Annotated in this window: 138 protein-coding genes, 1 tRNA gene, 1 rRNA gene and 7 riboswitches (1 of these 147 running past the window's edge); of the genes, 83 read left to right on the top strand and 57 right to left on the bottom strand. The window is 42.5% G+C overall.

The window, feature by feature from the left end; translation table 11 throughout:
• Both BN3283_RS14155 and BN3283_RS14150 read right to left on the bottom strand, forming a co-directional pair.
• Window positions 1-125: ribosomal RNA gene (locus tag BN3283_RS14155) — 16S ribosomal RNA — on the bottom strand; the annotation flags it as partial.
• Window positions 126-1,009: 884 nt separating this feature from the next.
• A complete protein-coding gene (locus BN3283_RS14150; RefSeq protein WP_059027149.1) occupies window positions 1,010-1,870 on the bottom strand; it encodes a TIGR01777 family oxidoreductase in 861 nt (286 codons plus the stop codon).
• A gap of 248 nt (window positions 1,871-2,118) precedes the next feature.
• Between BN3283_RS14150 and BN3283_RS14145 the strand changes: the two genes are divergently transcribed.
• Window positions 2,119-2,907 (top strand): 4Fe-4S binding protein, encoded by a 789-nt coding sequence (locus BN3283_RS14145; protein WP_059027147.1) that lies wholly within the window; start codon window positions 2,119-2,121, stop codon window positions 2,905-2,907.
• A 174-nt stretch (window positions 2,908-3,081) separates the two neighbouring features.
• A complete protein-coding gene (locus tag BN3283_RS14140; RefSeq protein WP_059027144.1) occupies window positions 3,082-3,948 on the top strand; it encodes a NigD1/NigD2 family lipoprotein in 867 nt (288 codons plus the stop codon).
• Window positions 3,949-4,039: 91 nt separating this feature from the next.
• On the opposite strand, the gene BN3283_RS14135 is transcribed toward BN3283_RS14140, so the two are convergent.
• From BN3283_RS14135 to BN3283_RS14120, 4 genes are all read right to left on the bottom strand, one after another.
• Window positions 4,040-4,654, bottom strand: coding sequence for a cytidylate kinase-like family protein (locus BN3283_RS14135; RefSeq protein ID WP_059027143.1), 615 nt, complete (start codon window positions 4,652-4,654; stop codon window positions 4,040-4,042).
• A 127-nt stretch (window positions 4,655-4,781) separates the two neighbouring features.
• Entirely contained in the window at window positions 4,782-6,134 is a 1,353-nt protein-coding gene (locus BN3283_RS14130; protein ID WP_041503563.1) for an MATE family efflux transporter, read from the bottom strand.
• A 90-nt stretch (window positions 6,135-6,224) separates the two neighbouring features.
• Window positions 6,225-8,072: a (E)-4-hydroxy-3-methylbut-2-enyl-diphosphate synthase gene (ispG, locus tag BN3283_RS14125; protein WP_059027141.1), complete on the bottom strand. Its 1,848-nt coding sequence runs from the start codon at window positions 8,070-8,072 to the stop codon at window positions 6,225-6,227.
• 20 nt (window positions 8,073-8,092) lie between these two features.
• Complete coding sequence (locus BN3283_RS14120; protein WP_059027139.1) at window positions 8,093-9,994, bottom strand: AMP-dependent synthetase/ligase; 1,902 nt, start codon at window positions 9,992-9,994, stop codon at window positions 8,093-8,095.
• Between the two features lie 180 nt (window positions 9,995-10,174).
• Between BN3283_RS14120 and BN3283_RS14115 the strand changes: the two genes are divergently transcribed.
• A complete protein-coding gene (locus BN3283_RS14115; protein WP_041503560.1) occupies window positions 10,175-10,522 on the top strand; it encodes a hypothetical protein in 348 nt (115 codons plus the stop codon).
• Window positions 10,523-10,586: 64 nt separating this feature from the next.
• Here BN3283_RS14115 and BN3283_RS14110 read toward each other — a convergent pair whose 3' ends face one another.
• A complete protein-coding gene (locus tag BN3283_RS14110) occupies window positions 10,587-11,981 on the bottom strand; it encodes an MFS transporter (protein WP_041503559.1) in 1,395 nt (464 codons plus the stop codon).
• A 108-nt stretch (window positions 11,982-12,089) separates the two neighbouring features.
• On the bottom strand, window positions 12,090-13,406 hold the full coding sequence (locus tag BN3283_RS14105; RefSeq protein WP_041503558.1) for an MATE family efflux transporter: 1,317 nt from the start codon (window positions 13,404-13,406) through the stop codon (window positions 12,090-12,092).
• Between the two features lie 238 nt (window positions 13,407-13,644).
• Here BN3283_RS14105 and BN3283_RS14100 point away from each other — a divergent pair, with 238 nt between their 5' ends.
• The 8 genes from BN3283_RS14100 to BN3283_RS14065 all read left to right on the top strand — a co-directional run bounded on the left by BN3283_RS14100 (window position 13,645) and on the right by BN3283_RS14065 (window position 23,015).
• Window positions 13,645-14,454, top strand: coding sequence for a M48 family metallopeptidase (locus tag BN3283_RS14100; protein WP_041503557.1), 810 nt, complete (start codon window positions 13,645-13,647; stop codon window positions 14,452-14,454).
• A 113-nt stretch (window positions 14,455-14,567) separates the two neighbouring features.
• Window positions 14,568-16,037, top strand: coding sequence for a cysteine--tRNA ligase (gene cysS, locus BN3283_RS14095; RefSeq protein ID WP_041503571.1), 1,470 nt, complete (start codon window positions 14,568-14,570; stop codon window positions 16,035-16,037).
• 53 nt (window positions 16,038-16,090) lie between these two features.
• Entirely contained in the window at window positions 16,091-17,215 is a 1,125-nt protein-coding gene (locus tag BN3283_RS14090) for a glutaminyl-peptide cyclotransferase (RefSeq protein WP_052634627.1), read from the top strand.
• Window positions 17,216-17,281: 66 nt separating this feature from the next.
• Window positions 17,282-17,950 carry a uracil-DNA glycosylase gene (gene ung / locus BN3283_RS14085; RefSeq protein WP_059027136.1) on the top strand — a complete coding sequence of 223 codons (669 nt, stop codon included), beginning with the start codon at window positions 17,282-17,284 and terminating at the stop codon, window positions 17,948-17,950.
• A 232-nt stretch (window positions 17,951-18,182) separates the two neighbouring features.
• Entirely contained in the window at window positions 18,183-19,181 is a 999-nt protein-coding gene (locus BN3283_RS14080) for a class II fructose-bisphosphate aldolase (protein ID WP_041503555.1), read from the top strand.
• Window positions 19,182-19,308: 127 nt separating this feature from the next.
• Window positions 19,309-21,126, top strand: a complete 1,818-nt coding sequence (typA, locus tag BN3283_RS14075) for a translational GTPase TypA (protein ID WP_041504635.1) — start codon at window positions 19,309-19,311, stop codon at window positions 21,124-21,126.
• 148 nt (window positions 21,127-21,274) lie between these two features.
• Window positions 21,275-22,678, top strand: coding sequence for a WG repeat-containing protein (locus tag BN3283_RS14070; RefSeq protein ID WP_059027135.1), 1,404 nt, complete (start codon window positions 21,275-21,277; stop codon window positions 22,676-22,678).
• A gap of 70 nt (window positions 22,679-22,748) precedes the next feature.
• Window positions 22,749-23,015 carry a hypothetical protein gene (locus tag BN3283_RS14065; protein WP_059027133.1) on the top strand — a complete coding sequence of 89 codons (267 nt, stop codon included), beginning with the start codon at window positions 22,749-22,751 and terminating at the stop codon, window positions 23,013-23,015.
• On the opposite strand, the gene cobC is transcribed toward BN3283_RS14065, so the two are convergent.
• Window positions 23,012-23,542 (bottom strand): alpha-ribazole phosphatase, encoded by a 531-nt coding sequence (gene cobC, locus BN3283_RS14060; RefSeq protein ID WP_041504633.1) that lies wholly within the window; start codon window positions 23,540-23,542, stop codon window positions 23,012-23,014. The genes BN3283_RS14065 and cobC overlap by 4 nt on opposite strands.
• A gap of 7 nt (window positions 23,543-23,549) precedes the next feature.
• Window positions 23,550-23,801 carry a hypothetical protein gene (locus tag BN3283_RS14055; RefSeq protein ID WP_041503550.1) on the bottom strand — a complete coding sequence of 84 codons (252 nt, stop codon included), beginning with the start codon at window positions 23,799-23,801 and terminating at the stop codon, window positions 23,550-23,552.
• Between the two features lie 272 nt (window positions 23,802-24,073).
• On the opposite strand from BN3283_RS14055, the gene BN3283_RS14050 reads away from it, so the two are divergent.
• The gene (locus BN3283_RS14050) at window positions 24,074-25,012 is read left to right on the top strand and encodes a golvesin C-terminal-like domain-containing protein (RefSeq protein WP_059027130.1); all 939 of its coding nucleotides are present in this window, start codon (window positions 24,074-24,076) and stop codon (window positions 25,010-25,012) included.
• Here the strand turns inward: BN3283_RS14050 and BN3283_RS14045 are convergent.
• The 3 genes from BN3283_RS14045 to BN3283_RS14035 all read right to left on the bottom strand — a co-directional run bounded on the left by BN3283_RS14045 (window position 24,998) and on the right by BN3283_RS14035 (window position 27,446).
• Entirely contained in the window at window positions 24,998-25,759 is a 762-nt protein-coding gene (locus BN3283_RS14045) for an adenosylcobinamide-GDP ribazoletransferase (RefSeq protein WP_059027129.1), read from the bottom strand. The genes BN3283_RS14050 and BN3283_RS14045 overlap by 15 nt on opposite strands.
• 109 nt (window positions 25,760-25,868) lie before the next feature.
• Window positions 25,869-26,906: a nicotinate-nucleotide--dimethylbenzimidazole phosphoribosyltransferase gene (gene cobT, locus BN3283_RS14040; RefSeq protein ID WP_059027127.1), complete on the bottom strand. Its 1,038-nt coding sequence runs from the start codon at window positions 26,904-26,906 to the stop codon at window positions 25,869-25,871.
• A gap of 24 nt (window positions 26,907-26,930) precedes the next feature.
• Window positions 26,931-27,446, bottom strand: coding sequence for a bifunctional adenosylcobinamide kinase/adenosylcobinamide-phosphate guanylyltransferase (locus BN3283_RS14035; protein WP_181416493.1), 516 nt, complete (start codon window positions 27,444-27,446; stop codon window positions 26,931-26,933).
• Window positions 27,447-28,030: 584 nt separating this feature from the next.
• On the opposite strand from BN3283_RS14035, the gene BN3283_RS14030 reads away from it, so the two are divergent.
• The gene (locus BN3283_RS14030; RefSeq protein ID WP_059027125.1) at window positions 28,031-31,276 is read left to right on the top strand and encodes a hypothetical protein; all 3,246 of its coding nucleotides are present in this window, start codon (window positions 28,031-28,033) and stop codon (window positions 31,274-31,276) included.
• A 239-nt stretch (window positions 31,277-31,515) separates the two neighbouring features.
• On the opposite strand, the gene BN3283_RS14025 is transcribed toward BN3283_RS14030, so the two are convergent.
• A complete protein-coding gene (locus BN3283_RS14025; protein ID WP_070807486.1) occupies window positions 31,516-33,894 on the bottom strand; it encodes a TonB-dependent receptor in 2,379 nt (792 codons plus the stop codon).
• 106 nt (window positions 33,895-34,000) lie between these two features.
• Window positions 34,001-34,197, bottom strand: a riboswitch (cobalamin riboswitch).
• An 83-nt stretch (window positions 34,198-34,280) separates the two neighbouring features.
• Window positions 34,281-34,502, top strand: a riboswitch (cobalamin riboswitch).
• 168 nt (window positions 34,503-34,670) lie between these two features.
• On the opposite strand from BN3283_RS14025, the gene BN3283_RS14020 reads away from it, so the two are divergent.
• The 8 genes from BN3283_RS14020 (at window position 34,671) to BN3283_RS13985 (ending at window position 45,175) form a co-directional block, all read left to right on the top strand.
• Window positions 34,671-36,143 (top strand): PepSY domain-containing protein, encoded by a 1,473-nt coding sequence (locus tag BN3283_RS14020; protein ID WP_059027123.1) that lies wholly within the window; start codon window positions 34,671-34,673, stop codon window positions 36,141-36,143.
• A gap of 10 nt (window positions 36,144-36,153) precedes the next feature.
• Entirely contained in the window at window positions 36,154-36,720 is a 567-nt protein-coding gene (locus BN3283_RS14015; RefSeq protein WP_350308234.1) for a histidine phosphatase family protein, read from the top strand.
• A gap of 27 nt (window positions 36,721-36,747) precedes the next feature.
• The gene (locus BN3283_RS14010; RefSeq protein WP_041503542.1) at window positions 36,748-37,317 is read left to right on the top strand and encodes a cob(I)yrinic acid a,c-diamide adenosyltransferase; all 570 of its coding nucleotides are present in this window, start codon (window positions 36,748-36,750) and stop codon (window positions 37,315-37,317) included.
• Between the two features lie 106 nt (window positions 37,318-37,423).
• Window positions 37,424-38,905: a cobyric acid synthase gene (locus tag BN3283_RS14005; protein WP_059027121.1), complete on the top strand. Its 1,482-nt coding sequence runs from the start codon at window positions 37,424-37,426 to the stop codon at window positions 38,903-38,905.
• Window positions 38,902-39,969 carry a pyridoxal phosphate-dependent aminotransferase gene (locus tag BN3283_RS14000; RefSeq protein WP_052634625.1) on the top strand — a complete coding sequence of 356 codons (1,068 nt, stop codon included), beginning with the start codon at window positions 38,902-38,904 and terminating at the stop codon, window positions 39,967-39,969. Before BN3283_RS14005 ends, BN3283_RS14000 begins: the two co-directional genes overlap by 4 nt.
• Before the next feature lie 11 nt (window positions 39,970-39,980).
• Window positions 39,981-40,925, top strand: coding sequence for an adenosylcobinamide-phosphate synthase CbiB (gene cbiB, locus BN3283_RS13995; RefSeq protein ID WP_059027120.1), 945 nt, complete (start codon window positions 39,981-39,983; stop codon window positions 40,923-40,925).
• Window positions 40,926-41,107: 182 nt separating this feature from the next.
• Window positions 41,108-44,383, top strand: coding sequence for a hypothetical protein (locus BN3283_RS13990; RefSeq protein ID WP_059027118.1), 3,276 nt, complete (start codon window positions 41,108-41,110; stop codon window positions 44,381-44,383).
• 336 nt (window positions 44,384-44,719) lie between these two features.
• The gene (locus BN3283_RS13985) at window positions 44,720-45,175 is read left to right on the top strand and encodes a hypothetical protein (RefSeq protein WP_059027116.1); all 456 of its coding nucleotides are present in this window, start codon (window positions 44,720-44,722) and stop codon (window positions 45,173-45,175) included.
• A 69-nt stretch (window positions 45,176-45,244) separates the two neighbouring features.
• Here BN3283_RS13985 and BN3283_RS13980 read toward each other — a convergent pair whose 3' ends face one another.
• Window positions 45,245-46,549 (bottom strand): cobyrinic acid a,c-diamide synthase CobB, encoded by a 1,305-nt coding sequence (locus tag BN3283_RS13980; protein WP_059027114.1) that lies wholly within the window; start codon window positions 46,547-46,549, stop codon window positions 45,245-45,247.
• A gap of 204 nt (window positions 46,550-46,753) precedes the next feature.
• A riboswitch (cobalamin riboswitch) is annotated at window positions 46,754-46,963 on the top strand.
• Between the two features lie 53 nt (window positions 46,964-47,016).
• On the opposite strand from BN3283_RS13980, the gene BN3283_RS13975 reads away from it, so the two are divergent.
• Window positions 47,017-49,257: a TonB-dependent receptor gene (locus BN3283_RS13975; protein ID WP_059027111.1), complete on the top strand. Its 2,241-nt coding sequence runs from the start codon at window positions 47,017-47,019 to the stop codon at window positions 49,255-49,257.
• A gap of 83 nt (window positions 49,258-49,340) precedes the next feature.
• Entirely contained in the window at window positions 49,341-50,267 is a 927-nt protein-coding gene (locus BN3283_RS13970; protein WP_041505177.1) for a sirohydrochlorin cobaltochelatase, read from the top strand.
• Between the two features lie 68 nt (window positions 50,268-50,335).
• On the opposite strand, the gene BN3283_RS14560 is transcribed toward BN3283_RS13970, so the two are convergent.
• Window positions 50,336-50,557 carry a hypothetical protein gene (locus BN3283_RS14560; protein ID WP_147625637.1) on the bottom strand — a complete coding sequence of 74 codons (222 nt, stop codon included), beginning with the start codon at window positions 50,555-50,557 and terminating at the stop codon, window positions 50,336-50,338.
• 204 nt (window positions 50,558-50,761) lie between these two features.
• Between BN3283_RS14560 and cobJ the strand changes: the two genes are divergently transcribed.
• The 5 genes from cobJ (at window position 50,762) to BN3283_RS13940 (ending at window position 58,098) form a co-directional block, all read left to right on the top strand.
• Window positions 50,762-52,171 (top strand): precorrin-3B C(17)-methyltransferase, encoded by a 1,410-nt coding sequence (gene cobJ, locus BN3283_RS13960; RefSeq protein ID WP_041503439.1) that lies wholly within the window; start codon window positions 50,762-50,764, stop codon window positions 52,169-52,171.
• Between the two features lie 53 nt (window positions 52,172-52,224).
• On the top strand, window positions 52,225-53,409 hold the full coding sequence (locus tag BN3283_RS13955; RefSeq protein ID WP_059027108.1) for a bifunctional cobalt-precorrin-7 (C(5))-methyltransferase/cobalt-precorrin-6B (C(15))-methyltransferase: 1,185 nt from the start codon (window positions 52,225-52,227) through the stop codon (window positions 53,407-53,409).
• Between the two features lie 4 nt (window positions 53,410-53,413).
• A complete protein-coding gene (gene cobM / locus BN3283_RS13950; protein ID WP_059027106.1) occupies window positions 53,414-55,225 on the top strand; it encodes a precorrin-4 C(11)-methyltransferase in 1,812 nt (603 codons plus the stop codon).
• Between the two features lie 72 nt (window positions 55,226-55,297).
• Complete coding sequence (cbiD, locus tag BN3283_RS13945) at window positions 55,298-57,082, top strand: cobalt-precorrin-5B (C(1))-methyltransferase CbiD (RefSeq protein ID WP_059027104.1); 1,785 nt, start codon at window positions 55,298-55,300, stop codon at window positions 57,080-57,082.
• Between the two features lie 131 nt (window positions 57,083-57,213).
• Window positions 57,214-58,098: a DMT family transporter gene (locus BN3283_RS13940; protein ID WP_059027102.1), complete on the top strand. Its 885-nt coding sequence runs from the start codon at window positions 57,214-57,216 to the stop codon at window positions 58,096-58,098.
• A 59-nt stretch (window positions 58,099-58,157) separates the two neighbouring features.
• Here BN3283_RS13940 and BN3283_RS13935 read toward each other — a convergent pair whose 3' ends face one another.
• The 3 genes from BN3283_RS13935 to BN3283_RS13925 are packed head-to-tail and all read right to left on the bottom strand — an operon-like array spanning window position 58,158 to window position 61,389.
• Complete coding sequence (locus BN3283_RS13935; RefSeq protein ID WP_041503434.1) at window positions 58,158-59,174, bottom strand: ABC transporter ATP-binding protein; 1,017 nt, start codon at window positions 59,172-59,174, stop codon at window positions 58,158-58,160.
• Between the two features lie 9 nt (window positions 59,175-59,183).
• Complete coding sequence (locus BN3283_RS13930) at window positions 59,184-60,224, bottom strand: iron ABC transporter permease (RefSeq protein ID WP_289623344.1); 1,041 nt, start codon at window positions 60,222-60,224, stop codon at window positions 59,184-59,186.
• A gap of 4 nt (window positions 60,225-60,228) precedes the next feature.
• Window positions 60,229-61,389, bottom strand: a complete 1,161-nt coding sequence (locus tag BN3283_RS13925) for an ABC transporter substrate-binding protein (RefSeq protein ID WP_041505314.1) — start codon at window positions 61,387-61,389, stop codon at window positions 60,229-60,231.
• 27 nt (window positions 61,390-61,416) lie between these two features.
• A riboswitch (cobalamin riboswitch) is annotated at window positions 61,417-61,612 on the bottom strand.
• Window positions 61,613-61,722: 110 nt separating this feature from the next.
• Between BN3283_RS13925 and BN3283_RS13915 the strand changes: the two genes are divergently transcribed.
• The 4 genes from BN3283_RS13915 to BN3283_RS13900 all read left to right on the top strand — a co-directional run bounded on the left by BN3283_RS13915 (window position 61,723) and on the right by BN3283_RS13900 (window position 66,536).
• Complete coding sequence (locus tag BN3283_RS13915) at window positions 61,723-62,430, top strand: precorrin-2 C(20)-methyltransferase (RefSeq protein WP_059027100.1); 708 nt, start codon at window positions 61,723-61,725, stop codon at window positions 62,428-62,430.
• 90 nt (window positions 62,431-62,520) lie between these two features.
• Window positions 62,521-63,696 (top strand): BamA/TamA family outer membrane protein, encoded by a 1,176-nt coding sequence (locus tag BN3283_RS13910; protein ID WP_041503431.1) that lies wholly within the window; start codon window positions 62,521-62,523, stop codon window positions 63,694-63,696.
• 61 nt (window positions 63,697-63,757) lie between these two features.
• On the top strand, window positions 63,758-65,401 hold the full coding sequence (locus BN3283_RS13905) for a phosphoethanolamine transferase family protein (protein WP_286137682.1): 1,644 nt from the start codon (window positions 63,758-63,760) through the stop codon (window positions 65,399-65,401).
• Between the two features lie 145 nt (window positions 65,402-65,546).
• Window positions 65,547-66,536 carry an aspartate-semialdehyde dehydrogenase gene (locus BN3283_RS13900; RefSeq protein WP_059027096.1) on the top strand — a complete coding sequence of 330 codons (990 nt, stop codon included), beginning with the start codon at window positions 65,547-65,549 and terminating at the stop codon, window positions 66,534-66,536.
• A 49-nt stretch (window positions 66,537-66,585) separates the two neighbouring features.
• On the opposite strand, the gene BN3283_RS13895 is transcribed toward BN3283_RS13900, so the two are convergent.
• Window positions 66,586-67,263: a 4'-phosphopantetheinyl transferase family protein gene (locus tag BN3283_RS13895; protein WP_059027094.1), complete on the bottom strand. Its 678-nt coding sequence runs from the start codon at window positions 67,261-67,263 to the stop codon at window positions 66,586-66,588.
• Window positions 67,264-67,748: 485 nt separating this feature from the next.
• Here BN3283_RS13895 and BN3283_RS13890 point away from each other — a divergent pair, with 485 nt between their 5' ends.
• Window positions 67,749-68,441: an energy transducer TonB gene (locus tag BN3283_RS13890; protein WP_059027092.1), complete on the top strand. Its 693-nt coding sequence runs from the start codon at window positions 67,749-67,751 to the stop codon at window positions 68,439-68,441.
• A 63-nt stretch (window positions 68,442-68,504) separates the two neighbouring features.
• On the top strand, window positions 68,505-69,728 hold the full coding sequence (gene hflX, locus BN3283_RS13885; RefSeq protein ID WP_041503520.1) for a GTPase HflX: 1,224 nt from the start codon (window positions 68,505-68,507) through the stop codon (window positions 69,726-69,728).
• A 259-nt stretch (window positions 69,729-69,987) separates the two neighbouring features.
• Here the strand turns inward: hflX and tyrS are convergent, their stop codons facing one another.
• Together tyrS and BN3283_RS13875 are read right to left on the bottom strand one after the other, a co-directional pair.
• On the bottom strand, window positions 69,988-71,280 hold the full coding sequence (gene tyrS, locus BN3283_RS13880) for a tyrosine--tRNA ligase (protein ID WP_059027090.1): 1,293 nt from the start codon (window positions 71,278-71,280) through the stop codon (window positions 69,988-69,990).
• A gap of 28 nt (window positions 71,281-71,308) precedes the next feature.
• Complete coding sequence (locus BN3283_RS13875; RefSeq protein ID WP_059027088.1) at window positions 71,309-71,788, bottom strand: CvpA family protein; 480 nt, start codon at window positions 71,786-71,788, stop codon at window positions 71,309-71,311.
• A 390-nt stretch (window positions 71,789-72,178) separates the two neighbouring features.
• Here BN3283_RS13875 and aspS point away from each other — a divergent pair, with 390 nt between their 5' ends.
• The 6 genes from aspS (at window position 72,179) to BN3283_RS13845 (ending at window position 79,354) form a co-directional block, all read left to right on the top strand.
• Entirely contained in the window at window positions 72,179-73,930 is a 1,752-nt protein-coding gene (aspS, locus tag BN3283_RS13870; protein ID WP_041505182.1) for an aspartate--tRNA ligase, read from the top strand.
• A 115-nt stretch (window positions 73,931-74,045) separates the two neighbouring features.
• A complete protein-coding gene (locus BN3283_RS13865) occupies window positions 74,046-75,173 on the top strand; it encodes a DNA polymerase III subunit (protein WP_059027086.1) in 1,128 nt (375 codons plus the stop codon).
• A 102-nt stretch (window positions 75,174-75,275) separates the two neighbouring features.
• Window positions 75,276-76,547 carry a PSP1 domain-containing protein gene (locus tag BN3283_RS13860; RefSeq protein ID WP_082667116.1) on the top strand — a complete coding sequence of 424 codons (1,272 nt, stop codon included), beginning with the start codon at window positions 75,276-75,278 and terminating at the stop codon, window positions 76,545-76,547.
• Window positions 76,540-77,358 carry a rhomboid family intramembrane serine protease gene (locus tag BN3283_RS13855; protein ID WP_041505183.1) on the top strand — a complete coding sequence of 273 codons (819 nt, stop codon included), beginning with the start codon at window positions 76,540-76,542 and terminating at the stop codon, window positions 77,356-77,358. Before BN3283_RS13860 ends, BN3283_RS13855 begins: the two co-directional genes overlap by 8 nt.
• Window positions 77,359-77,364: 6 nt before the next feature.
• Window positions 77,365-78,297, top strand: coding sequence for a rhomboid family intramembrane serine protease (locus BN3283_RS13850; RefSeq protein ID WP_059027084.1), 933 nt, complete (start codon window positions 77,365-77,367; stop codon window positions 78,295-78,297).
• A gap of 19 nt (window positions 78,298-78,316) precedes the next feature.
• A complete protein-coding gene (locus tag BN3283_RS13845) occupies window positions 78,317-79,354 on the top strand; it encodes an endonuclease/exonuclease/phosphatase family protein (RefSeq protein WP_059027082.1) in 1,038 nt (345 codons plus the stop codon).
• Between the two features lie 167 nt (window positions 79,355-79,521).
• On the opposite strand, the gene BN3283_RS13840 is transcribed toward BN3283_RS13845, so the two are convergent.
• The 14 genes from BN3283_RS13840 to BN3283_RS13775 all read right to left on the bottom strand — a co-directional run bounded on the left by BN3283_RS13840 (window position 79,522) and on the right by BN3283_RS13775 (window position 96,654).
• On the bottom strand, window positions 79,522-82,293 hold the full coding sequence (locus BN3283_RS13840) for a M16 family metallopeptidase (RefSeq protein ID WP_059027080.1): 2,772 nt from the start codon (window positions 82,291-82,293) through the stop codon (window positions 79,522-79,524).
• The gene (locus BN3283_RS13835; RefSeq protein ID WP_070807485.1) at window positions 82,290-83,564 is read right to left on the bottom strand and encodes a thioredoxin family protein; all 1,275 of its coding nucleotides are present in this window, start codon (window positions 83,562-83,564) and stop codon (window positions 82,290-82,292) included. The genes BN3283_RS13840 and BN3283_RS13835 overlap by 4 nt, the downstream gene beginning before the upstream one ends.
• Before the next feature lie 196 nt (window positions 83,565-83,760).
• A complete protein-coding gene (locus BN3283_RS13830; protein ID WP_147625635.1) occupies window positions 83,761-84,228 on the bottom strand; it encodes a hypothetical protein in 468 nt (155 codons plus the stop codon).
• Window positions 84,229-84,352: 124 nt separating this feature from the next.
• Entirely contained in the window at window positions 84,353-84,820 is a 468-nt protein-coding gene (locus BN3283_RS13825) for a hypothetical protein (protein WP_147625633.1), read from the bottom strand.
• Window positions 84,821-84,944: 124 nt separating this feature from the next.
• Window positions 84,945-85,424, bottom strand: coding sequence for a hypothetical protein (locus tag BN3283_RS13820; RefSeq protein WP_059027075.1), 480 nt, complete (start codon window positions 85,422-85,424; stop codon window positions 84,945-84,947).
• A 125-nt stretch (window positions 85,425-85,549) separates the two neighbouring features.
• A complete protein-coding gene (locus BN3283_RS13815; protein ID WP_059027072.1) occupies window positions 85,550-86,017 on the bottom strand; it encodes a hypothetical protein in 468 nt (155 codons plus the stop codon).
• 15 nt (window positions 86,018-86,032) lie between these two features.
• Complete coding sequence (locus BN3283_RS13810; RefSeq protein ID WP_059027071.1) at window positions 86,033-87,304, bottom strand: hypothetical protein; 1,272 nt, start codon at window positions 87,302-87,304, stop codon at window positions 86,033-86,035.
• A 526-nt stretch (window positions 87,305-87,830) separates the two neighbouring features.
• Window positions 87,831-88,619: a hypothetical protein gene (locus BN3283_RS13805; RefSeq protein WP_059027070.1), complete on the bottom strand. Its 789-nt coding sequence runs from the start codon at window positions 88,617-88,619 to the stop codon at window positions 87,831-87,833.
• 11 nt (window positions 88,620-88,630) lie between these two features.
• On the bottom strand, window positions 88,631-89,272 hold the full coding sequence (locus BN3283_RS13800; protein ID WP_059027068.1) for a hypothetical protein: 642 nt from the start codon (window positions 89,270-89,272) through the stop codon (window positions 88,631-88,633).
• Complete coding sequence (locus tag BN3283_RS13795; RefSeq protein WP_059027067.1) at window positions 89,257-90,837, bottom strand: RagB/SusD family nutrient uptake outer membrane protein; 1,581 nt, start codon at window positions 90,835-90,837, stop codon at window positions 89,257-89,259. The genes BN3283_RS13800 and BN3283_RS13795 overlap by 16 nt, the downstream gene beginning before the upstream one ends.
• Before the next feature lie 11 nt (window positions 90,838-90,848).
• Complete coding sequence (locus BN3283_RS13790) at window positions 90,849-94,406, bottom strand: SusC/RagA family TonB-linked outer membrane protein (RefSeq protein ID WP_059027065.1); 3,558 nt, start codon at window positions 94,404-94,406, stop codon at window positions 90,849-90,851.
• An 87-nt stretch (window positions 94,407-94,493) separates the two neighbouring features.
• Complete coding sequence (locus BN3283_RS13785; RefSeq protein WP_286137681.1) at window positions 94,494-95,627, bottom strand: FecR family protein; 1,134 nt, start codon at window positions 95,625-95,627, stop codon at window positions 94,494-94,496.
• Window positions 95,628-95,812: 185 nt separating this feature from the next.
• Window positions 95,813-96,331, bottom strand: coding sequence for a sigma-70 family RNA polymerase sigma factor (locus BN3283_RS13780; RefSeq protein ID WP_286137680.1), 519 nt, complete (start codon window positions 96,329-96,331; stop codon window positions 95,813-95,815).
• A 131-nt stretch (window positions 96,332-96,462) separates the two neighbouring features.
• Entirely contained in the window at window positions 96,463-96,654 is a 192-nt protein-coding gene (locus tag BN3283_RS13775; protein WP_059027059.1) for a hypothetical protein, read from the bottom strand.
• A gap of 74 nt (window positions 96,655-96,728) precedes the next feature.
• On the opposite strand from BN3283_RS13775, the gene BN3283_RS13770 reads away from it, so the two are divergent.
• The 8 genes from BN3283_RS13770 (at window position 96,729) to mutL (ending at window position 106,153) form a co-directional block, all read left to right on the top strand.
• On the top strand, window positions 96,729-97,376 hold the full coding sequence (locus BN3283_RS13770) for a FadR/GntR family transcriptional regulator (RefSeq protein WP_059027276.1): 648 nt from the start codon (window positions 96,729-96,731) through the stop codon (window positions 97,374-97,376).
• 226 nt (window positions 97,377-97,602) lie between these two features.
• Window positions 97,603-98,112 carry a methylated-DNA--[protein]-cysteine S-methyltransferase gene (locus BN3283_RS13765; RefSeq protein WP_059027275.1) on the top strand — a complete coding sequence of 170 codons (510 nt, stop codon included), beginning with the start codon at window positions 97,603-97,605 and terminating at the stop codon, window positions 98,110-98,112.
• A 752-nt stretch (window positions 98,113-98,864) separates the two neighbouring features.
• A tRNA-Ala gene (locus BN3283_RS13760) sits at window positions 98,865-98,938 on the top strand.
• A gap of 397 nt (window positions 98,939-99,335) precedes the next feature.
• Window positions 99,336-100,880, top strand: coding sequence for a hypothetical protein (locus BN3283_RS13755; RefSeq protein WP_059027057.1), 1,545 nt, complete (start codon window positions 99,336-99,338; stop codon window positions 100,878-100,880).
• 2 nt (window positions 100,881-100,882) lie between these two features.
• Window positions 100,883-101,434: a hypothetical protein gene (locus BN3283_RS13750; RefSeq protein ID WP_059027055.1), complete on the top strand. Its 552-nt coding sequence runs from the start codon at window positions 100,883-100,885 to the stop codon at window positions 101,432-101,434.
• A 1,418-nt stretch (window positions 101,435-102,852) separates the two neighbouring features.
• Window positions 102,853-103,944 (top strand): lysylphosphatidylglycerol synthase transmembrane domain-containing protein, encoded by a 1,092-nt coding sequence (locus BN3283_RS13735; protein WP_059027274.1) that lies wholly within the window; start codon window positions 102,853-102,855, stop codon window positions 103,942-103,944.
• Window positions 103,945-103,951: 7 nt separating this feature from the next.
• On the top strand, window positions 103,952-104,260 hold the full coding sequence (locus tag BN3283_RS13730) for a hypothetical protein (RefSeq protein WP_059027049.1): 309 nt from the start codon (window positions 103,952-103,954) through the stop codon (window positions 104,258-104,260).
• Between the two features lie 21 nt (window positions 104,261-104,281).
• The gene (gene mutL, locus BN3283_RS13725) at window positions 104,282-106,153 is read left to right on the top strand and encodes a DNA mismatch repair endonuclease MutL (RefSeq protein WP_059027047.1); all 1,872 of its coding nucleotides are present in this window, start codon (window positions 104,282-104,284) and stop codon (window positions 106,151-106,153) included.
• A gap of 92 nt (window positions 106,154-106,245) precedes the next feature.
• On the opposite strand, the gene BN3283_RS13720 is transcribed toward mutL, so the two are convergent.
• Window positions 106,246-107,577 carry a TlpA family protein disulfide reductase gene (locus BN3283_RS13720; RefSeq protein ID WP_059027045.1) on the bottom strand — a complete coding sequence of 444 codons (1,332 nt, stop codon included), beginning with the start codon at window positions 107,575-107,577 and terminating at the stop codon, window positions 106,246-106,248.
• 150 nt (window positions 107,578-107,727) lie between these two features.
• On the opposite strand from BN3283_RS13720, the gene BN3283_RS13715 reads away from it, so the two are divergent.
• Together BN3283_RS13715 and rpiB are read left to right on the top strand one after the other, a co-directional pair.
• Window positions 107,728-110,010, top strand: a complete 2,283-nt coding sequence (locus tag BN3283_RS13715) for an NADP-dependent malic enzyme (RefSeq protein ID WP_059027043.1) — start codon at window positions 107,728-107,730, stop codon at window positions 110,008-110,010.
• Window positions 110,011-110,149: 139 nt separating this feature from the next.
• Window positions 110,150-110,581, top strand: coding sequence for a ribose 5-phosphate isomerase B (gene rpiB, locus BN3283_RS13710; protein ID WP_041503375.1), 432 nt, complete (start codon window positions 110,150-110,152; stop codon window positions 110,579-110,581).
• 54 nt (window positions 110,582-110,635) lie between these two features.
• Here the strand turns inward: rpiB and rprY are convergent, their stop codons facing one another.
• From rprY to BN3283_RS13690, 4 genes are all read right to left on the bottom strand, one after another.
• Window positions 110,636-111,325, bottom strand: a complete 690-nt coding sequence (gene rprY / locus BN3283_RS13705) for a response regulator transcription factor RprY (protein WP_041503374.1) — start codon at window positions 111,323-111,325, stop codon at window positions 110,636-110,638.
• A 61-nt stretch (window positions 111,326-111,386) separates the two neighbouring features.
• Entirely contained in the window at window positions 111,387-112,925 is a 1,539-nt protein-coding gene (locus tag BN3283_RS13700; protein WP_041505197.1) for a sensor histidine kinase, read from the bottom strand.
• Window positions 112,926-113,005: 80 nt separating this feature from the next.
• Window positions 113,006-114,028: a Holliday junction branch migration DNA helicase RuvB gene (ruvB, locus tag BN3283_RS13695; protein WP_041505198.1), complete on the bottom strand. Its 1,023-nt coding sequence runs from the start codon at window positions 114,026-114,028 to the stop codon at window positions 113,006-113,008.
• A gap of 112 nt (window positions 114,029-114,140) precedes the next feature.
• Window positions 114,141-114,578, bottom strand: coding sequence for a nucleoside deaminase (locus BN3283_RS13690; RefSeq protein WP_059027273.1), 438 nt, complete (start codon window positions 114,576-114,578; stop codon window positions 114,141-114,143).
• Between the two features lie 179 nt (window positions 114,579-114,757).
• Between BN3283_RS13690 and BN3283_RS13685 the strand changes: the two genes are divergently transcribed.
• From BN3283_RS13685 to BN3283_RS13655, 7 genes are all read left to right on the top strand, one after another.
• Window positions 114,758-115,951: a phosphoglycerate kinase gene (locus tag BN3283_RS13685; protein ID WP_041505199.1), complete on the top strand. Its 1,194-nt coding sequence runs from the start codon at window positions 114,758-114,760 to the stop codon at window positions 115,949-115,951.
• Between the two features lie 157 nt (window positions 115,952-116,108).
• Window positions 116,109-116,311, top strand: a riboswitch (cobalamin riboswitch).
• A gap of 357 nt (window positions 116,312-116,668) precedes the next feature.
• Complete coding sequence (locus BN3283_RS13680; RefSeq protein WP_059027042.1) at window positions 116,669-118,132, top strand: 4-hydroxyphenylacetate 3-hydroxylase family protein; 1,464 nt, start codon at window positions 116,669-116,671, stop codon at window positions 118,130-118,132.
• Window positions 118,110-118,436: a NifU family protein gene (locus BN3283_RS13675; protein WP_059027040.1), complete on the top strand. Its 327-nt coding sequence runs from the start codon at window positions 118,110-118,112 to the stop codon at window positions 118,434-118,436. The genes BN3283_RS13680 and BN3283_RS13675 overlap by 23 nt, the downstream gene beginning before the upstream one ends.
• Window positions 118,433-119,746, top strand: coding sequence for an acetyl-CoA hydrolase/transferase family protein (locus BN3283_RS13670; protein ID WP_059027038.1), 1,314 nt, complete (start codon window positions 118,433-118,435; stop codon window positions 119,744-119,746). Before BN3283_RS13675 ends, BN3283_RS13670 begins: the two co-directional genes overlap by 4 nt.
• Window positions 119,747-119,753: 7 nt before the next feature.
• Window positions 119,754-120,869 carry a 4-hydroxybutyrate dehydrogenase gene (locus tag BN3283_RS13665; protein WP_059027036.1) on the top strand — a complete coding sequence of 372 codons (1,116 nt, stop codon included), beginning with the start codon at window positions 119,754-119,756 and terminating at the stop codon, window positions 120,867-120,869.
• An 11-nt stretch (window positions 120,870-120,880) separates the two neighbouring features.
• Window positions 120,881-122,233 carry an aldehyde dehydrogenase family protein gene (locus BN3283_RS13660; RefSeq protein ID WP_059027034.1) on the top strand — a complete coding sequence of 451 codons (1,353 nt, stop codon included), beginning with the start codon at window positions 120,881-120,883 and terminating at the stop codon, window positions 122,231-122,233.
• 111 nt (window positions 122,234-122,344) lie between these two features.
• Entirely contained in the window at window positions 122,345-122,932 is a 588-nt protein-coding gene (locus BN3283_RS13655; protein WP_059027032.1) for a MarC family protein, read from the top strand.
• A gap of 2 nt (window positions 122,933-122,934) precedes the next feature.
• On the opposite strand, the gene BN3283_RS13650 is transcribed toward BN3283_RS13655, so the two are convergent.
• Complete coding sequence (locus tag BN3283_RS13650) at window positions 122,935-123,447, bottom strand: cob(I)yrinic acid a,c-diamide adenosyltransferase (RefSeq protein ID WP_059027272.1); 513 nt, start codon at window positions 123,445-123,447, stop codon at window positions 122,935-122,937.
• 220 nt (window positions 123,448-123,667) lie between these two features.
• Window positions 123,668-123,870: riboswitch (cobalamin riboswitch) on the top strand.
• Window positions 123,871-124,090: 220 nt separating this feature from the next.
• Here BN3283_RS13650 and BN3283_RS13645 point away from each other — a divergent pair.
• The 12 genes from BN3283_RS13645 (at window position 124,091) to BN3283_RS13590 (ending at window position 141,295) form a co-directional block, all read left to right on the top strand.
• Window positions 124,091-126,013 carry a TonB-dependent receptor gene (locus BN3283_RS13645; RefSeq protein WP_286137693.1) on the top strand — a complete coding sequence of 641 codons (1,923 nt, stop codon included), beginning with the start codon at window positions 124,091-124,093 and terminating at the stop codon, window positions 126,011-126,013.
• A 28-nt stretch (window positions 126,014-126,041) separates the two neighbouring features.
• Window positions 126,042-127,211: a YncE family protein gene (locus BN3283_RS13640; protein ID WP_059027028.1), complete on the top strand. Its 1,170-nt coding sequence runs from the start codon at window positions 126,042-126,044 to the stop codon at window positions 127,209-127,211.
• 13 nt (window positions 127,212-127,224) lie between these two features.
• On the top strand, window positions 127,225-128,901 hold the full coding sequence (locus BN3283_RS13635; RefSeq protein WP_059027026.1) for a PKD-like domain-containing protein: 1,677 nt from the start codon (window positions 127,225-127,227) through the stop codon (window positions 128,899-128,901).
• Between the two features lie 8 nt (window positions 128,902-128,909).
• A complete protein-coding gene (locus BN3283_RS13630; protein ID WP_147625631.1) occupies window positions 128,910-130,991 on the top strand; it encodes a hypothetical protein in 2,082 nt (693 codons plus the stop codon).
• Between the two features lie 26 nt (window positions 130,992-131,017).
• Complete coding sequence (locus BN3283_RS13625) at window positions 131,018-132,931, top strand: hypothetical protein (protein WP_059027023.1); 1,914 nt, start codon at window positions 131,018-131,020, stop codon at window positions 132,929-132,931.
• 64 nt (window positions 132,932-132,995) lie between these two features.
• Complete coding sequence (locus BN3283_RS13620) at window positions 132,996-134,117, top strand: ABC transporter substrate-binding protein (RefSeq protein ID WP_059027271.1); 1,122 nt, start codon at window positions 132,996-132,998, stop codon at window positions 134,115-134,117.
• Window positions 134,114-135,160, top strand: coding sequence for an iron chelate uptake ABC transporter family permease subunit (locus tag BN3283_RS13615; RefSeq protein ID WP_434059166.1), 1,047 nt, complete (start codon window positions 134,114-134,116; stop codon window positions 135,158-135,160). Before BN3283_RS13620 ends, BN3283_RS13615 begins: the two co-directional genes overlap by 4 nt.
• Before the next feature lies 1 nt (window position 135,161).
• Window positions 135,162-136,184 (top strand): ABC transporter ATP-binding protein, encoded by a 1,023-nt coding sequence (locus BN3283_RS13610; protein ID WP_059027021.1) that lies wholly within the window; start codon window positions 135,162-135,164, stop codon window positions 136,182-136,184.
• 186 nt (window positions 136,185-136,370) lie between these two features.
• Window positions 136,371-137,174 (top strand): zinc transporter ZupT, encoded by an 804-nt coding sequence (gene zupT, locus BN3283_RS13605; RefSeq protein ID WP_059027020.1) that lies wholly within the window; start codon window positions 136,371-136,373, stop codon window positions 137,172-137,174.
• 9 nt (window positions 137,175-137,183) lie between these two features.
• Window positions 137,184-138,089: a cation diffusion facilitator family transporter gene (locus BN3283_RS13600; RefSeq protein ID WP_059027019.1), complete on the top strand. Its 906-nt coding sequence runs from the start codon at window positions 137,184-137,186 to the stop codon at window positions 138,087-138,089.
• 157 nt (window positions 138,090-138,246) lie between these two features.
• Window positions 138,247-138,428: riboswitch (cobalamin riboswitch) on the top strand.
• 102 nt (window positions 138,429-138,530) lie between these two features.
• A complete protein-coding gene (locus tag BN3283_RS13595) occupies window positions 138,531-140,678 on the top strand; it encodes a ribonucleoside triphosphate reductase (protein WP_041503355.1) in 2,148 nt (715 codons plus the stop codon).
• Window positions 140,660-141,295 (top strand): anaerobic ribonucleoside-triphosphate reductase activating protein, encoded by a 636-nt coding sequence (locus BN3283_RS13590; RefSeq protein ID WP_070807483.1) that lies wholly within the window; start codon window positions 140,660-140,662, stop codon window positions 141,293-141,295. The genes BN3283_RS13595 and BN3283_RS13590 overlap by 19 nt, the downstream gene beginning before the upstream one ends.
• Here BN3283_RS13590 and BN3283_RS13585 read toward each other — a convergent pair.
• The 3 genes from BN3283_RS13585 to BN3283_RS13575 all read right to left on the bottom strand — a co-directional run bounded on the left by BN3283_RS13585 (window position 141,275) and on the right by BN3283_RS13575 (window position 144,376).
• Window positions 141,275-141,943 (bottom strand): potassium channel family protein, encoded by a 669-nt coding sequence (locus tag BN3283_RS13585; protein ID WP_041503353.1) that lies wholly within the window; start codon window positions 141,941-141,943, stop codon window positions 141,275-141,277. The two genes, BN3283_RS13590 and BN3283_RS13585, sit on opposite strands and share 21 nt — an antisense overlap.
• A gap of 28 nt (window positions 141,944-141,971) precedes the next feature.
• A complete protein-coding gene (locus BN3283_RS13580) occupies window positions 141,972-143,786 on the bottom strand; it encodes a TrkH family potassium uptake protein (RefSeq protein WP_059027017.1) in 1,815 nt (604 codons plus the stop codon).
• 221 nt (window positions 143,787-144,007) lie between these two features.
• Window positions 144,008-144,376, bottom strand: coding sequence for a DMT family protein (locus BN3283_RS13575; protein ID WP_041503351.1), 369 nt, complete (start codon window positions 144,374-144,376; stop codon window positions 144,008-144,010).
• A 133-nt stretch (window positions 144,377-144,509) separates the two neighbouring features.
• Between BN3283_RS13575 and BN3283_RS13570 the strand changes: the two genes are divergently transcribed.
• Entirely contained in the window at window positions 144,510-145,346 is an 837-nt protein-coding gene (locus BN3283_RS13570) for an AAA family ATPase (protein WP_059027015.1), read from the top strand.
• Between the two features lie 34 nt (window positions 145,347-145,380).
• On the top strand, window positions 145,381-146,355 hold the full coding sequence (locus BN3283_RS13565) for a DUF4435 domain-containing protein (RefSeq protein WP_041503349.1): 975 nt from the start codon (window positions 145,381-145,383) through the stop codon (window positions 146,353-146,355).
• Here BN3283_RS13565 and BN3283_RS13560 read toward each other — a convergent pair.
• The 3 genes from BN3283_RS13560 to BN3283_RS13550 form a co-directional block, all read right to left on the bottom strand.
• Entirely contained in the window at window positions 146,326-147,234 is a 909-nt protein-coding gene (locus BN3283_RS13560) for an energy transducer TonB (RefSeq protein ID WP_286137679.1), read from the bottom strand. The two genes, BN3283_RS13565 and BN3283_RS13560, sit on opposite strands and share 30 nt — an antisense overlap.
• Window positions 147,212-147,793, bottom strand: a complete 582-nt coding sequence (locus tag BN3283_RS13555) for an RNA polymerase sigma factor (protein ID WP_070807482.1) — start codon at window positions 147,791-147,793, stop codon at window positions 147,212-147,214. The genes BN3283_RS13560 and BN3283_RS13555 overlap by 23 nt, the downstream gene beginning before the upstream one ends.
• A gap of 133 nt (window positions 147,794-147,926) precedes the next feature.
• Complete coding sequence (locus BN3283_RS13550) at window positions 147,927-148,616, bottom strand: DUF4163 domain-containing protein (protein WP_082667114.1); 690 nt, start codon at window positions 148,614-148,616, stop codon at window positions 147,927-147,929.
• Between the two features lie 235 nt (window positions 148,617-148,851).
• Here BN3283_RS13550 and BN3283_RS13545 point away from each other — a divergent pair, with 235 nt between their 5' ends.
• From BN3283_RS13545 to BN3283_RS13505, 9 genes are all read left to right on the top strand, one after another.
• Entirely contained in the window at window positions 148,852-150,081 is a 1,230-nt protein-coding gene (locus tag BN3283_RS13545) for a sigma-54 interaction domain-containing protein (RefSeq protein WP_059027010.1), read from the top strand.
• 49 nt (window positions 150,082-150,130) lie between these two features.
• Window positions 150,131-150,649, top strand: coding sequence for an LptE family protein (locus BN3283_RS13540; protein WP_041503502.1), 519 nt, complete (start codon window positions 150,131-150,133; stop codon window positions 150,647-150,649).
• 20 nt (window positions 150,650-150,669) lie between these two features.
• Window positions 150,670-151,407, top strand: a complete 738-nt coding sequence (locus BN3283_RS13535; protein WP_147625629.1) for a DUF8458 domain-containing protein — start codon at window positions 150,670-150,672, stop codon at window positions 151,405-151,407.
• The gene (gene secG, locus BN3283_RS13530) at window positions 151,398-151,775 is read left to right on the top strand and encodes a preprotein translocase subunit SecG (RefSeq protein WP_041503345.1); all 378 of its coding nucleotides are present in this window, start codon (window positions 151,398-151,400) and stop codon (window positions 151,773-151,775) included. The genes BN3283_RS13535 and secG overlap by 10 nt, the downstream gene beginning before the upstream one ends.
• Window positions 151,776-151,925: 150 nt before the next feature.
• The gene (locus BN3283_RS13525; RefSeq protein ID WP_041503344.1) at window positions 151,926-152,195 is read left to right on the top strand and encodes a co-chaperone GroES; all 270 of its coding nucleotides are present in this window, start codon (window positions 151,926-151,928) and stop codon (window positions 152,193-152,195) included.
• 37 nt (window positions 152,196-152,232) lie between these two features.
• Window positions 152,233-153,864, top strand: coding sequence for a chaperonin GroEL (gene groL / locus BN3283_RS13520; RefSeq protein WP_059027006.1), 1,632 nt, complete (start codon window positions 152,233-152,235; stop codon window positions 153,862-153,864).
• 203 nt (window positions 153,865-154,067) lie between these two features.
• Window positions 154,068-155,762 carry a Na/Pi cotransporter family protein gene (locus tag BN3283_RS13515; RefSeq protein ID WP_059027004.1) on the top strand — a complete coding sequence of 565 codons (1,695 nt, stop codon included), beginning with the start codon at window positions 154,068-154,070 and terminating at the stop codon, window positions 155,760-155,762.
• 42 nt (window positions 155,763-155,804) lie between these two features.
• Window positions 155,805-157,361 carry a glycine--tRNA ligase gene (locus BN3283_RS13510; RefSeq protein ID WP_059027002.1) on the top strand — a complete coding sequence of 519 codons (1,557 nt, stop codon included), beginning with the start codon at window positions 155,805-155,807 and terminating at the stop codon, window positions 157,359-157,361.
• 245 nt (window positions 157,362-157,606) lie between these two features.
• Window positions 157,607-158,845: a DcaP family trimeric outer membrane transporter gene (locus BN3283_RS13505; protein WP_041503340.1), complete on the top strand. Its 1,239-nt coding sequence runs from the start codon at window positions 157,607-157,609 to the stop codon at window positions 158,843-158,845.
• A gap of 47 nt (window positions 158,846-158,892) precedes the next feature.
• On the opposite strand, the gene BN3283_RS13500 is transcribed toward BN3283_RS13505, so the two are convergent.
• From BN3283_RS13500 to fbp, 9 genes are all read right to left on the bottom strand, one after another.
• Window positions 158,893-159,834 (bottom strand): bifunctional riboflavin kinase/FAD synthetase, encoded by a 942-nt coding sequence (locus BN3283_RS13500; protein WP_059027000.1) that lies wholly within the window; start codon window positions 159,832-159,834, stop codon window positions 158,893-158,895.
• Window positions 159,835-159,955: 121 nt separating this feature from the next.
• Window positions 159,956-162,520 (bottom strand): adenosylcobalamin-dependent ribonucleoside-diphosphate reductase, encoded by a 2,565-nt coding sequence (locus BN3283_RS13495; RefSeq protein WP_059026998.1) that lies wholly within the window; start codon window positions 162,518-162,520, stop codon window positions 159,956-159,958.
• A 284-nt stretch (window positions 162,521-162,804) separates the two neighbouring features.
• Complete coding sequence (gene rimM, locus BN3283_RS13490; RefSeq protein WP_059026996.1) at window positions 162,805-163,338, bottom strand: ribosome maturation factor RimM; 534 nt, start codon at window positions 163,336-163,338, stop codon at window positions 162,805-162,807.
• Between the two features lie 8 nt (window positions 163,339-163,346).
• Window positions 163,347-163,925 carry a 30S ribosomal protein S16 gene (locus tag BN3283_RS13485; RefSeq protein WP_059026994.1) on the bottom strand — a complete coding sequence of 193 codons (579 nt, stop codon included), beginning with the start codon at window positions 163,923-163,925 and terminating at the stop codon, window positions 163,347-163,349.
• A 359-nt stretch (window positions 163,926-164,284) separates the two neighbouring features.
• Window positions 164,285-164,929: a flavodoxin domain-containing protein gene (locus tag BN3283_RS13480; protein ID WP_041503336.1), complete on the bottom strand. Its 645-nt coding sequence runs from the start codon at window positions 164,927-164,929 to the stop codon at window positions 164,285-164,287.
• Window positions 164,930-165,000: 71 nt separating this feature from the next.
• The gene (locus BN3283_RS13475; RefSeq protein WP_041503335.1) at window positions 165,001-165,687 is read right to left on the bottom strand and encodes a hypothetical protein; all 687 of its coding nucleotides are present in this window, start codon (window positions 165,685-165,687) and stop codon (window positions 165,001-165,003) included.
• Window positions 165,688-165,753: 66 nt separating this feature from the next.
• Window positions 165,754-165,930 carry a hypothetical protein gene (locus BN3283_RS13470; RefSeq protein ID WP_154665531.1) on the bottom strand — a complete coding sequence of 59 codons (177 nt, stop codon included), beginning with the start codon at window positions 165,928-165,930 and terminating at the stop codon, window positions 165,754-165,756.
• 7 nt (window positions 165,931-165,937) lie between these two features.
• Entirely contained in the window at window positions 165,938-167,995 is a 2,058-nt protein-coding gene (locus BN3283_RS13465; RefSeq protein ID WP_059026990.1) for an acetate--CoA ligase family protein, read from the bottom strand.
• 75 nt (window positions 167,996-168,070) lie between these two features.
• A complete protein-coding gene (gene fbp / locus BN3283_RS13460; protein ID WP_200889850.1) occupies window positions 168,071-169,090 on the bottom strand; it encodes a class 1 fructose-bisphosphatase in 1,020 nt (339 codons plus the stop codon).
• Between the two features lie 111 nt (window positions 169,091-169,201).
• Here fbp and BN3283_RS13455 point away from each other — a divergent pair, with 111 nt between their 5' ends.
• From BN3283_RS13455 to ileS, 3 genes are all read left to right on the top strand, one after another.
• A complete protein-coding gene (locus BN3283_RS13455; RefSeq protein WP_059026988.1) occupies window positions 169,202-170,455 on the top strand; it encodes an aspartate kinase in 1,254 nt (417 codons plus the stop codon).
• 13 nt (window positions 170,456-170,468) lie between these two features.
• Window positions 170,469-172,202 carry a hypothetical protein gene (locus BN3283_RS13450; protein WP_059026987.1) on the top strand — a complete coding sequence of 578 codons (1,734 nt, stop codon included), beginning with the start codon at window positions 170,469-170,471 and terminating at the stop codon, window positions 172,200-172,202.
• A 134-nt stretch (window positions 172,203-172,336) separates the two neighbouring features.
• On the top strand, window positions 172,337-173,538 hold the 5' portion of the coding sequence (ileS, locus tag BN3283_RS13445) for an isoleucine--tRNA ligase (RefSeq protein WP_059026985.1). Its footprint extends 2,227 nt past the window's final position; the window shows 1,202 of its 3,429 coding nt (coding positions 1-1,202); it begins with the start codon at window positions 172,337-172,339; its stop codon lies off the right edge, out of view.

Here is a 173,538-nt window from a genome sequence, read left to right as displayed (position 1 = left end):
ACACGTGTTACGCACCCGTGCGCCGGTCGCCGGCAGAGTGTTGCCACTCCCCGCTGCCCCTCGACTTGCATGTGTTAAGCCTGTCGCTAGCGTTCATCCTGAGCCAGGATCAAACTCTTCATGATAAAAAATCTTTACTTTTTTTGTTCTTCCTGTCCCGGTTTAATTCACGGCCGTCTCTCGACGGCTCGCGCTCGCTTGTTCGTCTTTTTCACTTCAATATATTCAAGAACTCGTCTCTCTATCTACCGGCTTCCCCCTTTTTTAACGGCGAAAGCGGACGCAAAGATAACACCATTTATTCTTACCTTCCAAATCTTTTTCACTATTTTTTTCGAACTTTTTTTCAACCCCCTCGTTCTACACCTCCAGGCCCGTTTCATCTCGCTACCCCTCCGGAAAGCGGGTGCAAAGATAAAGCAACTTTATCCCCTTTTCCAAATTTTTTATCACATTTTTTACAGGAAAAATTTTAACAGGCAATTATCACGCTGAACCTGAAAGAATTAAAAAATGTTTTTTTTCCCGGAAAACTACCGACAACGAAAAGAAAAGACTCGACGACACTGCGAGAACGAAAATGAAAAGATGAAAAGATGAAAAGATTAGAAGAAGAGATTGGGAGATTAAAAAGATTGATGATTGTAGATTGACGATTGCAAATTCAAAAACAGCGTTCAATCTACAATCTAAAATCTACAATTTACAATAAACGGACGGATTAAAAGATTTGAATCACTAAATCTCTAAATGTTTTTTTCCCCGGAAAACTAACGACAACGAAAAGAAAAGACTCGACAACACTGCGAGAACGAAAATGAAAAGATGAAAAGATTAGAAGAAGAGATTGGGAGATTAAAAAGATTGATGATTGTAGATTGACGATTGCAAATTCAAAAACAGCGTTCAATCTACAATCTAAAATCTACAATTTACAATAAACGGACGGATTAAAAGATTTGAATCACTAAATCTCAAAATCATTGAATCACTAAATCATTGAATCATTCTAATCGTCAATTAAAACATCTGACAAGATCGATTTTAAATCGGGGTATTGCATTCGATAGCCGGAATGTAACGTTCGAAAGGGGATCACATTAGCAGAGCGAGTCAATACCAAAGCAGATTCTCCCAACAGCATCAGTAATACTTTCTCAGGAACTTTTATTGTTATTTTTATTCTAATATGTTCTTCCAAGGCTTTGGTAAACTCTAAATAACTAAGTGAATTTGGAATAACCATATTGTAAATCCCTTCAATATCTCTGTTTTCTATGGCGTACCGGATAAAACCGGCAATATCCTTAACATGCACCACCGGAAAAGCTTGCTTCCCGCTTCCCATGATCAAGAATAAATGAAATCGAAAGGATGGTTTGAGTTGTTTCAAAACTCCCCCATTTTTCCCCAGCACGATTCCGAATCTCAAAATAACCTTACGCACATCCTCCAAATACGCTACTTCTTTTTCCCAACCCTTTACAACTTCTGCCAAAAAACCGGAATCATAAGTTGTAGCATTTTCATCGCTTACGCTCCCATCCTTATATATACCCACGGCCGAAGCATTGATGAAAACCTGAGGTTTTCGCTGAAGCGCATTGACGGCCCTCACCAGGTTTCGAGTCGCCAATACCCTGGAACGCATAATCTCTTCCTTCCCGCGAGCTGTCCAACGGCCCATAATACTTTTACCGGCAAGATTAACAATCACGTCAGCATCTTCGATATATTCCTTCAATGCCATCCCTCCCTCAAACAACACGTTTCTCGGAATCGCATTGACCTTATATCCATATTTTTCAAAAATACCTCGTATGGTTTCCCCGATAAAACCATGTATCCCCGTAATATAAATATTTTTCATAACACTCTGCATTTTGTACCATTACCCATCTATATATTCTACGGAAAAATACAGCATAAGCTACTCGTTTCGACTATTATTTTAGGAATTACCTTCTATTTTGAATTTATCCATATACCGGCTTCGGCAATTTCTATTTCAGAAATTCACGCCATTGCTCCGATACAAAATAAAAATCTCATTTTCGCCGGACATTAATCTTTGTTTTTTATATTTATCTTTACCGCAAATAATTAATCTGCAACAAAATGAAATTCAATACCATTCAATTGATCTATTTTTCACCAACTCACACTTCTCGGGAAGTGGCAAGGGCCATCGCAAAAGGAATTCAACTTCCCATCGGAAAAGAGATCGACTTGACGCCTGCGTCAAACGCAACATCAATCGAAGCTGAGAATACATTAACAATCATAGCTGTTCCAACTTACGCGGGTCGAGTTGCGCAAACGGCATTGGATCGATTAAAAATCATTAAAGCCCATCAATCGCCAGCCATTATCGCCGTTTTGTATGGTAATAGAGATTACGAAGATGCCTTAATCGAATTAAGAGATACGGTAAACGAACTCGGTTTTATTCCCATTAGTGGAGGAACCTTCATCGGAGAACATTCTTACAGTACCTCCACAATGCCAACCGCTCCCGGACGGCCCGACCCATCCGATTTGCAAATAGCAAAAACATTAGGGAGAAAAAGCGTGGAACAATTGCATATCTATGGTTCAGCCAGCGATATCCCTTTATTGGAGGTGAAAGGAAATATTCCTTACAAAGAAAAGAAACCTAAAACTCCAGCCTCACCGAAAACCATAAAAGATTTATGTACCCGATGTGGATTTTGCGTCGAAATATGCCCTGTCGAAGCCATTCAACTGAAAGACGAAATCATAAGCAACGATGAAACTTGTATTAAATGTTGTGCCTGTGTAAAACAATGCCCCAGCCAAGCCAGAATATTCAATACTCCTTTTACGGAATTTCTTTTCAGGAACTTCCACGACCGAAAAGAACCGGAAATCTTCATGGCTGAATAACAACCCATAGGAACGGGGTAATGTACCGACGATCGATTAAGAGATTCAATTCAATCATTGGATCTCTTAGTCCTTCAATCTCCCGATCTCGTTAATTAAAAATTACAATCGAATTGACGCAACCTTTTTTAAAGTAGTGCATCATATAGATGAACTTTATAATTAAAAACAGCTATGGAAAATAAAACATGGAAATTGGCGTTAATTTGCTTTTTAGCCGTCTTCTTCTTTACGTCATGCGATGACGATGATGAATATTACTACGTTGGGAACGGAAATTCGTGGATAAGCTATGGTAATCTTGAAAAAGTCGATAATTCCCAATCCAAATACGTTATCCGCCGGGATGACGGAAATAAACTGATTCTCTCCGAAGGAGTACGTCTCAATGGCGATGAAGTAAAAGAAGGTCTACGGGTTGTTGCCAATTACTCCATTATCGGGAGTGAAAGGGAGGAAACAAGCCTAAATGGCAAAATGATTTATTACATCCGTTTATACGATATTGACGATGTACTTTGTAAAGTCCCCGTAAAAGAATCCTTCATTAAAGAAAATGAAGCCGTCCGAAACGACAGCATCGGTAACGATCCCATTAATATCACGGAAGCATGGTTCGGCGGAAAATACTTGAATGTCGAATTCAAAATTCCGGTAAAGAAAGGCTCCTCTGAAAAACACTTCATCAATCTGGTTCAAAACGATATGGGATTACACAACGACTCCGTATATATCACTTTACGCCATAATGCATACGGAGAAAAACCCGATGCCCAAAACACAGATTCATATGTTTGGAGCTACGGCAGAGTATCTTTTGACCTAACTTCCATTGTGCCAGAAGGTTACAATAAAGTTCCGGTAAAATTAATTTGGACCGAATATAAAAAGAATATCCCCGAAACCGTTACCAAAAGCGACAGCGGAACATTCTCGTTGTCCGGAAAAGAGACAAATCCTCGGGCCAAGTCAGGCCTAAAACAAAAAGAGAATCATCAAGCAAGTCCGAACGAAACCCGAATCTCTTGTGAACTCAAATAAACAATCCAATTTAAAGGGGGCCTATCCAAAGCCCCCTTAAACTTATAACATTCGTAAAACCATACTTTTCTAAAATCCCGTATTCATTACATCAACAAGAGATCATTTCTTTTACAAATTCCTGTATAAAATCTACGCTACGATCAATTCCCAAAAGAGAAGAGTCGATAGATAAATGATAGGAAGAAGCTACTCCCCACTCTTTATCCGTGTAATAGTTATAATATCCCGGACGAGTTTTATCCATTCTACGAATAAGCTCCGAAGCATCATGCTCGGATATGTTTTCCCGCCGCATCACGGTTTTTATCCGTTCATCCAACGGTGCATGAATAAAAATATTCACACAATTTTTCTTCTCCCGCAGAATATAATCCGCACAACGTCCTACAATAACACAAGATTTCTCTTCCGCCAATTTACGGATAACATCCGACTGAATTTGAAATAGTTTTTCATTGGAAAGAAAATCGTTATATTGAAATCCGCCGAAAGTAAAGCCCGCGGCAAAAGCATGCAATAAACTACCGGAATTCTGTTCATCCGCCTTCTCAAAAAATTCTTTACACAATCCGCTTTCCTGAGAAGCTAACGTGATTAACTCCTTATCATAAAAAGCAATTCCCAATTTTTCGGATAATTTTTGTCCGATTTGCTTACCGCAACTGCCGAATTGCCTACCGATTGTAACAACACAATTTTCCATAACACTTTATTTAGGATTAGTTATACATACAAAATTACTTATTTTTTCTTTCCTATAAGGTGCCGGAGCCTATTTTAAATCAAAATATTCGCGAGAGCCCATAGCCTAAAACAACAAAACATCGCAATCAAAGCAAATTCGAAATTTTTAGCCGTTTCAATTGCCAATGCAACATACATCCCGTCACGACAGAAGCAATAACATCGGCTGTCGGCATACTGGCCCAAACTCCCGTCGTACCCCAAAAATGAGGAAATATCAAAAGAGCGGGAATCAAAAATAACAATTGGCGCGTCAAAGAAAGGAAAATAGCTTTTTTAGCCATCCCGATGGACTGAAAAAAGCTGGAAGTAACCATCTGAAAACCGACCAAAGGAAATGCAGCAAGCACAATCCTCAACCCGCTCGAAGCAATTTCAACCAACTCGGCATGTACGGTAAAAAGATAAATAATAGGCCGAGGAAAAATCTGACCTATCAAAAAACCGGAAGTCGTTACACTGATACCGCAAATCAGGGTATATTTCAACACCCGAATCAAGCGATCAAATTGTCGAGCTCCAAAATTATATCCGGCAATGGGTTGCATCCCCTGGTTGAACCCCATCACAATCATAATAAACAAAAAAACCACTCTATTTACGATACCATACGCTCCTATCGCCATATCCCCTCCATGTACTTTCAAACTTTTATTAATCAATATGACAACCAAGCAAGCACATAAATTCATTAAAAAAGGAGATAAACCGATAGCAAGCATCCCTCCCACTATGCTTCTTTTTAAACCGAAAATACCTTTTTGAAAATGAAGAAAACTTTTCGGATTAAAGAAATGCATCAACTCCCAACTCAAGGCCAAGACCTGAGCAAGGACGGTAGCATAAGCAGCTCCGCGTATTCCCCAATCCAACACGAAAATAAAAAGGGCATCCAACACGCAATTTACCAGCACCGCCATCAATGTTGCCGCCATTGCCTTTTGAGGATAACCGGAAGCCCTCAATACCTCATTCAATCCTAAATATACATGCGTTACCAAATTTCCGGCCAAAATAACTTGCATATAATCTTCCGCATAAGGTAATGTTTCGGGACTCGCCCCGAAAAAAAGAAGTACCGGTTTTAAAAAAATCAGCATCAGCACCATAAACAACGCTCCAATGATTATATTCAAAACGATAACATTCCCCAATACATGCGTTGCACTCTCTTTATCCTTTTGTCCCAATTTTATGGCCACCAAAGTAGATGCGCCGACACCTACAAGCGAACCGAAAGCTGCCGCTAAATTCATCAGAGGAAATGTCACCGCCAATCCGGCAATAGCCAACGGGCCGACCCCGTGGCCGATGAAAATACTATCGACCATATTATATAAAGAGGAGGCCGTCATTGCAATAATGGCGGGAATAGCATAACGAAGAAGTAATTTTCCGATTTTCTCCGTACCTAAAATCAAAGGTGTATTTTGTGACATAAGATCTATTTAGCTGGTGAATAAAAACGGCCGCAAAGATAGACGAATTATAACATGTCGATCACCACAAAATCAAAAAAGTTCCTTCGTTTACTCCCAATCTCCATTATCCATGATCACCTGTTTTAATGCTTCGAGAGCTTCGCTCTCGGGAACGGCAATCCGAACGACTTCTTTTCCCCGGTAAAGATTCACTTTCCCGTTTCCAGCCCCCACGTAACCGTAATCGGCATCACCCATCTCTCCCGGGCCATTTACAATACAGCCCATCACGGCAATTTTCAATTTACTCAAATGAGCAAAGGCTTTTTTCACCTTAGCAACCGATTCCTCTAAATTATACAACGTACGTCCACATCCCGGACAACTAATAAACTCTGTTTTATAGCGCCTAACTCCGGCTGACTGAAGAATATTCCGACTAATGGATAGGGCGTCAAAAGGGTTACCCGCCTGAGGATAACTAATCCATAGACCGTATCCCTGACGATCTATAAATAATCCTCCGACATGAGCGGCAACTCGCAGATTCAAATCATCTATTTCTTCTCCCGAAGCGACCGCCCGGATAATTACCCGGTTTTTGATGTTCAATTCAGCCAATCGTTCCAAAAGATGGCGATAGTTGGAATAAAGCACTTCCGTCGGTGTCAATACCAAAATAGCCTCTTCTTCTCTTTGCAATTTCACGGCCAATTCCTGATTTATCTCCTCCACACCCCGTATCTCTACGAATACGCCATTACCTTCCGGTTCCTCCTTCAAGGTTAAAAACTCCCTCACCCCAATCAAGGCAACTGCATTCCGGTTATACACGTGAGCGACATCAATGTTCTCATAGGGGACAAGGATCTTCACACTCTCCGGTAATTTGGTTAATTCCGGTCCCAAAGCTTCCGTGTAAATAATCTCCGGAGCCTGTTTTCCTGCTTTCAGCAAATCACCGTAAACCGGATCATTGACCGCGGCAACGTGAAAATCCAATCCTGCCGTAATTCGCTCGTCGATACAATCCACATGAGAAATATCCGCCACGATCAAAGGTTTAACAAAATGAGATTTCCAAACGGGAAATTCCGAACGATATTCAGGAGTACAAATCCGTACCAGCCGTTGAGCTATCGGGATCTCTTTTTGCGGAGCCTCCGTTAAAGAAACCCGAATCGTATCTCCGATCCCTTCATTCAACAGAGTTCCTATCCCCACAGCCGAACGAATTCGCCCGTCCTCCCCCTCCCCGGCTTCTGTCACTCCCAAATGCAACGGATAATCCATCCCCTCTTTCTCCATCTCCCTGACTAACAGACGAACGGCTTCCACCATTACCCGACAATCGCTGGATTTCAAAGAGATCACCACATCATTAAATTCTTCTTCCCGACATACTCGAAGATATTCCATCGTCGCCTCTACCATTCCTTCAGGAGTATCTCCATACCGACTCATAATCCGATCGGATAAAGAACCATGATTCGTACCGATACGTACCGCCGTATGATATTCCCGGCACACGTTCAAAAAAAGAGTGAATTTCGCCCGCAAACGCTCCAACTCCTCCGTATACTCTTCTTCCGTATATTCCAAATGTTCAAACGTAGCCCGTTTATCCACAAAATTCCCCGGATTTATCCTCACTTTCTCGACATAACGAGCCGCAATCATAGCAGCTACCGGATTAAAATGAATATCTGCCGAAAGAGGTTCCCGATATCCTTTTTCCCGTAAAGCAATATGTATATTTTTCAAATTTTCTGCCTCTCTTCTTCCCGGAGCCGTAATTCTTACTAACTCTCCCCCTGCCTCAATAATTCGGACAGCCTGTTCCACACAAGCGAAAGTATCCATCGTACTCGTGTTTAGCATGGACTGTACAAGAACCGGATACTCCGACCCAATAAACGTATTTCCAATTTTAACCTGTCTCGTTCTCCTACGCATAATAATTATATTTCAATCGATTATGACATTATTCGTTTTAAATTCTGAAGGTTGCGCTTATTCGTAATAGCTTTCCCCTCCGGAGTGTAAAGGTAATCAATTTCCGCTTTAAAATGCTCGATCACGTTACGTCTCACGACCTTCATGGTAGAGTTCATCAAACCGTTTTGTTCTCCAATAGTTTCAGGAAGTATTCCGGTAACCGCTGGAAGCCAACGTTCCGGAAACAAATTGGCCCATTTTCCTCCCTTTCTGAAAGCTATCAACTCCTCTTCCAGCTTCAAGGCCATGGAGCGATAGGCATCCATGGTATTCGGTTCTACCTCCTGCTGCATAATATACTCCTCCAATGCTGTTTTATTCGGTACAATCAGCCCGACCGTGTATGGAGATTGATTATTGTATAAAATACAACATTCGATATAGCGGGAGTGTTCCACGATTGCCTCTTCAATCCCCTCAGGACTGTATTTTTCCCCATCGTTAGCTATCAACAAGGATTTGTACCGGCCTAAAACATAAAGCCACCCCTCTCTCCCAAGATAACCGATGTCACCGGTACGCAACCATCCGTCTATGATATATTCTTTTGTATTTTCTTCATTCCGCCAATAGCCCAGCATCACGTTGCCTCCCTTAATCCATACCTCTCCCTGTTCTCCAACCGGAAGAACCTTTCCCTCCTCGTCACATATTTTCAACTCCAATGGCTTCACGACCATACCGGAAGAACCGAAACGATACCGTTCCGGCGTATTGGAGCTGATAACAGGCGAGGCTTCCGTCAATCCGTACCCTTGTAACATAGGAATCCCCAAGGCTGCATAATAACGTTGTAGTTCGATATCCAACAAAGCCCCTCCCCCGACAAAGAATTGCAAATTTCCACCGAAACTCCGACGAATTTTAGAGAAAATAAACCCATCCGCCATTTTAACCCAAGGCCACCAAAATGCCTTTCCACCTTTTCCCCTATCATCTCCCAGACCATTATAACGATATGCAGCTTTCAGCCCCCATCGGTATAACTTCCATATAAAGCGTCCTTTCGCCCGTATACCGGCCTCTATATTTTTTCTGAAGTTTTTCGCTAATGCCGGCACACTAAGCAAGACATGAGGTTTTATTTCCAAAAGATTCACCGGAATATTCCTTAAATATTCCATAGGAGAATTTCCAAAATCTACCGAAGCCAACGAAGCTCCGTTATACATAAAAGAGTAGATGCCTACCGTATGAGCGAAACTATGATCCCAAGGCAGAAACAAAAGCACCTTATAAGACGATGGAATCTGTATCAGCGAATCAGCCTGTAACACGTTCGTCACATAATTCCCATGCGACAACATAATCCCTTTAGGGTCTGTCGTTGTTCCCGAAGTATAAGAGATATTTACCAGATCATCTGCCCGAACAGACCGAATCCGATCGTTCAAGACGTGAGAATTAGATGCTAACCACAACTTGCCTTCAGACAAAAGAGACTCGAAAGAGAGAGTACGCTCCTCTTCTCCCTCATAATCGAATACAATGATCTTCTCTACTTGGAGCAAACGGGAGCTCATTTCACGTATCCGACGGAAATAATAAGAAGAAACGATTAAAAAACGAACTCCCGAATGTTCTATCCGAAATAAGATTTCATCACTTGTCAATTTGATACTTAAAGGTACATTTACCCCTCCCGCGTACAATACCCCCAGTTCAGCATACACCCAACGATTACATCCTTCACTCAAAAGAGCTGCCCGGTCTCCCTTATTCATCCCCAAAGAGAGTAAAGCTCCGGCAAAATCTATTACTTTCTCTCTAACCTCCCGATAAGACGTGGATATATATTTTCCATCTCTCTTCTCCCACAAATAAGGACTTTCGGAAAATTTCTCGCAACTCCGTTCAAATAACGCTATGATTGTATCCATACCTCTTTACAAAACCTCCTTACTAAAACTACAAAAATAGATATTTTACAAATCTAATAAAGAAATTCCAATTCCCTACGGCAACTCCCGGATAATAACTTTTTTCCAATCTCCTACTTATCAGGATGTAACCTGAATTTCTTTTCTCACGTAATCTTTACACAAACATAAAAGAATAACATGACCCGATTTTTAATCTTAACTATTACCGTAGTCTGTATAGGTATTACTATCGCCTGGAACAATAAAGCACATGGCGTTCTGCATCAAAATACCCCGATGAAAAACATAGAATTGAAATTCATCATCCAAGAATCTTCGGAGGTTCCCCTCCATCATGATATCATCATCTATGACGGTGATCCTTCCCGTAACGGACATGTATTGACAAAGGGCAAGGCAACAACAAAGAAGCCTTTTGTTACCTCCATAAGGGTTTCAGCTCAAAAACACGAATTATTTTCCGTTAGTCGTATCCCTTTCCATTCCAAACAAATCACCCGTACTGTAAAACAAACCAAACCTTAAATGAAAAGGTGTTTCTCCTCGTATTTAGGAAAAACACCTTTTCATTCCGATATATACTACGTAGTTATTCGTTACCCATCTCCTGTTTCCGGGCATCTATGTAACGTACCACTTTTCCGTAAATGATCAAAGCGATAGCCGAAACCAAAGCAATTCCGGCAAAATAATACCAGATATAATGAGCATTTGAAGCTGCCGCCGCCCACTCCGCCTCGCTACTAAACAAAGCATGGTCCGGACAATATTTACTCAACAGGAATCCGGACAATCCGAAACCGAAAATAGAAGAGAGAAACGAATGCAAATGGCTAAATCCGAGATAAAGCCCTTCCTCTCCTTTAGGAGCCTGTAAAGAAAAATACTCCAGAAAACGGGGAGAAATAAATACTTCAGCTAATCCCTGGAACACGATACCCACGATCATCATAAAAGCGACCGGATGCATTCCAACAATCTCACTATTGCTCAACATATTACCCGAAGCCATACATAAAGCCGATACCGGCATAATAAACATGCCTACCGTCATAGAAAATAATGCCGATTTTTTCCGCATCAATTGCGTAATCAAACTCACCGTCAACACAACCACCAACGGATTCACGTTAGCATACCACCCGATAGCACTTCCTTCCCCGGCCAACCGGATCACGTATTTGGGCATCGTCGCGTATAACTGATGTTGCACCATCCAGAATCCCGTAATGATTAAAATTAAAATAAGCAGACGGGCGTTCGTACAGACTTTCATCAAAGCGACCCATATCTGCCGGAAAGATTTTCCTTCTCCCGCATGTTTATCGCTTTTATACATAAAATAAATAGCTATTAAAGCTAAAAATGTCATGGAGGCAGAGAAATAATTCAAGACGATCATCCCCTCATGTCCCATAGAATCTCTTAACGGCGTCACCAATACCTTGCCGGAAAAAGCCCCGATATTTACCATCCCGTAAAAAATAGCAAAACCTTTCGCTCGGGTACTCTCGTCCGTCTCCTTGGCCACGGTACCGGAAATAACACTTTTAATAAAAGATCCGCCGACAACGATCAAAGCCATAATCGGCAAGATACCGTAACGATAGTTACTATCCTGCAATCCGTTAAAACGAGTTTCGTATCCGTATTCCACCAATCCGGTAGAAGCCAAAAAAGTCGGAAATACCCCTAATCCCAAATACCCTAACGTCAATAACAAAAAAGCCAGTAACATGGACTTACGAAATCCTATTTTGTCGGCAAGAGCTCCCGAGAAAGTAGGCAAGAAATACAAACAAGCGGAAAATATTCCCGCGATAGTAGCAGCCTGAATATCTGAAAAACCCAATACATTACTCAAATACAGGGTGATTACGACAAAAACACCGTAATACGCCGCTCTCTCTAATAATTCGACCGTGTTGGCAACCCAAAACGCTTTACTGAACTTCACTTTTTTCTTTTCTGTTGTCACACTCATACATTTAATTTTTACTAATTTTCATCCAACCGTGCAAAAATAACATTTTTACAATACACGACAATACCCGAAACCGATAGATCAAAATGATCCGGAAACACTCGAAAATTATTTACAACCTATTTTTTGTAAATATTGCAGTGTAAAAATCTTACGACTCCAAAGCGTTTGCATGATTCCCCGCAAAGAAAGATAGACCAGAAAAGCCAGCCAAAGCATATGATTATCGGTACTCCCGGAAAAAGTATAAAAAATGAAGAAAAAAGCGAATGAAGCTATCAACATAGCCCCAAGCATCTGTTTCGTTGCAGTGGCACCTATAAGTATTCCATCCCATAAGAAAGCGGAAAATCCGGCTAACGGAATAGCCAAAACCCAATAAAAATAAGTAGCCGAAGCCTGTATGACCTCCGTATCATCCGTCAATATACTTAAAAAATTTTTCCCTCCTACTGCGTATAAAAGAGTAAAAAACAAAGATAGTCCGACTCCCCAAGCGAACAGATTACGGACAGCATGTTTCAATTGCTTTAAATTACAAGCACCCACGTAACGGCCTGCTAAAGCTTCCCCGGCATAAGCAAAACCGTCCATAATATAAGAAAACAGTGTAAAAAGCTGCATCAACAGAGTATTAACCGCCAATATCACGTCCCCCTGACGGGCCCCCGTGGAAGTAAAAAAAGTAGTTACGGCAATCAAACAGAATGTACGCAAAAAAATATCCCGGTTCACCGCGAAAAAACGCTGCATAGCCGTTAAATATAAACTTTCCCGCAAAACAACCCTTACCCGCAAATAGCCGTATTTCTTCACCCATAAAACTACCGCCATGGCCAAGCCGCCATATTCGGCCACCACGGTTCCCAAGGCAACTCCTTCCACCTTCATCTTAAATCCAAAAACGAAACAAAGGCTGCACAGAATATTAACCGTATTCACCGCAATAGCAATATACATGGGGAAACGGGAATTTTGCATTCCGATAAACCACCCCTTAAAACCATACAAAGTCAAAACAGCCGGAGCTCCCCAGATGCAAACCCGAAAATAGGCTACGGCATACCGTTCTACCTCATCGCTGGTATCCAACAGGTGAAAAGCCAAACGCTCGATCGGGTATTGCAACAACAATAAGGCGATTGCAGAGACCAACCCGACACAAACCGCCTGTACCAAAACCCTCGTTTCCGCCGAAGCGTCTTTCCGTCCATAAGCCTGCGAAGTCAACCCGCTCGTACCCATTCGCAAAAAACCGAAATTCCAGTATAAAATATTAAACAGCAATCCTCCTACCGCAATCGCCCCGATATAAGCAGTCGCACCCAAATGCCCCACGATAGCCACATCGACTAAACCCAATAACGGGACCGTTATATTAGATATAATCGACGGAACGGCCAATTGAAGAATTCTCCGATTCATTACCTTTTATTTTAACACAAAAATAAGAGTATTTCCCTCAAAATAATTCAATAAAAGAAAATCTTGTTTCTATTATCTATCTATTACCTTTTACCCCAATAAAAATAGATTGTTAACGGGATGCTGTCCAACGGGCAAAAAGTAACTCATTTTTTCCGAAAGATTCTCTATTGAAAAACATTGCATTTTTCAGGTACGTATTATATTTTAGCATTCGAAATAAAAAAGAAATCAAACGATGAAAAAGAAATTTACCCGTATTACCCTATTAGGCTCTTTCCTTCTATTGATGTACCAGTGTGCCACCGTACCCATCACGGGACGTCATCAACTTATTTTATTTCCGGAAGACCAGATGGTACAAACCAGCCTGACTTCTTACAGCAGTTTTATTAAAGAGAATAAATTATCGAGCGACGATTCGGCCAAAAACCGGATTCGGAAAGTAGGGGCCCGCATATCCAAAGCCGTGGAACAATACCTGAGAGAGCACGGTTTAGAATCCGAAATTCAAAATTTCCAATGGGAATTTAATTTGGTAGTCAGCAATGAACCCAACGCCTGGTGCATGCCCGGAGGAAAAGTGGTATTCTATGAAGGGATTTTGCCCTACTGCCAAAACGAAGCGGGCATCGCTGTCGTTATGGGACACGAAATCGCTCATGCCGTAGCCCATCACAGCAACGAACGAATGAGTCAACAAGCATTGGTTCAATACGGTAGTACTGCCGCAAGCGAATTACTCGGCCAATCCCAGGGGGCAGCAAGAAAAGCGTTACTGGAACAGGTAATCGGAATCGGAGCCAACGTCGGCATCATCTTGCCTTTTTCACGTAAACACGAATCGGAAGCCGATCATTTGGGACTGATCTTTATGACAATGGCCGGTTACGATCCCAATGAAGCCACGGCCTTTTGGTCACGAATGGCAGCAGCAGGGGGAGGCAAACAAGCCGAATTCTTATCCACCCACCCGGCAGACGAAAAACGGATCGCTCAATTAAAAGCCCTGATCCCGGAAGCCTTGAAGTATAAGCCGCAGGAGTAAAACGCCTATCCCAGGCTCTTCTCTTCCCCTGTTTTTAAACTTTATAAAAATAGAGAAGTTGTTTTTTATTTTTTTCTTACTTTTGTTATCCGAAACAAATGACTAAAAATACCATGGAAAATAAACTGACGATATACAATACATTAGACCGGAAAAAGGAGCTGTTCGAACCTCTTAACCCTCCATTTGTCGGATTGTACGTATGCGGTCCTACCGTGTACGGGGATGCTCATTTGGGACATGCCCGTCCGGCTATCACGTTCGATTTGCTTTTCAGATACCTGAAATACCTGGGTTATAAGGTAAGATACATCCGGAATATCACTGATGTAGGTCATTTAGTCAACGACGCGGACGAAGGAGAGGACAAAATCGGCAAAAAAGCGAAATTGGAACAACTGGAACCGATGGAAATCGTCCAATTGTATACCAACCGTTATCATAAAAACATGGAAGATCTGAATACACTTCCTCCCAGTATAGAACCTCACGCTTCGGGACACATCATAGAACAACAGGAGTTAATCAAAAAGATTATCGATAACGGTTTCGCTTATGAAAGTAACGGCAATATCTATTTCGATGTAGAGCACTACAACCGGAAATTCCATTACGGAAAACTTTCCGGCCGAAAAATAGAAGAGTTATTTTCCAATACACGCCAGTTAGACGGCCAAGGAGAAAAAAGAAACCCGTTGGATTTCGCTCTCTGGAAAAAAGCCTCCCCGGAACACATCATGCGGTGGCCTTCCCCCTGGGGAACAGGATTCCCGGGCTGGCATTTAGAATGTTCTTGTATGAGTCAAAAATACCTGGGAGAAACGTTTGATATCCACGGGGGAGGGTTGGATTTACAATTTCCTCATCACGAATGCGAAATCGCCCAAAGTGCGGCCGCGTACGGACACGACGCCGTAAGGTACTGGATGCATAATAATATGGTAACCATCAACGGACAAAAAATGGGGAAATCGTTAGGTAACTTTATCACCTTGGATCAACTTTTCTCGGGAGAAAATGACGTATTGGAGCAAGCCTACTCCCCCATGACGGTTCGATTCTTTATTCTCCAAGCCCATTATCGCAGCCCGCTCGATTTCTCAAACGAAGCATTAAAAGCAGCCCAAAAAGGTTACGAACGTCTTATGTCCGCCGTCAACCAATTGAATAAACTGAAGCCGTCAATAGAGAATACGGTAGATGTGGACTCCTTGATAAATGAATGTTTCGAAGCGCTAAACGATGATTTGAATACTCCTATTCTAATCTCCCATCTATTCGACGGTGTACGGATCATCAATTCGATCAGCGCAGGCCATGAAAAAATAAACACCGAAAATTTAGATAAATTGAAAAAACTATACCAGGACATCGTAATTGATATTCTGGGATTAAAAAGCGAGGAGGATTCCGGGGCAAGCAACCAAGCTTTAGACAAAGTAATCGAGGCGATGATGAACGTGCGGAAAGTAGCACGCCAAAATAAAGACTGGGCCACTTCCGATCAGATTCGTGACGAATTAAAAAATGCAGGAATCCTTATTAAGGATACAAAAGACGGATACGAATGGAGCCTCGAATAAGGAGGCTTCTTTTACCCTCTTCACAGGAGGAAGATAATTATAATTAAAAATCAATGACATACATATTCTACGCATTATTATTTACATTGGTGTTCATCTCGTGTAAAACGGAGACAAAGCCTAAAAACAAAAACGCAACGTCGGTTTCGGCAAATGCGAAACCATCACCGGAAAATACGACGAGATACGTCAAGAGCATCCAGATTATCTATCCTCAAAAAAACGACACGTGTGTATTCGGAGAGAAAATCAAAATAAATTTCGCTTACGACAAGCGATATAAAATCGATTCTTCTCATATCCTGTACAATAACTCAAGGATCACCACATTAGACAGTAATACCCGGGAGTATATCTTCAAAATCCCGGAAGGGAAATGCGGAACCCAAACGATAAAAGTCATGGCTTTCCATCCTAACCAGAGACAGGGGATTGCTACCATGCCGATCGTCATTAAACCAAACAAAGCTCCTGTATCTCTCGATTACCAACTTATAAACACCTTCCCTCACGACAACCGCGCCTACACCCAAGGTCTTGTATTTCACGACAATTTCATGTACGAAGGAACCGGACAATACGGAGCCTCCTCTTTACGAAAAACAGATCTTCAAAACAATAAAATACTATCCGTCCTTCACCTTGACAGGTCCTATTTCGGAGAAGGTATAACCATCTATAAAGACAAAATTTATCAAATTACCTGGAAATCACACAAAGGATTTGTTTACGACCTGAATACTTTCACGCTGGAAACCACGTTCGATTACCAAACTCAAGGTTGGGGCATTACCACAATGGACGACAAACTGATCATGAGTGACGGAACTCATGTCCTCTATCACCTCGATCCGGAAACTTTCAATATATTGAAAAGAGTAGAGGTTTTCGACCATAACGGTCCCGTCCTGAATCTAAACGAACTGGAGTTCATAAACGGCATGATCTGGGCCAACGTTTGGCTAACCGATCGAATCGCCGTTATCGATCCGCAAACAGGGGTCGTCAAACAAGAATTGCATCTGCCCGACTTATTAACAAAGGAGGAGAGCGGCAAGTTAGATGAAAATGATGACGTACTGAACGGTATTGCCTACAATGCCCAAAAAGGGACCCTATATGTTACCGGTAAACGCTGGCCTAAACTTTTTGAACTAAAGATAAAGCCTGTCAAATAATGACTTTTCAAAATCACCCAATCGTAAATCATTAAATCTTTAATTATAATCTAAATTCTACCTACCATGCCTGACGTTAAAATAGAAGAATCCTGGAAAGACCTTTTAAAGGAAGAATTTGAAAAACCTTATTTTTCAGAGCTCATTCAATTTGTGAAAGAAGAGTATAAGCATAACCGAATATTCCCCCCGGGAAAACTTATTTTTAACGCTTTTGACCATTGTCCCGTTGAAAACACGAAAGTCGTCATTTTGGGACAAGATCCCTACCACGGGCCGGGACAGGCTCACGGCCTTTGTTTTTCCGTACCGGAAGGAATAGAACAACCACCATCTTTACAAAACATTTTTAAAGAGATCAACAACGATTTGGGATCAGCCATACCTTCTTCCGGAAATTTGGAACGCTGGTCCGATCAGGGGGTTCTACTCCTGAACGCTACCTTGACTGTAAGGGCTCATCAGGCCGGCTCCCACCAGAATAAAGGCTGGGAAGAGTTCACGGATGCCGTTATCAAACTATTAGCCGAAAAAAAGGAGCACCTCGTTTTCATGCTATGGGGTTCCTATGCCCAGCGCAAAGGAGCTTTCATCGATACGCAACGCCATTTGGTATTAAAATCCGTTCATCCTTCTCCCTTATCGGCCAATCGGGGCGGATGGTTTGGAAATCACCACTTCAGTCAAGCCAATACCTATTTAAAAGCACATGGTTTAGAAGAGATCGAATGGTGAAACAAGATAGCGCATGGGACAACCTAATCGTACACCTGGCATTCTAACAAGATTGCAAACAGGGGTGCGTCGCGATATCGGGTATGAATTTCAATTCCCATCTTCAATCCTTGTATTTCCGGACAACATGAAATTAACAGGTTACGCAAACGTTTGAAATTTTTTCCGGTTTTTCTTGGAAAACTCTGTTTTTAATCCTTAACTTTGGTGCAGATTATAAAAAATATCAGCTATGGTTAATTACAAAGACTTAGGACTGGTTAACACCAGAGAGATGTTCAAGAAAGCAATGGAAGGCAAATACGCCATCCCGGCTTTCAATTTCAACAATATGGAACAGATGCAAGCCATCATCGGAGCTTGCGTAGAAACCAAATCACCGGTAATCTTACAAGTCTCCAGCGGAGCTCGAAAATATGCCAATCAAACCATTTTGCGTTACATGGCACAAGGGGCTGTCGAATATGCAAAAGAATTGGGATGCAATATACCTATTGCCCTTCATTTAGATCATGGTGACACCTTTGAATTATGTAAATCTTGTATTGAAATGGGCTTTTCTTCTGTCATGATTGACGGTTCGGCCCTCCCGTACGAAGAAAATATCGCTCTAACGAAGAAAGTGGTAGACTATGCTCACCAATTCGACGTAACCGTTGAGGGAGAATTAGGAGTTTTAGCCGGAATCGAAGACGACGTGAAAGCAGCTGAACACGTCTATACCAGTCCTGCACAGGTAGAAGATTTCGTGAAAAGAACAGGGGTGGATTCATTGGCTATCTCTATCGGAACTTCCCACGGAGCCAACAAATTCAAACCGGAACAATGTACCCGAAATGCAGAGGGAATTTTGATTCCGCCTCCTTTACGCTTTGATATCCTCGAGGAGATAGAAAAAAGGATCCCGGGATTCCCGATCGTACTTCACGGCTCTTCTTCAGTTCCTCAAGACAAGGTTGCCATTATCAACAAATACGGGGGAGCCGTAAAAGATGCCGTAGGTATTCCGGAAGAACAATTACGTAAAGCAGCGACATCAGCCGTCTGCAAAATCAACATCGATTCCGACGGACGTTTGGCAATGACAGCCGCTATTCGTGAAGTATTTGCCCAGAAACCGGCAGAATTCGATCCGCGTAAATACCTCGGGCCGGCACGCGAATCATTAAAGGAATTATATAAACACAAAACAATTAACGTGTTAGGAAGCGCAAACCGCGTTGATTGCTGATTCTATCGCGTCATAAAAAAGGGACTCCGAAGTCCCTTTTTTATATTTTTTATATCCAACTGATTCACTTTCCAATAAAATGCATTACCTTTGCGCCCTATTTGGAACAATACCATAAAGGAGCAAAATGCAGAAAATTAGAAACATTGCGATTATCGCACATGTCGATCACGGGAAAACGACACTGGTCGACAAAATGATTTACCAAGGAAATTTATTCAGAGAAACAGAAAACAAAGGCGATCTATTGCTCGATAATAATGATCTGGAAAGAGAACGAGGAATTACCATATTGGCTAAAAACGTATCCGTTCATTACAAAGACTATAAGATCAATATCATTGACACACCGGGACATGCCGATTTCGGTGGAGAGGTCGAACGCGTTCTGAATATGGCCGACGGTGTTCTCCTATTGGTAGATGCCTTCGAGGGAACTATGCCTCAAACCCGTTTCGTTCTTCAAAAAGCTCTTGCTTTAGGTAAAAAACCCATCGTGGTAGTTAATAAAGTAGACAAGACCAATTGCAGACCGGATTTTGTTTATGAACAGGTATTTGATCTTATGTTCTCTTTGGACGCTACCGAAGAGCAACTCGATTTCACCGTTGTTTACGGTAGTGCCAAACAAGGTTGGATGTCAACGGATTGGCATAAGCCGACAACTGATATTACCCCGTTATTAGACGCTATTATCAAAGATATTCCCGCTCCTAAAATACAGGAAGGAACTCCACAAATGTTAATTACCTCCCTGGAATACTCCTCTTACGTGGGACGTATTGCCATCGGGAAACTAACCCGCGGCAAGCTAAAATCCGGAATGGCCGTAACGTTATGTAAGCGGGACGGAGAAACGATGGTAAAATCCAGAATCAAAGATTTAATGATATTCGAGGGGATGGGTAAACAAAAAGTGGAAGAAGTAGAGTGCGGCGAGATCTGCGCGTTAGTGGGAATCGAAGGATTTGAGATCGGCGATACGATTGCGGATTTCGAGAATCCGGAGGCTCTCGCTCCCATTGCAATCGACGAGCCGACCATGAGTATGCTATTTACCATCAACGACTCTCCCTTCTTCGGAAGAGACGGTAAATACGTAACTTCCCGCCATATCAAGGAACGTTTGGACCGGGAACTGGAAAAGAATCTTGCTTTACGGGTACAACCCGGATTAACAGCCGATTCATTTGTCGTATTCGGACGGGGTGTATTACACCTGAGCGTTCTTATCGAGACCATGCGCCGGGAGGGTTACGAGTTACAAGTAGGACAACCCAAAGTAATCATAAAAGAGATCAACGGCGTCAAATGCGAACCCGTCGAAGAGTTAACGATCGATTTACCGGAGGAACTTTCAGGAAAAGCGATTGAAATGGTTAACCGTCGAAAAGGTACCATGACCAACATGGAACACCGGAATGAACGGGTTCACCTTACATTCGATATCCCCTCAAGAGGAATCATCGGTCTAAGAAGCAATTTACTGACAGCGACGGCCGGAGAAGCCGTTATGGCCCACCGCCTGAAAGGCTTCGAACCTTATATGGGAGAGATCGAAATGCGTACCAACGGCTCCCTTATCGCCATGGAAGCCGGAGATACTTTCGCTTACGCAATCAATAAATTGCAAGACCGCGGACGTTTCTTCATCGATCCGGGTGAAGAAGTATATGCCGGACAAGTTATCGGCGAAAGTACCCGTCAGGACGATATCGTTATCAATGTCTGCAAATCCAAGAAACTGACCAATATGCGAGCCAGTGGCTCCGATGATAAAGTAAACATCGCCCCTGCCGTAAAATTTAGTTTGGAAGAAGCTCTTGAATATATTCAGGAAGACGAATACGTGGAGGTTACGCCCAAGTCTATGCGCCTTCGCAAAATCATCCTTGACGAGACAGAACGAAAAAGAAAAAATAAAGCTGCCGCTACCGCAGAATAATTTAATCTTTGTAAGATATAAACAACGCTGATCAAAATGAAATTGATCAGCGTTGTTTTTTATCACTCATACAATCAAGAACAGACACTCTATTTAAAAAATATTATTACTTTTAATCCTTCAAAATATAGACTATATAGTACACATAATGAAATATACCCTTCTATTATGCCTGATCGGCTTGTTGCTGGCCTGCAAGGAAAAAAAACAGATCAATTTTATCGGTTACGCCCACCAGATAGCCAATGGAAAGTGGGGGTTTATTAACGAAACGGGAGAAGAAATCGTAGCTTATAAATTCGATGGGGCAAAAGATTTTAAGGAGGGTGTCGCTGTCGTCAGGATGGGCAATACCTACGGGTTTATCAACACAAAAGGAAAAATTGCGATCCCGTTAAAATACGAACAGGCAGAAAGTTTCCAAAACGGCTTGGCAGTTGTTACGCTAAACGCCAAAAAAGGAATTATCAATCAAAAAGGAGAGAATGTCGTGGATTGTCTCTATGACGAACTTCATGTCTTTCCGGAAGAAGGTATTGCCAAAGCCAGAAAAGAAAATAAATACGGCTACATTAACCTTTCCGGAAAAGAAATGATTCCTTTCCATTACGACGAGATTTTTGCTTTCGATTCCACAGGCATAGCTCTTGTTAAACAATACGGAAGATTCGGATACATTTCCCGAGACGGAAAAGAGATCCTCCCTTGTCTGTACGACAATATTCAAAAATTCGGGGCCTATCTTTACTCCATTACAAACGATAGTCTGTCCGGCTTTATCAATCTCCAAAAACAGATGGTAACGCCTTGCAAATACCAATCGGCCACCTTTTGTGATGCCGACGGAGAATTATACAACGGGGAGATCATTCGGGTAGAAGCAGAAGGGAAATTCGGATTAATCGACGCTTACGGCAATACAATATGCGAAACCACGTACGACCGAATTGATGATTTTGGAGAGAGAGGTCTCGCTCTTGTTGTCAAGGATAACTTGTACGGTTATATCGACAAAAAAGGAAAAGAGGTCTTTCTTCCCCGGTATGAAGAACTGGAATATTTCACACCAAACGTGTATAAAATAAAAAAAGAGAGAAAATTCGGATTAATCGACAGTTTGCAGAACGAAATCACATCCTGTATCTACGACGCCATCGGAAAAATGAGCAACCGTCTATTTCGGATTTATAAAGACGATGCTTTGGGCTTATTGGACGAAAACGGAGACATCGCCCTTCCCTCCGTGTACAAAGATATATACTGGTTTGATAAAGAGCGGCAATTCATTCTCGTGCTAAACCAAGACAATCAGGTAGGTCTGTTAAACGATAAAGGAGCTCCCCTTACCCGTTGTATCTATACCCATATAGAGCCGTTTAATTCCATGGGTTATGCTTTAGTCCGAGCCAAAGGGAAAGAGGGCTATGTCAACAAAAAAGGGAAAGAGGTCGTACCTTGTATCTACTCTTACGTCTACCCCATCTCGGAAGATCAGACCGTACAAGTAAGAAACGATAAAGGAGTAACTCTCCGGCTAAGCGTCAACAACTGAATTTCATATCGAAATTCATATCTCTTATTAAAAAATAATTCGTACATTTAACGACGCAAAAGAATTTTTTATGAAAAAAGAGGACGAATCTCCCAACAACGCAATACTCCATTGTCAAAAAAAATTACAACGGATACGGGCTTTCATTTATATCCTCATATTAATTGCAATCGTACGGATAGCAATGATGGACTTCAATGGAGTCAGTACTCGAATGTGTATCGATGTAGCCGTCATGTTATTCATTATCGGCCTGACTTTAGTTTGCGAAAAGAACGCACGCCGAAAACTCAAACAAGCCATACGCCATGCCGAAGAAGAGGAAGAAAGATGCTAAACGACCTCCACGATCGTACGACTGCCATACGTGATATCATTTGAAAATGCTTGATTGAAATTATAAACACCCGCATAAATCAATACAGCTTGAATCGTTCCCCCGTGAGCAAAAATACAAACCTCCCGAAAAGGTTTCTTTCTCAACTCATCCAAAAAGGCAGTAACCCTATTGTATTGATCCAAAAAACTTTCACCTCCTACGGGCTGGACGTTTAACCAATTGTCATACCACTCCTGTAACTTGGGATCCTTAATTTCCTCCCATCGTTTTCCTTCCCAGTGTCCGAAATTCAACTCTTTTAAACGATCATCCAGTACAGGATCTGGAAAACCGCAATAAGCAGCCAATTTCGTACATCGTTGCAAAGGACTCGAGTACACCGCATCGAATCGCGTTCCCACTAAACCTGCCTTCACCTTCTCCGCCTCTTCCGGAAATGTTTCCGCTACATCTACATCGCTATTCCCGTAGCAAGTCCCGGCAGGAACTTCTACCCGGGTATGCCGGATCAATGTCAACTTCATCGGCTTATCATGATTTAAATTTAACTTTCGTAATAAAAGGGTAATGTAGAGCATGAAGCTGTATCAATCCGATACGCTCCAATACACAACGTTTCAAAGGATCCTTTATTTTTTGAATATCTTCCGTCTTCTTCAGTTCCTTGCAATCATCCCATAGAATAGTATAAAAATAATCCTTATCCGAATGATAAAATCGTACCGGAGCCCCTTCTTCTCCTCCCCAGATCAGGAAGCTTAAAATTATAAGAATAGTTTTCATATCACCGTTTTTTTATAAAGCAAATATAGGAAAAGAATTTATTGATAGCATTATGTAGAATTAAAATAAATCGTCTAAAATTTTGTTTATTATCTATTTTTTATAAATTACAGTCGATACTTCGTCCCTCCATATATTAATCATTAAATCGTACGAATATGAAAAGTTTAATTTTAAGATTATTTTTCTTCTTCTTTCTGCTTATAGAAGGAGAAGAGGCATTTGCGGCTAAATAAGGTAAAACTTCTATTTTTGTTAAGTCAATCTGAGATATGAACCTATATAACGTCAACACGATTCTGACCCACGAAGCTAAAATACAGGGACGAGGTATTTTGTTTAAAATCCTTGGGGGTTTGGTTATAGGCGGTATCACTTATATCGTTATGATCTACCATGGAAATTTTCCCTCCGCATCCTGGCAAAGAATCGCCATTTCCTCCTATATCCCCTGGGTCAGCACCACGCTTCTCAACCTTCTTCAGAACCTATTTGTCATCTTTACGATCAGCGGGTTCTACAAGAGATCGACAGCCGAAAACCTCGAGGTTCATCCCGCCGGGAATAGCGAGTGGTTACTCGGAAAAACGTTAGGCGTTATAAAGGTCCTGTTTATTCTCGATTTAGCGTCCATCGGTATCACCTCTACCGTGCATGTACTACTCACGGACTCTCCCTTTAACATAGGAATCTATCTCTTCTATTTCATTACTCTGACCGTTCCAGCGACCCTCTTTTACTCCGGACTTACCCTCTTTCTATCCTTTCTTACACGACATAAAGGGATTACCATATTAGTTACGGGTCTACTCTACCTTTGCACCTCCGGCTTTTTTCACGATTACTGGAACGGGACAACCGATGTCCTGGCCATCTCCATACCGAACATCTTTTCGAACATCACCGGACCGGGAGAGTACGAGATCTTCGCCCACATTCCTTTAATATACACGGTACAACCACCTGTCTTAAATAATTACTGTAACGGAGCAATTCTTCATTACACGATAGAGCAAGAAAAAAAACAGGAAGTTAAATTAGACCTTATGAACAAACGAGAACGTCGTCTTGGATTTTGGGTTCCATTGGGCACTTTTACCCTCGTAACGGGAAAAACCAGTGTCACCCTCGATGATAGGGGAAGTTCCAACCAATACATCGTCGCCGACGCCATAAAATGGGTAAAGAAAAAGCCGTCAACAAACAAATAGAAGAGCCACAATTGTTATATAAAATACTTGCTCGATCAATAATACCGAAGCCCCGCAACAATCTCCGGTATATCCCCCGATCTTGAGTTTCAGAAAAAAACGCAACCCGCATGCCATCATTAAAGCAGGGAAGACTGCACACCATAAATACGCATCCAAAAAAAGAAAGGGTATTAAAACAAGAAAACCGACTCCCGCAAAAAGAAAGAGCTTAACTTTATTGTATAATAAATGTACTTTACTCTCTTCTACCTTTCGAACATAGGAAAGCGTATTGATCATTCCGGCCGCACAAAATTTAGAAAAACAATCCGCACTCAAAATAATGGCAAATAACACGGAGGTCTCCACTCCCGATCCCCCGATGGCAAACAACAAACTATAATAGAGCAGAAAATAGAGAAGCAATCCGATGGTTCCGTAACATCCGATATGCGAATCCTTCATAATAGCTAAAATTTTCTCTTTGGTCGTTCCCCCGCCGAACCCATCAAAAAAGTCCGCCAAACCATCTTCATGTAAAGCTCCGGTTAGTAGAACACGGGCAATGATTGCCAATACGCAGGCAATCCCCACCGGTAACACGAACGAAGCTAACCAAAAAGTTCCGGCTGTAACAAAACCGGTTAAAAAACCGATCACAGGCCAATACCGTATGGCCTCCTCGAAATAACGTTTATCCACACTTACCCAATGCCACAACGGCAATCGGGTAAACATCATCATCGCCGCCAATAAACCTTTCATAGTATTGTAAATTGCAGATTATAAATTAACAGGATGGGAGTCAGAAAGATTAAGCGATTCAGAGATTAAATCCAATCGCTTAATCCTTATAATCATTGAATCTTTCAATCTAAAAATATTTTGTTACCTCGGCCTGTTTAAATGAAGCCATTTCATTAATCATACGCACAGCCGATTCCAATAGCGGATAGGCACAAATAGCTCCGGTCCCTTCGCCCAAACGTAATCCTAAATTCAACAACGGCTTAGCTTCCAAAAAATCCAATAACAATTTATGTCCCGTTTCATCTCCCTGGTGTCCGTATACACAATAATCCGTTACTGCCGGACAACATTTTCTTGCTGCCAGCACGCAATTAGTCATGATAAATCCATCCACGATAATAACCATTCCCAACTCCGCGGCACGTAACATCCCCCCGACAGCAGCGACCATCTCGAATCCCCCGAAATAACGTAAAATATCTTCTGTCGATCCGTCCCCGGTATAATTTTCCATAGAAGCCTTCAACACCTCATATTTATGTTTAATACCGTCACTTGCCAAACCGCTTCCGGCTCCCACGCATTGTTTTAAATCGATCCCGGTGAAATAGGACATCCAAACGGAAGAAGGCGACGTATTAGCTATTCCCATCTCTCCAAAACTCACCACATTGGTTCCTTCCGCGTAAACCATATCCACAATCTCTGCGCCGATTTCAATAGCCCGCTCAAACTCCTCCTCACTCATTGCCGCCTCGTAACGAAAGTTAGAAGTTCCTTTCCTGATCTTTCGATCGATCAAACCCTCCAATACGCCAAAATCCCCGTTTACGCCACAATCTACCAATTTAAGACCGAAATGATGCTGACGAGCGAACATATTTACGCCTGCACCGCCTTTGATGAAATTATAAATCATCTGTCGGGTTACTTCCGGTGCTGAAAAGCTAACGCCCTCTTTCACAATCCCATGATCTGCAGCGTAAATAATATTCTGCGGCTTATTCAATTTCGGAGATAATGTTTGTTGGATAGTTCCCAATTGGATAGCCAACTCTTCCAACCGCCCCAAAGAGCCTTTAGGTTTTGTCAAATTATTGATTTTATCCTCTAAAACCGGCACGATAGCCTTATTCGTCTCTTTTACTACAAACGCTCTCATTTTTATTGTATATTTATTTTATCCTTAGCTCTTAATTTTCATCTCTATCCCGGAGACCATCAACACGACCTCATCCGCACGGGAAGCCACGTACCGATTCACCCATCCCTGTAAATCGGTAAAACGACGTTGTACCGGATCCACGGCTATCCCCCCCATACCGATCTCGTTCGTTACAAAAATAAAAATTCCCTCTTGTGCCGTAAATCGGTCGAATTCATCTTTTATTTCCCTCAACGATTTTTCAATATCGGAATCATTATCGAAAAAGAAATTCGTACTCCACAAAGTAATACAATCTATAACCACTACGCGCCCCTTCAGATCGCATTTCGATATATATTTCTCTTCCTCTATGTTGGTCCATTGGGCCCCCCGGTCTCGTTGATGCCTTCTTACCCGCTCCCGGAACTCCTCATCCCATACCCGGGAAGTAGCTAAATAAACCGGACAATCCGATAACTCCAACGCCAAACGCTGAGCATAATCACTTTTGCCGGATCGCTGTCCTCCGGTTATCAAAACTATTTTTCTTTTCATCATAACGGCAAATTTCTCTGTTTTTTAACGAAATACAAAGAAATCGCAGAAAAAAAACGAAGTTGTAAAATAAGAAAACAAGCAATTCCGTTTACAATTGATTCCTCACGGAAAAAACAACCGTATCAGCATCATTCATTTCAATAGAACCACAGCCAATTGTGAGCCACAAGTATCAATCGAATCTTCCAGCAATACAATCGCCGATTTCTCACGCCAATCGACCGAAAGAGTTGTTTTTTTATGCTTTGATAATCTCTATTTTTAGATTCTATTTATACGGTATATTTTCCCTATCCGTAATACGGTAAAAAGCCTTTCGGTCCTTGTTATTTATAATAAAGCAAAAAAAATAAACCACTATCCTATACCGATCTCACTTCCGGCGAATCTTCCATTTTAAAGAATAAACCATTATATATTAATAATATATCCTGAGATAGATATCCAGAATCCACGTCCTCCTAATTCTTATTCCCGGAAATATTTCAATTTTAACAGTACTATGTATTGCATGCTACTATTTTTTATTTATATATTTGTATCGTACTAAAAATAAATTACAAAAAATAAAACCTGCAATTATGGAAACGCCCAATCTAAAAACAGCCATAACTTACGAGAGCAAGTTAGTAAAAAGAAACTGGTTATTTTACCTCTTTGTCTTCGGGGCATTGGGATTTATATTAGGTAGTCCTCTCTTGGATAACCTTATAAATACGTACGTTCCATGGCGTAAATTTATATTCGAGTCTTCTTTTCCTCTATACGGATATTACTTTTTGAACCTCTTCCAACCGATATTCGTCACATTTATCGTCTGCGACATCCATAGGAAACGGAAAAAAGCCGAAACCCGGGAAGTGCTTTCAGCACGGCCCATCGGTAACGGTCAATCCTTTCTCGGGGAATTTTTGGGTATTCTTATTCCGTTTCTCACGATAGATGTCATCTTTATGATCATCTCCATGATTATCCACATATTTGTACCGAATTCCCCCGTCAATATAGGAATATATCTTTTCTATCTTTTCACGCACGTGCTGCCCACGCTTGTTTTTATTACCGGGTTATCCGTATTGGTAAACAGGTTAGCCAAACACCCTTTCGTCAGCTGGCTTATCCTGATCGCTTTTCTCTACTTAGCGTACACCTACCTGACGACGCCTCTTCACGGGATATTCGATTTTCGTGGAAATTCACTTCCGAACTTTTTTTCCACCTTAGTCGGGTTCATGCACATGGAGAATTACCTGCTCCAGCGAGGTGCTATCCTGTTATTGGGTATAAGCCTGCTCTACCTCGCCGTTTTAGCCACGAAGAGATATCCCAATGTCGCCGGCCGGAAACGCTATTTAACGGTTCCCGCTTTCTTGTGCTTCGTACTTGCCGTGGGGCTCGGCGTTATATACGTTACCAACTTTCAAAGCCGTTTGAAAAACAGGATCGGGCATCGCGAAACTTTCGTGAAATACAATGAATACCCCACGGCACGCGTGAGCGAGCACGATATCACCTATCGACCCGGGGGAGATAAATTCTCGGCAACAAGCCGGATGAAGATTCAAAACCGGAAAAAAACAACAATGGAACAGCTTCTGCTCTTCTTAAACCCGGGATTAAAGATCGACAAGATCGAATCCGGGGGACAAAACCTTCCCTTTCACAGGGACCGGCAGGTGATCGTCATCGAGCGTCCCCTGGCTCCCGGGGAAAATATCGAGATAGAGATGGAGTACGGGGGAACGATCGACGAGGATATTTACCAGATTAACATTCCGGATAATAAATTCTTTTCTACCGTCAGGTATCGTTTTGATTACGAAAATTACGGCAGACACACGGCTTTCGTATCGGATAAATACACTTTACTTATACCGCAAGTGATGTGGTATCCGACCGCGGTTCCTCCGGTCGAGTTACAGGCATCCAAGGAGACCGATTTCACGGATTACACCCTCCGCGTCAAAAACCCGGGCGAGATGACCGTCTTATCTCAAGGCAAACCGACGAGAGAGGGCGATAACGTCACGTTCAACAATTTGCAAAACCTGACCGGGTTAACCCTCTGTATCGGGAATTACGAGAAAAGGGCGATCACGGTCGATTCCCTTACCGTCGAGTTTTACACCTACCCGGGAAACGATTTCTACCTGAAGTGTTTCGATGAATGGGAGGACCTGAAAAAAGACAATCCTGACCGGGAGAAAAATTTAAAAAAGGTATTTTATCAATGCAGAAATAAAATCGAACACGGCAAACCTACCCCTTACCCCTTTCACTATTTCAAGCTGGTCGAGGTTCCTTCGTCCTTTCTCAACAGAAGTCCGTTCAGCGATGGCATTCAACCGGAGATCGCACTTTTTCAGGAACGATGGTGCGAATGGGAGAATACACATCCCGGTACTTTTACTCCTCGCGAGGATTGGAGCATACAGAATTATATACTGGACTACCAGCTTCCCTTTTACCTGGACCAAATGCGCATAAATCGTATTTTCTCGGATTATACCAGCAGCATCACCTCCGACAGATATCAGGGGATAGACGCCATATTCAAACAAATAATCAACCCGAAAGTATCCAAGAAAGATATGAATCCCAAAACGATAAACCGTATTGCGGAAAAAGGATTGAAAGGGATCATGGCCGAAGAATACAGCGAGGAACAACGCCTCGTCATTTCTACAAAAGTTTCGCATTTATTAAGTTATCTCTCGACAATCACTACCTGGGACTCCCTAAACCGCTTCACGCGGGAATTTAACGAGCGTACCCGCTTCCGGGAAATTGACTTCGACTCGTTCTTCGAGGAATTCGAGCAACGTTTCGGGCAGGACATCAAGGCTTACATGGACGAGTGGTACACGAGTCGCCGGATTCCCCTGTTAACGATAAAAGATCTGTCCCGGAAAACGACAGAAAAGACACAAGTCATCGACTTTATGGTAAACAATTCCAGCGAAACGGACGGTATCGTCTCGATCATTAAGCTTGGTCAGTATGGTATCGGGGGACAGCCAATCGAAAACTGCCGGAATTACATCATCAAACCCGGAGAATACAAACGAATTGTCGTTCATGAAGACATCGAAGAAGAACTCCTGCTGACCACCAATTTCTCGGGTAATTTACCGAAAAACATTTCATTCAATAACAATGAATCCCCCTTATCAGGCCCCGTACCGAAAGAAGGAGTCACATTGATCGAGAGGAATCGATTCTCCCCCCCGGGAGAGATCATCGTCGACAACGAGGACGAGAGCTTCCAGCTGATCGATTCGGCAAACAATCGAAAACGATTAGCCGATCTGGTCAAAAAAGAAGACGCCCAAGAGTACACTTATTTAGAAAACTCGAAAGCCAACGCTTGGATTGTTACTTTATCGCAGGAATTCTACGGCAAACATATTCGTAGTGCTTTCACCAAAAAATCAGGCACGGGAAATTTCAAAGCAGTCTGGACAGCAAACCTCCCGGAAGCAGGGAAATACGAGATACTTATCCACCGACCCCGTATTGTTGACGCTTGTGACGGAAAACTATGTACAGCCGACCACCCGGGGATGAAAAACTACTATACCGTCTACACCCCCAAGGGAAAAGAGGAAATCATCATAGAAAACCGAGAAGAAACTTCAGACTGGCTACCGGTTACTTCCACCCTGTCGCCGGAAGAAGTCTGGGTATCCTTAGGCACGTTCACTTTACCGGCTGGAGAATCCCGTGTCGTGTTGGACGACCGGGGGGCTTCCGTTACGAATAAAATATTCGGTGAATACCTTCAACTGATAATTGCCGATGCTGTCAAATGGGTACCAGTAAGATAATCAGAAACACTCATACCATACTACGAAACCTAAATCCGAGAACATTCACAACTTGTACAAACAAATAATGTTCCGTGCATCGAAATAGCCATTCCCTGTATACGGCCATACGGTCGTGAGGGAATGGCTATCATCTAAATTACAATTGACGAATGTCAATTAGAAGATTCGAAAATACATACCTAAAAAGCTGAATAATTTTTTCGTCAAACAGCTCACTTAAAACCCCAAAATCCTATTTAAAACTTATAAGACACAGAAAGTTGATAGTTTCTCGGAGTACCCTGTACCGGACTGGATGATTCGAAATACTCCTTATTAAATATATTATTTACATTACATGCTAACGTAATATGACTCTTTATCGTATAAAATACGCCTCCATCCATCAACCAAAGAGAGGGATAATACAATCGGGAAGCTACATCCCGGAAAATTTTGTCCCGGAAGTTTCCACTCAAATGAAAGGACAAAGCCTTAAATATCCCCGTCGGAACAGTATAATCGGCAAACACATAGAAAGTAGTCCGAGGTACTCCTGTGGTTCGCATGTTTTTCCCCGTCTGCTTATATTCGGGGAAAGCACTACTTTCCCGAATGGAGCGTATCCGATAATCCGACAAACATAAAGCCCCCCTCAAAGAAAGAGTAGGTAAAATCCGGGCCGTAACATCCATATCCAGTGTCTTCATATCGGCTCTACCTACCTGCGCATTAACCGTCATCTTAGTCACTTCCACGGTTCCATCCCCTTGCTCTTCTTCCACCTCACGGGTTCCCACGTTCGTAACCATATTGGTACGACGGATGTAAGAGAAATTTACGCTTGCATCCAACCACTCGTTAAAAGTATAACGAACTCCCGTCTCAAAAGAGTAATCCCGTTCGGGTTTGAAAATTTGATCCCCTTCCTTATCCGGATTAATCGAATTTCCGTTTTTATCCAAATAGATATTATTTACACGATATGTCGTCGTATTCGGAGTAAAGGCTGACCCGTGGGCAATATGAATCGATAATTCTGGACGGGGAAAATAAACAGCTCCCACATGCCAGGTAAAAGCTGAGGCATGAAAATTCGCCCATTTTCCCATATCTTTTTTATCGTAATCGAACGATTTCCCGTCGATCGTCGGAAAATTGGCCATCATTCTTCTCTTATAAAAATCCATACGCCCGGAAGCCATGAATTTCCATTTATCATTCCATTCAAATACATCACGGAAATAGATACCGTTTGTATACCATTTTCTCAAGTAAATGGAAGATACATTCTGTATCCAGTACCCTTGTACAAGTTCCGGATTTTTCACGGACAACATCACATCGGTTCCCGGACCGTAGGTATCTCCGTTATCCCAACCGCAATATTGTCGCATATCAAATAACGACCAATTCCAACCGATAGCATAATGGTGTTTTGTAGAAGCTATTTCCGCATCGCCGGTTAACTCTAATGTGTTGTTATAAGTATCGTGACGCGGGAAAAAACCGCTCGCCCCGAAACGGCGCAAAGAATCTATATCCACATAAGTCGCTTCCCGAACCCCGTTCTTCTCCGTATAATATTTGTAATCCGCTCCTTCAAAGGGAGTTTTCGCACTTTTGTAAGAAAGACTTCCTACTCCGGAAGTCCGGTGATAGCTGTGATCAAAAGCAAAAACCTCCTTCAATTTCAAACCGTTCGTAAAGGTATAAACATAATCAAGTTTTATATTATACCCTTTCCGGCTATGCGAATCATTGGCAAAATCATTATAAACCTGCCCGAAATCGGCTGTTGGATGACGATCTCCCTTACGCATAACCACTTTATCGGTAGCCATATCCACCATATCCCCCGGCATATAAGGAGCAGCCCCCAATTCGACCGTATAATGGTCGTCTTCAAAACCAAAGGCGACATCAACTCTGCTCTTGCCTAAAGTAGCTCCCAATGTCGCTATTCCGGATAAACGCTGAGGAGACATACGACGCCAACCTCCAAAAGTAGCGTAATGCAAGTTAGCCATGTACTCTACCGGTCCGACCAATTTACCGCCGAATCCCAAACTTACCTTCTTTACATCCCACCTCTCATAACTGAAACGGGCATTCGCCAAAAATTCGGGAGAGGCTTTCTTACGCACAATATTGATAACACCTCCCATGGCTCCGTAACCGGCAAGGATGGCTGCAGGTCCGCGAAGCACTTCGATAGACTCCGCCGAAGCAAGATCCCCCAAAGGAAACGTGTTAATACTCTGCCGGTCATCCCGAATACCGTCCACCATTAAAACGGCCGGCATATTGGAGCCTCCGACGTAAAAACGTCTCCACAAACCGCCCTGGTTGCCCAGTCGGACGCCAGGCAGAAAACGAACGGCATCCACCCATTCGGTAATTCCTTTCCGTTCAAGCACTTTTGCAGACAATAGAGATACATTTAACGGAACGAATCTGAGAGGTACATTCAGTCCCATTAATTCCATTCTTTTCTTTTTTCCCAAGACCGTCGCTTCTTCAATATTAAAAATCGAATCCGTGATACTCTTTTTTTTCCTTTTGTCTTTATCTTCGGCCAAAAGAGAGCCGACACACACCAGTAACAATAATGTTAGTACAACAACTTTTTTCATAAAAACTATATATTAATAATGAATAAAGCATTATTAACATAGTTTAAGGGTACATGAGTAAAAAGTATAAATTTATCTTTCTCCTCTCGCTTTTGTTCCCGAAAGCTATGGTTTACGTGCTTTGGCAGGTCTTCTGACTTGTTCCGAATTTTGCCGCCTTCCCGGTTTCAACCAGTGACATTGAAGTACAAAATTCTTTTACAGGAACTTACAGCTGCGGGTACAGTTCCGGATTCACACCGGATTCCCTATTCTGTTTCACCTCAAGAAAAGAGGTATCGCACCAAAACGGCACAAAAGTAATACAAATTTCTTTATTAGAAACACTATTACCATTTTTTATTTCATGATATTTTTCCAGAAATAACATCATTTCAAAAAAAATTGTACATTTGCAGCGTTTTGGTGTTGTGTTATCATTCTAACTAACACACAAGAGGGAAACCGGTCAGAATCCGGTACAGTACCCGCTACTGTGATGCCCGCTTCTTCTGAAAAGAAGATATATGACGGATAAATTCTTACACCACTGTTCCAGCGAATACGAGGGAATGGGAAGGTATCTATCCGGGGCGAGTCAGGAGACCTACCGAAACCAATAGTTAACGCATATGCTCGGGGTTAAGGATAGCGTTACTGAAATGTTTTTCATCAAAAATGAAAGATTTTAACTATCAAGCCGTTATTGAATCGTTATCGAGCGATTCGATAAGAGTTCCGATGAATTCCTGGCGTGAAGTAAGCAACATATTTATAAAACTATAAACTAAAAAGATATGATTAAATTTTTTATTCACGTACACCGGATTCTCGGACTTTTACTCTGTATACTGTGTTTTTTATGGTGCATTTCCGGTATAGTATTGATATACCACTCCTTTCCCCGGGTAGGACCGGACAAAAGACTTCCTCGCCAGGAAGCCCTGGATACCTCTCGTCTACCCGCAATCAACGAGATACGGCAACGTTTACCCCAAAATGTACTCTCGAACAACTTTAATTTAAACAATCCCTTCGGCGAACCGGTTTTCCATTACGGCAGATGGCGTGAAGTAACCGATCTCTACGCCGACAGTACCTATATCCTCCCTTCTCCCATCTATTCCCTTTGCGAGGAGAGAGCCAAATACTGGTGTCCGGATCGTAACATCACCGAGGTCGATACACTCCGCAAATTAGAGGTATGGATTCCTTTCGGACAATTGAAAAAAGACCTGCCTATCTACAAATTCTATTTTGACGGACCGGAACATTACCAACTTTATATCTCTTCCCGTACCGGAAATATCCTACAGTTCTCTTCCCGGGAACAACGCTTTTGGGCCTGGATAGGAGCTATTCCCCATTGGTTATACATCACCTCTATTCGACAGGATATACAAAAATGGGATACTCTTTTGTATTGGAGTTGCTTACTCAGCCTTATCATGTGCATCAGTGGAATCTTTCTCGGAATCCGAGCCTACTGGCTGGCCCGCCGGAAAGGCTTTCTTCATTCTCCCTATACAAAGCCGTGGTTCCGCTGGCATCACATCACCGGTTTCTTTTTCGGTATCTTTATCTGTACTTGGCTATTCAGTGCATGGGCGCCCATATCACCCACCTTTTCCAATTTATTCAACAATAACAAAAAGGCAGGTAACGCGTTCAGAAGCCGTCCTTCCATCGCGGCTGCTCCTCCCATCGAAAAATATAATCTGGATTACCGGAAGGCTATTGCCGAAGTATCGAAAACACATGGTCCTGTAAAAGAGATTACCTGGAGTAATTACAACGATATACCACTTTACAAATTACGGACAGTGGAAAAAGAAATTATTCTGGATGCATCCGCCGACTCGATACGCCCTTTTCAAATCACCGAAGAGACGATCTACGCTGCCGTAAAGAAACTGACGGCCGATACGGTTCACTACACCATCGTCAAAATGGAAGAATACGATAACTATTACATCTCCCGTCGCAGAACTTTACCTCTACCTGTCTATAAAGTAACGTTGGATAATGAATCCGGAGATTGCTATTATTATAATTTGAAATCTTTTCAACCGCAACATTATGATAACAACGGACGTTGGAAACGCTGGGCCTTCCGGGGATTACACCGGTTGGATTTCAAATTTCTAATCGATCGTCCCGTATTATGGACAATCGTCATGTGGGGACTTTTGCTCGGATGTGCCTTTGTCTCCGTGAGCGGGATTGTTTTATCCGTAAAATACATCATCAGATTGGTAAAAAGACGATAGTAACAAAAACTTGAATTTGTTTATTACCTTCGCGGGAAAGAATCAAAGAAGAGATGCCATGATAGAACTCACTCTTACCCGTCATGGGGAAACGTTAGAAAATCAACAACATATTTTGCAAGGGCAACTCCCGGGCACCCTCTCCCCGTTAGGTATTGAACAAGCAAGAAAGTTAGCCGAGAAATTAAAAAATGAAAGAGTGGATGCCGTCGTATGCAGTGATCTGGCCAGAAGCCGGGAGACGGCCGAAGTAATCGCTTCATTTCACGAATTGGAGCCTGAAGCGACCCCCCTGCTCCGGGAAATGGACTGGGGCGTATACACGGGACAACAATTGGACGATGTAAATTGGAGCGATTTACCGGATAGTGTCGAATCGGTAGATGAACTGTTCAACCGGGCTGCCGCTTTCATCCGGTATTTAAAGACATATCACGAGGGAAAACGAATCGTCGCCGTAGGCCACGGAGCCTTTAACCGAGCCATCGCCACTTACCTGCAAGGAAAAAAAGCCATGGAGATGACCGAATTACCAATTATGGAAAATACGGCCTGCATTTTATTTCAGATTTTATAAACAAACATTCCATCGACACTTACAGACATGAAAATATACACCAAAGGAGGAGATAAAGGAACAACAGGAATACACGGGGGAAAACGGGTCGACAAGGACGATCCTCGCATCGAGGCCAACGGAACCCTGGACGAATTGAACTCTTGTATCGGACTTATCCGGGCCCAAATCGGAGAAAGGCACGAGTGGCAGGAGATGCTCCATTTCATTCAAAAATCCCTCATGACCGTTATGTCCCACGTGGCAACTCCTACCGCCTTACGTCCCCAAAATCCGAATCCGCTTCCCGAAGATTTAGATATTTGCTGCGAGCAAGAAATAGACCGATGGCAATCCGCCATCCGACATCCCTCCTCACATTTTATTCTCCCAGGAGGAACACTCGTTTCCGCTCAATGTCATATGGCTCGCACCATCGCCCGACGAGCCGAAAGACGCTTATGGACATTAAACAAAGAAGAGGAGGTCACTCCGGTTATTCTTCGGTTTATCAATCGCTTATCGGATCTCTTTTTCACGCTGGCCCGCTATGAAATGGATTTACAAGGGACGGAAGAAGAACGTTGGCAATCTTTTCTATACAAGAAAAAATCTTAAACGACAATATTTGAAAAATTCATCTTACAAACTACCAAAATAAATTTGCACCGCGCTATATTTGCATCGTGTTAAGCTGGCAAGTGAAATTTAAAATTTTCTATTTATGCGGTTAAAACCCATCATGTTCGTCGGGACTTGCTCCGATGCTGGAAAAAGTATCGTGAATGCCGCTTTTTGCCGCATTTTTAAACAAGACGGTTATTATCCGGCCCCGTTTAAAGCTCAAAACATGTCTCTCAATTCCTATTCCACTCCGGACGGATTGGAGATCGGACGTGCTCAAGCCGTACAAGCGGAAGCCTGCATGATTCCACCGCAGAGTGATATGAATCCCGTGTTGCTAAAACCGACGAACGAACAAAGTTCACAGGTCGTCTTAAATGGAAAGCCGATCGGTAATATGACGGCCAAAGAGTATTTTCTGGCGAACAACAAAGCGGAACTGTTTAATCAGGCCTACGCGGCTTACCAACGCCTCTCCCGGCGATACAACCCTATCGTGTTAGAAGGAGCGGGAAGCATATCCGAACTGAATCTGAAGAACAGGGATATTACCAATATGCGCATGGCTGTCCGCACGGGAGCCGCAACTTATCTCGTGGCCGACATAGACCGGGGGGGGGTATTCGCTTCGGTATACGGCTCTATCGCCTTACTCGACGAAGAGGAAAAGCGTCAGATTAAAGGCATTATCATAAACAAATTCAGGGGAGATGTCTCTCTTTTCGATGAAGGAAGAAAAATCATCCGCGATTTGACCCGTATTCCCGTGGTAGGAGTCATTCCCTATTTCCGGGATATCCATATAGAAGATGAAGATTCAGTGGCACTCGAGAATAAAAATGACCGGGCAACGAAAGGAAAAATCAACGTGGCGATCATCCTCTTGAAACGCCTATCCAACTTTACGGATTTCAACATACTGGAACAAGATCCCAGATTTCATGCCTATTACACGAACAATACCCGGGAAATCGAAAAGGCCGATATCATTATCCTGCCGGGTTCTAAAAACACCATAGCCGACTTACAGGATATCCGTTCGAACGGAATTGCCGATGCCATACTTCAAGCCCACAAATCGGGGAAGAAAATCATCGGAATATGCGGAGGGTATCAAATGTTAGGATCCAGAATAGAAGACCCATTCCATATCGAAGGAGAGATCGACGCGATTCCCGGATTAAGTATTTTTCCGACAATCACCGTGTTGGAGCCGGAAAAGATCACCCGCCAATGCAGGTTTCGATTCAAAGGACTCGAAAATACCTGCGAAGGCTACGAGATTCATATGGGAGGGACGACTCTTTTGAACGATTCTCCGGCATCACCTTTAAATAGATTGAGCGACGGGCGAGAAGACGGATACCTTCTCAATGATAAATGTTGGGGCACCTACCTACACGGTATATTAGACAACAGTATCGTTCTAAATGAGTTGGCGGAAGGATTGACCCCGATGGCTCCATCCGAATTCGATTATGCCGCCTACAAAAACAGGCAATACGATTTACTGGCCGATCACGTGAGGGCTGCCGTAGACTTAGCCTATATCTATTCCACTTTAAAAACAGATGAACGATGATACACGGACACGGAGATGATATATACAAGGCCGCCGGAGAGATAAAAGCGAACTTTTCCACGAATGTCTGGTACGAAACAGATATCAACCTATTGCAATCGGTTATCCTGCAACAAATGGACAAGATCCTCCATTATCCGGAACCCGATGCGGGATCTTTTGTGGAAATAGTCGCCCGGCATTATGGAATCTCCTCCGAGAATGTAATTGCAGGTAACGGGGCAACCGAGCTCTTCTACCTCATCGCTCATGCTTTTACGGGAGCCAATACCTGTTTGCCGATCCCCTCTTTTACAGAATACGAAGACGCCTGTTCGTTATATAAACATCGACTCGCTTTTATCCCTTTTTCCGAACGGGAATGTACTCCGGAAGAAATAGGAAAAATTTGTCCCGAACCGGAACTCATGTTTATCTGTAATCCGAATAATCCGGACGGACGAGTATGGGAACTTGACCAGATTCGGAACTTACTCCGACATCACCCCCGAATGACACTTGTTGTGGATGAATCCTTTATTGATTTCGCCCCTTCTGCTTATCCGGCAGAAGGGCTGCTGGAACAATTTCCGAATCTATTAGTAATCCACTCCATGACCAAGAATTTTGCCATTCCGGGACTCCGGTTAGGCTACCTGTTAGGAAACGAGCAACTGATCTCCCGGATTAAAAAGTTCAAACAACCCTGGAGTATAAACGCTCTTGCCATTGAAGTCGGAAAATACCTCTTGACACATGGAGAGGACTTACTTCCCGATACACAACATCTGTTACGCAGAAAGCAAACATTCGTGACAGCCCTGCAAAAGATTCCGGGATTCCGTCCCCAACCCTCCGAAACCTCCTTCTTTTTAGTCGAGACTGACTGGAATTCAACGGTTCTAAAACATATCCTCCTTGAAAGATACGGACTTCTGATTCGGGATGCCTCCAATTTCCGGGGACTAAACAACCGCTATTTCCGGGTAAATACCCTGACCGATTTTAAAAACGGCCTGCTGATAGAGGCATTACAAGAACTTGGGGCCAACGAAGGTTCTCCTGCCAAAACGAAACCGTATTAAATCTTCCGACCATGTCCCTTCTACCTGTTTTGCTCCCTTTAATCTCCGGTTACATCCTGGACCTGCTTTTCGGAGATCCTCGCAAACTCCCTCACCCCGTCGTGGCTTTCGGGAACTTAATCAACTGGTGCGAACGTCATTTGAATCAAGGAAAATATCGAAAAACCAAGGGATGTTTAGTAGCTCTGCTCCTACCGCTTTTCATATGGGGGATCGGTATAGGAATTTCAATCCTAACCTGGAAAATCTCACCTGTCTTCTATTATATCGTCGCTTCCGCTTTCGTCTTCTACGGATTAGCCAACCACAGTTTGATCCAAGAAGGAAGAGAGGTCATAGATACGTTGGAAAAAAAAGGAGTAGAAGCCGGACGCAAACGTCTGTCCTGGATCGTGGGACGAGATACCTCTCAACTTCCCCCGAAAAAAATATACACGGCGGTTTTGGAAACCATGGCCGAAAATTTAAGCGACGGCGTCGTTGCCCCGCTTTTCTTTTACGCGCTCGGCGGATTTCCCGCTATGATGGCTTATAAAATGATCAATACCCTCGACTCTATGGTCGGTTACAAAGATCCCAAATACAAAGATTTCGGATGTTGTTCGGCTCGCGTTGATGATATTTTCAATTATATCCCTGCCCGGATAACAGCCCTGTTTATTGCCATCGTCGGTTATCGGAAAGGAATCTTCAATTTTATCCGGCAATACGCTCGGCAGCACGCCAGCCCTAATTCCGGCTACCCGGAATCCGCAATGGCCGGAAGTTTGGATTGCCGATTCGGGGGACCCAACATCTACCACGGTATACTTGTCGATAAGCCATATATCGGGACCAACGATCGGGAACTCTCCCGCACGGACTTTCGTCGTGCCGCCCGCATCAACCAAATGGTTTGTTTACTTACGCTCCTGATAATCTCTATTTTCTACACTATATTCGCTTATAACGCGTAATTCTCGATCAGAAATACGACAAAAGCCTTTTCGCTTCTGTTTTTTTCGACATTTAATCCGTTCCGAATCTTATACTCGAACAATCTTTCCTTATTTTAACAATACTATGTATTACATAATAGTTTTTTTATTTATATCTTTGGGACGTACTAAAAATAAATCACAAAAAAACAAAACCTGCAATGATGGAAAAAACAACTCTAAAAGCTGCCATAACTTACGAGAGCAAGTTAGTAAAAAGAAACTGGTTATTTTATCTCTTTATTTTCGGGGTATTCATATATACTTTAGGCCAACCCTTATTGGATACTTACCAATACGAATACATCAATTGGAGAAAATTTGTATTTGCATCCTCCTTTTCTTTATTCGGGATTCACTTTTTAAACTTGTTCCAATCGATAATTGTCGCTTTTATCGTCTGCGATATCCATAGGAAACGGAAAAAAGCCGAAACCCGGGAAGTGCTTTCAGCACGGCCCATCGGTAACGGCCGATCTTTTCTCGGAGAAATTTTGGGTATTCTTATCCCATTCTTCACGATAGATGTCATCTTTGTAATTAGCTTAATGTCTACGGGAATATTAATACCGGATTCTCCCGTTAACTTGTGGGTAAATCTTTTTTATCTACTCACTTACGTGTTGCCCACGCTTGTTTTTATTACCGGGTTATCCGTATTGGTAAACAGGTTAGTTAAACACCCTTTCGTCAGCTGGCTTATCCTGATCGTTTTTCTCTACTTAGCGTACACCTACCTGACGACGCCTCTTCACGGGATATTCGATTTCCGGGGAAGTTCGCTGCCGAACTCTTTTTCCACCTTAGTCGGGTTCATGCACATGGAGAATTACCTGCTCCAGCGAGGTGCGATCCTGTTATTGGGTATAAGCCTGCTCTACTTCGCCGTACCCTTCACGAAAAGACAACCCGGTACTCCCGGTAAAAAACGTTATTTAACCATTCCCGCTTTCCTGTGTTTCGTACTGGCCCTGGGCCTTGGCATCGTATATGTTGAAAAATTTCAAACCCGCCTGAAAAACAGGATCGGGTATCGCGAAATTTTCTTGAAATACAATGAATATCCCAAGGCTCGTGTAACTGAGCACGATATCACCTATCGACCCGGGGGAGATAAATTCTCGGCAACAAGCCGGATGAAAATCCAAAACCGGAAAAAAACAACAATGGAGCAACTTCTGCTCTTCCTAAACCCGGGATTAAAGATCGACAAGATCGAATCCGGGGGACAAAACCTTCCCTTTCACAGGGACCGGCAGGTGATCGTCATCAAGCGTCCCCTGGCTCCCGGGGAAAATATCGAGATAGAGATCACGTACGGGGGAACGATCGACGAGGATATTTATCAGGTAAACATCCCCGACGACAAATTCTTCTCTCCCCGCACCGATCGTGAAGGTGAAAACTATGGTAACCGTACGGCTTTTGTATCGGATAAATATACCTTGCTTCTGCCGCAAGTGATGTGGTACCCGACGGCAGTTCCCCCTGTCTGGTTGCAGGCATCCAAAGAGACTAATTTCACGGATTATACCCTCCATGTCAAAAACCCGGGCGGGATGACCGTTTTATCGCAAGGCAAACCGACGAGAGAGGGCGATAACGTCACGTTCAACAATTTACAAAACCTGACCGGGTTAACCCTCTGTATCGGGAATTACGAGAAAAGGGCGATCACCGTAGATTCCCTTACCGTCGAGTTTTACACTTATCCGGGAAATAGTTTCTATATGAAATATTTCGATGAATGGGAAGCCTTGAAAAAAGATAACCCGGACCGGGAGAAAAATTTAAAAGAGATTTTTTATGAATGTAAAAATGAAATCGAATACAATACTCCCATCCCTTACCCCTTTAAATATTTTAAATTGATCGAGGTTCCTTCCTCCTCCTATTTTTGGACCAACAAAACTTCGTTTAGCGATAACAATTCGTTTAGCGATAACATCCAACCGGAAATGGCTCTTTTCTGGGAACGTTTATGCAGAGTAGAATCAACCCATCCCGGTACTCTTTCAAAAGATCCTAATCAAGACGAAAGCGTGGAGGAATACGTTCTGTACCGCTACATGCCCTCTATTCTTGGTAGGATAGGAATAAAAAACATTTTCTCGAATTACAATAGCAGCCTCACGTCCGATTCGTACCAGGGTATAGAATTGATATTCAAAAATATGATAAACCCGAGACTATCGGAATCCAAAATAAGTCCGAAAATATTAAATCATTTTGCAGAGAAGGGGTTGAAAGGAATTATCGCGGAAGGATACAGCAGGGAACAAAGTTCGGCCATTTCTTTAAAAGTTTCGCATTTATTAGGCTACCTTGCGACAATCACCACCTGGGACTCCTTAAACCGTTTCATGCATGAATTCAACGAGCGTATCCGTTTTCAAGAAACCGATTTCGACTCGTTCCTCGAGGAATTCGAGCAACGGTTCGGACAGAACATCAAACCTTACATGGACGAGTGGTACACGGGCCACCAGATACCCCTGTTAACGATAAAAGACCTCTCCCTCAAAACGACGGGAAAGACACGGATCATCGATTTCAAGGTGGGCAATATCAGTGAAACGGACGGTATCGTTTCACTCCTTATAACTGATATGTACGGTGCAATAACCGGATACGACCGAAATTACCTGATCAAACCCGGAGAATTTAAACGAATCGTCATTCATGCAAACATCGAACACCGGTTAGAATTGACCACCAACTTTTCGGGCATTTTACCCAATGATAACATTTTATTTTCCCCGGGAGAGTTCCCCTTCTCAGGTCCCGTACCGAAAGAAGGAGTCACGCCGATCGATAGAAATGAATTCTATCCCCCGGGAGAGATCGTCGTCGACAACGAGGACGAGAATTTCCAGTTGATCGATTCGGCAAACAACCGAAAACGATTAGCCGATCTGTTCAGAAACGAGAGCGATCAGGAATACGTCAACCCGCAAAACCTTAAAGCTAATGCTTGGAATCCTATATTAAAAAAAGGAATGTACGGCAATCGTATCCGTAGCGCATTTGTAAAAGAAGTCGGTACCGGTCAATTCAAAGCCGAATGGACTGCCAACCTTCCGGAAGCCGGAAAATACGAAATATTTATCTATCGGCCTCATTATACGACATCAAGAAGAGATATATATACGACCGACTTCCCGGGAATGAAAAATTACTATACCGTCTACACTCCCCAAGGAAAAGAGGAAATAATCTTAGAAGTTCAAGAAGGAAATTTCGATTTGTCAAACCTCTACCTCTTACCGGAAGAAGAAGCCTGGATATCGCTGGGCAAGTTTAACCTGCCGGCCGGAGAATCCCGTGTTGTGTTGGACGACAGGGGAGTAGATCATCCTTTTACATCAGAGAAATATCCTTATTCATTTATTCAGCTCGTGATTGCCGATGCCGTTAAATGGGTAAAGGAAAAGTAAACGGATCATTGAAACTCCGGTAATGTTATGATTAAGAGATTAGGTGATTACCTCAATCTAATCTCTTAATCATTTTTATATCTACTTATTTTTCATGTACGGGTGCTCGTATCCTGTAATTACAGGAAAAGGTTAACTACCGATCGGAGAATTAGCCGTTACATATCCCCCAATCGCAGGCCAATAAGTTAATCCCTTGTTCGTTTTTTTATATTTATTCTTAAAAGACGATAATACTTTTCTACCTTTAAAGCATTTTATTATAAGATATAGCGTCTAATCATACTTTTTTTTATTTGGAATAGCGAGAATAACGATCCTACAATATCCTATCTTATGAAAACAAGCTCAATTCTAAAAAGCCTCTTATTCGGCATCCTATATTGGGGATTCGTACCTCCTGCCTCTGCCCAGCAAATATCCTATGACCGTATAACCCGAATCGATAGCGTTCACCCGTTAAAAGATTCCATCCGTTCGGAAGAAAACTCACCTCTTCCGTTCTGCATCCGGTTTTCCCAAACGGACAAACAAAAAAAAGAGATTATCCGGATATATATCCAAGAAAAAACGGCCACGGAATGGAATACGTTCATTTATGAAGAATACTACGATGTCATAAGTATTTTCCGGAAATATTATATCCCGAGAAAAGGAGAATTTCAATTGATTGTCGAATACAAGCTCACAAACGGTAAAATAGAAAATTATACCTCTTCCATAAAGTCATTAAAAAGCATCGAACTCATCCTCGATGGAAAAAAAAGAACGATTAGAGAAAAGAAGTTATAGTCCCTTTTAAGAAAGGATGCCTCTCCTATTCATCGTATTAAAATAAAAAATATAATCCTTTTTCAAAAATCAAATAATCGAATACAAGGACTGAAATGTTTCCTCATCCCAATAAAAATGGATATAGGAAGCCAACACGTGTTTATAATGATAAATCGGCGTGTCCGTTTCCCGCCCTTTAGCACTATATGTTTTTCCAACCGTAGGGATAAACCGATCTCCGGACACTACCCGGGAATAGTGGAATTCATGTCCCCGGAATACCATACCGTCGATCTCTATCCGCCGATATCCCAATTTCAAACCCATCTTCTCCATGGTCGCCCTATGTTTCAAAAGTCCTGCCATAGGGTATACCTTTCCGTCCATACCCGAAATAGAATCACAAAGATACATCATCCCCCCGCATTCGGCAAAGACTTTTCCTCCACTCTCCCCATAATCCCGAATCGAAGCCAACATTTCCCCGTTGGCAGATAATTCGGGCAAATAGTACTCGGGATATCCGCCGGGTAGATAGACAAAATCCGATAACGGCAGCTCCCGGTCCCGCAAAGGACTGAAAAAAGTAACTTCACCCATTCGTTTCAATACCTCCATATTTTCACGGTAAACAAAGTTAAAGGCCTCATCCATGGCAACAGCGATCCTCAATCTTTCGGTTACTCTCCTCTCACTAACAGCAACCGGTTCAAAAGCCCTTCGGGTCAACTCCAATAAACGATCCACATCTACCGTCCGTGTGATAACCTTCGCCACCCGGCCGGCAAATGCATCAAAATCGAAAGTTTCATCAAGAGTTAACCCCAAATGCCGGGAAGGCACCTCAAAATCTTCCTGTTTCGGGAGGTATCCCAAAGCTTCCATACCGACATCCTCGCACGCTTGTTGCAAATAAGAGTAATGCATAGCGGAACTGACAAAATTAAAAACGACCCCCGCAACCTGCAACTTCGGATAAAAATGTTTGAAACCGTACAGGACAGGGGCTACGGAATAAGCCGTCGACCGGGCATTCAACAACAATATCACGGGAATATTCAACAAAGCGGCAATTTCCGCACTACTCCCGTTCATGCCGTCATAACCGTCGAATAGGCCCATTACCCCTTCGGTCACGCATACGTCCGAATGTTCGCCATAACGGGCATATACCTCCCGTACACGCTTTTCAGCAGCCATAAAAACATCCAAATTCACCGATTCTTCCCCCGAGGCAATGGCGTGATACTTCGTATCGATATAATCCGGTCCGCATTTAAAGGGCTGTACGTCCAAGCCTCGATCCTTCAAAGCCCGCAACAAACCGATCGTAAAGGTAGTTTTCCCGCTTCCAGAAGAAGCCGCTCCGATTAAAAACTGTGATTTCCGCATTTGATCCGAATTGAAGGACAAATATAATGATAATTCATGATTGCGGATAAAAAGATTGAGTGATTAAAAAATTTTGAGATAGAACAGCACACAGGGACGGGTGCTACAGGTTATTTTCCTTTCGACCGGATATAGCTCTTTTTTATGCTCCGATTTAACTTGTCATTTTTTTCAAGTATTTTTTTATTTCAAATCAAAAAGTAATACATTTGCACTGTCTTTGGTGTTGTGTTGCATATCTGCTAACACACAAGAGGGAAGCCGGTTGGAATCCGGAACAGTGCCCGCTACTGTGATGCCCGGTCCTTTAAAAGAAGGATCAAAGAACAGATTCTTACACCACTGTCCGATTGCGGACGGGAAGGTATCGTTCTTAGGCGTAGTCAGGAGACCTGCCGAGACATATAGGTAATAACTATTCCCGGGGTCAGGAATAGAATTATAAACAGCTAAAATTAATCATTGTAATGAAAAAGTTTGTTGTGTTAACAGCTTTGCTGTTATCGGTTGTCAGTGTTTCACTCGCCGGCATCACCCTAAAAGGAAAAGTCGTCGATGCCAAAACCCAAAAAGCTCTCGCGGGAGCTAACGTGAGATTGATCGGCACGAATATAGGTATCGCAACGGATAACAAAGGTGAGTTTACCCTGAAAAACATCGCAGAGGGGACATACATCCTCAGAGCCAGTTTTTCCGGTTATGAAACGGAAGACATAAAAGTAAACAGTAGCACAGAAGAGATCGTTTTCAAACTATCCCGGACGCCCGTAAACTTGAATCAGGTCGTTGTCACCGGTACGGGAACTCACCGCAGACTAAAAGACTCTCCCGTACCCGTGGAAGTTTTAAGCGGAACAGAAATAAGAAAAGCCGGAGTCACCTCCTTCGAGGACGCCTTATTATTATTAAATCCCTCTTTCAACATCCGTCCGACCGTCATGGGTTCTTATTTCACGATGAACGGGTTGGAGAACAAACATATTCTAATTTTAGTGGACGGGAAAAAAATGGCGGGAGATGTTTCCGGCAATACGGACTTGTCGCGTATTGATATGAGCCGGGTAAAACGAATCGAAATACTGAAAGGAGCAGCCTCTTCCCTCTATGGTTCGGAAGCCATTGCCGGAGTTATCAATGTCATTACCGAGCAACCCAAAGAACCTATCAGCATCCAATCCAAAACCCGGTTCGGGGGAAAATCCAGTTTCGTCCAAAACGCCAGTTTAGACCTGAACTTCGGTAAATTTACCTCCTCAACCTCTTACCAAAGACGCCAATCGGACGGGTGGAAATTAAGTCCCTACGAAACAAGCGCAGATACGGTCGTTCCTACCAGGAAAGAATCCGTCAACTCCTTTTTTTCCAATATCGTAAGCCAACGTTTCACTTACGAGCCGAACCAGAGGCTATCGCTTTATGCCCAAGGAAGCTATTTTGACCGGGAGGTGAACCGTCCCGTCCAACACAAGAAAAGCGACGGAGGCTACACGTACGATTTGACCTATATGGATTACAATTGCGGTGTAGGAGGAAAATACCTGTTTGATAACAAAGCCTATATTGCTTTAGATTTATACATGGACAACTACGAGTATAACAAGCTTTATACCGTGGCACAGGTGGTCAAAAACGACACGACCTTCCGGGTTGGCGACGAGGAACTGACCAAACGTCAAAAGTACTATAATGCCAATCTGAGAAGCGTATTCCGGGTCGGTGATTTTAACAAATTCACCGTGGGTGCCGAATACGTGGACGACTACATGAAAAATCCCGGCAGCTTGGATGAACCTAAAGAGGTATATACACTCGCCATTTATGCACAGGACGAAATACGCCTATGGGACAAACTTCAGATCCTTCCCGGATTCCGTTACGTTTACCATGAAAATTTCAAAAACAGGTTTACCCCTAAATTAGCCTTGATGTACTCTTTGAAAAAATTCAATTTCAGGGCTGCCTATTCCGCCGGTTTCAAAGCACCGACCTTACAGGAACTCTATTATGATTACGAGAACCGGGGATCCATTACCATCGGAAATCCGGATTTAAAACCAGAAAAATCAAACTATTACAGTTTGAACGTCGAATATGTCGGAAGATTTCTGAATATCTCGGTAAACGGATATATCAATGACATTAAGGATATCATTGACAGTTACGAATTGGAATTAACGGAAGAGGACAAGGAAAACGGAATCAAAACGAGGAAAATGTATCGCAATTTAGATAAAGCGCGTGCTCAAGGGTTCGATATTTCCGTTAACAGTTATCTCGGATACGGTTTCTCCGCAGGTGGAGCCTATAATTGTGTTTATGCCAAAGACCGAAAAACCGGACACCGGTTGAACGAGGCCGTAAGACACGCGGCCACCTTCCGTGCCGGATGGATGCACGAATGGAACAAATACAGACTGAACGTAAATGTAAACGGAAGAATACAAGGACAAAAATACATCTATTCCGAAACAAAGGATAAAACGACGGGGAAACCCATCTATACGGACAAGAGCGCCCCGAAATATCAATTATGGAATCTGGCAACCACCCACACTTTTGCCCCGGTAGGAAACTTCTTCTTTGAGGTGAATGCCGGAATAGACAATATTTTTGACTGGACGGACGATCGTCCGAACGGGGTGAATTACGCCACGCTCAATCCGGGCAGGACCTTGTTTGCCAGTTTGATTATTCGTTTCACCAAATAACCCATCTCCCCGGAGATGTTTGAAAAACACATCTACCCTTTTTTAGAATTTTCGAACATCCCGGGGATTATCCCTTTCTTGTCATGAAAAACATATTATTTGTCATCTTATTACTACTTTTCCACATAACTCTCTTCGGACACGGAGAAGGTTTTAAAGAATCCGACATCTTTAAAACAGTAGGGCCCAACGATAAAATCGCTCTTCTCGTCGTACATTTCGGGACAACCCATGACGATACCCGGGCCTTGACCATTGATGCCATTAATCAAAAAATGAAAAAAGAGTTTCAGACTATCGAAGTCCGAGAAGCTTATACCTCCCGTATGATTATACGCCGTCTAAAAGAAAAAGGTGTTCGGAAACCAAACCCGACAGAGGCGTTAAACAAATTGGCAACAGAAGGCTATACTCATATCATCATACAGTCGACGAACATTATCGAGGGTGTCGAAATGGAATCATTACGTCGGGATGCGGCTCAACTACAATCCAAATTCAAGGATATCCGTATCGGAAACCCGTTACTCTACTCACCGGAAGACTACCTTAAAGCCATAAAAGCAATCGCCGCAGAATTAAAAGGAAAAACGAAAGGAGAATGCGTATTTGTCTGCCACGGAACTTATCATCCGGGAAACGCCTCTTACGGTATGCTTGATTACATGATGAAAGCAGAAGGACATAAAAATTACCATATCGGAACCATAGAAGGCTATCCGACCTTTGAAAATGTACTGTCCGGCCTTAAATCATCCGGAAGTAAAGAAGTTACCCTTATCCCCTTTATGTTCGTAGCCGGAGATCACGCTAAAAACGATATCGCCAAAGAGTGGAAAGAAAAATTGGAAAAAAACGGATATCGTGTTTCTCTCTTTCTGAAAGGATTAGGTGAACATTCCCGCATTCAGGATATTTTCATCCAACATGCACGTTACGCGGCTACCCACAAAAAAGAAGATATCGTAACCAAGAAAAAGAAATACGAAATATCGGACGATATCGAGTGATGGAAGAATTAAGAGATAGAAGGATTGAAAAGATTGACGATTGTAAATTGTAGATTGTAGATTGTAAATTAAAAAGCAGCAGCCAATCTTGAATTTACAATGAACGGAGGAGAGGGAAGGATAAAACGAGGGAACATAAACAAGGAACGGCAAGCGTCGCATGCGGTTTCCGGAATGTCCGGACGACGGAATGTCCGAGCGAAGCGAGTCCCGGAGACCAGGGAACGGAAACCGTCTACACGACCGTCGGGAACGTCCCGGTCCCCCGAGGGGTATCCCGAAGAGATCAAAAGATTAAAAAGATGCTGGAATTAAGCAATTTAGCGATCGAATGATTAAAAATATTGACGATTGTAAAGAAGGCAAGAGCAAAACTCAATCAGAAATCATTTATACCCCATGGGCTTTTAAAACTTTATCGATTTGAAGAACCTTATGGATTCTATGAAAGTGAAATAAAAAAAGTAACTTTGTTCCGGTTAAACAATTCAAATATGAATAACGGAAAAATATACGTAGCGGGTATCGGTCCGGGAAGCAAAGAAGATATTACGCCTGCCGTACGGACAGCCATAGCCGATTCAGACGTTGTTATCGGCTATAAATACTACTTCGGATTCATTCAGGAAATTATCGGCAGTCACGCAAAATGTGTCGACACGGGAATGAAAAAAGAACAAGATCGGGCAGCAGAAGCTTTCCGGCAAGCTCAAAACGGGAAAACAGTTTGTGTGATCAGCTCGGGGGATGCCGGCATATACGGTATGGCTCCCCTTATTTTGGAAATGAAAAAAGAGTTAAACAGCGACATCGAAATTGAGATTCTTCCCGGCATCAGTGCCTTTCAAAAGGGAGCGGCTCTTTTGGGTGCACCGATCGGACACGACTTCTGCATCATCTCCCTTTCCGATTTAATGACCCCTTGGGAAAAAATCGAAAAACGAATAGCAGCAGCTGCTGCTGCCGATTTCGTCACAGCCATATATAATCCGAAAAGTGAAGGCCGTTACTGGCAACTTCATCGTTTAAAGGAGATCTTTTTAGAGTATCGCCAACCGGAAAACCCGGTCGGGTTTGTCCGTCAAGCAGGCAGAACGGAACAAAAGACAAAAATAACTACCCTTACCGATTTCGACCCGGAAGAGGTCGACATGTTTACCATCGTAATTATCGGTAATTCTCAATCCTACGCGTGGGACAATCACATCATCACTCCCCGCGGCTACTATCGGGATCAAGAATCCGACACCGAGATGAAAATAGGGCAAGAAATTATGATTCAAAGTTTCCGTACCATAGCCTCGGAATTAAAGAACAAGGATATACCTTTGGATCGGAAATGGGCATTATTACACACGATCCATACCACAGCCGATTTCGATATGGAAAATATCTTTTACTCCGATCCCTTAGCCGTGGAGAAATTGTACCAAGATTTCAAGGAGAGAAAGATCCGGACAATCATTACGGATGTTACGATGGCCGCATCGGGTATCCGAAAAGGAGCTCTCGAACGTTTAGGAGTATCCGTAAAATGTTATTTGCATGACGAACGAACCGCTGAAATGGCTAACCAGCTGAATATTACCAGGACACAAGCCGGAATCCGGTTGGCAGCAGAAGAACATCCTGAAGCTTTGTACGTTTTCGGGAACGCCCCCACCGCCCTGATGGAACTCTGTTCGTTAATCCGCAAAGGGAAAGCCCGTCCCGCGGGAGTTATCGGAGCACCCGTTGGATTCGTCAATGTACGGGAATCCAAGCATATGCTTAAATCATTCACCCGTATACCCAAGATTATCATAGAAGGACGTAAGGGAGGAAGTAATCTTGCCGCTACAATTGTCAATGCTATCCTTTGCTTCGACGATGCGTCGCAATTACGTCCCGGAAGAGATTTATAATTTCAGATACCCTATTTGCGTTCCGTGTGTATTTCATTTTTAATTTTATTCTTATGGAATTTATTGTAATCGGATTGGACGACAACAAAGAACCGGATTTTAATAAGCATATCCGTTCGCTCATCAGTAGTCATTCTGTTTTTTCCGGAGGGAAACGACATCATGAACTCGTTAAGAAGTTGCTTCCGCCCGATTACACTTGGATAGATATAACCGTTCCCTTGGACAACGTATTCCGACAATACGCCTTATGGGGGGAAATCGTTGTTTTTGCTTCCGGTGATCCTCTTTTTTTCGGGTTTGCAACTACGATCCAGAAACGATTGCCTCAGGCAAAGATCATACTATACCCCTGTTTCAATTCGTTACAAACCCTGTCACACCGCCTGCTTCTGCCTTACCACGACATGCATACGGTCTCTCTTACAGGGCGCCCATGGCATGAATTCGACAAAACATTGATTGAAGGAGGGAAAAAGATAGGTATTCTGACCGACCGTGAAAAAACGCCCCCTGCCATTGCCCAACGAATGCTTGAATTCGGATACGACAACTACCAAATGACCGTCGGTGAATTACTGGGAAACACAGAAGAAAGAATACGGAGGTTCTCCTTGCCGGAAGTCTGCAAACAAGAATTTCAATTCCCCAATTGCATTATCCTCGAACAAACTTATCCCCGAGAGCGACCTTTCGGCCTCCCGGAAGAGGATTTCCATCTGCTGAACGGAAGAAGCAAGATGATCACGAAAATGCCGGTTCGCTTACTATCTTTAAGCATGTTAGATCTCCGATCCCGGCAACATTTATGGGATATCGGATTTTGTACCGGTTCCGTATCCATCGAAGCTAAACTACAATTTCCCCATCTTCATATTACCGCTTTCGAACAACGACCGGAAGGAGAAGAACTGATGTACGCCAACTGCCAAAAGTTCGGTACCCCGGGAATCGAAATCATCGCAGAAGATTTTACCACGGCAGACTTGACAGGCATCCCCTATCCCGATGCCGTTTTTATCGGCGGACACGGGGGAAAAATGAAGGAGATCTTACATATCCTAAGCGAAAAGATCGTTTCGGGAGGCCCTGTCGTATTCAATTCCGTCTCGGAAGAGAGCAATCGATTATTTACCGTTACGGCGGAACAATGCGGTTTTACGATCACCAAACGACACCGTATAACCGTCGATCAACATAACCCGATAGAAATTATTCAAGCGACAAAAAACAGTTAATCATATGAATTCGATAGCCATCATCATAGCCTCGGATCAGGGAGCCGAAACGGCTCGGACCATCCGCCGGGAGATGCCAAACAGCGAAATATTTTCATCGATAGAACGAGAAGGATGCACTCCTATCGACTCCATCGCCACATTTACCGCAGTTCATTTCCATGATTTCGACGCTCTCCTGTTCATAGGAGCTTTAGGTATATGTGTTCGGACCATAGCCCCCTGTATCCAATCCAAATACAAGGATCCTGCCGTGATCAACATAGACGCCGTAGGGAAACACGTCATCCCGGTTTTGTCAGGACACGTGGGAGGTGCAAACGAATTAGCCAAACGCATAGCGGGAATTATCGGCGGAGAGGCCATTATTACCACGCAGAGCGATAATACAAACCTATGGGCTCTCGATACCCTCGACCGCCAATTCGGATGGAAAGCGGAAAAAACACACCCGATGAACGAGATCATCGCCGCCTTTGTAAACAAACGCCCGACGGCCCTGTTGTTGGATATCAGAGACAAAGGCACAAACTATATGGAACATACCTGTCCTGAACATGTAGAACTATTCTATCGATTTGAAGACGTTCCTCAAGAACGCTTTCACTTGTTGATCGCCGTCACTCCCCGCATTTACAATTTTTCCATACCGACCCTTATCTTCCGCCCCCCTGTCCTCCACATGGGAATAGGCTGTAAAAGGAACGCTCACCCGGAAGGAACGTGGGAATGGATAAAAAAAGATATGACAACCAAAGGCTTATCTCCTTTATCTCTAAAAAGCATTTCCACTATCGAACTAAAAAAAGAGGAGCCCCTTATCCGGGAAATCTCCCGACAAACAGAACTTCCTCTTACCGTATATGCGACAGAAGATCTACAAGGCATAGCGGTTCCCAATCCTTCCGAAAAAGTTTTCGAAGTTACCTCTGTTTACGGAGTGGCAGAAAGTACAGCTTTGAAAAGCGCCCGCAACGAACAGCTGTTTATTGAAAAACAAAAAATGTCCCTTCTTGAAGGGAGCCATTTTACCTACGCCATAGCATGCGATGCCCTTGCGGAACGTAAAGGTTTCATAGAAATTGTCGGCGCCGGACCCGGGGATCCCGAATTAATTTCCGTAAAAGGAAAGCGCTTCCTCGAACAGGCAGACCTTATTCTGTATGCCGGTAGTCTGGTCCCCGTGGAACTAACCTATTACGCCAAACCAGGAGCAACCGTACGCAGTTCTGCTTCTATGGATTTGGAAGAACAATTCGCAATTATGAAAGAGTTTTACGATAAAGGACTCTTTATCGTCAGACTTCACACCGGAGACCCTTGCATTTACGGGGCGATTCAAGAACAAATGGCCTTTTTCGACGAATACGGCATGCACTATCACATTACGCCCGGAATCTCTTCTTTCCTGGCAGCAGCAGCAGCTTTACAATCCCAATTCACCATACCGGAAAAAGTACAGACCATTATCCTTACCCGGGGAGAAGGCCGCACCCCGATGCCGGAAAAAGAGAAACTACACCTGTTGGCCCGGTCACAAAGCACTATGTGTATTTTCCTAAGTGCTTCTATCGCAGAGCAAGTACAGAGCGAGTTGTTGGAACATTATCCGCCCACGACTCCGGTAGCTGCCTGTTACCATCTGACTTGGAAAGACGAACGGATTTACCGGGGAGAATTAAAAGATTTGGCCCGGATCATAAAAGAAAATCACCTGACTCTCACCACAATGATCGTTGTAGGAGAAGCTATCGATAACAGACAGGGACTTTCCAGGCTCTATTCGCACCAATTCAAACACTTATTTCGCAAATAAAATAATTTGATCGTAAATTACAAATTGACAATTGTAAATCAAACATCGTAAGATTCTCAATCCAAAATTACCATGGTTTTAATATTCGGCGGAACGACAGAAGGAAGGGCAGCGGTTCGTACATTGGACGAAGCGGGAAGTTCTTATTACTATTCCACCCGAGGTAAAACCCAACAGTTGGAATGTAAGCACGGTACCCGAATCAACGGAGAGATGGACCGGAAATCCATTCAAGACTTCTGCATTTCCCATGATATTCGCCTTATCGTGGATGCCGCCCACCCTTTTGCCGAAAATTTACACGCGAATATCGCCCTTATATCCGAAGAGTTGGAAATTCCCGTTATCCGTTTCGAACGCCGTTATCCCGAACACGATCCTTCGTTTATCTGGTGCGACTCTTTCGATGAAGCCATCCGATACCTAAAGCGACACTCTATCCGGAATTTACTGGCCCTAACAGGCGTCCAAACGATCCATAAGTTACATCCTTACTGGTCGCAATATCCTTGTTGGTTCAGAATACTTAACCGGGAAGACTCTTTACAACTTGCCAAAAAAGAAAATTTTCCCCGTGAAAAATTACTTTTTTGGCAAGAGGGAGAAGATGAAACCGCTCTTTTGGAAAAAATACGACCGGAAGCCATCCTCACGAAAGAGAGCGGAGAGTCGGGTTTTTTCCGTGAAAAAACAGTAGCGGCCAAAGCCCTGCATATCCCGCTACTCGTCATTAAACGTCCTCCATTACCGGATTCTTTTTATACCGTCAACGGAGAACACGGACTACGTTACGGGGTGGAACGTCTTTTACCCGGATTTTACCCGTTACGCAGCGGTTTCACGACGGGAACCTGCGCCACGGCTGCAACCAAAGCCGCCTTGCAAGGACTTCTTACCGGAACAGTTCCAACAGAAGCAACAATAACTCTGCCCAACGGGGAAGAAGTGACTCTACCCGTTGAACAAGGTTTTTTGAATGAAGACTCCTGCAAATGCTGCGTTACCAAAGATGCGGGAGATGACCCGGACGTAACCCACGGACGCCTGATCTGTTCCGAAATCAGGTTCAACTCTTCTCCGGAAATCCGATTTCTGCCCGGGGAAGGGGTAGGAACCGTGACCCTGCCCGGTTTAGGAATCCCCGTGGGAGATCCGGCAATTAACGCCACACCCCGGGCTATGATGATTCGAGAGGTAGAACGTATGATTCATCAACACAAAGTCGATCAGGGAGTTGACATCCGAATTTCCGTACCCGAGGGAAGTATTTTAGCACAAAAAACATTTAACCCGAAATTGGGGATTACCGGAGGAATTTCCATCATCGGCACTTCCGGAATCGTACGTCCTTTCTCCACGGAAGCATTTATCAATTCCATCCGTAAAGAAATTCAAGTCGCCAAAGCCCTCGGTTGTAAACATATCGTCATCAATTCCGGGGCCAAAAGCGAAAACAGGTTGCGGGAACGCTTCCCCGATCTTCCCCCCCAAGCATTTATCCATTACGGGAATTTCATCGGTGAAACGTTAAAGATGGCGGAAACGGAAGGCATTGAAAAAATCACCATGGGCATTATGATCGGTAAAGCAATTAAATTAGCGGAGGGACATTTAGACACGCATAGTAAAAAAGTAGTCATGAACAAAGAGTTCATCCGTCAAATTGCCAAAGAAGTAAAAAGTCCTTCTGCTTTAATCCATTCGATTGCAGATATTACCTTAGCCCGGGAATTATGGACATTATTTGCTGATTCCCCTGCCTTCTTCGAAAAACTCATCGAATATTGTTATAAATACTGTCTCCCTCAGCTCTGCTCTTCCGAATTGGAAATCATTCTTATACAAGAAAACAATTGACAAGGCTATCATTCTTCGATTGGAATATCCGGAGATGTACAATTTAAAATCACTGATTATTCCCCATCTTTTTTACCCGAAACAACAACATATAAAACAGATTTAGTATTTTTGCGCCGAATTTTTGAGATATGAGTAGGATAAAAGGGATTATATACGCAATCGTGGCCTCCTCAACATTCGGGCTGGCCCCATTTTTCACCCTGACACTTTTAGCTGCCGGATATTCATCATTTGAGGTATTATCTTATCGCTGGGGAGTAGCCTCTCTTTGTTTAATCCTATTCGGATTATCTCTTAAGCGTAATTTTTGCATAAGTAAAAAGGATTTGGGTATCGTTTTTTTATTGAGCCTGTTCCGGGCTGCGACCTCTTTTAGTTTAGTTATTGCCTATCAAAACATATCGAGCGGAGTCGCATCCACGATCCACTTCATGTACCCGTTAGCCGTTGCTATGGTCATGATGTTTTTTTTCCGCGAAAGAAAATCGGGTTGGATCCTTTCAGCTATTTGCATGTCTATCGTCGGAGCCGTCATGCTCTCTCTCGGTAATGTCAATCACAACGAAGGAGATGCGACTCTCGGAATTATATCCGCCTGCATCTCTATCTTCTCTTACGGAGGATATATCGTCGGCGTGAGAAAAAGTCGTGCCGTACAGATCGATTCGATCGTTCTTACGTGCTATGTAATGGCTTTCGGAGCCCTAATGTTTATCATTTGCGGCAGTTTCACGGGAGGAGTTCGGTTAGAGACCGACGGAAATCTCTGGCTTTACATCCTGGGCCTGGCATTGCCGGCGACCGCCATATCCAACATGACATTGGTTAAAGCCATCAAACACATCGGCCCAACCCTTACTTCCATATTCGGAGCCATGGAACCCTTAACGGCCGTAGTCATAGGGATATGGGTATTTCACGAGTGGTTCACCGTTCAGGGAGCCCTCGGAATCCTGTTAATCATCGTGGCTGTAAGTATCGTCGTCTTACAGGAAAAACGAAAAGCCAGTTAACCCAATCCAAAAATTGCCGACGAAAGAACTCCGAGACTAACAATCACCACGGAATTCCTTTATTCACAATTGTCAACCAGTTGTTTCAGTAAAATATCGATATCGGGAACGGATACGATTTTTCCGGAGGGGAACTGTATCTTAAAACCTTGGGTCGTAAGATCTCCGGTCTCTACGACAATATCCGACACTACATTCCGATTGGCTAACATACCGTTTCGTTGCAAAGCTTTCCGAACCATGGCATATTTCTGGCCATGCCCGATCAACCGCACTTGCCTCGTATATTGATTTTCAATCCGGAACAAACCGGTCTCCATATCGAAAACAATTCCCTTACGAGCAAAAAAATTACTCAAATGCCCGTCTAAGGCCAAATCTTCAGGAGTCCCGATCGTAATGCCGTGTTGACGATCCATTAACCAAATTTTATCGGCAATCTGCAAAGCCAACTCCAAATCATGGGTCGAGAGAAAAATGGTTTTATCGGTTTCACGCGTCAAACGATGAAGCAATTGCATGATCTCCACTTTACTCGGGAAATCCAAAAAAGCAGTAGGCTCGTCTAAAAAGATAATCGGAGTCTGCTGCGCCAATGCTTTGGCTATCATTACTTTTTGACGTTCTCCGTCACTCAAGGTATGTATCATCCGGGAGGCTAAATTCTCTATCCGGACCAAGGCGATAGACTCCTCGACAATCCGGCGATCCTCCTTATTCAACACTCCCCAAAACCCGGTATAAGGACTGCGTCCCATTTCAACCAATTCCCGGGCCATCATGTTCCGGACATCACATTTCTCCGTGAGTACTACCCCTATGGTCGTCGACAACTCCTTATCGGTATATCTCTCGATCTCTTTTCCCCTGATCTCGATCTCTCCTGCCAACTTCGGTTGAAAAGCAGAGAGCGTCCGCAAAAGTGTCGATTTACCTACCCCGTTAGCTCCTAACAAACAGGTCAATTCCCCCCCGTAAATCGTCGTACAAATACCTTGTGCCACTATTTTCGTATCACTTTTCGTCTTATAACCGATAGAAAGACCTCTTATATTTACCGTATCCTTTAATGCCATAACCTCATTTTATTCGTTCCAATCCCCTTTCCGTTTCCTAAATAAAACAGATGCAACCACGGGAGCCCCCACCAATGCCGTCACGGAATTAACCGGAAGAGCTCCTTCAAACCCAGGCAAACGGGCGATCAAATTACAGGCCAAAGCCAAAGCTGCCCCCACCAGCATGGAAGCCGGCATCAACATCCGATGATCCGAAGTCTGAAATATAGCCCGACACAAATGAGGAACCGCTAAACCCAAAAAGATAATCGGTCCGCAGTAAGCCGTCACGATAGCCGTCAGAACCCCGGCACAGGTAATTACTTCCACCCGGGCTCTTTTTATGTTTAATCCGAGATTACGGGCATATCCGTCACCCAGCATCAACAGATTCAAAGACTTGATCAATAAAAACGATAGGGGAATGATCACCGCCATAATTCCGACAAACAACATCATCTGATTACCAGATACTCGAGAGAAACTTCCCAAACCCCAGATAACATAAGCCTTGATATCCTCCTCCACGCTAAAAAATTTCAACACCCCGATAATCGCGTTGGCAATATAGCCGATCATCACTCCGATAATCAATAAAGTAACACTCCCTTTTATCTTCCCGGAAGCAAAAACGATCAAAGCCATAACAGACAGAGCCCCTATCACAGCCGCTACGGACATGGCCACCTCTCCGATAAACCCTAAACGGCTCAAAGCGACCCCTCCCAGATTGCCCGAAAGAAGCACAACGAAAGCAACTCCCAAACTGGCTCCGGAACTAATCCCCAACACGGAAGGACCGGCCAAAGGATTCCGGAAAATCGTCTGCATCTGTAATCCGCTGATAGACAAGCCAGCTCCTGCCACCAATGCGGTCAACGCCTGAGGTAAACGAGATTTCCAAACGATATTCTGCCAAGCCACCGGTTCTCCCTCTCCCCCTGTCAACACGTTCCACACGGAGGTAAAAGGAATGGAAACCGATCCCAAAACCAGATTCAGCAACAAAAAGACGATAATAAATACTATAATGGAAAAAATCAATACCGTATTTCTCCGTATGTTCATCTTCCTACTTTTTTAACAAATCATAATACACCGGCCGATAATCCGGCAACAACTCCGGGTGAAAAACCCTAATCATATCAGCCAAAACAATATCCGGCTCGGCCGGCATACTCTCGTAAAACGGTTTTTCCCTCATATTGCAATAGATCACCCCTTTTTGCCGGAACGCCTTGAAATCCGCGTATCTTTCATCCTGTGCTTTCAACGCATCGTAACTATACTCTCCGGGAAAGCTGTTCGCGATACGCCAATAATCCGCACTCTCGGCCTGATTATAGACCGTTTCAAAATCGAGAGTAACTCCTCCCGATCTGGGATCATCTTTTAAAAAATAATCGGCTCCCGCATCATGAAACAATTGAGCCAAAAAACTTTTTCCCCCGACCGCATACCATACGCCACCCCTCAGCTCTCCACTGAATACAACCGGGCGCCGCTTCACATCCCGTACCAACCGTTTCAATTCATTATATCGTTGCTCTATCTGACCGAATATCCGATTCGCATCCTCTTCCATTCCCAACAATAAACCGGTAAACTTAATCCATTCGGCCTGACCCAACGGAGTCATCTCTTTGTAGCCCAAATGAGGAACCAAAGGAATGCCTATATCTTTCACCGCATCATATCCCCCTCGTTTAAAAGGGGAAATCAGCATCAAATCCGGATTGATATTCATGATCACCTCATTATCGAAATTCCCTTCGATACCGATCTTTTGAGTCCTCCCCTCGTCCACCTGCTTTTGCATGGTTTCATTGAAAAGGTAACGGGTACTCGTAATTCCGACCACCCGATCCATCGCTCCCAACTTAATAACATTGGACAACTGTAAAGAGGTCATACAGATCAAATGCCTGACCGGAAGATCGATCACGGGAACTCCCTCGGGAAAAGAGGCATGACCTCCCCGCTTCTTCAAAACGAACCGGTAACAAGTACTATTTTTATTTTGCGGGTCTTGTATCTCCAATAACAAATAATCCTTCCGATATTCGACCCGAAAGCCTTGCGCATACTTCAGCCGGATTTGTCTTGCAGTGTCTGATTCCGCTTTAATACCGGATACGACAGAATCAACCTTAGCCCGACGTTTTTCCGGTTTACAAGAAAGTAAACCGACAGATAACAACAATACTAAAGATAATTGCATGAATGTATTCATTTTCTTTTCCTCCGAAAGATTAAATTTAATCAATGTACACATCTGGCAGGTTTTCTGGCTTGTCATCTTTTCTCCTTCCCAAAACAGACACATTTCAGTGGTTGTACCGAAAAGATCTACCTCATTACGAGATAGCGATTGACTTTACAGCTGCGGGGACAGCCCCGGAATTTCACCGGATTCCCTTTTCCTTATGGAAATACCAAGACGCATGCAAAGATATAAATATTATTTTGATCACATTCTTTTTTTTACGACTTTTGCCCTCGCAAATTTATGACCCAGAGATCATAAAGAGATTCAAATTTGCTTTTTACGATTAAAATCATAGATATGGCAATAACAGGAAAAATCATAAACGTCTCATTAGGACCAGGCAATCCGGAATTAATCTCGGTTAAATCCCTGAAAACCTTACAAGAATCGACAAGCATATACTGTCCGGGAACCGCAGATAAAAACGGTAATTTTAAATCCCGTTCTTTAACCATATTGCAGGCATTGCCCGTCGATACAACCCGGATTCACTGTTTTCCGGTCCCTATGTCAAAAGACCGGACGGAAGCCAATCGGATGTATGATCAAATAGCCTTGGAAATCCAGGAAAAAATAAACAAAGGGGAGATCGTATCCATTACAGCGGAAGGAGACTCCGGTTTCTATTCTTCCGGCAATTATCTGTTTGAGAAACTATCAAACGCCGGAATTCCCATCACGACATCAGCCGGAATTCCGGCTTTTATTGCGGCCGGTGCATTGGCCGGTCTCCATATCGTGAAACAGGAGGAAAAACTAATTGTCCTTCCCGGCACCGTTTCCTCGGGAGAACTCCAGGGCTTAATAGAAAAAAACTATGTCATTGTAATTATGAAACTTTCACAATGTACGGACGAGATCCATCGCTTTATAGCAAAGAACCCGTCACTTCATGTTCATTATTTTGAAAATATCGGTGCGACCGGAGAGCTTTATTGCCAAGACAAAGAGGAAATCATGACGAAAGAATTTCCTTATTTTTCTTTGATGATTATCAAAAAGTAAACAAATGGCATAAATCTTGCGTACATCGTCTAACAGAATTAAAACCGTGTATTAAAATCTATATTCCAACTACTTCCAACAAAACAAGATATGATTCAACGATCACTATATATCTTTATTCTCCTGTTTGGCTTTGGTATATCCCAGGGCAAAGCAGACGGACTAATAGAAAAAAGGGACAGCATAAACGAGATTCCTGATTCCGTGAAAACAAAAAAAGATAATTTTTTCAAGCGTTTTTATCGTTATTTTGCCGAATCGAACGAAGTAAAAGAAGAGAAAAAATTCGATTTCTCCATCATCGGAGGACCTCATTTTTCGAGCGATACCAAATTAGGCCTCGGCGTGGTCGCTTCCGGTCTATACCGATTAGACCGTTCAGACAAATCCATATCTCCCTCCAATGTTTCTATTTACGGTGATATCACCACAACCGGATTTTACCTGTTAGGGATTCGCGGGAATACGATATTTCCGAAAGACAAATTCCGAATCGACGGAAACATCTATTTTTTCTCTTTTCCGAGTTCTTACTGGGGAATCGGTTATGAAGCCGGACACAGGGATTCCAGCACGACCTTTAAACGGTTAGAAAATCAAATTAAACTGGATTTTTTATTCAAAGTCGCCAAAAATACCTACGTGGGGCCCAACCTGATGTTCAGGAACGTTAACGGAAAAGATTTTAAAGATATTTCATTCCTTAACGGAGAAAAGAGCAGCATCTCCTGCTTCGGTCCCGGAATCGTAGCTTCCTACGATTCGAGGGATTTTATTCCGAATCCGAGCAAGGGATTTTATGCCAAATTAGAACAACAATTTTTTCCTAAATTTTTGGGAAATGACTATGATTTCAATAGAACGAGCGTAGAACTCCGTTATTACCATAAGCTATGGAAAGGAGGTATCCTTGCTTCGGAGATACAAGGTATTTTCAATTACGGAGATACCCCGTGGAGTATGGTTGCCCTATTAGGAGGCCCCTACCGGATGCGCGGATATTACGAAGGACAATACAGAGACAACGATATGGTTCAGACCCAGGTGGAACTCCGGCAAAAAATCTACAACCGACATGGCATTGTCGTTTGGGGTGGAGCCGGAAATGTTTTTCCGAAAACGGACAAATTCAAATGGAGTCAAACCCTTCCCTCCTACGGATTGGGATATCGCTGGGAATTTAAAAACAGAGTTAACGTAAGATTAGATTATGGTTTCGGCAAAGGACAGAACGCATTCTACTTCAATATCAATGAAGCTTTTTAATTTTATTTCCGATTTCACGAAAAAACCCAAAGCAGTTTTTTGGTTTTTCATCATCCTGAACATGATACCGAACTGCTTCTTAATCTTCACGGAACCTCTTTCGGGATTAGGAAGGATCATTCTTATCCTTGCTCCTTTAGGAGTATACCTTATCGTGTTTTCCCTGCTCAAAAAGGCCGGACTGATCCAACTCATCCTAATCCCCCTATTGATATTCCACGCCTTTCAAATGGTCTTGTTTTACCTTTTCGGAGAATCCGTTATTGCCGTTGATATGTTTTTGAATTTACCAACGACCAACGCATCCGAAGCAGGCGAGCTGCTAAACAGTTTGTGGCCGGCTATAATCCTGGTCTGTGTCCTTTATATTCCGACCATCGTTCTCGCTTCTATGTCGGTACATTATAAAGTAATCTATCCCGCCGCATTTCGCCGACACATGATCATAGGGGGAGCGGCTTTACTCGTCCTTACATCCGGAGGTATCGTTTTTGAGAAATCACGGGACAACAGCTACGAAATAAAAACGGATATCTATCCTGCCAATATATTTTACAATTTAGGATATGCCGTTCATAAATGGCACCGTAGTGAACTCTACCCAAAAACGTCTAAAGATTTCACCTTTCATGCCACTCGGGATTCGCTGGTTTCCGAAAAGAGAGAAATCTATATACTCGTTATCGGAGAAGCTTCCCGCGCCAAGAATTGGAGTTTATGGGGATACGAAAGGGAAACCAATCCCCGTCTAAAAACGACGGAAAACTTAATACTGTATAAAGATGCCCTTACCCAATCCAACACCACGCACAAAAGTGTACCCTTAATCCTTTCTGCCGCCGACGCGGAACATTACGAGGCTCTTTATACCCAAAAAAGTATTATTACCGCTTTCAAAGAAGTCGGTTTTAAAACCGTCTTTTTTTCCAATCAGATTCCCAACCGTTCTTTCACGGACTATTTCGCTTCGGAAGCGGATATCTACAAAACAATCCGATTACCGTTAGAAGGAGGACTAATCACCGAAAATAATTACGATCAAGCCCTAATCCCTTTGATTAAGCAATGCATCGATTCCTTGTCCGACAACCTTTTTATCGTACTCCATACCTACGGATCACATTTCAACTACCGGGAACGGTATCCGGCAGAATTTGCCGTTTACTCTCCGGATAACACCTCGGGAATCGAATACAAATACAAACAACAACTGATCAATGCTTACGACAATAGTATTCGTTATACCGACGGTTTTCTGGCCGACATTATCCAATTGTTGAATGAAAATCAGGCAGAATCAGCCCTATTGTACTCTCCGGACCACGGAGAAGATCTACTGGATGACTGCCGGAAAAAATTTCTTCATGCCTCTCCCATCCCTACCATTTATCAAATACACATTCCTTTCTTCCTGTGGTTTTCCGAGTCTTACAAAACATTAAAACCGGAACATTACTCCCAAGCCCTTGCACATGCCGATGCTCCGGTCTCTACAAATGCCATTTTCCACACATTACTGGATTTGGCAGACATCCGCACGGCCTACTTCAGACCGGACTTATCTTTAGTCAATCCGGGATTCAAACGCCGTCCCCGCATGTACCTGAACGACCACGACAAGCCCGTCAACTACTACCTCGTAGGAATGAAAAAGCAAGACAAGGATTACATTCAAAAAATGAAGCTAAACCATGATATTAAATAAACATTGATATTAGGTGATTTAGTGATCGGATGATTAAAATGATTGACGATTGCAATTAAAATTATCATACATTTGTCGTTGTTTTTAATACCATTAATTATAAATTCTGCAATCCCAATATATCGATTGCAAAAAACTGAAAAATATGAAAGTAGCAGTAGTAGGAGCAACAGGTCTTGTCGGAAGAAAGATGTTGCAAGTTTTGGAAGAGAGAAATTTCCCCGTAACCGAATTAATTCCCGTAGCCAGCGAAAGCTCTGTGGGCAGAGAGATCACATTTAAAAACCGAACATATAAAGTAGTAGGCACGCGAGAGGCTATACAAATGAAACCTCAAGTAGCTATTTTTTCAGCCGGAGGGGAAACCTCTTTAACATGGGCTCCTCAATTTGCAGCAGCAGGGACCACCGTCATAGACAACTCTTCGGCTTGGAGAATGGATCCCGATAAAAAATTAATCATTCCCGAAATCAATGCCGATACATTAACCAGAGACGATAAAATTATTGCCAATCCGAACTGTTCCACCATACAAATGCTCATGGCTATAGCACCTCTCCACAAAAAATACAAAATCAAACGAATGGTTGTATCCACTTACCAATCCGTTACCGGAAGCGGCTTAAAAGGAATCACACAACTCGAGGGTGAACGGGAAGGTAAAGAGGTGAAAAAAGCCTATGCCCATCCTATCGACCGAAACTGCTTACCCCATTGCGACTCTTTTACAGAAAACGGTTACACGAAAGAGGAGATGAAGCTGGTAAATGAAACCTGCAAAATCTTAAACGACGACTCTATAAAAGTAACAGCCACCGCCGTCCGTGTTCCCGTGACGGGTGGACATTCCGAGAGTATAAACATAGAATTCGAACGCGATTACAACTTAGATGACATTCGATATTTACTGTCACAAACTCCTGGAGTGGTCGTACAGGATGATCCGTCGCAAAATATTTACCCTATGGCACTTACCGCAAATGAAAAAGACGAGGTCTTCGTGGGACGGATCCGACGGGATTTCTCCCGGGAAAACAGCCTTAACCTCTGGGTCGTTTCGGACAACCTGCGAAAAGGAGCAGCGACCAATGCCGTTCAAATAGCAGAATACCTGAACAAACAGCAATTATTATAATACAATTTTTATTTCAGCTTTAAATAGAAAGGAGTATAACGGTCTCTATTTAAAGCTGAAATATCGAAATTGAACATTCCCGAACGCGAGGTAATACGTTTTGCTCGCTACAAACAAAACAAGAATATCGATGATCAATCGGACATTCGCTCACCTCTAAAGGTAATTTCCTGTTTTCTTCATGCAAAAAAATACCATCCTCCTCAAAGGCGACCCAAAAACTGCTCATCGGACGCGTTAAACCAGCTCCCGTATATTTCAGAAAACTCTCCTTTACGGACCAAAAATCATAAAACAGTCTATCCTTTTTCTCTGCCCATACAGATTTCAATCGCTCTACCTCCAAAGGATGAAAAAAACGAGAAGCCACCTCCATTCGAGCCTTTTGCCTCTTCTCTATATCGATCCCCACGGCCTGATCGGAAAAAGCACATACCAAATAATCTCCGGAATGAGAAATATTAAAAAAAAGATTCGGAACTCCTTCCAAATAAGGCTTCCCTTTTTTCTGTCTCAAGATTCGATAGGAAAAAGGAGCGATATGCCAATACGTTTTCAATACATAACGCACCAAAGCCTCTCCTGCCGACCGGAACAATTTTACCCGTTCGTTTTTATAAACGACAATTTCCCGATAAGTTTCCTCGGATATCCATTTTTTCAATCCGGGAGAAACCTTCTCATACCTTACGGTTGACGGCATGTAAATATAAAAAACCTCGAGCATGATACAAATGTAAAAAACTTACCCGAATTTCTATCCTTTAAGGTCCGTTTTTAGATTTCGAAGCGCCGGGAATACATAATTAACGTTAATTTAAGCTTGCGTCGTGAAAAAATTAAGAAAATATTCACATTTATCCCTTGAAAAATTGTTTTTCTCATTTTTATATTCTACTTTTACATCATCAAATTAACGTTTGAATAACATTTAAATAGAAGAGCAAAAAATTAAAAAGCGACTTACACAAGAATAAGATACATACAGTGATTTACATACAATACGAACATCCCGAAAAGAGGCAGTCTTAATAGGCTGCCCTTTTTACTTCTTCTTATTTCAGCCTTCTACTTGCACATTAACAAGTTTTTAAAAGAGATTCGTTTTTCGTTTAACATTTTATTCGAAAAAAAGTTGTTATTTCTCTCCATATTGCTTATCTTTACGAACGAAAAGTGGAATAATAGTAAGCACATATTTAAACTAATAAAATGGAAGTAAAGAAATCACCGAAAGCAGACCTTGAAAGAAGAAAAGGTATTTTCTTCGAAATCGGTTTGGTTGCTGCCTTGGCCATCTTATTCTTAGCTTTCGAATGGAAAGTAAGCACTAACGTTGAAGAAGAATTTATGACCGTGGCAGAGCCGACAATGGAAGAAGAGGTCATTCCAATTACGCAACAAATGTTGAAACCGCCTCCTCCACCTCCTCCAGCCCCGAAATTAACGGACTTGATCGATATTGTTGAAGATGATACGGATATTGAGGAGCAACTGGAAATCGAAGACGTTGAAGCTGACGTAGAGAACAGAGAGGTCCAAAATTACGATTATGACGGAGAGTACGATCCCGATGCAACGGGAGAAGACGATGTCTTTGTAACCGTGGAAGACATGCCGGTTTTTCCGGGAGGAGATATCACAAAATGGATTAACAAGCATGTGAAGTATCCGATGATTGCCCAGGAGAACGGAGTACAAGGTAAAGTAATCGTTCAATTCGTAGTTGGAAAAGACGGAACTGTTGGTGACATAAAAGTGGTTCGTGGAGTAGACTCGTCTCTTGACCAGGAAGCCGTTCGCGTCATCAAATCCATGCCCAAATGGAAACCGGGGAAGCAGAGAGGAACAGCTGTAAAAGTTTCCTTTACTGTACCCATCAATTTCCAATTGAAGAATCAATAATAAAAGATTTTTGAATTATAACAAGGGGCTGTCGTGATCGTCAGCCCCTTATTTATCGCTATTATGGGGAATTATTTTTATACGGAAAAAAAAGCAGAAAAAGCAATTCTTGTGGGTGTAGCCCTACAATCAGAAAATATCAGCTACGATACCATGTGTGAATATTTAAACGAATTAGCCTTCCTGGCCGAAACGGCCGGAGCCGAAACCGTGAAAGTTTTCACACAAAATTTAGACAAACCGGTAACAGCGACCTTTATCGGTAAAGGGAAATTGGAAGAGATCAAAAATTATGTAGAAGAAAACGACATCGATTTGATTATCTTCGATGACGAATTGACTCCTACCCAACTTCGCAATATAGAACGGGAACTGAAAGGAAGAAAGGTGCTCGACCGGACCAATCTGATCTTAGACATATTCGCCAAAAGAGCCCGAACCGCAGAGGCAAAAGCCCAGGTCGAACTCGCACAATACCAATACCTCCTGCCTCGTTTAACGGGAATGTGGACCCACCTGGAACGGCAAAAGGGAGGTATCGGTTTACGAGGTCCCGGAGAAACGGAAATCGAAACGGACCGAAGGATCATTCGGGATAAGATCTCCCGCCTGAAAGAGCAACTCGACAAAATAGACAAACAGATGATTACCCAACGTAAAAACAGGGGGAAATTAGTGCGGGTAGCTCTTGTCGGTTACACCAACGTGGGTAAATCTACTCTGATGAATTTATTGAGCAAGTCGGAAGTGTTCGCGGAAAACAAACTATTCGCGACATTGGATACGACCGTACGAAAAATCGCCATCAAAAACGTACCGCTTCTATTAGCCGACACCGTCGGTTTTATCCGCAAACTGCCTCATCATTTGGTGGAATCCTTCAAATCGACCTTAGACGAGGTACGGGAAGCCGATGTGATCCTGCACGTTGTAGATATCTCCCACCCGCAATTCGAAGATCAAATCCGGGTTGTTAACGAAACGTTGGCTGAACTGATCGAGAATCCGAAACCGACGATTACGATTTTCAATAAGATAGATGCATTTACCTTTGTACCTAAAGAGGAAGACGACCTGACCCCTATCGAACGGGAAAATTACAGCCTTGATCATCTCAAACAAATGTGGATGGCCAAACAAGGAGGAGAAACCGTATACATATCGGCCAAAAACAAGGAAAACATCGAGGAGTTAAAAGAAAAATTGTACAACATCGCAAAAGAAATCCATTCGGCCCGTTTCCCGTTCAACGACTTTCTGTATCAAGACACGATAATTGAAGATTAAAAGATTAGAGATTAAAAAGACTCTGTGATTAGGTGATTTGGTGATTGGATGATTAAAAAAGATGGACGATTGTAGATTGTAAATTAAAAAACAGCGTTCGTTTCATCATCTACAATGTAAAATCTACAAAGAATGTATGGATTAGAAGATTGAAAAATTAGGTGATTCGAATGCAATCCTTTAATCGCTGAATCATCAATCACAAAATCACTGAATTCTTCCGATTTAAAATAAAGAAGCGACCTTTCGGTCGCTTTTATTATTTGACATTCAGCAAGAAATAATTCTTTTTACCGCTCTGCAATAAAATAAATTTATCATCGATGAGGTATTCCGCATTCACGATCAATTCCTGATCCGTTACCTTCTCCTTATTCAAACTGATCGCATTTGATTTCAATGCACGGCGTGCTTCTCCCTTGGAAGACATAATCGACGTTTTATCGGCCAATAAATCCACGATAGGGATCCCTGCTTCCAAATCGGAACGCAAAATATCATACTGAGGCACACCTTCGAAAACTGCCAACAAAGTATCTTCATCCAAACGTTTCAACGCATCCGAAGTTGCGTTTCCGAACAAAATCTGGGAGGCTTCCACGGCAGCCTCGTAAGCTTCCGGACTATGAATCAGACAGGTTATCTCCTTTGCCAGAACCTTCTGCAATTTTCTCAGATGCGGGGCATCATGATGTTCGACGATCAAAGCATCTATTTCGGCCGGAGGAAGGATCGTAAAAATCTTAATGTATTTCTCGGCGTCCTCATCCGTGGCATTCAACCAGAACTGGTAAAACTTATAAGGAGAGGTTCGTTTAGGATCCAACCAGATATTGCCGGATTCCGTTTTTCCGAATTTTTTACCATCACTTTTTGTCATCAAAGGCCAGGTCAAACCATAAGCCTCCGCACCGTCTTTCCGGCGTATCAATTCCCCCCCTGTCGTAATATTTCCCCATTGATCCGATCCTCCCATTTGAAGAAGACAATTATAATGACGACGTAAATGCAGAAAGTCATATCCTTGTACCAACTGATACGTAAACTCGGTAAAAGATAAGCCCTGTGTCGAATCGGCACTCAATCGCTTCTTTACCGAATCTTTAGCCATCATATAATTCACCGTAATATGTTTTCCAACCTCCCGGATAAAATCAAGAAAGGTGAAATTTTTCATCCAATCATAATTATTCACCATGATCGCGGCATTCGGTGCATCGGAATTAAAATCGATGAACTTCGACAACTGCGCCCTGATCCCATCCATATTTTTCTGCACGGTTGTCTCGTCCAATAAATTTCTTTCCAAAGACTTACCGCTCGGATCCCCTATCATTCCGGTAGCTCCTCCTATCAGAAAAATAGGTTTATGACCCGCCATTTGAAGATGTTTCATCATCATAACCGACACCAAGTGCCCCACGTGCAACGAGTCTGCCGTGGGATCAATACCCACGTAAGCCGTCGTCTGCTCTTTCGCCAGTTGCTCCTCTGTTCCCGGCATGATATTATGAATCATACCCCGCCATTTTAATTCTTCAACAAAATTCATCGATTCTCAATTTATAGGATTTTGACAATTAATTTACAGCACTCCGATAGACCCCATTTGCAAAATTAACAAAAGGATAATACAACAGGCTCTGATTCTTGGTTTTTGCAGGAATAAAATCATATTTAGAGTCTAATGCATTGACAACAAACAAGATGACACATACTACAATAGCAGCTTTCATCATGCCTAACAAAATTCCGAACAATTTGTTGAAAAGCCCCAAAGAGACCATATCGACTAATTTGGTCAATAACTTTCCCAACAAATGAATAACGATAACTACCAATAGAAAAGTTACCGCAAAAGCGACGTAATAAGAGTAAGAAACAGGAATATCGATAAAATCTTTCAAAAAAGATTCCGTAACGCTTCCGTACTTTAAAGATATGAACACGCCTAAAATCAACGCGAACAACGTCGACATCTCCACGATCAATCCGGAAGTAAAACCTTTATATGCTCCATATATCAAAGGAAGCAAAATAATCACATCAACATAATTCATCTCTGCCTTTCAATCCATATAATAAGGTTTCAAAGATAAAAATTTGTTTATTCATATCCGAAAAAATAACATACATAAATGGAGCATTTGGCATTTTAACAAAAGAATCAATACATAAAAATCAAAATACAGGAAATGAAGGTGTCGTTTTATGGAAAATTCATCCGAAAGAGAATACCCGCATCCGATCCGTCGGAAAACCCCGAACGTCTATTTCAAATCCGTTGACTACATATGCTGATTTTTTGCGAGATTAGCACCGGAAACTGATAAATTCTTATTATTTTCGCAAATTGTTAAATAGGCGAATTATATCCTATAAACAAAGTCATATAAAAACAAAAGAGGACTTAGGAGTAGCTCCGAATCCGAATATTTAATAGTAAAACTATGTACAGAACACATACTTGTGGACAACTACGAATAGAAAACGTGAATGAAAGCGTTTGTCTCAGTGGTTGGGTTCAAAAGGTAAGACGGTTAGGTGCCATGTCATTCGTGGACTTGAGAGACCGTTACGGTATTACCCAGTTAGTCGTGGAAGAATCCGCTCCTGACGAGATCAAAAAAATAACGGAAAAATTAGGAAGGGAATACGTGATTCAAGTAAAAGGAACCGTGGTTGAAAGAGCCAGTAAAAACACCAAGATTCCGACCGGAGAAATCGAGATCCTGATTAAAGAACTCCATATATTGAGTACTTCTGAAACTCCTCCTTTCACCATCGAAGACCAAACCGACGGGGGAGACGACATACGGATGAAATACCGTTATATGGATTTACGCCGGCCTATTGTTCGGAAAAACCTGGAATTGAGACATCGGATGGCACAGATTGTACGCAATTACCTGAGTAACCGGGATTTTATAGAAGTAGAAACTCCCGTTCTGATCAAAAGTACTCCGGAAGGAGCCCGCGACTTTGTCGTCCCTTCACGGATGAACCCGGGACAATTCTACGCTCTACCGCAAAGTCCACAGACTTTCAAGCAATTATTGATGGTTTCCGGATTCGATCGTTATTTCCAGATCGTAAAATGTTTTCGGGACGAAGATTTACGGGCGGACCGCCAGCCGGAATTTACCCAGATCGACTGCGAAATGTCTTTTGTCGAACAGGAAGACGTATTAGAGCTATTTGAAGGGCTGGTCCGTCATCTGTTCAAAGAAATACGAAACGTCGATATCCCGGCAATCCCCCGAATGACTTGGGCGGACGCCATGGAATATTACGGATGTGACAAACCCGATATCCGTTTCGACATGAAGTTTGTCGACTTGACGGCTATCGCCAAAGGAAAAAACTTTGCCGTATTTGACGATGCCGAATACATAGGAGCCATTTGCGCCCCTCGATGCGCTCATTATACGCGGAAGCAGATCGACGAGCTGACGGATTTTGTGAAACGTTCTCAAATCGGGGCCAAAGGTTTGGTTTACGTGAAATATAACGAGGACGGAACCCTGAAATCTTCCGTGGATAAATTCTACGACGAGACCGATTTAAAACGATGGGCAGAAGCTTGTAAAGCCCAACCGGGCGATTTACTTCTTATCCTGGTAGGTCCCAAGAAGAAGACCTTACCCCAATTAAGCGAATTACGCTTAGAGATGGGAAACCGTTTGGGACTGCGGGATAAAAACGTATTCAAACCTTTATGGGTAGTGGATTTTCCCTTATTGGAATGGGACGAAGAAACACAACGTTTCTATGCCATGCACCATCCCTTCACCTCTCCCAAACCGGAAGATATTCCTTTAATGGATTCCGATCCGGGAAAGGTCCGGGCCAATGCTTACGATATGGTCATTAACGGAGTGGAAGTAGGAGGAGGTTCTATCCGTATCCATGATTCCAATCTCCAGTCCAAAATGTTCGATTGTCTCGGATTCACGCACGAAGCCGCACAAGCTCAATTCGGATTCCTAATAGGTGCCTTCAAATACGGAGCCCCTCCTCACGGCGGAATTGCTTTCGGATTCGATCGCTTGGTTTCCATGTTTGCCGGTTTGGATTCGATTCGGGACGTGATCGCTTTCCCGAAAAACAATTCAGGAAGAGACGTTATGATTGACTCCCCTTCTGAAATTTCGGAAGAACAGCTGAAAGAACTGAACATTCGACTGAAAACGGAAAATTAAATAACATCATTCAATGATTTCAGATTATCCGCTTGGCTGATCGAGAAAGCCCGGTCTTAAATTAAAAAAGTCTTGTACGGCTGGAATCTAAATCATTAAATTTAAAAATTAAAACGTGTTTTTTAAAGAAGTCATCGGCCATGAAGAGATAAAGCAGCGACTGCTCGCCACCCTGCAATCGGGAAGAGTGAGTCACGCCCAGCTATTTACCGGAGAAACAGGCTCCGGTAGTCTGGCCCTGGCCCTGGCTTTTACCCAATATCTTTTTTGCACGGGCGATAAGCACGAGGAAGCTTGTGGGGTTTGCCCGGCTTGCAAAAAGATGCAAAAATTAATTCATCCGGATCTGCATTTCGTTTTCCCCGTGGTAAAATCCACAAAAATCAAACTTCCCGTTAGCGATGAATATCTCAACGAATGGCGAAATGTACTACTGAACAATTCTTACATAGATTTGGAGAACTGGCTATCGGCGATGGGAGCCGACGAGAACGCACAAGCCATGATCTACACGGAAGAGAGTGGGAATATCCTGAGGAAACTGGCACTAAAACCCTTTGAATCGGATTACAAGGTAATGATCATATGGCTACCGGAAAAAATGAAACCGGAATGCTCTAACAAACTACTCAAAATTTTAGAAGAGCCTTACCCGAGAACTCTTTTCCTGTTAGTCTCGGAACACCCGGAAGAAATTATCAATACCATTTTATCCAGGACACAACGTGTTCATATTCCTCCTCTCGGACAAGAAGAGATTGCCAAACAGTTGATCCGCCAGCAAAGCCTGTCTCCCGATTCCGCGAACGAAGTCGCCCACGTGGCCTCCGGAAGCTGGCTAAAGGCCCTTAAAACCCTCGAAGAGACGGAAGAGTCCGTTTATAACCAGGAAAAATTCATTCAAATGATGCGCTTGTGCTGGGAGAGGAAGATGCTAACGGTTAACGAATTCGTCAACGAATTGGCAGCCCTGGGAAGAGAGCGGCAAAAAGGTTTTCTAACTCATTGCATCCGTATGATACGTGAAAACTTTGTCAGAAACTTTGAGCTCGAAAATATAGTATACATGACCAAACGGGAGAAAGATTTTTCCGTAAAATTTTCTCCTTATGTACATGAAGGCAACGTAATCCCGCTTTACGAAGAGTTTGAAAGAGCTTACAGCGACATCATCCGCAACGGAAACGGGAAAATCATATTCACGGATCTTTGCATTAAGGTAATGCAAAATATCCGTCCATAGGTCAACCGCACGCATAGGTTGACCAGAAAAGTGAAAACGGAAAACAGCCTGATTTTCAGTCGTAACTTTTAGCTTTTAATTTTTAACTTTTAGTCTTAACGTATGAGTGAAGAAATAAACGAAGAGATCCGGGAAAATCCCGAAAACCAAAATAAACAGCCCTATCCTATCGTTCCGGTAATAGACCATCGTCTGCTTGCCGGTAAATTGACGGAATACAACTGGATGCAAGATATCCCGGAGGGTTGTAGTACTTCCGATATCGTCGAAGTTCGCTTTAAAAACACGAGAAAAGGTTTTTACCTGAACAACAGCAACCTGAATCTCACTATCGGAGATATTGTTGCCGTAGAAGCTGCATTAGGGCACGACATCGGTATCGTCTCCCTGACAGGAGAACTGGTCCGGGAACAGATGCGATTGAAACGGGTAGATCTGGAACGAAATCCGCTGAAAAAAGTGTATCGGAAAGCCAAACCGCACGATATCGAAAAATGGCAACAGGCTATCGCCCTCGAGTATGATACCATGATTAAATCCCGCAAGATTGCTGCAGACCTTAATTTGGACATGAAAATCGGAGATGTCGAATACCAAGGAGATAAAACAAAGGCTATCTTCTATTACATTGCCGGAGACCGGGTGGATTTCCGGAAATTGATTAAAGTACTGGCCGAAACTTTTCACATCCGTATCGAAATGAAACAAATCGGAGCACGCCAAGAAGCAGGGCGCATTGGCGGCATCGGTTCGTGCGGACGAAAACTTTGTTGCTCGACCTTTATCACCAACTTCATATCGGTGTCTACTTCCGCGGCACGTTATCAGGATATCTCCCTGAACCCGCAAAAATTGGCAGGCCAATGCGGCAAGTTAAAATGCTGCCTTAACTACGAAGTGGATGCTTACATCGACGAGCAAAAAGATTTTCCTTCCTCCAATGTTTGGCTGAATACCGGCGAAGGCATGCTCTATCATCAAAAAACCGACATATTCGGACGTTCCATGTCTTATACCTATGATAAAGAGGGAAAAGGAGCTTTAATCAAACTCCCCGTGGAACGGGTGAAAGAGATTATCGCCATGAACAAAAGAGGTTTTATTCCACCTAAAGCTTTAGATACGAATGAAAAGCGACCGGAAGATATCAAATACACGGATGGAGTAGGAGAAGAGAGTTTAAACCGCTTTGACGAAAAGAAACAACCTAAAAAGAACTATTCCAAAAACAGAAATAACCGGAAAAACGTACAAAAAAATAACAACCGGACGGAAACAAACCGTTCCAACGGAAACAAACCGGTAAACAAAGTGGAAAACAGACAGCATAAACCGGTAAACAAACAAAATACTAAACCGAACAAAAATGAGTAATTATCGTCCACTTTCCAATATTACCCCGGCGGTAAAAGCGATCATCATCATCAATGTGATCATTTTTCTACTGATCAACCTCATGGGAAAACGCTCCGGTATCGATTGGGTCAATATTTTAGGATTACACCTTCCGGAATCCAAGCACTTCGCTTTCTACCAATACATTACCCACATGTTTACCCAAGAAGGGCTAACGCATATATTCTTCAATATGTTCGCCGTATTCATGTTCGGACGCATTCTTGAATCGGTGTGGGGAAGCAAACGTTTTGTCATATACTACATGGTCACCGGTATCGGAGCGGCACTACTCTATTCATTGGTCAGCTGGTACGGTTACCACAACATGCAGGAGGAGTTCTATGCATTTCAAAATACACCGGACCCCGGCTTATTAGCAGAATTTTTACGAACTCATCTGGGAGGCATTCCGAACGACTTAGTCGCCTTTATCGACGGTTGGACCAACCATCCGAATTCCCAGGAGTATATTAAAACGGCAGAGGCCATCTATCAAAACGTCATACAGGGATACGTCAACATTCCGATGATCGGAGCTTCAGGAGCCGTTTTCGGAATCTTGTTAGCTTTCGGCATGCTGTTTCCCAACACGGAATTGTTCATTATGTTCATTCCGATACCGATTAAGGCTAAATATTTCGTTCTCTTTTATGGAGCCGCCGAGTTGTATTTAGGCATTCAAAATCAAGTGGGAGACAACGTGGCCCATTTCGCTCACCTGGGAGGTATGCTGTTCGGGTTCTTCATGATACGTTATTGGCGCAAACACAGTAAACGTTTTTATTGATCGATTATGGCCGCGTATTATAACCCATATGGTAATACCCCTTTCTCTGAAGGAATATGGAGCGGAATAAAACGCCCTTTCAGACAAGGAACGACCCTTAGCCGACTGATATACATCAATATCGCGGTTTTCATTGTCATCAAGTTAGCAGCCGTAGTCTTTATATTGGCCGGATACCGGGGGATAGACGAATTTTTATTGCCCTACGTGGGAGTTCCCGCTTATCCTTACAATCTTCTGTACACTCCCTGGACCATCATTACCTATATGTTTACACAGTTCGGATTCTTTCATCTGCTGTTCAACATGTTATGGCTCTACTGGTTCGGAGGGATTTTTTTAAACTATTTTTCGGAACGAAAACTGACGGGAGTATATATTCTCGGCGGAATATCAGGGGCTATCATCTATATGGCGGCCTATGCGATCTTCCCGGCTTTTGCCACGGAACGCTATTTTTCATGGGCCATAGGGGCCTCGGCTTCTATCATGGCCATCGTCTTTGCCGTTTGTACCTACCTGCCGAACCACCGGATCTATATATTCCTGGTCGGCCCGGTAAAATTAATCCATTTGGCCCTTTTCACGGCAGCAATCGATATCATCAGCATACCTTCGGGAAATGCAGGTGGACATATCGCCCACTTGGGCGGAGCTCTTTTCGGTTATCTTTTCACGTTAGGCATTCGAAAAAACCGGGATATTGCAAGCGGTATCGTCAACTTCTTTGAAAAGATCGGAAAACTATTTATCTCCCGTAAAAAGATGCGGGTAAAGTATAAAAAGAAGGCATCGGATATGAATGACAGGGAGTACAACGAATACAAAAAACAAAAAGACGACCGGATCAACGATATTTTAGACAAGATTTCCAAATCGGGATATGAAAGCTTGACAAAAGAGGAGAAAGAGATTTTGTTCAAATCGGGAAGAAATTAAACCCATAAAACAAATCAGGTTGAAACGAATCATCGATACCTTTATCAGAATCATCACGTGGACCGCTATTTTAGGCCTATTGGGGAGTTATACTTCTCCCTACGTAAACCCGAACACCTGTTATCTCTCCTCCCTCATAGGGTTAGCCTATCACTATCTCCTGATCGTCAATTTGATTCTACTCCTGTATTGGATTGCACGCTGGAAAAAAACGGCATGGCTTATCCTGTTCGTTTTAGCCGCAGGGTATCCTTTCATGAGAACCTATTACGGGATGAACGGTCCGATATCCGGAAATACACCATACGATATCTCGATCCTCTCTTATAATGTCCGGCAAATGGATATATACGGCTGGTCCAAACAAAAAGAGACACCCCAACAACTGGAAGAGTACATCAATCGATTCCCGGGGAACCTCGTCTGCCTTCAGGAGGTGCCTCAACAAAAAGGAATTTTTGCAAGATTCTCTACCTATCCCTACTATTACCATCAAAAAGATATCGCCATCTTATCCCGTACTCCTTTATTAAACACGGGTTTTATCGATTTCGATAAAAAATATATGGCCGCCTGCATTTACGCGGACATTGCCGTTTCAAACGATACCGTACGCGTATATTGCGTCCATTTGGAGTCTTACCGGTTAGGAGACAAAGACCGCAAACTCCTGCAAAAGCTATCGGAAGGGAAAGGACAAGCCCTGTCCGAAGAGGTACACTCTATCGTTTCCCTGTTGATTGCCGCCAACAAAAACAGAGCCCGGCAAGCCGAGATCATCAAGAAACACATGAACCGATCCCCCTATCCCGTCATCCTGTGCGGAGATTTCAACGATACTCCTCTCTCCTATACTTACAGCACTTTAGACGACGACATGCAAGACAGTTTTGTCGAAAAAGGAAGAGGATTAGGCAACACTTATATCGGAGAATTTCCCTCCTTCCGTATCGACCATATCCTCCACTCCTCCTCGTTCGAAACCGTCTCTTACCTCCGAGATACCGTCAAATTCTCAGACCACTATCCGATCCAGAGCAAACTCAAAAAGAATTGACGATTGTAGATTGACGATTGTAAATTTAAAAAATATGATTTTAAAGATTGTAAGATCAGAGTTTTAATCATAAATAAATTCTCAAATCTATTCGTCTTTCATTTAATCAATAACCCACGGGGCAGGTGCAATGTGTTATTTAATTGTCAATCTACAATTTTAAATCGTCAATGGTCAGATTTAATCACGATATCCGCACATTCGGCGGTATCGAAAAACTTTTTGGCAACCGCCTGCACTTCCTTGGCATCGATCTTTTCAATCGGTTTCTCGAAATAAGCCGGCGAATCGATATCCTTACCCGTTTCCACGTAGTAACGCAGGGCTTCCATCCAATGAGCATTACCCCTGTTCTTCAGCATCCGGGCACGACCTTTTTTCATCATCATCACGATATCCTCCACCTCTTCCTCACTCATCCCCTCCTGTACCAACCGTTGAATTTGCTCATGGACGATAGCCCGCATCCGATCGCCTTTTTCCGTGCTGGTTTGAAAATCAATACCTATAAACTGATAAGGCTTGGGGTAGGAAAGATAAGATGCACTCACCTCCACTCCATAAGCTCCTCCCTCGTCTTCCCGGATAATATCCCGGTAACGATTGGAAAGGATTTCACGGATAATATCTATACAAAGCTCCTCTCCCGGTTTTAATTTCAATTTATTGGTATACGCGATGTTCACGATATATTTATGATCCGGAATATTCGCCTCGATCGTCTCCGTCATCGAACCGCTTTTGCGCAAATCGTATCTCACCGGTTGTTCTTTACGGTAGACGGAAGGAAGAGCTCCCAAGTATTGTTTCACCAATGTTCGAGCCTCTTCCCGCCCGATATTTCCGGTCAGGTAAAAACGAAAATCGGAAGCATCCCGGAAACGATCGTGATAAATGGCCACCATCTTATCGAAATCCATAGCATCGTAATACTGATCGTTCCTTTTCCATAACCGGGGTGAATCCTTTAACCGAAGCTTCGTCATCGCCTCGGAAATCGTGTCTTCCGCGGTACGGGGGGTATTCTCATAATCCATTTTGTTCAGGTAAACGAACTTGTCGAAATCGTTTCGATCAAAACGAGGCTTTTCGAACAAGAGGTAGATAATTTGGAACAGCATCTCGGTCTCGTTATTGTCACAATAGCCGCTCACCCCTTCCGAGGCCTCTCCCAGACGAATATCGGGACGAATCTGGTGTCCCTTCAATATGGCCTGCATCATCCGGACATCGTGTTTATACAAACCGGAACGCATCATCAAGGAAGAGAGAGCCGATGCGGAAGGTAAATCTTCGGCCGGAAGCAGCGATTTTCCCCCGGGACTTTCTCCCATAAGACTCACCTTCGGCCCGTCGGTATCCGAAAATTTATAATACACTTTACACCCGTTGGAAAGCGTCCACTCCTCGGCATCCAATTTTTTGATCTTTTTCTCTTTCACGATCTCGCCGCCCTTCACCTCGAAATCCAGCAAGGGAACTGCAGTCACCTCGAAATCCAAAGGTTTGATATCCGCCTTTCGGGCATTTTCCATGATTTGTTTAACCTCGTCCTTACTCGGAAAATCATAAGCCGGATCGTTACCCCGCATCACGAACACCCAGTTCCGATCGTCCGTATACCAGGATGCTACCCAATCCTGCAAATCCTTTGCCGTCAATTCCGATAAAATCTCCCGGGAAAGAGAGATATCTTCCTCCACGCTCGAGATGGGATTCCCTTCCAGAAAATTATTCTGGTAAATAGTCACATAAGCCGCGTTAGGCAACTTGTCCTTGTTTTTCTCCGTCTCCTCCAATCCCGGAAGATAAGCGTCTATCTGTCTCTTCAATTCTTTATCGGTCAAAGAAAAACGATGAATCCGCTCGATCTCCTCCATCAATTGCGTCAACGCCTCCCGTTCTTTGTGCGGGTAAGCCTGTACGTAGATTCTCCACCTGTTGTAATTCCGGACCAACCGGCCGTAATCGACGGCCGTCAACAGAAACAGCGGATTTTGCGTATTGATATAGGCGTCTAATTGTCCCACCACGATATCATTGTAAAACCTTTCGATCAAATTATTTTTCATCATCTCTTTCAACGATACCGGGGGAACCCTTCTCATCCTTCGGCTCAATACCATATCGGGAGAGGTCAACTCTTTATCGAAAGCTTTCGCGTACAAAGGTTCCGGGTTATCCGGTATTTCAAAAACCGGCCTCGGCTTCGGATCGACCCGTTTCGGAATGGGATCGAAAAGACGGTGTATCTCTCGCTCTATCCGGGCCGGCTCCACGTCTCCGATAACGATCACGGCCTGTAAGTCCGGACGATAAAAATCATGGTAATAAGCTTTCAACTCTATCGGGGTAAAACTTTCCAGCACCTCTACCGTCCCGATAACATTCCGGGTGGCATAGCGACTGCCGTTATACGTGTAAAGATCCGTCTGTTCCTTTAGCCGGGCGTTCATATCCCGCCGGGAACGCCGTTCCTCGAAAATCACTCCCCGTTCCTTATCGATCTCCTTCGGGTCGAGTAAAAGAAAACCCGACCAGTCTTTCAATACCAACAAACAGGAATCCACTAAAAGCTTGTCTTTTGTCGGTACCGAGTTAATATAATACACCGTTTCGTCTTGTCCTGTTTCGGCATTAAAATGTTTTACCCCTCTTCTTTCCAAAAAACGGGGAATCCCCTCTTTAAAACTCCGGCTTCCGTTAAAAGCCATGTGTTCCAGAAAATGAGCCAAACCGTTCTGGTCATCATTCTCCAACAAGGCACCCACGTTCTGCACGAGGTAAAAATCGGCACGTCCCCGTTGGGCAACCGAGTGCCGCACGTAGTAGGTCAAACCGTTCTTTAATTTCCCGTGCCGAAATACGTCTGACGTATCCCGGGCAAAACTCCCCTCCCAGAAGAAAGGAAGCAACACAAATAATATCCATCTATTCATAAATTTTCTAAGCTTTGCTTAATCACTTGTTGCAATTGTTTCATCATCATCTTGTTCTCGATCTGAGTACTGGTCAGAAAAGCCTGGTTAAAGGATTGCTTGGCCTTATCGGTTTGACCGGTATGCTGGAAACACTGTCCCATCATGATCAATAAACGGGTACGCAAACCCGAATCCATTTTCTTTTCAAGAGCTTTCCCGATCCAGGGAATACATTTCGAATACGCGTTTTCCGACAATTTGCCCTCGTAAGCCGTGAACAGGTCTTCCAAGGATTGGGTATAGTCGTTTATATCCGTTTCCTCCCCTTTTCCGGCAAAATATTTATCCATGTTAGTGAAAAAATCGTTTTCGTTGTGCCGGTACAAACTATAGGTGGCGTCCGCCAGCAAGGTGATGGCATCCAACACGGAAAGAGAGCCGAAAGAGATTCCGGCATATACTTTTTGTAAATCTCCGTTCACGCGTGCCAAACGGTCTTTATAAGAAAGATCCCCCTTTTTACACAATTGGATGATATAAGAGTTATTCAACCCCATCAGGTAACCCGCCACTACCTCTTTTCCCACGACTTTTGCATATTGATCGAAATTAGCAGCCACGAAATCGAAAACCGGGTCTTTTTTACCCGTTTGGGCATGATACATGGTCAGGATCATGAAATCCGGTTCGGTAATCATGTGGTCCAATTTATTATTTTTCATGTACTCCGCGTAGAGATTATCGATACGGGCTACCCATTTCCTTCCCTCGTACTCTTGACGTGTAGCAAGAAAAGCAGGAGCTTCCAGCAAGAGTTCTCGCGAAAGCGCGATATCTTTTTTCTTCTTTTTGTACTTTTCGTACATTTGTTCGAAACTCAGGGCTTCTCCTCTGGCAATTTTGGCTTCTTTAATAAACGAAACCGGATCTTTGGTTCCCGTTATCCTTCGTAGCTCCTTACCGTCCCGAGCGACAAAAACCATTGTCGGCAAAGCGGTAACATTGTACTTCTTCGCGATTTCCTTGTTCTCTTTCGCATCCACGTTCACCTTCACGCAGATAAAACGGGCATTGAAATAATCGCCGACTTCCGGTTGCACAAAAACCTGTGTTGCCATCATCTTACAAGGTCCGCACCAATCCGCGTAAAAATCCACGAACAAATCCTTTTTCTCCTCTTTGGCTTTTTTCATCGCCTCGTCAAAACTCCCCTCGAAAATCACCATTTGAGCAAATACATTTCCTAACATTCCCATTAGGAATACGCTGATAAATAACACTTTTTTCATAACAATAAATTTTTAATTTCAAATTGTAGATTGCAAACTATAAGAATTATGTGATTTAATGATTTCGTGATTAAGAGATTACATTCGAATCACCTAATCTTTCAATCTCCGAATCCACACATTCTTTGCAAATTTTAAATTGTAGATTATAGATTGAATACCGTTTTTTAAATTTACAATCTAACATCTACAATTATCAATTGCTTATTCGTTTATATGTGACAGGTCCTCCTCCTATCATTACTTCGTCTCCCTTAGGGACATATTGCATGACCAAAGAGTCCTGATTTAAGGAAAAAATCTTAAAGACATCACAGGGAAATTCGTAAGGAGGATAATAATCTTCACCGTATTGAAACACTATATACTTTCCTTGTGTCAAGGTATCCACTTGACGCCAATCAAACGTGGTAACGATACTATCCGACAAATAAAACCAGTATTTTACTTGTATCACCGTATCTTTATTTTGCAGACATATTGCTTTACATGTTCCGTGAATAAATTCACGGATAATTTGATCCGGCCTGGAAGAATTGGTTTCCATCTTCCATTTCCCCCTTAATTGAGAGACTCGATACCGCTTTTCACCACCTGCACTTAAAATCATTACCAAGCTACAAATAATCCATACACTACCGATAATTTTCATTGTTGTTTTCATAAGCTCATGCTATCCGTTTATTTCCAAGCAAAAGTCAAAAAGCGATTTTCCTTACCTGAATCACCCAATTAGTGAATCACTTAATCCTTTTAATCTAAAATCGGCAATCTAAAATCTACAATTATCAATTGCTTATTCGATTAAACGTTACCGGTCCTAAACCGATCCTAACTTCGCCTCTTTCAGGAACACGTATCATTACCAAAGAATCTTGATTTAAAAAAAGGATTTTATATACTTTACAGGGGTACTCGTAAGGAGGTAAATAATCTTCACCGTATTGTGTTATAATATACTTCCCGCTTGTCCGCACAGTAATCTGTTTCCAATCAAATGCCGTCACGATACTATCCGACAAATAAAACCAATGTTTTAATTGTCCTATCGTATCTCTATTCTGCAAACAGGTTGTCGTGTAAGTCCCATGAATATATTCATCTACAACTTGAATTGGTCTGGAAGACCGGTTTTCCATCTGCCATTTTCCTCTTAATTGAGAAACGTTATACCGCTTTTCACCACCTGCACTTAAAATCATTACCAAGCTACAAATGATCCATACACTACCGATAATTTTCATTGTTGTTTTCATAAGCTCATGCTATCCGTTTATTTCCAAGCAAAAGTCAAAAAGCGATTTTCCTTACCTGAATCACCCAATTAGTGAATCACTTAATCCTTTTAATCTAAAATCGGCAATCTAAAATCTACAATTATCAATTGCTTATTCGATTATATGCAACGGGTTCCCCTCCTATCATTACTTCGCCTCTTTTAGGAACATATTGTATAACCAAAGAATCCTGATTTAAAAAAAGAATTTTATACACACTACAGGAGTACTTGCAAGAAGGCATAAGATCTTCACTGGATTGAGACACGATATACTTCCCACTTGACCGGGCACTTGTCCGGACATCAAGCTGTTTCCAATCAAATGTAGTTACGACGCTATCCGACAAATAAAACCAATATTTTGCTTTTATCAATGTATCACCATTCATTATACTGATCCTCGTGTAAATTCGAGAAGTATATTCACCTGTGGCTTTATATGATCTGGGAGACCGATTTTCCATCTGCCATTTTCCTCTTAACTGAGAAATTCTATACCGCTTTTCACCACCCGCACTTACGATACCTATCAAAGTACAGATTATCAACATACTACCGATAATTTTTATTGTTGTTTTCATAAGCTCACGCGATCCGTTTATTTCCAAGCAAAAGTCAAAAAAGCGATTTTCCTTACCTGAATCACCCAATTAGTGAATCACTTAATCCTTTTAATCTAAAATCGGCAATCTAAAATCTACAATTATCAATTGCTTATTCGTTTATATGTGACAGGTCCTCCTCCTATCATTACTTCGTCTCCCTTAGGGACATATTGCATGACCAAAGAATCTTGATTTAAGGAAAAAATCTTAAAGACATCACAGGGAAATTCGTAAGGAGGATAATAATCTTCACCGTATTGAAACACTATATACTTTCCTTGTGTCAAGGCATCCACTTGACGCCAATCAAACGTGGTAACGATACTATCCGACAAATAAAACCAGTATTTTGCTTGTATCACCGTATCTTTATTATGCAAACGTGTTGCCTTACATGACCCATGAATAAATTCATGAAAAATTTGATCCGGCCTGGGAGAATTGGTTTCCATCTTCCATTTCCCCCTTAATTGAGAAACGTTATACCGCTTTTCACCACCTGCACTTAAAATCATTACCAAGCTACAAATGATCCATACACTACCGATAATTTTTATTGTTGTTTTCATAAGTTCACGTTTAAATTATTTACAACCCGAAATACTTATATAATACTTACCACCGGAAAACATGCTGACAGGAGCATCTTGCAGATACCCCACTTCCGGATCCATATAGATATATCTTTTTCTATCACTCGTGTAACCCACGATAAGAACGTTATGCACGGAGTTCTTTATTTTAGAAGGAATCGTCGTCATCACGACCCATTTTTTATCAATAGACGCTTGAATACCAGGATAGGAAGGAGTATCAAAAAAGTTCGATACCAATTTCCGAATATATTTACTTTCAATTCCATAATTCGAAACCCACTTTCCTGTCATTTGCATATAAGCCAACCAAAAATCACCTTCATTCCTTCCTCCTCCACAATATTCATTACTGATATATTCCATTATACTTGTCACACAGGTATTTTGAAGTTGCTTCGACATGGTTCGTTTAATATTTTTTTTAGCCAGTTTATCTTCCGAGTTTTTAATATAGGGTCGGGGACCCGGTTCTCGAGGAGATGGCGGATTGATTTGTCCTTGAGGAGGAAACGGTCGATCGGGGTTTTGACGAACATAAATTACAGCCTCCTGTAAAAGATCCCGTATTTTCGTCATATAAGTACCGACACCTTTCAATTTTTTTGCTATCTCAATGATATTCTCACATTTATAGGTCTTTATAAGTACCTCATTAGATAGAATAATCTGCAACCCTCTTTTTTCAGGGTAAGGCCATGGTTTTTTAAATAAAGAACCTTTGACTAATCTAGTCTTAAACGTGGAAGCATATTCAGGATAGCGAGCGGCAAACTTACTATACAAATCATATATACTATACATTATATCTCTTGCCGTCATGATTGCATAAGCGCAATCTCCATACACCTGAATTTCTTCAAAATCATAATCTACTTCGTCCGACGCTTTAGCCTGACTTTTATTCACGATATCATACAGTTTTTGAAAATAGATAAAAGAATAATCATCGTATTTTTCTTTAATCTTTATAATCAATTCATCCAACTCGGCATAGCGTTTATCATTCATTTCCCGAATACAACGATCCTGTTGTTCCGACGGAGTAGATTTCATAACAGAATAAACTTGCTCATAATATGTTTTGTTATTCATTAATTTACCTATTTCCATAAATACAGAATCTTTCTGCAAAGCTTCCCATAATTTATTATCCCACTCCGACTCTTCGTCAGTTTGTATCATTCCCATGTCCGACGTCTGACAGGATAAACAAACCAGAATAATAAAACAACATGTAACGATATATTTTACATTCATCATTTTGTCATACAATTAAATATTTGATAAATAGAAGTAACGATATTTCTTGTAGTATTAAAGGAAATTCGAAATCACCCAATCACTTAATCCCTTGATTTTTAATCATAAATCGTAAATCCAAAATCCGAAATCGTAAATCTTTTAATCACCTGATTCCCCTATTGTCCTCCGCTCATTGTAAATTTTAAATTGTAGATTGTAAATTACAATCACTCAATCATAGAATCTCTTAATCCCGGAATTATTTTAATCTACAATCGTCGATCTTTCTAATCACTTTAATCCCTTAATCCCAGAATCATTTCACGGTTTTATGATTCGCGATAGAATCTCTTCCATCGCCAACCATAAATCCTCGTGAACAAGCATCTACGAATTATAATTAAGAATCATTTTCGAATAAAAACCAGTGTCTGACCTTTGCAGTTGCAAATTAAAAATCAAACCCTAAGCTTTTTTAAGACAAGACAATCCTTCAATCACCCAATCTCTCAATCACAGAATCCTTCCTTCCTTTCAATTGTCCTCAATCCTCTGTCTGATCTCCTTCCTGAATGATAAAGGTAAAAATATCTTTCAGGACAGTTGATTGTCCCTCATTTTCCACTCGAACCGAAACGAAGTAAGTTCCCGGGGGAGCTTGCACGTTCTGATCCACGTACATTCGCCCACCCCCGATAATGGTTAAACTTTTAAGAAAAAGTTCCGCATTGGCCTGATTTTCGTTTTTTACCCCGGCAATAGAATACAGTAACGGTTCAGTTCCGAAAACCGACTCCATCGGCGGTGTCATCCAAGGAATTTTAAACTCTATCATATTCTGGAGTTTCGAAATCCTGTTTTTCAACTCCCTTTCCGAACCGATTCCCATATCGACGGCAAGTTTCCGAATTTTACTATCAAGATTCCAAGCTTTATTATCATAACTATTCTTTTCATCCAAGATGGTCTGTCGTTCCGCATATTTTTCTTCCAGCTGTTGCTCGAGAATCGCACGTTGTACCGGGTCCGTGGTAGCCTCTAAAGCCGCTTCTAACGGATTAAGGACGTAATCGTCGAAATCCCACAATTCATATTTTTTTTCTTCCGCTTTTTGCTTCCAATCGTCCCTTTCATCCATCAAAGGCTTGGCAACAGCGTAAAACTGATCCTGAATCACGATCAACTCCTGAAGTTGATTTTGTATGTTATACAAATACAACGTATCTGTCGGGTAAGCGGCTTTCTCCGTAACCAAATAGCCTATCTCCACATCGTCACAAGCTGTCATCCAGAAGATTCCGACACATATCAATAGATATATTATTTTTTTCATCGTTCCGCATTTTAAAAGTTTCTAAACCTAAAATCATAATTGAGCGAGTGAACCACACCGGTAGTCGTCTGGATATTCGAAGAGGCTATGACCTCGTTCTCCGCTCCTTCCACATTCCGGCTGGCCAAATTCAAAACTACGCCTCCCGCATGCGGAACTCCTTGATAATCGCCCAGAAAAGTCCACAAAAACAACTCCCCGCGAAGCGCCGGACATCTCATCCCATCATATTCTGTAAACGTTGCTCCTCCCCTGTTCAAGCGATTACCGCAAGGCACATCCCCCAGCATCAGGCGCTTGGGTACAATCAACTTTTGTAAAATATCCATGCATTTTCCTTCCGGAATATCGGTTACCCGTTCGTAACCGTTTTCTAACAGATAACGTCGGATACTCAGGCTGGTTAACCCGAAAAAGGTAATATCCTTATACTCCCCTGTTCCGTCGAAAAGAGATTTCAATCCGGCATGCTCGATCATGATAATCGTCGAATCCCAATTGTAACTATCCGTGTGAAAATATTCCCACATCGTGCAATCGTGAACTCCATCCGCCAGTCCACCGTCGATATAACCGTATTTCGTACAGGAAGCAAAGACGACTACCATCACGACCGCTATACTCTTACCTATTGTATTTAATTTTGATGCCATGACCAATAAATATTTTGTTTCATTAATGGATTCTTAAGAAATGAATTTTTTGACACGGGAAGATACAATGCCCCGCTTTTAACGTCATTATCTGTCAAACGCTCGTAAGCCCAAGACAATTCCGCCTGGAAATAACCGTTCCGTACGACATCGTAATATCGTCCGCCCTCCCCGAACAACTCCCGTTCCCGTTCATGGAATATCTCCAAACGAAGTGCTTCCGGAGCGGTCGATTTCGAATAGTTGGGCAATCCGGCCCGGTTACGTACGCGATTCAAATCATTCACGGCGGTCTCCATTCCTAAGCGAGCCCGACACTCCGCCCGAAGTAAAATCAGGTCGGCCAACCTCCAAACCACGCGGTTTCCATCCATAGCCAATAACGGAGCTTCTCCCTCTTCCAGCATTTCCGGATTCACACTCCGGATCTCTTTGTTCCATTTATCTAAAAAAGCGTATTCGGATAGCGTCCATGTCGAATCGATCACGTTTCCCTCTTCATCCCAATCGGAATCCTCCCAAAAACCGATCTCTCCCAACTCATACCAATACTCTTTCCGTCTTTCGTCTCCTCGTTCGGGGTACAAAGTTTTAACCGTCTCGACATAAATTACGGGTTCTTGAGTACCGGATTCAATGTCCTTGGGAGAAGCTTTCATGTAAGGATAATCAAGTAATAACAAACCGGGATAACGGTATTCGAACATCGTACTATAGAATCTTGGCTCATCCCGTTCGTTGATCTCTATACCGAAAATAGTCTCGACACTTGTCCGGCCGGGACCCAATGTATTGTTTTTCATGGAGAGTATATTCGGTTCCAGATCATAAAACCCGGCCTTTCCGTCGATCACGAGTGAAGCGTGCTTCTCGGCCTCCTCCCAATATTTTCGATCCCCGTACAATCCGCCCATCCAAGCGTAGATATTGGCCAAAAGGGTATGAACGGTTCCCAAGCTGGCATATTGTTTGGAGGTCACAGCATTACCGCGAGAATCGGTCAATTGTTCGTGTGGCGGAAGCTGTAAAGCGATGTTCGCACAACGGATTGCCTCTTCCAAAAGTGTCATGGTCGAGCTCTTGCCTCTCGGTTCCATAGATTCCGTACCCGGGGCCAGGGGAGCCTCGCCCCACTTCCGGATCACGTCAAAATACATCAACGCTTTGGCAAAATTAGCCTGGGCAATCCAATAATCGGCCCGTTCTTTCGAAATATGCTTAAACCGGAAACGATTCTCTTCCAACATATCCGTTAAATAGATCGTGGAATACTGACGGCTCCAACTCGCCATATTTCCATCAAAAAACTCCTCAGAAACCAAATTTCTTATATCCTCATAAAAATTTCCATAATCACATATTAATCCGCTTATCTCAAGATTGTTAACAGAAGTCGAAGCAAATATTTTCTTTTCATTCCCGAATATCGAGTTCAACACGTTTTCCAGATCCTGTTCGCTTTTAAAATAATTGATATAGGTTACCGATTTTTCCGATTCGACCGTCAACCAGTCATTACAGGAGAAAAGCGGTAAAAAAAGCAGTATAATACATATATTTTTCATCACTTTTTGTTTTAAAAGTTAATAGTCAAACCGACCGTAAATTTCCGGGGAAGCGGATAAGAACTCAAATTATCCTTACCGCTTGTAATATCAACGATCTCCGGGTCCAGACCGGAATAATTCGTCAGTAAAAACAGGTTTTCCATTGTCAAAAACAAACGCACACCGGACAAACCTGCTTTCTTAGCCAGCTTTTCATGCAGGTTATACCCTAACGTGAGTTGCTTTAAACGGATCATATGTACCTTTTCGATATTACAATCATTCGACCCGAAAAATTGACCTATCAACCCGTTATACATTTGAATCCGGGGAAAATCATGGAATTTGTTATCCGGGCCGGTCCAGGCATCGAAATCCCGAACATCTCCCATAACACAACCTTCCACGTTGGTAGGCTCTACATGCGTTTGCTTATAAGCATTAATGATATGACGACCCAAGGAATAGTTAAAAATAACATTCAAATCGAACTGCTTCCACGTAATCTCGTTGATAAAACCGCCATATGCCGCGGGAAGAGGACTGGCAGCATAATACTGATCAGCATCCGAGATTTTTCCGTCTCCGTTCAGATCGATAATTTTGCGCGATCCGGGAAAAAATACTTTATAATTTCCTCCCCCGGTCAAAGGTTTAGGCATACCATCGGCCTCCAAGTAGTAGCTGGGAACCTCATCCATAGAGTTATAGAATCCGTCGGTTTTGTATACCTTCATCCGGTAGAGAGGTTTCCCCAATACGTTTCCCTGATAATCCCATCCGTCATGACTTTTCTTAAAACGATTCCAATTCCGGGATATATTAAACTTCATCCGCCATTTTACGGCGGTCTCCCTGAAAAAATCGGCTGTTAATTCCACTTCGACACCCGAATTGGATACTCCCAATGCATTTTGCCACTGAAAATCATGGAAATAGATATCTCCAGGAAGCTCTACTCTACTCAACTGCCCTTTCGTGTAACGATAATAGTAATCCGCGGTTAATTTAATACGATAGTCCCAAAAACTAACATCCAACCCGACATCGTATTGATCGGTCTCCTCCCAGGTCAATTTGCGATTGATCACTCCACCTTGTTTATCCGGAAGAACTCCCCCGTTTCCTAAAAACGTATTTCCACTTCCGGTCATCAACCCGTGAGCCAAATAACGCTGACGAAACTTTTGACCGGACTTACCCCAACTGGCCCGAATCTTACCGAAACTCAACCAATACAATCCTTTCATCCAAGGTTCTTCCGAAAAAGCCCATCCCGCGGCAACCGAAGGGAAAGTCGCCCAACGTACCTGTTCGCCGAAAACCGACGATCCGTCGCGACGGATCGTCGTTTCGAACATATACTTCTCTTTAAAATTATAGGTCAAACGTCCGAAATAGCTGTTCATACGCTCCTCTTCAAAATCCGAAGAGTAATGAAAAGCAGATTCAAACATTTTATAGTTACTCCCGGGATCGGCAACATCAACCAAGCCACTATTATCGCCCCACTGTCCCTGAACGTAATGCACGTAATCATTCGGACCTTTGCGAGCGTCTCCTCCATTACTGAATGCTTGATCTTTCTGGAAAGATAAACCTAATAACACTTCAAAATTATGCGTCTGTCTGATCGAGAAAGAGTAGTTTAACAGGTTTTCATTCAACAGTGAAATTGCTCGTCCGACCTCACCCCGAGACATTGACCAGTGATAATGCGTGTCGTAAGTACTCGGTTCAAAATGATTCATATTATTCTGGTTGAAATCGACTCCTCCCGACACGCGCAAGGATAATCCGCGACAAATCTCGTAATCGAGTACCAGGTTATAACGTGCCGCGTACGTATGATTTTTTTCCTGTATACTATTCAACTGATGCAATAGCTCTGTTTCTATGTATGACCCGCCCGGATTAAGCGAAGAGCTATACATCGGATCTACCGATATACCCTCTATCTTATGCCCGGTAGCACCGCCACCAACACTTCGGTCGCTATAGGAGAGAGAAAGCGAATTGTCCAATCTCAAACGTTTTGTCGGACGAGCGGAAACGTTGGTCATCACGTTCACCCGTTGAAAATCGCTGCCGTAAGCAATACCTTCCTCCTTGTAATATCCCGCACCGATCATATACTGAACGGTTTCCGATCCCCCGCTCGCCTGTAGATTGGCATTATACACCTTACCCGTGTGATAAGCATACCGCCACCAATCCGTGGAATTATTGAAAAAAGGATTCAAACTGTCCTGCAAACGCTGATTGTGATTAGCCTCATTACGATTCCCCCAAAACCAGTCGTATACCGGTTGATTCTGACTGGACCCCCTGTATTTCCATGCTTCTTCGTAGGATGTCGGCATTTTCCAATGTCCGTCGGTATCTTTATAAGGAATAATCGTGTTTCGAAGTCCCTTAATATTATACCGACGCTCTAACTGTCCACCGCTGACTACGGGGGTTTTGGGGATCCATGAAGCCGAATAGGAGACATTAGCCGTAAACTTCGCCTGTCCGGACCGTCCCTTTTTCGTGGTAATCAAAATCACCCCGTTTCCGGCACGGGAACCGTAAATCGCCGCAGAAGCCGCGTCTTTCAGCACCTCTACCGAAGCAATCATCGACGGATCGATATTCGACAACATGTTCGTTCCAGTGATCGGGGAAGTAAAGGACTGCATCGGCACCCCGTCGACCACGTACAAGGGAGTTCCATACGAACGGTCATCCCCTTCTCCTTCGGAGAAAAAAGAGTTATATCCGCGGATGGCCACGATTGAACCTCCTCCTCCCGGAGAGCCGGATATATTATTTACTTCGACACCCGCCATATGTCCTTGTAACAGGCTCTCCAAACTATGCGTGGGCAACTCCTTTATATCGTCGGCTTTGATAGAGGAGATCGCACTCACGGAGGTCCGTTTTTTCTGCTGACCGTAAGCAATCACCTGCACTTCGTCCAAGTCGGCCACCTCTTCGATCATTGTAATCCGAAGCGTATCCGGCTTCTCGGTAAACTCTACTTTCCGCGTCTTATAGCCGATAAACGAACACTCTAACGCTCCGCTCTTTACCGGCAAAAGCAACTTAAAAAAACCTTTACTATTCGTCGAGATCCCCAGCGTCGTGTTTACAAGTTTTACCGTTACCCCGATCATGGGGACCCCCTTTTTATCCTTCACGATTCCCACCACCTCATTTTTAACGGGTTGCCTGGATTTACTTAGCGCGGTACCCGCTCTCAAAGAAAGGACGATTGTCTTATCGGAAATGGCATAGGTCCAGATCGTATTCCGTAGACAAGAGTCCAAAACGGTTTCCACCGGTTGATCTTTCATGGAAAGCGTGATATCGGTTACCTCCCGAACCTGATCCCCCACGAAAAGATAACGATAGCCCGTCTGGCGTTTGATCTCCTCCAAAACGGAAACCAAAGAGGCCTTTTTCACGTCGATCGTCACTTTCTGTGCCGAAACCATACCCGAATGCAACGAAATCACCATACCGAAGAGCATAATCATCACCTGTTTAGATGATAAAAATCCCTTAATTCTTCTCCAGAACGGAGAAAGTCGATTTTTTTTCATAAATTTGTGAATTGGGTTAAACAACATATATAGGTGTAACCTATAAAAATCGGGGGATGGTCAGATCTCCCGATTTTTTCGATTACCTCACTCTTTCTTGGATAAAATTTCCACTCGATCTTCCCGATAATTTACCTTCACCTCATTGGTCAACTCCAATACATCGAGAAATTCCCGGATCGATTCGTAACGTTTTAACGAACCGTTCAACGATCTATGGCGCAACACGCTATCCACGACGATCTCCATGTCATACCACCGGGCAAGTTTACGCCCTACCCTTTCCAGAGACTCTCCCTCGAACAGGAATTCTCCCGAACGCCAACCGGTATAAATTTTCGTATTTACCTCCTTTACTTGTAAAATGGAATCCGTTTTCTCAAACACGACCTGCTGACCGGGAGACAACAAAGTTTCTTTACCATCGGCATGGATTCGTACACTTCCCTCTTCCAACGTCACTTCCACGTTCGACTCGTCCGCATAGGCCATAACATTAAAAGCCGTTCCCAAAACCCGGACATCCATATTTCCGGTTTTCACGACAAAGGGAACCTCGGATTTCGTTACTTCAAAGTAAGCCTCCCCCCTCAATTCGACATCCCGTTCGAGCGCATTGAAAGAAACCGGATAGGACAACTCACTCTCGGCATTTAACCACACCTTCGTTCCGTCAGCCAGTTCCACGTAATACTCGCATCCTTTCGGTACGACCAACTTATTTATAACCGGTTCTTCCGTGTCTCGTACCGATGCGCTTCGATAACTCAATTTTCCCCCGGCCCTATTTTCAACCACAACTCCTCGTTGCACGATGGTCAAAGAATCGAACAAATCTATTTTCTTGCTCTCCCCGACAAGCAAATAAGGGGTCTTCCATTTCTCGGCTGTCCATAACTCTCTCTGCTCCCGCTTCTCATTCATCCACAAAACAACAAAAAATCCACAAGCAAGCACAGCAGCCACGTTCACCCCGACCATACTCCATCTTCGTAAACGATTCCTTTTCAGTCGATTCTCTATCCGTACGATTGCCTCCTCCCCATCGATCTCCCGAAAAATTTCCAATCCCTTCCGTAACTCATCCGGAGAAAAACGCCATTCCAACTCTTCCCGCAATCCGGTCTCCTCTTTCAGCTCCTCCCTCCACTTACTCTCTCCGTTCAACAGACCGTGAGCGATTTTCTGTGCCCAACTGTAATATTTTTTCAAGTTTTGCATATTTTGCCATTTTATATACAAAACGATTATATCCCGATAAGTGACTAAAAAAAATTCAATTTTAACATTCAACATTGAATGACAGCACCCGGGGATGGGGTTAAAGTGCTATCCGTCAAAAATGGACGACATGAAAGAAATCTTACAATCGAGAGACTCCGTCATCGAATCTCCGATAACTATTTTCAAATCATACCTCCGAACACGAAAACAAAAAGATGTTGCGGAATATATTTTTTCAGTAATAAAAGCCCCCGTTGCTTTTGAGCCCGGACGGTACTGGGTTCTACATCCAATTTTTCAGCTATCTCGGTACTATTATATCCCGAAAGAGACAAACGCATAACTTTTGCACATTCACAGGGTAATTGATCAATGGCCTTTTTTATGATAGATAAGGTTTCGGACTCGACAAGAGCAGCCCATATCGAATCGCGAGAAGGCTCTCCGCCGGCTAAAAGCAATTCGGCCCGGTGTTTCTCTATCACTTTTTGATGTTTCAGATAATCTAAACAACGATTTCGAACGGTAATATAGAGGAAAGATTTTAACACACCGGATTTTTCAAAAGGAACTCCTTTCTCAAACAACATTACGAAAACATCCTGAACCACATCCTCTCCCGCCTCTCTATCCTTCAACAACCGGTAGGCAAAATAAGCCAATCCCCGGTAATATTGCTCAAAAATCCACACGTAATCCATTGCTCCATTTTTGCCCTTAATACACGCCATCATTAAACTCTTTGGAGCAAATATACAACTTACATTTACAAAAATAAAATATATGACAACTTTACATTTCAATTACTCCACTATTGCGCCCATAAATCAGTCTACAAAAATATAATCCGCACCTCGCTTTCGGCATTCACCCAGAAGCAGTACAACAAGGACTCGTCCCGCCTCGAACGAAATAATCGTTGTTCCTCCGACAACCGGATTCCAAACATATGATTCTTGGTACGGGCGCCGAGAAACAGCATATCCGACCGAATTTCCAGAGCCGACTGAAAAAACAGATTCATCCGATTTGGTTTCTCCGTAAAAAAACGTACCTTTGCAAATCATCTGATGATATGATTAATTTAAGATGCATATAATGGTAGATAAAAAGTCTTTGGCCGACAGGGTTGCCGAAGAAATAAAACAAAAAATCACGGAGGGCACTTATGGACCGGGCGACAAGCTCCCGACCGAACCGGAACTGATGAAAGCGTTCGGCGTGGGGCGGTCGAGCGTGCGGGAAGCGGTGAAATTGCTGGTAAACACGGGAATTATTCGCGTGCGGCAGGGCGCAGGAACTTTCGTCGCCGAACCGTCGGACGACGACCGCCTCGGTATGAGAATAAACGCGGCCGACCGCACGGAGCTCGACGAGGTGAGAAAAATTCTGGATATCGCCATCGTGGAGAAAGCCGTGGCTCGGCGAACCGAAAGGGATATACAACGCATGCGGCTTGCGCTCGAAACAAGAAAAGCGCATGCGGAAAGGGGGGCGCTGGAGGCGTGCATCGAAGCCGACCTGAATTTCCATATCGCCATTGCCGATGCCACCCACAACCGGATATTGGCCGACATCTATCGCTCCGCATCCAGACATCTGCTGTTCGAATTCAACCGCATTTATGAAAGCACGGCGTGTTTCGCCGATTCGCAAGCCTCCCACGAAAAACTGCTGAAACATATCGCTGCCGGCGACCTGAAAAGCGCCCGGCGAACGGCCATAAAAATCGTGGAGGAACCATAAAAAATAGCAAAAATCATGAAAGCGAGTAAGAACAAAGTGGTCGTACTCTTCGAAGTGGCGCCCACCGCAGCAGGTAAAAAACGTTATCTCGAACCGTTCGGCCCGACGGAATGAAGAGGGCAAACTGCTGTCGATGAACGTACGGGAGAGCGAAGAGGCCCCGCGTGCCGGATTCAGACCCTGCAAAATATGCATGAAAGAATATTATGACAATAAAAGGAACGATATGGGAACCATAAAAATTACACGCTATCAATCGCCCGTGGGCGAGATGATGGTCGGCTCTTACGGCGACAAGCTGTGCATCTGCGACTGGGTCGTGGAGAAACGCCGCTCGACAATCGACCGCCGCATACAGCGGCACCTGAACGCGAAGTATGAAGAGGGAACGTCTGAGGTTATCCAACGGACAATCGAAGAACTCGACGAGTATTTCGCCGGACATCGCAAGACATTCGACATTCCTATTGTTTTTACCGGCTCGGAGTTCCAATGCACCGTATGGGAGGAACTGATGAAAATCCCTTACGGTACGACCATCTCCTACGGCGAACTTGCCCGCCGCATCCACAATCCGAAAGCCGTGCGTGCCGTCGCCTCGGCCAATGCCACCAACCCCATCTCCATATTCGTGCCTTGCCACCGGGTCATCGGCAGCAACCACAAGCTGACCGGCTACGGCGGAGGCCTTGATGCCAAACAAGGTTTGCTGGAGATGGAACGCTCATTTCGATAAAAGTACAAATATTTATGACAGAAAACATTGCTGATTTTTATAGGCGAATAGGACCATACGACTCTTATAATGACATTTTTATCGGATAGCCTTCGGCGGTTGGTACAGTTCCTTGTATTAGGCGTTTGCCAAAGCTATTTTTGTTCGGGCTTTCCCGATATACACGAAAACTCTTTCGGGGAGCCTAACACCCAGACTGACATTCGCCGTCGGAAAAGTTATCATACAATCTGTAAGAAGAGGCGGTAAGATTGTCCGATGTAGAGTCGATTATGGAATGGCAAACGGATAGGCAGAATGCTTTTTACTTATCCGAAATTTAGCTTACGCCTACACAGTGCGAAAACTGGTAGCCGACAATAGGGGAAAAGGAAGATTTTACCTTTTATAGCATTGTTACGTCAGGAAAGAATGAAGCTGTTCAGCCGGCCATATTAAGATTGTTTTTCATTGGACTAAATCGGAATTTTTCTCCGTAGCCCCCTATATATCCCAATGAAAAAAGTCAATCTCGGGACGTAGTTTTGGCTATTGAGCCGCACCCGATTTTCCTTCCAGTTGTTTGCTTGAAAAAGGTTTAATTTAGTTTTCTTCTCTTTTATATAGAATGAAAACCGCTTGTCAATACCTGGTAAATTTGTATTAATTATTGTTCGTTGTAGATCAAAACGGGAGCTACGCATTTAAAATAAGAAATTCTTCTCTCCTGAATTTCATATTTCCGGATTTTTATCTATATTTGCAGCGCAAACGGGGAATTAGCTCAGTTGGCTAGAGCGTTTGACTGGCAGTCAAAAGGTCGACGGTTCGATTCCGTTATTCTCCACAGGCACAAGCAACCTCCTGATTAGCAAGAGGTTGTTTTTATTTATAAATCACGGAGCATATTCTGTCACTAAATATCTATGAAACAGACATCTACGACGACACCTCTCGATCGCAAGTTTAGTGAAACCTTGATTGTAAAAACAGAATTAGAGATTTTCCAAATTCTTATAAACAACCTACCGATTATTAATCAAATTTAACTTCCGGTAAAATGTTCTTTAAAAGCTTGCCGCTAAAAATTCATGTGCAACACGAGCGATACAATCCACAATATTAATTTTTGTCACTTTTTAAATTATTAAAATAAATATTTTTTTGTGAAGCATCATACACGTTATATTGCAATCTACATTAATGTTGTTATATTTACATGCGTCGTATAATAATCCGTTGTCATGAAAAAAACATACTTAATCTTGTCCATTCTACTTGTATTACTCCTATTAATACACTCCTGTTATCAAACAGAAGATTTTTCAGAAGTCAACAACATCCAAGACAAACAGGATAGTACCACCCAATATTTGAAAGATTTCTTCACAATAGATCAAGATACTTACAAAGTATTGGTTCAAGATCCGTTTTTCAAAGACATCTGTCAAAAATACGAGCAAACGAGAGATAGAATCTCACGAGATACTACCAATATTAATCAAAAAATACCACAACTGAATGACCTCTTTCCCGATATCGATTCATTAATCAATAGATATGAATGTTACAACCTTTTCAGCTATATGTTATTCCATATAAACAATACTTCACGGTCAAGGACAATCCATTCGTGGGGGACATGTTATTATAATCCAGATGCCTCTGGATCATGGGTTTGCGATACACGTCAAATGTGGAGAAATGCTTGGAGTATTTGCACAGAGAACGAATGTTCTGCTAATCAGTATTTAGAATTTAGATTAGATTTGGATAAATATCGGCAAATGATAAAGTTTTATTTACAACATAGCAACCCTCTATTTAATTATGCTCGTATTTATGAAATTTTTGAGCCCGTATCTCGCGTAGCAGGAGATTATTTCTACGCAATAAATGCAAATTTAGAATTTGTCACACACGAAATAAATACATTCGGATACAATGGAAGTAGCATTTGTCAATACATAGGTGAATTAAAAGAATCATTCATTGACTTTTATAGCTCTCGAGGATGGACAAGATGTACAACAAATATTCTTTTACCTCCTACACAAAATGCAGAAATTGATGGAGGCACAACTAATACACCTATAATAGATATCGATAATTTAAAAGAAAACGATTATATTGATTGCATTTACACTAAAGTCAATAGTAAAAGTGAAACTTTCAAAAAATTGATTGAACATTTTATTGAAGAAAATTCCATCGCTCATTTAAGATGGAAATTAGAAGGAATGCCCCAAAATATTAATGGAGAATTAATATCAGAAATGAATCATTACTGGTTTACTATAATACTCAATGAAATCAATTTAATGAACAGTCCACCTTTAATGGTCGCAAAAACAATTATTCATGAGGCTATTCATGCTAAAATATATGCTCAATTACTATCCCTAAAATCACACAATCCAGGATCTATATCAGACAAAGACTTTATAGAGTTAGGGAAAGCATTGGATAATCAAAGTTTCCCAACTTTATGTTATTTTTACAAAAAATATTATTATAACGCTACAGCTCATCATCAATATATGTCAGAATACTTCGTTGATATTATTGCAAAAGCTTTACATGAAATAGATCCCAACACAAATATATCTACTTGTAGATCCATTGCTTGGCAAGGATTAACACATTTCCAAGATTTAAAAGACAATAAATTAGTCTTAGTAGAATCAGAAGGATGGAAAAAAATCTCAAAAGAAAAGAGAGAGACTCTAAATGAGCTATATTTGAATTATTTGGAAAATGCCAAAAGAATATGTACACAAGAACATTAATTATGAAAAAATACTTAGTCATTTTTATAATTCTTTTTATTTACCCAGAAATAAATGCCCAGACGGTAAAAAAAGAAAACAAACAAGACTGGAAAGTCAGATTAAGTAAAGAAGTTCGGGAATCAGGAGACCCTTTTTATCAACGAGGAGATACGCTATATCTGCTATTCGATCGCACCGACACCTTACAATTTCGATACGACACAGACATACAATGGCTGCTACGTCCATTTACGGAAGAAGAAAAAAAAGTTTTAAAGAATGGAGATAATTCTGTCCTTTTAGCAGTCAGAAAACGATTTGCACCAAAAAATAAAAAAAGATTAACTTTGTCTTCGCAAGATTTAGAAGGAAAAATACTCACTACCCGTAAAGAGTTGATGGACTTTTACGAACGGGAATTTCCACGCCGGCTCGCCAGATTCCGGGAAACAAATGACAGTATAGATCTTATTGCTCCCGATTCCTGGGATTTACGGGTTTATTTCAAACGAATATATATGATCATTCCTTTAGAAAATGAGAAGTTTCTCATGTATGAAGTTTTTTGGTAAGTCTTCCATTTATCATATAGCCATCGTTTTATGTATTAAAAAAATCTACTCGTATTGCTTTTCGATATCCGCACCAATTATTTCATACAGTTTTTTCGATAAATCTATCGTTATTGGTATTGCTGCACTGCTTATCGCTACTTCACCTAAAGCGACTTTCAATAAAATCTATCACCCCATTTTATGAGACTTTGAAATTATCGTGCTTTTCATTATCTTTTTATGCCTTCTTTCAAATTAATAAAACAGATAGAGTCTACACAAACTCTATTTTCTATATTTGGGTGAGCATTTTATTTAGAAGGCGAATCCCAAAATACTCTTTCATGATTTTTACAGAACCACATATCCATTATAAAATTATTTTAATTCAAAAATAATTCCAATAATATTACATATTTTATAGCCTTATAGTCCTAAGCATAACCGATTAATAATCAATTGTTATTAAAAATAAATTTCTAATACCCCACAATCAACCAACACAAGCATATAGAAACCAAAAACATACTAAAAATAACACGCACAACACCCTGACAATATAACACTTATGATATATTTAAACCTAATTTTATAATCATATTGTGTATAAAAGTTTCCATATTTATTTCCGGAGATAATCCTAATTTTGCTCGAAGTTTTGAACGTTTCGTATAGATACTGTCTATTAGTATGGCTAAAAATCAATCGAATTTCTTGCGAAGAAAATCCTAAAGCAATCATACAACACAAACGAAGATCTTCATCGTTCAATAGCGGATAATTCTTTTTGAGATATTCTATGACTCCATTACAATACAAATTTGTCAATTCGTATAAATCAGTAAAAGCAGTCTTAGTTTTCGCTTCCAAGCATACATGCTCTCGAAATTTTTTATAAAAAATCTCTGATTTGTTTTCATAAATAGAACCCAACTTCAACAAATGCCGCAAACTCCCCAGACGATTTTCTAAAACTACATGCAATTGTCTTATCCGATCGGCTTGACAAGAAGAATGTTGACTTAACTTATGGTTTTGTTCCAGTATAAACCAATTTTCTTTTTTTAATATATTAATAAAATTGATATGCTTATCTATCTCAGGTTTCTGTTTCTTCCATATCCACCAGATAAACGTAAAAAATAGAAAAAATAATGAAGCCAGACATATTATTTGACTCCCACTCAACCGAATTTCTATTGTTCGGTCAAACTAACAACTATTTAAGGTGAACACCATTAAAAACCAAATCCATTTTCCCATAGTCCAGTTAAATAAATAATACAACTTATCATTTTGCCCCTTGGTTTTACTATATAACAACTGAAAATGAAAAATGGGGTAGTATAATACACAAAAACTTTCGGGTAAATGCAAAAATATATAATACGCCATTGAACTTTTTTTAGTAATTTAGCATCGACAAAATGTTGATTATGGCACAAGAGAATCCGGAAGAGAATAAACAGTTAACGAAAAAAATAAGCCCGTATAAAATCATATATCCGATCATTATCGGGTTAGCTGTTGTCTCTTATATGTTATACAAGGAATTTGACCCGAAAGCTTTCGATGTGATCACTTTCACCTGGAGTACGATTTTCTGGCTTTTCGTGGCTTTTTTATGCATGATCATTCGGGATTTGGGTTACGTAATCCGAATTCGCGTACTCTCGGGTGGCCGATTGAAATGGATCCAAGCCATACGGATTATTTTCTTATGGGAGTTTACCTCGGCTGTTACCCCTTCAGCTATCGGAGGAACAAGTTTGGCCATTTTATTCGTGCATAAAGAGGGTATTGGCGTAGGGAAAAGTTCGGCCATGGTCATGGCCACCTCTTTTTTAGACGAGCTCTACTTTATCATCATGTTTCCGTTGATTCTGCTATTCGTCAACCATCAGGCTCTATGGTACATGCCGGATACAACCAAAGCCGTTGCAGACAGTTTGATTCTCTTTGCCGTTATCGGTTATGGTATCAAATTAGCCTATTTGATCATTTTGAGCTACGGGCTATTTAAAAACCCAAGAGGTCTGAAATTTCTGATCATGAAGCTTTTCAAATGGAGAATATTACGAAAATGGAGACACGATGCCAACGAAGCCGGAAGCGATATCATCCGCAACTCCATTGAATTACGAAGAATGCCTTTCGGCTTCTGGTTAAAGACTTTCGGGGCTACCTTTTGTTCATGGACGGCTCGGTATTGGGTAGTAAATGCCATTTTAGTAGCTTTTTGGTTCGGGCGTTATGACTGGGCCCAACATTTTCTTATCTTCGCAAGACAACTCGTGATGTGGATCATGATGTTGGTGAGTCCCACTCCCGGAGGAAGCGGTTTTGCGGAATTTGTCTTTTCAAAGTACCTCGGAGAATTCCTTCCGAACGCGGGAGTCGCTATCGCGATGGCGATCTTATGGCGTCTGATTAGCTATTATCCTTATCTGTTCGTAGGCGTTTTTATCGTTCCCCGTTGGATAGCAAAAAATTTTGGTAAATCATCGAAAAAAGAAACCGTAAATTAAATGGATTATGGGATTTTTTAATCAACCGAAACCTAAACGCTTCGAGCTAAAACCCCGCTATTGGGATCCGGAAGCAGAAGCAAGAAAAGAGCGAGAGAAAAGGATGAGGGCCGAACTCGGCCTAAAAGAAGACGGTGAAGAGTACATCCCTGACGTAAGGTCCGGTTTTCAACGGGAATACGCGCGCAGGAAAGCCAACAGGCCTGCCAAGTCAATGAGCTATTCTTTACGGCTGTTTTTGATCCTCATCGTTATTCTACTGGTCATATTTTATCTGGCCACATACAAACTCGACTTGATTCTCAAACTATTTTAGTACTAAAAACAAACGAAATTTATGTCCGACATTATTCAACTCTTACCTGATTCCGTGGCCAATCAAATTGCTGCCGGAGAGGTTGTACAACGTCCGGCTTCCGTGGTTAAAGAACTAATGGAAAACGCCATCGATGCCGGAGCTACACAAATTCAGGTTATTTTGAAAAATGTAGGAAAAGCGCTTATTCAAGTCATTGACAACGGTAGCGGAATGTCACCAAGAGATGCCCGCATGGCATTCGAACGTCACGCTACGTCTAAAATCAAAACTGCGACGGATCTGTTCAATATCCGGACCATGGGGTTCCGGGGAGAAGCCTTGGCTTCCATTGCCTCCGTAGCCGAAGTGGAACTAAAGACGAAAAAAGAAGAGGAGGAATTGGGTACTTATCTTTTTATTGCCGATTCCGAATTAAAGAACCAGGAAAGCATCAATTGCAACAGGGGAACCAATCTTTCCGTGAAAAATTTATTTTACAACATTCCCGCCCGCCGCAAATTTTTAAAATCGGACACCACGGAGCTACGAAACATTACAATCGAATTTTTACGGGTAGCCCTTACCGCTCCGCATATCGCATTCTCTTTAGTCAATAACGGGAATGAGATTTACAATTTCCCCATCTCCGGATTACGGCAACGCTTGGTCAACGCATTCGGTAAAACTATAAATCCCAAGTTAATCACGGTGGGTTGTGAAACCGGTTTTATCACGATCAACGGTTTCGTGTGTGCTCCACAACACTCCAGAAAGAGTTACGGGGAACAGTATTTTTTCGTGAACAACCGCTTCATGAAACACAACTATTTCCACAAAGCAGTGTTAGAAGCTTACTCCGGTTTAATCAGCCCGGATACGATTCCCTCCTATTTTCTCTATTTCACGATAGATCCCTCCATGATCGATATCAACATCCATCCGACAAAAACAGAAATAAAATTCCAGGATGAAAACGCTATTTTTCAAATCATCTTAGCTTGTGTAAAAGAGGCTTTGGGAAAATTCAACATTACCCCTACAATCGATTTCGACACGGAGGGAAAAGTCGATTTTTCACCGGAAACGACACCTATCATCCCCAAAGTACCGAAAGTAAGTTACAACCCCCATTACAATCCGTTCAATTATGCAACCTCCATTTCAAAAGAGGATTCCGATTTCGAGCGCCCCGCTTCTTTTCCCAAAGAATATACGCGTGAGCAAGCAAAAAAAGAACGGGTACCGGCTAATTGGGATGCCCTTTTTCAAGGATTAGAAGAAAAAGAAGAGGTCATACAAACAGAAATTCCGGAAATGGCCGTCAAGCAGGAAGATCACGAGGGAGTGATCTCTTTTATCCAAATGAAAGGCCGTTATATCGTTACCCCGGTTCATTCGGGACTGATGTTCATAGATCAGAAAAGAGCCCATGAGCGGGTACTCTTCGAACGCTATCGCGAATCATTGACACAACAGAAAGTATGCGGCCAGAAGAGTCTTTTTCCGGAAACGTTGGAACTATCAGCAGATGACTTCTTGCTGGTAAAAGAGATTCTCAACGACTTGAACGTATTAGGATTCGAATTAGGCGAATTCGGCAAAAATTGTTATGCCGTTTACACGACACCTCCCGATCTTTCACATGCACGGGGCAAAGAGGTCCTGATTAACTTAATCGAACACTATAAAAATACGGAAGGTTCCATACGCGAAAAAATGCAGGACCGGATCGCACTTTCATTGGCAAAAGCCGCAGCCTTAAACTACGATACAATATTGAACAAACAAGAGATGAACGACCTTTTCGATAGTCTTTTTGCCTGTACACATCCGAACTATACGGCCGACGGGAAAACCATCATTCACATTTTAAAAAATGAAGAGGTCATCCCTTGGTTCAGTAAATCATGATGATTGAGAGATATGACGATTGCAGATTAAAAAGATTCCGAGATCAGGTGGTTTATTGAATGAAAAAAAGATGGACGACGGTAGATCGTAAATTAAAAAAGTTGTTTCAGATACGTTTCCGTTTCGGGATTGGTCGGACGCAAAAAATCAGAATCCACGATATTTCCTTCCGGATCGATTAAAATAAAACGAGGGATTCCGCGAATCAAATAAAAATCCATCAATTCCCGATTTTCTCCCATATGGAGCTCAATATCACACGTGTGTTTCTCCTTTAAAAAGCGTTCCCAAGTTCCTCTATCTTTATCACAGGATATAGAAACAAAAGCTATTTTTTTACCTTTGAATTTTTCTACCAATTTATCCCATGCCACACTTTCAATCCGACAAGGCGCTCCCCAGGTCGCCCATACGTTCAATAAAAGGTATTTCCCTCTAAAATCAATGGAACGAACGATATTTCCATTTTGATCCGTATAGGTAAAATCCAAAGCTGGACACCCTTTTACAATCCGGGCGCATCGGTTATAAAAATCATAAAAATGTTTCCTAAGAGCAGAATCTTTAACATAATAATCATAAACAGCGACTATCTCTTCCGTATGTTCGTCAATACCGGAACCGACTAAATAATTGTAAGCAAAACGATCAATCAAATACTCTATTAATACCTTATTCTTCAAATTTTTTTTCACGTAATCAAATTGAGCCATAACCCGTTTATAAGCATCAAACTCCTGAATACGATAGGTACTGATCAAAGAGACCAAAGAAGCCATCCCTTCTTTATACTCCTTCAATGTCATTAATTTTTCATCTTCCCGAATCAAAGCCCTAATACAATCCATATAAGCCGTATCGGGTAGGAAATCTTTGTTTCCGGTACTCCAGGCATGGTATAAAGGATAATTCTCCAAAACGGTATAGGTCGTAAATTTTATTCTCTCTCGCTCCATTTTCGTAAATTCCGGATCAAAAGACATGGAATCCAAATGTTCACATTGGCTGGTGATATGATCTTTCAACTGATTCAAAAAATCTCTCTCCCCCAAAGCATAGTCAAGAGATCCTTCCTGAAATCTTCTGCTATTCAGATAAATATTCTTGGCAGCCCCATCCCCCTCAAAACGAACGTTTTGACGAACCTTATTCCCGTAAATAAAAATCGACAACGATTTTCCACTTTCGAAAAATAAAGGAATCCGATCCTTCCCGTACTTCAACACACCATACCCCAACTCGTTTAACACGATACGACCGTGTCCCTTATCATCCACGTCAACCCTGTATTCTGTAGTATCGACGGATAATACGAATCGATGTTCGTTAGTTCCAACAAGATTAAAATCAACAACAACCCTTTGATTTCTGGTACAAGATATGAATGACACCAACAATACAACTATTAACCCAAATTTCATCATTATCTATTCTACCTATTTTAGTTCGGCTAAATTAATAATAACCTCTTTTAACCTGCGTTAATATTTTGACTTTAACTTTTCATTAACACATTCTATTTGTCGTTTGAAACAAATCCGGATAATTTTACATTTATACAAATAAGTTAGATTATGGATTTTATTGAAAAAACACAAGCTTTACAATATCACGCGACAGGACGTCCCGGAAAGATCGAGGTCATCCCGACAAAACCACATAGTACCCAACACGATTTATCATTGGCTTACTCCCCGGGGGTAGCGGAACCTTGTCTCGAAATTCAAAAAAATCAGACGGAAGCGTACAAATACACGGCCAAAAGCAATTTAGTCGCCGTCATCTCCAACGGAACAGCCGTTTTAGGTTTAGGAGACATCGGAGCTCTATCCGGTAAACCCGTAATGGAAGGAAAAGGACTTTTATTTAAAATTTTTGCAGACATAGATGTTTTCGATATCGAGGTCGACACGAAAGAAGTGGATAAGTTCGTCGAAACGGTTAAAACTATAGCTCCGACTTTCGGCGGAATAAATTTAGAAGACATCAAAGCTCCCGAATGCTTTGAAATAGAGCGACGTTTAAAGGAAGAATTAGACATTCCCGTTATGCATGACGATCAGCATGGAACCGCTATCATATCGGCAGCCGGACTATTAAACGCCTTGGAACTTAACGGCAAAAAGATCGAGGAGATAAAAGTCGTTGTCAACGGTGCCGGAGCGGCTGCTATTTCTTGTGCCCGTCTTTATTTGACATTGGGAGTGAAGAAAGAGCATTTGATCATGTGTGACAGTAAAGGCGTTATCCGAAACGATCGAAAAGATTTAAACAGTGAAAAACAAGAGTTCGCTACAGACACGCCTCTACAAACTTTACAGGAAGCCTTAGTCGGAGCGGATTTATTTTTAGGTTTATCCGTGGCTGACATTTTGACAGAAGAAATGATTCAAAGCATGGGTAATGACCCTATCGTTTTTGCTTTGGCCAACCCCAATCCTGAAATCTCTTACGAGAAAGCCATACATAGTCGTCCAGACATTATTTTCGCGACAGGTCGTTCGGATTATCCCAATCAAATTAATAACGTATTGGGGTTCCCTTACATTTTCCGAGGGGCATTAGACGTTCAAGCCAAAGGTATAAACGAGGAGATGAAATTAGCGGCCGTTTATGCTTTAGCCCGATTAACCAAAGAACCCGTACCGGAAAAGGTTAAGATGGCCTATAACGATCCTTCCATCGCATTCGGCCGGAATTATATCATTCCAAAAGCCTTAGACGTCCGTTTGATCAGTCGTATTGCTCCGGCCGTAGCCCGGGCTGCCATAACATCCGGAATCGCCCGCAAGACAATTACCGATTGGGAAGCCTACCAGGAACAACTCGAGAAAAGAATCGGAGAGGATGACCGCCTTATGCGACGCATGACGGGAAAAGCCAAAACAGATCCCAAACGTATTGTCTTTGCAGAAGGTGCTGATATAAAAGTACTATTGGCCATACAGGAAATCGTTACGGAAAAAATAGCACATCCTATTCTTATCGGAAATACAACCGAAATTGAGAATTTAAAAAAACAGCTTCATCTGAAGATCGACGAATTAACGATTTTCGATCCGGCCGTAGAAAAAGAGAAGATAAGAGAATACACGCAAGCTTATTATAAGCTGAGGCAAAGAAAAGGGATCACCGCCGAACAGGCCGAAGAATTAATGCATAATTCGAATTTTATCGGATTGATGATGGTCGAATCCGGAGACGGGGACGGACTGATATCCGGCATTCACTCCGATTATCGCCATGTACTACGGGCTGCCAAAGACATCATCGGTTTACGGGAATGTTGCAAATACGCCGTGGGGATGCATATCGTTACCCATAAAAAAGGAACTTACTTTTTGGCGGATACCACCGTTAACAGCCATCCTTCTGCCGATACGTTAGAATCCGTCACCGTCCTCACCTACGAGGCCGTGAAACAATTTAACGTAGAACCTATTATTGCCGTAGCCTCTTACTCCAATTTCGGAGAATACCACTTGGGAAGTCCGGCACAAATACAAGAAGCCATCGAAGTTTTACATCGAAAATACCCGGAAATCATCGTGGACGGAGAAATGTCGGCTTCCGTTGCTTTCAATAAAGAGTTAAGAAAAAAGCGATATCCGTTCTCGCCATTAGCGGATAAAGATGTAAACACGATCATTTTCCCCAACCTGAGTTCCGGAAGTATCGCTTTGGGCATATTACAGGAATTAGGAAGCAACGAAATCATCGGCCCGGTACTCTTAGGATTGAAAAAGCCGGTACATATTCTGCAAATGGGATGCAGCGTACGGGATATCGTATACATGACCACCCTTGCCGTAACAGACGCTCAAAAAGAAAAACCGGTAGATATGTGCAGACTCTAATCGTACGGTAATTCGAAACGATTACCCGATTAAGTGATTAATTCACATCATCTCTTGATCACAGAAGTCTAAATGTTTCTTACCTTTGCAAAAAATATAACGTATAATCATCCGTTAAACGGAAATTTTAATTTATCGTATGAAAATAGCAATAGCATGTGACCATGCAGGTTACGAGTACAAGGAGAGATTAGTTAAATACCTTCGGGAGGAGGGACATGAAGTGAAAGATTTCGGGACCCACTCTTCCGAAAGTATGGATTACCCGGACACGGCACACCCGTTGGCCGTCAGCGTGGAATCCGGAGAATACGAAAAAGGAATTGTCCTGTGCGGAAGCGGAAACGGTATCTCCATGACAGTAAACAAGCATCAGGGAATCCGTTGTGCCCTATGCTGGAATATGGAATTGGCAGCTTTGGCGCGTCAACACAACAATGCCAATGTTTGCAGTATTCCAGCTCGTTTCATAGCCTACGAAGAGGCTCAAAACGTGATCGACACCTTCTTATCGACAGCCTTCGAAGGCGGAAGACATCAACGGAGAATAGATAAGATTCCGGTAAAATAAACACCATAAAAAACGGGTCCCGAAAACGAGACCCGTTTATTCATTTATCAGACATCAAAGGATCAATTTATATCCTTTTCCGTGAACATTGATAATTTCCACAGAAGGATCTTTCTTCAAGTGTTTACGTAATTTGGTGATATAAACATCCATACTTCTTGCATTGAAATAGTTGTCATCCGCCCAAATGTTCTTCAAAGCAAAGTTTCTCTCCAATACTTTATTTACATTCAAGCATAACAAACGAAGTAATTCCGATTCTTTCGTGGTCAGTTTTTGCTCCTCTTCTCCATCAAACAAAGTTTGCTTCTTAGAGTTGAACGTCAACTTACCGATCTTAAAGATCTCTTGCTCATCTTCCGGTTTCAGACCGGTCGATCTTCTCAATACGGCCTCGATTCTCAAAAGCAACTCTTCCATGCTGAAAGGTTTACTCATGTAATCGTCAGCTCCTAATTTGAATCCTTCCAACACATCTTCTTTCATCGTTTTTGCCGTCAAGAAAATGATTGGAATCTCGCTATTAATTTGTCGTACGTCTTTTGCCAAAGTGAAACCGTCTTTCTTCGGCATCATCACGTCAAATATACAAATATCGAAAGGTTGATTTAAAAAAGTCTCGTAAGCGACTTCTCCATCCTCGCATAAAACGGTGTCAAAACCTTTAGCTCTTAAATACTCTTTAAGCAGCATGCCGAGGTTTGTGTCATCCTCTGCTAATAAAATTTTAATTTTCTCATCCATAGCTATGTTGTTTTAAATAATTCTCTATATCGTTTTAAATTCTCTGAAAAAATATACGAAATTAGAAAAATAAGGTTCTCTTTACCTTTTGTTTTTTTGATGTTAATGGTAAAATAATGTCAAAACAGCTCCCTTTATCCGGGGAACTTTCCACGTCAATGTTTCCTCCGTGTGCTTCCACGATCTTTTTCACGTACGAAAGGCCCAGCCCAAAACCTTTCACGTCATGCAAATTTCCTGTCGACACGCGATAAAAACGTTCAAAGATCAATTTTTGATCTTTCTTAGCAATTCCTATGCCATTATCAATCACACTAATAACAATCTCATGATTCCTATTTCGCGTATAGATTGAGATCTCCGGAGCCCGGATACAATACTTAATAGCATTGTCAACCAGATTAGAAATGACGTTCGTTATATGAACCTCATCGGCCAATACCTCGTCATTTTCAGCCTCCAGGTGACCGAACATTTTACCTCCTTTATCCTCCACCCGCAAGATAAATTTAGGTAACAAATCTTCTATAATGTCATTTATATTGATCTTTTTCAATTTTAACTTCATCCTCGTTTCCGTAAAAAGAGCGGTTTGCAACACCCGTTCCACCTGATAAGTCAAACGTTTACTCTCGTCCCGAATAATGGTAGCGACCCGGTCAATGGTTTCCGGCGTATTCGTTACAGCTCCGTCCTTCAACATCTGTGAAGCCAAAGAGATCGTCGCTATCGGGGTTTTAAATTCATGAGTCATATTGTTAATAAAGTCATTCTTTATTACCGATAGTTTTTTCTGACGAATAATAACCACTAAACAGAATACAGAACAAAACAACAAAGCGAATGTGATCAATATACTGGGTAACAGCATCCACAAAGAACTCGCCGCATCTCCTGCCAAATCAGGAAACCTCAAATACAGTACCGTTCCTCCTTTTTCACCCGGGAAAATTCTCTTATCCCAATATCGATCCTGTTGACTTAAAAAGTTTTTAGAGGCCAACACGAACTTTCCATTCTCTTTTATCCCGAACTCAAACGAGCTACGAATACCGTTATCGATCAGAGCATTTCCGATAAAACCGTACAAATCATTCACATCCATCCTGCCCTCTATCATTCGTTCCGGTTTATTCCCCTCCTCTACGACCAGCACATAATCCTTTCCCAAACGTTCCTTAATCTGCTGTTGCAATTTTGCAAGAGAGGTCGATAAATTATCTTTGGTTACCTTACGACCTACAAAATCACTGACATCCTGCACATCCGAGTCATCATCAATCAAACTCAGTACAGAACTAAACATCAAATTAGGATCGTTCTTAGAAGCGATTTTCCGCTTCGGATCCACGTACATTCGAGTATCTTCTACACCATCCTCTGAACTTTTCAACAGATTGTTCCCCTCTGCAATGCGATTCATCTTCACTTTTCCCCGGATATAATCAACAACCTCATCCATCACTTTATTGACGGTATAATCAAACTGCTCTTTTTTTACTTCAAAGGCGGTCTGAAAATAGCTTGTCTGAAGCAGAATTAATCCAAATAACGAGAGACCAAACACAACACCCAATATGATAATCTGTTGTTTTCTCATACCACAAATTTAACAATTCAATTTTAACATTTCCTACTATTAACACAATTTAACCATATAACGTTTGCATGGCTAATTGTCTAAAAAAGCGTGGGTTGATCATTCTTTACCTGGTCCTTTTTTAGGTGTTTATAGGCCAGATCCGTCACTTCGCGTCCCCGGGGAGTTCTTTTCAGAAACCCCTCTTTAATCAGAAAAGGTTCATAAACCTCTTCTAACGTGCCGGGGTCTTCACTTACTGCAGTAGCTATGGTTGTCAATCCGACAGGACCTCCCTTAAACTTATCGATAATGGTCAGCAGAATTTTATTATCCATCTCATCCAAACCGAATTTATCGATATTCAAAGCTTCAAGAGCATATTGAGTGATCTCATGATCGATAACACCATTTCCTTTTACCATCGCAAAATCGCGTACTCTCCTCAACAGGGCATTCGCGATACGGGGTGTCCCTCGGCTTCTCGAAGCAATCTCTTTCGAAGCCTGGCTTGTTATCTTCACGTTCAGGATAGAAGCGGAACGTTCGATAATTCCCGTCAAAATATCCAGGTCGTAATATTCCAAATGACTGTTAATACCAAAGCGAGCACGCAAAGGGGCCGTCAGCAAACCGCTACGGGTAGTGGCTCCTATCAAGGTAAAAGGATTCAATTGTATTTGTACGGAACGGGCAGCCGGTCCTTTATCGATCATAATATCGATTTTAAAATCCTCCATGGCCGAATAGAGATACTCTTCCACGATAGGGCTCAACCGATGAATCTCGTCAATAAAAAGGACATCGTTCGTTTCCAAATTAGTCAGTAAGCCGGCTAAATCGCCCGGCTTATCCAGCACCGGTCCGGAGGTAATCTTTATTCCTACTCCCAACTCATTGGCAATAATAGCAGATAAAGTTGTCTTTCCCAACCCGGGAGGCCCATGTAATAAGACATGATCCAACGACTCGTCTCTCATTTTGGCCGCCTGTACAAAAATCTCTAAATTATCCACAATCTTTTTTTGTCCCTGGAAATCACGAAAGGTCAAGGGGCGTAACGCCTTCTCCAACTCTTTCTCACTTTCAGGAACATTCCCGCTTCTTATATCAAATCCAGCCATCTATTTTTTTTTACCTGTTTCAAAACCGAATCCCTGCCTAAAGGATTCGTCGTTTTCTTTTTCGAGTCTCAAATGTATAAAAACTCCATCGCATATACAATGCGGGAAAGAATTAATCACGTTTACGAACAAAAAATGCCTTCAGTAAATCGGCGCATGCTTCGCCCAACACTCCGGCAACCACTTTGGTCTTCGGGTGAAGTATAGGGGGAGTCAGCCTCGCGTATCCCCGGTGCGGGTCCGATGCTCCATACACTAACTCTCCCAACTGAGCCCACGCTAAAGCCCCCCCGCACATAGTACATGGTTCCATCGTCACGTAAAGCGTACAGTCATTTAAATATTTTCCTCCTAACGAAGCGGTTGCCGATGTAATCGCCAACATTTCCGCGTGAGCCGTCACATCATTCAATCTCTCGGTTTGATTATGGGCCCTGGCAATAATTTTATCCTTGCAAACAATAATCGCTCCCACGGGGATCTCCCCTTCCGACTGAGCAATATAGGCTTCTTCCAAAGCCTTTTTCATAAAAAATTCACGTTTATCCATCTGATGTATCCTATAAATAGCTAAAGTCTGCATTTTTTTCGAGACCTACAAATTTTCTCTCTCATTTCCCGACAAACCGACTCCCCGATAGCCTTTTCACTTTTTTTCTTTGTTTAAATTCATTTTATACATACCTTTATCATGACAATTACGTAAGAATATATCTAAACATAAATAATATGCAGACGATTGACAATTACAATTTTAAAAACAAAAGGGCGTTAATTCGAGTCGACTTCAACGTACCTATGAATGACAAATTCGAAATTACAGATGATACCCGCATGCGGGCTGCCATTCCAACGATAAAAAAAGTATTGGAAAAAGGAGGTTCTGTTATTCTCATGTCTCATTTGGGACGTCCGAAAAACGGACCGGAGGATAAGTTTTCTTTGAAACATATTCAAAAGCACTTAGAGGAGTTATTGCATACCCCTGTTAAATTCGCGGAAGATTGTGTCGGAGAACAAGCCCAAAAGATGGCAGCCGATTTAAAACCGGGAGAAGTACTTCTATTGGAAAACCTTCGTTTCCACAAAGAGGAAGAAAAAGGGGACAAACAATTTGCCAAAGAACTGGCCTCTTTAGGAGACGTATGGATCAACGACGCCTTCGGAACCGCCCACCGGGCCCATGCCTCAACTGCCGTGATCGCCGAATTTTTCCCGAACGACAAACTTTTCGGTTATGTCATGAAAGGAGAATTAGAAAGCGTGGATAAAGTAATGCACAATCCGACCCGTCCTTTTACAGCCATCATGGGAGGTTCGAAAGTGTCCTCTAAAATCGATATCATCATGAATCTGATGGACAAGGTGGATAACCTGATTTTGGGCGGTGGTATGACTTATACTTTTAAAAAAGCATTGGGTGGTCATATCGGAAATTCGATTTGCGAAGAAGATAAACTGGATTTAGCCCTCGATATCCTAAAAATCGCCAAAGAAAAGGGGGTTAATTTAGTGCTTTCCAACCAAACATTAGCCGCCGACGCTTTCAGTCAGGACGCCCACACTCAAATTGTAGACCCCATGAATATCCCGGACGGCTGGGAAGGTTTGGACATCGGCCCGGAAACCCGAAAGGAATTTGCAAAAATCATCGAAAATTCAAAAACCATTCTTTGGAACGGTCCCGTAGGCGTGTTTGAGATCCCCAAATTTGCCGAGGGAACAAAAGCCATCGCCGAAGCCATCGTGAAAGCAACCGAAAAAGGGGCCTTCTCGCTTATCGGCGGAGGAGACTCGGTCGCAGCCATCAACCAATTCGGTTTAGCCGACAAAGTCAGCTACGTCTCTACGGGAGGCGGTGCATTGCTCGAATACATCGAGGGTAAAAAGCTCCCCGGAATCACGGCTATCCGGGAAGAATAATCGAAATAACGGAACTTTTTCCGAATAGTCAATAAAAAACGTTACCTGTTCTATATAGGTAACGTTTTTTATTAGTTTTTTCTCCTCCCTATTATTTTTCGCAAAAGGACTTTTCAATAAAATTTACTGAAAAAAGTAGGAATACAATTTTATTTACATACCTTTGTATCGCTTAGGTGATTTATCCTCCCACGGGGGAATAAATTGAATAGGGAATCCGGTGAAAATCCGGAGCTGAACCCTCAGCTGTAAGTTCCTCCAAAAGGGAAATTGCAATCTAATGGTCACTTTTTCAACAAGAAAAGGGAAGGCCGCAATTTCTGGAACAAGTCAGAAGACCTGCCAAGCAAAATCAGTCCCGTTGCTTTGGGGAATTAGAGCATAGGGAATGTGCGAATTTTTTCATTGTAATTTAAATGATGTTTAATGTCCGTGTGACAGGTAAATTATGATTGCTAAAACATCCAGGTATCTCTTTACCAAAAGAGATGCAAGTATCTCTTTTTCATGTATTGAAAAAGAGGATCTCTTCTTTATTATCCGGAGGGATCACGTGTATTGCTCTGTTGAGAATGCGAGAAATACACACATTCCTTCCATATCTTCGCACCTTCTCTTCAATCCTTCCCTATTTTCTCCACAGCAGGCCGGATTCATTATCTTATTACGTACTTTTTTCAGTAATCACCTATATTATAAATTAAAATCCAAGAAACCATGATGACAAAAGAGCAGTATGTTGAAAGTCTCCGGAAATTAAACCTTAAGGTCTATTTTATGGGAGAATTGATTAAAAATCCGGTCGATCATCCGATGATTCGCCCCTCCATGAATTCAGTAGCGATGACTTACGAACTGGCCGAAAAAGAGGAGTACAAAGATTTAATGACAGCCAAATCCAATCTGACGGGCAAAATCATAAATCGTTTCTGCCACCTTCATCAAAATAGCGAGGATCTGAAAAACAAGGTAAAGATGCAGCGTTTAGTAGGACAAAAAACTGCAGCTTGCTTCCAACGTTGTGTCGGTATGGACGCTTTTAACGCCATTTTCTCAACTACTTTTGAAATGGATAAAGCCTACGGCACAAATTACCATCAACGGTTTATCGAATACATGAAATATGTTCAGGATAATGATTTGACGGTAGACGGAGCCATGACCGATCCGAAAGGCGATCGTAGCCTCTCTCCCTCTCAACAAGAAGACCCCGATTTATATTTACATATTAAAGAGGTACGTCCCGACGGAATCATCGTTCGAGGAGCGAAAGCCCACCAAACCGGAGCCGTAAATTCCCACGAACACCTGGTCATGCCCACGGTCGCCATGAAAGAAAACGATAAAGATTATGCCGTTTCATTTGCTGTTCCTTCTGATGCCGAAGGAGTGTTCATGATCTACGGTCGTCAATCGTGCGATACCCGAAAAATGGAAAAAGATGCGGACATCGACGTAGGAAACTCTCAATTCGGAGGCCACGAAGCTTTGGTCGTATTCGATGACGTATTCGTTCCGAACGAACGGGTTTTCATGTGCAAAGAATACGACTTTGCCGGAATGATGGTGGAACGTTTTGCCGGGTATCATCGCCAATCTTACGGAGGATGTAAAGTCGGCGTCGGGGACGTACTAATCGGAGCTGCCGCCCTTGCAACCGAATACAACGGTACAACTAAAGCCAACCATATCAAAGAGAAATTAATCGAAATGATTCACCTCAACGAAACCCTTTACGCCTGCGGTATAGCCTGTTCCTCCGAAGGGAATCCGACTCAGGCAGGAAACTATCAAATAGACCTCCTGTTAGCTAACGTATGTAAACAAAACGTTACCCGAATGCCCTATGAAATAGCCCGCTTAGCAGAAGACATCGCAGGAGGTCTTATGGTAACCATGCCCTCGGAACAAGATTTGCATCATCCCGAAATAGGTGTGTACGTGAAAAAATATCTACAAGGGGCTTGCGGAAAAGACACGGAAAACCGGATGCGAATCCTACGTTTAATTGAAAACATCACTTTGGGAACCGCCGCAGTAGGCTACCGGACGGAGTCCATGCACGGAGCAGGATCTCCTCAGGCCCAACGCATTATGATTTCCCGTCAAGGTAATATCGAAGGCAAAAAAGAGTTGGCAAAAGTAATCGCAAAAATCGATGAAAGCAGAAACCGAAAGTAGAAATACTCAAAATACCTTTTTTTCTGTTAGAGTAGAACAGGTCATCTCCCGGTACATTCGTCCTCTGCTCCGGAAGCATGGCGGGGATATAATGGTCCGGGAAATCTGGGGAAGAGATATTTGCATATCTCTCCTCGGAACCTGTCACCACTGTCCGGCAGCCCAAATGACCATCGAACAAACAGTTCGAGTAATACTTTCGAGGGAGTTGGAAGAAAAAATCGGAAAAATCTTGTTGATAAACGAAACAGACTCAGAGTTATTGGACTTAGCCAAACAATTATTAAAATACAATAAACCATGAACTGGAAAAAACTATATAAAGAAAAGCGAACCTCGGCCGAGGAGGCAATCAAAGCGATTCATAACAAAAACCGAGTTGTATTTGCTCATGCGGCCGGAGTTCCCCGGGAAATTCCGCAAGCATTGGTCGCCCATGCCGACAATTATCAAGACGTGGAGATCTATCATATGCTCTGCCTCGGAGACGGCAATTATATGCAAGAAAAACTGGAGTGTCATTTCCGCCATAACACGAACTTCGTCGGAGCCAATTCTCGACTTGCAGTGGAAAAAGACCGGGCCGATTTCTTACCTTGCTTTTTCCATGAATTACCCTTCTTTTTCCAAAACGGGATCCTACCGGTTGACGTTGCAGTGGTACACCTCAGTCCCCCGGATAAAAACGGTTTTTGCAGTTTCGGCGTATCTTCCGACTACACCAAACCGGCAGCAGAAGCTGCTCGCATAGTCATAGCCGAAATAAACGAACAGATGCCTCAAGTGGGCGGAGATAACTTCATTCATATTTCCAAACTCGATTATATCGTGGAAACTTCTCTCCCTCTTTTTGAACTGCCCACCCCTAAAATCGGAGAAGTAGAACAAGCGATCGGACAACATTGCGCCTCCCTCATCGAAGATGGTTCCACTCTGCAATTGGGCATCGGAGCTATCCCAGATGCCGTACTCCAATGCCTCAAAAACAAAAAAGACCTTGGCATCCATACTGAAATGTTCTCGGACGGAGTCGTTGATCTGGTGGAACAAGGAATTATCAACGGAAGACGAAAAACCTTACATCCCGGAAAACTGGTTGCAACCTTCCTCATGGGAAGTAAACGTCTTTATGATTTTGCGGACAAAAATCCCAATGTAGAGTTATATCCGGTAAACTATGTGAACAATCCCCGGGTTATTTGCCAAAACAATCAAATGGTATCCATTAATTCCTGTATTGAAGTCGATCTTTCCGGGCAAGTAGGTTCCGAGTGTATCGGATCGAAGCAATTCAGCGGAGTGGGAGGACAAGTAGACTATGTACGAGGTACCGCCATGTCGGAAAAGGGGATCTCCATCATGGCCATACCCTCCACTGCAGCCAAAGGAAAGACATCACGCATTGTCCCTTTCCTTGCACCAGGAGCTGCCGTATCTACTTCCCGCAACGACGTGGACTACGTGATTACCGAATACGGCATCGCCTCCTTAAAAGGCAAAACTCTCCGGCAAAGAGCCGAAAGCCTGATTCGGATTGCCCACCCTGATTTCAGGGAAGTTTTAACAGAAGAGTTTTTCCGCCGTTTCCCGCGTATTAAAAAATCTATAATATAAAAATATCATGCAATTATTTAAATTAAAAACCCGATTAAGTCATTTTGATCATTTCTCTGATTTTGCAAAAGAGTTCGATCTATCAAAAAAAGATCTTGTAATCACCAATGATTTCCTGTATACCCCTTATATGAAGAACCTACAGTTACCCTGTCGCTTTATTATGCAAGAAAATTTCGGCTCAGGAGAACCGTCGGACGAAATGATAAATCAAATACTCGGACAGATCTCACTGAAAGAGTATGACCGAATTATCGCTGTCGGAGGAGGTACTGTCATCGACATTTCAAAACTTTTCGTTATCCGAAACTTCACAAATGCAACGGATGCTTTTCAACGCCATATTCCCATTATCAAAGAGAAGCAATTGATTATTTTGCCCACTACCTGCGGTACAGGCAGCGAGGTAACCAATATTTCCATCGCTGAAATCAAATCCTTACACACGAAAATGGGATTAGCAGATGATGCTATTCTGGCTGACGATGCCGTTCTTATTCCTGAATTTTTAGAAGGACTTCCCTATAATTTTTTTATTTACAGCTCTATCGACGCTCTTATCCATGCGGTTGAATCTTATGTCTCTCCTCGTACAAATTCATATACGCAACTTTTTTGTAGGGCTGCCATTAAAACCATTATGGATGTATTCATTCACATAACGGCTCAAGGGCCGGAATATCGTTTTACACGTTTAGCAGACATGCTAACGGCCAGCAACTATGCCGGAATTGCATTCGGGAACACCGGGGTAGGTGCCGTCCATGCTCTTTCATATCCGTTAGGCGGAAATTACCATGTCCCACATGGAGAAGCGAATTACCAATTTTTCACAGAAGTTTTCAAACTCTACAACGAGAAAAAACCAGACGGTATCATCTGCGAATTGAATACATTACTGGCAACAATCCTTCACTCGGACGAAAAACACGTTTACGAAGAATTAGACTACTTACTCGGTAAACTGCTTTCCAAGAATCCGCTGCACACATACGGAATGAAACAGGATGAAATCGAAAGATTTACCAATAATGTTCTTGAGACGCAACAACGTCTTTTGGCAAATAATTACGTGGAATTAACCAAGAGTGAAATCAAACAAATATATACTGTATTATATTAAAATCGAATATTATGGAAATCAAAGAAATGATAGAAAAAGCCCGTAAGGCGCAAACCATTTATGCCGATCGCTTTGATCAGGAAGGAGTGGATCAGGTCATTAAAGTAGCGGCACGTACCATCTTCGACCATGCCGAAGAGCTGGCTCGACTCACGATAGCCGAAACCCAAATGGGAGTATACGCCGATAAGGTCGCCAAAAATAAAAATAAAGCCAAAGGAGTATGGTATAACCTCAGGGGAAAAAAATCCATGGGAATCTTAAGTATAGATGAAAAGACCAATCTGATAGAAATAGCAAAACCTATAGGAGTCGTAGCCGGAATAACCCCCATGACCAATCCGGTAGTTACGCCGATGTCAAAAATCATGTTTGCCTTAAAAACTAAAAACGCCATCATCATCGCCCCTCATCCCAAAGCAAAACAATGTTCTTCGGCTGCTGTAAAATTGATCATCGATGCCATCATACCTTTGGAAGTACCTGAAAACCTGGTTCAGGTGATAGAAGACCCCACGATCGAAAAGACCTGCGAGTTAATGGAAGCCTGTGATGTCGTCGTAGCTACAGGCGGAATGCCCATGGTAAAATCCGCTTACTCTTCCGGGAAACCCTCTTTTGGAGTAGGTGCCGGAAACGTGCAAGTTATTTTAGACCGTAATATCGATTGGGATGTCACTGCAGAAAAAATCATCACGGGACGTTCTTTTGACAATGGCATTATCTGCTCGGGAGAACAAAGTTTCATCTATCCCAAAGAGGAGAGAGAGAATGTGATGAAAGCTTTCCAAAAACATGGTGCTTACCTTGTCCCGGAAAAAGACAGAGATAAAATCATTCATGCCATTTTTGAAGATAATCATATCGCCCGGGACATCGTAGGACAATCCACACAAACCATTGCCAAAAAAGCAGGTATATCAATCCCGAAAAATACCCGGGTTATAGTCGTAGAAGCTCACGGTATCGGACACGACGATCCCATATGTAAAGAGAAGATGTGTCCGGTCATGGCAGCTTTCCCCTACGAATATTTCGACGAAGCCATCCAAATCGCAAAAACCAATCTTTTTATGGAAGGAAACGGACACACGGCAGGAATCCACTCCATGAATCAGGCAAATATCATTAAGGCCGGCACGGAACTCTCCGTATCCAGACTTATCGTTAACGCACCTTGTGCCACGACGGCTGGAGGCTCCATACAAAACGGGCTACCCGTTACAAACACTTTAGGTTGCGGAAGTTGGGGAAATAACTCGATCTCAGAAAACTTCACTTATAAACATTTATTGAATATCACCCGGATCGCACCTCTGTCCACGCGTATACATGTACCTTCCGATGAAGAGATATGGAATTAAAAAAATAATTGTAAATTTGCAGAGGTACAAAATGACTGTTTTCACAAGGTTCGAGTTGGTTTCATTAATCAAAACAGTCTTGTACCCTGCAAGTTTTTAATAAGTTAATACATGGAATTAAGTTTTAAAGAAATTTTTACGGCCTTTATGGTGTTGTTTGCCGTCATTGACATCACGGGTTCCACACCTATTATTATAAATCTGAATAGCAACGGGAACAAGGTCAATGCGGAAAAAGCAGCCGGAATTTCCTTGGTTATTTTTATCACCTTCCTTTTTGCCGGGGACGCATTACTAAAATTGTTCAATATCGATATCTCCTCTTTCGCTATTGCCGGAGCTTTAGTACTTTTTGTGTTAGCTATTGAAATGACATTTAGTATCGAAGTTTTCCGTAACGACGGACCCGGCGGCTCTGCCACCATCGTTCCCGTTGTCTTTCCTTTGGTAGCCGGTGCCGGCGCCCTCACGACAACCTTGTCTCTCCGAGCAGAATGTCATATCGCTAACATCATTATTGCCGTTATTTTAAATATGGTAGTAGTCTATATCGTATTAAAGAACGTAACCTTGGTAGAACGTCTGATCGGTAAAGGAGGCGTATATATTCTCCGTAAATTTTTCGGTATCATACTGCTTGCCATGTCCGTAAAACTATTTACGAGTAACCTGACAAGTCTGCTTAACTCTTTTTCCTGAGCCTAACGATCAATACCTTCTCTGGACAAAACGCCCCGGGTATAATAATGCTTTACCTCCTGCATCTCCGTTACTAAGTCCGCAAATTCCGTCAAGGTTGCCGAAGCATAGCGGCCCGTAACAACCACTTCCGTAGCGATCGCTTTCTTTCGCAAGGCTTTCAGTACCTCCTCCTCCGTTAATAATCGATAATAAAGGGCTATGGTCAACTCATCCAAGATAACCACATCATATTCTCCGGAACTTAATTTTTTTGTACACTCTTTAAGTCCTTTACGAGCCATATCCATTTCTGACGGATCATGTTTAATAAAACATCCTCGTCCGAACTGACGGATCTCCAACCGATCAAACAAAGATTCTATTTGGGTCTCGTGGTATTTCATACTTTTGACAAACTGTCCGATAAAGACCCTTTTACCAGCACATAAGGCCCTCACGGCAAGTCCGAATGCAGCTGTTGTTTTCCCTTTACCGTTTCCGGTATACACCTGAATATATCCTCTTTTTTCCATCATTCCACTATATTTATAAATAGAGTCTCTCATATCACAGTGAACAAAAATAAATATTTTATTTCATTTACCCTTTTTTATTCTTATCCAATACATATAGCTAAAAATCAACGTCCTATTCCGGCAATTATTTTCGGAAAATAACGTATTATCTTATATATTTCGTATTAAAAATAAAGTATTATTTGTTTATTACTAAATACTATCTAATTTTGCACCCGATTAAACAATCGATTTTGGTGTCACCTTTCGTTTTACGGAAGGTGGTGAAAAGGGAATCAGGTGAGAATCCTGAACAGACCCGCTGCTGTAAGCTCCACCGAAATTTTCGAACAATACTCACATCCACTGTTTCGACATGAAATGGGAAGGGCGTTTGAAAACGGAGTAAGTCAGAAGACCTGCCAATATCGTTATAATCTGAAGCTTTCTGGGAGTAGAGCTTGGATATAAACGTGAACATTATCCGATTTATTCTTTACGACAAAAGAGTAACTTCGTTATTTGTACCGCAGGATATTCTCCAGAAGGCTGTTTATTACTTTAATGACAGCTAAAAATGAATTATTCGCATCTTATCGCTCTGAATTTATGGTTGTTGACGACACCGGGAATTTATGCCCAACAGCAGGACACAACTAAAATGTATCATATAAAGGAAGCCGTTGTTTCCGCCAAGCAGATACAAAAAGAGATCATTCCCGTCCAAATTTTATCCGGAGCTACTTTACAAAAATTAAGCGTCCACTCTGTCGCTGATGCTTTACGCTATTTTTCCGGAGTACAAATTAAAGATTACGGGGGAATCGGAGGGTTGAAAACCGTTAATATCCGGAGTATGGGTACTCAACACGTCGGAGTTTTCTATGACGGGATCGAGTTGGGAAATGCCCAAAACGGAATTATCGATTTAGGACGTTTTTCGTTGGACAATATGGAGTCCATTTCATTATACAACGGACAACGAAGCGCCATTTTCCAATCGGCCAAAGACTTCGGTTCAGCCGGATCCATTTATATGGTCTCCAGGATCCCCCGATTCAATCCCGGGAAAAAATACAATGCCAAATTTACCTTTAAGACCGGTTCCTTCGGGTTGGCCAATCCCTCCTTTCTGCTGGAAAACCGACTCGGTAAAAATATCGACGGTTCATTAAGTGCAGAATACATGTATACCAACGGAAAATACAAATTCAGTTACCGGAAGAAAAACGGTTACGATACCACTGAAATACGTAAGAACGGGGATGTATACGCCATTCGAGCAGAATACGGTCTTTTCGGCAAGCTCAAAGAGGGAGAATGGAAAGCAAAAACTTATTTCTATCATTCGGAAAGAGGATATCCCGGAGCCTCGGTACGTGAAGAGCCCGGAAAATTTAAAAATCAGGATCGACAATGGGATTCCAATTTTTTTCTACAAGGCTCTTTTAAAAAGTACTTCAACCGTTACAGCATGCTTATCAACGGCAAATACGCTTACGATTACCTGCATTATCTCTCCGATCCCCGCTTGGACGCTTCTACGATGTATGTAAACAACCACTATCGCCAACAAGAGGTATATCTTTCTTCCGCCAACCTGTTCAACGTTCTTCCCGGATGGAATCTAAATTTATCTGCCGATTTCCAATGGAATAAATTGAATGCAGACCTCGTCGATTTTGTCTATCCTACCCGTTACACGGGCTTAATCGCACTGGCTACGGCTATTAATTTCCAGCGTTTGAACATACAGGCAAGTCTACTGGGTACCTTCGTCAATGATAAAACTCGCGTTACAAATGCAGCTGCAGACAGTAAACAAAAGTATACCCCCACCATTATCCTTTCCTGGCAACCCTGGGAGGAAAAAGATTTGAATTTCAGGGCATTTTACAAACGAATATTCAGGATGCCCACCCTGAATGATCTGTATTATACCTTTATCGGGAACAAAAATCTGGCTCCGGAATACACGATCCAATACGATTTCGGTATCACCTATGCCCGCCAGTTTACCTCTTCGGCACTAAAAAGTTTAGAAATTCAAGTCGACGGCTACTATAACGAAGTAACCGATAAAATCATCGCCATTCCGACCTCCAACCAATTTCGCTGGACAATGATCAATTTGGGAGAGGTCGAAATTCGAGGAGTGGATGTTGCCTTACAATCGCAATGGAATTTCAAACGTCATTGGTTGCTCGATACCCGAATAAACTATACCTACCAGAAGGCACAGGATTTCAGTAAACCGGGAAGTCCTTTTTACGGAGATCAGATCCCCTATATTCCCTGGCATAGCGGATCCGCAATCCTGAACGGCAGTTATAAAAGCTGGGATTTGAACTACAGCTTCATCTATACTGGAAAACGTTACGAATCGAGCGCCAATATTCCTGAAAACAAAGCCAAAGAGTGGTATACAAACGATCTTTCGGCTTCCAAAACATTTCTGTGGAAGAAGGCAAAAATCCGATTGACGGCAGAAATCAATAACCTGCTGAATCAACAATACGAGGTCGTGGAGTGTTATCCCATGCCGGGTACCAACGTAAAGTTTACGATCAATATAGAAATCTGATACAAATAAACCTTTAATCTTTTAAAGTATGATCAAACTAAAAATTCATGTAGGTATACTCTTTCTGGTAGGAAGCTTTATATTCTCTTCCTGCCGGAACGATGATGAAGAGATCATCTCTTCGGTTATCACCCAAGTAGCGCCGAGCGATTCGGTCTCCGGTCCCATTAAGGGATTCTTTCTGTTGAACGAAGGAAATATGGGCAGCAATAAAGCCACTTTGGACTACTTCGACTACACGACCGGAAAATACCATAAAAATATCTTTCCGGAAAGAAATCCTTCGGTTGTCAAAGAACTCGGAGACGTAGGAAACGACATTCAAATTTACGGAAACAAATTATACGCGGTTATCAATGCCTCCAATCTGGTGGAAGTCATGGATGTCAATACGGCCAAGCATATCGGAACAATTTCTATCCCGAATTGCCGATACATCGTATTCGACAAAGGATACGCCTATGTCAGCTCTTATGCCGGAAAAATAGAAATAGATCCCAACGCCCGGTTAGGGTATGTAGCCAAAGTGGATACGGCTACCCTGCAAATACTCGACTCCTGTTCCGTGGGGTATCAACCGGAAGAGATGGTTATTGCGGGAAATAAACTATACGCGGCCAACTCCGGAGGGTATCGCGTTCCCAACTACGACAATACGGTATCGGTCATCGACCTGAACAGTTTTAAAGAGATTAAAAAAATTCCGGTAGCCATCAACCTCCACCGGATGAAAATCGACCGGAATGCCAATATCTATGTTACCTCCCGGGGAGACTATAAAAACATACACTCCAACACCTATGTCATCGATCCGAGAAAAGACATCGTCACCGACGTTCTGAATTTCCCGGCAAGCGAGCTATACCTTTGCGGGGATTCGCTTTACGCCTACAGCACGGAATACAGCAAAATCACCGAAAAGAACACGGTCACCTACGCCATATACAATACCAAAACAAAACGTATCGTAACCAGAAACTTTATCAAGGACGGAACGGAACTATCGATAAAGGTCCCCTACTCTTTGGCCGTAGATCCGAGAACCAGAGAGATATACATTTCTGATGCCAAAGACTATATCACCCCGGGCACTCTTTATTGTTTCACCCCGGACGGAAAGAAAAAATGGGAAGTGACCACAGGAGATATTCCGGCACACCTTGTTTTTACCACAAAACCATTGAAAGATTTAAAATAAAAAATCGCTCATTATGAAAAAATTCTTACTTATCATCTTGTTATGGGGCCTTTTCCTCGGAACCCTTCAATCCTGTTCCGACGACGATAAGGTACATATCGGTTCTCCTGACGTGACTTTCAATAACGGAAGTGGAGAATATAAAGTCAAAATCGGTAAAGAGATCACGTTAAAAGCAAAAATAAAAGATGCCGTAAATCCTGTCTATTCCTGGAAGATAAACGGTGAGATCGTCTCCACCGATACGACCTTCCTGTTCTTCGGCAAGCAAATCGGCGAGAGCTTTGTTAACTTTCGATTGGATGCGGATAACGGAAGTATAGAAAAACAGGTAAAAATCTCCGTCGTAGAGAAAGCCCTTCCCGTGGTCTCCATCATCGGTTCCCTTGCCCCGTTTGCCGGGATCGATTATCCGATAGCCCCCGCGGTAGAGAACAGTGAAGGTGCCAGTTATCTCTGGCGAGTAGACGGAAAAGTATCCGGTACGGACAGCGTACTCATCTTCAATCAACCCGAAGCAGGAGAATACCAATTGGCTTTGACCGTAAAAAATGAAGACGGAGAGGCCGTTTACATCAATAAAGTGATGGTCTTATCCGTCATAGAAGCACAATTGATCTTTAGCGACGGCCGTTACCGGATTCCCACGGATAACCGGATTCCCAAATTTACAGTTCCTCAAGGGAGAAAATTAGTTTTATCTCCGACCACATTCGGTATTTCCCCAAACGCCGTTTATGAATGGAGCGTAGACGGAACCGTACAAAACGAAAAATCGGTATTTTTCACTTTTGAACCTACGCAACAGAAAACCTATCGCCTTAAAGTATCTGTAAAAGAGGGGGGAAAAACAGTATTTGCAGAAGCCGATATTACCTGTACGGAACCGGAAGAGACCCATCGTCGGACGATCACCGCCTCAAGTTCCGCAAAGATAACCGACATTTTCGAATATATCCCCGCACCGAATCAATTCAATTCATACCAGATCGGTTCTACTTTCACCCAAGCTTTAAACGATGCCCGTTCCATACTTACCAACGAGAGTTACACCTTCCTCGGGGCTTACGGGGGATACATCGTCATGGGCTTCGACCATAGCGTGGAGAACAAAGAAGGCGAATATGATTTAGAAATTAATGGAAATGCTTTTTCCGGTAATTCCGAACCGGCTATCGTATGGGTCATGCAGGATGAAAACGGAGACGGATTACCGAACGATACATGGTACGAATTGAAAGGAAGTGCTACCCCGGAACAGACTACCCGTCAATACGCCATTACCTACTACAAGCCCAAGGCAACTCGCGCCAACGTGATTTGGGTCGACAATGAGGGAAAAACCGGAAGTGTGGATATCAATAGCTACCACTCCCAGGACTATTATTTTCCGATGTTTATCCAAGGGAACAGCTATACCCTATATGGTACCAAACTGGCTCCCCTTACCGAGAATGTCGGAGGAATCTGGTATAATCGGGATTACGAATGGGGATACGTGGATAACTACGGAACAAATAAAGATTGTTTCGACATCGGTAATGCCGTTCAACGCGACGGAACCCCTATAAAACTAAAATACATCGATTTTGTCATGGTACAAACCGGAATAAGTTCCAAAGCGGAAAGCATCGGAGAACTTTCCACCGAGTGTTGTGCAGCCTATGATTATCACTTAAAGAATAAATGATCATGAATATGAAAAAATGGAATATAACAGGGTCGGTTTTCATGCTCTTTGCCGTACTCGGAATCACGGGATGTAACGACAAGGACGATCCCTTTAACGGAATGGATAATTACATCACCTCTTTTATTTTGACACAGGGCAGTACCTCTTTAAAGGCAGAGTTGATCAACGACAGTATCATCATCACAGCCCCCGCAGCTCTTTCACTGGAAGGGGCCAAAGCAGAACTGACTTTGAGCGAACGGGCACGTATTACACCCTCCCCGGAAGAGATCGACAAATGGGACGAACAAATGCTTTTTAAAGTCAATGCTTCGAACGGAGAACAAAGAGTCTATTACTATCTGGTAAAAAAAGAACAATCCGTACTGGAAGGAAGCATACAACTCACGACACAAGAGGAGGTAAATGCATTCGAAACAAACGGAATCACGGCAATCAACGGAAATCTGATCATTGCATCGACTTCCGGCGAAGACTCGATCACCTCTTTAGTTCCGTTACATAACCTTCGGGAGATACGATACGATTTGATCGTCAATGACCGGTATACCGGAAAAGATCTGTTGGGATTAGAGAATTTGGAGAAAGTGGGAGGAGTCTCGATCCAGGCAGGCAAGAACCTCGAACTGATAGAGTTTCCGCACCTGATTTCCGTGGGAAAAGACTTTACGGTAAATCATGCGAAGGTAGAACAAATCGTGTGTCCCAAGCTAAACCGTATCGGACGTCATTTGAATGTTTCAGGAAATTTAGCTCAAACAGAGTTCCCCGCGTTGGAGGAAATAGAAGGAGGCCTGACCTATACCTCTTCAGGTTCTCTCTCTTTGATTCCGACTATCTATTTCCCTAATTTAGTCCGAATCGGAGACAACTTCTCCATCGAAAAACTGGAAAAGGTGGAGCGGATCGATCTACCCGCTTTAGAAAAGTGCGGAGGTATGTCTATTTTTGCCAATACTTCCAAGTCCATGCTTAAGATATTAAACACTCCCGCTTTAAAAGAGATTTCCGGGACACTGGATATCAGGTATTGTCAAATCCTCGAACTGGAGATGCCCGTACTGGAACAGGTTGCAGAGATCAAATTAAGAAATAACTCCATTCTTACATGCAAATTTCCTCTCCTCCGCGAAATAACCGGTAACCTAACCCTCGAAAGCTTGTCCCACCTGGAAAATTTAGACGGGTTCCCGGCTCTGGCATCGATCGGAGGCATATTCACGATTCAGTCCATAACCCATTTTGAAAAATTCGAAGCCCCGGCAACTTTAAAGAAAATCAACGAACTAAAGTTATCCAATCTGAATCATATAACCGAGATCCATATCAAAGGCTTGGACATCGCGACGCTCAACCTGTTGAACAAAACATTAGCCACCGCTAAAGTAATCGGAGACAAGGTATTCAACGGTATCCTTCGTCTGGAATGCACCTCCTCTATCTCCCAAACAGATAATCTGTTTCCCTTATTGGAAGGTATAGAAGAGATCGGAGGCTTGGATTTAAACGGATATGCCTTATACAACATCGACGCCCAAGGCATAACCAAAATCAACGGGGATCTTACTGCAAATACAAGTTCACTTAAGACACTAAAATTCCCGCATCTGACAGAGGTATCCGGAAATTTGACCTTAAAGTCAAGCCTGAGTAGCTTAACCGAATTCGGAGTACCCTTGCTTACAAAGGTCGGAGCGAATTTGAAGATCAACAATTTCTCCAAAAACTTCGCCCTGAAAATACCGGCCTTAACAGCAGTCGGCGGAGACATGACCATCTCAACGGCCGACTATAGCAACTCTTTTGCCTCTATCGAAATGCCGGCTTTGATAAGCATTGGCAATAAACTGACACTAAACACGAGCAGCAGTTATTATACCAATAAGGCATTGACCCATCTGGACGGATTCTCTGCTCTTGCGAGCGTAAAAGAGGTCGAGATCACCAGTCAGGCAGCATTGGTATCATTTTTAGGCTTAAAACAGGCGATTCCGGGCATTTCCAGTTTAAAAACGGAGAAAAACAAGTACAATCCGACACTCGAAATGTTACAAAACGGCCAATGGACAGAACCCAACCAAAATTGAAGTTTAATTCGTAAATGAAAAAGAATATGCAACTGTTATCTATAAAAAGAGTTTTTTTCTTTTTGTTTATCTCGCTTCTCGTGACGAGTTGTAGCGACGACGAAAGTGATTTTACGGGAGGAGACAACTATATAACCTCCTTTCGTCTGAAACAAGGAGAAGCTTTACTGCACACGACAATTCACGGGGACAGCATCAAACTGGTCGTTCCCGAAAACTTTACTTTCGACGGCATTTCCGCCGCCATTACGACCAGTGAAAACGCTACCCTCTCTCCGTCCCTTTCGGAAGTACAGGCATGGAATATCAAACAGACGTTTACGGTTACTTCGTATAACGGGAGTAAACGTACCTATACTTATGTCGTAGAGAAGAGATCCGTCGCTCATGAAGGCAATGTCGTATTGGCAACCCAAGCCGACCTGGAAGCCTTCGCCGCACAGGACATAAATGAAGTAAACGGAAGTCTGACCATCGGAGAAGCAGAAGGCGAGGCAACCGTCACCTCTCTGGCTCCCTTGGCCAAACTTCGGAAAGTAAAATACGACCTCATCATCAACTCTACATACGGCGGGACGAATTTAGAAGGATTGGAAAATTTAGAATCGGTCGGGGCCATACGCATCAACAAAGGGACCGGACTGGAAGAGGTAAACCTCCCCCAATTAAAAGATATCGCCCAAACGTTATATGTAGAAAGCAGTCAGAGTAAGATCGCAACCATAAACTTTCCCAAGTTAACCAATATTGGGGGAAGTGTTACTTTGGGATCGCTCTCGACCTTGGAAACCCTTTCAGCACCTAAGGTGGAAAAGATTTGGGGTGCATTGAATCTATCTTCCGATCGTTCTTTGGTCGAATTGGATCTATCCTCGTTAAAAAGAGTCGACGGAGAGTTGAATCTTTCCGACATCAGTAAGATCACAAACGTGGACGGACTGAAAGCGCTGGAATTCATCGGTGGAAAATTCACTCTGGATAACCTATCGGCAGTGGAAAATTTAGACGGATTGAAAGCGCTCTCTTACGTGGGAGGAGATTTTTGGATGTACAGACTCCCGTTGATTACCCGCTTAAACGGGTTCTCCTCTCTTAAAGAGGTAAGAGGTACCTTAACTATTTACTCCGTGCCTTTTGAGTCATTCTCCGATTTCTCCTCATTAAAAAGAGTTCCCAGATTGGCTATCAAAAATAATGATGCCCTGAAAGATGTAAATATTTCGAATTTGGAAAATCTTACTTCAATGGAATTCGAAGGGATAAAAAATGAAGCGACCTTAACCGGTAAAGAAATTTTCCCGGGCTATATCAATGTCACCACATCCAATATCCTTATAAAAGGGATTAAAGAGGTCGACCGATTGAGGTATTACATCAATATACCGGATCAGGACAGGACATTGGATATTGAAAAAGTAAACGGCGATTTCACGTTATTGGTCTACGGCCTTACAGGAAGCTTTAATTTACCCCGGTTAACGGAAATCGGCGGAAAGCTGGATATCCAAATTCAGAATAAGATCACGCTCGATTTATCCGCTTTGAAAAAATTAGGAAGTTTAAAAGCAGAAGGAGTCAACGTCGACATCTTAGCACTCCCGGTATTGGAAACGGTAAAAGGTGATTTCAATATAACCACGGCAAACTATCAAAGCAATATGTCAGATGTTCAGGCTCCCAAACTGCAAAGCGTGGGCGGCATGTTTGCCTTATGCGGTTTCAGCTCTTATTACAGCAACAAATACATCACCGACCTAAACGGTTTCAGTTCCTTGAAGAGTGTAGGCAGTATTAAAATTCAACACAACATGATGTTGACCTCATTTAAAGGAATAGAAGGCGTCATCTACTCTTTGGAAGCAGCCCAATGGAAGGTTTCCGGCAACGGATACGATCCGACTTACCAAGATATGGAAAATGGCTTATGGGATAAACCCTGATAGAAAAGTCCTGCCTGAAAAAACGGGCAGGACAATCACACTATATTTATCTATTTTTATATCTATGAAAATTCATATCCTATTCGTCGGTCTTATTCTTCTTTGTTTTTCCTGCAAAAACCAACCATCCGGTTCAAACGCTGCCGGGGCTCCGATCCCTCTGAAATACGCCGAGAATCTCGTGCTGTTCCCGATTGAAGACTACACGATAGCCCAACTGCGTAATCCCTGGGATACTACTAAAATATTACATACTTACATTTTGGTTCCGAAAGAGAAAAAAGTTCCGACTCATCTCCCGGAAGGAACCGTAGTGAAAATCCCGTTGTCTAAGGCGATCGTCTACTCTTCCGTCCATTGCAGCCTGCTTCGGCAATTGGGTTCAATAACAAGTATCGTCGGCGTTTGCGATCTCCAGTATATCAAAATACCGGAAATACAAGAAGGATGTTCCTCAGGTAAAATCGCCGATTTGGGAAGCAGCATGAATCCCGATATCGAAAAAATCATCGATATTCACCCGGATGCCATCTTACTCTCTCCTTTCGAAAATAGCGGCGGCTACGGACGAATTGAAAAATTGGACGTACCGATCATCGAATGTGCCGATTACATGGAAACCTCTCCCTTGGGACGGGCGGAATGGATGCGCTTTTACGGATTATTATTCGGACAGGCAGCAACAGCAGACTCTCTCTTTTCAGCGGTAACAAAAGAGTATAAGCGATTATGTCAATTGGCCTTGACGGCACCGTCAAAACCCTCCGTTATCAGCGAACTAAGAAGCGGATCGGCCTGGTACGTGCCGGGTGGAAAAAGCACGATGGGACAACTGTATTCGGATGCCGGCGCCCACTATCTATGGAGCGACGACCCCCGGAGCGGATCTGTTCCCCTGGCCTTCGAAGTTGTTTTCGACCAGGGACACGAGGCCGATTTTTGGCTGATAAAATACAATCAGCAAACAGACAAGACTCTTCGCGAATTAAAATCGGACTACGCTCCCTACGCCAAATTCAAAGCCTTCAAAGAGAAGAACGTGTACGGATGCAACACGGGTAAGGTCGCTTTTTACGAGGAGTCCCCCTTCCACCCCGAATTATTATTAAAAGACCTGATAAGTATTTTTCATCCTGAATTAGTGAAAGATTATCAAGCATATTATTTCCAAAAACTGACGGAATGAATACCTCACACATGACATCTCCCGGCCGAAAATTCGGAATATTACTAACAGGCACCATCCTGGTGTTGTTGTATGGTAATTTGATCATAGGTTCCGTCCATATACCCGTTGATGCCGTTTGGGACATCTTGTGCGGACAGGATGTCGAAAAAGCGAGTTGGAGATTTATTATTTGGGAATCACGCGTTCCCCAATGTATTACGGCCCTATTATGCGGAGCGGCATTAGCGGCTTCCGGTTTGATGTTACAAACAGCCTTCAACAATCCTTTAGCCGGCCCTTCCATCTTAGGAATTACGACCGGATCCAGCTTGGGAGTCGCCCTTGTCATGTTATTGGGAGGAGGCATTATTTCAGCGGGCGCATTCAACTTATCCGGTTTTTTTTCCGTCACTCTGGGAGCTTTTACCGGTTCCATGGTAGTTATGGGAATGATTCTGTTTTTCTCTACACTGACGAAAAGCAATATCATGTTGTTAATTATCGGTATTATGATCGGCTATATAGCTTCTTCCGTCATTGCCCTGTTGAACTTTTTTGCCACGGCGGAAGGGGTACACTCTTATATTATATGGGGGATGGGAAATTTCGGCGGAGTATCTATGGAACAATTGCCCTTTTTCTCCGCTACCTGTCTCATCGGATTGCTCCTCTCCTTATCATTGACAAAACCCCTGAATGCCCTTCTGTTAGGCACTCGATATGCCGAGAACTTAGGTATAAACATCCGCCGTATCCGTCATATGCTACTGATCGCTACCGGGCTATTAACAGCAGTCACAACGGCCTTTTGCGGTCCTATCGCTTTTATCGGCTTAGCTGTTCCTCATGTCGCACGACTCCTGTTGGGCACCTCGAACCATAATTCTCTCCTTCCGAACACCATGCTGCTGGGAGGGGCCATTGCCCTATTATGTAATCTGATATGCGTATTACCGGGGGAATCGGGCATCATTCCGTTAAATGCCGTAACGCCGGTATTGGGAGCCCCCGTGATCATTTACGTCATCATTAAACAACGCAAGATCCAATACTTCAACTAATATGCAAAATAATCCCATCATACGGTCGCAGGACCTGACCATCGGATACAGGAAAGGCCGGAAAGAGACGAACCCAATCCAGCAACACCTCTCTTTCGAACTCCATAGAGGAGAATTAGTCTGTCTTTTGGGACCCAACGGGGCCGGTAAATCCACGCTTTTACGTACACTCGCATCATTCCAACCCCCATTAACGGGAGAAGTGCAACTCGAAGGGAAACCTTTATCCGACTATTCGGAAAAAGAACGTTCCCGAAAAATAGGGGTAGTACTCACGGACCGGACACAGGCCGGAGGATTGACCGTCTATGAATTAATCTCTTTAGGACGTCAACCGCATACCGGATTTTTCGGACGACTCCATGCACGTGACCACAAAATCATCGAAGAGGCTATGAGTTCCGTGGGGATAGAAAACAAATTCAATAATTACGTTGCCGAACTATCCGACGGAGAACGACAAAAAACGATGATAGCCAAAGCATTGGTCCAAGAATGTCCGGTAATTCTTTTAGATGAACCCACCGCTTTTTTAGACGTAACGAGCCGAATAGAGATCATGCAACTCCTGCATACCCTTGCTTACCGACAACAAAAAACGATTCTGTTATCCACCCATGATATAGAACAAGCCCTTATTCTGGCGGATCGGCTATGGTTGCTATCGAAAACGGAAGGATTACGTTGCGGGGTAACGGAAGACCTGATTTTCGATAACAGCATGGATACGCTATTCGACCGGGAAAAAATAAAATTCGACCTTACCCAGGGAAACTATTATCCGCCCATACGGGGAGATCGCCATATCATCGTCGAGGCGGAAGACGAAACCTTAAAACATTGGGCGATCAACGCTTTAAACAGAAACCATTACATCTGCCTTTCCTATCCCTACCCTTCCACTCTTTACCCGATATTAAAACTAAAAACGGCCCGGGAGATGAGTTTTCTTCCCTCCGGGGGAGAAAAAATCCCCGTACACTCGTTCGAAGAATTGACCGATCTTTTAAAATCCCTACCCTAACTTAAACCTTCCCGAGAAACGATGGTCCTCTGCAGCACTCCGAAAACGTCCATCCCATGTCCCAAAAAATGAATTTTCATTTTCTTTACCGAGGCTTTTTCATACCCGTAAAAAATCTATCTTTGTAAAATAAACCAAACGAAATCTCCGGAAAACATCGGGTATAACCCGGATAATATCGAATTCATGAAAGAAAGTTTATTTATTCCGTTATTATTGACTTTACTTGCAGGATTGGCAACCGGTATCGGTAGCCTGATCGCTTTTTTCACCCATCACACGAACAAACGTTTTCTCTCCTTTTCGCTGGGACTCTCCGCAGGAGTAATGATATACGTCTCTTTCGTGGAAATCTTCCAACAGGCGGAAACTTCCCTTACGGCCGAGTTAGGTTCAAAATACGGTATGACCATGACGGTCCTCTGCTTCTTCGCGGGAATGTCATTGATCGGTATCATCGATCGTCTGGTACCTTCCTTTGAAAATCCTCACGAAGTTCGTTCCGTAGAAAGTATGGATACCCCTCCCCCCAAAGATACAAAATTGATGCGCATGGGACTGATGACGGCCCTGGCCATCGGCATCCATAACTTCCCGGAAGGTATCGCTACTTTCACGGCTGCAGTGGAAAGCCCGACTTTAGGAATTGCAATAGCCGTCGCTATCGCCATCCACAACATCCCGGAAGGTATTGCCGTTTCTGTTCCTATTTACCATGCAACCGGAGATCGTAAAAAGGCATTTCGTTATTCCCTTCTGTCCGGCCTGGCGGAACCGACCGGTGCTCTTCTGGCTTATTTAGTACTCATGCCCTTTATGTCGCCCGTTCTGATGGGATGTATCTTCGCAGCCGTCGCAGGTATCATGGTCTTTATTTCCATAGATGAATTACTTCCTGCCGCCCGGGAATACGGAGAACACCACATCTCCATCTACGGACTTATCTCCGGAATGGGAATCATGGCTTTAAGTTTAATTTTATTGGCATAACCAAAAGAAATGGAACATACGCACGAACATCACCACCATAGAATCACCAGTCTAAATAAAGCTTTTATCATAGGGATCATGTTAAACACGGCTTTCGTGGTCGTTGAATTCGTTGCAGGATTCTGGTTTAATTCTTTGGGATTACTCTCGGATGCGGGACACAACTTAAGCGATGTCTTCAGTCTTGTATTGGCCATGCTGGCTTTCCGGCTTTCCCGCGTACAAGCCAATACCAAATACACGTACGGCTACAAAAAAAGCACGGTCTTAGCCTCCCTTTTAAATGCCGTCATCCTGTTGATTGCCGTAGGCTTCATCTTGGGAGAAAGCATCAACAAACTATTCCATCCTCAGCCGGTCGACGGAGACGCCGTCGCCTGGGTTGCCGGAGTCGGAGTAGTCATCAATGGGATCACGGCCTGGCTGTTTATGAAAGATAAAGAAAAGGACCTGAACGTAAAAGGAGCTTATCTACATATGGCAGCAGATGCCTTGGTCTCCATCGGTGTTTTGGTCTCCGGATTGATTATCGCCAACACGGGATGGAATATCATCGATCCGCTTATCGGGATCGGAATTGCCGTCATCATCGTTTATTCCACTTGGGGATTGCTGCGAGACAGTATTCGCTTGTCCTTAGACGGGGTTCCCGCCGGAACCGATTACAGACAGGTCGAAAAAACCATTGCCTCTGCCCGCGGGGTAAAAGGATTTCATCATTTGCATATCTGGGCTTTAAGCACGACCGAAACCGCTCTTACCGTACACGTCGTCATCGATGACATGTCCCAAATGGAAACCGTAAAATGCGATTTGAAACATGAATTGGAGCATATCGGCATTATTCATGCCACGTTGGAATTTGAAGCACCGGGATCTCATTGCAAGGATTGCCAAAAAGAATATTCAGACTAAAATGTTTCCCAAGAATGAAAACTTTACTAAATAAATATCATACAAAATTTTCCTATTCATACACGCAAATAACCTAATACAAGTTCATTAACAATATATCTCACTTAGAATTATTGTTAAAAACAAAAATTACGATATATCCTATCTTATTTTTATTTACTTTCGTCATGCATTCGGTTCACGTTTGTGATTAATAGGGAATCCGGTGAAAATCCGGGACTATACCCGTAGCTGTAAGCTTTTTTTTGTTTTTCGATCAAGAGATCCACTGTCGGCTAACCGATGGGAAGGAGGTCGAAAATAGCGAGTCAGAAGACCTGCCGATTGCGATATATCCGTAACTTTCGGGTGAAAAGCGAGGAGAAGGCTTGCCTATCGGACTATTCTCATTTTACCCAAGGTTATAGTAAATTTATTTATTCATTACTAAAACCTTTAAGAATGAACGAAAACAGCTCTTTTTCAAAAATTGTAAAACGCAACGGGGAGATTTGCGATTTTAAAGCGGAAAAAATCGAACAAGCGATTTTTAAAGCTACGCGAGCAACGGGAAACCCTCATCGTAAAACAGCACGCGAACTCTGCAACAAGGTGATTGAAATTCTAAAAACCGACACCCCGGAAGGAGTCATTCCCCACGTGGAGATCGTACAGGACACGGTTGAACAGGTACTCTTTCAACACGGAGATTTCAATTTATTGAAAATTTATCTGCTTTACCGGAAACAACATGAACAGATCCGGAATTCCAAGGTATTGCTTACCAATATCGAAGTGATGGACGATTACCTGACTTTAAGCGACTGGAAAGTAAAAGAGAGTGCCAATTCGTCCTATTCTCTACAAGGGTTAAACCAACATATCTCCACCCAGATCACATCCAATTACTGGTTAAACAATCTCTATCCGGAGAGAATATCCGAAGCTCACAAAAGCGGGGCCCTTCATATTCACGATCTCGGATTTTTAAGCGTGTATTGTGTCGGATGGGATCTGAAAGACTTACTAACAGTCGGTTTCAGGGGAGTTGAGGGAAAAGCCCAAAGTAAACCGGCCAAACATTTCCGGACAGCTTTAGGACAAATTGTCAACTTTTTCTATACCATGCAGGGAGAAGCCGCCGGGGCTCAGGCCTTCTCCAATTTCGATACCTTCCTGGCCCCTTATATCCGCTACGATCAATTGGATTACAAACAGATAAAACAATGCTTACAGGAGTTTCTGTTTAACTTAAACGTACCGACACGAGTCGGCTTCCAAACCCCTTTTACCAACATTACCATGGACCTAACTGTTCCGGATTTCTTAAAAAACGAACCGATTGTTCACGGCGGAGAAATCAAGGAAGAAGTATACGGCGACTTCCAAGCGGAGGTCACTTTACTGAATAAAGCATTTGCCGAAGTAATGTACGAAGGTGATGCTTCCGGCAGTCTCTTCTCCTTCCCTATCCCGACCTACAATATCACTCCGGATTTTGATTGGAACAATCCCGAATACGAAGGGATATGGGAGATGACGGCCAAATACGGGATTCCCTATTTTTCCAATTTCGTGAATTCCGATATGAAACCGGACGATGTCCGCAGCATGTGCTGCCGTTTACGCTTGGACAAACGGGAATTGATGAAACGGGGAGGAGGACTGTTTGCTGCCAACCCGCTTACCGGGTCCGTGGGTGTCGTTACCATCAATCTGCCCCGTTTAGGTTATGAATCCGTATCGGAAGAAAACTTTTATCAACGTCTACGTTATTTGATGGAAATCGCTAAAGATAGCCTGGAGATCAAACGAAAAGTCATTGAACGTTATACCGAAAAAGGACTTTATCCCTACTCCAAATACTACCTCAGACACGTACACGAACGTTACGACTGTTTCTGGAAAAACCATTTCTCTACCATCGGGATAAACGGAATGAACGAATGCTGCCTCAACTTCTTAGGAGTACCTATCACCCATTCGGACGGAATAGAATTCGCTCAAAAAACAATGCTTTTCATGCGGGACATTTTAACCGAATTTCAGGAGGAGACCGGCAACATCTATAATTTGGAAGCCACTCCGGCAGAAAGTACCTCCTACCGTTTTGCTTTATTGGACACGGCCGCATATCCGGACATTATCGTGGCCAACCGGAAAGAATTCGAAAAAGGAGCACAACCTTATTACACGAATTCCACCCATTTACCGGTACATTTTACGGAAGACCTGTACGAAGCACTCGAACAACAGGATCAGCTTCAAACCCTTTATACCGGAGGAACCGTCTTCCACGTTTTTACCGGGGAACACCGGACTTCCGCCCAAGCCGCTAAAAACATGATACGGAAAGTAACTTCCGCATTCCGGTTACCCTATATCACGCTCTCGCCTTCCTTCAGCATATGTCCCTCCCACGGTTACATAGCCGGAGAACATTTTACCTGCCCCCAATGCGGAGCGAAGTCGGAAGTATACAGCAGGATCGTCGGCTACATGCGTCCAGTGAGTCAATGGAACAACGGAAAACGGGCCGAGTTTGACGACCGGAAACATTTTGACAACAGCATCACGGAAGAAATTGCGATATGCGAATCGGAGGATTGATTAAACAGAGCCTGATCGATTGGGAAGGGAGAGTGACCGCCGTTATATTTACCCAGGGATGCAATTTCCGGTGCGGTTATTGTCACAATCCCTCCCTTGTCCTACCGGAACTTTTTACGGAAAATCAAAAATGGACGGAAGCGGAACTATTTTCGTTTCTGTCCAAACGCCGCCAATGGTTGGACGGAGTTGTTATCTCCGGAGGCGAACCAACCCTTCAACCTGACCTTATTCTTTTTGTCCAAAAAATAAAAAAGTTAGGGTTCGACATAAAATTGGACACGAACGGGAGCAATCCCGACCTTCTCCGAGAACTTATTGCCGGGAAACGGATCGATGCAATTGCCATGGACATAAAATCCGCGTTAAACCTAACTGCCTACCGGAAAATAAGCCCCAATATAAGTTCCGAATTGCTGGACAAAATAAAAGAGTCTATTCGTATCATTCGGGCTTCAGGTATAGAGTATCTTTTTCGGACAACCGTTATTCCGGGTTTACAAACGGAAAAGGAACTGGAAAATGTAAAAAAGGAGTTCGAAAAAGATCCTTTTCTTTTACAGGAGTTCCGGAATGGGGATATCTTAAAAAATTACTTATTGCAATTGAATTCCTAACTTCCGGAAGTTCTTGTGCAATCCAAAAAGCACCAGAATATCTCTTCTTTCAAGTATCAGATCACTTGGCAGCTCGGGCAGAACCGTAGGCTTATCCTCTTTTTCCTGCAAACGTTTCAGGGTTATCAATTTCAAACCGAACTCCCGCTCGAAATCCACATCGCCTAATTTACGACCGACGAATCCGGCAGGAACTTCCCATTCGATAATCACGTGATCGGTATCGACCACGTAAGAATCGATGGTCGTTGCCAACTCTACCTTCAGGGCAAAAAAATCGGCATATTCCCACTCCGGATTGATAATCTCCGTAATACCCATCGTCTCCATAATCGTTTTGTGAACCTCCGACATGGCTCTGGCAACGATACGCTTGACTGCAAATTGTTTCAACAGGGCAAGTACGTACAAAGAGGTACCGAAATCCTTACCGATGACTACAAACACGATATCCACATCTTTCAAAGGTAGAGATCCCAAAGCCTGTTCGCTCCGGACGTCCAAGGCAATGGTCGTCGTAATGCTGTCCTTGTACTGATTGATTTTATTCAAATCGTTGTCAACTCCGATCACCTCATGTCCCAAAGCCGTCAAACGCTGTGACAAAGCCAGTCCAAAATGTCCTAAACCGATAACAATGCACTTCATATCATTCAAACATTAACTTCATTCATACTTATAATATCACCGTATCGTCCGCATACCTGTACAGCTTCTCCTGCCGCTGTTTGACAACACCCGATAACAACGTGATCAATCCTACCCGCCCCACGAACATCGTGAGACTAATGATTATTTTTCCCGCATCACTCATAGCCGGGGTAAAATTCAACGAAAGCCCCACCGTTCCCAAAGCAGAAAAAACTTCAAATACGATTTGAACGAACCTCCCCTGAGGTTCCAGTATCGAAAGCAGCATAACGGCCAAAGCCGTCCACGCCAAAGACAAAAAGATAATCGCCTGAGCCCGATTCACATTTAAACGGGTTAATTGTCTCTTACCGATCTCCACCCTATCTTCTCCCCGGAGAATAGCGATAACATTCTTTAAAGCGATAACGAAGGTGGTCGTTTTTATTCCCCCGCCCGTAGACATCGGAGAGGCTCCGATCCACATCAATAAGATAAATAGAAAAATCGTAGCCTGACGTAACGCGGCCATATCCACATTATTAAATCCTGCCGTTCGAGTCGTCACGGAAGCCATAAACGAGGTAGCCAACTTTCCTTGCCAGGAGAGACCTTCCAGGGTATTACCATCTTCAAAAAACAAAAAGAACACCATTCCCAACACCAATAAGACCAGGGTTGTCGGCAACACGATCCGAGTAGTGGTGCTCACGATATGAGCCCTATACTCAACTTTTCGTTTTCCATGAAACAAATACACTAAAAAACACCGTATCTTATATTTAAAATAACTTCCGTAATTAAACAATATAGGAAATCCCAGGCCGCCGAAAACGATAAGAAGACCTAACCAAACTTGTAATCCATAAACATTTCGAACCAAAGGATCATACAAATTTCCGGGCAAAGTAGAAAAACCAGCGTTACAAAATGCCGAGACGGCATGGAAAAGGGAAAAGAAAAACTTATCCTGAATTCCTTCCACATCCTGAATTTGCAGATAGACCATATACACCCCGACAGCCTCTATCAGTAAGGTTGTCGTTACCGTGTAGAACAAGGTTCTGAAAATATTATTCAGGGAAGATTCGTTCAACAAGTTTTTAAGAGCTAACTGATCCCGGAACGTCGTTTTCCCCAAAAAGGACATGGCGAAGAAACTGGTAAACGTCATCACCCCGATCCCGCCTAACTGAATCAATAATAAAAGGATCACATCCCCTGTCGGGGTAAAAACTTTTGCCGTATCAAGTACCGTCAATCCCGTTACGCACACCGCACTTGTCGCCGTAAAAAGGGCATCGATAAAACTGATTTTCTCGTAAGTAGCCGTGGGTAGTTTCAACAAGAAGGTCCCGATCAAAATCAACATCAGAAAACTGATAACGAACATCATTTCGGGACGGACATTACTTTTGAGCACGACAAAGAACTCTTTTGAAAGATAGATCGTGCTCAGAATCAAAACGACCGTATAGGTTACGATTCGATTCAACCGGTACAGTACCGGATTCTGCGTTATCACCTCAGGGATCGAAAACAGGTATTCGGCAATAATCAAACCAAGTAAAACAATCAAAAAAAAGACCTCTAACCAGAAACCTTTTTCTTCCCGCAACAATTTAAAATTAAGGAGGAACCGGATGGTAAGAAAAATAAAAAAGAGATTGGTTATCCCTTTGTACATGCTATAAATCTCCTCCTGATACGCCGAAGCTCCCTTAAAACCGAATTTATAAACGACTAAAAAGATAGCCACAAATGAAGCCATAAACAACACGACACGCCCCGCTCCCTCCAAAATCGTTTTTGTTATCCGGTAAAATTTTCTAAATTGATATTGTATTTCCGTTGAAAACATAACTCCTATTTTCAGCAAGAATAAACGTTATTAAAATCTCTTTAGTTTCATTTTTTTCTGCGAAATTAGATCCCTGCTTCCAAATGTAACCATTTGTTTCGATTTGACCAAGTAGTTTTTCATGTTTGAACAGGCAAGGCCGAAAACCCGATAGATAGAACGGCGCCCGGCTCCTTAGACCCTTCCCGTATAGGTAGGATTAATGGGATAAAACCCGTGATTTATTTCATAAACACGAAATAGACGGCCAAAACGAGACAGATACAGGCCGCCAAATGATTCCATTGAAAGGTAACACCTTTGAAGAATAGCATAGAAAAAAGGATAAATATCGCCAATGTGATTACCTCTTGAATAACCTTTAACTGCATCAACGAAAAAGGACCGCCATTCCCTTCAAAACCGATCCGGTTGGCTGGAACCTGAGCACAATACTCGAAAAAAGCAATCGCCCATGAAAAGAGGATTACGCCGATAAGCGGCCAATGACTAATTATTTTTGTCTCTTGCAATTTCAAGTGTCCGTACCAGGCAAAAGTCATAAACATATTAGACACCAAAAGTAATCCGATCGTATAAACCCCTTTCATTTTCTTCTTGTTAACACATTTATATTCTCGACATATAGACGATAATCTCCCTCAAAGCAGCACAAAAATATAAATTTTATTACCTTTGTTGATAATGATTGGGAGCAAAGTTCATTTTTAATCGCCATTTGTCATGAAAGCCAATAAAATTCAAAAAATCGAGATACGGAATGTCTGGGGGAAATACAATTTCCGATGGGAAAACCTCAATCCGGATGTTAACATTCTGACCGGAATCAACGGTAGCGGGAAAACTACCTTTTTCAACGTAATGGACGCATTACTATCCGCAGACGTGAAGAGGCTGAGAAATTACAATATCGAGGCGGAAATCATCATCGACGACATTGCCATTCTCTACAATCGCCAAACGACGCCAAACGAGATCAAACAAAAATTATCCGGCTTCAACTACATGAAAATAAGCACCTTCGATGTTCCATTGAAGGACCGCCGAAAAATGGGAAAAGAAGATAGCCCGTTATTAAGCGAATTGAAAGAGATTGTTTACAGCGTAGGAGAGAATAATGCTTCTTTTTCGGATTACCGGCTAAAAGCGACCAATTTCCCCGAACAAGCGGAAGAGATAAATATCCGGATCCGGCATTTTTATGACACGGTCAACCACCTTTTTGCAGGAACGGGGAAGACCATAGAGATCGATCCCATGACCAATCAGCTGATCTTCAAAGACGGCAAAGAGACCATCCACCTTCATAAACTCTCTTCCGGAGAAAAGCAACTATTGATTATTCTATTGCGTGTTTTCCTGATGGACGGACAACCTTACGTGCTATTGATGGACGAGCCGGAAATCTCCCTTCATATCGAATGGCAATACCGGCTGTTCGAAGAGATACAAAAATTAAATCCCTGTTGTCAAATCATTACGTCTACCCATTCGCCCAGCTTGTTCGGCGACGGATGGGGAGATAAACTGGTATTTATTGAGGACCTGATCGTTCAATAAAAATCATGGAAAACCACCTAAAGCATTAATTTACATGTTCCCTACTGTCGATATTAATAAAGAGAAATATTATTATCATGCGGCCAAACGTTTTATGATGGATGCACAAATGTTACGCTGTCGAGCTGCCATACATGTTGAAGATAAAGATGATATCCTGTTTTGGAGTAAAATATTCAATCATTTTCGTCCCCGGGACCGTTTTCACTTCATCGCAGGCTCCCGAAACGAAAGGGGAAACGAAACGAAAGGAGTAACTCAATGCTTGAAATACCTGAAATTTTTAGGACCCAAATTTTTTATCTGCATCGACAGTGACTACCGCTACTTACTGCAAGAACGGGAAATGAGCATAAAGCATTTTGTCTTTCAAACCTATACTTATTCTTTCGAAAACCACCATTGTTACGGAAAGGGATTAAATGAAATTTGCCAACGCATCACCACATTACCCAATACGATTTTTGATTTCGACCGATTCATAAAGGCATTTTCCCGTATTATTTACGAACTTTTCTTATGGCATCTCTATTTTCTCGTTGCAGATCCCAAACGTTTTCCAATTTCCGAATTCAACGAATTGATCACTCCCCGGTGGAGAGGTCCCCATCCGGACATCCGGCATAACGCCCAACGACTGCTTCAAGAGCTACAACAACGTATCAGACAGAAAACAAATTATTTACACCGTAAATATCCCAAAGCCGATCTCGATATGCTAAAGGAAAAATACGAAAACTTAGGCTTAGTCCCGGAGAATACCTATTTTTTCGTCAGGGGACATAATGTTTACGATCTGATCTACTCTTTGCACAAAGAGGTCTGCAAAAAGATTTTACGATCAGCCCGGGAATCATCCGGCAAAGAGATTTCAAAAATCAATCTTTTCGGTTATAGAAACAGTATCGACGAACAATTGAAAAAAAATTTACATTTTGGGGCTTACCCGGCCATCCTGAAAATAGAAGAAGACATCCGCTCATTTTTCAACGAAGTCTACCAAACGTAAAACAGCACGATCATCCTTTCGCTCTTTTCCTAATTCGAAACGGACAATCACTTCCACCCTTCCTATCCCATCGACCTTTTTCCACCGGGGACCGTCGACGAGCAAACGGATGATTTCATCATTCACGGGATAAGAAAAACCATCAGCTATCCGTATACGGGAAGGTACGCCTTTTTGATTAATCTCGAAAGAGAGTCGGACTTCTCCGGTTTTATTTTCCTCTACCTCTTCCTTCGGGTATTTCAAATTCTTTTCCGCGTAGCGGTTAAAACGGATGACATTTTCTGCCATAAGAGAATCTCCTTTCGTTTTCTGCATTCCGGAATCAACTTTTACCGAACTCCCCGTTACAGTCCTTTTCATTTTACTTTCTTTTGCCCTGATATTCTCAACGGCACGATCCATCTTCTCATCTTCTTTCTCCGTATTGACCGTATCTGCTCTTTCCGCATCGGCCATTATGACCGGCTTTGCATTTTCTACCAAAGAATCCGGCTTCCTACTTCTCGACAACGCGACAGGGCTCTCTACTTTTCCCCCCGGGACACTGGCCTTTTCGCCACCCTTGCTCAACATCACATTCTGTTCCGTCTCGTCGACCGGCCATAAAAAACACAATGCAATACCCGTAACAACAATGACTCCGGCAACGATTCCCCATACCCGTTGCCTAAAGTGATTCCCCACCGAAGCCCGGTCATCGAGTTGCCGTTCCAAACGTATCAAACCATCCATAGGATCGGAAGTCTGCGACAATCCTTCCATCGCCTCATACAAAAAAGGATCGGACAAAGCATCTTTTTCCAGGCGATTAGCCGCCTGGCCTTTCCGATTACTTCGAAGATACTCTTTTATGTCATTGCTCCCTGTCATAGACACCCAAGCCTTTCCGATTTATACAAAGCTTCAAATTCCGTTTTCCGTTCTGAATAAAACTCTTCACGTTCTTAGAAGAGAATCCTGTTCGCATCTCCACTTCCTTATAGGAAAGTTCATCAAAAAAGAAATGATTAATACAAATTCTCTGTTTTTCGGGTAACTCCTCCATACACTCCCGCACCGCTTTTTCCCGCTCTTCATTTTCTCCATCGAATTCAAGATGCAAATCTTCACAGAAATCCATAAACGAATGATCTAAATTTAAAGAAACATTCCATGTTTTTTTTCGCAACTCCATCAGACAATAATTCCTCGTACAGGTATAAAGCCAAGATTTAAAGACTTCTATTTTCGTACTTTTAGCTTTTTCCACCGTATTTTCGAACAACTGCATGACAGCATCTTGAGCATCCTCCGGCTTTTTGAGGTACTTTAACGCGACACCGTACACCAATGGCATGTACCTCTTGTACAGATCGGTTAGATAAATAAGTTTCCCGCTCTTACAATACAGTTGTAAAAGTTCTTCGTCACTTCTATATTTATCTACAGGAATCAAGCTTACACACTCTTTTCCACAAATATATGAATAAAGTCGGAGTAATTCAACCCATCAGAAGAAAATTGTCTCTTTTTACCCGATCTCGGTTCTTATGGGAGATTGAAGGTAAAAAAGAGACAATTACAATATGCTAATGAATGAATAAATCTCCTTTCAACTCCGTCCGGGGAACATTTATTTGCGCCACACCGCAAGCATAAGCTCCTAATACATATTGCGCATAAGTAAAACACAACTCCTTCCGATTAAAATTAATCACCGTTACGGCATCCAATGTCGGGTCCGTAGTAAAACAATCATCCGGATTTTTAAAATGTGCTTTTAACAGGGTATTGATTGCTTTCTCCTTGGAATAATTTACAATGTCCTTCGGAGACAGCAGCTTTTGATTTTTCACATCATAATTAAAGGCATAAAAGTTAGTCATTCCGTGCGCTCCACCCGTAAAAGTATAGACCGTTAAAAGAACGCTCACGTATTCGTCTGTCGCCATGAATACGCTATCGCCCGCAACCAACTCGTAACCCCATACCGGACGATTTGTCGTATCCGTTACAAAGGTATTAAAAAAATCGGTCGCATCTGCTTTCAAACTATCGATCAAACCGTTTAAACATTTCTGGATTTCTCCGTTCAAAACCTCACAACTCTTGTTTACGGCCGGAGTCGAAGAGGAGAAAACCGAATGCTTTACTTCGATACTCCAATCACCTGTCGTATGAGACAAATGATCCCGCTTAACGTTCAGATTTTGAACCTTGGGTTGGCATCCGGCCAAAACAAAGGCCAAGAGTGCCGCAATCATTAATGTGTTTCTCATTGTTTCTGTGCTTTTAATTTGTCACGAATATATAAATTTAACTCCAAAAAAAAATCAGATTAATAAAATATTCTATCCACGTCACCGAGTTCAAACTTTTACTTTTACGTAAGTCATTTTCCAAAGTTATCCGTTAAACGGAAAAGATGATAAAAACTATTTTTGACAATGTAATTATGTCAGTAAAAACTGCTAATTTTGCAGATAGGCATAATTCTAAAACAGAAATTGGAAAATGGAAGATATAAGAGCCATTAAGCAACGATTCGAAATTATCGGTAACGATTTAAAATTAAACAGGGCAATAGAAAAAGCTATACAAGTCGCCCCCACGGACTTCACCGTCATGATAACGGGAGAAAGCGGAGTGGGGAAAGAGATCTTCCCGCGTATTATTCATAGTTACAGTAGCCGTAAACACGCTCAATACATTGCAGTAAACTGCGGAGCTATCCCCGAAGGGACTATCGATTCCGAACTGTTCGGACACGAAAAGGGCTCGTTCACGGGAGCGTTGGCAGACCGGAAGGGATATTTCGAAGTAAGCAACGGGGGAACGATTTTTCTGGATGAAGTAGGGGAATTGCCTCTATCCACTCAAGCTAAATTGTTACGCGTACTCGAAGCCGGAGAGTTCATTCGCGTCGGTTCTTCGAAAGTGCAAAAAACCGACGTGAGAGTTATCGCGGCAACCAACGTGGATCTCCCCTCGGCAGTAAAAAACGGTAAATTCAGAGAAGACCTCTATTATCGGATCAGCACCATCCCCATTCAAATTCCCCCGCTTCGGGAACGTAAAGAAGATATTGTCCTACTTTTCCGCAAATTTGCGGCAGATTTTGCCGAGAAATACCGCATGCCGGCGATTAAACTTTCAGAGGAAGCCGCTTTCGTATTGGAAAATTACTCCTGGCCAGGTAATGTCAGGCAATTGAAAAACATTACCGAACAGATCTCTATCCTGGAACGGGAAAGAATCGTGGATGCCCAAACATTAAAAGAGTATCTTCCCCAACAGGGTAACAACCTTCCGACTCTTACCAACCTCCCGGAGAACGATCAGAGTTTTGCCAATGAAAGAGAGATTCTTTATAAAATTCTTTTCGACATGAAAAAAGACATGAATGATTTAAAGCAACTCGTGTATGACATCATGCAAAAAGAGCAGATAGAAAAAACAGATATCAAACCTTCGACCTCTATTGTTCTTCGGAATTTATACGATACGGCCCCGGCAGAACTGGGGAAACCGCCCGTTACAAAAATTTTCCCTAAAGAGGAAGAACACATCGAAGACACCGAAGCTGTTATTGAAGAATCTCTTTCCTTAGAAGAAAAAGAGAAAGAGATGATTATAAAGGCTCTGGAAAAGAACCACGGGAAACGAAAATTAGCGGCACAAGATCTCGGTATCTCGGAAAGGACCTTATATCGAAAATTGAAAGAATACAATATTGAAAATTGATTCTTGGAAAAGTTTATTACTTTTGTTCACTAAGTTTTATAAACTGCTTATGATTAAAAAAATTATACCTGTATTATTATTGGCTATTGGTTTTAGCGGTTGCAAGTTAGCGAGCGTAAGCTATTCATTTACCGGAGCCCAGATATCTCCCGACGTGAAAACGTTTTCCGTCGATTATTTTTCGAACAAAACCGCGTTCGCTCCGGATTTGGGATCAAATTTTACAGAAGCATTGAAAAGTTACCTCCGTTCCAGAACCAACCTGACAGAAGTAACCAACAATGACGGAGACGTACGTTTCGAAGGGCAGATTGTCGGGTTCTCCCAACGTCCGATGGAGATACAAAACAACGAAGTGGCAGCCTCCAACCGATTAACCATCGAGATACGGGTAAAATATACCAACACGAAGGACGAAACAGGCAAATCAAATTTCGATTCCCGGTTTTCCCATTATCAAAACTACGGTATCGATGAAGATTACGATGCTATCGAGGCCGATTTAATCAAAAAAATCGTTGATGAAATCATCGAAGACGTATACAATAAAGCATTTGTCAACTGGTAACATTTAACAGATCGGTGAATTTGAACGAACTAATCGGATTCATTCATTCGCAGGAGGCAGAAGATGAAAAACTAAAAGCATTGGAGAGCTTAATAGAAAAATTTCCTTACTTCGCCCTTCCCCGGATGATATACCTGAAACTATTGCATGTTTCAGGACAAATCGCTTACACTGAAAAATTGAAGCAAAACACCATCCATATCCCTGATCACAAACAATTTTACCGGTTTCTGCATGATATGATCCCCTTAGAGGAAAAAATGGCATTTACCTTTTTGGAGTCTGACGCAAAAAACCACATGGCCATTGAATTCATCAAAGACACGGAGGAGGTCAACCTGAAAAAAGATCCCTCGTCGTCCGCGACACCGTTACTGATACCTTATCGAATCGAAAACGAATTTCCCGATGAAGAAATCTTGCCGATAAGCGAGATTGCACATGTATTAAGAAAGCCCTCAAAAAACAAAAACACAAACCGGGATGTTCCCACTGAAGGGTCCGAGCAAAAGAGCAGGCCCATCCTGAAAGACCCGGAAGACACGAGTAAAAACTCCGGGATTGCCATAGAAGAAAACGAAAGTTTCTTTTCAGAAACGTTAGCTAAAATATACGTGAAACAAAAACTATATGACAAGGCTGTCGCAACTTATCTAAAATTAAGTTTGAAATATCCGGAAAAAAGTATTTACTTTGCGAACCAAATCGAAAAAATTAAAGAGATAATAAATAATAATACGAATTCATCATGTACATAGCTATTTCTGTTTTGATCTTTATTGTTTGCGCTTTACTTATACTGATTGTTTTGGTGCAAAATTCAAAAGGAGGCGGGTTATCTTCCACTTTTGCTTCCTCAAACCAAATTATGGGCGTAAGAAAAACAACGGATTTTCTGGAGAAAGCGACTTGGACATTAGCAGGAGCCATGTTGGTTCTATGTGTTGCAGCCTCAATGCTTATCCCCAGAGAAGAACAGGGAGGTAAATCTGCCATTCAGGAAAAAATCGGTAATATGGCCGTTCCAATACAACAGTCCATGCCCGACTTTTCAACGGGAAGTACAGACAATAATACGTCAAATCCGTCTGAAGAAAATAAAACTACCACTCCGGAAGAAAAATAAGAAACATTATAAAGACAAAACTCGTAAAGTAAAAATGTCAGTATGTCAGTCATGCTGACATTTTTTTGTTTGGCACGGAAAATGCAAGTTTCCTGTCGTAATTAAAAACGAATCGAAATAATTAATATAAACTTTTAAACGATAAGAATTATGGCACTAAAGACTGTTCTTAGCAAAATCATCGTAGAGCCGGTAGAGGCAGAAACAAAGACAGCATCTGGAATTATCATTCCGGATTCAGCACAAGAGAAACCACAAAAAGGAGTTGTCATCGCAACAGGTAATGGAAAACATGATGAACCAATGGAAATTAAAGTTGGCGATACCGTTTTATTCGGAAAATACGCCGGAACAGAACTTCACATCGATGATAAGAAATATTTAGTAATGAATCAAACGGACGTTTTGGTTGTCCTCTAATCTCAAATCGTAAATCAAAATTTAAATAAAAATCGTTATGGCAAAAGAGATAAAATTCAATATGGAAGCCCGCGACTTACTGAAAAAGGGCGTTGACGAGTTGGCAGATGCAGTAAAAGTAACCCTCGGCCCGAAAGGTCGTAATGTTGTAATCGAGAGAAAATTCGGAGCTCCTCATATCACGAAAGACGGGGTTTCCGTGGCAAAAGAAATTGAATTATCGGATCCCTACGCAAACCTTGGAGCCCAAATGGTAAAAGAAGTCGCTTCCAAAACGGGAGATGATGCGGGGGACGGAACCACCACCGCAACCATTTTAGCCCAATCAATCATTAACGTAGGTCTTAAGAACGTTACAGCCGGAGCTAATCCGATGGATCTGAAAAGAGGAATCGACAAAGCAGTTATAACCGTAGTTAAGAGTTTGGAAGCACAAAAAGAGGAGGTAGGAGAAAACTACGAAAAAATTCGTCAGGTAGCCCGTATCTCCGCTAACGGAGACGACACGATCGGTTCTTTGATCGCCGAAGCCATGAAAAAAGTAACCAAAGAGGGAGTTATCACCGTGGAAGAAGCGAAAGGAATCGAAACCGAGGTAAAAGTAGTAGAAGGAATGCAATTCGACCGGGGATATATATCTCCCTATTTTGTAACCGACACGGAAAAAATGCAAGTCGAATTTGATAATCCTTATATCTTGCTATACGATAAAAAGGTCTCCACTATGAAAGAGTTGCTTCCAGTTCTGGAACCGGTAGCTCAATCAGGTCGTGCTTTATTGATCGTAGCCGAAGACGTGGAAAGCGAAGCTCTGGCAACATTAGTGGTGAACCGCTTGAGAGGTTCGTTGAAGATTGCCGCTGTTAAAGCCCCCGGTTTCGGAGACCGCAGAAAAGAGATGTTGGAAGACTTAGCCATCCTAACCGGTGGAGTTGTTATCTCCGAAGAGAAAGGATTGAAATTGGAAAGCACGACTATCGATATGTTGGGTAGAGCTGAAAAAGTGACCATTGACAAAGAGAATACAACCATCGTAAACGGAGCTGGCAAAAAAGAAGCCATCGTCGAACGAGTAAATCAAATCAAAAAGATGATCGAGAATTCGACTTCCGATTACGATAAAGAAAAATTACAAGAAAGATTAGCCAAATTAGCCGGTGGAGTAGCCGTTCTTTATGTCGGAGCCGCTTCTGAAATGGAAATGAAAGAGAAAAAAGACCGGGTTGACGATGCGTTAAGCGCAACCCGTGCTGCCATTGAAGAAGGAATCGTTCCGGGAGGAGGCGTTGCTTATATCCGTGCCATTGAAGCCTTGAACGGCCTAAAAGGTGAAAACGAAGACGAGACCACAGGTATAGAAATCATCAAACGCGCCATTGAAGAACCGCTTCGTCAAATTGCCCACAATGCGGGAGTAGAAGGAGCTGTTGTCGTTAATCGCGTAAAAGAAGGCAAAAAAGATTTCGGATATAACGCACGTATCGACGAATACCAGAACCTGTTGGAAGCCGGAGTGATCGATCCGAAGAAAGTTGCCCGTGTCGCCTTGGAAAACGCGGCTTCTATCGCCGGAATGTTCTTAACAACCGAATGTGTGTTAGTTGAAGAAAAGAAAGAAGAAGCACCGGCAATGCCTCCTATGGGCGGAGGAATGCCCGGAATGATGTAAAAACATGCATATGACCATAAAAAACCGCTCGAGTTTTCGAGCGGTTTTTTATTATCCCGTTACGACATAATAGGAAGTATTAATACAATTTCACAGGATTTAATCGGTCAAAAACAAAAAAGGGATAGCAATAGGGGCTTTTTTTATTTACTTTATATACCTTTACCGTCGCAAATTTTATTTTTGTTAGGAAAAGTATATTTATGAATTATTCCATTCTTGATTTTCTCCAGTTAATCGGATCGCTGGGAGTGTTTCTCTTCGGAATGAAGATGATGAGCGAGGCCCTACAAAAGGTCGCGGGTGACAAGATGAGACACATACTGGCAGCCATGACTTCCAACCGGGTCAAAGGTGTCATCACCGGACTATTAATTACGACTATTATCCAGAGTTCCTCGGCGACTACCGTTATGGTTGTCAGTTTCGTGAACGCGGGACTATTAAACTTAGTAGGTTCCATAGGGGTCATTATGGGTGCCAACGTGGGAACCACCTTTACTGCCTGGTTAATCTCCATCCTCGGATTTAAGGTCAGTATGGTCAGCCTCTCCCTCCCTTTAATCGGACTTAGTCTGCCTTTACTCTTTTCAGCCAAACGGATTCGAAAAAGCTGGGGAGAGTTAATTATCGGATTCGGATTACTATTTATCGGGTTGGATTTCTTACAAAAATCGATGCCTAACATCCACGAAAACCCGGAGATTCTAAACTTTTTACACAATTACACGGATTTAGGATACGGTTCCTATATTCTATTTATGCTGATCGGAACGGCTTTAACCATCCTTATCCAATCCTCCTCGGCCACCATGGCTCTAACCCTGGTGATGTGCGCCAACGGCTGGATCGGCTTCGATATTGCCGCCTCCATGGTATTAGGCGAAAACATCGGAACGACTATTACCGCCAACCTGGCTGCCATGATAGCTAACACGACGGCCAAAAGAGCGGCTTTCGCCCATTTCCTGTTTAATGTATTCGGAGTCATCTGGGTCCTTGCCATCTTTCCTTTTTTCCTAAGATGGGTTGCGGGACTTAGCGAACACCTCGGGATCGGCGATCCTTTTACCAATATCGGATCTGTTCCCGTTGCCCTCTCTTTGTTTCACACCTGCTTCAATGTAGCTAACGTCGTTATTCTTATCGGTTTCACAAAAGTGATTGCCAGACTGGTTACCCGCATCATCAAATCGAAAGAGACGGCAGATGACGCATTTACCTTGAAACACATCAAAATCGGTTTACTCTCTACTCCGGATGCTTCTCTCTTCCAAGCGAAACAGGAGATCACCCACTATGGAAACAATACCTTGGATATGTACCGGCTCGTCGTGGAATGCTTACATACTCCGACGAAAGATTTCGAGAAAAAATTCAATAAGATCGATAAATTAGAAGATGAAAGTGATTTGGTGGAGGTCGAGATCGCCGATTACCTGACCAAGGTTTCGGAATCCAAGCTTTCTACCGAGAACTCCCAGCGTGTCCGGGCCATGTTCCGTATTGTTTCCGAGATAGAAAGCATTGCCGACTCTTCCTTGAATATAGCCAAAGCCATCGGGCGAAGAAACAGTCAAAACATCACTTTTCCGGATTTCATAGACGAGAAGTTACAACACATGCTCGATATCGTGGACGAAGCTTTGGTTGTTATGTGTGCTAATCTGGCTACGGAGTATAAGGAAGTAAAGGCCAAAAAAGCTTACGAAGTAGAACAAACTATCAATGATTACCGAACGATTTTACAACAGGAACACCTCACGGCAATCGAAGAGAAAAAATACGATTACGCTACAGGTATTATCTATAGCGACATTTTCTTCGAATGTGAAAAAATCGGGGATTATGCTATCAATGTAACCGAGGCAATAAAAGAGATCGGCGGAGATAATTGATTCGTATTTTTAATGATTTATAAATCATAATTCTTAAATAATATGGCACAAGAAGATGTATTTAAAAAATTGGTCGCACATTGTAAAGAATACGGGTATGTGTTTCCATCTTCCGAAATATACGATGGGTTAGGGGCTGTATACGACTACGGGCAATACGGTGTGGAGTTAAAAAACAACATAAAAAAATACTGGTGGGATTCTATGGTATTGCTACACGAGAACGTAGTAGGTTTGGATTCTGCCATTTTTATGCATCCGACCATATGGAAAGCTTCCGGGCATGTAGATGCCTTCAACGATCCTCTGATCGATAATAAAGATTCCAAAAAGAGATACCGGGCGGATGTATTAATCGAAGAGCATATTGCCAAGTACGAAGACAAGATCGAAAAAGACGTTGCCAAAGCCAGAAAAAGATTTGGAGAGAGTTTCGACGAGCATCTCTTCAGACAAACCAATCCGCAAGTATCGGAGACTCTCCGAAAAAAAGAGGAATTGACAGCAAGAATGTCTAAAGCCCTAAATGACAATGATCTGACAGAATTACGGCAAATCATCATTGACAATAAAATCGTATGTCCTATTTCAGGGACTTGTAACTGGACGGAAGTTCGTCAATTCAATCTGATGTTCTCTACCGAAATGGGTTCGACGGCAGAAGGGGCAAGTAAAATCTATCTTCGCCCGGAAACAGCCCAGGGGATATTTGTAAACTTTTTAAACGTACAAAAAACCGGAAGGATGAAAATACCTTTCGGTATTGCCCAGATCGGAAAAGCCTTCCGGAATGAAATCGTGGCACGGCAATTCATCTTCCGTATGCGGGAATTCGAACAAATGGAAATGCAGTTCTTTGTACGGCCGGGCTCCGAGTTAGAGTGGTTTAAAAAATGGAAAACAACCCGGATGAGCTGGCATCAATCATTGGGTTTCGGTGCAGAAAATTATCGTTTTCACGACCACGAGAAATTAGCCCATTACGCGAATGCAGCCACAGACATTGAATACCGTTTCCCCTTCGGCTTTAAAGAGGTGGAAGGGATTCATTCCCGTACCGATTTCGACTTAAAACGTCATCAGGAGTTTTCAGGCAAAAAGATACAATACTTCGACCCCGAATTAAATGAATCTTACGTTCCTTACGTGGTCGAAACCTCTATCGGAGTAGACCGGATGTTTTTACAAGTCCTTTCGGCCGCTTATCACGAAGAGGAGATCAGTAAAGAAGACGGTTCGAAAGATTCCAGGGTCGTCCTCAAATTACCGGCAGCCTTAGCACCTATAAAATTAGCCGTCATGCCATTAGTGAAGAAAGACGGTCTGCCGGAAAAAGCAGAGGAGATCATGAAACTTTTACGCTTAGATTTCAGGTGTCAATACGACGAAAAAGACTCTATCGGGAAACGTTACCGTCGGCAAGACGCCATCGGTACTCCGTTCTGTATTACCGTCGATCATCAAACATTAGAGGATAATGCCGTTACGATCCGTTATCGGGATACCATGGAACAGGAGCGGGTTGCCATCGACCGTCTCTTCGATATACTGAAAGCCAAAACAGATATAAAGCAATTATTAAATCAAATTACCTTGTAAATTTGTAAAAAACCATATACTGAAAATCGCTGTCTTATCGGATAGCGATTTTTTTGTCTCCATCCTCCGCCAAGGTTTATAAACGTCCTTTTTATAAAATACAAACAATTTGAGTCCTTTTATCTTTTTATATTACGGGCTTCGTTTCTTTTAACTCCCCCCCTCTCAACTTTCAATTTTTCACGTCGTATATAGCTCTATAATATTCTATTAGAAATTTATAATAACCTAATAATTGTAATGCTATGAGAAAATGGATTTTTCTATTGTTGATCGCCGTAATATGCGGTAGCTATTCCGAAACTCGCGCACAGGTCAACGTAACTTCCGTATCGGCCAAAAATGATGCGGATAACTTTTACAAAATGATGAAGGAAGCTTTTCCTCTCTCTTTCAATGATCCTGCCTCCCCGCGATTTGTTTTTTTCAATAAAAACAAAAATTTTGTTTTCGGTGTAGGCGGCTTCGTTCAGGTGCAAGGATTATATGATTTTAACGGAGTTCCCAACGATAACTATTTCACAACGAATTCCATCGCTCTTAAAGGACAACAAGCAGGCGGACGTTACGGCATTACAATAGGTCAATCCCGTCTATTTTTCAAGTTAGTCGGAGATACTGAGGTCGGTCGTTTAGTGACCTATATGGAAATGGAATTTGAAGGGGAGAACAACACTCCTATTTTAAGACAAGCTTTTATTAAATTCAAAGGATTTACGATCGGTAAAACCTGGAGTACTTTCTGCGATATCTCTGCAGGCCCCGCGACGATAGACGAAGAAGGTCCTTCGAGCGAAATCGCATTACGCCAACCTCAAATCCGTTATACCTACGATTTCACGCAAAACTTACAAGCTTCTTTAGCCATAGAGTACGTGGAACCCTCTTACACGGAGGCCAAATTCACAGAATATATTCATCAAAGAATTCCGGATATCCCTTTAACTGTAAAATACACATTCAAAGACGGCAGTCACTTACAGGCGGGAGGAATACTAAGAAACATGTACTATAAAAATACGGCAAAAGATAAAGACGAAATCGTAACCGGTTGGGGAGTTGCCTTAAGCGGTATCTGGCAATTGGCAAAAAATACCTCTTTCAACTTCCAGGGGGTTTACGGAAAAGGCATTTCCAACTACATTCAGGATCTTTCCGGCACAGGTCTGGATCTGGTTCCAAGTGAGACGGACGACTCCCGTTTAAAAGCATTCAACGCCTGGGGAGGCTTTGCCGGCTTCACCCATCAATGGAATGAGAAACTCTCCTCAAACATCATGTATAGTTATGCCAGGGTACTGGAACAATACGGAATGCCAAGCACATCATATAAATACGCTCAATATGCCGCAGCCAATTTATTTTGGGATTTTTCAGAGTATGGAAGTTGCGGTATAGAATACGTGTACGGACGTCGCAATGACTTCAACAAAGAGTATGGTAATGCAAACCGTATCAATACGATGATACAATACAGGTTCTAAAAATTACTGCTATTTTTATCAATAGGCCATTCCTGAAAAGCAAACAGTTATCGGGAATGGCCCTCTTGCAATAAACGGATAGCCTCCTTCTTATCCCTTTCCAACTGTTCCTTCAATTCATCCACCCCGTCAAATTTCTGTTCCCCGCGAAGCCGGGCTACAAAGTCTACTGTTAACACCTGACGGTATATATCTCGTGCAAAATCAAACAGATGAACCTCAAGAGAAGTTCTTCCGTCATTGCTGACGGTAGGACGAATCCCTATATTTAACATCCCGGGATAAACCTCTTCGCCGACTTTCACGCGCACGACGTATACTCCATTCGCCGGTAATAATTTCCGTTCATTATCTACCTGCAAATTAGCCGTGGGGAACCCTAATTTCCTCCCTAACCGGTGCCCTTCAATCACCTCCCCCGTAACGGAATAAGGATAACCCAAAAATAGATTCACCTGTCTGATGTCTCCAATGGCCAAGGCATTACGAATTTTCGTAGAACTTACGTTCACGTGTTCCGTCACAAACACTTTTTCCTGTTCCAGTAAAAAATGATATTTTCGAGACAGCTGCTGCAAATTTTCAAAATTCCCGGTTCGATCTTTTCCAAATCGATGATCATACCCCACCACCAGAGCTTTTATACCGATCCTACCGATTAAAATCAACTCTACGAATTCGGCATAAGACAGTTCGGACAACTCCCGGGTAAACTCAAGGATAATCAAGTGATCAATGCCACAACGCTCTAAAATAGAAATCTTCTCCGGTAAGGTCGTTAATATCCCCGGTTTCTTTTCCATGGGATAAAGAACCTCCCGCGGATGAGGTTCAAAACTTATGATCACAGACTCCCCTCCCATTTGCCGGGCTTTTTCTTTCAAATGCTCGATCACACTTAAATGCCCTAAATGCACCCCATCAAAACTACCGATCGTGAGAACCGGACGATTTATTTCTATATTTTCAACACCGTAATGAACCTTCATGATCAACCCTTAATTACTTAGAATCCTTACCACAAAAGTAATACAAAAAATAGTAAAGAAGCTGTCCGGATTCATTTATCGAACAGCTTCTTTCACTTTTATATCAAAAAAAATAACAGCATCAACCGCACTTAGAGGATCCGCAAACCTTGCAGATCAGGCATCCTTCTTGATAAACAATCGATTTCGAACCGCAATTTTCGCAAACAGACCCTGTAGCCTCCGTTCCATCCGGAATAAATTTCCTCAATGCGCGTTCCACTCCGTTTTTCCAAGTATTGATATTTTCATTATCAAACTCCATGGCAGCTACTAACTCCACGATCTGAGTGATAGGCATTCCGTAACGCAAAACGCCGGAGATCAGTTTAGCATAGTTCCAATACTCTTTGTTAAATTTATAGGATAATCCTTCCACTGTTGTTTTAAACCCCCGTTTATTGGAAAACTGGAAGTCGTAACGGCTATTTCCATCCTCATCCACATTTTTCACGATCTTACCGTCCGTCACAGCTTTCGGCAGCATGATTCCCTCTTCGTCGTCGGCAATACCCGTAAAGATCTCATAGGGTTTTCCCTCGTACAATCCGATAAAAGCAATCCATTTTTCTTTATTATTCTGGAAACGAACGATTTCTGCATCCAACTCTTTCGGACGCTTCGAAGGCATACTTCCGGTCTCCTGCTTTTTCTCTTTATTGGCTACCAACACGCCCGAACGAGAACCGTCCCGGTAAACCGTACATCCCTTACACCCACTTTTCCATGCCTCAATGTAAAGTTGACCTACCAACTCTTCCGTCACATCAGCCGGTAAGTTTACGGTTACACTGATCGAATGGTCCACCCACTTCTGGACACGTCCCTGCATCCGGACCTTGGCGACCCAGTCAATATCATTGGAGGTTGCCCTGTAATAAGGAGATTCAGCCACCATGGCATCAATCTCTTCGTTGGTATAACGTTTATGAATATCATACCCGTTTTTCTCCATCCAAACCATAAATTTATGGTGGAACACGATAAACTCTTCGAAACAATCTCCCGTTTCATCCGTGAAATCGATGTGTACATCCTTATCGTTAGGATTCACTTTCCTTCTCCGTTTATATACCGGCAAAAAAACCGGTTCGATTCCGGAGGTGGTTTGTGTCATCAGACTGGTCGTTCCCGTGGGAGCAATCGTGAGACAGGCAATATTCCGCCGACCGTATTTTAGCATCTCTTCATACATCTCGGGAGCAGCCTCCTTCAAACGCAAGATAAACGGATTATTTTTCTCTCTTTCGGCATCAAAAATCTTAAAAGCACCTCTCTCGCGAGCCATATCGACAGAAGAACCGTACGCCGCAATCGCTAATCTTTTATGCACATCCACGGAGAAATCAATAGCCTCATCGCTTCCGTAACGTAGTCCCAATGCCGCCAACATATCTCCTTCCGCCGTAATGCCTACTCCGGTACGTCTTCCCTCTTTCGCTTTCTGTTTAATTTTATGCCATAACCGAACTTCAACACCTTTCACCTCTTCCTCCTCCGGATCGCTGTCGATCTTATCCAGGATAGCATCTATTTTCTCCAATTCCAGATCGATAATATCGTCCATGATACGCTGAGCGATTCCCACGTGTTTGTCAAACAGCTCATAGTCAAACGAAGCGTCCGGAGTAAAAGGATCTTTTACGTATGAATAGAGATTAATCGCCAACAACCGACAAGAGTCATAAGGACATAACGGTATCTCACCGCAAGGATTCGTGGAAACGGTACGATAACCCAGTTCGGCATAACAATCGGGTACACTCTCCCGAATAATCGTATCCCAGAATAAAATACCCGGTTCAGCCGACTTCCAGGCGTTATAGACGATTTTATTCCATAATTTAACAGCACTGATCTGTTTTATATTTTTCGGGTGTTCGGAGTAAACCGGATATTTTTGAACATACTCCCGCTCTTCTACGACAGCCTGCATAAATTCATCGTCAATCTTCACGGAAATATTGGCTCCGGTCACTTTACCTTCCGTCATTTTAGCGTCTATAAAACTTTCCGAATCCGGATGATTGATAGATACACTCAACATCAAAGCCCCCCGACGGCCGTCTTGTGCCACCTCCCGGGTCGAGTTGGAATAACGCTCCATAAAAGGAACGATTCCGGTTGAAGTTAAAGCCGAATTTTTAACCGGCGATCCCTTCGGGCGGATATGAGACAAATCGTGTCCTACTCCTCCCCTTCGTTTCATCAGTTGTACCTGTTCCTGATCAATCTTCATGACTCCTCCATAAGAATCGGAAGGACCTTCATTCCCGATAACGAAGCAATTGGATAAAGAGGCAATCTGAAACTCATTACCAATACCTGTCATCGGTCCGCCTTGAGGTACAATGTACTTGAAATCTTTCAACACCTCAAAGATTTCTTCCTCGCTTAACGGATTCGAATATCTTCTTTCTATTCGGGCTATTTCAGATGCCAACCGACGATGCATATCGTTCGGATTCAACTCGAAGATATTCCCATAAGAGTCTTTTAAAGCGTATTTGCTAACCCAGACCCTCGCTGCCAATTCATCTCCCTTAAAATAATCAAGAGAGCTCGAGTAAGCTTCTTCCTGCGTATAAACCTTTTTCTGTTCCACGGTTTCCTTTTGCTTTTTAATCAGAGTAGTCGTTTTTTCCATTTTATATAATAAGTCTTTTTTTATATTCACTTCCGATCAAACAAAACTAAATAAAAAAAACTTCTTGGAAAAATATTTTTACTAACATCAATAAAAAGTTTTCCATAATATTAATATACAACACTGAATATCAATAATATGATATTTTATAAAATGTGGAAAAAATTTCCAAAATATAAATTCATTATAAACTACAGATAATTTTACAATAAACCTATCATGCAAACGTTAAGATCCAATATTCGACAAATGAAACGTAGAATGGAACAATCGCTTCGAAAAAATTAGTATAATTCTTTAATCTCTTCCGGTATTTCCACTCGAAGAAGTTGTTCGTTTTCCGAAATTTCTTTCACGTATCTTTCGGAAAGCGGAAGTAAAATCTCTTTCGAGAAGATTCGAATAGACAAGAGCATATTACCGGAATAATTGGCCACATCGACCACTTCGCCGGATTCCCGCGTAAGTATATCCTGAACGGAGAATCCTATTAATTCGGAAAGTTCAAAAGGTAAATCTTCCTCCTCTTCCTCCCCCACTAAATCTTTATCCATCAAAAGCTCTTTCCCGGTCAGACGATCGGCCTGAGCCTTTGAATCGACATAATCAAATTTGATGATATAGGACGAATGATTTCTCTTCATCAATCCGTCTTTGGCTATAAAAAAGGGAACCGGTGCTCCTTCCAAAAGAATAAACACCGGTTCTTCCTTGTATTGTTCGAGAAGATCGTTATCAGAATAAACAACAACAGCACCTTGCAAACTATGCGTTTTGCCAACCTCACCAATCTTTATACAATCTTCCTTTTTGATCATCGCAAACCTTATTCTGCAGCGGGAGTTTCAGTCTCTGCCTGCGTCTCTGCAGCTTCCGCAGCCTCAGTAGCAGCCGTTTCGACCTCTGCTCTGGCAGCGGCTTCAGCCTCTGCTTTGGCAGCAGCAATCTCAGCTTGTTTTTTAGCGATCAACTCTGCCCGAGCTTCTTTTACTTTAGCTTCAGCTTCTACACGTGCCTTGTAAGCACTTTCTGACTCGTCGGCCAAACGATTGATCTTGGATTGGATCTTGGCTACTTTCTCTTTCTTCCATGCTTCGAACTTCGCTTCGGCAACAGCCTCATCGAAAGCACCTTTTTTCACTCCTTCCAACAAGTGTTTTTTCAACAAAACTCCTTCATAAGAAAGAATACTTCTCACCGTATCTGTCGGTTGAGCTCCTACATTCATCCAATATAACGCTCTCTCGAAATTCAAATCGATCGTAGCGGGATTGGTCATCGGATTATAGGAACCGATTCTTTCGATGTATTTTCCGTCACGCGGAGCTCTACTGTCTGCTATCACTACATGATAGAATGGTCTGCCTTTACGACCGTGTCTTGCTAATCTAATTTTAGTTGCCATTTAGTCAAATTTAAATAATTGAATTACTGCCTATTCTCGATAGGCGGTGCAAATATAGTCATTTAATCGAAGTAAAAAAATTAAATTCAAACACAAATGCTATTTTTACTTTCCCGGCCCGACACCTCTCTTTCCCCTCTCCCCCCGCCCCCGAAGGCAGCCTATTCAGAAGCCATTTTTCTATCGTGGATTTTTATCGTTTTCAATCAAATTTCCTTTACGCGATTAAATTGATAACGAATCGCTGAATCCATATACATTTCTTGTCTCATATAGCATAGGAACGTACTTCATAAAAACAAAAGAGACTGCCGATGACGAGCAATCTCTATTCATGTATCGAATATCCTCCATGATAATTAAATATCTTCAAATTCAGGCAACACCAAGGAGAGCCATTTATCCAAACGGGGTTCGGTCTTTTCGGATTCGTAATCTTCATCCAAAGGCAAGCCCACAAAAAGATTATCCACAATTGCTGCCGAACCGCTGAAAACATACCCGTCCGTTGAAGTTTTTCCGACCAATTCAGCCCCTAATTGGGTTACCAACTCGGCCATGTACCCCATGCCGTCTACAAAATTAGCAGGATAGGTTACGTGATCTCCCAAACCGACCAAGGCCACCCGGCGGTCACGTAAAGAAAGCTTCCGCATGGCCGGAAAAAATTTGGCCCACTGGTCCCGTTGTTCCCGTTCCCAAGTACTGCGCCCCAAAGAAGAACACACGATGATGATGTTCTTGTAATCCAACAACCTCGTCGCTGGAATCTCCGAAATATAAAACATCTCCACCCGCTTAGCACCTATTTTTCGCTTTAAGATCTTAGCGACACGGTGTACACTTCCTCCTGTCGGGGCATAAAATATCCCTAACCACTTCAAATCGGAAACCCGTTCTTCCAACAGATAATTGCCTTCCAAATCCGCTGTTAAACGTAAAGCCTCATTTTCTTTCTGTGTGCTTTTTTGCTTACTGCTTTTTCCTGTATCTTTTCTTTCCATATCTTTTTGTTTAAGTAAATGCTTTGTTCCTTAAACTATACGATGGAAAATATGAAAGGTTTAACAGGACTTTACTTTTTATGCGTCGCTATGGCCAACAGAACCCCTAAGGCGACACCCAACAAAGCAGCAAAAAGCACGCGCATGTCTCCCGGCAACAAAAAAGTTATGGTATGAGCGGGATACCAGAAAAAGGGTATCGTCTTTTTAAACACAAAATTCCATTGTACCCGCCAATTTAAATTGGCCATGATCTCTCCCATGGGAATGGGAGTAAAAAATCCGCGTAAAGTTCCTCCGTTATTGATAATATGAGTATCCGTTATTTTGTGCAGAGTCATAAACACAGGAGCAAAAATAGTATTCATTGCCACGGATATGCAAAAAGCCACAAACACCTTTGGCCACGAGAGAGAAGCACCCATAACGCTCATCGCATCGGTCATTCCCATCGTCGTCAGAAAAGCAGGCACACCATTGGCAAATATCGTCATCGCCATACTTATACCCATACCCAATATACCCCATACAAAAGCCCGAGGCAATATCCCGAAACCTTTTCGATTATACACGCCTGCGCTGATCCTCAATCCTATACACTCTCCTAAAGTCGATAAAATCGCAAACTTCAGAAAACTCATGATCATACCATGCTCCGCATTGAACGTCTTATAAAAAGAGTATACGTCTTCCGATACGAAAAAGGGAAGTAAACAAATGACCACGCACCCTATAAAAATAATGTCTTTCTTTTTCATTTTACTCCATAATGGTTTCGTACCCACCAAACAAAACCCTATATAAATTATATTCAGTTATTAAGATCAATCCGCTCTCTTTTCTCTCACGGAGTCGGAAGAGCTCTCTTTTTCCAAAAAAGGGCAGCCCCCCTTCCGAATGCCCGGCCAACGCAACCAAAACTTAGGAGTACCGCCATAAGCAATACTCCTAATACGATGATCATTCTCTTTTCCTGTCCTGTAAATTTTACCAGGCTTCAAAAAGAACTTACTTTTCGATCCGGATACGGGCATCCACGGCCACAACCCCTTCTTTATTCCCTAACAACGGATTCAGGTCCATCTCAAAAATTTCGGGTGCCACTTTAACCAATGCAGATATCCGCATAACCGTTTCGGCAAATTTATCTTCATTTACCGGCTCTTGTCCACGGACACCCTGAATAATCTTATAGGATTTCAAACCCTGTATCATAGTCTGTGCTTCCTTCTTCGAGATAGGAGCCAATCCGGCATTCACATCTTTCAATACTTCAATAAAAATACCACCCAAACCGCAAAGCACCATATGGCCGAATTTATCGTCGCGTTTGGCACCGATAAACACCTCCGTCCCGCGCAATTGTTGGGCAAGCATGATCGCATAGGTATCCTTAATCTGCATCATCCGCTTAAATTCACGTCGAACGGTCTCTTCGTCTTTCACGTTAAGCACCACTCCTCCCACGTCGGATTTATGTACCGGACCTACAACCTTCATTACCAAGGGGAATCCGATCTCTTTGGCCAGTTTCACAATCTCCTCTTCTTTATCGGAAACACCCTCCTTCGCGCGGGCAACACCTGCCGCATCCAACAATCGATGTATATCTTCAGGGGCCAAATAGCCATTGGAAGCCCGATCAACGACCTCCCGAATCTTCTTCACGTCCATATCAGGCATCTCAAAATGCTCAGGCTGAGGAGCAGGCGTCTTCATGATCTTACATAACGCGTTTCCGAAAAGAACCTCGTCCGGAAAATAGACCCGCCCTTTGGCCACGAAAGCATCTATCTCGTCTTTCACGATCTTGGAAGAAGGGAAGATGGGGAATATCGGCTTTTTGCTACTCTTCATTTTCTCGTTCAGCACATCGTATACATCGAAAACAGGAAATAATCCCGGACTTCCGAAAATAACAGCCATCCCGTCAACCTGATCGAAATCGCAATCACAAGCGTCCAGAATATACCCTAATTGTTCGGCCGTACCTGTCGCCAGAAAATCGATCGGATTTCCTACCGATGAGCCCGGGAACAATTTCGCCAACAGTTCCCGTGCCTTTTCGCCCTCGATACGCGGAACATCCATACCCCCATTAGAAAGTGCATCCGTTAACATCACGGCCGGTCCCCCGGCATGCGTTACGACCGCCATATTTTTCCCTTTTAACTCAGGATGCATAAATATTCCGGCAACCGTCATCAACTCATCCCTACCGTTACAACGCACGATACCGGCCTTCTTAAATAAAGCCTCTACGGCAACATCAGGACTGGCCATAGCACCGGTATGAGAAGAAGCGGCACGGCTTCCGGCAGCAGACCCGCCGGATTTAATAGCCGCAATACGACATCCTTTCCGAATCAATGAAGAAGCATGTTTCAACAATTTCTCAGGTTTATCAATGCTCTCCACGTACAGTAATTTGACCCGCGAGCTGGTCTGCGGGTCAAAAGATTCGTCCATATATTCTAAAATCTCCTCTATACCCATTTGAGCGGAATTACCCACAGAATAGGTACTATTAAATTTAATACCTTTCTGCATTCCCGTATCCATAATAAACAAAGCCGTTGCCCCTGAACCGGAAATCAAATCTACCCCTCGAGGATCCAATTTAGGAATCGGTTGGGTGAAAACTCCACTATAATGATTCGTCAATACACCGATACAATTCGGCCCGATCAACGCACCCCCCACGGAATCGATGGTATCAACAATCTGTTTTTCCAATTTCGCTCCCTCTTCGTTCTCTTCATGAAAACCGGCGGACAAAATGATAAAAGCCCGGGTATTTTTCTGTTTTGCCAATACTTCTACGGCAGCAGGACAATATTTGGCGGCAATAGCCAAAATCGCACAATCCACCACAGGAAGATCCCTCACATCCTTATAAGATTTAACCCCCTGTACTTCATCCATTTTAGGATTTACCACATAAAGCTCTCCTTTGAAGTTTCCATCCTGTAGATTTCTCAAGACAGCGCCTCCCGGTTTATGAATATCATCCGATCCGCCGACAACAACGATGCTTTTCGGATCTATTAATTGTTTTGTTACCATAAAAATAGTGCTATTTATCTTTAAAACCGAATGGATGATTCTTTAAGGATCATCCATTCGAATCTATTACAATTTTTAGATATGATTAAAAAATGTCAGAAACTCCCGAGCCTTCAATACCATATTCTTTGATCCGGTATACAAAGGCACTCTTTGATGTATGGCTTCCGGCTGAATTTCCAATATCCTTCTTTCACCGTCTATCGCCATTCCTCCCGACTGTTCCGCGATAAAAGCAATCGGGTTACACTCGTACAACAGTCTTAATTTCCCCGTCGGATGAGAACTCGTTTGCGGGTACAAGAAAATGCCTCCCTTCAACATATTTCTATGAAAATCAGCTACTAAAGAACCGATATAACGGGAGGTATACGGACGTTTCGTCGCATCGTCTTTTTCCTGACAATATTTGATAAATTTCTTCACTCCGACTGGAAAATTCACGTAGTTCCCTTCATTGATAGAATAAATTTTCCCGCTTTCCGGTGTTTGCATATTCGGATGAGACAAACAAAACTCCCCGATAGAAGTATCCAGCGTGAAACCGTTCACTCCATTTCCGGAACTATACACCATCATGGTTGAAGATCCGTAAATAACATAACCGGCCGCAATCTGTTCCGTTCCCGGTTGCAAGAAATCCTCAATCATAGGAGGTTCTCCTAAAGGAGATTTCCTTTTGTAAATAGAAAAAATAGTCCCTACCGACACATTTACATCGATATTGGAAGAACCGTCCAAAGGGTCCATACAGATAATGTATTTGGCATCCCGGCATAATCCCTCTTCAAAAATAACGATATCCTGATTCTCTTCCGTTGCTACACCACAGCACTCACCACTTGCACGCAATTCATCCATAAAGGTCGTATCGGCATATACATCCAGCTTCTGCTGATCCTCCCCCTGCACATTCATACTACCGACCTTTCCCAGAATATCCACTAATCCGGCTTTATTTACTTCTCTATGTACTTTTTTTGCAGCAATTCCTATATGGTGCAAAAGTCTTGAAAATTCACCGGTAGCCCCGGGTATTTCGGCCTGTCTTTCAACGATAAATTGATTTAAAGTTGTAACTTTATGCATTATCATGGTTCTGTGTTTTTAATTTTCTGCAAATATAGGTTATAATCTTTAATTTAAAAAGTTTACCCAGTTTATTGCCTATTTTATTATTTTTGTCTCGAACTAATTTTTTGATGAATGAAAATATTCAAATTCGGTGGTGCTTCCGTAAAAGATGCAGAAGGAGTCCGGAACTTAGCTTCCATTATACAAGAACAAAGGGAAAATTTGATTGTGGTCGTATCGGCGATGGGAAAAACGACAAATCACCTGGAAGTTTTGTGCAATGCCTATTTTCACAAAGATCCACAACTATGGGTTGTTTTGAATGAGTTGAAAAAATACCATCAGGAGATCGTCAATCAACTATTCCCGATAGATGATCCGGTATACAGGCACATGGAAAAATGGTTCAATGCTCTTCAAAACATGTTATCCGAAGAATCCTCCCTATGTTACGACTACGAGTACGACCGGATCATCTGTTTCGGAGAGCTTCTTTCCACTACTATCGTTTCCGATTATTTACAAACGGCAGGATTAAAAAATCAATTCATTGACATTCGGAAAGTCCTAAAATCGGATCAAAATTACCGGAATGCCAATATCGATTTAACACTTTCGGAAAAGTTCTGTAAAGAAACTTTCACCTTTTCGGCAACTTCCCTATACGTAACCCAAGGATTTATCGCCGGAACAAAAATCAATCAAACGACGACCTTGGGACGGGAAGGATCCGATTACACGGCCGCTTTATTAGCCAATCTTCTGGATGCGGAAGATGTCACCATCTGGAAAGACGTTCCAGGCGTCATGAACGCGGACCCGAAAGAGTACGCGCAAGCCGAAGTCATACATCGGATGTCTTACAAAGAGGCTATCGAACTATCCCACTTCGGGGCAAAAGTAATTCATCCCAAGACCATTAAACCCATACAAAACAAGCAGATACCCCTCTACGTGAAATCTTTTCTGTTCCCGGGTACAGAAGGAACCGTTATTCAAGAACTGGAAGAACGGCTGAGCCTTCCGCCTATATACATCAACAAAGAGAATCAGCTCTTACTGACTCTTACACCACGAGATTTCTCCTTCATTGCCGAAGAGAAATTAAGTCAGATTTTCGGGATCCTGGCAAAATACAAATTAAAGCTGAACCTGATGCAAAATTCGGCCATCAGCTTCTCGTTCTGCATCGATAACCACGAGGCGATCCTTACCGATTTTATCAAAGAACTGCAAAAAGAGTACGAGGTATTGTACAATCGGGACGTAAAACTGATTACCATTCGACATTACACAGAAAATTGCATACAGGAAATCATCGGTCGGCAGCCCATCCTGGTTGAACAGCGAAGCCGCATCACGGCACAATTTGTCTTACACAATTAAAATCAAAAACATCATGACAAGTGTTCTCAACAAAATCAATACAAAAGTACAGACTTATCTATGCATCTGCCTGATCGGTATCGTTTTTGCTTTTAATTACGGAAAAATTTTCGATTACAAACCGGACCTAAACGGAGATAACGTCTATTACTACGCCTTGGGGAAAGCACTTGCCGAAGGAAAAGGATATACCAACATTATGGGTTTTGAAGAAAGTCCGCATACCCACTTCCCTCCCGGTTATCCGTTGTTCACGGCTACCGTGTTATCCGTTTTTCACTCTTATGTTTCTTTAAAGATGGCTAACGGAGTTCTCTTTTTCTTCGCCATTTTATTCCTATTTCTATTCATACGGAAAATATCCGACTCCATCCTTCTGGCATTGGGAACCTGCTTACTTTGCTGTATGCAACCCGAACTCCTACGCTATTCGACCATCGTCATGAGCGAAATGCTATTTACCAGCCTGTCGATAGCCGCCCTGTACCTGCTCAGTTTGGTTCATACCGATAATCTCTTCGGAGGAGAAAGGCCCAAATCCCAAATCCTGTTATTTATCCTGCTGATCGTATGTTTGAACTATATCTATTTTGTCAGAACGATGGGAGCTTCTATCATTCTGGCATTCATGATCTATTTCACGATTATTTGCATTCAACGCACCATTACCTATATCCGCGAAAAACGACAAGACGAAAATCCCTATCTGACAAAAACAAACAAACGACGCGTAATAAGCAACGTATTGATTCTTCTTATTTTAGTCGGGTCTTTCTCTTGTTCCAAAATCGGATGGGACATACGCAACCGAAGTCACGGGGTCGTACATAGCGATTACCTCAATGATTTCAGGAAAAAGCCCAAAGGTGAACAGATGACGACATTCTCCGATTGGGCCACCAGGATTCAAAACAACATAACCAGTTATTCCGTGAAATGGATTCCTTCCGCCATCTGGCCATTTGATTACGACCGTCAAACAACGAACTCCATGGGATGGGTCCGGGGTTTTTGTGTCATCGCTTTAATTATTTTCGGATTAAGCCGATTGAAAAAATACAGGTTACTATTATCCCTCTATTTAGGAATTACCATGGCGGTTCTACTTTTCTGGCCGGAACAGTATGCCGGACACCGTTATATGATCGGAATCATCCCTTTATTGATTTTTCTTTTTCTCAACGGATGTATCTCTTTTGTCGCCTATCTTTTATCATCCTACCCTAATTTCAAGTACAAATACAGGGAATTCATCCCGACAGGAGCACTCGTCCTGTTCATCGTATTTTTTATGTTTCCAAAATATTCTCAAGCATTGGAAACACAACGGAAACTGGCTACCTTTAAAGTCTGGAACGAACGGATTGCCCCGGAAGCCTTCATCGAATACGTATATGCCATTCAATGGTGTAAAAAGAACTTACCGGAAGAGGCTCGTATTGCTTGTCGGAAACCGGAACTCTTCTATCTGTTTTCATCCGGAAGAAAAGCGGTTTCCTTCCCTCAGTACGGAAAACCCGAAGTTATTTTCAATAACTTTAAAAAAGAGGGCATCACTCACGTGATTATAGACAGATGGTTCCGTCACGGCTATGTCACGATCTATCCACTTGCGGCAAAATATTACCCGGAATACTTCCGACCGATCGTTCAATTCGGGAAAAATACGGATAAGCAATTACCCACATTATTATTCGAATTTCAACCGGAAGGAGTAGCTCCCGTTGACGAAAACGCTCAAAAATAGAAGAATAGTATTCTATCAAATCCCATTTTTATACAAGAAAGAGAGAAAAGTCTGTTTTTCTTTCCTAAGAAAATGATATATTTGCAACTTGATTTTTCAGATGCGAACAATAACTATAAAAATCAGTGACCAAAATGGACAAAAAATTCCATGAATATAAAAGTTTGGATCTCTCCCGGATCAATCAGGAAGTACTGAAGGAGTGGGAAGAAAACAAAACATTTGAGGAAAGTCTGAAAACCCGCGAAGGAAATCCCTCTTTCGTTTTTTACGAAGGGCCTCCTTCCGCCAACGGCATGCCTGGCATTCACCATGTAATGGCGAGAACGATCAAGGATGTAGTCTGCCGTTACAAAACCTTACAGGGCTTTTACGTGGAGCGTAAAGCCGGATGGGATACCCACGGTTTACCCGTCGAATTGGGCGTCGAGAAAAAGCTCGGCATCACTAAAGAAAACATCGGCAAAACGATCTCCGTGGCAGACTATAACAAAGCTTGCCGGGAAGACGTGATGAAATATACCCGCGAATGGGAAGATTTGACCCAAAAGATGGGGTACTGGGTAGATATGCACAACCCGTATATCACCTATGATAACCGCTATATCGAAACTTTATGGTATCTATTGAAGCAATTGTATGAAAAAGGATTGCTCTATAAAGGATACACGATCCAGCCCTACTCTCCGGCCGCTGGAACAGGGTTAAGCACGCATGAATTAAATCAGCCCGGTTGTTACCGCGACGTTAAGGATACCACCTGTGTCGCCCAGTTTAAGGTCGTTCGCGATGCGAAATCCGAAAAACTATTCGCTCATAGTGATCAGGTCTATTTCCTTGCCTGGACGACAACTCCATGGACATTACCTTCAAACACGGCCTTGGCTGTCGGACCAAATATAACTTATCTTGAAATAAAAACATACAACCCGTATACTTTCCAGCCGATCACGGTCATAATAGCCGAAGAGCGGTTCAACAGCTTTTTTAATAAAAAAGCGGAATCTATCGCTTTGGAAGAGTATAAAGAAGGTGACAAATTAATTCCTTACCGAATCGTAAACCGATTTAAGGGACCGGATTTGGAAGGAATACGTTACGAACAATTAATACCGTGGATGAAGCCGTTAGGAGACGCTTTCCGGGTTATTCTGGGGGATTACGTGACGACCGAAGACGGCACGGGGATAGTACATATCGCCCCTACTTTCGGTGCCGATGACGACCGGGTAGCTAAAATTTCCGGCATCTCTCCAATGTTGCTCATAGACAAAGAGGGAAACAGACAACCCATGGTAGACAAACAGGGGAAACTTTTTCTCCTTGACGAAATAGA

The sequence above is a fragment of the Gabonibacter massiliensis genome (genome assembly GCA_001487125.1).
Lineage (GTDB): Bacteria > Bacteroidota > Bacteroidia > Bacteroidales > Marinifilaceae > Gabonibacter > Gabonibacter massiliensis.
Note: the sequence above shows the minus strand (reverse complement) of the source record. Positions and strands in the feature narration are given on the sequence as shown.

Coding starts and splice junctions, on each gene's coding strand:
- cbiB (WP_059027120.1), top strand. CDS start 39,981: ATGTCCCTTCTACCTGTTTTGCTCCCTTTAATCTCCGGTTACATCCTG.
- BN3283_RS14080 (WP_041503555.1), top strand. CDS start 18,183: ATGGTTAATTACAAAGACTTAGGACTGGTTAACACCAGAGAGATGTTC.
- BN3283_RS13505 (WP_041503340.1), top strand. CDS start 157,607: ATGAGAAAATGGATTTTTCTATTGTTGATCGCCGTAATATGCGGTAGC.
- cysS (WP_041503571.1), top strand. CDS start 14,568: ATGGAAAATAAACTGACGATATACAATACATTAGACCGGAAAAAGGAG.
- BN3283_RS13800 (WP_059027068.1), bottom strand. CDS start 89,272: ATGGCATCAAAATTAAATACAATAGGTAAGAGTATAGCGGTCGTGATG.
- BN3283_RS14055 (WP_041503550.1), bottom strand. CDS start 23,801: ATGAAAACTATTCTTATAATTTTAAGCTTCCTGATCTGGGGAGGAGAA.
- BN3283_RS13550 (WP_082667114.1), bottom strand. CDS start 148,616: ATGAGAAACACATTAATGATTGCGGCACTCTTGGCCTTTGTTTTGGCC.
- BN3283_RS13580 (WP_059027017.1), bottom strand. CDS start 143,786: ATGTTTTCAACGGAAATACAATATCAATTTAGAAAATTTTACCGGATA.
- BN3283_RS13970 (WP_041505177.1), top strand. CDS start 49,341: ATGAAAAACATATTATTTGTCATCTTATTACTACTTTTCCACATAACT.
- BN3283_RS13755 (WP_059027057.1), top strand. CDS start 99,336: ATGAAAAAAACATACTTAATCTTGTCCATTCTACTTGTATTACTCCTA.
- BN3283_RS13600 (WP_059027019.1), top strand. CDS start 137,184: ATGGAACATACGCACGAACATCACCACCATAGAATCACCAGTCTAAAT.
- BN3283_RS13565 (WP_041503349.1), top strand. CDS start 145,381: ATGTTCCCTACTGTCGATATTAATAAAGAGAAATATTATTATCATGCG.
- BN3283_RS13485 (WP_059026994.1), bottom strand. CDS start 163,925: ATGGCAACTAAAATTAGATTAGCAAGACACGGTCGTAAAGGCAGACCA.
- BN3283_RS13630 (WP_147625631.1), top strand. CDS start 128,910: ATGAAAAAATGGAATATAACAGGGTCGGTTTTCATGCTCTTTGCCGTA.
- BN3283_RS13990 (WP_059027118.1), top strand. CDS start 41,108: ATGATGGAAAAAACAACTCTAAAAGCTGCCATAACTTACGAGAGCAAG.
- BN3283_RS14100 (WP_041503557.1), top strand. CDS start 13,645: ATGAAAAAGAAATTTACCCGTATTACCCTATTAGGCTCTTTCCTTCTA.
- BN3283_RS13655 (WP_059027032.1), top strand. CDS start 122,345: ATGGAATTAAGTTTTAAAGAAATTTTTACGGCCTTTATGGTGTTGTTT.
- BN3283_RS13455 (WP_059026988.1), top strand. CDS start 169,202: ATGAAAATATTCAAATTCGGTGGTGCTTCCGTAAAAGATGCAGAAGGA.
- cobM (WP_059027106.1), top strand. CDS start 53,414: ATGAATTCGATAGCCATCATCATAGCCTCGGATCAGGGAGCCGAAACG.
- BN3283_RS13875 (WP_059027088.1), bottom strand. CDS start 71,788: ATGAATTATGTTGATGTGATTATTTTGCTTCCTTTGATATATGGAGCA.
- BN3283_RS13890 (WP_059027092.1), top strand. CDS start 67,749: ATGGAAGTAAAGAAATCACCGAAAGCAGACCTTGAAAGAAGAAAAGGT.
- BN3283_RS13545 (WP_059027010.1), top strand. CDS start 148,852: ATGGAAGATATAAGAGCCATTAAGCAACGATTCGAAATTATCGGTAAC.
- cobC (WP_041504633.1), bottom strand. CDS start 23,542: ATGAAGTTGACATTGATCCGGCATACCCGGGTAGAAGTTCCTGCCGGG.
- BN3283_RS13780 (WP_286137680.1), bottom strand. CDS start 96,331: ATGGATTACGTGTGGATTTTTGAGCAATATTACCGGGGATTGGCTTAT.
- BN3283_RS13500 (WP_059027000.1), bottom strand. CDS start 159,834: ATGAAGGTTCATTACGGTGTTGAAAATATAGAAATAAATCGTCCGGTT.
- BN3283_RS13715 (WP_059027043.1), top strand. CDS start 107,728: ATGGATTTTATTGAAAAAACACAAGCTTTACAATATCACGCGACAGGA.
- BN3283_RS13660 (WP_059027034.1), top strand. CDS start 120,881: ATGGAAATCAAAGAAATGATAGAAAAAGCCCGTAAGGCGCAAACCATT.
- BN3283_RS14050 (WP_059027130.1), top strand. CDS start 24,074: ATGAACCTATATAACGTCAACACGATTCTGACCCACGAAGCTAAAATA.
- BN3283_RS13750 (WP_059027055.1), top strand. CDS start 100,883: ATGAAAAAATACTTAGTCATTTTTATAATTCTTTTTATTTACCCAGAA.
- BN3283_RS13855 (WP_041505183.1), top strand. CDS start 76,540: ATGAGTAATTATCGTCCACTTTCCAATATTACCCCGGCGGTAAAAGCG.
- BN3283_RS13775 (WP_059027059.1), bottom strand. CDS start 96,654: ATGAATCTGTTTTTTCAGTCGGCTCTGGAAATTCGGTCGGATATGCTG.
- BN3283_RS13810 (WP_059027071.1), bottom strand. CDS start 87,304: ATGATGAATGTAAAATATATCGTTACATGTTGTTTTATTATTCTGGTT.
- mutL (WP_059027047.1), top strand. CDS start 104,282: ATGTCCGACATTATTCAACTCTTACCTGATTCCGTGGCCAATCAAATT.
- BN3283_RS13910 (WP_041503431.1), top strand. CDS start 62,521: ATGATTCAACGATCACTATATATCTTTATTCTCCTGTTTGGCTTTGGT.
- tyrS (WP_059027090.1), bottom strand. CDS start 71,280: ATGAATTTTGTTGAAGAATTAAAATGGCGGGGTATGATTCATAATATC.
- BN3283_RS13645 (WP_286137693.1), top strand. CDS start 124,091: ATGTATCATATAAAGGAAGCCGTTGTTTCCGCCAAGCAGATACAAAAA.
- BN3283_RS13450 (WP_059026987.1), top strand. CDS start 170,469: ATGACAAGTGTTCTCAACAAAATCAATACAAAAGTACAGACTTATCTA.
- BN3283_RS13735 (WP_059027274.1), top strand. CDS start 102,853: ATGGCACAAGAGAATCCGGAAGAGAATAAACAGTTAACGAAAAAAATA.
- zupT (WP_059027020.1), top strand. CDS start 136,371: ATGAAAGAAAGTTTATTTATTCCGTTATTATTGACTTTACTTGCAGGA.
- BN3283_RS14120 (WP_059027139.1), bottom strand. CDS start 9,994: ATGGATACAATCATAGCGTTATTTGAACGGAGTTGCGAGAAATTTTCC.
- BN3283_RS14000 (WP_052634625.1), top strand. CDS start 38,902: ATGATACACGGACACGGAGATGATATATACAAGGCCGCCGGAGAGATA.
- BN3283_RS13980 (WP_059027114.1), bottom strand. CDS start 46,549: ATGCGGAAATCACAGTTTTTAATCGGAGCGGCTTCTTCTGGAAGCGGG.
- BN3283_RS14045 (WP_059027129.1), bottom strand. CDS start 25,759: ATGAAAGGTTTATTGGCGGCGATGATGATGTTTACCCGATTGCCGTTG.
- BN3283_RS13925 (WP_041505314.1), bottom strand. CDS start 61,389: ATGAATACATTCATGCAATTATCTTTAGTATTGTTGTTATCTGTCGGT.
- BN3283_RS13700 (WP_041505197.1), bottom strand. CDS start 112,925: ATGAGAAAACAACAGATTATCATATTGGGTGTTGTGTTTGGTCTCTCG.
- BN3283_RS13985 (WP_059027116.1), top strand. CDS start 44,720: ATGAAAACAAGCTCAATTCTAAAAAGCCTCTTATTCGGCATCCTATAT.
- BN3283_RS13840 (WP_059027080.1), bottom strand. CDS start 82,293: ATGAATAGATGGATATTATTTGTGTTGCTTCCTTTCTTCTGGGAGGGG.
- BN3283_RS14115 (WP_041503560.1), top strand. CDS start 10,175: ATGACCCGATTTTTAATCTTAACTATTACCGTAGTCTGTATAGGTATT.
- BN3283_RS14150 (WP_059027149.1), bottom strand. CDS start 1,870: ATGAAAAATATTTATATTACGGGGATACATGGTTTTATCGGGGAAACC.
- BN3283_RS14030 (WP_059027125.1), top strand. CDS start 28,031: ATGGAAACGCCCAATCTAAAAACAGCCATAACTTACGAGAGCAAGTTA.
- BN3283_RS13640 (WP_059027028.1), top strand. CDS start 126,042: ATGATCAAACTAAAAATTCATGTAGGTATACTCTTTCTGGTAGGAAGC.
- BN3283_RS13625 (WP_059027023.1), top strand. CDS start 131,018: ATGCAACTGTTATCTATAAAAAGAGTTTTTTTCTTTTTGTTTATCTCG.
- BN3283_RS14020 (WP_059027123.1), top strand. CDS start 34,671: ATGATTAAATTTTTTATTCACGTACACCGGATTCTCGGACTTTTACTC.
- BN3283_RS13670 (WP_059027038.1), top strand. CDS start 118,433: ATGAACTGGAAAAAACTATATAAAGAAAAGCGAACCTCGGCCGAGGAG.
- ispG (WP_059027141.1), bottom strand. CDS start 8,072: ATGCGTAGGAGAACGAGACAGGTTAAAATTGGAAATACGTTTATTGGG.
- BN3283_RS14070 (WP_059027135.1), top strand. CDS start 21,275: ATGAAATATACCCTTCTATTATGCCTGATCGGCTTGTTGCTGGCCTGC.
- BN3283_RS13975 (WP_059027111.1), top strand. CDS start 47,017: ATGAAAAAGTTTGTTGTGTTAACAGCTTTGCTGTTATCGGTTGTCAGT.
- BN3283_RS13475 (WP_041503335.1), bottom strand. CDS start 165,687: ATGAAAAAGAAAGACATTATTTTTATAGGGTGCGTGGTCATTTGTTTA.
- BN3283_RS13495 (WP_059026998.1), bottom strand. CDS start 162,520: ATGGAAAAAACGACTACTCTGATTAAAAAGCAAAAGGAAACCGTGGAA.
- BN3283_RS14140 (WP_059027144.1), top strand. CDS start 3,082: ATGGAAAATAAAACATGGAAATTGGCGTTAATTTGCTTTTTAGCCGTC.
- BN3283_RS13570 (WP_059027015.1), top strand. CDS start 144,510: ATGAAAGCCAATAAAATTCAAAAAATCGAGATACGGAATGTCTGGGGG.
- BN3283_RS13525 (WP_041503344.1), top strand. CDS start 151,926: ATGGCACTAAAGACTGTTCTTAGCAAAATCATCGTAGAGCCGGTAGAG.
- BN3283_RS13795 (WP_059027067.1), bottom strand. CDS start 90,837: ATGAAAAATATATGTATTATACTGCTTTTTTTACCGCTTTTCTCCTGT.
- BN3283_RS13465 (WP_059026990.1), bottom strand. CDS start 167,995: ATGGTAACAAAACAATTAATAGATCCGAAAAGCATCGTTGTTGTCGGC.
- BN3283_RS13665 (WP_059027036.1), top strand. CDS start 119,754: ATGCAATTATTTAAATTAAAAACCCGATTAAGTCATTTTGATCATTTC.
- BN3283_RS13830 (WP_147625635.1), bottom strand. CDS start 84,228: ATGAAAACAACAATGAAAATTATCGGTAGTGTATGGATTATTTGTAGC.
- cbiD (WP_059027104.1), top strand. CDS start 55,298: ATGGTTTTAATATTCGGCGGAACGACAGAAGGAAGGGCAGCGGTTCGT.
- BN3283_RS13690 (WP_059027273.1), bottom strand. CDS start 114,578: ATGGATAAACGTGAATTTTTTATGAAAAAGGCTTTGGAAGAAGCCTAT.
- BN3283_RS14135 (WP_059027143.1), bottom strand. CDS start 4,654: ATGGAAAATTGTGTTGTTACAATCGGTAGGCAATTCGGCAGTTGCGGT.
- rimM (WP_059026996.1), bottom strand. CDS start 163,338: ATGATCAAAAAGGAAGATTGTATAAAGATTGGTGAGGTTGGCAAAACG.
- BN3283_RS13610 (WP_059027021.1), top strand. CDS start 135,162: ATGCAAAATAATCCCATCATACGGTCGCAGGACCTGACCATCGGATAC.
- BN3283_RS13765 (WP_059027275.1), top strand. CDS start 97,603: ATGGGAACCATAAAAATTACACGCTATCAATCGCCCGTGGGCGAGATG.
- BN3283_RS13935 (WP_041503434.1), bottom strand. CDS start 59,174: ATGGCATTAAAGGATACGGTAAATATAAGAGGTCTTTCTATCGGTTAT.
- BN3283_RS14145 (WP_059027147.1), top strand. CDS start 2,119: ATGAAATTCAATACCATTCAATTGATCTATTTTTCACCAACTCACACT.
- BN3283_RS13650 (WP_059027272.1), bottom strand. CDS start 123,447: ATGGAAAAAAGAGGATATATTCAGGTGTATACCGGAAACGGTAAAGGG.
- BN3283_RS13915 (WP_059027100.1), top strand. CDS start 61,723: ATGGCAATAACAGGAAAAATCATAAACGTCTCATTAGGACCAGGCAAT.
- BN3283_RS13895 (WP_059027094.1), bottom strand. CDS start 67,263: ATGCTCGAGGTTTTTTATATTTACATGCCGTCAACCGTAAGGTATGAG.
- BN3283_RS13805 (WP_059027070.1), bottom strand. CDS start 88,619: ATGAAAAAAATAATATATCTATTGATATGTGTCGGAATCTTCTGGATG.
- BN3283_RS13860 (WP_082667116.1), top strand. CDS start 75,276: ATGAGTGAAGAAATAAACGAAGAGATCCGGGAAAATCCCGAAAACCAA.
- fbp (WP_200889850.1), bottom strand. CDS start 169,090: ATGATAATGCATAAAGTTACAACTTTAAATCAATTTATCGTTGAAAGA.
- BN3283_RS13900 (WP_059027096.1), top strand. CDS start 65,547: ATGAAAGTAGCAGTAGTAGGAGCAACAGGTCTTGTCGGAAGAAAGATG.
- BN3283_RS13930 (WP_289623344.1), bottom strand. CDS start 60,224: ATGAACATACGGAGAAATACGGTATTGATTTTTTCCATTATAGTATTT.
- hflX (WP_041503520.1), top strand. CDS start 68,505: ATGGGGAATTATTTTTATACGGAAAAAAAAGCAGAAAAAGCAATTCTT.
- BN3283_RS13575 (WP_041503351.1), bottom strand. CDS start 144,376: ATGAAAGGGGTTTATACGATCGGATTACTTTTGGTGTCTAATATGTTT.
- rpiB (WP_041503375.1), top strand. CDS start 110,150: ATGAAAATAGCAATAGCATGTGACCATGCAGGTTACGAGTACAAGGAG.
- BN3283_RS14090 (WP_052634627.1), top strand. CDS start 16,091: ATGACATACATATTCTACGCATTATTATTTACATTGGTGTTCATCTCG.
- BN3283_RS13850 (WP_059027084.1), top strand. CDS start 77,365: ATGGCCGCGTATTATAACCCATATGGTAATACCCCTTTCTCTGAAGGA.
- BN3283_RS13675 (WP_059027040.1), top strand. CDS start 118,110: ATGAAAGCAGAAACCGAAAGTAGAAATACTCAAAATACCTTTTTTTCT.
- BN3283_RS13635 (WP_059027026.1), top strand. CDS start 127,225: ATGAAAAAATTCTTACTTATCATCTTGTTATGGGGCCTTTTCCTCGGA.
- BN3283_RS13815 (WP_059027072.1), bottom strand. CDS start 86,017: ATGAAAACAACAATAAAAATTATCGGTAGTGTATGGATCATTTGTAGC.
- cobJ (WP_041503439.1), top strand. CDS start 50,762: ATGAATAACGGAAAAATATACGTAGCGGGTATCGGTCCGGGAAGCAAA.
- BN3283_RS14035 (WP_181416493.1), bottom strand. CDS start 27,446: ATGAAAAGAAAAATAGTTTTGATAACCGGAGGACAGCGATCCGGCAAA.
- BN3283_RS13905 (WP_286137682.1), top strand. CDS start 63,758: ATGATACCGAACTGCTTCTTAATCTTCACGGAACCTCTTTCGGGATTA.
- BN3283_RS14010 (WP_041503542.1), top strand. CDS start 36,748: ATGAAAATATACACCAAAGGAGGAGATAAAGGAACAACAGGAATACAC.
- rprY (WP_041503374.1), bottom strand. CDS start 111,325: ATGGATGAGAAAATTAAAATTTTATTAGCAGAGGATGACACAAACCTC.
- secG (WP_041503345.1), top strand. CDS start 151,398: ATGTACATAGCTATTTCTGTTTTGATCTTTATTGTTTGCGCTTTACTT.
- BN3283_RS13510 (WP_059027002.1), top strand. CDS start 155,805: ATGGCACAAGAAGATGTATTTAAAAAATTGGTCGCACATTGTAAAGAA.
- BN3283_RS13585 (WP_041503353.1), bottom strand. CDS start 141,943: ATGAAGTGCATTGTTATCGGTTTAGGACATTTTGGACTGGCTTTGTCA.
- BN3283_RS14110 (WP_041503559.1), bottom strand. CDS start 11,981: ATGAGTGTGACAACAGAAAAGAAAAAAGTGAAGTTCAGTAAAGCGTTT.
- BN3283_RS13955 (WP_059027108.1), top strand. CDS start 52,225: ATGGAATTTATTGTAATCGGATTGGACGACAACAAAGAACCGGATTTT.
- BN3283_RS14130 (WP_041503563.1), bottom strand. CDS start 6,134: ATGTCACAAAATACACCTTTGATTTTAGGTACGGAGAAAATCGGAAAA.
- ruvB (WP_041505198.1), bottom strand. CDS start 114,028: ATGGCTGGATTTGATATAAGAAGCGGGAATGTTCCTGAAAGTGAGAAA.
- BN3283_RS13820 (WP_059027075.1), bottom strand. CDS start 85,424: ATGAAAACAACAATAAAAATTATCGGTAGTATGTTGATAATCTGTACT.
- BN3283_RS14105 (WP_041503558.1), bottom strand. CDS start 13,406: ATGAATCGGAGAATTCTTCAATTGGCCGTTCCGTCGATTATATCTAAT.
- BN3283_RS13620 (WP_059027271.1), top strand. CDS start 132,996: ATGAAAATTCATATCCTATTCGTCGGTCTTATTCTTCTTTGTTTTTCC.
- BN3283_RS14005 (WP_059027121.1), top strand. CDS start 37,424: ATGCGGTTAAAACCCATCATGTTCGTCGGGACTTGCTCCGATGCTGGA.
- BN3283_RS13835 (WP_070807485.1), bottom strand. CDS start 83,564: ATGAAAAAAGTGTTATTTATCAGCGTATTCCTAATGGGAATGTTAGGA.
- BN3283_RS13685 (WP_041505199.1), top strand. CDS start 114,758: ATGCAGACGATTGACAATTACAATTTTAAAAACAAAAGGGCGTTAATT.
- typA (WP_041504635.1), top strand. CDS start 19,309: ATGCAGAAAATTAGAAACATTGCGATTATCGCACATGTCGATCACGGG.
- BN3283_RS13720 (WP_059027045.1), bottom strand. CDS start 107,577: ATGATGAAATTTGGGTTAATAGTTGTATTGTTGGTGTCATTCATATCT.
- BN3283_RS14025 (WP_070807486.1), bottom strand. CDS start 33,894: ATGAAAAAAGTTGTTGTACTAACATTATTGTTACTGGTGTGTGTCGGC.
- BN3283_RS13680 (WP_059027042.1), top strand. CDS start 116,669: ATGATGACAAAAGAGCAGTATGTTGAAAGTCTCCGGAAATTAAACCTT.
- groL (WP_059027006.1), top strand. CDS start 152,233: ATGGCAAAAGAGATAAAATTCAATATGGAAGCCCGCGACTTACTGAAA.
- BN3283_RS13590 (WP_070807483.1), top strand. CDS start 140,660: ATGCGAATCGGAGGATTGATTAAACAGAGCCTGATCGATTGGGAAGGG.
- BN3283_RS13480 (WP_041503336.1), bottom strand. CDS start 164,929: ATGGAAAGAAAAGATACAGGAAAAAGCAGTAAGCAAAAAAGCACACAG.
- BN3283_RS13785 (WP_286137681.1), bottom strand. CDS start 95,627: ATGCAAAACTTGAAAAAATATTACAGTTGGGCACAGAAAATCGCTCAC.
- BN3283_RS13825 (WP_147625633.1), bottom strand. CDS start 84,820: ATGAAAACAACAATGAAAATTATCGGTAGTGTATGGATCATTTGTAGC.
- BN3283_RS13790 (WP_059027065.1), bottom strand. CDS start 94,406: ATGAAAAAAAATCGACTTTCTCCGTTCTGGAGAAGAATTAAGGGATTT.
- BN3283_RS13540 (WP_041503502.1), top strand. CDS start 150,131: ATGATTAAAAAAATTATACCTGTATTATTATTGGCTATTGGTTTTAGC.
- BN3283_RS13515 (WP_059027004.1), top strand. CDS start 154,068: ATGAATTATTCCATTCTTGATTTTCTCCAGTTAATCGGATCGCTGGGA.
- BN3283_RS14065 (WP_059027133.1), top strand. CDS start 22,749: ATGAAAAAAGAGGACGAATCTCCCAACAACGCAATACTCCATTGTCAA.
- BN3283_RS13615 (WP_434059166.1), top strand. CDS start 134,114: ATGAATACCTCACACATGACATCTCCCGGCCGAAAATTCGGAATATTA.
- BN3283_RS13595 (WP_041503355.1), top strand. CDS start 138,531: ATGAACGAAAACAGCTCTTTTTCAAAAATTGTAAAACGCAACGGGGAG.
- ung (WP_059027136.1), top strand. CDS start 17,282: ATGCCTGACGTTAAAATAGAAGAATCCTGGAAAGACCTTTTAAAGGAA.
- BN3283_RS13770 (WP_059027276.1), top strand. CDS start 96,729: ATGGTAGATAAAAAGTCTTTGGCCGACAGGGTTGCCGAAGAAATAAAA.
- BN3283_RS13940 (WP_059027102.1), top strand. CDS start 57,214: ATGAGTAGGATAAAAGGGATTATATACGCAATCGTGGCCTCCTCAACA.
- cobT (WP_059027127.1), bottom strand. CDS start 26,906: ATGAGAGCGTTTGTAGTAAAAGAGACGAATAAGGCTATCGTGCCGGTT.
- BN3283_RS13730 (WP_059027049.1), top strand. CDS start 103,952: ATGGGATTTTTTAATCAACCGAAACCTAAACGCTTCGAGCTAAAACCC.
- aspS (WP_041505182.1), top strand. CDS start 72,179: ATGTACAGAACACATACTTGTGGACAACTACGAATAGAAAACGTGAAT.